The following is a 228,293-nucleotide window of genomic DNA, read 5'->3' on the forward strand; positions in this document are numbered from 1 at the left end:
ACCCGCAGATCCTGCTGGAGCCCGTCGTGGTGGTTCCGTTCGTCGTCACTCATGCGCCCTGCCCCCTTGGAGTGACCGTGACGCTAGGGCAAAGGTCTTAAGCGAGTCCTAAGGCGCCGGGCGGTGACGCGTTTTTGCAATCCAGGCGCGGGCTCCTGGCGTATCTGTCCGGCCACCAGGCAAGGGAGCAGACACGCATGACGAAGCGCGCGAGTGGTCCTTTCGACGTGAAGCTCACCCCCATGGCCCCGGAGGCGGGCGCGGTGGAGGCGGCCCCGGGCCGGATGATGCTCGACAAGCGCTTTCACGGCGGACTGGACGCCACGAGCCAGGGACAGATGCTCGCGGTGCGGACGCCGGTGGAAGGGTCCGCGGGGTACGTGGCCATGGAGCGCGTCAGCGGCACGCTGGACGGCCGCGCTGGCACCTTCGCGCTCCAGCACTCCGGGACCCTGACGCGCGGTGCGCCCACGCTGGTCATCACCGTGGTGCCGGACTCCGGCACCGGCGAGCTCACGGGGCTCGCCGGTTCGATGACCATCGACATCGCGCCGGGCGGGAAGCACTCCTACGACTTCCAGTACACCCTGCCCGACGCGCCGTGACTCACGGTGCGCAGTAGCGGACCGCCTGGAGGGTGTGGGCCAGGGGGCTCTTCGTGGACGTCATCAAGAGCGCGCCCATCCAGCACTCCGGAAGCTCTTCCAGCATGACCCACTGCGAGAACTGGCCGAGGGGCAGGTATTCAGGCCCGGAGGTCAGGTCCGCGGGGACGCCCGCCTTCCCCAGGGCCCAGAACCGGCCCCGCTGCCTGAAGAGGGTATCGGGCTCCTCCAGGTCCAGGGAGACGGAGAGCCACGCGGCCTGAAGCCCACGAGACGTCACCGCGGTCCCGACCCAGGGCGTTTCACGGGGGGTCGTCACGGCCAGGGTCCGCGTGGTCACCTCGCCGAAGAGATTCCCCAGGACCATCAGCGCGCGCTCCCCGCCCGGGATGCCGCGCAACACGATGGCCGGAGACTGCAGCGCACCGCCCGCCGCCGCGCCCAGGTCCACGAGCCGGGCATCGGGATTCGCCTCCGCGAGGAAGGTCCGCTCCTCTCCCACGGGCCGCAGGCCGCTGTCGAAGCGCTGGAGCCGCAGCAGTCCCTCGGTGGCGCCGATCCCAATCTCCTGGACCAGGGCCAGGAAGCCCCCATCGCGCAGCCCCATCACGTCCACGCCGAGGAGGACCGTGCCGTCGGCGATCGCCTCCATCAGGATCCGGGGAGCAACCACGGACTTGCCGTCCAGCTCCGTGAGCGTGCCATTCAGCTCACGGCCGCCGGAGACGTATCGGGTGGTATTCCTCCATGCGGCGAAGACCCGGCTCCCATCCGCGGAGACGGCCGCCGCCGTGGCCCGGTCCCCGATAAAGGACTGCTCGAAGAGGAGCGCGCCCACCTCCGGCTCGCCTTCGCGGGGCACGCGGTGGCCCTGCTCATCCAGCAGGATGAGGTGGCCCTGCGTATGGTCGAGGTCCGGCCCCCCCGACGAGTAATACAGCGCGGGCCCCTGTGACGTGCGCAGCAACCGGGTGCTCACCGAATCGAGCGCGAGGTTGTCGTCCAACACCTCCACTCGCACGTCCGTGACACCCAGCGGCGTCATCGCGGTGTCCATCCGGATGACCCGAGCCACCGCCGTGCGGTCGAAGGCCACCGCCAGGACACCGTCGGTCACCCGGAGGCTGCTGATCCGCTTCGCATGCGGAGGCAATCCCAGCGACGCGACCTGGGACCAGGACGGCGGGTCCGTCACGCCATCGCAATCATTGTCCAGACCATCGCAGCGCGTCTCCGTGGCCTCGTAGTCAGCGCCATACGAGCGAGCGGTGCAGACCGCCTCGTAGGCTCCGTCCACCACGGCGCGTTTGGCTCCAGCGCAAACGCCTTGCGTCTTCTCACAGGGCAGCGGCTCCTCCAGGGAGCCCGCGTCGGTGCCGGCATCCACCTGCGTGCCACCGTCATCCACGGTCCCCGAATCAACGGTCCCCGCATCCGGCAGCGGATTCACTGGCGGCTCTGAATCCTCGCATCCGCCCAGCACCCCAACCGCGCACACCACCGCCCAAAGCCTTGCCCAACGCATTCGCACTTCCATCATCCCCTCTTCGGCGGGCCGGCACTCGGCCCACCCCGGGGCGAAGCCTAATCCATTTCAATGGCGCACACGTCACCCGACTCCCTTCACCCGAAACCATGAAAGGGCTTGAAGGGCCGCGAACCACGCGCTTCCTGTCAGCGCATGACGGAGATGATTCATCCGGCTCCACCGCATGGCGATCTCCACGGCCGCCGGCGTGTCCTGCGATTGCATCAGCCGGACCATCGTGGGGATGAAGTACGAGAAGGTCAGCAACCGGTCCAAGAGCGCCACCAGCGCCGCCGCGAGCCACCAGAAACGCAGCGGCCCCGTCGCTCGCGTGGCGAAGTAGAGACTGGCCAGCGTGAGCAGCGTCAGCGGCGCCGTGGTGACGACGCCCCAGAAGCGCCGGCCCACGTCATCCTGGCGCGCCGCCTCCGCGGACCAGTGCGCACCCGTGACATCGAGCCACCGGGGGAGCGAGATGCGATGCTCATAGAGCCCCGCGCCGAACGCGACGCCCAGGTTGAGCACGAAGAGCCACAACAGGATTTCCGCCCCGGAAGGCTTCAGGTTCATCATGGGGTCAGCATGCGTCCCGTGCCCCCGAACGTCTTTCGTGCCCTTGTGCTGTTTTTCTCAATCCTGCGGTGTTCTCCATGAGCCCCCGGCACGCACTTCTCGCCCAGATTGGCGCGGACATCGTCCGCTTCCAGGATGCCTCCGCGGAGTTCGACGCCACCGTGGGTCAGGTGCTCGCGCTCGGCCGCGCGGAGCTGACGTGTCTGGCGCAACTGCACTTCGGAGGCCCCGCGCCCCTGAGCGCCGTCACACGAGGCGCCGACGTGGCGCGCCTGGAGCTCGCCGGCTACGTCCAGCGGGAGGGCTCGGGAAGCAGCCGGAGGCTCGCGCTCACCGCGCATGCGCGCGAATGGATTGAAACCCTCTGGGGCCCTCTCCAGGCGGATGGCTTGCAATTGATGGCGCCGCTGCCGGACGCGGAGTTGAAGGTCATCGCCCGGTTCCTGGGCGAGGCGCGGAGGTCGCAGGACCGCCATTCCGCTCGAGTGGCGAAGCTGCTCCAGGAGCCCGGAGGGACGCGAGCGGCGCGGCGGCGCGGTGGCCTCTCCGCCGCCGCGCTCCACCGCGTGCGGCTCTTCATCGAAGCGCACCTCGCGCGGAGGATCCGGGTGGGAGAGCTGGCCCAGCGCTCGGGGCTGAGCGTCTTCTATTTCACCCGCGCCTTCCGCCAGTCCATGGGCATGACGCCGCACGCCTACGTGCAGCAGCGGCGGGTGGAGCGGGCGCGAGACCTGTTGAGCCAGACGAACCGCTCCCTCGGGGACATCGCGCTCGCGGTCGGCTTCAGCTCCCAGAGTCACTTCACCACGGTGTTCCGCCGGGTGACGGGGCTCACCCCGGCCGTCCTGCGGCGCGCGGGGCGCTGACGGATTCGCGGGCCCGGCGGGAAGATTGGCCCCGGGGGGCGTAGATGCGGATGAGCCCCCTTCCCAGGCACCCCACCATGGCCCGCCCCAAGAGTCCCCTCTTCTGGATCCTCCTCACCGTCGGAGGCGCCTGCGCGTTCTGCTGCACCGGCACCCTGGGGCTCATGGCCCTGGGGTTGTTCGCGGGGGACGACAGCGCCACGCCCGGAGCCTCCGGCACGGTGAGCAGGGCCCGTGGCGGCGGCAGCCCCGGCGAGCCCGGAGGCTTCGCGTTCGACGCGCCCAAGGGCTGGAAGACCCAGCCCGACGGGCGCTTCATCCTCGAGTGGGACGAACGGGGCGACACCCTGGGGGTGGAGGCGCTCCGGCTGCAAGCCCTGCCCGGGCTCGACGACGCCGAGGGCCGGCTCGTGAAGCTCTGGCAGGAGCGCATTGCCGCGGACTGGAACGGCGTGCCGCCAAACCCGCTGGTGATGCGGCGCTTCATGTCCAACGGGGCCCGCGCCTTCTTCACCGCGGCGGTGGTGCGCGCGAAGAACAACGACCGCAGCTTCCGCGTGAGCCTCTACCTGGTGGAGGCGGGCGACCGCCTGGAGCCGCTGTTCTTCATCCAGAGCTTCATGACGCCTGGAGGTCTGGGTGAGGCCATGTCGGCCTCGTTCTCCTGGAACACGTCCTATCTCCGGGTGGAGGAGGCGCTGAAGGGCGTGCGCGGGAGCCCCGTGGGCCTGCCGCTGGTGGACGACGCGGAGGTGGTGGGCCACTTCGTTTACGGCACCAGCTCCGCGGCCCAGTGGGTCAACGCCTATACCGGCGGCACCACCATGACGGCGGTCTCCTACAGCATCGACTACACCTTCGGCGCCAATCACGCATTCCAATACAAATACGGCGGCGCGTCCGGACAGGTGGGCGCGATGAGGTTCGGCTCCGAGGACGACCAGGGCACCTGGAGCGTGAAGCACGACGTGCTGACGCTCACCGGAGCGAAGCGGACCCGCCGGTACCTGCTCATCGGGGCGGCGCGCTCGCCGGAGGGAAAGCGCACGCTGTACCTCCTGAGGGAGAGCCAGGGCTGGTCGCTCTCCCCCGGCGCCATCGGCCAGGACGGAGAGCTGTACGTGTCAGTGGACTGAAGTTCCGCCCTGCCCGGTGACACCGCCGGAAAGCACCGGTGTTCCATCCGCCGGCCGGAAAAACCGCCGGCCCTTCCCTCACAGGAGATGGAACATGGCTGTCCTGCATCGCGGACTGCGGCTGGGTATGGCATTGCTCGCGAGCTTCACTGCCCCCGCCTGCGGGCCGGAGGCACCCCTGGCTGATGCCGCGCTGGAGGTGGGCGAGCAGGAGCTGGAGGCGGCGCGCTCGCCCCTGCCGCCCCTGAACCGTGAGGCGCTGCGACAGGCCATCGCGGGACTGCCGAACGCGGAGGTGTCCGGCGCGCTGGTCCGGGTGAGCGGCGCGGATGGGCGCTGGCTGGGAACGTCTGGCGTAGCCGACATCCGCACGGGCGCTCCGGTGCCGGCGGACGCGCACTTCCGCATTGGCAGCATGACGAAGACGTTCACGGCCACCGTCGTGTTGCAGCTCGCCGCCGAGGGGCGCGTGGACCTGGACCGGCCCGTCCAGGACTACCTGCCGCGCCTGCTGCCCGCGGGCGTCTACGCGCCCATCACCGTGCGCCAGCTGCTCAACTTCACCCACGGCCTGCCCGGCGTGCCGGTGCCGCAGAAGGACCCCGACTGGTTCTTCGAGAACCGCTTCCGGCGCTTCAGCCCCCGGGAGCTGGTCTCCCTGGCGCTCCCCCAGGGTCCCCGCTTCGCTCCGGGCACGCAGCAGGAGTACGGCAACATCGGCTACCTCGTCGCGGGGCTGCTCATCGAACAGGTGACGGGCCGGCCCTATGGGGACGCGGTGCGCGAGCGCATCCTGAGGCCGCTGCACCTGCGGGACACCTTCGTCCCCGGCAACGACGTGACCCTCCCCGGCCGCCACGCGCGCGGCTACGAGGAGGTCGCGCCGGAAGAGACGGGCTGCCCGGCGGGCGCCATCGCGTACGGAACGCGCTGCCTGATGGACGTCACCGAGGCCAGCCAGTCCGTGCCCTGGGCCGCCGGAGAGATGATCTCCACCGCCGAGGACATGGACCGCTTCCTCGTCGCGCTCTTCCAGGGCCGGCTGCTGCCGCGCAAGCAGCAGGAGGAGCTGTTCACCGTCCCGGACCTGCCCGCCGCGGGAGGCGGCCGCGCGACCTACAGCGCGGGCCTCTCCCGCTACGACCTCAACGGCGTCATCTTCTGGGGAAAGACGGGCGACCGGCACGGCTACAACAACGGGATGGGCGCCACGCGGGACTTGCGCCGGCGCCTCATCTATTCGGTCAACACGCTCCACATGGGAGGGGGCCAGCCGGACATCGCCGCGCGGATCATCGCGGCGGCGCTGCAGGGAGGTTAACCTGCCGCGCCACATTCACGGGAGGCCCCATGTCCGCGCTCGACAAGCCTGTCATCATCGGCCGTTCAAGCTCGCACTTCACACGCATTGCCCGGCTCTTCGCCACGGAGCTGGGCGTTGACCATTCCTTCCAGGTGGTGAGGGACCTCCTGTCCACGAACCCGGAGGACTACGGCGGCAATCCCGCGCTCCGGATCCCGGTCCTGAAGACAGCTCAAGGCGCCTGGTTTGGCGCGCTCAATGTCTCGCGTGAGCTGTGGCGGCGGTCGAACTCCAGGCCTCGGGTGGTGTGGCCGGAGGACCTGGACACGCCGCTGCTGGCGAACCTGCAGGAGCTCACCCTGCAGGCCATGGCGACGGAGGTGACGCTGGTCATGGAGAAGATGGCCGGCGCCGGTGAGGGCACGACCCACGCACGCAAGCTGCGCGAGTCCCTGCTCAACATGATGGCGTGGTTGGAGAAGAACGCGAGCGCCGCGCTGGCCGCGCTCCCACCCGAACGGGACCTGAGCTACCTGGAGGTCACGCTCTTCTGCCTCGTGACCCATCTGGAGTTCCGGGACGTCCTACCCACGGCCTCCTATGAAACGCTGAACCGCTTCTGTCAGCAGTTCGCGCAGCGCCCCTCCGCCAGCGCAACCCAGTTCCGCTTTGATGTCTGAGCCCCCTCGAGGGCTGTCATCCCCGCGGCGTCCTCTTCCTTCGCGCGCCCATCGCGCCTGACGCCGCGCCTCGCAGGAGGCGGCGGAAGGTGGGGCACTCCATGTGGCTTGGCGCGGGGCAGGACGCGGCGTGCCGCAGGCCGTCTCGCATCGCGCTCAGCTCGCGGATGGTCTTGTCCAGCTTCTCCGCCTGGGCGGAGAGCATCTTCCGGTCGATTCGCGGCCGGCCGTCTGGCGCGAACATGAGCGCGATCTCATCGAGCGAAAAGCCCGCGGCCCGGCCCATCGCGATCAGCGCCAGCCGCTCCAGCACCTCGGGCCCGAACAGACGGCGCAGCCCCCGCCTGCCGATGGAGGCGACCAGTCCCCGCTCCTCATAGAAGCGCAGCGTCGAGGCGGGAACGCCGGAGCGCTTCGCCACCTCCGTGATGTCCAGTGCCGTCATCCTCTTGACCTCAAGTCGACTTGAAGTGGCACCCTGCGGCTTATGGTTCTTGAAGGCAAGCAGGAGGAGCTCCCCATGGATGACACGGACGAACAGTCGAAGCTTTGGAACGGCACCGCGGGACACGCCTGGGCTGAAAACCAGGCGGTGCTCGATGGGATGTTCAAGCCCATCGAAGACCTGCTCGTCGAAGCCGTCGTCGCGGCCTCCGCGCGCCAGGTGCTCGACGTCGGTTGCGGCACGGGCAGCACAACGCTCGCCGTCGCGCGGCGGCTCGGCGCCATGGGCCACGGCACCGGCATCGATATCTCCGAGCCGATGCTCGCCACCGCCCGGATCCGGGCCGAACAAGAGGGCACTCCGGCCCGCTTCATCCGCGCCAACGCGCAACTGCATGCCTTCGAGCCCGCGAGCTTCGACATGATCATCTCGCGCTTTGGCGTCATGTTCTTCGAGGACCCCGTCCAGGCCTTCGCGAACCTGCGGCATGCCGCGAAGAACGACGCCCAACTCCTGGCCATCGCGTGGCGGAGCCCCTCGGAGAACCCGTTCATGACGACGGCCGAGCGCGCCGCGGCGCCGCTCGTGCCGAACCTTCCCGTCCGCCAGCCGGACGCGCCAGGGCAGTTCGCCTTCGCGGACTCGAACCGGGTCCACCGCATCCTGAAAGAGAGCGGCTGGTCTGGAATCGACATCCAGCCCATCGACGTGACCTGCACCCTGCCCGAGAAGGAGCTGGTCCATTACCTGACCCGGTTCGGGCTCCTCGGAAGGGTCCTCCCAGGGATGGACGAGACGACTCGCGCCCGGGTCATCGAAACGGTCCGCGCCGCGTTCGAGCCCTTCGTGCACGGAGCGGAGGTCCGCTACACCGCTGCCTGCTGGAAGGTGGGTGCCAGGGCCTGAGCGTTCAGCACGTCCCCGGATGAGCCTCCTGACGGCACCCATTCGTCAGGAGGCTCCAATCTGGAGCCGCGACGGGCGAAGGCCTCACGCGGGCCAGTTGCCTTCCATGGGATGCGGGCCATCCGTGAAGGCGCGCACCAGGTGGATGCCACCGACGAAGGCGCCGGCCCATGAGCCGCCCCTGCCGCCGAAGGACTCCTCACGGTCGCCACGCGAGCGCAGCGCATTGATGCCCACCTTGAAGGCATGGAGCCGCTCCGCGATGCGCCGGGCGAGCTCCGGGTCGTCCGTCGCCACCGAGGCCACGAGCGCGCCATTGGAGACATTGGCCTCCCGTAGCAGCTCCTCCTCGGAGTCCACCGACACCAGGACGTCGACAGGGCCAAAGGGCTCACGCAGGTAGAGCTCACTGTCACGCGGGACGCCGAAGAGCAGCACGGGCGGCAGGTACGCGCCCCGCTCCTGCCTCGCGGTGAAGGCATCCTCCGCGAGCATCCCCTGATGCAGCACCTGCGTGCCCTGCTCCCGCGCCTCGGCGATGAGGGAGCGGAGCTCCTCGGCCTTGCTCGGGGAGATGAGCGGCCCGAAGTCCACGTGCGCCCCCAGGACCGGGTTGCCGACACGCAACGTGGAGACCGCATCGACGTACGTCCGGACGAACTTCGGGACGAGCGACTTCTCGACGACCCAGCGCGTGTAGGCGGTGCAGCGTTGCTTACCGAAGTCGAAGCCCGCGCGAATCTGTTCGCCGAGCCCGTCCCAATCCGAGAAGTGCGTGACGGCGTAGGCGTTCACGCCCTCCATCTCCAACGCGTAGCGCTTGTCCGTGTCACGCAGGCGGCGGTGGACCTCGCCACCGTTGGCGCGGCCCCCGATGAAGGCGACGCCCGCGATGTGGGAGTGGCCGACGAGCGCCTCGGAGAGGTCCCTCCCGCGTCCACCGACGAGCGAGACGGGGAGGCCCGCGCGGCGCAGCAACGCGAAGGCGAGCGTGAGGGAGACGCCGCCGCCCTGGGTCGGAATCTTCGCGATGACCGAGTTGCCCGCGAGCGACTGCACGAGCACGTTGAGCAGCAGGACGGAGAACGGATAGTTCCAGGAGGCGATGTTCGAGACCAGGCCGAGCGGCTTGCGGCCGTCGAGCATCCGGTCCATCCGCTCCAGGTACCACGCGATGCCCGAGAGACACCGGTTCACGTCGTTGGCGGCCGTGGGCAGCGTCTTGCCGATGTCCCACGCGAGAATCCGGACGAGCAGGTCCCGGTGCGAATGGAGCAGCACCACTGCCTCCGCGACAGCTCGTGCGCGCTCATCGAGCGGACGGGCCGCCCAGGGCGCGAACTCCGCCGATGCCTGCTCGACGCCCGCGGCGACCTGCGCGGCGCCCAGCAGCGGCAGCTCCGCGAGGACGCTGCCATCAATGGGCGAGACAGCGTTGAACCAGGCAGGCGGCTGGACCCACCTTCCCGCGACGGGAGAGAGCAACCGGCCCTGGGATTCGAAGGCCTCCGGCACGGCCCTCCGGGCTTCGGCCAGCAGGAGGCGACTTTCAAGATGACGAAGGGGCTCGCCAACACGTTCGGTATCCAGCATGGGTGCTCCTCCTCGCGCGTCTGGTCCGCGCTGAATCAAGTGAAACCACGGCTCATGACAAGCTGCGGCATGAGCGCAATATCGTCATGCACGCCCCGTCCGTCTGGGGAGGCAGGCAGGGGCCCGCCGGACGGGATGTGCGACCCCTGAAGGCTCGGCGCGTCACACACGCGTCCTGGACAATTGCAGCCACTATTCAAGTGATTGCCATGCGTGCGGCAGGCAGCCACGCTCGTGTCACATGGGACACAAGCGGCTGATGAGGATTGGCGTTGTCGGCGGCGGGGCCATGGGGTGCGGCATCGCGCTCGAGCTCGCCATCGCTGGCAGACAGGTGGTGCTCTTCAACCGGCATGCGGGCAGCAGCGAGGCCGCGCGCGTGAAGCTGGAGCGCGACGCGGCGCTGCTGGTGGAGACGGGGCTGCTCGGCGCGGAGCAGCGCACCCTCGCGCTCGCGCGCATCCATCGCACCACGGAGCTCGCCGAGGCCGCCGTGGTCCAGGACCTGGTCATCGAATCCATCCCCGAGGACCTGGCGCTCAAGCAGCAACTCTTCAAGGAGCTGGACCGGCTCGCGGCACCGGACACCCTGCTCGCCACCAACACCACCGCGCTGAGCGTGACAGCCATTGCCCGCGACTGCGCACACCCTGAGCGGGTCCTCTCCGCGCACTACTACCTGCCCGCGCACCTGGTGCCGCTGGTGGACGTCATCCCCGGCGAGAAGACGTCCCCCGACGCGGTGGAGACGGTGCGGCGCTTTCTCGAAGAGCTGGGCAAGTCGCCCGTGGTGTTCGCCAGGGACGTCCCGGGCTCGGTGGGTCCGCGCCTGCAGCAGGCGCTCATCGGTGAAGCGCTCCGGATCGTGACGGAGGGCGTGGCCACGCCGGAGATGGTGGACCGCGTGCTCACCCAGGGCATCGGGAGGCGCCTGGGGGCCTCTGGCATCTTCGACCGGTTGGACCTCGTGGGCCTGGACTTCATCACGAACGTCCTGCGCGGCGCGGGGCGCCCGGTGCCGCCGGTGCTCGAGCAGAAGGTGGGCCAGGGCGAGCTGGGCCTGAAGACGGGCCAGGGCTTCTATCCGTGGACGCCGGACAGCGCCGCCGCCTTCGAGGAGCGCATGGCCCGCCACCTCATCACGCAGCTGCGCGAGGACCGGGCCGCGGGCCGTCTTCCCACGCCGGAGTCCGAGGAATGAGCGCCGACGTCGTGCTCGTGGATCCCGCGGCGCTGTCCGACTTCATGGCGGACGCCGTCCGGGAGTACTCGGCGTGCACGCCGGAGCTGCCGCCGCGCAGCTGGGCCGTGCTGCTGGGGCGCTTCACGGACGACGCGATGCATGTGGAGCGCGTGGGCTTCGCCACCAACATCCGCGAGACGGACGACACCGTGCTCCAGGAGTTCGAAGCGGCCATCATCCCCCGCTTCGGCGCCTGTTACGCCAACGGGAGGCGCGGCTACTGGTGTGAGCCCCGCGAGCTGCTGCGCATCACCGCCGAGGCCGAGGCCGAGGGGCTGGAGGTGCTCGGCTCCATCCACCTGCACCCGGACTGGCACCGCATCGGCCCGCCTCACGAGCGGGGCCTGCGCGTCAGCCAGGAGCCCACGCCCATGGACAGACACCTGTTCCAGGGCAGCGGCTGGCCGCTCAACATGATCCTCTACCTGGAGCGGAGAGAGGGCAGGCTCTACCACTCGCTCGGAGCGTGGGCCCCACCCGCCGACACAGCGCCTGAAGCAGGTTGCCGTGCGCTCGCCATCCGCGTGCGCACTCCGGACAAGGGCGGAAGGTAGCGGCAATGACCGTGATGGACCGTCTGACGAGGTGCGTGTTCATCGCGTTCGGCGCGAAGCTCGCGCTGTCCCGCCGCTAAAAAGAAGAGCCGCCTGGGGCAGGTGCCTCCAGGCGGCTCCTTCAACCGCGCTGCTCCACCCGCCGCCTACGTCGCGGCGTCAGGCGCCGGCTGAAGCTCCGGGGCTTCGCTGGCGGCCGCGGTGCGCGTCTTGGCGATGAGCAGGTAGATGGCCGGCACGAAGTAGAGGGTGAAGAGCGTGCCCAGCGCCATGCCCGTCACCAGCACGAGCCCGATGCTGTTGCGCGCCGCCGCGCCCGGGCCCGATACCAAAACGAGCGGGAAGTGGCCCGCCACCGTGGCCACCGTCGTCATCAGGATGGGACGGAGCCGCTCGGAGGCCGCTTCCTTCACCGCCTCGAGCTTCGACCTGCCCTCCTCCTGGAGACGGTTGGCGAAGTCCACGATGAGGATGCCGTTCTTCGCGATGAGGCCCACCAGCGTCACCAGCCCCACCTGTGAGTAGATGTTGAGCGTCGTGGTGAAGCTGTCCGTGAAGTACGGCATCATCGGGTTCGGCATCCGCAGGAACGTGGTCACCAGCGCGCCGAAGAGCGCCAGCGGCACCGAGCCTGCGAGGATGATGAGCGGATCCCGGAAGCTGTTGAACTGGGCCGCGAGCACCAGGAAGATCAGCACCACCGCCAGCCCGAACGCCGGGGCGAACGAGTCACCCTCCGTGCGCAGCTGCCGGGACTCGCCCGTGTAGTCGATGCGGTAGCCCGCGGGCAGGATGCGCGCGGCCTCCGTCTCCAGGTAGGTGAGCGCCTCGTCCAGCGGGCGGATGGCCACGCCGCTGAGCTTCACGGCATTGAGCTGCTGGAAGCGGTTGAGCGACCGGGGCGCCACCTTGTCCTTGAGGGACGCGATGGACGACAGGGCCACGAGCTTGCCGTCCGGGCCGGTGACGTGGATGTCCTTGAGCTGCTCCGGGGTGAGACGCGAGGAGCGCAGGACCTGCGGGATGACCTTGTAGCTGCGGCCGGCGATGTTGAACCGGTTGACGAAGTTGCCGCCCACGGCGGAACCCAGGTCCTGCCCCACGGTGCCCAGGTTCAGCCCCAGCTGCGCGACCTTCTCGCGGTCCACCTCGAGCTCCGACTGGGGCTGGTCCAGCTTCACGTCGATGATGGGCGGGAAGGCGAACAACCCGCTCTGCGTCGCCTTCTCCTGGAGCTGCTGCGCGAAGCCCAGCAGCTCATCCGCCTCCGCCGTGGAGGCGATGACGAACTCCACCGGGAAGTTGCCGCCGCCCGGCAGCGCGGGGGGCTGGAGGGCGAAGGTCTGGACCGCCGGAATGGTGTTCACCCGCTCCTGCGCCTCCGCCAGCACCTGCGCCGTGGTCCGCTTGCGCTCCTTGTATGGCTTCAGCACCAGCCCCCAGAAGCCGTTGCTCGGCTGGACGATCTGGAAGTTGAAGCTGGACTCCGGCATCTCCATCAGCAACTCGCTCGTCTTGGTCACGGACGGCTTGAGCTGATCCAGCGTGGAGTTGGACGGCGTACTCATGATGCCGATGACGAAGTCCTGGTCCTCCACGGGCGCCAGCTCCCGGGCCGACTGGTTGAACATCACCAACGCGAGCAGGCTCAGGAAGATCCACGCCGCGTAGATGGGCCCACGGACGAGCAGCGAGCTGTCCAGGGTGCGGGCGTACGCGGCCCGCAGGCGCTCGAAGCCGCGGTTGATGACGCCCGCGAGCCCCTTGTCCTCGTGGCCCGCCTTCAAGAGCACGGAGGACATCATCGGAGAGAGCGTCAGCGCCACCACGCCCGACAGGGTCACCGCTCCGGCCAGTGTGAGCGCGAACTCGCGGAAGAGCGAGCCCGTGAGCCCACCCTGGAAGGCGATGGGCGCGTACACCGCGGCGAGCGTGAGGGTCATGGCGATGATGGGCCCCACCAGCTCCCGCGCGCTCTTGATGGCGGCGTCCACCGGGCGCAGTCCGTCACGCAGGTGGCGCTCCACGTTCTCCACCACGACGATGGCGTCGTCCACGACCAGGCCCACGGACAGCACCACCGCGAGCAGAGTGAGCAGGTTCACCGTGAAGCCGAACACCTGCATCAGGAACACCGTGCCGATGAGCGACACCGGGATGGCCACCACCGGAACCAGGATGGAGCGCACGGAGCCCAGGAACAGGAAGATGACGATGACGACGATGATGAGCGTCTCGATGAGCGTGCTCACCACCTCGTCGATGGCGTTCTGGATGTAGTCCGTTCCGTCGAAGGCGACGCCGCCGTGGATCTGCTCGGGGAGGTCCTTCTTGAGCGAGTCCATCTCCGTGCGGATGCGCTGCATGACGTCCAGCGAGTTGGCGTTGGGCAGCGACCAGATGCCGACGAACACGGCCGTCTTCCCGTTGAGCGTCACGTCGGTGTCGTAGTCCTCGGCGCCGAGCACCACGTCCGCGACGTCCGACAGCCGCACCACCGCGCCGCCATCCTTGCGGACGATGAGCTGCTTGAACTCCTCCACCGAACGCAGGCCCGTGTTCGCGGTGAGGTTCACCTGCACGAGCGAGCCCTTCGTCTGGCCCACCGCGGCGAGCGCGTTGTTGGTGGCGAGCGCCTGACGGACCTGGATGGGGCTGACGTTGAGCGCGGCCATCCGGTCCGGCTTCATCCACACCCGCATGGCGAACGTGCGCGCCCCGAGGATGTCCGCGCGCTGCACGCCCTCCACCGAGGACAGCCGGGGCTGCACCACGCGCACCAGGTAGTCGGACAGCTCGTTCTGCTCGAGGAAGTCGGAGGTGAAGTTGAGGTACGCGACGGCGAACTGGCTGTCCGCGGACTCGATGCCCATCACGGGCACCTGGGATTCGGGCGGAAGGTCGCCGCGCACCTGGTCGACCTTGGCGCTGATCTCGCTCAGGGCGCGGTTGGCGTCGTAGTTGAGCTTGAGCCGGGCGCGGATGATGGAGACGTTCTGCGAGCTCGTGGACTCGACGTAGTCGATGCCGTCCGCCGCGGCGATGACGCGCTCCAGCGGCGTGGTGATGAAGCCACGGACGAGCTCCGCGTTGGCGCCGACGTAGACCGTGGTGACGGTGATGTCGGCGTTCTCACTGCGCGGGTACTGCCGCACATTGAGCGAGCGCAGGGCCTGGAGGCCCGCGATGATGATGATGAGGTTGACGACCAGCGCCACGACCGGACGCCGGATGAACAGGTCGGTGAATTTCATGGGTTCGCCTTCCTGCGTCCCTTAGGGGTTCACCGGCTGGGGAGCGACCTCGATGGGCGGCGCCAGCGCGTTGTTCACGACGACAGCCATGCCGTTCTTCAGCTTGAAGACGCCGCTGCTGACCACGGTCTGCCCGGGCTTCAGGCCGGACGTCACCGCGACGTAGTCACCCCGGCGCTCCCCCAGCCGCACGAACTGCTGCCGCGCCAGCAGGGCCGTCTTGCCCGCGGCGTCCTTGCCCTCGGAGAGGGTGAACACCGAGTCGCCGTAGGGGGCGAAGAGCACGGCGGTGGCGGGAATGGCCACCACCTGCTCGCTGGCGTCGGAGAGCACCTCCACGCTGGCGAACATGCCCGGCAGGAGCCGGCCGTCCGCGTTGGGCACGGTGGCGCGCATGCGCACGTTGCGGGAGGACAGCTCCACCTCCGGGTTGATGGTGGTGAGCTCCCCTTCAAAGGACTCGCCCGGGAAGACGTCCACGCGCAGGCGCACCTTCTGGCCCTGCTTCACCTGGGCCAGCGCCTGCTGGGGCAGCTGGAACTCCACGAGCGCCGGGGTGGAGGACTGCAGGGACGCGATGGGGTTGCCCGGAGAGACGAGCTGCCCCAGCTCCACCTGGCGGATGCCGATGCGGCCATCGAAGGGCGCGCGGATGGTCTTCTTGGCGATGAGGGACTTCAGGTGGGCCACCGTGGCGGAGGACTGGAGCGCCCGCGCGCGGACGGCGTCCAGGTCCGACTGGGTGTTGGCGCCCTGGGCGTTGAGCTTCTCGGCGCGCTCGCGGGTCAGCCGCGCGAGCTCCGCGTCGGCCTCGGCGCCGGCCAGTTGGGCCTGCTCGCTGGAGGTGTCGAGCTGGACGAGCACCTGGCCCTTCTTCACCGAAGCGCCGTTCTCGAAGCGGATGTCGGTGACGACGCCCGGTATCTCCGCGCTCAGGGTCACGCCCCGGAGCGCCAGCACCGTGCCCACCGCGCTCCGGGTCCCCTGCCAGCCGAAGGACTCCGCCTGGGCGGACGTGACGGACTCGGGCGGCTGCACGAAGGTCTCACCGGCGCTGATCATGGAGACGATCTGGCCCGCCTTGACGGCGGCGAGCCCCGCGAAGATCGCGAGCAGGAGCAGCACGCCGATGATCCATCGCTTGAGGCGGCTGGCGCGCGGCGGTGAGGAGAGAGGCACTTCAGGAGCGGAGGCATGCATCGTGGCACCCACGGGCTGACGGGAGCAGCCGTGTCAGGGAATGCGCCGCGCTCTAGCCGAACCGAAGTGCGTTTGCGCCCTTGAAAATCTGTTCAGGTTGTGACCACTCCCTGGGTTGGTTTCGTGCGCTCTTTTCCGAGCGGCCACGTGACGAGCCCGTTACGGGCGCGCGAGGGCGCACCGCATCGTACGTGTGTCCAGGCGCTGCGCCTGATGACCACACAGAGCAACAGCGAAGAGGCACAGTCCGTATCACCGGGCGCGTCATTCCCTTGTCGTCGCCGCGAAACAGGTTCGCTACTCCGCCTGCTCCACGGCCAGCGCACGCCGTCCTCGAAGCAGTCCCCGGCTGATTGCATAGCTTCATGTGCAGTCGTTCAACGACACACATGAACCCATCACACCGGGGGAGGTTGCGACATGGGCAGCATCATCGAGGAAGAGGGCCTGAGGAATCCCAGCTTCTACAGTGAGAGCCAGTCAGCAAGCGGCAGTGAACGGGTGGGACTGAAGCAGGAGGGCAAGGAGCAGGTGAAGCGCATCGGCGGCATCACCCGCCAGCGCGCCTTCTCCCAGGTGGACTCCCGCAAGGGCGTCCTGGTGGAGAGCCTCAACGGCTTCGCGAAGCAGCTCGAGTCCATCTCCAGTCAGGGGGACACGCAGTTGCCGCAGCAGCTCATCGGCAGCGCCGTGGGCTTCGTGCGCAAGGCGTCCGACACCCTGGAACAGAACTCGACGGAAGAGCTGCTGCGCCAGGCGCAGACGCGGATGCGTGAGCGCCCGGGCGTGGCGTTGGCGGGGTGCGCGCTGCTCGGCTTCGTCGCCGCGCGATTCCTCAAGGCGTGAGGGGGATGGACATGGATCCCTCATCCTCACGCGCTCGCGGTCAATACATGGGGCTGGACGCGGACGACGTACGGCCCCGCCCCCAGCCGGAAGGCTTCCGTGACACGGACTCGCTGGGCGAGCAGTCGCTCGGGACGATCGTGTCCGAGTTCCTCGAGCAGGGCCGGCACCTGCTGCGGGCGGAGTTCACGCTCGCGCGCACGGAGATGCGCTCCGAGGCGAAGAAGGCCGCGGCGGGCGGCGGCATGCTCGCGGCGGGCGGCGTGGTGCTCTTCCTGGGCGCCATGGCGCTGGTGGCCTTCCTGGTCATCGCGCTCGCGCAGGTGATGCCGCTGTGGGCCAGCGCGCTGCTGGTGACCGTGCTGCTCATCGCCGCGGGGGCGGGCATCGCTGCCGTGGGAGCGAAACGACTCAAGGCGGTCCACGCACCGCGCAAGACCATCCAGACCCTCAAGGAGGACAGCCAATGGGCGAGCACGACGATGCGCTCCGCGAAATCGCGGATGCACGGGCACGCATGAGCGTGCTGGCGGATGAGCTCGGCCGCCGCGCGAACCCCGAGCTCTTGAAGGCCCGCGCGAAGGAGTTCGCGCTCGAGAAGAAGGAAGAGGTGACGGAGCACGCGAAGCAGCTCGCCGCGGAGAAGCGCGAGGAGCTGAAACAGCAGGCCCGCGAGAAGGTGCTCGACTGGAAATCACACGCCAAGGAGACGGCGATGCGCAAGACGTATGAATGGACGGATGAGGCCACCCACACGCCACGAGGACTGGGGCTGCTGGGGGCGCTGCTGGGAGCAGGGGTCGGCTCCATGTTGATGAAGCGGGCCTTCCGCTCGCGCATCGAGGAGCGCGAGTACCGCGTCCGCGAGTACGAGCGCATCCCCCTGTATGAGGCCGAGCGCGAGTACTACGGCGCCCCTGGTTCAGGCAGGGTCATCCCCGTCGAGGGCTACAACACGCGCGAGGAGTCCACCAGGGACGAGGGCATGCACCTCAAGGACCGGGTGAGCAGCGCCGCGGACACCGTGCGCGGCCGGGTCCACGACGCGGCGGACACCGTGCGGAGCCAGGCCTCGCACCTGCGCGAGCGCGTGCCGTCACCCCAGGCCATCCGGGGACGCACCTCGCAGTGGTACGACCGGGCCCTCGAGGAGCAGCCCCTGGCACTCGCGCTCGGCGCGGTGGCCCTGGGCATGCTGACCGCGAGCCTGCTGCCGGTGACGGACAAGGAGCGCCAGCTCCTGGAGCCCGCCAAGCGCCGCGCCCAGGAGGGACTGGCCCAGTTGGGAGACCAGGTGAGCCAGAAGCTGGAGGGCAGCGAAGAGGACACGTCCAGCCCTGAGACCGTCTCCATGGGCGCGAGCGGCGGAATCCCGCCCCTGCCGCCACTGGAGCAGATTGCCCCGAAGGTGCACTGAAGCAGCGGCCCTTCCCGGGCCTGAAGCGCATGGGCCCGGGAACGAACGCTCCGTGAAATCACAAGCACCGAGAATGAAACATGGTGTGTATCATCTGACCTTTCCGTACTCACCAGTTAGGTCTAGCTGACAAATATTTCCCGTTTTCTTGAATTATACGGCTCGAACCCTCTAGAACAGTGACAGTCCACCCGGCGGTCCCGCGCTGGGGCCGGGAGTTGGGCTGATCCACGCCAAGAGGGGCGACGAACATGTTCAAGAAGGCTGCTGTCGTCGTGGTGAGCTGTGGTGCGTTGCTGACGGCCTGCGGTGGTGAGGCGCAGAGCGAGAACGACGAGATTGTCTCCAACCTCGTCGAAGCGGGCTTCCCGGCCAACGACATCATGGTCGTGGACAACGCGGTGTACGTGGGGCGTGACGCTCACGTGAGCCTGGAGGCGTCCCGCGAGATGCTCCAGACCGACAGCGCGACCCCGGAGCAGTACCGGACGAGCAACCTCGTCGGCACCAGCGTGACGAAGATCTGCGTCATCCCCACCTCCCAGTTCAACAGCTACAGCCGGCTCAGCCAGGGGCTCGACCTGGCCATCGAGAACTACAACAGCCAGGGGCTGCGCATCACCTTCGCGCGCGGCTCGGCGTCCGACTGCACCGCGACCATCTCCGCGAAGACCACGAGCGGCACCGGCGGCTCGGCGGGCTTCCCCAAGGGCGGCAAGCCCTACGGCACCATCAACATCGGCACCGGGCTGCAGAGCTACAGCGTGGACGTGAACGAGCACGTCATCACCCACGAGCTGGGCCACACCATCGGCTTCCGCCACTCGGACTACTACGACCGGTCCATCAGCTGCGGCTCCGGTGGTGACGAGGGCGCGTCCAACGTGGGCGCCATCCACATCCCCGGCACGCCGACCACGGCCACGCGGGGCGGCTCGGTGATGAACTCCTGCTTCAGCTCGAGTGAAAGCGGTGAGTGGACCAGCTCCGACCGCACAGCGCTGAACTACCTCTACTGAGCGTAGACTCGCCGCGGGAACTTCACCCCGCGCGCGAGTGCATTGCAGCCCCAATCCAGGGATGCTTCCCCGCGTCCGCCCCGCCCTGGGGCGGACGCCTGGGATGGGTGCCGCGTTGAGTGAAGAGATCGTCTACCGCCATGCCATCGAGGGGCTCTTCCTGCGCTCCGTGGGCGCGAGCCTCACGCCGGAGCTGAAGGCGCGGCTGCGGGCCATCGGCCTGGACCTGGACGAGAAGATCCCGCACCACACGCCCCGCCACGTCTTCGCGGAGGCGCTGGGCATCACCGCGCGCCACCTGTACCCGGACGTGGACGCGAATGAAGGCTACCGGCGGCTCGGCATGGCCGTCATCAAGGGCCTGGAGCACACGCTGCTCGGCAAGGCGCTCGTGTCCCTGTGGCCCATCTTCGGGCCCGACCGGGTGCTCTCCCGCATGCAGGAGAGCTTCGCCACGGTGAACAACTACCTGAAGACCGAGCTCATCACCCACGGCCGCGCGAACCACACCATCAAGGTGAGCGAGTGCAACGGCAACCCGGGCTACCACATGGGCATCATCGAAGCCGGGCTGACCCGGGCCGGCGCGAAGAACATCCGCGTGGAGCCCTTCGACTACAACGGCCACGCCTGTTCCTACCGCGTGCGCTGGGATTCGTGAGCTCCGGCCCCCATGGCAGACTGCGGCCATGACCCGCTCTTCATCTTTCGCAGTCGTCGCGGCGCTGAGTCTGGTGCTGGTGTCCACGGCGTGCACGGCTCCTGACCACGCCCAGGACGAGCAGGACCTTCGTCAGTTGGTGAAGGCACAGACCGAAGCCTGGAACGCCCACGACGCGACGGCATGGTCGCGGGACTTCGCGGACGACGCGGACTTCATCAACATCGTCGGCACGGTGTTCCAGGGCCGCGCGGAAATCGAAGCGCGCCACGCCGCCATCTTCGCGAGCATCTTCAAGACCAGCCACGCCGAGGTCACCGTGCGCAAGGTCCGCTTCCCCAGCGCGGACATCGCCGTCGTGGACACGACGCACGAGGTCACCGGCCACACGGGGCTTCCCCCCGGCGTGCAGAACACCGAGGACAGACTGCTGCGCACGCAGATGCGGTATGTGCTCAAGCGCACCCAGAAGCAGTGGCGCATCGTCTCCGGCCAGAACACCGACGTGAAGCCGGCTCCCAAGCCTGTGCCGTAGACCTCCCCGTCATCCACCGCTCACAGGGGTTTGCGAGCTAGGGAGCCCCCGCGGCCTACGTCCCGGAGCGCTCCACGCGGCTCCGCCAGGCGATGAAGGGGGCGGAGCGCGCCAGCGTGCGCGCGAAGGGCAGGCCATGCGCATGCAGCCACTGACGTGTCTCGTCGCGGAGCCCGGCCTGGTCGAGGAGCTCCCCCACGGTGTGCCGTGACAGGTCCTCCAGGACGGCGTGGAGCTCGGCCTTCAATCCCTCGCGAACCTCGGGGCGCGCGAGGTTGTGCGCGATCACCTGGGGCGCCAGGGGGTCGAGGTGCTCATGAGGCACCCGGCCCAGCGCCTCCGCGGCCTCGGCCTCCGTCTTCTCCAGGGTGGCCAGGAAGACCTTCAGGCGCCGTGCGCCCAGGGCACGGGCGGTCTCCTCGCTGGCGAGCCGCTCCGCGATGCGCCGCTGCACCATGGCCATGGAGCCGTCGATGACCTCGCGCACGCGGTCCTGCAAGCTGCCGCCGAGTCCGCCCAGGATGCCCTTGCCCGCCGAGGCCGCCGCGCGCGCGCCCCAGCTCAGCGCATCCCGCAGGCCCCCGGCGACACCCGCCCCGGGAGCCCCCGCGATGACCTTGCTCACCAGGGACGACAGGGTCTCCTGGAGCGTGGTGCGCACGGTCTCCCGCACCTGCTCGGACGCCACCAGCTCGTCGATGGCCTTGCGCGGCAGGTGCACCGGCTTGCCCAGGAGCGTCGTCAGGGATGCGGTGGCCTCGGCGGGGAGCCACGCCCCCAGCTTGATGTGACTCTTCGCCGCGCGCGCGAGCAGGCGCGTGCGCAAGGGGGCCACCAGCCGGGCGTGCCAGCCCGTCACCCGCTCGGGTGTCAGGGCGAGGTCGACCGCGGCGAGGACGCGGTCTGGGTCCACCCAATCCGAGACGCGAGACGCACACAGCGCGTCGAAGATCAGGTCCAGCAGTTCCAGGAGCGAGGAGTCGTCAAGTTCGGACATCGGGACGGTCCTACTACGGCCCCGGGCCGAAAGGGTGGGATGACGGCCTCCCATGGCGACCCGTGTACAGATGGGGAGCGTTGCTGTCCGGAACGCGAAGGCTCGCGGGATGGATGTGATGACCAGCCGGATAGGAAATCCCTTTCATCAGGGCGCCGTGATGGGTTTGGCCGTCTCATCTTCGACGCGAACCGCTGACGCCGGATGTCAGACCGCGTTTGTAGAAGGTCATCCCGACGATGACCGACAAACATTCTTTTCCTGAACAAGAAGCATTTCAGGATCCAATCAATACATCTGGGCGTCTTCGTCAGTTCGCAGGGCCAGCGCAAGGAACCGCCCTGCTCTCCGCGGAGCGGCTCTCCTTCGCCTTTCCCCAGAGGACGCCCGTGCTCCGCGATGTCTCCCTTCACTTGAGGGGCGGCGCGTCCGTGGGCCTGCTCGGCGCCAATGGCGCGGGCAAGACGACGCTGCTGGGGGCGCTCACCGGCACCGTGCGGGGAGCGACGGGCGGCTCGGTGCGGCTCGACGTGGGCGGGCTGCATGCCCGCCGCGCCATCGGGTTCGCGACGCAGGCCATCGCGCTCTATCCCGTGCTCACGGTGGAGGAGAACGTCGGGCACCTGGCCCGGCTGCTGTTGGGACGCGCGGAAGCCAAGGCCGCCATCAAGCGGACCCTGGAGGAGTTCGCGCTGGGTCCCATTGCCCGCACGCGCGTGCATCACCTGTCGGGTGGGCAGCGGCGGCTCGTGCACCTGGCGGCGAGCTTCGTCCATGCGCCTCCCATCCGCTTGCTGGATGAGCCCACGGTCGCGCTCGACTTCGAGGCCCGCCAGTTGGTCGTGCGCCGGGTGCGCGCGTGGCGCGAGGAAGGCGCCGCGGTGCTCGTCACCGCGCACTACCCCGAGGACATCGAGGAACTCTCCACGGAGCTGGTGCTGCTGCGGGACGGCAAGACTCGCGACCTGGGAGAGCTGGGCACCGTGCTGTCGAACCAGGCTCGCACGCTGTCGCTGCGTGGCGCGCGCCCCGATGCTTCGTGGGAGCTCACGCTCGCCACCAGCAGCCTGGAGGAGGTCCGCTCGAAGCTGAGCGAGGTCCCCTCCGATGTCCACCTGTCCGAGCTGCGCCTGTCCGGCAACAGCCTCCGCGACATCCTGCTGAGGGACCCGTCCCTGAGCGCCTTCGCTCGGGAGTCAGAGGGACCATGAATCACGACATCGCTTCCAGTGCCCCCTCCGCTCCCAGCGGCGTGACGGGTTTTGTCAACGTGGTGCGTTGCTACGCGCTGACGGAGTGGCGGGTGCTCGCTCGCGAGCGCACGGCCATGGTGTTCATCTTCATCCTGCCCGCGGTGCTCTCCGCCATCCTGGGCCCAGGTGTGTCGGGGCTCGACTCGGCACCGGGCGCCATGGGCCGGGCCACCATCGGCTTCGCGGTGATGTTCAGCTACATGGTGGTGACCTACTCCGGTCACGCGTTCTACCGGGACTTCTGGTACCACACCCACGGCAGGCAGGCGCTGATCCGCCCCTCCCGGCTCGCGTTCGCCATGGGCAAGGTGTTGCCCGCTTGCGCGATGTCGTTCGTGCAGTTGCTGCTCTTCACGGGCTTCGCGGCGGCGTTCCTCGGCCTGCCGCTCAACGGCAACGTCCTCCAGGTGGCCCTCACCGGCGCGGCGCTGGTGACGAGCGGCTCGGCCCTGGGCTTCCTCCTCTTCGCCATCACGCGCAGCACCGCCACGCTCTCCAACCTCTCCTACCTGGTGCTGGTGACGTTCAGCGCGGTGGGTGGCGCCATCGTCGCCACCGAAGCGCTGCCGGGTTGGTCTCGCACGCTCGGCTACGCCACGCCGCACTACTGGGCCCTGCGTGCGCTCAACGAAGCCACCTTCGGCGCAGGCCGCTGGAGCGTCGTGCTCCAGAGCACCGCCGTCATCCTCACCTTCACCGCTGTCTGCGCGACCGCCGCGAGCCTGGCGTTCGACTTCCGGGACCAAAAACATGACACGACCTGAACACGACTCGGCGGGCGGCCCTCGGGCGCCCGTCATCCAACGGCTGCTCGCGGACCCGCGCGTGGCGCAGGCCCGTCTGGGCAAGCGCATTGGCCGCCTCCCCTACTTCACGCGGGTGGAGTCGGCCACCGGCCCCATCACCCGCATGGAGGGCCGGGACATCCTCAACTTCGGCTCCAACAACTACCTGGGGCTCGCGAACGACCCTCGCGTCATCGCCGCCGCGCAGGAGGCCTCCGCCCGCTGGGGCGCGGGCGTGACGGGCTCACGCCTGCTCAATGGCAACCTGGCGCTCCACGAGGAGCTGGAGGACGCCCTGCGGCGCTTCTATGGCCGCACCGGCGCCATGGTGTTCTCCACCGGCTACGGCGCCAACCTGGGCCTGATGAGCTCGCTCCTGGGCCGCAATGACCGCGCCTGGGTGGACGAGGAGATGCACGCCTCCGTCCTGGACGGCGTGTGGCTGGCGCGCGCGAACATGCGGCGCTTCAACCACAACGACCCGGAGCACCTGCTGGCCCAGGCGAAGGAGGACACCGCCTCCGGCCTCTGCGTCGTGGAGGGCGTCTACTCCATGCGCGGAGACCGGGCCCCGCTGCGCCGGTTCCTGGAGGTGTGCCGCGAGACGCGCCTGGCGCTCGTCGTGGACGAGGCGCACGGCCTGGGCACCGTGGGCACGCGGGGGCTGGGCACCGTGGAGGAGGACGGCATCGTCCAGGACGCGGACTTCATCACCATCACCTTCTCCAAGAGCCTGGGCTCCTGCGGCGGCGCCATCATCGGGGACAAGGCCCAGATTGAGGCGCTGCGCGTCCTCACGCGGCCCTTCCTCTTCACCGCCGCCAACACGCCGGCCTCCGTGGCCGCGGCCCTGGCCGCCCTGCGCATCCTCCATGAGGACCCGGGGCTGGTGGCCCAACTGAAGGAACGGGTGCGCTCGCTGCGCGAGGCGCTGGTGGAGCGCGGGCTGCGGCCCATTCCGTCCGACGGTCCCATCGTCAGCGTGGAGGTGGGCGCGGACTTCGACACGCTCCAGGCGTGGAGGCTGCTGTGGAACCGGGGCATCTACGCCAACCCGGTCATCCACCCGGCCGTCCCGGCGGGCCACGGCCTGCTGCGCCTGAGCGTGATGCGGACGCATGAGGAGCAGATGGTGCGCACCGTCGCGGACGCGTGCGCGGACGTTTTCTCGGACTTGCAGCTGTCCCATGAGGGACGGGGGAAGGTGGCATCATGAAGCGCACGCATCAGCTTTCCAGTGGTCAACCGCTCACCACGCAGACGCTTCGCGCGCACGGCGTGGACGTCGAACGCATCCTGTCAGAGCTGGTCAGCGACCCCGCCTCGTGCGGCGTGCTGCTGACGGGTTCGCTCGCGGCCGGCAATGGCACGCCCAGCTCGGACGTGGATTTGATGGTGCTGGTGCCGCACCGCACGTCGCTCATCTCCACGAAGGAGGGCGTGCGCTTCAAGAACAGCCGCTTCAGTGAGGCGCTCCAATACTGCGACGGCATCGAGGTCAACATCGAGCTGGCGGAGCGCAGCCGCGTCGCGGAGATCATGACGTGGATGACGGCCATCGCGCCGGCGCTCTACAAGCCGTCCGAGCTGAAGTTCATCCCCATCATCGACGGCCCGGAGCTTCGCTTCCTGCACCGGCTGCGCGTGGGCCTGCCGCTGATGAACCCGAGCCTGGTGGCGAGCTGGCGGGACGAGTTCCTGGTGGAGCTGCTGCCCACCTACCTCACCGTGCGGCACTTCATGGAGGTCCACGAGTACCTGGAGGACGCCATCAGCCACCGCGCCGTCAGCGAGGAGTCCAGCCGGCACGTGGCGCGCATCGCGGTGGAGGAGGCGCTGGTCTCCATCCTCGCGGCCCTGGGGGTGACGAGCGCGGCGCGCAAGTGGCTGCTCATCGAGTCGCGCAAGGCGATGGCCACCGCGAGCGAGGTGGACCGGGGGCTGCTCGAGGAAGGGCTCCTGCTGCACGCGGACTGCGCGACGGGCCCGCTGGGCGGCTGCCTCACGCGCATCGAAGCGCTCCACCAGCGCATGGCCCAGCGCATGTCGGCGGAGCCGGAGCTGGCGCGCGCGGTGGAGTTCCTCCAGGGCAGCATCGACTACGTCCTCGAGCACCAGGGATGAGCGCTTCCGGAAACACGGCCCGCGCCCCCGCGAAGGCGCGGCTGGGGGACGCGCTGGGACAGCTCTACGGGGCGGAGCGCGCGGAGGCGCTCGTCCGGGAGCTGCTCCCAGCGGCGGAGGGCGTCCGCGTGCGCCCGAGCCTCGGGCACGCGCGGCCCGCGGTCATCGCCGTGTATCCGGACCATGTGCTCGACGGGGGCATGGCTCCGCTCGCGGCGCTGCGGCGCTTCCTCGAAGAGGAGGTGGGCGGCGTGGGGCCGGCCCTGCTGCATGTGCTCCCGCCCTATGTGTCGGATGGGGATGACGGCTTCGCGGTGGTGGACCACCGCGCCGTGCATCCCCGCCTGGGGACGTGGGAGGACCTGGAGCGGCTGTCGGACGTCAGCGGCGGGCTGATGCTCGACCTGGTGATGAACCACGTGTCCACGTCGCATCCGGCGTTCCGGGACGTGCTGCGTGGAGAGGGACGGCCCGGGGACTTCCACCTCTTCTCCGAGCCACGGGCCATCGAATGGGGCACGCGGGTGCGGACCTCCTCCATCCTCCAGCGCTTTGGCGAGCACTGGGCATGGTGCACCTACGGGCGCGCGCAGGTGGACCTGAACCACGGGTCGCCGGACGTCTTCCTGTCCATGGCGGGCACCCTGCTGCGGCTGGTGGAGGCGGGCGCGCGGGTCGTGCGCCTGGATGCCATTCCCCACGTGTGGAAGCGCATTCCCGGAGGGCCGCATCAACCGGAGGCGAAGCTGCTGGTGCGCGCCCTGCGCGCCGTGGCCGATCTAGTGGACCCGTCGGTGCGCCTGCTCGCGGAGACGGACCACCGCACGGGAGAGCGGTGCTACCTGGGCGAGGAGCTGGCGCAGCACGACAACCACCTCGCGGTGCCGCTGCTCGTCTTCGCGGCGGCGCTCGCGGGCGAGGGCGGCCCGCTGGTGGACTGGGTGAACGCGTCCGCGGCGGATGAACGCAGCCGTGACGGCTACGCCTTCCTCCAGACGCATGACGGCGTGCACCTGCGTCCCATGGATCCGCCGTTGGATGCCCCCACCCTGCGGCGGGTGATGGAGCGGATGGAGCGTGCCGGGGTCCGGGTGTCGTACGCGGACGTGGGGGGCGAACCCCAGCCATACGAGCTCAACAGCTCCCTGCATCGCATCTTCTCCACGGAGGCGGGACTCGACGTCGAGCGCTACCTGGCCGCGCACGCGCTGCTCTTCGCGCTCCCCGCCACGCCCTGCCTCTACTTCCCCACCCTGTTTGGACTGCCGGACGCGGTGGGTGTCGAACCTTCCAATCCCCGCGCCGCGAACCGGCACCGGTACTCGGATGGTGCCCTGCGTGCACAGGTTCGACAGCCGGTGCACGCGCGCATCCTGAAGTCCCTGCTGGGCCTCATCCGGCTGCGAGACCGGACGCCCGCGCTGCGGGAGGCCAGTGGCTGCGAAGCGCGGATGCCCGCGCCCTGGGTCCTGCACCTGGCGCGAAGCCACGCCCGGCAGCCGCTGCACGTGTTGGTGAACTTCGGCGTGGAACCCGTGTCCGTCCCCGCGCCGTCGCGGAAGTGGACGGACCTGCTCGGCGGGCGCCAGGGCCAGGGGGACGTCCTGCTCGCGCCATCCGAAGCGCTGTGGCTCGTGGAAGCCGGGAGTGGAGACCTCACATGAGAAACGCTGCCAATGTATCCGGCCTCGTGGAGGCCTTCGGCTCGCGTCCGGGGAGCGAGGAGTTCGTCTTCACGTTCTTCGACCCGTACGCCATCGGGCTCGGGCTCGCGGAAGAGGCGCTCGCGTTCCTGGAGCGCGAGGGCTTCCGCGCCGTGGACCGGCGCTTCGTCCAGTACACGCAAAGCAGCATCGAAGCGGTGTACAGCCCCAACCGCCCCATCGCGCTCGACAAGACATGGGCCGTGCCCAGCGAGGTGTACCTGCTGGAGTCCTCCTGCGCGCTCATCCTCCGCACTCCGAGCCGGTCGGCCTGCGAGGCGTTCAAGTCGCTCAAGGGGTCGGCGAATCCCCACAAGCGCTCACCGCACCACCTGCGCAGCCAGCTCCAGGCCCCGACGCGCGCGCTGAGCCTCATGCATTCCTCGGACGACACGCGCGCCATGATTGAAGAGGCCGCCACGGCCTTCGACCCCCGTGAGCTGCGCATGCTCCTGGAGTCGGAGGGGCGCCCCACCCGCCGCGCGGGCTCCGCCATCCAGCAACTGCCAGGGGCCGTCGTGGGGCGGGCGTGGCGGCCTTCCCCCATGGAGTTCCTGGTCCACCTCCGCCTGCGCCTCGCGGAGGAGGTGGAGCTGGTCGCCCCCCTGCCGGAGGAGCTGGTCTCTCCGTGGCGCGAGGCCGCGAAAGAGCTGGAGGGGCTGCGCTCCGAGCCCTCGGCGTCCCGTGAGGTGTACCTGCGCGTGGTGGCCCGCGAGGCGGCGCTGATGATCGACGCGGTCCAGGCGGGGCTCTCGCATCCACGCCGGCCCGGGATGTTCGACTACCGCGTGGAGCCGGCGCTCATCGCCACGGTGCTGGAACTGCTCCACCACCCGGCGCTGTACCGCGAGACGGACCTCACGCGGCTCATCGGTCCGCTGGGGGCGCTGGTGCGCAATGCCTACGAGCGCGTGCTCCTGCGCAGCGCGCTCCAGGAGTTCGAATGAACCCGTCACCCCGTGAGTGGCACGCGTTCGAGCACCCGGCTCTTGAGGATGAGGTCGTCGTGCGTGCGCAGGATGGAGAGCTCGGTCACATCGAGCTCCACGATGGTCGTCTCGCGGAAGCGCCTCAGCACGTCGAAGAGCTCGTCCGCCTCGTGCACGTCCAGCTCGGAGTTGAAGCGCAGGTGGTCCATCAACTGGAGACAGCCGATGTAGAAGCCCGGGTGGAGCGAGTGGCCCAGGCGCGTCTGGACCTCGGTGAGGTGGTCCACGGGGTTCGGGCCGTCCGTCAGCTCCGGGTAGACGGGGAAGTAGATGCGGCCGTTCTTCTTGCCCCAGAACCAGCCGCCCTTCACCTGGATGCGGAAGCGGGGGAAGCCCTCCAGCCGCTGCTTCACGAAGGGCACGATGTCAGCGATGGGCATCCGCTCATGCAGGCCGTTGCAGATGGTGAAGTGGTGTCTGTATTTGCGCCGCTCGACGGTCTCCCAGGAGATCTTCCGCGCCGCGGCGGTCATGGCCACGGCGTTCATGAAGCGGTTGAACTGGGGGCTCTGCGCGAAGGCGCCGAAGTCCACGAAGCCCACCAGCGAGACGCGGGGCGCGCGGTAGGTGCCCAGCCAGTCGTAGCCGGCCTTGAGGTCGAACGGCACGACCTCCGGGTGGTCCGGCCGCACCAGCGGCAGCTGCATCAAGCGGTACTCGTAGGAGAGGACATGGTCCTCGGACGGGCGGGGCTGAAGCTCATTGCCCGCGCGGCGGTACGCCAGCCGCTCATCCGTGGCGAAGGTTCTCATGCATCGAATCCACCACACGTGGGCAGAGGCCACAATGCGATGCCGCGCACGCGCCACGCCCCACGTCCGCTCGTGCGAGGTCGCCCGTGACAGCCCTGGAACGCGAAGCCGCGACGCTTCGCCCCACCCCTCCGGTTGGAAGTCCTCCTGACTGCCGCATCCGTGGCGTCGGTCCCGTGCACGCGTCCATGCGGGCCTGGGCCGAGCGCGTCCTGGGCACGCTCGCCCAGACGTACGACGGCGTGCCGCTGACGCTCGTGTTCAAGGGAACGGTGCTCCCGCGTCCGCGCACGATCCGCCTACGGCTCCAGGCGGCCTCCGCCGTCATCGCGACCTGGCGGGGCGAGTGCCGCTTCATCGTCGGGAGGACCCAGGCGGTGCGCGCGGCGCTGGAGGGATGGGACCTGGACGAGGTGGCGGACCGGCTCTCCCAGGCCGGAGACGTGGCGCGCTTCGAACTGGAGGACGACGAGGTATCCACCGAGCCCCAGGCCCCCGTGGGACGGCTCGTCCTGGGGGACAAGGCGCGCACGCTCGACATCCTGTCGGAGCTGCACGGGCCGTGGTGCATCTCCCCACCGCTCATCGTGCACAGCGGAGACTGGGCCCGGGACCGGGACGCGGTGCTCCGGCGGGTGCGGGAGCGCTTCGGGAACGACCGCGTCGTGGTGCGCTCCTCCTGCTCCGCGGAGGATGCATGGAACACGTCGAACGCGGGACGCTTTCTCTCCGTGCTCGACGTGAACGCGGGCAATGCCATGGCCGTGGGCGGCGCCATTTCGGACGTGTTCGATTCATACGGGCCCGTGGCCCGGGAGGAGAAGGTCTTCCTCCAGTCCTACGTCCACCCGGTGAGCGAGAGCGGCGTGCTGATGGCGCGGCACCCGGAGACGCTAGCCTCGTACTGGGTGGTGGCGTCGGACGTCTCCAGCGGGCGCACGGACCAGATCACGTCCGGCGCCCTGGAGAAGCCCTCCTCCGCGTACGTGGAGCACGGCGTGCCCCGGGGCCTGTTGCCGGACTCGCTCCGTCGCGTCATCAGCGTGGGACGCGAGCTGGTGAAGCTCATTGGCGTGGAGGCGCTGGACATCGAGTTCGCGCTGGCGGGCGGTGACTTCCACCTCTTCCAGGTGCGTCCCATCGCCAGGGGTTCATCGCTGCCGGAAGGAGGCGAGGTCCGCCGGGCGATGCTGCTGGCGGATGCCTGCACGGCGCACCAGGCGCTGCTGCGGCCCAAGGCCCCTGTCGTGGGCGACGGGCCCGTCTACAGCACGATGACGGACTGGAACCCGGCGGAGATGATTGGCCGGCGTCCACTCCCGCTCGCACGGACGCTCTACGGCAGGCTCATCACGGACCGGACCTGGGCGGAGCAGCGCGCGGCCTACGGATACCGGGACCTGCGTGGCACGCCCCTGCTGCGCGACTTCGCGGGGCACGCCTACGTGGACGTGCGCGCCTCGCTCAACTCCTTCATCCCGGCCGGCACCCCGGCGCGCGTGGCGGAGGTCCTGGTCTCCCAGCAGCTCGCCCGGCTGGCCAGCGCTCCCGAGCTGCATGACAAGGTGGAGTTCGAGATCGCGGACACGTGCGCGAGCCTCGGTCTGCGCGAGCGGCTTCGGAGGCTCTACGCGTCCTCGTTGGATGCAGGGGAGCTGGACGCCCTGGCCACCGCGCTGCGTGACATCACGCTGCACGGGCTTCGAGACCTGCCCGCGCAGGTGGAGCAGGTGCAGCGGCTGCGGGCGGAGCCCTTCGCGCCGGGCTTCGAGGGCGGGCTCGGCCCCATCCTCGCGCGCCTGCGCAAGCTGGGCACCCTGCCCTTCGCGCACCTGGCACGGACGGCGTTCGTGGTGACCGCGCTGCTCAAGAGCTTCGTTCGCGAAGGCGTCATGGACTCGAGCGAGCAGCGCGAGGTGCTCCAGCGCATCCGGACGGTGGCGGGGCAACTGCAAGCGGACGCGCTCCGCGTGCGGCGGGGCGAGCTGGGTCTGGAGGCGCTCGTCGCGGAGTTCGGGCACCTGCGCCCGGGGACCTATGACATCCGGGTGCCACGCTATGGCGCGGATCCGGAGCGCTACTTCGGCCCGCTCATCTCCGGAGCGGAGGAACCGTTCAGGCACGAGGCGCCCCTGCCCCGAAGCCTCCATGACCGGCTGGGCGCGGGTCTCCGGAGCGCCGGCCTGTCCATGACCAGCGAGGTGTTTCTCGCGCACCTGGGCGCGGGCATCGCGGGGCGCGAGTACGGCAAGCACGTCTTCACCAAGACGCTCAGTGGCGTGCTCGAACACCTCGCGCAGTGGGGCGAGCCGCTGGGGCTGAGCCGGGATGACCTGGCGCATCTGTCATGGGAGCAGGTGGAGACCGCCTTGACGCTGCCGCCGCTCGAAGCCCGGTCGTGGTGCCGCGACGCCGTGGAGGAGGCCCGCGAGCATGCCGCCGCCGTCAACCTCATCGAGCTGCCGGACATCCTGGTGCGCACGTCGCACCTGCTCTTCCACGTGAGCAGTGGAGAGCAGCCGCTGTTCGTCACCAAGGCGTGCGTGCGCGCGCCGGTGCTGGTCGCGGACGGGCTGCCGGACGCGGAGCGCGTGCGCGGCAACATCGTGCTGCTGGAGCGCGCCGACCCCGGCTACGACGGGCTGCTCGCGCTGGGCGTCGCCGGCATCGTCACGGCGTACGGAGGCGCGAACTCGCACATGGCGGTGCGCTGCACCGAGCTGCAACTGCCCGCCGCCATCGGCGTGGGCCGGGAGCAGTTCCGGCGGCTGTCGGGTGGGCGGGTGATGACGCTCGACTGCGGGGGCCGCAGGCTCGTCCATGAGTGAGCGCCGCGTGGCCCTCATCACCCAGCGCAGCGACCGCGTCCCGGGGCGTCCGGAGGTGCGGGACGCGCTCGAGGACTCCTGGGCCTCGGGCCTGTGGGAGGCCGGCTGGGTGCCCTTCCCCGGGGTGAACGTGGCCGCCGCGGCCGTGGCCCAGTTTGAAACCCTCCGTCCGGGGCTCCTCATCCTGAGTGGAGGCAACGACGCGCCGGGAACGGGACAGGACTCCGTCCCCGCGCGCGACGAGACGGAGTCCGTCCTCCTGTCACTCGCCGCCCGGACGCGGACGCCGGTGCTGGGCGTATGCCGGGGCGCGCAGATGCTCGCGCGCTTCGCGGGGATGCGGCTCGTGCCCGTCGAAGGCCACGTGCGCGTGCGCCATGCGTTGACGGGCCCGCTCGTCCGGGCGTGGCGGGGCCCGGCGGAGGTGGCGAGCTTCCACCACTGGGGCGTGGCGGAGGACTCCATGCCGGATGGATGGGACGTCCTCGCGCGCTCGGAAGACGGCGCGGTGGAGGCCTTCGGGAACCGGGAGCGGCGCGCGCTGGGCGTTCTCTGGCACCCCGAGCGGGCGCCCCATCACCTTTCCGCAGTCCTCGAATCCCTGGAGGCGTACGAACCGTGAAAGCCATCATCCTTGCAGCGGGCCTGGGCACCCGCATGGGGCCGCTCGCGGCGAACCGGCCGAAGTGTCTCGTGGAGCTGGCGGGAGCACCGCTGCTCGACCATCAGCTGGCTGTCTATGCGCACTTCGGCGTGGACGTCACGGTGATGGCTGGCGCGTATCCCGAGCTGACCAGGGCGGGGCGCAACGTGCGCGTCGTGGTGAACCCGGCCTACACCACCGGCAACATGGTCTCCACGCTGCGCTTCAGCCTGCCGGTGGTGTCCCGCACGGAGCCGGTCCTTGTCTCATACGGAGACATTGTCTTCTCACACGAGGTGTTGGCGCGGATGCTCGCGGCGACCCGGGACGTCGAAGTCGCCATCGATACGCAGTGGCGCCGGCTCTGGGAGCTGAGGATGGAGGACCCCACGACGGACTGTGAGTCATTGCGCCTGCAAGACGAGCGCATCGTGGACATCGGCTCGCGGGTGCGCTCGGTGGAGGAGGTGCAGGGGCAATACATCGGGCTGCTGCGGTTCGGGCCCGGCGTCCTGCACGCGCTCCTGGAGCGCTTCGACCAGCGCGTGGCGGAGGACCCGCGCTACTGGAACATCTCCATGACAGCCTTCCTCCAGGACCTCATCTCCGAAGGCGTGGCGGTCCACGCCGTGCGCATCGCGTCCGGCTGGCTGGAGGCGGACAACGCGGAGGACCTGCGCCGCTACACCGAGGCCCACGCCTCGGGAGCGCTGGCGGGCTTCTGGTCCCCCACGGCGGTCAGATGAGGCGCACCCGAGGGTCCCCGGCGTCCTGGAGCAGGGAGAAGCCAGCGCGGTAGCGCTCCTGGATGTCGGGGACGGAGGTCAGCGCGCGGACCGCTTCGTCCCAGTCCGGCCAGGTGAGGCGCTCGGAGCGGACCGCGTCACTGAAGGGCGTGTCATCCGTGAGGTGGAAGTGCACCTGGCCCACGTCCTGCCGGGGGCCCGCGTTGACGAGCACCGACGCGGGAGCCCGCTGCCGTGCTCCGGCGATGAGCGCGAAGAGGTCCGCGCGAAGCCCTGCGTGGCGCGGGTGCGCCAGGGCGAAGACGTCCGGCACACCGCGCAGGGGGACGGCGATGTGGTGGAAGGTGCCGTAGACGGGCCGTGGGTGGCGGTAGAGGGCGGCCTGCTCCGAGCGGTCCACGGAGGTGAGGGGCAGCAGCCGGTCCGCGTGCGCGAAGCCGAAGCGCACCAGGGAGCCGGAGGCAGGAGTCCGCGCCATCCGGAACGCCAGCTGTTTCAGGGTTGCCATGTACATCCTTCGATCAGGTGTCCGTCGAAGGAAGCATGCCCTCGCGGTCTGACAGTGTCAGCGTCGTGGAAACCCCTGGGGCAGGAATGCGCCCCCTTGGGGCTGCTCGGCCCCTCCACCGCACAACGCAGTGCAAGGATTTGATGCAGAGAGACAATTCCTCTCGAAAAGTCTTTTCAGGCCATTGCTTGACACTTCAACACTGTCGGTGAGAAGGTTTTAGGCGCGGGTTCCCCGCAAATCGAATCTGGGAGGCTATTCATGAAGATGAAGAAGCTGACTGTTCAGGCCGAGATGGCGAAGACGGCGTTCCCTTTCTACGATTGGCTCTGCGATTCTGACGGACCGATCTGGGCGTAATTCCCAGACGGCGGAATCCGACGCCGTGCGCTCTCCTTGAGCGCACGGCGTTGCATTGTTTTGAGCCCTTCATCGCGGGCACGTGAATTCGGTCCATCTCGTCTCCTGTGGAGTGACAATGCCCTGGCACGACTCGCTTCCCTCGCTCGAGTCCTTGCGGACTCCGTCGCTCGTCGTTGTCGAGGCAGCCCCTGGAGACGGGCGTCAGGATGTCCTGGCACGCTGGCTTCGAGAGGGAGGTTCACAGGCCGCGCGCACGTGGCACGTCACCGCGGACTTCAACGAGCAGGGGCCGTGGGCCGGCCTTCGAGGCGTGCTGTCGGACCTGCTGGGCGACATCGAGCAGAACGCCCCGGAGCTCCTGGAGCGGCACAGCTATGAGTTCTGCACGATCCTCCCCATGCTGCGGCACAAGCTGGATGCTCGCGGCTTCTCCCTCACGGACCAGGCCCGGGGAGATGAGAAGGTCCGGCACTATCCACCCGATCGCGCCTTTCGCGTCGTGCAGGGTGTCATCAATCTGCTCACGACGTGGCGAGCGCTCGCGCCCGCGGGCCGGTGGGTCATCGTCTTCGATGCCTTCGAGCATGCGAGCACTCTGGGGAAGCTGTTTGTCTCAGAGCTCCTGCGTCGACGGGGGCAGTCGCTCCAGGTGACCGTGGTCCTGGCCGTGGCGCCTGGCACGGGCGAGGAATTGATTCAGCCGCTCCAGATGCACGCCGCCGAGGTTTCGCGCGTGCGGCTCGACCTGGCGCCCTCTTCCGGGGCGCCCATGAGCCCTGACACCGCCGCGCGGCTGGCGGAAGAGCTCGAGCAGCGGATGGCGAAGGATCCCGCCGAGCATGAAGCGCATCTCTCGGCGGTGCTCAAATACTGGAAGCAGTCCCAGCGGGACGACATGTGGCGCAAGAGCCTGGCGCTCGCGCTGAACCTCGCGGTCCACCGGGGAACCTACGCAGACGCCATGCGGTACGGCGCCGGGGTCCTCGGGGAGCTGGACCTGCTCGCGAAGGAGTCCCCCAAGCTCTACCGCTCGGCCCTCTTCAGCCTGATGTATGGGTATATCGCCTTGGGCGAGCCAGCCCGGGCCCTGCAGATCGTGATGCGGCTGGACCCGGGAGTGGAGTCTCCGGAGACCTGCATCCGGCTGGACTACAACCTGGCGATGTTGCATTCGCGCTTTCTTCCCCAGCCCGACTACGACCGGGCGGAGCGCTACCTCCAGGACGCGCTGAAGGAGATCGAGCGCTCGTCGTTGCCCGAAGGCGAGAAGCACTTCGCCCATGTGTTCAATCGCAATGGGCTGGCCTACGTGCGAATGAGGCAGCGCAGGCCCCAGGAAGCCATTGAGTTGTGCAAGCAGGGGTTTGAACGGCTCAGCGAGCACCTCCACCCGGAGCGGCACAAGCTGCACCGCTCCGTGCTGCTCTACAACATCGCGCAGGTCTACGCCGGGCTGGACATGGTCGAGCAGGCGATCTCCCAGATCACGCTCGCCATGGAGATGGATCCCAACTACTCGGAGTACTACAACGAGCGGGGCTCCCTGTTCCTCAAGTCTGGCCGGCCAGACAAGGCGCTCGCGGATTTCCGAAAGGCCATTGACTGCAGTCCTCCCTACGCGGAGGTCTGGATCAACCTGGCGCAGTGCTACCGCGCGATGAACCGCCCGCAGCAGGCGGTGCAGGCCTTCTCCGAGGCGTTGGACCTGGCCCCCAACAACCTGCTCGCCTTGCGGGGTCGCGCCGATTGCCATGACGACCTGGGCCTCTCCGAGCAGGCCATCGCGGACTACAGCGCGGCGCTCGCAATCGCTCCCGCCCAGCCCGGGCTCCTGGCGAACCGCGCCATCTTGCGTTACGCGGCCGGCCAGATCGCGGAGGCAGCCGCCGACCTCGACGCGGCCATCCGCCATGCGCCGCAGATGGCGGACCTCTACCGCAACCGGGCCATCGCCCTGTTCGACCTGGGGAGGGAAGAGGACGCGGTCCGCGACTGCCAGACGTATCTGCGGATGGCGCCGGAAGCGGAGGACCGTCAGGAGATCGAAGCACGGCTCCACGCCACGCAGCGCGCACGCGCCACGGGCTGACGTCACACGTCACAGGCTCCGGTGACTGAGCCGGTTGAGTCGTATCCCAGAGCCTCCTGGGTCGTTGTTTCGCCCTCCCTCGTGGGTCTCGAATGGCATGGCGGAGCTGTGTCAGTCCGCGTGCCTGACAGGATTCGAAGAAGGGGGAACGTATGCCCGCGACCCATCACCTCGAGGTGGTCGCTGTCGACGAAAAGGGTGCCGCGCTCAAGGTAGACACCGTGACCCTGACCTCGGGCTTGGCCGTAAGCCGGGCCGTGGCGGTCTCCGGCGCTGCTCGCATCGCGTTGAGCGGCGTGAATCCCGGCAGGGGCGAGGTGTGTCTCTCATTCCCGGACCGGCCGGACTTCGTCCTCCCCCTCACCTTCGTGAAGGACGCGGACGGGCCGGTGCCCATCTTCCCCCAGCCTGCACCCCTTTGCTGCCCGGCCATCCAGCGGTCCAGCGAGAGCTCCATGGGCGCGGTGAAGACCGTCTTCACCCTGCCCCTCACACTGGCCTCGGCCCATTCCGAAGTCATCCTCGTCGCGGGCTGGGACTACAGCGGAGGCGCGAACAACGCCGCCTACTGCGACACCTATCGAGATGACCTCTATTCGGGGAGTACGCACAGGACCGGGGTGAAGACGTCCATCCCCAAACGCATCGATGCTTCCACGGTCGTCACCATCTTCGACTTCAAGTCCGGTGAACGGAGCCGGACCGTGAGGAGCGCGTCCGGGTGGTTTGAACTGGATCGCGTCCTCCAGGGGAAGGTGAAGCCGCATCTGGAGAAATACTCAGACCCTGCGAACCTGAAGAGGCGACACGACGACGATTCCATCTCCATCCGGCACGTCTACGACTCCATCATCGAGCTCGGAGCCAAAGCCCCAGGGGCCCTGAGGGAGTTCCATCTCTTCTCGCACGCCTGGGCGGGCGGGCCCATCCTCGTCGAAACCTACGAGGACGCCACGTACCGTCCAGGCGGAGCATCCGAGGCGCAGCGAGATCCAGGGGACAAGGACCCCCGCCTCAAGGACTTCGACCCGGCCAACATGCCGCGGCTGAACGACTTCAAGGCCGCATTCGCCGCCGATTCCACCGTCAAGGTGTGGGGCTGCATGGCGACCACGGCCTATCGCAACTTGATTCGAGCCACGGCCTCGGCCAGGAGCGACACCGACTCCATCTCCTACAACTGGTCGGAGACGGAACGACGAACCACGACGGCCGCGAAAGCGAAGACGTACCTTCGGGACGTCATCCTGAAGCACAACTACATGGCAAAGCTGTCCGCGGCCATTGGCGGCAGCGCGAAGGTGTATGGGGCGCCTCCAGGCATGGGCGCCAACCTCCGCGCCGTCCCCGTGGGGAAGAAGACTTTCAATTACATGTACGTGGATGGCACCATCTACCGGCGCGAATACGACTTCCTCAAAAGCGCCATGGGACTGGTGCCCGATGACACCGGCTATCTCCTCTTCTGATTCCGACATGCGGCCTGGCGTCATCCGGGCGTGGCTCCGCGCGGGGCTTGCCGCGACGCTGCTCATGGCTCCGGCCTGTCAGGAGCAATCCCGGGGCACCGCGGATTCGGAACATGGGGGCGGTGAGAAGGGCCAGGTGAAGGCCCCAGCGCTATCCGCCAGTACAAAGCCTTCGCCGGGCGCTAGCGCGGCGGAGCGGCTCAAGGCGGATACGGCTCTTGTCGAATCGGCCCGTCTTGTCTCATGTCAGGGGGACAAGGTGTTGGCGCGGATGCCCGAGCCGCTGTTGGCGCAGTTTCGGACTGCGTTGCCACGGGCCGCGGTTTCGCGGGACCCGGCCCTGACGACGCCGCCTTGGGAGTCCGTTCTCCTGGAGCTGAAGCTCCGGGACGGACGGGCGGTGTTCGGGCAGCTGGTGCGCGAGGACGTCCTCCGCCTGCGCGAGGAGCGGTGGTGCGGAGCAGGAGCACAAGGCGTTGAACTGCTTCTGGCGGACGGGCCCTCGCTGCTCCCGTGGTTCCAGCAGCACCTGGGACCGGTGCAGTCGAAGGAGCAGCAGCTTCCGCCAGGGCTTCCCCCTCCTCCCTGACGCGAAGTCCGAGTGACGTGCTCGTGAGGAATATGGGCGGGCCGCTCCACGTTGCCCACGGTTTCTCCGAGCATGACCCCAGCCCCTTCCGAGGTCTCGTCCCCCAGTGCCGAGGCCCGTCCCGTGGATTCCAGCGAGCGGCTGGTGCTTCTCGACACACTGCGTGGTTTCGCGCTGTGCGGCGTGTTCATCTCCAACGTGATGGTGTGGTTCAGCGGCAGGATATTCCTGCCGCGCGAGCAGACCCTCGCGGCGATGAACAACGCGTCGCTCGCCGACACCATCACCTGGCAGGCGTTCTCCTTCCTGGTGGCCGGGAAGTTCATCACCCTCTTCTCGTTCCTCTTCGGCCTCGGCTTCGCGGTGCAGATGGGCCGCGCCGAGGCGCGAGGGACCTCCATCACGCCGCTCTATGTCCGGCGGCTGGGGGTGATGCTGGTGATGGGGCTCTCCCACCTGTTCCTCATCTGGTACGGCGACATCCTCAGCACGTACGCGGTGCTGGGATTCGGCCTGCTCCTGTTCCGGGGGCGCTCGGAGCGGACGCTGCTCCTCTGGGCCCTGGTGTTCGCCCTGGGGTGGTCCGTTGTGGGCGTGGCCATCCTCAAGCTCCCGCAGCTGATGGCGGACTCACCGGAGGCCGGCGCGGCCATCGTCAAGGCGGCCACCGAGAAGTCCGAGGCCATCCGGGCACAGACGCTGGCGGCCTACGCGAGTGGAAGCTGGCTGGACGTGACGAAGGCGACCTTCCACTTCTTCTTCCGCGACTACTTCCCGCTGCTGCTGGCCATCACGCTCTCCACCTTTGGCCGGTTCCTGCTGGGCCTGCTGGCGGGGAAGCGCCGCATCTTCCACGACGTGCCCCAGCACCTGGGGCTGTTCCGCCGGATTTTCGGGTGGGGGCTCGTGGCCGGGGTGATTGGCAGCAGCAGCGGACTGGTGCTGCAGCAGCTCATGCTGAGGCAGGTCTTCACCCCGGAGACGCTGCCGATGTGGGTGTCCTTCGCCATCGCGCCACTGCGGCACCTGGGCGAGCTGGGCTTCGCGGCCGTCTACGTGTCCGGCATCACCCTGCTCTTCCAGCGGGCCACCTGGCAGCGAGCACTGGGCCTGCTCGCGCCGGTGGGCCGCATGGCGCTGACGAACTACCTGTCACAGTCGATCATCAGCGGGCTGTTCTTCTACGGATACGGCCTGGGCTTCATCACGAAGCTGGGACCCGCGGCGTGCGTGGCGTACTGCCTGGCCATCTTCTGCGTCCAGGTCGTGTGGAGCCACCTGTGGCTGTCTCGGTTCCGCTTCGGTCCCGCGGAGTGGGTGTGGCGGTCGCTGACGTATGGCAAGGCCCAGCCGATGCGCCGTGACGACGCCTCGGGCCAACGCACGACGGCGCCGGCATAGCTCAGCCGCCGCCGTTCCCGCCGAACTCCAGATACGAGCCATTCCAATACGAGAGGGAGTAATACGCGGCGTTGGTTTCGGTCCGCCAGGCGTTGGTGACGTAGGTGCAGCTAGGGCCCGCGGTGTGGATGCACATCCCCTGCATGTACGCGGTGCCCGCGGTGCCGGAGAACTGTCCCGTGCCCATGTCGGTGAGCGGCGGGACCCGGCTCTGCGCCGAGTAGACCTCACCGTAGAAATGCGCCATGTCGCCCGAAGTGAACTGGCCATTCCAGAGCGAACCGGGGAAGTAGCCGACCCAGGCATCGTTGAACCAGATCCACCAGTTGCCGTTGTCATAGCGGATGTACTGCTGGACCGCGTATCCGTAATAGCTGGAGAGCGGCATCCCGGGTCCATAGACGCCGTGGACCTGGACGAAGCCGGCGGCGTCGTTGAACTGGCCGTAGCTCCAATGGGAGATCATCAGTCGCGGGAAGGCGTCCCAGAACTTCCGCAGGCCCATCTCCACCAAGTGGTAGTTGGCGCCCCGGACGATGGACATCTGGGACGTCACCATGTCGCTCTGGTCGTACACCGCCGGGTTGGAGAACAGGATCGACGCGCCAACGCCGCTCTGGCTCAACGCGTCCGTGGGCTTCATCACTCCGGCGTACCAGTAGGACCCCGCCAGCGACCGCGCGTCGGCTGAGTCAGCCGTCCCATTCAGCCCGGGGGACAACGGCGGCCCGGCCTTGTGCGTCCGGAGCTCCTCCTGCGGATAGACGGGCACCTGACCCGGCGGGCAGATGGCGCGAGCACGAGGGGCGAATGCGGCCTTCTCGATGCGGGGAGGCGGCGGAGGCACGGCGGCGCGTGCGGCCTCCGTCATCACCTCGCAGCGGAACTCCCCAGGCGCGAGCGCGAGCTCCACCTCCGGGCGGACATCGCTCGTCGGTTCGCCCCACCCGCTGAGAAACATTGACAGCAACAAGCCCGCTTTCGACATGGACGGCTCCTTTCGGACATCGGCACCGGCCATCTTCTCTGCTGACTCTGACACGCCAGCCGTCAACGGCATCCCACCGCTTTGCCGATCAGCTCGGTGACGGCTTCAGGGTGGCTGATCATCGCGACGTGTGAGCTGCGAATCTCGACAGTATGGGCACGAGCGCGCCGGGCCATGAAGCGTTCGGCCTCGGGCGGGATGGTGTTGTCGTCGCGGGCGACCATGTACCAGGACGGAATGGTCTTCCACGCAGGCGGTCCGGATGGCTCATTGAAGACGGAGGCCGCGGCCGGGCGCTGACTGGCGGCACCCACCGCCGCGTCCTTCTCACGGAGGTCGGCCGCGAAGAGCTCCTGGAAGAAGGCGGGGTCGATGTATGCGTCTGCGTCCGAGCTTCCGCCCCCTGGGAACGGGCGCAAGATGAGGTGCTCGCCAAGCTCGGAGTGGCCGCCGCCGAGCGTGTTGGCCTCCGAGATGCTCTCCCCCTCATCCAGTGCATACGCGGCGATGTACACGAGCGCTTTCACGTTCGGGTTCCCGGTGGCCGCGTTCGTGATGACGGCTCCACCGTAGGAGTGGCCGACCAGGACGATGGGACCGGTGAGGGTCCCCAGGAAGTACCGAAGGTACTCCGCATCACCCGAGATGCTTCGCAAGGGATTGGCGAAGGCGTGGGCCGTATAGCCTTGTCTCTGCAACCGTTTGATCACATCGGCCCAGCCGGATGCGTCCGCGAACGCTCCGTGCACGAGGACGATGGTGGGCTTGCGACGGCAGCCGGTGTTCCCCACGTCTTCGGATGCAACGGCCTGGGAGGGAATGGCGCTGACAGCCAGCAGCATCCAGAGGGCATGGATCAGGCCCAACTGGCGCACGTTCCGTGGGGTGAAGCGCTGAGTGTTCATCGGCCTCTCCGGATGGGCCCGCGCGTGGCGCGGGACGGCGCGGAAGGTGGGTGGCCGATATCACCGCGACAACCCGGACCGGGGTCCAGGCCTGATGAACGCGTCCGGCAGGGCGCCCGGCCCCTCAGTCCACTGCGACGCGTCCCACGGCGCTCCTCGCCATGCGCAGCCACACGAGCGAGACCATCAGCCACGCCGCCGTGAGCGCGCTCCAGGACCTGGGGAGCGCTGGCCTGGACCAGCCACAGCGTCACGGCCACGCCCATCGCGAGCACCCGGGCGAGCTCCAGGGGCTCGCTCCACGCCTTCGACTCCAGCATCCCACTCCAGGCGGTCGCCATCGCCCAGAGCAGCAGGCTCAACACGACCTTCTGCCAGCCCGAGAGCGGCGAGGCATGGTGGCTCACCAGGAGCATGAACGGCATCGACGCGAACAACTGGAAGACAAGGTACCCCCGGATGCCCGGCAGCTCCCGCGAGTGGTACTTCACCTCCGCGCCCTCCTGCTTCCAGTAGCCCAACGCGCGAGGAGGCAGGTCCGCGGGTCGCCAGCCCGTGGGCATCACCCAGAGGCGCAGCCGGTCCCAGTGGCTCTTCGTGGCGACGGCGTCCGAGAAGAGCCGGGCCCATGCCTGGAAGTTGATGACCGTCGGGTCCCAGGTGTTCGCCGGGGTCGTCAGGCCGTAGGAGCACGGCTCGGTCTCCTCCTCGTAGGTGCCGAACATCCGGTCCCAGATGATGAGGAAGCCCGCGTAGTTCTTGTCGATGTACAGGTCGTTGCGCGCGTGGTGCACGCGGTGGTGTGACGGCGTGTTCAGCCACGACTCCACCCACCGGGGGAGCTTGGGGATGACCCGCGTGTGGGGGATGAACTGGAGCACCAGGTGGAAGGCCACCATCGCCAGCACCGCCTCCGGCGGAAAGCCCACCAGCACCAGCGGCCAGTAGAAGAGGAACGAGAAGAGGCGCTGGGTCACGCTCGCGCGCAGGGCCACCGCGTAGTTGAGCTCCTCGGTGGAATGGTGCGGCGAGTGGGCCGCCCAGCCGATGTTGGTGCGGTGGCCGAAGCGGTGGAACCAGTAGAAGAGGAAGTCGACTCCCAGGAAGAGCGCCACCAGCGACAGCGGCGACGTCGCGTCCAGCCGCCACGGCGCGAACTGGCCCAGTTGGGTGAAGAGGGGCAGCACCAGCAGCGCCACCGCGACGTTGACGCACTGGTTCATCACGGCTGTGCCCATGCTCGCGATGGAGTCCTGGAAGCTGTAGTAGCCGTTGCGCCGCACCACGCACCAGGCGAACTCGGTCAGGGCCAGGGCAATGACGAAGGGCGTCGCCACGGCATAGACGTTGATGGACATGCCGCCGGTATATGGTTCCCACAGCGGCCTGCGCCTTAACCCAGGTCAAGCCAGGGTCCTTCGAGCCGTGAGATTCCCCAAGCTCTTCGAGCGCCTCGCCACGCTGGCCCCGCTTCCTCCCGAGGAATGGGCGAAGGCCGAGGCCGTGGCGAAGGAACAGTCGCTCGCGAAGCGGGAGCTCTTCCTGCGGCCCGGGGACGCGGCGGACCGGTTCGCCGTGGTGCTCCAGGGCGTCTTCCGGGGCGTGCGCGTGTCGCCACGCGGAGGCGAGTCCATCAAGGCCTTCCGCGCGGAGGGAGAGCTGATTGGCGCCTACGCGGAGATGTTGCAGCGGCGGCCGTCGATGACCGCGATTGAAGCCCTGGAGCCAAGCCGCGTGCTGGTGTTCCAGGTACGCGACTTCCAGGCGCTGGAGCAGGGGCACGTGTGCTGGGAGCGGCTGGCGCGCCGGGTGGCGGAGCAGCACTTCCTCCTCAAGGAGCGCCGTGAGCAGGAGTTCCTGGAGCTGTCCGCGGAGGAGCGGCTCGTGAACTTCTGGGAGGAACATCCCCACTTGAAGGGACGGGTTCCCCAGCGCGACGTGGCGGCCTACCTCGGCATCACCGAGGTGGGGCTGAGCCGCATCATGTCGCGGCGCCGCAAGCGCGACGGTTGACTAGGCCTTGGGAAACTTGACGACAGCGGTGGTGACCTTGACGAGGTCGTAGGACTCCTGCCGGTTGAGCAGGTTCGTCCGCTGCGCGACCAGTTGCGCGCGGAACTCCACCTGCCGCGACTGGTGATCAAAGAGCGCGTAGACGACGTAGTACCGCGCCTGGCGAACCATCGTCTCCGGGTCGACCGAGAGCTGGATGTCGTCCGGGTTCAGGCTGCTGTCGACGACGCATTTGAAGCCAGCCAGCTTGTGCAGGTTCTGCGAGGCGCTGTCAGTGCGCGCCTCGTGCCGGATGAAGATGCGGCCCTCCTGGAACTTGTACCAGAGGCTGCAACCGCTCAGGTTCGCGGTGAAGAAGTACGTGAGCGTGTCGGTCGCGAGATCGATCTCACACTCCGTGACGTCACCGGACTTCCAGGGCAGGTAGAAGGCATCAGGAGACTTGCTCTCCTTGAGCGTGGCCAGCTCGCGGTCTTCCAATTCATCGAACGCCACCGCGTAGGCGCCCATGCCAGAGCCAGGAGCGGGACCGAGGATGAGCGGCTTCTGCTTCTGCCTGCCGGATGCGTTTCCCATGATGGGCATTCATAGCAGCAGGTCCGGCCGCCCCATCCACTCAATGTGGAGGCTCTTCATGAATGCGGCGCACATTCACGTGGGCATCGGTCATGCCCATTCCGCCTATGCTCGGGGCCGTGAACACATCAAGACTGAGGCCGTGCACACTCCTGGCTGTTTCACTCTGGCTCGCATGTACGGGCCAGCTCGGCCAGGACGTTCCCGCCGAAGGCCCTCCAGACTCGGGCGTGCGTCCTCAGGACGACGCTGGGACGCAGCTGGATGACGCTGGCGTCCCGGATGCAGGAAGTCCCGATGCTGGCAGCCCGGATGCGGGGACGACGCCCACCATTACGAGCGCCCGGGTCTTCTTCTCCGGACACAGCCTGCTCGACAACCCGATGCCCGATCACTTCGACGACATCGCCACGAGTCGGGGCAAGGACTTCAACTGGAACCAGCAGAACGTGATTGGCTCCCCCCTGCGGGTGCGGACCTGGGGCAATGGCGGATGGGAGGGTTATCGCTCGGGCAAGAACCGCTCGGGTGACAGCATGAACGTGGTCCAGGAGTTGTTGTCTCCCCAGACGCTGGGCCCAGGAGAGAAATACGACACCCTGCTCATCACCGAGCGGCATGACCTGCTAGGCACCGTCGAGTGGGAGAACACCATCGGCTACCTGCGGCACTTCCATGACCGCTTGATCGCCGGGAACCCGCAGGCCGTCACATATTTTTATCATACGTGGTTGGACCTGGATAAGTCTGACCCGTCTCAGTGGATTGCCTATGAGAAGAACGCCCGGGTCGCCTGGGAGTGTGTGTCTTCCAAGGTGAACCTCACGTTGCCGAAGGACGGACGGTCGGACCGCGTGGTGGCGCTCCCGGGGAGCACGGCGCTGGTCCACCTGGTGGAGCGCGTCATCACGAACGAGGTGCCCGGCATCAGCGGGTCGACCCAGCAGAAGCTCAATGTGCTCTTCAGCGACAACGTCCACCTGACGTCCCTGGGTGCCTACTACATGGCCGCGGTCCACCATGCCGCCGTGTTCCGGGAGTCGCCCGAAGGGGTCCGGGTGCCCACAGGCGAGAACGCAGCGACCGTCCAGGCCCTCCAGCGCATCGCGTGGGAGTTCGTGAGCGCCTATTACGCGCAGCCTGGCGCGGGCGAGCGGACGATGGAGGACTGCCGCACGCGAATCCCCCGGGACGTCTGCCCTGGCTTCTGGGAGATCCTCGGGAGTCCCCAGAACGTCGAAGGCTGTCAGCGCTTCTTCGGCAACGCGACCGCGAGCCAGGGTGGAAACCCCTTCGTCTGGCCTGATCCGAATTGGCAGCCGCTACCCGCTCCGTAGTCATCCCGGTTCCGGGCTGGAGGGGCGAATGGACGGCTCTCATTTCCCCTCCCCTACTCCGCGTGTTAGGAGTTGCCCGATTCCGGGAGGAGTTCATGCGTTCATCTCAGGCATTGGGGCCGCCCCTGTGCTGGGTCTTTCTCGTCATCCTGCCGTCAGTCGGGCTGGCGGCTCCAAGCAGCGAGGTGAAAGGCCATCTGGAGGCCATCGCCAGCCTCTACGAGGAGCTTGAGTTTGAAAGGGCCCTCGGCCAACTCGCCACGGCGCGACGGCAGGCGAACGGACCGGAAGACGACGTCGAGCTTTCGCTCTGGGAAGGCCTGCTCATGGCGGAGCTGAGCCGGACGGAGGAGTCCAACGCTGCCTTCATGGCCGCACTGTTCCTGCGGCCGGACGCACAGCTCCCCGTGAAGGTGTCGCCCAAGGTGTCGAACCAGTTCGAGTCGCTGCGGAAGGTGGTGAAGCGCACGCAACAGACGCGCCGTGACGCCCCCAAGCCCGCGTCGCGCCAGGCGACGGATGTACCGCGTGAAGTACCTCCGCCATCCGCACCGCCTCGAATCACGTCTCCGACCAGTGTCGAGGTGGCATCGGCCCCCATCGAGCCCCCAATCCAGGTGACCCAGGAGACGCGGAAGAGTTCCTTGCGGTCCAAGGCCTATATCCCCGCGGTCGCCGGCGGCGCGCTCACCGTCGCGGGTGGGATCTCCTGGGCTCTGTCTCGTGGAGAGCTGTCGAAGTTTCGCAACGCGGATCCATCCCTCGCGAACTTCGAGGCCATTGACCGGGCCGCCTCGCGGGGGCGGACACTGCAAGCCGCGGGCGTAGGCATGCTGGGGGTCGGTGTGCTGGGACTGGGGTTGGCGACGGGCATGTATCTGATCGGCGCTCCCGAGAAGAACCTCGCCATGCGGATGGGGACGGATGGACGATCGGCGCTTGTGTATGGGAGGTGGCCATGAAGCTGCTTTCACTGCGGGCCGTGCTGACCATGTTCGTGCTCGCGAGCGCGGCCTGTACCGACTTCGATCTGGAAAAGCAGAAGCTGTGCAAGCAATTTCCCGAACGGTGTGGCAACGCCGACGGGAGCATTGGCGATTGGACGGGCGGAGCACTGAACGTCACCTTCGAATACAGTGGCTTCGAGCGCGGGTGCGTCACGGTGACCGCCACGGACGCGGCCAACCCGGGGAACACGAGCAGCCTCGACGTAGCACTCCCCAGCAAGACGCCCGGTTCCGTGTCGGTGATGGTGTTCCGGACGAAGGGCTGGGGCCGCGCGTTGAACGTGACGACGCAGTTGCATGAGATCGACTGTTCAGACCCCTTGGTTGGGGCCGCGCAGGAGAAGAAGGCGGACGTCCCCGAGGGGGGCACGCTGGACGTGGCCTTCACGGTGAGGGCCATTGATGGAGATGGAGACGGCTACTTCAGTAGCGATGGTCCCGGGGGAACCATCAAGGGCTCCGACTGCCGTGACGAGGAGCCCGACGTGAACCCCAGCGCCAAGGAGGTGTGCAACGGCAGGGATGACAACTGCACCCTCGGGGAGTCGGACGCGGACAACAAGCTGACCTGGTACACGGACGAGGATGGGGACGGCTACGGAGGAAACATCCAGGTTTTGGCCTGCACCCAGCCTGCTGGGGCCACTGCTGTGGGCGGGGACTGCAACGACACCGATACGCAGGTCCGGCCGGATCGAGCGGAGTTCCGTTGTGACGGCAAGGACGACAATTGCAATGACATACAGGACGAGATTTTCGACGTAGGCAACGATTGCCAGGACGAGTTCGGATGCGCGGGCAAGATCGCGTGTTCCTCCACTCCGGGCCAGACTGCTTGTGTGCGAGTCGAAGAACCGGTGACCTGGTACGTGGACGGCGACGGCGATGGCTTCGCGGGCCAGTCGGTGGCGCAGCCGGCCTGTGAGGCGCCCGTGGTGGGCGGTGTCTCCCCCTCCCAGGACTGCGATGAGAGTTCTCGCTACGTCAGGAATGGGCTGCCAGAGGTCTGCGACCGGCTGGACAACAACTGTTCCGGCACGGTGGACGAGGGGTGCGGCACTCTCACCTGGGCGACCAAGACGGCAGCAGGTGGCAGCGACAACCTGAGGGCCATCGCCCTTTACGACCATGGGCAGAAGGGATGGATGGTCGGCACAAACAATCTCTTCCATTACGATTTCACGACCGGCACGGCGACGCAGTATGTGGATCCTTCCTGTTTGGATAACTGGACGGCTGCATGGGCGTCCGCGAACGGACGGCTCTTCGCCGTCTCGGACTCAGGAAAGCTAATCATCCGGCTCTTCAACACCGATCCCGCTTGTTTCGAGGTCACCGCGCCCGGATCAGCGCCGCTATATGGCATCACCGGTATCGAGCAGTCCGGATCCGAGGCCACTGTTTATGCGGCCTCAGCCAACGGCAAGATTTTTAAATGGACGCCTCCCTACAGCCAGGCCGGTGCTCTTTCTAATTTTGGCAGTATTGGCGACAACCTTCGTGCGATCGCGAGCGCCGGGTCCGAAGGCACGTTGTTCGCTGTAGGCGGGAATAGCGCTAACAAGGCGGTTGCCTACCGCTATGACACGTCAAGCTCCCAGTGGGTTTCAGACCCCTTGGGTGAAACCTTCGACGGATTCCTTAAAGGCATCCATGTGACGGACAGCCGCTTCGCCTACGCGGCAGGCGACAATGGATTGGTCTTCAAGAGGAGTGGAGGCGCCTGGACCTCCCTGCCTACCGTCTTCGAGTCCAACGGAGCAACGAAGGCCGCCATCCGGGATGTACTTGCCTTCAGTGAGAAGGGCATCTACGTCGCCACCACTGAGGGGAAGATTCATTTCTACAACGGATCCGTGTGGACCCCCGTGTACACAGGGGCATCCCCGCTGTACTCGCTCGATGGTCCTTCACCCGCTCGCATCGTGGCAGCGGGCGAAGGCGGCAACGTCGTGAGCTTCACGGCGCCCTGAGTCGCCCGAAACCAGAGGGAATCGCGCGTCGGCTCCATCGACGCGCTTTTCCCCGGGCCTTGGTCGTGGACCACTCCACCGAGCAGGCCTGGTACTGCGCCCGCCGCCCAGCAAGAGGGCCCACATTCCCGCTGTACTTATCCGGTGAGCAGCGGTAGATCGGCTCCCGCACGAGGCGAGCGGCTCGGCTTCAGAGCCGGTTCCGCCCTGGGGCTTTTGTGGGGAGTTAGTTCAGTTGGTTAGAACGCCGGCCTGTCACGCCGGAGGCCACGGGTTCAAGTCCCGTACTCCTCGCCAATAAGAAGGGCCCGGAATCGCAAGGTTCCGGGCCCTTCGCTTTTCCGCAATGGGTGGCCTGGTGGGGTGCGGTCCACCCCATCTGGCTTTGCCTTCCTGTACCTTCAGGCCCATTGCGAAGCCGCCGCCGTCAGGCTCTAGACTTCCGCCCGTCGCTGCCGGAGCCTCAAAACCAGACACAACCAGGGGGCGTGGTCCGAAGGGCCACGGAACAGACAAGCATGAAAACCGCCATTCGATGGATTGGGATGCTGGCCGCGTGCGCGTGGCTGGCCGCGTGTCAGGGGATGCCCCCGGAGGGCTCCGAAATCATCCGCATGGAGATCGCCCTGACGGGGGATGTCTGCGGCGTCACTTCCGCCAACGCGACGGTCTCCGCGCAGGACATGACGACCCTGGGCCCCGTGGCGCTCCAGGTGACGGAGACGGCCATCGAGGGCCGCATCACCCAGGTCCCGGCGGGCACGGGCCGGACGGTCCGGGTGAACGCGCTCAATGCTTCCGGCCGGGTGGTGTACTCGGGAAGCACCCAGGTGGATGTGGTCGCGGGCAGCGTCACCTCGGCCAACCTCGTCCTGCGCCGCGACCTCACGAACTGCCCCAGCACGCCGGGTACCGGTGGCATCGACATCATCGGGTCGCTGGAGACGGGCGAGCCGTCCAGCGACGGGGGCACGTCCGACGGCGGGTCGCCCTCGGATGGCGGCATCGTCCTCGACGGCGCGCAGCTGGCCTTCAACGTGGACGACGCCACGCTGACCAGCGGGGGCATCATCCACTTCTTCGACCGCACTGCCGACCGCGTCCACCGGCTCGACGTGAAGAACCGCCGCGTCCTGAGCGCCTACGCGGGCACGGCGGACGCCGTGTCCATGGCGGTGACCCCGGACGGGGCCACCACGTACCTGGCCTACACCGGCGGGCGCATGGACGCCTTCTCGAGCGACGGCACCGCCCGCTTCTTCGCCGCGGCGCCGGAGACGGTCTCCAGCATGGTCGTGGCCGGCAACCACCTGTTCACCATCGATGGCTCCGGCGCGTGGGACTCGCACTCGCTCTACCAGCGCGCCACCGGTGCGCGCGTCGCCACGGCCGAGTGGCGCTACTCCGCTCGCAGCCTCGTGTTCTCCCCGGTGAACAAGCGCGTCTATCTGCTCAACGCGGGTGTCTCCCCGACGGACGTGACGATGGTGGACGTGGACCCGGTGGCGGGCACGCTGGGCGCCGAGAAGGACTCGCCGTACCACGGTGACTACAACCTGCCCAACCCCATCCGGCTCCTGCCGGACGAGTCAGGCGTCCTGGTGGGCAGCGGCCTGTTCTTCAACGCCGCCGACCTCACCTACCGCACCAGCATGGGCCTGTCGTTCGTGGACGCCGCCTTCCACAACGGCCGCTACTACCTCATCGACACGGTGGGCAACACGACGCAGCTGCGCGTGCTGAGCAGCACCTTCGACATCCTCTCCGCGGGCTACCACCCCGGCATCGCGAAGCGGGTGTTCGTGCACGACGGTGAGCTGGTGCTCGTCACGGAGGTGCGCACGGGGCAGCTCCAGGTGCGCATCCTCGCACTGTAGACCCAAGCCCAGCGAGTGCAGCCAGAAGCCCAGCAACCCCACCGGGTTGCTGGGCTTTTTCGCGCGGCGTAGCGGTGGGCCCGTTTCCGCTACAGCGTGACGTCGACGGTGTAGACGCCATCGCCGGACGTGGCGGTGCCCGTCACATGGGTGCTGCCCGGCGTGCGGCGGACCTTGCCGGTGCCGTCGTCCTCGATTTCACCCGAGAGGGTGAGGTCCAGGGTGACGCTGCTCTCCAGGTCCCCGGTCATCTGGAAGGGCCCCTTGAGCGTCCCGGTGAATGTGCCGTCCGGGATGTCGCGCAGCTGGAGGGTGAGCTCCGGCTGCGCCGCCGTGTCCGTGCTCGAAGCGTAGGTGATGTTCACCGGGTCCTCGTCCCCGCCCGGGAGGATCTCCCCATCTGAGTACCCGGTCATGCCAATGCGCAGGCGCATGCCCTTGTTGGCCGAGCTGCCCTGGTCCACCTGCCCGGTGACGAGCAGCGTCCCGGAGAGGTCGCCCGTCGCGGACTGGGGCGCGATGTTCGCGCTGGACGCGGTGTTGAAGCCGACGAAGCCCAGCTGCAGGGCCTTGCTGACGGACGGGTCGAGCCCGAGGTACGCGCGGCGGGCCTGCTCGTCGGAGCTGATGTCGTCATCACCGCAAGCCGTGAGGCCCAGGGACAGCAAGAGGGAACACGCGACAGCGGTCACGGCACGTGGAAGGGGTGTGAGCATGAGGGTGTCTCCTGTCATCCGATGGGGCTGGCGCACGTGCAGGGCGTCGTGCCGGTGCAGGCGTCCCCGGTGATTGTCTGGCAGTCGAGCTGTGGGCAGCACGGGCTGGTGGGCGTGCACGCCTGACCGGCAGCGGAGCAGGTCGAGCCCGTCTCGCAGGTGCCGACGATGCTCCCACCCGGGATGTTGCAGCCGAGTCCGACGCAGCAGTCCGCGGGCGAGGTGCAGGCCTGGCCCTGGGGCTGACAGGCGCTGGGGGCCGAGCAGGTGCCGTTGGAGCAGATGCCCGAGCAGCAGGCGGCGCTCGAGGCACAGGCCTTCCCGTTCGAGCTGCACGTGCCCGCGTCCGTCCCGCCCGTGCCCGCGTCCTGGGTGCCCGTGCCACCGTCCGTGCCGCCACCGCCCGGCACGTTCCCGGTACGGCAGACATAGCCAAATTCGGAGGCGATGAAGCAGGTGGTGCCCGCACAGCACTTGGAGTTCTGCGGGTCACAGGGCGTGCCCACGGGATCGCAGGTCACCTTCTGGCAGGTCAGGCCGCCATCCGCGCCGGGCAGGCAGCGCGCGCCGCCGCAGCACTGGTCGGAGAACTGGCACTGCTGGTCCTGCGGGATGCAGCACGGCTCCTCGCCGGTGTAGCCCGTGGGACAGCCCGCCGGGCAGTTGTTGTTGGGGCAGCCGCCGAAGCAGCGCGGCACGCCGGCGGAGTCCACCTTGCACACGGCCTTCTGGCCGTCGCAGCAGGCCTCGCGGGCGTTCACGTCGATGATGCCGCCATCCGGCAGCTGGCCGCTGCCGCAGATGTTGCCCACCGGGTTGCAGCCATTCGGCTTGTCACAGCGGCTCTCGCGGCAGTCCACCGCGTTGGACAGCTTCTCACCGCCACAGCACACGCCGTCGTCGGTGCAGTAGTCGCCCGTGGGACGGCAGCCGCCCACCGGCTGGCACACGGTGGTCCCGTAGCCCAGGTCCACGCACGTGCGCGAACAGCAGTTGCTGGAGCCCGAGCACGGGTTGCCGTCCTGGAGGCAACCGCCCGCGCCGCCACCGCTGACCGACACGCAGCGGCCCGGGGTGCCCGTGTTCTCCTGCGAGCACACACCGCCGCAGCAGTCCGCACCCTTCATACATAGATCGTTATTGGCCTGGCACGAGTACGCCGGCTTGCAGACTCCGCCCTGGCAGTTGCTGGAGCAGCAGTCCCCAGCGCCGCTGCAAGCCTGGCCCGGCACCTTGCAGCTGCTGGTGCTGTTGGAAGGCAGCGCCGCGCACTTGCCGTCCGCGCCGCAGAGCTTCGTGCAGCACGCCTCCGCGCTGGCGCACGTGCTGCCCACGTCCAGGCACTGCAGCGTGGAGCACTTGCCGTCCAGGCAGCTGTTCGTGCAGCAGTCGATGCCGCTGGTGCAGGCCTCGCCCGCGGCGGTGCACTGGGCACTGGGGGCCGGACAGACGCCCGTGTCCGAGCAGAGGCCCGTACAGCACTGGGCGCCCGAGTCCCGGCTGCACGCCGTGCCCTCGCCGAGGCACTGGGAGCCAGGCCCCGCGTCGGGCAGGGGCTGCGGCCCCGCGTCCGTTCCGGCATCCACCGTGACCGGCGGAGGGTCCGGCGGCTTGCCGATGTCTCCACTGCTACAAGCCACGACACCGAGGGCCACACCCAGGGCCCCCAGCAACAGCCAGCGGTTTGCCTTCATCCCCTGAAGACCCCAGCCGGTGATTACCGGCCACGCTACAGCCCTGCCCACGCCCTGATGCCAGGCGGGCCCCCTCGGCGGCCCCGAGGTCGGGCCGGCAATCGAACGGAGCGGCTGGCGTACACCTCGCGGACTCCTTCCTTCGGTGAACCCATGCGTCCTTCCCTGTCCCGCCTCATGCTCGCGGCCATCCTGTTCAGCCCGGGAGGCGCGGCCCTCGCGGCGGAGGGGACGAAGATGCCCGCCACGCAATGGTTGGCCAGTCCTGCCCAGGCGGCCCGCGCGGCGCGAGTGGAGGCGGGCCTGGTCCCGGTCGTCATCGAAGGCGAGAAACCCCAGAGCCTGACGCTCCCGCAGTGGATGGCGCTGTACCGGATCCCCGGGCTGAGCATCGCCGTCGTCGACAAGCACGCCATCGTCTGGGCCAGGACCTATGGCGTGAAGGAGGCGGGTGGCACGGAGCCCGTCACCCTGGAGACGCTGTTCCAGGCGGGCTCCATCAGCAAGCCCGTGACGGCCCTGGCGGCGCTGCACTTCGTCGAGGCCGGCAGATGGTCGCTCGACGAGAACATCAACGACAGGCTTCGCTCGTGGAAGGTCCCCGAGAACGACTTCACGAAGGAGCAGAAGGTCACCCTGCGCCGGCTGCTCAGTCACAGCGCGGGGACGACCGTGCATGGCTTCCCCGGGTACGCCGTCGACGCACCCATGCCCACGCTGGTGCAGGTGCTGGAGGGCGCGGCGCCCGCGAACACCGCCCCGGTGCGCGTCGACCTCGTCCCTGGTTCGAAGACGCGCTACAGCGGCGGGGGGACATCCATCGTGCAGCTGATGATGGTGGATCAGCTCCAGAAGCCGTTCCCCCAGGTCATGCGGGAGACGGTGCTGAAGCCGCTCGGCATGAGCAGCAGTTCCTACGAGCAGCCCCTGCCCCCGGCCCTCGCCGCCAGGACGGCGACCGGGACGTATGCCAGCGGGAAGAGCGTCGCGGGCCGCTGGCACGTGTACCCGGAGATGGCCGCGGCCGGACTGTGGACCACGCCGTCCGACCTCGCACGGGTCGCCCTGGAGGTGTCCAGCGCGAAAGCGGGGAAGTCCAAGCGCGTGCTGTCGCAAGTGATGACGAAGCAGATGCTGACGCGGCAGTCGGAGTCGTTCGGGCTGGGCTTCCAGGTGGAGCCCGGCACCGACCGCTTCGTCCACGGCGGCGCGGACGAAGGCTTCCAGGCCGTGTTCTTGGCCTTCAGTGACACGGGCAGCGGAGTGGTCGTCATGGCCAACTCCGACAACGGCTTCCTGCTCTTCGACCGCCTCATCGCCAGCGTCGCGGCCGAGTATGCCTGGACCGCGTTCAAGCCCGAGCCCGAGTCGCCGTCCGCCCACGTGGATGTGCTCATGCGTCTCAAGGGCGTCGACACCGCGCTTGCCTGGTACACCGCGAAGCATCGCGAGGGCATGAAGGGCCTGGAGCCGGGGCACCTGAACCAGCTCGGCTACCGGCTGCTGGGAGACGGCAAGGGCGCGGAAGCGGTGCGCGTGTTCGAAGCGAACGTGAAGCTCTTCCCGACGGATGCGAATGCCTACGACAGCCTGGGCGAGGCACAGCTCCAACTGGGACAGAAGGAAGAGGCCATCGCGAGCTACAGGAAGTCACTCGCGCTGGACGCGAAGAATGCCAATGCGGTGAAGGTCCTCGGGAAGCTGGGTGTGCCCACCGGGAAGTGAGCCGTGCGCCGCGCATGGAGGCGCTACAGCCCTACCTGGAGCAGGAGGATGAGCCGCGAGAAGGAGTCCGTGCCCTCCCATAGCGCCGGATAGTGGTCCCAGCTGAGCGCGGCCCCCAGCGGACCGAAGTGCAGGTCCGCGAGGAGCCGCAGACCCGGCCTGGCTTCGGGGAGCACCTGCACCGGCACACCCAGACCGAGCCCGAAGCTCGGGATGATGACGACCTGGGGCGTCGCATACTGCGTGAGCGGCGTGAGGACGAGCTGCTCTCGGAAGTCCGTCTCCACCGAGAGCGAGTGCAGGAAGGACTCAGGCGCGGCGAGCTGGTAGCCGAGCCGCGCCATGAAGCGGGAACCGTCCCCGAGCCGCGCGCCCAGGCCCAGCTGCACACCGCCCGGAATCCACCGCGGCCGGGGCTTCGTCAGCGTGACGTTGAGCCACTCGGGCGCGCTCTCCGCCGTGAGGCTCCGCTCCGCCACCCACTGCTCGCCCTCGTGCCGAAGCCGCCAGTCCGTGGCCACCGGCAGCGTGCGCACGGAGGCGTCCGGGCTGCTGCCCACCTCCCACTCGGAAGGGACACGCACCGTGATGTGGAGCGTGGGGTTGCCCGCCCAGGTCCGGATGGGTCCCAGCAGATAGTCGATGTCCCAGTGCGCGACCCGCGCCGGGCCAGACGACAGCAGTGCGTGGCGCGACTGGACCGCGGGCCACACGTACCCAGAGGGCAGGAAGCGCCGCTCGAGCTGCATCAGGCCGCGCACCACCAGCTCCCCTTCCCGCCCGGACGGAAGCGTGAGGGTGAAGCCGAAGCGCTCCACCGAGGAGTACTCACGCCTTCCGAACGCATCCTCCGGCGTGGGGCCCATCGAGGCCGCCTGCCCCTCCGTCACGGGCAGAGGCTGCTCGTCGAATCGCACGCGGACCTCGCTCGTCCGGACTCCCAGGAAGGCGGCATCGATGACCTCCGCCTCGGAGGTCCCATTGCGCAGCCGGTAGCGCGCCTCGAAGCGGCAGACCGCCTCCTGCTCCGCCTCCGCGCAATCGAAGTCCAGCTTCTCGCTGAGCACCTCCGAGCGCGTGCGCGCGGTCCCCGATGACAGGGTGAAGGCCGCCGGTATCCGCGTGGAGGCGGCCACGTTGGCGGCGGCGGGCAAGGCAGCGAGGAGACACACGATGGACGCAAGGCGGACCGCCATGTCCGCCATTGTCGTCCAAATCGTGGGTCCGTTCAGCGGTTGTAGACGGCCACGCGCAGCTGGGAGCGGATCTCCATGAGGACGTCCCGGGGGGCCTTCCCGGCCTTGAGCATCTCCTCCGCGATCCGCCTCCACGCCTCCATCTCACGGGGCTTGGGCGGGCGGTAGGCGCCTTCGAGCACGTCCTTGAACGCCATGTTGACGATGCCGTCCGGGCTGGGCGTCTTGCCGAAGTCCTTCTCCGAGCGGAGCTTCTCGGAGATGGCGTACATGATGGCCTGGGAGGCGGAGCCCCCCTTCGCCATCTCCTGCGCCAGCTTCGTGTACTCCGCGTACTCGGCCTGGGTGGGCTTGCGGTTCTCCTTCTCGAAGACCCGCGCGAAGGCCTTGTCGATGGCGGCCTTGATGGCCTTGGGGTCCTCCGGCTTGCCGCCGTAGTCCTTGATCTGCCGGACCTTCTCGGCGACGGCGTACATGATGTCCTTGGGGGCGGCGCCCTTCTCCGCGAGCTCCTTGGCCATGGCCCGGTACTCGGCCTTCTCCGCCTCGGTCGTGGGACGCGACTCGTTGTTGTAGACGTACTTGTAGGCCTGGTCGATGACGTCGTCGATGACCTTCGGCGAGCTGACCGGCGCGCCACCCGTGCTCTGGCGGGCCCGCATCTTCTCCGCGACGGCGAACATGATATCCTTGGAGCTGGAGCCGGACTTCGCCATGTCCTCGGCCAGCTTCGTGAACTCCGCGTACTCCGCGGCGTTGGGCTTGCGCGAGCCTTCGAAGACCCGATCAAAGCCTTTCTCGATGGCGGACCGGATGACCGCGGGTTCGCCCGGCTTGCCGCCCCAGTCCTTGACCTGCCGGATCTTCTCCGACAGGCCATAGAGGAGGTCCTTGCCGCCGGCGCCCTTGTCCGAGAGCTCCCGGGCCAGCTCCCGGAACGCGGCCTTCTCCGACTCGGAGGTGGGGCGCGCGTCGTCAAAATAGACGTACTTGTAGGCCTGATCGATGACGGCATCGAGCTCCGCCGCGGTCTTGGGCTTGCTCGGTCCGGTCACCTTCTCGCGCAGCTTCGCGACCAGCGCGTTTTCGATCTCCTTCACGTCACAGCAGCCTTCGTTCCGCATCTTCTGGGCGAGCGCGTACAGCTCATTGCGCTCGGTCGGGCTCGGCAACGGAATGTTCTCCCCCGCCGCGCGCCGGACGGCGTCATTGACGGCCGTGTCCAACCGCTCGTTGCGGGGCGGGTTCATGGAGGGAGGAAGCAGGTCGTAGGCCGGCGGCGTCTGCTGGGGCGTGGCCGCGGTGAACGCCGCCGGCGCGGTGCTGTTCGTGGAAGCCGCCGGCGTGGTCACGGATGCCTTCAGGGCCGCCAGCAGAAGCAGCTCCGAAGAAGATGCCGGCCGTGTCGTCGTCTGCGCCGTCTGGGCTTTCACAGGAGAGGTGGTGGGAGCGCTCTGGCCGACCTTCATGGGCATACCTCGGGAAAGAAATCCGGTACTCGGGCTTTACTGATTATGGATCTGAGGCCCGCAAAGTTGCCTCAACCCGGATGTCGTGGATACCCCATAGTACCTGAGGATGTGTGTCGTTGTCGGAAACCCTGTCTGAATGGTTGGGAATATGTCTGTCAGGCCGCACTGCGTGCAGGCGGCCTTGCAATCAACAAGCGCGCGGAGTTGAGCGTGTCCCCTGCGCCCGGTTGGTATACAGTGTATACCTGCTGGTCCTGACAGGAGGAGCACCGCATGGGTGACCGATGGTTGCTGCGAGGGGCGGAGGTCATCACCTGCGACCCTGAACAGGCGGACCTGCCGCGAGGTGACGTCCTGGTGGAGGACGGGCGCATCGTCGCCATGGGTCCCCGGTTGCACGCCGGGGACTGTCGCGTCGTCGACCTGCGCGGGAAGCTGCTCCTGCCCGGCCTCATCGATGCGCACCGCCACACGTGGCAGACGCCGCTGCGCGCCCTGGGGGCGGACTGGACGGTGATGGACTACCTGGCGGCGGTGCGCGTGAAGCTGTCGCCCGCGTTCCAGCCGGAAGACCTGCATGCCGCCAACCTGGCCGGGGCGCTGGAGGCGCTGGACGCGGGCATCACCACGCTCGTGGACTATTCGCACTGCGTGGAGTCCCCCGCGCACGCGGACGCCGCGCTCACGGCGCTGGAGGACTCCGGCATCCGGGCTCTCTTCGCCTACGGCTACGCGGCGGGTCCCCAGGAGAGCACCGCGCTGCCGACCCCCGCGAGCCGAATGCAGGACGCCCGACGCCTGCGCTCCACCCGGCTGGCCTCCGACAGCGGGCTTGTCCGCATGGGCGTCGCGCTGACGGAGATGCAGGTTCCCTGGGAGCAGAGCCGGGCGGAGGTTCTCTCCGCGCGCGAGCTGGGCGTCCCCATCACCGCCCACTGCTCCGCGTGGCCCGTGTCGGGCCCGAGCGAAGTGCGGCGGATGGCGGACGAAGGCCTGCTCGGTCCGGACGTGCTCTTCGTCCACTGCACGTGGAGCTCCGACGAGGACCTGCGGCGCATCGCCGACAGCGGCGGTGCCATCGCGGTGACGCCGGAGACGGAGCTTCAGATGGGCATGGGCTTTCCTGTCACCGGACGCGCGCTGCGCGCGGGGGTCCGGACGACGCTCGGCTGCGACGTCGTCTCCAGCAACGGTGGGGACCTGTTCACCGCGATGCGGCTGGCCCTCCAGGTGGAGCGGGCCCGGGCCCATGAGAGGGACGGGCTGTCCCAGGTCCTCGCGCTCAAGGCCGCGCGCATGCTGCCGATGGTGACGCTCGACGCCGCGGAGGCCCTGGGGCTGGGACGCGTGACGGGCTCGCTGCGGCCGGGCAAGGACGCGGACCTCATCGTCCTTTCCGCTGATGCGCTGAACCTGACGCCGCTCAACCGTCCCCGCGACGCGGTGGTGCTCCAGGCGCATGCGGGCAATGTGGAATCGGTGATGGTGCGCGGACGATGGGCGAAGTTCCAGGGCGCCCTGGTGGACGTGGACCTGGCCACGGTCCGTCGCCGGGTCATCGAGGCCCGCGACGCGGTGCTCGCCCGGGTGGGAGGACCGGACTCACTCCTGGGAGGAAGGGCGGACCTCTCCGCGCATTGGGACATGGGAGGTGCTGACGGGTGACGCGACGCCCACTCAGCGCTGGCGACGGCTGGGGCGCTTCCGTGCGTCGATGCGTCGCTGGATGCCCTCCAGCATGAAGCCAAGGCTCTGCTCGAACTCCCGCTCCACGTCGGTGGCCCGCATGTGCGGCACGCTGTGGGCAAGCCCCGGGTAGTCCCTGGCGGGGAGCGCTTCGGCCGCCGCGAAGAACCGTTCGAACGGCGGCGGCGTCCCTGGTGGCCCCACGTCCCACGGCTCCTGCCGGCGGATGGCTCCGGCCAGCCAGGAGAAGAACGTGTTGTGCAGCGCCCCTGCCTCCTTCCACGGGATGCCGGCGGCATGAAGTCCGCTCACGGTCCGGTCGAGGATGACGAGCGCGGTGTGGACGACAGGGCCCTGCTCCAGCAGGAACTCCATCAGCCCCGGGTGCGCCAGTCCCACGGCACGCAGACGGCCCGCGAGCAGCCGGAGCCAGGCCACCGGGTCCTCTTGCTCCGCGGGCAACACCAGGGTCTGGAGGATGGCCTCTGCGCACAGGAGCACGAGCTCATCCCGGTTCGCGACGTGCTTGTAGAGCGCCATGGGCGTGACCCGGAGCCGTTCGGCCAGCGTCCGCATGGAGAGCTGTCGCACCCCCTGTTCCCGGACGAGCACGACGGCGGTCTGCACCACGGTGTCTCGCGACAGGCGCGGTTGACGCCCAGGTACTCCTCGAGGACTGCCCGCGCCGGAGGTCATGCGGTGGAGCATATCCCGTCCATCAGAAGCGACGGCGATCCACAAACAAATACAACGCACGCCTCCATCAAGTGCGTCAGGCTTTGTTCCAGAACATGGATTGTCGCGCCCGGGGCAGTCCATACCTCCGCACGCCCCCCGTGGCGGATGGTGAAGAACATGCTCGCATCGCACGCGTGGAGCAGACACGGATGCTGAACGACCTGATGACGGGGCATGCGGCGGTGGCCTGAGGAGCGCGCCGTCATTCACCTCCCGAGTTCGGTCGCAAGCAGGTCGAACACCCGTCGGATTCGCTTGCTGGTGTTCAGCTCGCGGTGGGTCGTCAGCCAGATGGGAAGGACCCACGGGGCGAGGCTGGGGAGGGCCCGCCGGACCAGCGGCTCGGCGTCTCCCACGCGCTCGGGGGCGACGCCCACGCCGATGCCCTGCTTGACCATCTCCCAGTGCACGAGATGGTTCCCCGCCAGCACCGGAAAGTTCCGCTGCGTCAGGCTCAAGCCCAGCTTGTTCAGCCCGTCGAGCATGGCGTCGGTCCCGCCAAATCCGATGAAGTCGGCGCGGCTCAGTGCCTTCGGCGTACGTGGGTTGCCGATGCGCGCAAGGTAGCGGGTCGCCGCATACAGCCGCATGCGGTCGTCCCTGAGCCTGGTGGCGATGAGGTCGGGCTGGGTGGGACGGAAGTTCCGGATCGCGATATCCGCCTCCCGCCGGCGCAGATCGACCGCGGTGTTGGTTGCGATGAGTTCGATGTCGATGCCCGGCTCCTCGCGCCGAAGCTTCTCCAGGAGGGGCGGCAGCAGGAAGGCCGAGGAGATCTCGTTGGCCGTGATGCGGACCAGCCCGGTGACGCTCTGTGACTGTCCGCCAGCCGCCAGCGAGACACGCCCCGCGGCGTCGCCCATGGCTCGAACGTGGTCGAGCAGCTCGTGCCCGCTCGGCGTCAGCATGAGGCTCCGGCCCACGCGCTCGAACAGCACCACGCCCAGCTCGTCCTCGAGCGCGCTCACCTGACGCCCGAGTGTCGGCTGCGCCATGCCGAGCGCACGCGCCGCCGCCGAGAGCGAGCCCTCTTCCGCGGTGACCAGGAATGCCCGCGCCCGATTCCAATCGAAGTTGACCGCCCGCCAGTCCATGCATTTTCGCATATCAGGTGAAGGAACTCAGTCAATTCCGTCGGGGGTCGCGGAGGGCTATGGGTTCGCACGAGACGACGCATCGCCGTCTTCACTCACCTTGCCCATCGTCCCGGCACCGACAGGAGAAGAGCCCCCCATGCCCTCCACCATCAAGGCCGAGCGGCTCGTGCCCGCTGCGCTGGTCGCGCTCTCGCTCGTGCCCATCCTGGCCGGTGCCGCCCGTCTGGCCGAACTGGCGGGCGGCGCCGAGCTCACGCCGCGCAACGCGAGGTTCTTCGCATCGCCCCTGCCGGTGGTGCTGCACGTCCTCAGCGCCAGCGTGTATTGCGTCCTGGGTGCCTTCCAATTCGCCCCGGACTTTCGCCGCCGACGGCCCGGCTGGCATCGCGTCGCCGGGCGGCTCCTGGTCGCGTGCGGCCTCGTGGCCGGGCTCTCGGGCCTGTGGATGACGCTGTTCTATCCCCGCGCCGAAGGCGATGGTGCGCTCCTCGACGGCCTGCGGCTCCTGTTCGGCTCTGCGATGGTCCTGTCCCTCGTCCTGGGGCTGGCCGCGATCCTGAGGCGGGACGTCGGCGGCCACCGGGCCTGGATGATTCGAGGCTACGCCATCGGTCTGGGCGCGGGCACACAGGTGCTGGTCTCCATGCCCTGGTTCGTCATCATCGGCACACCGGGCGAGCTCGCCAGGGCGCTGCTGTTGGGCGCCGGCTGGGTCATCAATCTCGCCGTGGCCGAGCGGATCATCCGTCGGCCAACCGCCACTCCCGTTCGCGCTACCGAGATGCGCAAGGGGCTGCTCGAGGTACGTGCCAGCGGCAGTGGGTGCGCGACGCGGTGAGGCACACTTGGGGAGCCTGTAACCGGACTCCGCCCTGCCGCGTATCCCTCCTTGCGACACCTGGAAGGGGCTGGAGGCGCTCTCAACGACCGAGAGTCGCCCGCCCCTCTCAACATTCCGGCCATGAGGTTTGTCCGTTCAGGACAACGCCCGGGCGGAGTCAGGCACGCCACCATCCCCTCTGGATTTTGACGCGACGTTCCACCTCCCGGGCGCCGAGATGAAACGTTCCCGTCAAAATGTACCCATTCATCCCACTCCACCGGAATCCGACCAGGAATTTCTTACAAAGTAATGGGGGTGCGGAAACTTCCGGACGGGGTTGGGGAGAATGGGAAAAAACGGTCGCCATTCCGGGCGCCGTTCCCATCGATCTCCGGAGTCCGACCATGTCCCTGCCCATCGGCTACCGCCCGCTTCCGCCGCCCCCGCCGCCCCCGAAGCCCGTCGCGCCGCCCCCGACGAAGCCGGCGACGACTCAGCAGCAGCAGCCCGGGACGCAGCCGAACGTCTCCACCCAGACGCAGGGCAATGTTCAGACGCCGTCGCGCAACGTGCTGAGCGGCGAGTCCAGCTTCGAGGCGGGCGGCTCGCGCGCCGAGGTCAACGGCACCGGCCCCGGCGGCATCAACACCAACGCCTACGTCCAGGGCCCGACGTTCAGCGCGGACGCGTCCGTGGACGCGGACATCGGCCTGTCCGGCATCGACGTGAACGTGCAGGTGGACGTGTCCGCCAACCTGGTGGAAGCGGGCGCCAGCGCCACCAAGACGGTGGAGTTCGAGATCGCCGGCGAGGAGTACTCCGTCGAGCTGGACCTGGAGGCGCTGGGCAAGATTGGCGCCGAGGGCTCCATCGACCTGGACCTGCACGTCGGCACCGACGGCAACGTGTCCCTCAACGCCGCCGCCTCCGGCTTCGCGGGCGCGCAGGCCAGCCTCACGGGTGGCATCGAGCTGAAGCACGAGGGTGACTCCCTGGCCTCCGCCAGCATCACCGCCAGCGCCAGCGCCGGCGTGAGCGGCGACGCCCACGCGGACATCGGCCTGGACGGCGGCAACCTGGAGTTCGACGTCGGCGTGGAGGCCACGGCCGGCCTGGACCTGGGCGTCGAGGTGGAGGGCTCCGTCAATCCCGGCAACATCCTCAAGGCGGTCGGCGAGACGGCCGCCGCGGCCGGTGGCGAGGTGCTGGAGAACATCGCCGAGGGCGCCATCAACGCGGGCGGCGCGGTGGCGGACGCGGCCGGCGACGTGTTCAACGGCGCGGTGGATGTCCTGGGCGACGTGGCCGGCGGCGTGAAGGACGGGCTCAGCACGGTCGGGGGCTGGGTGGGCCTCGGGTAGGCACCCGCGAGACTGCCCGGCCCTCCCAGGGCTGGGCTATCCTCACGCCCCATGGCCGTCTCCAAACAGGCATCCTCCGCGGCGCGTTTGATGAAGCAGGGCCTCCTCAAGGACGCCGCCATCGAATTCGAGCGCGCCCTCAAGCAGGACCCGAAGGACGCGGCCGCCCTGCTCGGGCTCGCGCGATTGCGCCTCGCGCAGCATGACGAACCCGCCGCGCGCGAGGTGCTCCAGCGGCTCGTGGCCCAGCACCCCACCCACCCCGAGGCGCTGAGCCACCTGGCGCGGCTCGACGCGGAAGCGGGTGACGCGAGGCAGCTCGCGGTGTTGGAGGCGCTCGCGGCCCAGCCCAAGGCGGGCTTCTTCGAGGTCGTCAACCACGGCCGCGCGCTGCTGGCGCATCATCAGTATCCCGCCGCCATCGCAGCGCTGGAGAAGGCGCTCGCCCTGCAGCCGGGCAACGCCCAGACGCTGACGTACCTGGGCATGGCGCTCCAGGGAGACAAGCAACTCGACCGCGCCTTGAAGCGCTATCTGGATGCGGCGGAGGCCAGCCGCACCGAACACCTGCCGCTGCTATTGGCCGCGCGGGTGCAGGTGCTCAAGGACCAGGTGGGAGCGGCGCTCCAGACGCTCCAGAAGGCCATCCTGCGCAGCCCTCGCGAAACGGCCCTCATCCGGGAGTTCGCCACGCTGTGCTTCGTGGCGGGTGCGCCCGAGCCGGCCATCAAGGCCGCCATCGACATCCGTCTCCAGCAGCCGGACAACGCGGACGCCATCTATCTGCACGGGCTGGCGTCCTTCGTGGCCGGCAAGGACGCGGACGCGGACCGCATCCTGCGCGAGGCCCTGGCCAAGGTGCCGGACAACACCATGGTGCGCATCGCGCTGGCCAAGGTGCGCCGGCGGATGGGCGACGACGCGGAGGCCCAGAAGCTGCTGGAGGCCGCCCACGCCAGCGACCCGTCCGACGTGGGCGCGGCGAATGACCTGGCCGTGCTGCTGATGTCGAAGCCCGGGGGCGCGGCCAACGCCCGCACGGTGCTGGCTCCAGCGCTCAAGGCGCACCCGGACGACGCGGGGCTGCACCTCAACCAGGCCCTGGCGCTGGCGGACACAGACAAGGCCCAGGCCCGCACGCACGCGCAGAAGGCCCAGGCCAGCAATGACAAGCACATCCGCGAGCAGGCGGACCGGCTCCTGGCAGCGCTGAAGGGCAAGTAGTCCCTCACGCGTGGGGCCGCTGTCCTCTTCGCGGCCCCGCGCCTGGTGGCACTGCGGTGACCATGGGACGTCACGGATTGTTGGCGAACTCGACCGCTTCGACCGCATGTCGGGAATAGATTCACACAGGGTGAATTCACCTTGGAGCGGGTTTGGCGCAGGCGTGGTTGCCCCCTCCAAGTACGGTTCCCCATATGCTCTCTCCCACCCGGATGCCGCTGTCGCTACGCGTGCTGCCCTGGTTGTTGCTTGCAATGCCGGCGGCCGCCGCTGCCCAGCACAAGCCAGGTGACGTCGTCATCGAGCGCGTCGCCATCAAGACGGAGTCGGGCTCCAGCGGGGTCTACGAGGTCGGCACGCTGTTCGTGCCCGAGAACCGGACAAAACCCGGGAGCCGCCTCATCAGCGTTGGTTTCGCCCGCATCAAGGCGCCCCATCCCACTGGCGCGCCTCCGGTGTTCTGGCTGCCGGGAGGTCCCGGACTGAGCGTGCTTGGCGCATTCAGTGACGACGACGCGGCCACCCGGACACAAGGCCGCCTGCAGCACTGGTTGAGCTTCGGCGCGGTGGGCGACCTGGTCGTGATCGAACAGCGCGGCTATACGCGCCGCGGAGAAATGCTCGAAGTGATGAGCGAAGCCCTGCCCTTGGAACAACCCGGTTCGGTGCGCACGGAGGCATTGGCCATGCGCGCATTGGCCAGGAAAGCCATTGCGGAGAACTCCGAAAAAGACCTGTCCGGTTATGACATCACCGAGTTCGCCGCCGACGTGGATGACCTGCGCCGCGCGCTCGGCTACAAGAAAATCAGCTTGTTCGGCGGCAGCTTTGGCTCGCAGTGGAGCCTGGCGGTGATGCGGCTCCACCCCCAGAGCGTCGCGCGTGCCGTGCTTGCGTGTGTGGAGCCATTGAACAACGGCTATGACATGCCATCACATGTGTTCGCGGCATTGCAGCGAATCGCCTACGACGCCGACCGCGATTCGGGGCTCGCGCCCTATCTGCCATCGGGCGGAATGATGGAGGCGGTCCGAGCCCTCCGTCAGCGCTTCGCGGAAGCACCGGTCCGGGTCCAGGTCCGCGACGACGCCGGACAGATGCGGGCCGTCGTGTTGGGAGTGGAAGACCTTCAACTGGCATTGACTTCACATACGGCGGAGGGCGAGCAATGGCCGGCCTTCATCCTGTCGCTCTATCATGGGCATTACGAGGCCTGGGCGCGCGAGGTCATCGAGCAGCGTCAGGCGGGCAAGACGAAGCTGATTGGCCCCCTGGCCGACAGCAGCCTGGGCACCACCGCCGCGCGTGAGCATCAGCTGCGGACCGACCCGGCCGTCGAGTTTCTGGGGACCTGGAACTTCGAGTCGAACATCGCCTCCGCGTCCGATTGGCCCACCCGCGACATGGGCGACGCATTGAGGGCGCCGGTCGAGAGTGCGATTCCGGTCGTGTTCGTGAACGGCGACTGGGATACCTCGACGCCTGTCGAGAACACCCTCGGCCTGCTGCCGTATTTTCCGAACGGCCACGCCATCCTCGTCCACCGAGCCGGCCACGATGGCGCGTTCTATCAACTCCGCGAGGAACCGGCCGTGAGGAAGGCGCTCTACGAGTTCCTCAAGACGGGCAAGCAGGTCGGCCTCCCGGTCGAGGTGACGCTGCCCGTTCCCAGGTTCGCCTTGCCGTCGTTCGCGCCACCCGCGCGCGGCGAGCCATCCGGACGCTAGGGTTGCCGGTGACAAGGACGCGCGCCGCCGACCCGTGAAGGAGGTGGAAAGGCGTCCACCTTCGCGCGAGCTGGCGACCACGCCCGGACATGACCAGGGTCATCCTGCCATGGCAGGGCTTCGCTCAAAGGGGGACAATCCATGACGCGCTCCTTCGCATCCACCTTCTCATCCATCGTATTGCTGCTCACCAGCGCGGCCTGCGGTCCCGGCCCGTCCGACGACGCGGCGCCGACGGTGCCCTCCTCCGCCATCGAGGTGGGCACCGCGCGCCAGGCACTCGCCAGTTGGAGCTCCGCCGCGCCGATGTCCACGGCCCGCTTCGACCACGGCGCCACCGTCCTGCCGTCGGGCAAGGTGCTGGCGGTGGGCGGCACCAACAGCTCGGGCCTGGGGCTCGCCTCCACGGAGCTCTACACCCCGTGACCTGAGGCGAGACGGGCGGGTATCCAGTCCATCCAGGGAGCAATCAATGGCAACGCGAATCCTGGCTTCTCTCGCTGTCGCGTCCGTCTTCCTGAGCGCCAGTCCTGCCAACGCCGGCTTGCACCGAGAATGGCTGGGAGCCGCGCTGAGAATGTAATCAACGCAGGGGGCCACACGGCTCTCTGCGCACCCTCTACTTCTGCCGTGAAATCGGCTCGGGTGGGAGACGCGCGGAAACCCCTCCGACGATTACAAGCGAGGCGACGAGGCTCATTCCCTGGGCCTGTGGCGCGCCGACCTGAACCTCCTCATCCGGGAGGGGAATCCCAATGGCGCCGTCGGAGCGCAGCACGGCGAGGAGGGGTGCATCGGCGCGGGGTGGATCAAGATCTTCACCCTCAAGAGCCACGACTACAGCGCTGACACAGGCCTCATCCAGACGTTCCTGCCCGCGCTGGAGGTCAAGAACGGCCGTGTCGTCGCTCCGAAGGGCCAGGCCACGCCGGGGATGTACGTGGTGTTCCCGTACAACTACGACGACAACTCCGAGAACAGCCGGGCCATGGGCACCGACCTTCGCACCGATCCGGCGATGGTGGTTCGAGGAGCCCAGCGGCTCACGGCAACGCTCGTCCGCTGGGCCACGGCCTCTCGCAGCGGAATCGTCGCCGTTCCCAAGGACGGCGTCGACGTGGACGACGTCCACGCGTACGGCGATGACCGCGAGAAGAGCTGGGACTTCCGCCCCTATGTCCGCGGGGGCGACAACCGGCTCGCGTGGAAGCGACAGGTCTGGGGCGTGAATCCGGGCAAGCGGCGGACCCATACGTTCCTGAAGGGGCACGAGCAGGCACCGCGCCGCGGCCACAAGCTCTACTCCATCAAGACCGGCGTGCAGTACGTGGGGCTCAAGGACCAGACCTCCACCAGCAAGGATCTGCTCGAGGAGAACAGCGCCCACGCGATGCTCCGGTCGGATCTCATCTCGGAGATGACCTCGAAGTACAAACACTACTCACTGGAGACGCGGTATCAGCTCGAGGTCCTCTGCGTTCAGATGTACCTGGGCAAGCAGGACCTGTCCGGCAATGGCGTGGACGCCGACCGCTGGGACGGGTTCCAGGTCCGTGAGCTTGGAAGCATGGATGGGGAGATCTGGTTCCCGGCGCTCTCCATCCCCACCTCGGGAAAGACGTTCGCGAAGCGGTGGGCCCACAAGACGGACTTCTCCTGGAAGGACTTCTGGGGAAAGAACTTCGCGGAGAAGCTGGGGCGCGCGAAGGCGGAGATGCTCGTGCTCTTCGGCCTGCAACACATGACCGCGAACTCGCAGAACATGCTCATCGCCTTCCCTCGGGACAAGGGCGGCTACAACGCCAGCACGGATGCGAAGGCCATCATCCTCCGCGACATCGGCGACACGCTGCTCAACGACCACTTCTATAAAGTCCTCCAGAAGGTCCAGGAGCCCTACAAGCATCTGTGGTCCCACGAGGTCGCGAGCCCCTTCGGCGTCACGCTCTCAAGCAGCATCGGCCAGTACTTCCAGCCGCTCATCACCCGGTTGGGGACGACCATCGTCTTCTTCTTCGAGCCCTTCATGCAGGGCGACCTGGCCAAGAACAACAACGACGCCCAGACGTGTCTGGTGACCTGGGGCCTCATGCACAACACCGGCTTCGTCCAGTACCTGTGCGACAAGCTTGGCTATGACGAGGACTGGCAGGAGGAGCCGACAGGGCCGGTGCCCAGCGAGCAAGAGCTCCAGGCGATCATGCAGGACTTGATCAACTACAGCGGCTACGACAAGCGGAACACGGTCAAGTACACGAGCCTGGTGAAGACGGTCCTCGGTCTCCACTCGAAGGTCCGCTGGATGTTGATCGAGTCCATCGAAGACGTGCATATCGATGGCAACGGCCAGCGGAACTATGTCGTGAACGACTACGGCAAGAAGGTCGTGGACGCTCACGACCTGCTCATCGGCGCGGAGATCCAGCAATACATCAAGAGCGCGACGGGGCAGAAGGCGCTGCTCGACTTCCACAAGAAGGCGCACTTGGGAATGGTGCGCTGACACCCGCGAGCTCGACGAAGGCGGGCGGGTGCGCTTCGGCGGCACTTCGCTCAAGAGCTTCGCCGTGAACCCCTCGGTCGGCACCCGGGTCGAGGTGCACGGCATCGCGCCGGGCTACAAGGGCGTGCCCAAGGCGGTGATGGTGACGCCGCTCGTCGTCGCGCCCGCGGCCACCGATGTGCCCAAGGCCGAGCAGAGCCGCGCGCAGAAGAAGACCCCATGGCCGACCTTCGTGCGCGAGCACCCGCGCTGGAGCGACGCCGCCGAGACCTGCGTGCCCTGCGCGCGCAAGGCGCCTCGCCCCGAGCTCCCCGGGCACCCGCTGTTCGCGCCCTGGCCCCGGCGATTGCTTCGCGCACGGCTCCGTCGCCTGGCTCGACGAGCCGCGCTGGCCGAGCTGCGGCGTCCGCGCTCGACCGTCACTGGGTTTCCTTGGATCTCCATTCCTCCAGGGTGGCGGTGAAGCTTTCGAGCCCCGGGGCCGAGAGGGCATGTCAGACCGGTGAGGTGCAATCTCCCCGGCGGTGGCGAGCGGCTCTGGGGAAGGCGGACCCCTCTGAGCCGCGGCGCCACGACATGAAACCGTGGAGGCTTGGGACTTGGAAACCCCTGGACGCAGATTCGGAAGCGCCGTGGTCATTGGCGGCAGCATGGCGGGGCTCCTGAGCGCGCGGGTGCTCGCGGACCACTTCGACAAGGTGACGCTGGTGGAGCGGGATGTCCGGGTGGAGGGGCCCGCCGCGCGCAAAGGCGTTCCGCAAGGGCCGCACATCCACGTGCTGTTGGACACGGGCCGGCGCATCCTCGACAAGTACTTCCCGGACCTGTTCGAGCAGCTCCAGGTCCAGGGCGCCGAGTTCATCGACTCGAGTGGAGACCTCGCCTGGCACCACTTCGGGGTGTGGAAGCTGCGCCACACCAGCGGCATCCCCGGGCTGCTGTGCACCCGGCCCCTGCTCGAGTGGAACGTCCTGCGCCGGGTGAAGGCGCGGCCCAACGTCGCGGTGCGCGAGGGCTGCTCCATTGAAGGGCTCATCCGCGACGAGAAGGGCACGGGGCGCATCACGGGCGTCCGGGTCAAGACACCCCAGGGCGAGGAGTCGTGGGAGGCGGACCTCGTCGTGGATGCCAGTGGCCGGGGCTCGCGGATGCCTCAGTGGTTGGAAGCCATCGGCTACGCGCGCCCGGAGGAAGAGCAGGTCATCGTGGACCTTTCCTACACGACGTGCCTGCACGAGCCGCCGCCCCACTTCCAGAAGGAATGGAAGGCGCTCTTCCTCTATCCAAGTCCTCCCAAGGCCTGGCGCGCGGGTTTCATCTCACACGTTGAGGGAGGCCGGTGGCTCGTCACCCTCAATGGCTACTTCGGGGAGCACGCGCCCACTGAGTACGCGGGGTTCCTCGAGTACGCGCGCTCACTGACGCGTCCGGACCTGTACAACTATCTGAAAGAGGCCACGCAGATAGGGCCCATCTCCCAGCACAAGGTGAAGGACTGCCGGTGGCGGCACTACGAGAAGCTGCCCCGCTTTCCAGAGGGGCTGGTCATCCTGGGAGACGCCGCGTGTGCCTTCAACCCCCTCTACGGGCAAGGCATGTCGGTGGCGGGGCTTGGCGCCGAGCTGCTGGACACCTGCCTTCGCGAGCAGGCTGAACGAGGCGAGCTCTCGGGCCTGGCGCAGCGCTTCCGCGAGCGGCTGCCTGAAGTCATCCGGCTCCCGTGGCTGTTGGGCACGGGCATGGACCTGCTGTATCCGCAGGCCGTCGGGAAGCGGCCCTTCGGACTGGGCTTGCTGCACTGGTACATCCTGCGGCTGATGGAGCGCACGTCGACCGACGCGCACGTCCATCGCCAGTTCTACCGGATCCTGCACCTGCACGCGGGGCTGGAGGCGGTTCTCCAGCCCTCCGTGGCCTTGCCCGTGTTGGGCCATGGCGTCATGTCGCTCCTCCGCCCTCTCGAGCGGCTGGCGAACACCGAGACACGGCCTCCCCCTCTCACGCCCCCGCGTCCAAGCCCTGTCCCGGTCCAGAAGTCCACGGGGTAGCCGCCGCGGCCCGGGCCCTCGATGCGTCAGGAGGTCGCGGGGGCCCTGATGGCGTACGACTTCTTCGGCTTCTCCTGGGCGAACGAACTCGCGCACCACACGAACCTCCACGCGTCCCCGGGCCGGCCCTTCTCCGCCGAAGCCGCGGCGCAGGCCAACCCGGACACGCCGGCACGCACAACAAGCAGGGCAATCCGCTGGGCTCCTCGACTTCACGAAGAGCCCGCCGCAGGGCACGCACGGCTTCACGCTGTACACCGACCCGACGCCCAGCACGGCGGACGCCTTCGCATGCGTCCGGGGCGTCTCCGCCCAGCGCCACCAGCAGACACAACCCCGCGGCCACTGCCCCCATCGTGATGCCCCCTCTGGTCGCGGGCCGCGCCTGGTGACTGGAGACATCAGGCAGTGACGGCGGTCACCAGGCCACGCCACGCGACTCCACGCTGGCGCGCCTTCAAGCTCAAGGAAGATCAAGGGATTGCGCGTGCCCCCGGGCCTCCGGGGCCTTGGCACGCCCGCTGCTATGGGTGGACTCAACGCTGAACGCGGTTCCAACCCTCTTCTTCCTGAAACGAGTTCCCCCATGAAGATCTCCGGTCGCGGCTCCTCCAACGCCATCCGCCGTCCCCCCGCGCAGGACCTCCCGTCCGCCAAGCCGAGCGCACCCAAGCCGAGCACGCCCAACGCGCCCCAGAAGCCGGACACCAAGCCGAACTCGCCCAACTCCACGCTGAAGCCGGACACCAAGCCGAACTCGCCCAACGCGCCCCAGAAGCCGGACGGCAAGCCGAACTCGCCCAACGCGCCCCAGAAGCCGGACTCCCGGTTCTCGAAGACCGACCTCTTCAACTCCGCCATGCAGGTGCCGGATGCCCTGCTCTCCACGAGCTCGCTGATCAACGGCCTCCAGGGTCCGGGCGGAATGCCCCCCTCGATGCTCGGCGGTGCCCAGCTGCCGGGTGGCATGCCCCCCTCGCCCGCGATGCTCGACGGCCTCCAGGGGCCGGGCGCCATGCCCCCGCCCGCGATGCTCGACGGCCTCCAGGGGCCGGGCGTCATGCCCCCGCCCTCGATGCTCGGCGGCGCCCAGCTGCCGGGCGCCATGTCTTCCTCGCCGGTGATGCAGTCGCTCCAGACGGACGGCTTCTCGCCGGCCGGCTCCAGCAAGACCGAGAGCATCGGCAAGCTGCTGGAGGGCATCACCTCGGTGATCAGCAGCATCACGGAGCTGGTGCAAGCCGCGACCCAGGGCGTGCAGGCGGTCTCCCAGGGCGTGCAGGGCGTGGCCCAGGGGGTGACGGGCGTGGTCGGCGCCGTTGGCAACGCGGGCGGCTCGCTGCTCGGTGGCGCGCTCGGTCAGGCCCACGCGGACCCGACTGCCGGCATGAGTCAGGCGCCCACCATCGAGTAGGCCGACGGCACCGCGCCTCGGAGGGAAACAAGAAGCCCCTTTCCTGCACGGGCCGGAAAGGGGCTCTTCGTCATCACGAGGTCCCGACGCGGGTCACTTCGCGTCGACGCTGGACTCAAAAGAGTGGGTAATCCCGTGTAACCGTCACGGCGGGGCCGCCGTACCTCATGGTCAAAGGAACACGGACCATGATCGACGGGCTTTTCAGGCGATTGCTTCCCCCTCCTCCGCCCCCTCCTCCCCCGAAGAAGGAGACCCCGGCGCCGCAGTCCGCCCAGAAGCCTGCCGGGTTCACCGGGCAGAGCACGTTCGAGGCGCCGGTCCGGGCTCCCGTGGTGCTCACCCCTCCCGCCACTCCCAGGCCGGTGGCCACCACCGTCGCGGCCCGGCCGGAGGGGACGGCGACGCCAGCCCCGACCCCTACCGCCACTGGCGGCGCGCCCACCGTGCGTGAGGCATCGCGTGCCATCGAGGCGGCCTACACGTCCGGAGGGGCCAAGGCCGCCGCCGCCGAGCTCCGCGCGCAGACCGAGGCCCTGACCCACCCTGCCCAGGTCGACAAGCTGATTGCCGCGTCGCAGCCCACCATCGACCGCATCTCCACGGACCTCGCCAACGGCGTGAAGAACGACAGTGTCGACCACGACACGAACCGGGACGTGCTCCGCGACCTCGACGCGACGGTCAGCCGCGCCGGCCAGGCCGGGCGGGACGCGGTGGCCACCTCGGTCGCGAAGAAACTCTCCGAGGCGGTGCCCCAGGGCTCGGCTCAGCTGGGGCGGTTCGATGACGCGCTGGTCGAGCTGGCCAAGGACGGTGTGGGAGGAAAGCTCTCCTCCGCGGTGGGGGAGAAGCTGATCAACGACTTCGGCCGCGTCGAGGCGGGCAATGCGGTGCGCGACACGTCGGTGGATGCCATCAACGAGGTCCGCGCCGACTACGAAGCCAAGGCGGAAGAGCTGACCCAGGTGGAGACGCGGCTCAACACGGAGCTCGCCCAGCTGGGGCCCGCGCTGACGCCGGAGGAAATCGAGGCGTACAAGGAAGCCTTCTGGGAGCGGAAGGACAACGCGGACATCCGCGACGCCGCGCGCGCCGCGGGAGACACGCTCTCGGAGACGCTCACCGCCAGCACCGCCGAACTCGAGGCGCTCGCGGCGCAGGGAGACCCGGGCGCGAAGAAGGCGCTCTTCGATGGCTACAAGTCCCTGGCGGAAACGCCGGACCACGCGGATGAGGCCCTCCAGTTCGCCGGGCGCATCAACCAGGACGCCGGGCTCGCCAAGGCGCTGCGCAAGGAGTACGGCAGCGACTTCGAGCAGAAGCTGTCCGATGAAATCCTCGCGCCGGCGGTGCCGAACGCTCAGGCGGAGGCCATCGCCGAGGCAGGCGAGGGCGGCTTCGACGTGGCGATGAAGGAGTTCAGCTCCCTCGTCAAGGGGCTGAAGACGGGCCACTCGCTCGTGAACATCCCCGGCGACGTCCAGCAGATGCTGACGGACATCCGGGACATCCGCGCCGGCACCTTCACGCAGGACCAGGTGCAGGAGATGGTGGACGCCTGGGGCAACGAGTCGCCGCTGGGCAGGTCGCTGGCGGTCGCCACCCTCGGCCTCGGCCTCTATGACCTGCCCTCCCAGCTCGCGGACGGCGAGTACCTGGAGGCCCTCAAGAACACCCTCACCTCGTCCGCCGACGGAATCGAGCTGACCTCCGGCATCCTCAACACCCTGGGCAAGACGGGTGCGGCCACCGACGCGGCGAAGTTCGGCGCGAAGTTCGTCCCGCTGCTCGGGCTGGGCGCTGACGCCATCCAGGCGTACCAGGACGTCCAGGCGCTGCGAGACGGCGTCTCCGCGGGCGACGTGTTCAACCTCGCCGGCTCGGTGGTGTCGCTGGCGGGAGACATCGCCGGCTTCGTCCCGGTGGCGGGGACCGCGGTCGACGTGGTGGCCACGGTCGCGGGAGAGGCGCTCCGCACGGTGGGCGGCCTCCTGAACGGCGACCTGGGCCCCGACCTCGAGGACTTCTCCTTGGACGAGGTGACCGACATCCTCCAGGACACGCTCGGCCTGTCGGAAGCGGAGGTGCAGTTGCTGGTGGGGAACACGAGCAGCGGCTACGGGGAGCGGATGCAGGCGCTGGGCCTGTCGCCATTGCAGGTCCGGGAGCTGCTCACCCAGACGGAGCCGCCGCTGTTCGCCTTCTCCGACGACCTCGGGAGCTACGAGCCGATGGGCGACGCCCGATTCCTCTTCGAGACGGTCGCCGCGTTTGGCCTGAGCGGGGACGCGGCGTTCGAGTTCATCCAGGAGAACGGCGACGCGCTGTCAGCGTTCGAGCAGGTCGACCAGTACGCCCTCCCGGAGTCATCGCTGGGGGCCGCGATCTCCTCCGGCGACTTTTCCGCCTTCCGCGAGGAGGCGCTGCGGCTGCTACCGGATGACATCGCCGAGGACCTGGAGCCCTACCTGGACGCGACGCCGAACACCGCATTCTTCGAGGCCTGAGGCTCGAAGGCGGCTCCGGGGAGCGTGGCCCCGGAGCCACCTGCGTCTACTCACTTGGACCGCCTGCATGGCGGCGTGAAGCGCGGCGCCTGTCAGGGCTGCTCGCACGACCAGACCGAGGACGCCAGCCACAGGGCGGCCCGGGACACGTGGGTGTACACCTCCGCCACGGGCGTGCCGCCCTGCGCCGTGCACTTGGCGATGGCATCCGCGCGGGCATTCGCCAGCGCGGTGCCGGAGTCATAGCTCTGCCCGCTGCCCGTGACGTACACCACCGCGGCCAGGGCCGCTCCGGAGCTGGTCAGCAGAAGCGTCAACACAAGGGCGATGGAGTGCTTTTTCATGTTCCCGAAATATCGTGTTTTACGGCGAAGGTAGAGAAATAAGAGCTATGTCGAGGGGACAGGGGGTGCCAGGGTGGGCCGCGTCGCCTGGTCGCGGGCCCTGAAAAGACGAAAGGCGCGGACCCGAGGATTTCTCCAAGGTTCCGCGCCTCTTGAATGATGGTCGGGGAGACAGGATTTGAACCCGTGGACGAAGGATGCCCTAGACCCGCGACGGCGCACGCCTTTCGCTGAATCGTGAGTGGATCCGGTCACTTCGAGTCCACGGGTGAGTCCTCGGCAGTCCCACCTGTCACCCGGAGTCCCCTCCAGTCCTGGAGACATTTTGGAGACGGAGCCAGGGGCTCACTGAGCCCCTCCATGGGCGAGGCGTGAGGGGCTGGAAGCTGCCGCCACCTGGTCCCGAACCAAGGCCGGGGAAGCGGTCCAGGGTTCGCCCCTCCTGACGCGCTGTCCTGGTCGCGCCTCGAACCACCCGAGCAGCCAGGGGCTCCACGGAAGCCCGTGGGAGCCCCTCCGTAGCGTGAGCCCTGACGAGGTGTGGCTGGGGAGGGGCAGGTGGAGGAGCGCGGGGTGTTCGCCCTACAACGTCGGCGAGCGCGGAGGCAGGGCATCCGTCATGGGCAGGTCGGGGCCGTCTCTTTCATCCAGTTCTTCGGCTCGGCGCTTGCAGGTGACGCCGCACTTCCACTTGCTGGTGCCGGACGGCGTCTTCGTGCCGGGGGAGGACGGCGTGCGCTTCGAGGCGTTGCCGCCACCCACGCAAGCAGAGGTGGAGCGGTTGCTGAGGGTGGTGCGTCACAGGGTGCTGCGCCTGCTGGAGAAAAGAGGGGCCCTGCCCGCGCAAGGGCCTGAGGACGCGCGGCACAGCCTCTGCTCCGGCCCGGCGCCCAGCCCGCGTCTCACCCTCCAGCGGCCCTTCTTGGCCCCTCTTCACCAGCCCGCCGACCTCAACAGGGCTCCTAGCCGTCCTATACTTGAGGCCTCTTCGCCTTCTCACCGTTCCTCGTGCTGGGCGTGGTGGGCTTCGTCCAGCGGTGGCTCCGCCGCAGCCTGGAGCCCTACGAGGTCGTCTTCGCCCTCATCTTCGTCCTTCACTGGGCGGTCATCTCCTCCTTCTTCATCTGGTGGGCCGGCCACTCCAACGGGCCGCGCTTCTTCACTGACGTCCTGCCCTACCTCGTCTACTTCATCGCGTTCCCCGTGCAGTCGGTGCTGGAGGCCCCCTCACGGCACCGCGTCCTCGCGGGCGCGCTCGTCGTGACGGCCGTGTTCAGCGTGTTCGTCCACTGGCGGGCCTCCCATTCCTACGACGTGCACAACTGGAACTCCTTCCCGGTGAACGTGGACAGGAATCTCTCGCGCGTCTGGGATTGGAAGGACGCGCAGTTCCTGCGCGCCTTTCCCTAACGTCGGTGCTGTAGGCCCGGGCCTCTACCGGCGCTTCGCCCTCTACCAGGTCTTCGCCGCGGCGAGCACCTCGTTGAAGTCCATGCCGTTGACCCGCATCACCGCGAGCCAGTTGATGGGCCCCACGACGTCGAAGACGAGGCCCTTGCCGCCAGAGGCTTCGACGATGCTGGCCCCCGATGTGTTACCCGTGCCGACGCCGTAGACGATGCCCGAGCCCGCGAGCTCCACGCTCGCGAGACCCGCTCCGAAGTTGTTGTCTCCCACGGACGCCGCCACGTGGTACCGGCCATCGGGAACCTGGAGCCGGAACCTTGCTCCGGTCTGCATCGTCAGCACGAAGCTGGCCAAGCGCGCATCCTGGGTGCCCTTGCGGTCGCCTCGAGTCTGGAGACCGACCGCGTCCTGCCAGCCCCAACCGCGGGTCGCGTTGAAGGCGGAGTCGTCGGCCACCGCCCAGCCCGTCACCATCGGCGGTCCAGGAGGCTGGAAGTTCAGCGCGATCAGCTCCTGGGTCGCTCGCGGGATGACCTCGAGGGTCGCCTGGGCATCCACCGCCCCGACCTTCGCGTGGAGCGTCGTCGTTCCCTCCGACACGCCCCTGACCGTGCCGTCGGCCACCGTGGCGATCGACGCGCCGTCGGAGCTCCAGGTGGCCTCGCAGGTGACGTCGCGGGTGAAGAGGTCGGCGCCGCGGTGGTAGGAGCCGACGGCCGTGAGGCCCGCCGTCCCGCCGCGAGCCACCGTGAGCGCCGACGATGGCTGAATCGTCAACGCATCGAGCACGACGTCGCCCGTCATCGGCACCACTTCGATGACCCGGGCGCCCACCAGCCCGCGCCGGGTGAGGGGGTCGGTGTAGCTGGCCTGCAGCCGGGCCCGGCCCGGGTTGATTGCCCGGAAGGTGCCGTCCTCATCCAGGGTCGCCACCTCCGGGTCGAGCGAGCTGAACGTGATTCCCGAGGTGGGGACGACCGAGGTTCCGTCCTGGAACACCGCCGTCACTCCCAGCTTGCCGGTCGAGTTCGCCTCGACCTTCGCGTCAGGCGCCGTCACGTCGATGCGCCGCAACAGGCGAGCAGGTCTCGGATCGAGCCGGTAGACGAAGACATGGGTGTCGACGGTATTGACCACCACGAAGACATTCAGGCTCGGCACGTAGCGGAACCGCCCGAACGTCCCGTTCATGTTGGCCGGTCCGGGCACCACCGTGCCCAGCGCCGCACGCTTCGTCCAGACGCGGGTGTCGAGGTTCAGCGTGTAGATGTCCCCGCCCCCGTTCCATGCCACGAGCTGATCGGTCACCGGGTCGTAGTCGACGCCGGGATTTCCCACCGCTTCAATCTCCCGCGCGCCCGTGGTCGCCAGCCGCGTGCGCTTCGGAACGAACTTCCCCAGCGCGTCGATGGTCCAGGTGTCGGTGGAGCCCTGACCGACCTCGACGTACAGCTTGCGCCGGGGATCGACGACCGCGTTCTTGTAATAGCCGAGTTGGTCCGCCTCACCGCGGATGGTCCACCTGCCGGTGGCGGGATCCCAGACCGACACCGCCTCCGCGCCGGAGTGGTACCAGAGGACGCGGGTGTTGGGATCGTAGGCGGAGTTGGCGCCGGTGCGCGTCCCGAGCTGTGGCAGCTCGGGATGATTCTCCCAGCGCCGGGTGTCGAGGTTGAGCGCTGTCTGAGGCCAGCCATCCCAACCGATCGCGAGGAACCGGTCGAAGGGCGGAGGCAGGTATTCGAGCCCATCGTAGGTGTGGATGGCGCAATTGACGCCCAGCGCCCGGTCGGGACACTCCGCTCCGGGGCTCACCGGATCCGGGTCGGTCAGGCGGGTCCACGCGCCCGTCCGCAGATCGAAGCCGTAGATTTCGTTGCCGTAGTAACCGTTGTGCCCGCCGCCGGTGATGTAGAGCCGGTCGCGTTGGGTGTCGAGGGCACCACTCGACCAGTCGTTCATGATTCCGCTGATGCCCTCGCCCCAGCCGAGCCACGGATGCATCGCGGGGGAGAGGGCCGCGGCCCGCAGGTTCGAATTCGGGAACTCGTACCAGTGCCCCGGCGCCAACTCGGAGAGCGCATCGGGGGGTGGGTCCGGAATCGTCACCGTCACCGGATTGGACGGAAGACTCTCTCCCCCTTCGTCGGTGAGCGCCGTGACGGTGTACGTGTACGTCTCGCCCGGGACGACCGGGCGGTGGGCGAAGGCTGGCCGCTCGACCTGTCCGACCTGCCCCGCCCCCAGCAACACGCGGTAGCGCTTGACCGAGGCGGTCGTCGACGGCGCCCACGTCAGGGAGACTTCGAAGGCGGAGACGCTCGCCGCGACGAGTTGCGTGGGCGCGGCGGGCAGCGCGCGCCTCGGAGCGCAGGCGCCGGCACCTGCGTCGGCACCTGCGTCGACACCTGCGTCGGTTCCCGCATCCGCTTCCGCGACAACTCCGCCGTCATTCGACGAAGTGGAACCGCCGGAACAGCCGGCTGAGCCCAGAATCAACACACCGAGGACAAGGCTTCGAACGAGCGAGGGAGGGGGCATCTGTGTCCAGTCCTGTTGGGGGGCACCGCGGTACTGACTCAGCTCCTCACGACGCCGTCGAAGACGCCGTAGCCGCCCGGGATGAAGAAGTCCTTTCCGGGCACGAGCCCATAGGCGCGGAGCACCGTCGCCGCGACGTCCTGCGAGGTCGGCGTCCGCGTCGCGATGTCCCCGGACTCCTCGACGAGCCTCACCGGAATGCCCATGGGCGAGCCGTCCATCCTCTCGTCGTAGCCGCCGATCATCTGGTTCCCCTGGATGCCGCCTCCCACCAGGAGGGCACACGTCGCGGGGTGGTGGTCGCTGCCCACCTTGGGGAACGTCCGCCCGAAGTCGCTGTAGACGTACACGAGCGTCTCATCCAGCAGCGAACGCGACGGGTCCGAGCGGCTCGGCGTCAGGCTCATCTCCAGGCACATGCGCCCCACCATCTCCAGGGCGATGCGCAGGTACTGGGCATGCACGATCTGGCCGTTGACGAAGTGGGAGTCGAAGGTGAAGCCCTCGATGCTCGTTGCCCGCAGGTTGACGGTCGACACCAGGTCGGACTTCAGCAACTGGAGCGCGAACGCATAGTCCCCCATCGACGGCATCGTGCCGCAGGCATCCGCATAGCCGGTGCAGGCCATCCAGTCCTCGGGATACGCGGGGTCGGCCTTGAGCTTCTCCCAGGCGGGCGTCTTCTCCAGCACCGACAGCATGTCCCGGCGAATCGTGCGACTGGCGCCCTTGTACGTGTCGTAGAGCTGCTCCAGGTACCCGTCCGTTCCGGCGCTGGAGGTGCCTCGCTCGCGGCGCACCGCCTTGAGCAGGGCCGAGTCCACCGCCGTCGCGGGAACCGAGCCGGACATGGGCGTGCCATCGAAGGCGAGGTCCGGCTCGTCCTTGCGCGCGCGCAGGCCGTGCCACGTGCCGTCTCGCCGGTCGGAGAGCGTGGGCTCCACGCTCGCGCTGGAGGAGAGCAGCGTCGGGTTCGCCAGCGCGGGCAGCCCGAGCGCCATCGGCAGCGGCCCCCCCAGGGCGACATTGGGCAGGGGCCGGTCCGGGAAGCGTGACGCCATCGCGTTGGCCACGACGGCCTGCACCGACGGAGCCCGGAAGGTGGAGCCGGCGACACCGGACATGCTCGCGATGAGGCCGCTCGCGTGCGCCGCCGTCCCCTGGTCCGCGCCCACCAGCAGCACCGCCTTCTCGTAGAGCTTGTAGGCCGGGTTGGCCCACACGTACCCCTCCGGGCGGTAGACCTGGGCGTTGCCGACGACGGGGTTGTTCCCGTTCCTGTCCGCGGGATTGGAGCAGTTCCAGTAGACGGGCACGCGCAGCTTGCGCGCGGGCCCGGGGGACATCAGGTCCACCGGAGAGCGGTCCAGGTGCTCCACCTGCTCGGGGTTGTACCCGTAGGCGTAGTTGCCTCCCTGCGCGGGAGGGATGAACTTCTGGATGCCCGCGCGGGTCATCGGCGCGAAGAAGGACTCCCAATGGAGTCCGCCCACCAGCCAGATGGCCAGCATCTTCGTGGGCCGGCCCGACGCCGACTGCGCCATCGCCGACGGCAGGCCATACCGCGCCAGCAGCCCGACGTGCGCGGCCCCGAAGGCCGCTTGGAAGAGATTGCGACGAGAGAGCTTCATGGCGGGCCTCAGTAGAAGATCCAGTGCGGGTGGCGGATGAAGTACGAGCAGACCCCCACGTAGGCGGGCTCGGTGTCAGTCGGCGTCGCGAGCGGCACGAAGACGTCCGTGTACAGCTCGTCCACCTGCGCGTCGGTGAAGCGCTCTCCCAGGAAGTGGAGCGACCAGCGCTTCAGCGTGGCCTTGACGTCGGCCGGGTCCGCCGTGCGCGCCGCGCCATTCGGGAACAGCGCCGTGTTGTCCTGCCGGGCCAGGGCCCTGCGGCACCAGCGCTGGGAGACCTGCGTCAGCGTCAGGGCCAGCGTGGGCGAAGGGGTCCGGTCCGCGGAGACCTGGTTCATCACCGAGCCTCCACCCAGCCCATGGTAGCGCTCGCCGCTGATGTACTGCCGGGGAGCGGGGATGGCGTCCGGCGACTGGAGCGGGAGGTACTCCTCGCCCCGGGACTCCGCCATGTCGAAGCCGAACTCCTTCGCGTTGACGAAGAAGTCGTCGTACCCCAGCCCGAGCTGCTGGTAGAGCGCGCGCTGCATCTGGTCCGCGCTCATGCGGGTGATGCGCGGGGCGTCGCGGTCCGGCCGGGCATCACGCTGCTGCGTGCCGAGCCCTTGAATCCAGGTTCGCACCGCCTCCACGGAGAGCTTCGCGGTGCCCTCCGAGACGAGCTGCGCGTAGGTCTTCTGGCCGATGGGCATCTGCTTGAAGGCGCCGGTTCCCCGGCCCTCCAGCAGCCGCAGCAGCTCGCTTCCGTCGGGGTCGCCGGCCTTCACCAGCCGCGCATCCGCGACGAGCAGGCCCTGGAAGGCCTCCACGGAGGCGAAGTAGCCGCGCGCGCCCTGCGCATGGCAGCCCTCGCAGTGCGGTTTGAGGCCCTCCATGACGCGCAGGGTCTCCGAGGTCGCCGGCGTGCCGCACGCCGACTGTGTCTGGGAGCGGGGGGTGGACAGCGTCACCTCCGAGCTACAGGCGGCCATCCAGGGGAGTACGAGGAGCCATGCGTAGCGGTTCATGTCAGCGCCCCCTCTGGAAGAGGTCCGACTGCGTGAGTGCCTTGATGTACGGGCGGGCCTTGCGGCCCCCGGAGATGAAGCGCGCCACCTGGTCCTCCAGGTAGCCCGCCTCCTTCGCCGGGTCGATGTCCCGCCCCATCACCTGCGCGTGCAGGTGACGCACGACACACCGGTCGAACGAGCCCGAGGCGACGATGAGCTTGGCGAAACCCAGCGGCCCCACCGTCCCGTCACTCGTCTGGCCCAGCAGGGTCTGCTCCGCCGGGAGGAAGTCGATGAAGACGGCCTCCGGATTCGCGTCGGCCTGGGCCTGCGTGACGGGTGTCAGCAGCGTGTCCGGCATGTACCAGCGGTTCCAGTGGCTGAACGGGTCCGAGTGATAGGGGTACTCGCCGGTGCGCCACCGCGCGGGCCAGTGCCACACCTTGCCCACACCCGGCATCGGGTAGGTCGCGCCATGGCCCTCGAAGCCGTGCCCCACCTTCGCGAAGCGCTTGAAGTGGATGGCCGCGGGGTCCAACCGGCGGTGGCAGTGCTGGCAGGTCCCCTCCGTGCCCGGGTCCCTCTTGTACTCGTTGAACTCCTGCCCCTGCGGCGGGGAGAGCTCCTCGCAGGCCAGCATCTCCAGCGCCCGCGCGCCGCGCACGCGCTCGCGGGGATAGGCGCTGAGGAAGCCGAGGCTGGTGAGCATGCCCGCGGCGGGGATACCCTTCATGGCCGTGGACTGCGTGCGCGGATCGTACCGGTAGTCCCGCTCCTCCAGGAAGAAGGGGTTGCGGGCCGGCACGGAGTACTCGCGCCAGGCCGTCGGGTCGCCCTGGCGGTGGTCGGGGTCGACCGGTGCGCTGGCGAAGCGCGACGGTCTCCACCAGGAGTCGTCCTCGAGCAGGTACGTCAGCTCGCCGGCGAGGCCCTGCATGACGTAGGCGGCCTGCAGGCGCGTGGGGCCCACGGAGTAGTTGCCGAGGATGAGGTCCGTCATCGGCCGGTCGTGCCAACCGAGGTGCGCGAACAGTCGGGCGGGTTCCTCGGCGACGAGTCGCCGCTGCCCTTGTGGACTGTGAAGCCCGTAGTCCTCCCAGCCCGGATAGCTCCCCGTGTCGGCGTGGCAGCGCGCGGCGGCGGGCCCGCAGCCACAGTTCGCGACGGGGCCCGCGGTGGCGCAGTTCACCGTCACCGGGAAGCCGCTCGCGTCGTAGGTCTGCCCCGTGGGCGACACGCTCGCCGCGAAGCCCACCAGCACCGTCGTAGCGCCCGGGGCCCACCACGGCTCGAGGGTGCGCTCCTCCGCGGGCGTGCCATCCGGCTTCAGGCCGTGACAGGCATCCTTGTCGTCGCGGAAGTACTTCCACGCTCCAGCCTTCGGCGTGCCCTCGGGGCACCGGACAATGGAGCGCTGCTGCTGCAGGCCATACTCCGGCGGATCCGCCGTCGGCCCCACGGGCGGGATGTTGAACCAGTCGCGCGCCGTCTCGAACAGGGTCCGGTAGAAGGTGGGCTCCTGGAGCGTCCGGTCCACGAAGGCGGAGACGTAGGCGCGCTGCGCTGCCTCGGTCCCGGCGGCCTCCAGCGCGGCGTACTCTTCATCCGTCGGAGGCTCGCCTCTCAGCGCCAGCGCGCTGCGCCGCAGCAGGCGGCTGGGGACGAGCACGTCGGCCGGCACGCCCGCGTCGGAGCCATCCTCGGGTGGGGGCTCGACGCAGCCGGCATCCCCGCCATTCGGAGTGGGTCCCGCGGGCCCGATATTGCCGGAGCAGCCCAGCCAGAAAAGGAACGGGAGGAGCCACAGCAGCGCGCACGCGTCTCGCGCGGTGGCCAGCCCTGGAGGAGGGAGCTTTCGATGGGGCATCCGCAGCCCGTTGGCAAGGCATATGCCATGGGCCATTCACGCTAACGCTCGGAGTGTGCAGGGGGCGGTTTCCAGGCTCCTGCGCCGTGGCGGAACGGGGAGTGTCCACCACAGCTTGAGGTCCGCGCGCTACACCTGATGTGCACAACTGGAACTCCTTCCCGGTGAACGTGGACAGGAATCCCTCGCGCGTCTGGGATTGGAAGGACGCGCAGTTCCTGCGCGCCTTTCCCCAACCTGTCGGGCGCTGACAGGGTGGTGCTCAGCGCTTCAGCCGGAAGGTCGGCGTCCCCACCGCCAACGCCGTCCGGATGGCCTGCACGCCGCCCGCTGTCTTGTCCACGCCGTAGGTCGTCGTGCCCTGCGTGATTTCGAGCCGGCCCGCCGACGTGAGGAAGCCCACCCACTCCACGTTCCCTCAAGCGGGGGCGGAGCCGGGGCTGGAGGAGGAGAGCCCGGCCCTGGCTGCGACAGTGGAGTCGGCGAAGGAGCGCTCGCCGCGTTTGGATTGGGCGGGGACGCGGCGTTCGAGTTCATCCAGGAGAACGGCAACGCGCTGTCGGCGTTCGAGCAGGTCGACCAGTACGCCCTCCTGGAGTCGTCGCTGGGGGCCGCGATCTCCAGCGGCGACTTCGCCGCCTTCCGCGAGGAGGCGCTGCGGCTGCTCCCGAATGACATCGCCGAGGACCTGGAGCCCTACCGGGACGCTGCGCCGAACACCGAGTTCTTCGAGGTTTGAGGCTCGAAGGCGGCTCCGAGGAGCGTGGCCCAAAAATGAAAACGGGCTGAAGATCCGAAGATCTCCAGCCTGCTTCATCGTTTGGTCGAGGAGACAGGATTTGAACCCGTGGACACACGGGGTGCCCCAAACCCGCGACGGCGGACGCCTTTCGCTAAATCGCGAGTAAATCCGGGCACTTCGAATCCACAAACAAGTCCTCGGCAGTCCTATCTGTCACCCGAAGTCCCCTCTAGTCTTGGAGACATTCTGGAAACGACATCAGGGACTCATGGTGATTCAGGGAAGCTTGTATGAACTCCCTAGAACGTGTGACTTGGATGGATGTGATTGGGAAGACAGGAGCAGACGGAATGAATGCCCCCTGTTTTCTATCTCTCGAGAGAGAAAACTCAGCAGATGTTGTGTCCATAAGGGAGTTGCACACAGAGAGTGGTCCAACGCAGCGTCTGGTCCCTTGATTTCTGCCAAGACCAGATGTCCTGGCAGTTCTCTCGCCCGAAGAGCAGACTGCTAAGCGCTGGTCCTCCCCAATGGAATTTGAGGGGCCTTATTGCCCCCTATCTTGGCCAGTAGAGTTCCCTCATTGGGCGAGCCAAAGACGTTGCACAGTCATCGCATCAGCGCGACGCAGGGATCCAAGAAGCACAGATCCTCCATGCATCTATGAACCTCAACCGCCTTGAAAGCACTCTCATGCCTTCGAGGCTGTGCCAAGTGACGCAGAAAGGCGTTCCAGAAATGCTTCCTGCTCTTGCCCTACAACCTTCAGGCGTTTCCTCAGCATGCTAAACACCTGTGGGAGATTGTTGGTTCGGCCGCACACCTCAAGAGCAGTCTTCAAGTCATTCGCAACAAGAGCGCTATGGAGTAGCAACATCACAGCCCAAGAAGGCAACGCAGGCCTATCAAAAAGCCTATCAACAATCCCCAAAACAGAAAGGCTTCCCGTTTTCAAGTGAATCTGGACAACCTCAAAAGACAGTTTCTTGCCATTATCTACCTTACTCAGAACAGCAGCCGCCACATCTTCGCGTTGCCTCCCAATAGCCCTATGGAGCAGCTTCTTTGCGGTCGACAGCGGCAATGTGGGCACCCCTCTGAGTTGTTCAAGGAAGCTTAAGATTCCTTGTTCATCACAAGCGTCCAACGCCGATGTCAAAATCAGCAGCAGCACATCATCTTGCGAAGTTTCGCCACCTGCGGCACTGCTATACAGGCGAAACTTCTCAGCATTGCCAGCAGCTGCCGCATCTTTCGCGGAATTGCGCAACAGGAAAGTAATCCTTGCGCTCTTTTGTGCCAATTCACTCAAGCGAGCAAAGTCGTTTATCTGAGCGGCACGCTCGATAATCGCACTAAGAACATCATCGGCAAGACCATCGAGACCTACGGCACCAACAACAAAATCCAGCACTTCGCTGCCTTCTTGGTCCAGGCTCTGCCGAGCAACATCTGAGACAGCCTCTCTACCTCGGATTGTTGTTGCCCAGATCTCTTTTACACCCGCAGCATCACGAATGGCCACGGCACGCTCTACGTGACACCTAGTCAAATAATACGGAACCTCTCCGTTCCTAGGAGTGTGTTTTTCAGCCCAGCTTAGAAACTCCGCAGGTCGGTGTTGGGCTAGATAGTGGGCAAGCACCCGCTCACAGCTCTCAATTGCCCATTTAGGGCCACTGATGAAGTCAAGCCCTTCCTTCAAACTATCGATAGCAGCCGCAATATTGCCAATGGCCTCAAACTGCCGTGCCACGTACAGGAAGTACAGCTTTGGATCTTGCATACCTCGGTGCAGGTTTGGCCTTGCCATCGCAAGATAAGCCAAGGCAGTTTCCGCATCGGTTCGGGCTCTATGTGTGGCGATGTCTACCGCCAGGGCAACAGGAAGAGTGATCTCATCATCAGTAGTTCCTTGGCGTCTTAGCACTTCCGAAATGATTCGCTCGGAGGCCTCAATGTTATTCCGTTCATACTCAATAAGGGCCCAATCGAATCGCAGATGGTTCCATTGTGGCTTGAGAGCCAGCGCCTCACTGATCAAGGCGATTGCCTCTTCGTCGCCCAGAAACTGACGTATAATCGGAACACAGGAACGAAACTGGTTCTGATTTGGGTGTGCCATCTCGAACACTTGGTAAAACTGCTCGTATCTTCGGGTCCTTCTCGAAGTTGGAGCTTGGCGAACGAGTCTATGTTTGCGCCTTCTTGTTTCTGCTCCGTATCGATAGTCGCCAACGCCAGCAGAGAGTAGGAATTCGACGAGCTTTTTGGCGTCCTCTGGATTCGAGATCAGATTTCGCTTCAAAATCTTAGGGCCAAGGCGCGCAGCGAAATTCTGGACGCGCTTCACTGGCCTTCTAACATTAGCCATCTTACCAAGTGCACTCAGGCATGCATCGAAGTGGGCGCCAGGTGTGCGGCACAGATGTTGGACCAGTTCGTTTGCTATGATTCGATGTCTCGGCAGAAGATCAAAGCCCAATGGCGTATCTTCATACGACACCACCAACTCGAGCGATGGAAAGACATCGCTTTCGAACGAAAAGCGGCTGTCGGCTTCCGAAATGAGCAGTGCGACCTTATCAGGCGTTCGGAATCCCAGGCCGGAAAATATGCAGACAGCCATATACAACGCACTAGCTCGCGTGCCAACAATACCATGAAATTCGTCTATAACGATATCACGGAAGCGCTTCCCTTGAGTCGCTTCTAGCAAGCCAACCAGAAGTTGATTGTTCGCTTTGACAGTGAGGGCATCCAATTGCTGGTCCTCAGAGAGGTCTTGCAGGCTCCCTAGGGCATCGTGCTTTTTGAGTCTACCGATTAGTTGCCTTGCCTCGTAGGCATCAAGACGAGGAAGGAATGCAGACTCATATGACTTTGCGCCTCGCAGGTGGGCAATGGCGCTGTTCCACTCATTGCGCCGCGCAGCACCAATGATGAACGTGGTATTTCCTGAATACGAAAGCTCTCGCGACAGCGCAAATATCCTTGCCGCTTGATATTGCGCGTCGTCAAAAAAAACAAAGACTGGCTTCGGCAAGTCGGCCGTCAATCGCACAACCTCGTCGATGTCGAAATTTGCATCGGTCACATGCCGAAGTGCGGCGTGTCCGTGCCCTGCAATGTCGTACATCAGTCGTCGCAGAAAGGTCGTTTTGCCGGAGCCACCCTCGCCAAACAATATTAGCGGACCAGGAGCAATGGCCTCACTGATGACATTGGCGAGAAATTCATCATACTGGATGAAGTTATTTCCGTAATCAATTCTACGCCGGACATCAACATCCAGCCTTAAATCCGACCATGAAGGCGGATGTCCCATGAAAAACCGCTTAGGAAGTGCACTCCCTGCATCTTGACTTGGGGTAACACGCTTGAATCCGCGTGGGCCTGGATGCTCTCCAACCAGATCGGTTGAAAGTTGAAACGACCAAAGGTCTGCTACTTTCTGTATGTCAGCATGACGAGCTGGCGATTTCTTGAGCAGGGTCTCGAATAGTCCTTGGTTTATCAATCCTCGGCGATCAAGCATGAGAACAGCCTGATGCGCAAATTCCGTCGCAGGGCTCCCCGACCCCGGCAGTTCATTGACGATGCTGCCGCCGTAGTAGTCGTATAGCGTACGGCGAAGTTCTTGGTCGCTCGTAAGCCCCAACAGCAAGTCACGAAGATTTGCTATTCGATTCATTTCCCATGCCTTGTCGGACTGACCGCTGCCTTCCGCGGCCTGGATTTCCGCCTATCCTGGTGTTTCGCTCGATTCATTATTCATAAGGCAAGGGAGATCGACTCAATCAAAGCACGAACATAGGCAGCCGCAGCAGCGGCTGCGTAGCCCTGCCAAACATCACCCTTCTTTTCATCGCAGTAGTCACAGATCCCTCGTACAACCAAGTAGCCAGCTCGCCCCGAAATCCAGCTCGCGTCCGCTATCCCTGAGGACTCCATTTCAACAGCACGAACTCCGAAATTTTTCTTGATGCTGTCTCTAGCAGTTGGGTCCTTCAATAGCTGATTGGCTGATGCGATCGGCCCATGGAAAACCATCGGCTTCCCCTCCCTTCTCCTTGAGTTGGGCGGATGCTGAATCGGGTTTCCACGAGCATCGACATTGTCGGCTGGTCTCGCTGCACCTTCAAGCAGTTCGGTCCGGCCAACAAAAGCTTCCCATGGCCTATAGCCTTTCAATTCTTCTACTTTCAGCAGACTCACTGCCTCAAGGAGTTCGGCATCCGGGGGTCTTGGCGGGTGGCGATATTCAAAACGTCTGGGACCTTTCTTCTTTATAAAGTCGTACTGCACCACGCCGTTTCGATCAGAGATAACTATGTCACCGAAGTGAACGTGCTCCTCTGGCGCTTCAATATTCGGTATTCCACCAGCTATCCCACACATGACAATATGGCGAACCTCTGGAAAGTGCTCAAGAAGTTGAGCTGCTCTAACAGAAGCATTGTTGTTACCCATGTCAGCCAAGAGACCAAGCGCGACTATATGTGTTCCTCCGCCTGAAGCAGGAATCTCTCCTAGCGAATAAGTCCGCCCCGCCCCTCTTCCATCTGCGGTCCATCGCGAGTGGCTCTCAAACATGCACTCGACTGCTGCGAACTCTTTCGGCAGGGCCGCAATGATTCCGATTTTCACCGATGCACGTTTGCTCCCGAACCCAGTGTCTTTCTTTGTCGGAGCGCTCAGCATCGACTCTCCTGTGTTATATATTTCTGCAGCACGGGCCGGCCTAGCGTCTGCGAGCGACTGGAAAAGAGCAGGTGTAATAAGTCCGTGGCGGGCTAGGAGTTCGGTTGCTTGAGCGGTCAACTCAGCATCGCTGGAAACTAGTCCAGGCAACTCCCTGACGATTGGCTCAGTAGCCGTGGTATCCTTGAGAAATCGTCGAAACTCGTTGCCATTAAATAGTAGGAGTAAAAGTTCTTCGAGTTTCTTGGTCGGGCTTGGCACTTAGAGCAGTCCTCATTTGAGAGCGGGGCGGCTATCGGCAAGCAGTACTCTAGCGTGTTCACACTAGGAGCGTGTCCGCAAACTAGAGCCAGAGGCGGATGGAGGCGATGAGGACCATCGCCAGGTAGTTGGCAGCGCGCTTCTTGTAGCGTGTCGCCACGCGCCGGTTCTGGTTCAAACGATTGAAGAGACACTCCACGCGGCAGCGCTTGCGGTAGCCGCGTGACGGAAGGCGTGAAGCCGAGGTTGGTTGGAGCGAGTGGGGCTGACCACCTGCAGGCGGTGCGCATGGCACCATGCGCGCAGGCTATTGTAGCTGTAGCCTTTATTCCTACGAGGGCGTCTGGTAGTCGGCGCGGTGCCCCCGGCGTATGCACACGCGGGACGCCTCCGCCTGCCATCAAAGCCGGGAAGGCTTGCGTCTCGTGACGCTGGCCGCCGTCAGTGCAAAGACGAGAGGGCGGCCTTTGCCCTCGGCCCGGACGTGAAGCTTGGTCGAGAAGCCTCCCTGGCTGCGCCCAGGCGCTTCGGCTTCCCCCCTTTTGCCGGCGTCCCCCGGGCGCCCGCCGCATGCTGGTGGGCTCGCATCACGCTGGCGTCGACGTAGTGCAGCGTCCAGTCCAGCCGCCTGTCCTCATGCGCTTCAGCCTGCAACTGGCGCAGGATTCGCGCCCAGATGCCCGCCTCCTGCCAGCGGTAGAAGCGGCTGCTGAGCGTCTTCCAGCTTCCGAAGCGATCCCAGGGCAGTTCTCGCCACGGCACGCCCGTGCGCAGCACTCAGCAGATGCCGTCCAGCACGAGGCGATGGTCCTTATTGGGACGTCCCCTGGCCGGCCACTGTGGTGGCAGCAGGCCGGCCAGTCTTTCCCATTGCGCGTCGGTCAATTCTCCCGGCTCATACCTCCTCAACGCCGGGCGCCCTCGACCTATTTGGCGGACATGCTCTAGGAGCAGACCGGCACCACAACCTCCCCAGCCCGTGCGCCATGACGCCAAGCCCGGCGGAGATCCGGACGCTGGAGCCCAAAAATGAAAACGGGCTGGAGATCCGAAGATCTCCAGCCCGCTTCATCGTTTGGTCGGGGAGACAGGATTTGAACCTGCGACCCCTTGGTCCCGAACCAAGTGCTCTACCAGGCTGAGCCACTCCCCGATATCCGGTGCTGCGCCAGGAACTGCCCTCGGGCCCGGCGAAGCGTGGGCGGATCTATCCGAGCCGCTTCCTTCAGTCAACGGACTCTTTCGCCTCCCCCATCCCTCCCCCTCCACAACCCCCGCGCCCCCTCGACTGTTGTCCTACCTACCCTTCAGGACGGGACAATGTTCACCCTCTTCACAAGATCCGGGCCTTCCTGTACTTCCAAGCTGTTGCACGTTGATCCGCCCCTGTTCCCCCACAGAGGACCATGACTGCTCCCACTGTCCTCATCTCGGATGATGAGCCCCTTGTCGTGTCCGCACTCGCCCGGGAGGCCAAGCGCTCCGGCCTCGTCTGCGTGTCCGACACCACCTCCGAACATGTGATGGAGCTGGCCCGCAAACACCGGCCCGCGGTCATCATCCTGGACATCAATCAGCACCAGGACGGGCGGGACCTGCTCGCGCAGCTGAAGAAGGACCCCGTCACCCGCGACTGCAAGGTCATCATGCTCAGCGGCGTGGAGGATCAGTTCACCCGCCACGTGTGCTTCGAGCTGGGCGCCGACGACTACGAAGTGAAGCCGTGCGACCCCACCTTCATGACCCGCATCGCCCGCATGGCCGCCGCCGCCGTGCGCCCTCCCGCTTCGCCCGAAGCCGCCTGACTCACGCCGGCCGGAGCGAACGGATGGCCTGCGCGTAGTCCTTCGCGCCAAACACGTAGCTGCCCGCCACCAGCACCGTCGCTCCCGCGTCCACCACGCGCTTCGCCGTCTGCGCGTTGATGCCGCCGTCCACCTCGATGTCCACGTCCTTCAGCCCCCGCGCGTCCAACATCGCGCGCAGCCGGCGGACCTTGTCCACCGTGGACTCAATGAACGACTGCCCGCCAAACCCCGGGTTCACGCTCATCAAGAGCACCATGTCCACGTCCCCGAGCACCTCTTCAATCGCTGACAGCGGCGTGCCCGGGTTCAACACCACCGAGGGCTTCGCCCCCGCCTGACGGATGGACTGCAGCGTGCGGTGCAGATGGGGGCTCGCCTCCTGGTGCACCGTCAGCACGTCCGCGCCCGCCTTCGCGAACGCCTCCACGTACTTCTCCGGCTCGACAATCATCAGGTGCACGTCCAGCGGCTTCGTCGCCACCCGCTTGATGGCCTCCACGATGACCGGACCCAACGTGAGGTTGGGCACGAACCTGCCATCCATGACATCCACGTGAATCCAATCCGCGCCGGCGGCCTCGATGGCGCGGACCTCCTCACCCAGACGGCTGAAATCACAGGAGAGCAGCGACGGAGAGATGCGGACAGGGCGGGTCATGGCGGCGCTTCATAACCGCTTCCGGAGGCCCCTGGTACCTCCGCCCGGCAGGACAGAGGGCTGGCGGACAGAGGTGGACCCAGCAGGTGGGGGGGCCGGGCGGCCGATACAGCCCGCGTGCTACAACTTGGCGCGCCCGCGGCCATCCGCCGCATCCCACGGAGCCCGCCCCGGTGCTTCCCCAGTCCGTGCCCGCCTCCCCCAACCTGTCCCGCCGGCTCGCGAAGCTGACGTCCATCCTGGATGTCGCCAAGGCGATGAGCGCCGAGCGCGACCTGGACCTGCTGCTGCCCCTCATCCTCTATGAGGCCACCAAGGTCGTGGAGTCGGACCGCTGCTCGCTCTTCATCCTGGACCGCGAGCGCGATGAGCTCTGGAGCAAGGTGGCCCAGGGCTCCAAGAATGAAATCCGCCTCCCCTCGGGCAGCGGCATCGCCGGGCAGGTCGCCCAGACGGGCGCCGTCATCAACATCCCCGACGCCTACGCCGACCCCCGCTTCAACAGCTCCTTCGACGTCTCCAGCGGCTACCGCACCCACACCATCCTCTGCGTCCCCATGCGCGACGCCAACGGGGACGTGACGGGCGTCATCCAGGCCCTCAACAAGCGCGGCGGGCAGGTGTTCGACGCGGAGGACGAGGAGCTGCTGCTCGCCCTGGGCGCCCAGGCCGCCGGCGCGATTGAAAACGCCCTCCTCCACGAAGAAATCAACCGCCTCTTCGAGGGCTTCGTCTCCGCGTCCGTCGTCGCCATCGAAGCGCGCGACCCGACCACCGCCGGCCACTCCGGCCGCGTCGCGGACCTCACCGTGTCCCTGGCCCAGGCGCTGGAGCACCACACCACCGGCCCCTATGCCCAGACGCGCTTCACCGCCGTGGAGCTGCAGGAGCTGCGGTACGCGTCGCTCCTGCACGACTTCGGCAAGGTGGGCGTGCGCGAGAACGTGCTCGTCAAGGCGGAGAAGCTGTATCCGCATGAGCTGGAGGCGCTGCGCGCCCGCTTCCAGCTGGCTCGCAAGGACCTGCAGTTGCAGAGCTCCCGGCGCCGGCTGGCCGCCGTGGAGGTCCGCGGCCTGGCGGAGCTGCCCTCCATCCATCAGGAGGAGGACGCGCGGCTGGGCCAGGAGCTGGCCCAACTGGATGAGGTGATGGGCTTCCTGCTCACCTGCAACAAGCCCACGGTGCTCGCGCAGGGCAACTTCGAGCGGCTGCTGGAGCTGGGCAAGCTCACGTTCACGGATGCGCACGACCATGGGCAGACGCTGCTCCTGCCCCATGAAATCCAATCCCTCTCCATCACCCGCGGCACGCTCTCCCCGGAGGAGCGCCGCGAGATCGAAAGCCACGTCGAGCACACGTACCGCTTCCTGTCCCAGATTCCGTGGACCCGCGCGCTGCGCCGCGTGCCGGAGATTGCCTACGCGCACCACGAGAAGCTGGATGGCACGGGCTACCCTCGCGCCGTGCCGGAGATTCCGGTGCAGTCCCGGATGATGTCCATCTGCGACATCTACGACGCGCTCACCGCGAGCGACCGGCCCTACAAGAAGGCCGTGCCGCACGCGCTCGCGTTGGACATCCTCAAGAAGGAGGCGGGGTCCGGACAGCTCGACAAGGACCTCTTCACCATCTTCGTCGAGGCGGAGATTCCCCGCCGGGCTCTCAAGAAGAGCCCGGCGTAGGGCGCTGCATCAGGCGCTGATGGTGTGCAGCCGGAGGCTGTTGATCTTGCCCGGCTGGCCCACCGGCGCGCCGAACACCACCACGATGCGGTCGCCCTTGCGCGCGAGGCCGCGCGACACCAGCTCCTCCTCCACGCGGCGGAGCATGGTCTCCGTCTCCTGGATGGGCTCCAGCACGCGCGGCACCACGCCCCAGAGCAGCGCCAGGCGGCGGCGCACTTCCTGGTTCGGGCTGAACGCGACAATCGGAACCGTGGGCCGGTAGTGCGCGAGCAGGCGCGCCGTCACGCCGGACAGCGTGAAGGCCGCGATGAGCGTGGCGCCGCTGGCCTTGGCCGCCTCGCACGCCACGCGCGCGATGACGTCCGGGAAGTGCAGCGGCAGGCCCAGCGGGGCTTCAATCACGCGCGGCTGGAGCTGCGCGCGGGCGGAGGACTCGGCCGCCAGGATGATGCGCTCCATCATCTGCACGGAGTCCAGGGGGAACTTGCCGCTCGCCGTCTCACCCGAGAGCATCAGCGCGTCCGCGCCGTCGTAGACGGCGTTGGCCACGTCGCTGGCCTCCGCGCGCGTGGGACGCGGGTTGTCGATCATCGAGTTGAGCATCTGCGTGGCCACGATGACGGGCAGGCCGCGCAGGTTGGAGCGCCGGATGATGTCCTTCTGGACGGCCGGCACTTCTTCCGGGGGAATCTCCACGCCCAGGTCGCCGCGGGCCACCATCACGCCGTCCGTCTTGTCGAGGATGGCGTCCAGGCGCGCGATGGCCTCCGGCTTCTCCAGCTTGGAGATGATGGGCACCGTGCGGCCCACCTCCGCCATGGCCTGGCGCGCGGAGTCCAGGTCGGACGGCTGACGCACGAAGGACAGCGCGATGTAGTCCACGCCGGCCTTGAGGCCGAAGATGAGGTCCTCGCGGTCCTTGGGCGTGAGCGCGTCCGCGCGCACCGCCACGCCGGGCAGGTTGATGCCCTTGTTGTTCTTCAGGATGCCGCCGTGCACCACTTCCGTCTTGATGAGCTGCTTCTTGTCCGTCTCCACGACGCGCAGCTCCAGGAGGCCGTCATCCAGGAGGATGCGGTCGCCCGGGTTCACGTCCGCCGCCAGGTGCGGGTACGTGGTGGACACGATTTCGTCCGTGCCCTTCACCGTCTCGTCGGTGGTGATGTGGAAGGTGGCGCCGTGCTTCAGCTCCGTGCTGCCGGTGACGAAGCGGCCGGTGCGGATCTTCGGACCCTGCAGGTCGCCCAGGATGCCCACCGCCTTGCGCACCTTCAGCGAGGCCGCGCGCAGCATGTCGATGTTCGCCTGATGCTGCTCGTGGCTGCCGTGGGAGAAGTTGAGCCGGGCCACGTCCATGCCGGCCTCCAGCAGCGCTTCCAACATCTCCGGGGTCTGACTGGCGGGGCCGAGGGTGCAGACAATCTTTGCTCGTCGCATATGAGGCCGAACATCCGGCCCCGGCGCGTTTCGGTCAAGGAGTCACGGAGCGCGACCGAGCAGGTAAACCAGTAAATGTCCAGGCTGCTCGGCGTGCGCTCAACCGCGCAGCAGCGCGCCCAGGTTCTCGCGCTCCCAACGCAGCGCGGCGGCGTAGTGCGGGTACGTGCGCTCGCGCTCGCGGAAGGCGCGCGGGTGGTGCACGCGGCGCCCGGTGCGATTGCTGCTGGGGAACAGCTGGTGGAGCATCTCGTGGAAGACGATGAACTCCACGAAGAAGGCCGGCACGTCCGGCTTGTCCAGCGCGGGGTGGATGCGAATCTCGCGCGTCTGGTGGTCGTAGACGCCCAGGCGGATGGACTTGCGGCGGCGGCGCGGGGGCATGCGGCCCCAGCCGATGCGGGCCTGGATGGCGTTGCCGAAGTAGGCCTCGTTGACGCCGTTGTAGAGCGCGCGCAGGTCGAAGCAGCGGCCCAGCGGATTCAATTCCGCGTCGGAGTCCCGGCGCAGCTGGCGGATGAGCGGCTGCTGGCCCCGGATGTATTCGTCCAGGAGGGCGCCCGCGGCGCGGTGTCCCCGGCCCGCGTAGTCCGCCACCGCGCGCACGATGACTTCCGGCGCGTCCAGGAACATGTGGTGCAGCCGCAGCTGGAGCACCTGCGAGCCGCGGCGGAAGGACACCATGGTGGAGCGGTTGTCCGTCACGGCCAGGCGCACCGGCATGCCCAGGTTCGCGCTCAACCGCCACGCGAGCGACTCCGCGCGGGACCAGAGCTCCTCACGCGACGCGGTGAGGACGCGCGGTGCTTCCTCCGCGACGCGGTTGCGCGGCGGCAGGGGCGCGGGTCCTTCCGGCGCGCGCTGCGCGGGAGTGGCGGCGCGTTCCGCGGACGAGCCACGCGGGAACAGGGACATCTGGCGGAAGGCTTCGGGCGTCACGCGGGGGGCATCGTACCCGGCACTTCCCGAACCTCAAGGCCAGGGGCTGGATGCCCGTCCGCCTGTCGACCTGGCCCACACGCCGAGCGTGAGACCCCGGGTTGAATTCGTCCCACAAGCCCTGTCCTTCAGGACAGGGGGCCCGGGTCGCCATGGCGCGACTTGAGCAGCCGCTCCAGGCGCTCCGGCTCCATGCGCACCACGAAGGTCTTCTCCCGGGCATAGGTCACCTGCCCTGGAGCCGCGCCCTTCTGCTTGCGGACGAACTTCACCGGCATGTAGCTCACCTCGCCGCGGGGTTCGCCCTTGGCCCCCGAGTGGTGCAGCGCGAGGTGCGCCGCGTCCAGGAGCACCTCCTGCGCCACCTCCGCGTTCTTCTCCAGCGGCACCACCACGTGGCTGCCCGGCAGGCCTCGCGCGTGCAGCCACAGGTGCCAGGGACGGGCCACCTTGAAGGTGAGCTGGTCGTTGTCCTCCGAGCCGCGCCCCACCCAGATGCGCGCGCCGCCGTGGCCCACGTACTCCTTGAAGGGGAGGCCCCCCTTCGGGCCCTCTTCCCCTTGGGTCACCTGGAGCACTTCCGCCTGCGCGAGCAGCGCGGCGTCATCCATGGCCTCAATCTGCGTGAGCGCCGTCTGCGCGTGGGCGACCTCGCGCGCCAGTTCCGCCTCGCGGTGGCGGGCCTGCTCCACGCCGCGCAGGAGGCGCCGGTACTGGTGGAAGTGCCAGTCCACCTGCTCCTGCGGCGTGCGCGTCGGGTCCAGCTTCACCTCCACCTCCTCCACGCCGGCCTCCGTGTAGACGGGCAGGACGATGAAGGGCTGGGACACGCCGCGCTTGAGCCGGTACAGGTTCTGCGTGAGGACCTCGCCCACCTGGCGGTGCTTCTCCGCCTCCGGGCCCCGGGCCGCGTCCGCGCGCACCTTCTCCAGCGTTCGCGAGGAGCGCTTCAGCCGCGCCCGGTACGGCTGCGCGAGCCGGCGGCGGATGGTGTCCGCACGGCTGGTGCGGTCCTTCTGTCCGAGCACCCGCTCGGCGGCCTGCAGCCTGGGCAGCGTGTCTTCTTCCTTCGGCTCCAGACGCGAGGGCTGCGCGCGGCCCTTCGCGAGCGCCTCCGCGGACACGGGCTCCGGGGGCGACCACTGCGCTCCGGGATAGAGGTTGCGCCGCTGGCCGAAGCCCTCACCGGAGAGCATCAGCACCCGGTGGTTGTCGCTGAGGAGCAGCAGGCCTCCGGGCGCGCCAATCTCCATCACCAGGCGGCGGCGCACCTCTTCGCGCTCGAACTCCAGGACGATGGCGCGGCTCTCCTCCAGGTAGCGCGCGGCCTGGAGCTTGAAGCCGGTGAGCTCCTGGCGCAGCCAGCGCTGGAAGGGGGCGGGCTCTCCTGGCGTGGGGAAGCGATCTTCCGCGACGGACAGGCGCGACAGCTCGCCTTCGGCGCAGAGGCACAGCACCACCGATCTGCCGGGGACGCGCAGCTCCAGGTAGGCCAGGCGGGGCAGCGGGCACCACGCCTTCTGGGCCACCGCGCCCACCAGCCGGGCCGCGGCCTCCGCCACGACCTCCTCGAACTCCACCGGACGCAGCGACATGGGCCCCTCCCGGGCGGACACACGAGGAGACGTAAACCCCTGGCCCGCAAAAGAAAAACGGCCCGGCGGGTTTCGCCGAGCCGTTCACCGGACGTCAACGGACGCCCGAAATGACACCGCTACTTCAGGCTTCCGGGGTGACCGGGGCCGCGGGGGCCGCAGCCTTGCGGCGGGAAGCGGTCTTCTTCTTCGCGGCCTTCTTGGCGGCCGGCTTCTTCGCGGCGGCCTTCTTGGCCGTACCGCGCTTGGCGGCAGGGGCCTTGCGGGCGGTCTTCTTCGTCGCGGTCTTCTTCGTCGCGGCCTTCTTCGCGGTCTTCTTCTTCGCGGCCATCGGAATCCTCCGTTCAGTGTTGAGGCCCGCGAGGACGCGAGCCCTGCACCCACTTCGAACTGAACGTGAGTGCTTGAAATGAATGGTACGGGCGACATGCCAGTGTGTCAACGCATGGTGATGTATTGCAGTGCGCGGCGAGGCCGATTTTTGGCCTCCGGGCGCTTCGAACCGTTCGTGGCGGTCATTTCGGGGGTCTGGCGCGTCGCGTGCGAGGCCGAATTTCCGGCTCCGGACGCACTTCGAGGGTCCGCGCTACAGGTCTGGATGTCCGCTGCCGTGCATCCGGCGCGCGCGCATCGCGTCGCTTCACGTCGTGGAGGCGGCGGCCTACGGTGCCCGCCCGCATGAGCTCCCCCGCGCTGACCTTCCCTGAGTCCTTCACCTTCGGCGTCGCCACGTCCGCGTACCAGGTGGAGGGCGGCATCGAGAACGACTGGGCCCAGTGGGAGCGGCAGGGGAAGTTGAAGGAGCCCCACGTGCGATGCGGCCGCGCGGTGGACCACTGGAACCGCTACGCGGAGGACTTCGCCCTGGCGAAGGCGGTGGGGGCCACGGCGTTCCGGCTGTCGCTGGAGTGGGCGCGCATCGAGCCTACGCGCGGCCGGTTCGATGGCGCGGTGCTGGAGGGCTACCGCGAGCGGCTCTTGAAGCTGCGCGCGATGGGCCTGCGGCCCGTGGTGACGCTCCATCACTTCACCCACCCCACGTGGTTCCACGCGTCCACGCCCTGGCACCTTCCGGAGAGCCTGGAGGCCTTCCGCCAGTACGTCCGCCGGTGCGCGCCCCTGCTGGAGGGGCTGGACGCGCTCGTCATCTCCTTCAACGAACCGATGGTCCTCTTGTTGGGTGGCTACCTCCAGGGCCTGATGCCGCCGGGCATCGCGGACGGGGCGAAGACGATGGCCGCGCTCGGGAACATGGTGCGCGCGCACGTCATCGCGCGGGAGGAGCTGGGCCAGCACCTGGGCCGGGTGGAGCTGGGCATCTCCCAGAACATGCTCGCGTTCGCGCCGGACCGCTGGTGGCATCCCCTGGACCGCTCGCTGGTGCGGCTGGCGGCCCCCGCCTACAACCACGCGTTCCACGAGGCGCTGTCCTCCGGCCACCTGCGCGTGTTCATGCCGGGCGTGGCGTCCACGGACGTGCGCATCGAGGGGGCGCGCGACTCCGTGGAGTTCGTGGGCGTCAACTACTACACGCGCGCGCACCTGCGCTTCATGCCGCGCCCGCCCTTCATCGACTTCAAGTACCGCGACCCGGACGGGCGCGGGCTCACCGACATCGGGTGGGAGCAGCGGCCCGAGGGCTTCCTCCAGCTCCTTCAGGAGGTGAAGCGCTACGGCAAGCCGGTGTGGGTCACGGAGAACGGCATCGACGACCGCAAGGGCACGGTGCGGCCGGAGTACCTGCACGCGCACCTGCGCCAGGTGCTGGCCGCGCGCGAGGCGGGCGTGGACGTGCAGGGCTACCTTTATTGGAGCCTGCTGGACAACTTCGAGTGGCTGGAGGGTTGGGGCCCGCGCTTCGGCCTCTACCACGTCGACTTCGACACGCTGGAGCGCCGCCCCACCCCGGCCTGCGACTACTTCCGCACCGTCGCCACCGGGCGCGTGCTGGTGCCGCCGGGCCCTGGCGCCGCTCAGCCCAGCGCCGCGCGGTAGTCCACTTCCGGCTCCTCTAGAGGAGCGGTGGGGTCCGTGTCCGCGCCCGCGAAGAAGCGGCGCACGCTGTCCTCCACCGCCTCCGGCGAGTCCAGCCCGTTCACCTCCGAGCGGAAGTGCGCCGCGCCCTGGAGGCCATGGGCGTACCAGGCCAGGTGGCGGCGGAAGGAGCGCACCGCGCCCAGCGCGTCCCCGACGAACTCCGCGTGGGCCCGGGCATGCTCCAGCACCAGCTCGCAGCGCTCCTCCGGCGTGGCGGGCGGGCCGCCCGAAAGCTCGCGGAAGAGCCACGGGTTGCCCAGGGCGCCCCGGCCAATCATCACGAAGTCGCAGCCGGTGCTGTCCAGCATGCGGTGGGCGTCCGCCACCGTCTTCACGTCCCCGTTGCCCATGATGGGCAGCTCCGGGAAGTGGCGCTTGAGGTCCGCGATGTGGGCCCAGTTCGCCTGTCCGGAGTAGCCCTGCTCGCGCGTGCGCGGGTGCAGGGCGAGCCCCGCGCACCCGGCCTCCTGGAGCGCCTCCGCCACCTTCAGGTAGTTGAGCGTGCGCGCGTCCCAGCCCGAGCGGATTTTACAGGTGACGGGCAGGCCGGTGGCCTCCCGGATGGCGCGGACGATGTCGGCGGCGCGGGGCACGTCGCACAGGAGGCCGCTGCCGGCGCCGTTGCGCACCACCTTCTTCACCGGGCAGCCCATGTTGATGTCGATGACCTGCGCGCCCGCGGCCTTGCCCACCAGCGCGGCCTGGGCCATGGCCTCCGGCTCGCCTCCGAAAATCTGGAGCGAGTAGGGCTTCTCCACGGCAGGGTCGTAGCGCAGGTACTTGAGGGTGCGCTGGTTCTGGCGCATCAGCCCCTGGGCGCTGACCAGCTCCGTGGGGCAGAGGGCCGCGCCCAGCCGGAAGGCGATGACGCGGAAGGGGCGCTCGCTCACGCCGGCCATGGGCGCGAGGATGTAGGGGTTGGGGAGCGTGTAGGGACCCAGCTTCAGCATGCGGAAAGACACCCTATACCCGCGGGGGGAACAGAAGTGCGCGGACCCTGAGAACGGCCCTGCGCGAGTGGGGGCCAACGATTAAGGTCCCCCTCCATGTTCCGTTTTCGGCTCGGGAGCGTCCCCGTCCACGTCCACACGAGTCACCTGCTCTTCTCCGCGGTGTTCGCCTACCAGTCCCTGCCCCTGCCGGGCCGGCACTCGGGTTCCGGGTGGCTGGGGGACCAGCTGGCCGACGCCTCGTCGCCCGGGCACATGGGCGCGGTGGTGAGCTACGTGCTGGCCTGGATGTTCATCGTCTTCGTGTCCGTGCTCGTCCACGAGCTGGGGCACGCGGTGGCCTTCCGCTTCTTTGGCTACCAGCCGAGCGTGGACCTGGTCTTCATGGGCGGCGTCACCCGGCCCAACACGGACTCCCCCCTGCCCTGGCACAAGGACGTGGTGAGCAGCTTCGCGGGTCCGCTGGCGGGGCTGACGCTGGGCGTCCTGTGCTGGGTGGTGCTGATGCAGGTGCGGGGCCGCTCGGAGGTGGCGGACTTCTTCCTGAGCAACTTCTTCTTCGCCAACATGGTGTGGGCGGTGCTGAACCTCCTGCCGGTGCCTCCATTGGATGGCGGGCACATCAGCACGGCGCTGGCGACGCGGATGTTCGGGCGGCGGGGCTTCATCGTGTCGCACGTGCTGGCCCTGGGCCTGTGCGTGGGCCTGGTGCTGCTCAGCATCAAGACCGGCGCCCTGTTCATGGGCGTCCTCTTCGCCATGTTCGGCTTCCAGTCGTTCCGCGTGCTGTCGGACGTGATGCGCGCGCGCAACGAGGCGAAGGAGGAGGAGGACCCCAGCGCCCAGGACCTGCGCGAGGCGCAGCAGGCGCTGCGCGAGGACCGGCTGGACGACGCGTGGCGGCAGGGCAACCGGGTGCTGGAGACGGAAGGCCTGTCCCCGAACCTCACCAGCCGGACCCATTACCTGCTGGGCTGGGTGGCGCTGAAGCAGGGCCACGGGCGGCCCGCGCTGGACCACTTCTCCCAGGTGCAGGGCCAGCCGGTGGAGATGCACGCGGTGGCGGCGGCGTTCTCGCTGGTGGGGGATGACGCCCGGGCGGTGGGCTACTGGAAGCAGGCGTGGGGCGAGTCGCAGGACCGCACCGTGATGCACGAGTACGCGGGCGCGCTCATCCGGCTGGGCCAGGTGAACGAGGCGCTGCGGCTGCCCGGCGTGGACCCGGCGTCCGCGTTCCGGTGCGCGGAGCGGGCGCTGTTCATCCGGGGCGCCTACTCGGAGGCCGCGGCGGTGAGCGAGGCGGCGCTTCGCCACGTGCCGGACCCGGGCATCGCGTACGACGCGGCCTGCGCCTTCTCACGCGCGGGCAACGTGGCGGACGCGGTGCGGCTGCTCCAGCGGGCCGAGGAGCTGGGCTTCAAGGACGCGGCCTATGCCGCCTCCGACGAGGACCTGGCGCACCTGCACGGGCACCCCGCCTTCGAGGAGTGGCTGGCGAGGCTGCGGCCGGCCGCGTCGTCCTGACGGGGCGACTTTCTCCCGCGTGGCCCCTTTGGGGCCCTAGAATCCGCGCCTGCCCGTGAGCCCTTCGTCCCCTCCCGTGAAACCTGGTGCCGCGCCCGTGCGTACCGGGGAGATGCCGGTATCCCCAGGAGCTCCCGGGGGGGCCTCCGGCGACCCGGACGAGGTGTTGATGGAGCGGTTCTGCCAGGGAGACGCGCAGGCGTTCGACGCGCTCTTCCAGCGCTACGCGCGCCCCGTCCAGGGCTACCTGGCGCGCCTCACCGGCAGCCCCGCCACCGCCGAGGACCTGGCGCAGCTCACCTTCCTGTCCCTGGTGCGCGCGCGAGGCCGCTATCAGCCCGGGGCCCGCGTCCGGCCGTGGCTGTACGCCATCGCCACCAACGCCGCGCGCGACCATGCGCGCCGCCACCGCCGCCCGGAGGACCTCACGCCGGAGGGGGAGTTGCCCCTCACCGCCGTGGCGGACACGCCGGAGCCTCGCGACCTGGGGCTGGAGCGCGCGGTGCAACACGCCCTGGCGCAGCTTCCCGAAGGCCAGCGGCTGCCCATCCTCATGCACCGCTTCGAGGGCATGGGCTTCGCTGAAATCGCCGAGGCCCTGGGCCTCACCGAGAGCGCGGTGAAGGTCCGCGCCCACCGGGGCTACGCGCGGTTGCGCGAGCTGCTCGCGCCCCTCCAGCAGGAGACCTCCCGATGACGCCCGAGTGCGAACGCGTCCTGGACCAGATGGACGGCCCGTTGCCTCCGGACCTGGCGTCACACGCGGCCGGGTGCGCGGACTGCCGGGCCCTGCTGGAGGGCTTCCAGGTGCTGGCGCCCCCCGCCTCCGCTCCGCCCGCCGTCCCCATCAATGAAGCGAAGCTCGAGCAGTCGCGGCGCCAGTCGCTGACGGAGCTGGCGGCGCACCCTTTGCCCACGCCGTGGTGGAAGGAGGTGGCGGTGCTGCTCGCCACCTATCTGGGCGTGGGCGTGCTGGGGTTGCTCTGGGTGGGCCGGCACGGGCTGATGCTCAACTCCGCGTCACCGATGGCGGTGGCGCTGGTGGCGCTGCTCATCGTCGTGGGCGTGGGCGGCGGAGCGATGGTGGCCCTGGCTCCAAGGCAGCGCGCCTGGCCCTTCACGCTCGTGGCCGTGGGCGCGCTCGTCGTGGCGCTGGCGCAGCTGACCGGGCGCTCGGGCGTCCAGGTGCGGCCGTTCCTCGCGGGCACCCTGGGGTGCATGGGCGCGGAGGTGGCGCTGTCGGTGGTGCCGCTGGCCCTGGCGCTCGTCCTCCTGTGCCGCTCCGCCTTCCAGCCCGTGCGGGCGCTGGCGGCGGGGCTGTCCTCCGCGGGTGTGAGCCTGCTGGTCCTTCACGTGCACTGCCCGGACGGCAGCGCGGGCCACCTGATGCTGGGCCACGTGCTGCCGTGGTTCGTGCTGGCGGGCGTGGCGGTGCTCATCCGCTCGCGCCTGCCGTCACGCTCGTTCGCGCCCTGAGCGCGGGCGCCCCTACTGGAGCCGCGACAGTGCTTCCTGGGGGAAGGCCCGCGCGTCCACCTTGGCGTGCCACTCCTTGATGCGGCCGTCCGGCCCGATGACGACGCCTACGCGGCGCGCGTTGGGGGCCGAGGCGTCATCCGCGGCCCCGTAGGCCAGCCCCACCTTGCGATCCACGTCGCACAGGAGCGGGAAGTTGAAGCCGAACTTCTGGGAGAACGCCTGGTTCTCCTCCGGCGTGTCGAAGCTGATGCCCAGGATGGCGGTGCCCTTGGACTCGTACTGGGTCTTGTGGTCGCGGAAGGAGCAGCCCTCCGCGGTGCATCCCGGGGTGTCCGCCTTCGGGTAGAACCAGAGCACCACGTTCTTGCCCCGGTAGTCCGACAGCCGGTGCGTCTTGCCCGTCGAGTCCTGCACGGTGAACTCCGGCGCCACGTCTCCCTGCTTGAGCATGTGCGATGCCTCCTTCATGGGGTGGAAATCCGGGGCGTCGTAGCACGCTCCGGGGGCAGGGGGCCGGGCACCGCTCGGGCGATGTGTGGAGTGGAGTGCAGGCGGACGGCGCCGAGGTGACACCTTCATCAAGAGGCTTGAAACCCACCGGCCTCCTCCATTTAGTAGGTGCACCAAATGAACACCTCCGACGAACCTCCGCCTGCTCAGGTGCAGCGGATGGCCGCGCTCACGCTCTGGGCGCGACAGAACCTCTCACGCCTCGTCTATTTCCTGCTGGGCGCGTCCAACCGCATCCGCCTGCCGACCCCTTCCGTGTTGCCCATCGCGGGCGCGGTGGTCGGGCTCTACAGCGGTCTGGCCGCGGGCATCTTCTCCAACCTCATTGGCGTGATGAGCGGCATCACGTTCAGCGCCGCGGAGCTGACGGCGACGCTGAAGCCGCAGCGGCTGCGCACGTTGATGGAGTCACTCTCCTCCGCGCGCTGGCATCTGGAGTACGCGCTGGTGGGCGTGCCGCTCGCCCTGGGCGCGCTCCTGCTGGCGCGGGTGATCGAGCCCGGCGGTCCGCGCGATGAAGTGAAGCGCCGGCTGCGCCTGCTGGCGCTGCTGACGCTGGGCGCGCTGTCGCTCTACTACCCGCTCGTGGGCCTGGCGGCCGTGAACGCCGTGTTCGGCCACGCGCACAACCTGGCCTCGGCGATACCGCACCTGCCCTGGTGGCTGATGCTGCTCGCGCCCACGGTGGGCGGCCTGGCGGTGGGGCGGCTGTTGCGCGACCGGCCGGAGACGCACGGCCACGGCCTTCCGGAGGTGGTGCGCGCGGTGAAGAGCGGCGCCAACGTGGTGCCGGCGGACCGCGGGTTGCTCAAGCTCATCGCGTCCGCCATCACCATTGGCAGCGGCGGCTCCGCGGGCCGCGAGGGCCCCATCGTCTATGGCGGCGCGGCGTTCGCGTCCAGCGTGGGGCGCGTGCTGGGCTTCAGCCGCAAGGAGCTGTCCATCCTGCTGGCGTGCGGCGCGGGCGCGGGCATCTCCGCGTCCTTCAACGCCCCCATCGCGGGCGCGGTGTTCGCGATGGAGATCATCCTGCGCGAGTTCGAGCTGCGCGTGTTTTCCCCCATCATCCTGGCGAGCGTGGCGGGCACGCTGGTGAGCCGCGGCGTGCTGGACGAAGCGCCCCTGCTCAACCGGGTGAACTACGAGCTGGTCAGCGGCTCGGAGGTCTTCGCCTACGCGGCGCTGGGCATCGGGTGCGGGCTGCTCGCGTTCGCGTTCGTGAAGCTGCTGCACGGCGTGGAGCACTTCTTCCACGGCGCCATGGGCGGAAAGCTGTCCCCGTGGCTGGGCAGGAAGCCGCTGCCGGTGCGCGCGGCGCTGGGCGGCCTGTGCACGGGCGTGCTCGTGTTCCTGAGCCCCACGGTGTGGGGCAGCGGGAACGACTACATCAACCTGGCGGCGGCCGGGCAGCTGCCCTTCTTCTTCCTGGTGACGGCGTGCGTGCTGAAGCTCGTGGCCACGGCGCTCACCATCGGTTCAGGCGGCTCGGGCGGCACGTTCTTCCCGGCGGCGCTCATCGGCGCCATGGCGGGCGGCGCGTTCGGCACGCTGGTGCACTACTTCTTCCCGCACGCCACGGTCCCCAGCGGCGCGTACGCCATCGTGGGCATGGGCGGCGCGGTGGCGGCGCTCACGCGCGGTCCGCTCACCGGCATGATGATGCTGTACGAGCTGAGCGGCAGCCACGAGATCATCCTGCCGCTGATGGTGACGTGCACCATCGCGTCCGCGGTGTGCCACTTCCTCACGGAGCGCACGGCGCCCAAGGTCCAGAGCGACGAGGACCTGCTGGCGGCCACGCACGTGCGCACCCTGATGACGGAGGTGCCGGCGGTGCCCGCGGGCACGCCGCTGCGCGCGCTGACGGACCAGTTGCTCACGTCCGAGGCCGGCACGCTGCCGGTGCTGGACACCGGGGGCAACCTCTACGGCACGGTGCAGGTGGAGCAGTTGCGCGAGGTGTGGCGCGACGAGTCCATGTACCCGCTGCTCGTGGCCAGCGACATGGCGCGCAAGCTGCCCGCGCTGGCGCCGGACTCGGACCTGGCGCATGCGCTCCAGGTGATGGACCAGGAGGACGTGGACGCGTTGCCGGTGGCGCCCGTGCTGGGGCTCTCCCCGGGCGGGCTCATCACCCGGGCCGCCGTCCGGCGCTTCCTCTTCGCGCAGCACGCGCGCGCGCACTCGACGGGCAACTACCCCGTCACCCCCTCGGAGGCGACGCACTGAGCATCGACCGAGCCTCTGGGGGCAGGGCGCGGTCGGGGTGGGTCTGTCAGGAAACCCGGGGAGCGGGCATCCTTGGGCGCCATGTCCGACCCCGCCCTGTCCGCCCTGCGCTCCGAGCTGAACGCCACCTTCCACGACGCCCGGGTGCGTCAGATGGTGGAGCTGGGACGCAAGGCCCGGACGGACCCGGCGGCGCAGGCGCTGCTGGACGCGCTGTCTCGGGGTGACGCCTTCGAGCGGCGGCTGGCCCTGGCCGCCCAGTTCACGCGCCGGGATGGCGCGGCGGTGCTGAAGGCCACGGCGGACGAGTCCTTCCGGGTTCGCGCGCTGGCCTTCGAGCTGGTGTCGCTGGCCTGTGACGATGCCCAGGCGCTGGAGGCGCTGCGCATGGCGCACGGGATGCGCCGCGAGCAGGCCCTCATCCACCAGCTGCGCAAGCGCAAGCGGCACGCCGTCATCGACGCGTTCCTGGACGGGCTGGCGGAGCAGGGCGAGCACGCCACCTTCGCGGACACGGCGCCGCTGGCCTCCGAGGCGAGCCTGCGCAAGCACCTGGCGCGGGCGCTGGAGCGGCCCAGCTACCGGTTCTGGGCGCGGCTGGCGCGGCATGCGCCGTCCGTGCTGGGACAGGTGCTGCTGGAGCAGCTGCGGGCCGTGTCGGGCGAGCCGGACCCCGTCACCCGGCAGAACCTGGCGTGGGGCCTGGGGTGGCTGGCGGAGCGGACGCCCGACGTGGCGGAGACGCTGCTGGCGCTGCTCTTGGAGCGCGGCATTCCGCCGGACGAGCACGCCGTGCGGACGCTGGTGAAGCATCGCCCCTTGCGCATGGTGGCGCTGCTGCGACAACGCTCCCCCGCGTTCCTCCCGCACCTGCTGTTCGCGAAGTCCCTGGCGTCGCTGGATGCTGAGTCCCTGAAGTGGATCGTCCAGCGCGACCCGACGCTGCTGGGCCGCGCGGAGGACGTGCTGAAGGAGCTGCCGGAGCCGCTGCACGCGACGCTCACCGAGGCCTGGGCCGCGTCCGTGGAGCGGGCGCCCGCGTGGGGCACGCCGCTCATCGCTCGCATCGCGGACCCGGCCCTGCGCGAGAGCGTCTACGCGCGCTGGACCGTGGGGGCGCGCACCCGGGATGGCGTCATCGCGCCGGAGTACGTGCGGCACCTGCCGGTGGAGCTGCGCGAGCGGGAGGCGCGCCGGCACCTGGACGAGGTGGTGGCGCTGGGCACGCGCGCGGAGGCGCGGTTCGCCTATGCGCGCTTCCTGCCCTGGGATGAAGCGCTGGGCGCGCTCCGGGGCACGCTGGGGCACCCGGACGCGGCGATGCGCGGCGTGGCGTTGAGCGCGCTCCTGGCGCTGCCCGGCCTGCGCCCGGACGAGCCCGCGTGGGTGGCTCCCGCGCTGGCGATGGTGCTGGCCCGGAAGAACGAACAGGACCCCGTGCGCGGGGTGATGCTCCAGGCGCTGACCGAGTGGCCCCGGCGGATGTGGCGCGCCGAGCACACCGAGGCCCTGGGGCGGATGCTGCGCGACGCGCTGGACGCGGCGGACCTGTCCATGGGGACGGCGCAGTCGGCGGAGCGGCTGCTGGTGCGGGCCTTCGGCGCGGACCCGGCGTGGGGCGCGCAGTGGCTGGGCACCTTCCTCAAGGAGCGCGGCCGCATCCTGGACGGAGGGCTGGGCCACCGGTTGACGGACGACGAGGTGCGCCGGGCCGCGCCGTACCTGCTGGCGCTGGCGAAGGTCTGGGCGGAGCGCGAGCGCGGCGGTCCCCTGCTCCAGCTCGCGGCGAGCCTGGGCAAGCGCGCGGCGCTGGTGCCCGGCCTTTCGGACTGGCTGGTCTCCGTGCGCGACACGGCGCCGGACAACCGGCTGGCGCTGGCGTTGAGCGCGTGGCTGTCGCGGGAGGACCGGCCGCGCTTCGAGTCGACCCTCGCGGCCACCCTGCGCCGCTGGCGGGACCGGGGCTGGGACGAGGAGGTGGTGGCGCTGGCGGCGGCCGAGAAGGACGGGCTTCCGCTGCACCGGGAGCTGGTGGAGGAGCTGGAGCGCGTGGCGCTGCGGCTGGGCAAGCCGTCCGGCAACGCGCTGTGGGTGCTGCGCTCCCGGGCGGTGGAGGACTTCAACCGGATGCTGCCCACGCTGCTCAAGCGGGACGAGAGCGCCATCGCCATCCCCGTGGTGCGCGAGTTCCTGCACCGGCGGCGGCAGGACCTCCTGGGGCCGTACCTGAGCGCGCCGGTCATCACCGGCCAGTTCGCCACGGGCGTGACGCACTGGCTGCTGCCGTTCGACTCCGGGTTCTTCCGGTGGACGGTGGAGCAGAACCGGGCGTATTCGCGCGCGCTCTCGAAGCTGTGCGCGGACATGGAGCGGGACACGCCGTCCGTGCTGGTGGCGGTGACGCGGATGGCGGCGCTGGACTGGGCGCCCATGGACTCGCTCCTGGCGCTGGCGAACGACAATCGGCCCGCGGTGCAGGAGCGGGCCTTGCGGGTGATGGCCCGGTGCGATCAGGGCCAGGGCGTGCCCACGCTGTTGGCGGCGCTGGAGGATTCGCGCGCGCGCATCGCCATCTACGGCCTGCGCCGCGCGTTCAACGGCATGCCCGTCACGCGGGTGCTGACGCTGCTGGCGGAGGTGCCGCTGACCAAGGTCACGGTGGCCAAGGAGGTGGTGCGCCTGCTGGGCGAGCTGCGCTCGGACGCGGGCTATGAGCGGCTGCTGGAGCTGGACGCGAAGCCGCTGCACCGCGACGTGCGCATCGCGCTCCTGCGTGCGCTGTGGGACCACCTGGACCGCGAGCCCACGTGGGCGGTGTTCGAGCGCGCCGTCACCGGCGAGGACGCCATCATGGCGTCGCGCGTGGGGGACATCCCGGCGGACCGGCTGACGGAGGCGCTGGATGCGCGGCTGTCCGCGCTGCTCGCGAAGGTGCTGGCGCGGCCGGAGCCGGATGCGCGCATCGACCTGCTGCGGCGCGCGGCCTGGCTGTCCGTGAAGGACCGGGAGCGCGTGTTCCTCTCCGCCTGTGGCGCGCGGCTGGCCTCGCCGTATGACGACGAGGTGCGCGCGGCGATGGGCGCGCTGGTGTACCGGGCCGACGAGCGCGACGTGGAGCTGTTCGAGCGGATGCTGGAGGCGGTGGCCCGGGATCGGCGCGCGCTGAGCGTGGCGCTGGACACGCTGCTCCAGCCCCGGGACCGGATGCGGCCCGTGCCCCTCAGCGCGGTGCAGGGACTGGTGACGGGGCTGCTCACGAAGGACCCGCGTCTGGCGACGCTGCGCGTGCGCTGCGCGGCGGTGGCCCTGGCGCCGCCGGCCTTCGCGAGCCACCTGGACACGATGGGCCAGGAGGGCTGGCTCCACGCGGACGCGCTGATGGCGGCCCAGGTGGCGGTGTCGAACCTGCCGGTGGACATGATGGAGACGGTGGGCGGCCGTCTGGCGCACAGCCCCAGTCCGGAGGCGCGGCGCCTGGCCCTGCACTGCCTGGTGCGAGACGCGGGAGACGGGCGCGGCTGGACGGAGGAGCGGCTGGAGGCGCTCGCCATGTTCCAGCGCGATGACTCCCCGCTCGTGGCCGGCACCGCGCAGTTCGTGTTCCCGCCCCGGGAGATGGTGGAGGCTCCGGAAGAGGCGGAGTAGCTCCCCCCGGAGCGGTGCTCCAAAACCTGTCCGACTGTCGGACAGGTTTCCGTGGCCTGGCGGCTGGGGGCCTCGGGTCGCGCTGCGCCAGAGCTTGCCCGACTGTCGGACAGGTTTTCTCCGCTTGGCCGGTGCGGGAGCCCCTCGTCGCTGTGTTCCAGAACTTGTTCGACTGTCGGACAGGTTTCCGTGGCCCGGCTGGAGCGGAAGCCCTTCGGGTCGCGGTGATTCAGAACTTGTCCGACTGTCGGACTGGTTTTCGCGGTGCGCCGCCGGCAGGGCGGCACGTCCGTCTTCCCCGGCTCCGGACGCTCAGTTCAGGGAGCGGACCGGGGCCCTCCAGGCGGCTCCGCGCTCCGCCTCGCTCGCGTATTGCTCCAGTTGGAGCGCCCGGTGGGCCACGGTGTGTTCGGCCAGGACCCTCGCTCGGGCTCGCATGCCCAGTTGGCGCCGGTCCGCTTCTGGCATCGCGAGCAGGTAGCGCAGCACGTCCTGCTCCGTGCGGGCGACCATCACCTCTTCGCCCAGCGCGAAAAGGTCCTCCAGCCCCGGCCAGGCGTCGCAGATCAACGCCGCTCCGCAGGCGGCGGCTTCGAACAGGTTCGCTCCCGACGTGTGCTCGGCCTGGGAGAGGGCCAGCGTGAAGCGCTGCGCACCGAGGAAGCCCGCGTGCTCCTGGAGGGACGGGGCCGCGAGCCTCGCCACATTGGCGGGCCAGGCGGCATCCACCGCCGACAGCGTGCCCGCGAGCACGAAGCGCCCCTCGGACCAGCCTCGCGCGGCGCCCAGCAGCCACTGCTTCATGAGCCCCCGCCGCTCCGGCGACGCCGGCCCCGCGTACCCCAGGTCCCAGCGCGTCCGGCCGCTTCCGGGCGCGAAGTGCTCCGCGTCCACTCCCGGCGGGAACACGCGCGCGCGGGCCACGCCCCACTTGCGCTCCAACTGACGGGGCACCGGGCCCCCACTGGAGCAGAGATAGAGCCGGTAGCCCGTGAAGAGGTCCGGCGTCATGCAGGCGGGGTCCTCGCGCAGGGCGTGCCGCGCCAGCGTCCGGGGCGTGTCCCGGTCCCAGAAGACGGTGAGGCCCCTCGCCGTGTTCGTGGCCCAGCGGCTCACGTCCGCGACCTGCGGCACGTCCGCGTCCACCAGCACCAGGTCCGCGCGGCGCACCCTCGAATGGAAGCGCGCGTGGAGGTCCGCCAGATCCAGATACGATTCCTCCCCGCGTGCCGTGCGCTCCAGGAAGAGGACCGCGTGTCCGCGCCGCCGGAGCGCCTGCGCGAGCTGTCTCGGGGCCGTGGCCGCCTGTGCTTCGGCGGGGGCCCGGCACACGGGGCCCAGGAAGACGATGTCCATCCACTCGGGCCTCCTCACGCCCCCAGCCCGGCGGACGGAGGGCGCCCCGCGCGCGGCATGCCCCAGGGCTATCGCTCCCTGCCCGGGGCGGACAAGCGAGCAGGCCTCGTGCCGCGTGAACTCCTCAACGGCACGGCCGGCGTCCAGCCCGCGCGTGCCATGAGGACGTCCGCGAGTGGACCGTGCCCCTGCCCCGGAAGCCAGAGCGACCCTGGCTACTTCGTCGCGGGCGCGGCCTGCGTCGGAGGCGTGTTGCCCGCCGGGGTCGCCGCGGGCTTCGCGGCGCCACCCTTGCGCAGGGGACACGCGGCGATGGCGCCCGAGACGTCGATGGCGTCCTTGCCCTCGCTCACGTTGAGGACCTTGCGATCATCGCCCACGACGAACGTGTAGCGCTTGGACACCGTCAGCACCGGCATCTTCACGTCGTACGCGCCCACCACCTTGCCGTCCGGATCCGGGATGAACACGAAGGGCGCCTTCAGCTCCGTCTTGAAGCGCGCCAGCGTCTCCGCGTCGTCCGTGGAGAAGGCCAGCACCTGGCCCTGCGCCTGCTCGATGTCCTTGTAGCGGTCGCGGTACGCGGTCAGCTCCTTCGTGCAGCCGCTGGTGAACGCCTTGGGGAAGAAGGCCACGATGACGGGCCCCTTCTTCACCATCTCCGACAGCGTGTAGGTCGTCCCCGCGGTGTCCTTCACCGTGAAGTCCGGGGCGGTGTCACCCACCTGGGGAATCGCTGCGCTGAGCCATCCGACGACGAGCAGGGAGTTGAGCATGCCCGGGACTTAACGGGCCCCGGACACCGCGACAAGCTCCCAGACTCCCCAGGCTCCTACGACGAGGCCATGCGGGCCCACACGGCGGCGGCGGCCTCGCGCGACTGCTCGGCCACCACCGTGGGGTTCACCGACAGCGGCCTGCGCGCCCACACGCGCCACACGCCGTCCACCATCACCGCCTCCACGTGGCGGCTGCCCAGCCCGTGCACCACGTGCCACGCCAGCGTCTCCGCGGTCAGCGGCGTGGGCGACAGGTAGTCCAACACCAGCAGGTCCGCGAGCGCGCCCTCGCGCATGGGGCCGATGGCCGCCTCGAACACCTGCGACGCCAGCCGGTGGCCGTTGGCCAGGTAGCGCAGCACGTCGATGGGCTGCCCCGCCTCGCGCGAGCGCAGGTACGCCGCCTGCGCCTCCGCGAACAGGTCCGGCGACGTGCCGTCCGTCCCCAGCGACGCGCGCGCCCCGAACTTCAGCGCGGGCGCGTAGCCCACCTCCTGGCCCTGGTTGGAGCGCGGCGTGTGCAGGAACCACGTCCCCGTGGCCAGCACCTGCGCCAGGTCCGCCCACGCCAGGTGGCCCACGTGCGCCGCCATGGCGCGGGGCGACAGCAGGTTGCTGGTGAGCAGCCGCGTCACCGGCGAGTTGCCGTGGCGCTCGGTGGACAGCCGCTCGTCCAGCGGGTCCTCCGCGAGCGGGAAGTGCAGGCCGGTACCGGTGGTGTTGAGCGCCTCGCCCAGGCCCTGGAGCGCGTCGTCGCCCAGGGTGAAACAGGGGCCCGCGCCCACCTGTCCCCGGAAGCGGCCCCGGGCCTTGCGCGCGAAGCTGACCGTCTCCTCCAGCCCCTCCTCGCGGCCCACCGCGCCCATGCGGTCCGTCACCGCGTAGGACAGCACGCCGCGAACGCCCACCTCATGGAGGCCGCGCGCCGCGCGCAGGAGCGAGCCCGTCACCGCCTTGGGCGAGGCGTGCAAATCGAACAGGGTGGTGGTGCCGCACTGGATGGACTCCAGGCCGCCCGCGGTGGCGGCCACCTGCACCGCGTCCAGGTCCAGCGCGTTCTCGAAGGGCCAGCGCACCTGCTCCAGCATCCCCTGGTAGGACGTGGGCGTCGGATGGACCAGGCCGCGCGACAGCACGGTCGCCAGCCGGTGGTGGGCGTTGACGAGCCCCGGGAAGACGAGCTTGCCGGACAGCGCGACCACCTCGTCGTCGGGGCCGGGCGACAGGTCCTCGCCCCGCGCCACGATGCGCTCACCTTCGATGCGCAGGTCCACCCGCTCCACGGACGCAGGTTCCAGCTCGACGACGAAACCACCCTTGAGGACGGTGCCCAACATCCCTCCCTGCATCCGCGACGGTACGCGAGGTTCGTGAAGGCGGCCCCCTCCCCTTAGGGGTCACGCGTGAGGCCGGGGACGTTAGCACTCCCGGCCCGTCCTCCGTCATCGGCTCCACACATCCGTTCACCCACACCCGTCGTCCCGGCCGGTCCAATACGGTGGGCATGCGCCGGGCGACTGACGCCAGGCAGGCAGGCGGCGCGTCATGACGTTGGGCGCCGGGGGCGCGGGCCCGTACACTGCGGCCACCTTGGTGTCGGAACCCGGCGTTTCCTGGGCAGGCCGCTACCGCTTGAGCGCGCGCATCGCGACGGGCGGCATGGCGGAGGTGTATCTGGCGCGCGCCATCGGCCTGGACGGGCAGCGCGGTCCGGCCGTGGCGGTGAAGCGGCTGATGCCGCACCTGGTCGCGGACCGGCGCATCGTGCAGATGTTCCTCAACGAGGCGCGCATCACCGCGCAGGTGCGCCACCCCAACGTGGTGTCCATCCTGGAGCTGGGCATGGAGGGCGGGGAGCCCTTCATCGCCATGGAGCTGTTGGAAGGACGCTCGTTCGCGGAGGTGCGGCAGGAGGCCGCCGAGCGCGGCCAGCGCGTGCCCCTGGGCATCACCCTGCGCGTGCTGGTGGATGCGTGCCGGGGGCTGGATGCCGCGCACCGCGCCGTGGACGAGGCGGGCCGGCCGCTGAAGATCGTCCACCGCGACTTCACGCCGGACAACATCCACGTCGGGGCGAACGGCGCGGTGAAGGTCATCGACTTCGGCATCGCGAAGGCGGACGCGATGGGGGCGGGGACGGAGCCGGGGACGCTGAAGGGGAAGTTCTTCTACATGTCGCCGGAGATGATCGCCGGCCGCAGCGTGGACCACCGCGCGGACCTGTTCGCCGCGGGGGTGATGCTCTACGAGCAGCTGTGCGGCCGGCGGCCCTTCACCGGCATGTCCACCGAGGAGGTGCTCACGCGCATCTCCGAAGGAAAGCCGAAGCCGCCCACCGCGTTCGACCCGTCCGTGCCGCAGGCGCTGGAGACGGTGTGTCTCAAGGCGCTCGCGAAGGACCCGGAGGCGCGCTTCGACAGCCTGCAGACGTTCATCGCCGCCATCGAGATGCTGGGCGGGCCCGCGGAGGTCGCCGCGCCGGCGCAGGTGGCCGCGTACCTGGACACGTTGTTTCCGCCGGACCGCGACCCCAAGCGGCTGGCGCTGCGCAACGCGAGGCTCGCGGATCCGTCCAATTCGGGCGCGGATGGAGCCCCCGGCATGGACGTGCTCCCGCCGTTCGGCGTGCAGGGCATCCCGTCCTGGCCCGTGCCTCCGCCGGACATCGCTCCGCCGGCCTCACGTCCCCTTCCGCCCGTGGGCACCCACACCGTGTCGATTCGCGGCGCGACCCGGCCCGTGACGGCGGAGATTCCGGCATCGACTCCGGGCAACCCGGCGAAGGGCTCCGCTGGCATCCAGGCCCCGGTGTCCCAGAGCCCGGTGTCCGCTCGCGAGCCTGCGTCGCGTGGCGCTCCCCGGTCGCGCAGGGCGCTGGCCATTGTCGCGGGTGTGCTCGCGCTGGGCGGACTGGGCGCGGGGGCCACATGGTACCTGCGGCGTCCGGACATGCCGCCACCCGCGAGGATCGCCGCCGCCGAGGCCGCGACGACGGCGGAGGCGAAGGTGTCCGCGCTGGACGGGCTGGGCCAGGACGTGCGCGCCACGGCCGGGGAGCTGGCTCGCGCGGGCACGCTGCTGCTCGACGCGGGCGCCCACCCGCAGGCCCTGGCGCTGGCGGAGGCCTATACCTCGCGCTTCCCGAAGGAGGCGGAGGCGCACCTGCTCGCCGCGCGCGCCGCCACCGAGCTGCGCATGGGCAAGCGCGCGGAACGCGCCATCGAAGAGGCCACCGCCCTGGCCCCCAAGGATGTCCGCGCGCCGCTGGCCCTGGCCGACCTGCGGGCCCGCCAGGGGGATGTGCCGGGTGCGCTGACCGCGCTCGCGAAGGCGTACGCGCAGGCGCCGGGCTCCGCCAAGGTCGCCCCCCGCTACGGCCAGCTCCTGTCCCAGGGAGGCCGGCTGGACGAGGCCGCCACCGTGCTGTCCGCCTGGACGCGCCAGCACGACGACGCCGAGTCCCTGGCGGAGCTGGGCTTCGTGCGCTTCCGGCAGGAGAAGCTGGACGACGCCACCGCCCTGCTCAAGCGCGCGCAGCGCAAGGCCCCCTCGCTCGCGGTGGCCCACTCCTACCTGGGGGCCGTCCTCTTCCGGCAGGGCGACCTGCGCGGCGCCGAGCGCGAGTACCGGGAGGCCGAGCGTCTGGCCCCGGACGATCCCCGCGCCCTCACCGCGCGTTGCCAACTGCACGTCCACGAAGGCGATACCGCCGGGGTGGCGGAGGTGAAACGTACGCTGGCGGAAAGGTTCCCGGACCGGGCGGTGGCGCTCGCGGCGGAGTGCGGCACCGGGACCTAGCTTCCCGCATGCGCCTTCGCTTCCTCGCCTTCGCGGCGTCCTGCCTGCTGACCGCCACCGCGTGCGGCGCCAGCGCCTCGCCGGATGACGGCACCGGCGACCCGCCCGGCACCGGGACGGAGCGTCCGTCCATTCCGTCCGGGGACGTGGCCCCCGCGGACCGCACGGCCTGCTCGGGCTTGACCGTGATGCCCGGCACCTACGACTGGACGGTCGAGCACGGCGGCAAGACCCGCGCCTTCCGCGTCCACGTCCCTGCCGGCTACGACGCCACGAAGCCCACGCCCGTCGTCCTCAGCTTCCACGGCTTCGGCTCCACGGAGCAGGAGCAGGAGGCGCTGACCGGCTTCTCCACCCTGGCCGACGCGGAGGGCTTCATCGCGGTGTACCCGCGCGGCCTCAACTTCCCGGAGATCTACGGCCGGGGCGAGGCGGACACGCGGGGCTGGAATGGCGAGGCGTGCTGTGGCCCGGCGCAGATCGCCAACGTGGACGACGTGGGCTTCGTGGACGCGCTGCTCGCGGACCTGGACACCCGCGTGTGCACCGACCCGCGCCGCGTCTTCGCCAATGGCTTCTCCAACGGGGGGTTCTTCTCCTACCGGCTGGCCTGTGAGCGCGCCCAGCGCATCGCCGCCATCGCGCCCGTGTCCGGCATGGAGGGCGTGACGGACTGCCGCCCGTCGCGTCCCGTCCCCGTGCTCCATTTCCACGGCAGCGCTGACGAGACCATCTTCTACGACGGAGGCAGCAACGTGCTCGGCGGCAGGCCCTACCCTTCCGCTTCGGAGTCCGTGCGCCGCTTCGCGGAGTTCAACGGCTGCACCGGGCCCCAGCAGCAGACGTATCAGCAGGGCAACAGCACCTGTGTGGCGTATACGGGCTGCCAGCCGGAGAGCGCCACCGCGAGCCTGTGCACCGTCACCGGCGGCAAGCATGCGTGGCCCGGCCAGCCCTTCTACAATGGCGGCACGACGGACCTGGACGCGACCCTTCAGATGTGGCGCTTCTTCCAGGCGCGTCCCCGCCCTTGAAGGAGGCAGGCCACGCAGCCCCGCGTACTCATCATCAACGCCGATGACCTGGGCTACGACCCGGGCATCACCCGGGGCATCCTCCAGGCACTGCGCGAGGGTGTCGTCTCCTCCGCCACCCTGCTGGTGAACGCACCGGACTCCGAGTCCGCCGCGAGACAGGCCCGGGGGCTCGCCATCGGGTTGCACCTGAACCTGGACCGGGGCGCCCCCGTGGCCACTGGTTTTCCGCGCGAGTGGCGCACCGTGGAGGGAGGCCTCGACGGAAGCCGCGTGGACGGGCTGCCCGCGGACGTGGTGGAGGCGGAGGCGCTCGCGCAGTTGGAGCGGCTGGAACGGCTGCTGGGCCAGGCCGCCACGCACCTGGACGTGCACAAGCACCTGCACCGGCATCCCCAGGTCCTGGAGGGACTGTCACGCGTCGCGAGGCGCGCGGGCCTGCCGGTGCGCTCCATCGACGCGGACATGCGCGACGCGCTGCGGGCCCGGGGCGTGGCCACGAACGACCACTTCGTGGGCGAGTCTGGCGAAACGGCGTACTGGACGCCGGAGCGCTTCGCCCAGGCGCTGAAGGCACTGCCCACCGAAGGCGTCACCGAATGGATGTGCCACCCGGGCCACCTGCCCGAGCTCGTCACCACGCGCTATGCCGCGCAGCGTGAGGTGGAGCGGGCCACCTTCGTGGACGCCCGCGCGCGTGAGGCCCTGGAACAAGCGGGAGTGAGCCCCACGGACTACCGCGTCCTCCGCGCGGGCAGCTTCACACGGGCGTGACGAGCGGCAGCTCCGACTCCACGGGTGTCAGCGTCCGGCGCTTCTCTCGCGTCAGCACGGTGCGCACGCCCGCGAGCAGCTCCTCCGGGCGGTACCGCCGGGGACACAGCGCGGCGTTCTCCTGCGCCCACCACGGCCGCTCATCCCCCGCCAGCAGGATGGGCACCGGCCTGGCGCGCGGAAGCGTGGCGAAGGTCTCCAGGAAGCTGCCCACCGCGGACTGCGTGGCGCTCGTGGACAGGACGATGAGGTCCACCGGCAGGTGCGTCGCCTTGCGCAGGGCCTCCGCGCCGCTCTGCACCGTGAAGACCTCGAAGCCCTCGGCTCGCAGGGTGCGCTCCGCCGTGGCCTCCTGATTCGAGTCCTCGTCCAACACCAGCACGCGCCGGGGCAGCCTGCGCACCTCGTGCGCGGGCATGCGCGGCAGATCCAGCAGGAACGTGGAGCCTTCGCCCTCGCGGCTGCGGAGCGCCAGCGCGCCGCCGTGCATCTTCACGATGGAGTGGCTGATGAACAGGCCCAGCCCCAGCCCGCCGAAGTTGCGGTGCGACACGTTGCGCGCCCGGTAGAAGCGCTGGAACACCAGCGCCTGATCCGCCCCCGGAATCCCGATGCCGTGGTCCTGCACCTGGATGCGCGCGGACTCCGCCGTGCGCCCCACCCTCACCGCGATGGGCGCCCCCGCCGGGCTGTACTTGTGCGCGTTCTCCAGCAGGTTCACCAGCACCTGCTCCAGCCTGTCCCTGTCGCCCAGGACCCAGACGCCGTCGTGCGGCACGTCCACCGTGAAGGGGCGCTCGAAGGCGTGGCGGAAGTGGTCCACCACCTCCGCCACCAGCTGCCCCACCTCCAGCGGCGACGAGTCCAGCGCCAGCCGGCCCAGCTCCAGACGGCTTGCGTCCAGCAGGTCCTCGACCAGCCCGGCGAGCCGGTCCACCTGCCGCTTGGACTTGAGCACGCTCGCGAGCGACACCGGCTGCCCCGCGGCGATGCGGCGCTCCATGGAGTACAGGCCCAGCTTCAGCGGCGTGAGCGGCGTCTTCAGCTCGTGCGACGCGATGGACATGAACTCCTCGCGCACGCGCAGGGCGGACTGGGCCTCGCGCAAGAGCCGCGCGTTCTCCACAGCCACCGCGAGCTGGCTGGCCGCCGCGCTCCACATCTCCAGTTCGCGCACGGAGAAGGACGCGCCCTGTTCCTTGTAGATGAGCAGCAGCCCCACCGTGCGGCGCGGCGCGCACAACGGCACCGCCGCGAACACGGAGCCCACCGCGTCGCCGTAGCCGCGCTGGATGCCCAACTGCGGCTGGCGCAGGGCCAGGGCCTGACGGTAGGGGTCCTCGGACGGGTCGAACGCGTCCTGCGGCGCGTCCAGGCCCTCCAGGTCCGACACCGCCATGCGCTTGAGCGTCGCGTCGTCCTCCTCGTAGAGGAACACCTCCGCGCGCCGCACCTGCGCGCACCGCACCAGCGACACCACGGCGGCCGAGCAGACGCGGTCGACCTCCAGCGACTCACCCACCGCGCGGGCAATCTCCCGCACGGCCTGTGAAAACGCGCCCTCGTCGTCCACGCCGGACGGCTCCACCACCAGCCACGCCCCGGCCGTGCCGTTCGTGTGGGTGGGCTTCACCTGCACACGCACCTGCCGCAGCGTGCGGGTGATGACGTGGCCGGAGTGCGCCCGGTGCTCGCGGATGGCGCGCTCCAGGGCGTCCAGGCTGCGGCCCGGCTCCAGGGCCTCCAGCAGGGTGCTGCCCGGAGAGAGCGTCACGCCCGTCTTGGCCGCGAAGCCCTCCTCGCACCATTGGACGCGCAGGTCGGGCCCCACGCGCATGAGCGCTTGGGGCAGGCACGAGAGGACATCCTCGACGTCATTGGGTGGCAGCATGAGGGGCGGGACGCGCTCGCAACAGGGGTCGCCGGAGGGAGATAGGAATCCCCGAGCATGATCGCCAACCACCCCCGGACGTTCTCCTGTCCCAGGGGGTCGCGGCACGTTGGAACCCGAACAGAGCCGGCGCCGGGCAGCCAGGGAGGCGACATCGTGCAGGGCGGTGACACGCGCCGAACGTGTGCTACACGACAGCGCATGCCCTCTCAGCCGTCCAAGGAAATCCAGACCTTCCCCAACCCCGCCGCCGATCGCGACTACGAGATCGCCTTCGACGTGCCGGAGTTCACCTGCCTGTGCCCGCTCACCGGCCAGCCGGACTTCGCGCGCTTCACCATCAAGTACGTGCCGGATCAGCTCTGCGTGGAGCTCAAGAGCCTGAAGATGTACATGTGGTCCTACCGCAATGAAGGCGCCTTCCACGAGAAGGTGACCAACACCATCGCGGACGACATCATCAAGGCCATCCAGCCGCGCAAGCTCACGGTGGTGGGCGACTTCTTCGTGCGCGGCGGCATCGGGACCATCGTCACCGTCACGCACGACAAGAAGAAGCAGGCCTGAGCCGCCGTGCCTCTCAGCGGGTGAGCTGCTCCAGGAGCGGCGCCCACTGGGAGTGGGACAGGTAGAGGCCGGTGCCCGCCGCCGCGACGCCGGCGGTGAGCGCGGCCAGCACCCACTTGAGCTTGCCCGGCGCGCGCGTGGGCTTCTTCGTGGCGAAGACGTCCAGCACGCCCAGCTCCTGCTGGGTGAGGTGGGCCAGGGCCTCCGTCTCCGTGAGCTTCTCGCGGTAGCGCAGGAAGGCCACGAGCAGCGCGGGGTGGGACACGCGCACCTCGTGGGCGAGGAACAGGTCCAGCTCGCGGCGCATGGCCGCGGCGTCCGGGAAGCGGGCCTCCGGCTTCACCGACAGCGCGCGCTTCACGATGCGCGCGAGCGGCGGCGGCACGTTCGGCGCCACCTTCTGGAGCGGCGTGAACTTGCCGTCGCGGATGCGGGCGAAGACCTCGCCGGCCGTCTTGCCCACGAAGGGGCGGGTGCCGGAGAGGGCCTCGTAGAGCAGCACGCCCAGGGAGAAGATGTCGGTCCGCGCGTCGATGGGCGCGCCAGTCACCTGCTCCGGGGACATGTACGACGGCGTGCCCACGGCCATGCCCTGCTGCGTGAGGGCTTCGAGGCTCACGTCCTTGGCGATGCCGAAGTCCATGAGCTTCACCTCACCGGACTTGGTGAGCATGACGTTCGCGGGCTTCAGGTCGCGGTGGATGATGCGGCGGAAGTGCGCGTGGTCGAGGGCGCTGGCGATGCGCGCGCCGATGACGGCGGCGACGTCCGGGGGCAGCGGGCCGTCCTTGATGAGGCCGTGGAGCGTGGGGCCGTCCACGTACTCCATGACCATGAAGAGGCTGTCGTTCTTCTCCACAAGGTCATAGAGCGTGACGATGTTCTGGTGGCGGAAGGCGGCGAGTGCCAGGGCCTCCCGGCGGAAGCGCGACAGGGCCTCCTGGTCGCGCTGGCCCTCGGGGAGCAGCTCCTTGATGGCGACCTCGCGCTGAAGCAGCTCATGCAGGCCGCGATACACCAACGCCATGCCGCCCCGGCCCAGCTCGCCGAGCACGCGGCAGGCGCCAATCTTGCGGTGACGGATCCTCTCACTCTTCTCTGCGGCGGCGACGGTCACGGGTCGCAGGGTATCGATTCACGTCTCATGCGTCGATGGGCCCTCCCTGGCCGGGTGGGTTCGCACAGGTGTGATGGAAAGGCGCGGTGTCGCTGTCTCGCGCCAGGGGGCCTACCTGGGGTGGCGCGACTGACGGGAGGGAGACACGGGGCTGCGACGCGGGCCGCATGGATGGCCTGCCTCACGGAGCGCTCCGTCTCCCGTTCCCCTCCGCCCTGCACCGCCCCACGGGCGTTCCCATGCTTCTTCCATTCAACGTGCCTGGGAGGACGCCATGACGGAACGGGACGCATACATCCAGAAGATGGAGGCCGAGCAGCGCGAGGCGACCGCTCGCTTCCGTGAAATCGAAGCCCAGGCGGACCTGGCCGACAGCGAGGACACGCTGGATGTCCTCACCGGCGCCCGTGCCTTCAACGACGACGTCAACCGCGAGCTCCAGGCGCTCCGCCGCGCCGACGAGCGCGACTGGGAACGCCTCAAGTCCGGCGCGGAGAAGGCCCGTGGCCGCTTCCGCGAGCACCTGGACCACGCCGGCACCCGGTGGGAGGCGCTCCGTGAAGGCTACCAGCGCCAGCGCGAGGCCGAGCTGAAGGAGCTGGGCGCGCAGATGGACGGCTGGATCGCCGCCCACAAGCGCACCCGGGCCGAGGACTCGCTGCTCACCCGCGAGGAGCTGGACTTCATCACGCGCGGCCTGAAGACCTCCGGCGAGATGCTCAAGAACCTGCGCCACGCGCGCGGGCATGTCTGGAAGACGGCCCGCGATCAGTACGAGGCCAACTGGCGCGAGCTGCAGGAACGCTCCCGCCGCATCCGCGCGGACGGCGCCCAGGAGGAGGCCGGCGCCTCCCCCTCCTGAGACCCCATCTTCACCAACGCCACACGGCTGTCACACGACTACGCTAGGAACCGCCCCCACCTGGAGGGACACGGCCCGGAAGGACCGTGCCCCTCCAGGCGTTTTCGTCCGCGAGCCCATGGCCCTTCCCGCCCGTCCCTCCCCGACTCCCGTCCTCGCCGCCATCGATGTGGGCACCAACGCCGTGCGCCTGGAGCTGGCCCGCCCGGACGCCGAGGGCTCGCTCGAGACCCTCCACCAGGAGCGAGACCCCATCCGCCCCGGCGAGGGCGTCTTCAACACCGGCGTGATGTCCCCGGAGACAGCCGACCGCCTCCTGTCCACCCTGCGCCGCTACGCCGCGCTCTGCCGCCGTCACAAGGCCCAGGTGCGCGCCGTCGCCACCAGCGCGCTGCGCGAGGCCCGCAACCAGCAGGACATCGTGCGCCGCGTGCACGAGGAGGCCGGCCTGGAGCTGGAGGTCGTCAGCGGCAAGGAGGAGGCCCGCCTCATCTGCCTGGGCGTGCTGCACCGCAAGCCCGCCAACTCCCGCTCGCTCCTCGTGGACATCGGCGGTGGCAGCACGGAGGTGGCCATCGCCACCGGCGAGAAGCCCGACGAGCTCTGGAGCCTCTCCCTGGGCTCCGTGCGCCTCACGGAGGTGTTCGACACCGCGCGCGCCGTGACGCCCAAGCAACTGCGGCTGATGCGCAGCTTCGTGGAGGAGACCCTCCACAAGACACTCCCGGAGAAGCTCCCCGCCCTGCCCCGCGTGGCGCTGGGCTCGTCCGGCACCATTGGCGCCGTGGTCGGCTTCGCCGCCGCGGACAACGGAGGCAATGCCACCGTGCGACAGCTCACCCAGACCGTGGAGGCCCTGGCGAAGATGCCGCCGGAGCGCCGCCGCAAGCGCTTCGACCCGCGCCGCGCGGACATCATCGTCTCCGGCGCCGTCATCCTGGAGGGCGTCGCGAAGCACCTGGGCGTGGAGTCCGTCAGCGTCGTCAACCGCGGCCTGCGCGACGGCCTGCTGGTGGACCTGCTCTACCGCCAGGACGAGTCGCGCGAGGACCACAGCCTCGCGGACGCGGCCATCGTCATGGGTCAGCGCTTCCGCTTCGACGAGAAGCACGCCCGCCAGGTGGCGCGCCTGTCCCTGGCCCTCTTCGACGGCCTGGCCTCGCTGCACCAGCTGCCCCTGTCCGTGCGCCCACACCTGGAGGTCGCCGCGCTCCTGCACGACATCGGCACGGCGGTCAGCTACGAGCGCCACCACCGCCACACCTACTACCTCCTCCACAACGCGGACCTCCCGGGCCTGGCGGACCGCGAGCGTGAAATCATCGCGCGCGTCGCCCGCTACCACCGGCGCTCGCCGCCGGAGCTGTCCCACTCCGGCATGGCCGGGCTCACCCCGTCCGAGGCGCGGCGCGTGCGCAAGCTGGCCACGCTGCTTCGGGTGGCGAACTCGCTGGACCACAGCCATCACCAGCCCATCCGCGACTTCAAGGTGACGGATGGCCGCGAGGCGGTGACGCTGCACCTGCACGCCCGCCACCCCCTCGACCTGGAGCTCTGGAACGCCGAGCGCGAGGTCGCCTCCTTCCGCAAGGTGTTCGGCAAGCGGCTCGCCTTCCAGGTCCACTCGGCCGGGCGCTAGAGCCGTCTCCCCGCCCGCTCTCCAGCGGAGGGAGCGCGGCGCACGTCCTGCCCCGCTCCTCTTCCGTGGCCAGAGTCCAGACGAACGGGTCCCGTGTGCCTTCACAAAGGCGCCGTGGGCCTTCACGTCTTTCGAGGCCCTGGCGGGGCAAGGAGCGGAACATGAAGGCAGTCGTTTTCCATGGCATCGGGGACATCCGGCTGGACGACGTCGCGGAGCCGAAGCTGAAGGAGCCCACGGACGCCATCATCCGGCTGACCGCCAGCGCCATCTGCGGCACGGACCTGCACATGATCCGCGGCACCATGCCCGGCATGAAGCCCGGCACCATCCTCGGCCACGAAGGCGTGGGCATCATCGAGGAGCTGGGCAAGGACGTGCGCAACTTCAACGTGGGCGACCGCGTGGTCATCTGCTCCACCATCGGTTGCGGCAACTGCTCGTACTGCCGCGCGGGCTACTATGCCCAGTGCAACGACGCGAACCCCAATGGCCCCGACGCGGGCACGGCCTTCTTCGGCGGGCCGGCGATGACGGGCCCCTTCGACGGCATGCAGGCGGAGAAGGCGCGCATCCCGCACGCGGCCATCACCATGGTGAAGGTGCCCGACGGCGTCACCGACGACCAGGCCATCCTGGTCTCCGACATCTTCCCCACGGGCTACTTCGGCGCGGAGATGGCGGAGATCAAACCGGGTGACACCGTGGCGGTGTTCGGCTGCGGCCCGGTGGGCCTGTTCGCCATCGTGAGCGCGAGGCTCCTGGGCGCGGGGCGCATCTTCGCCATCGACTGCCACGAGGACCGGCTGGCGCTCGCGAAGGCCCAGGGCGCGGAGGTCATCCACTTCGAGGAAGAGGACCCGGTGGAGACGCTCAAGCGCTTCACCGGCGGCATCGGCGTGGACCGCGCCATCGACGCGGTGGGCGTGGACGCGCAGCACGCGCACCACGGTCCGGCCGCCAAGAAGGCCAAGGCGGAGAAGCCCGAGTTCAAGCGCGAGGTGGAGCAGGTCGCGCCCAAGCAGAAGCCGGACGGAGACAACTGGGTGCCCGGCGACGCGCCGTCGCAGGCCGCGCAGTGGGCGGTGCAGTCGCTGGCCAAGGCGGGCACGCTGTCCATCATCGGCGTGTACCCGCAGACGATGAACGCGTTCCCCATTGGCGAGGCGATGAACAAGAACCTCACCCTGCGCATGGGCAACTGCAACCACCGCAAGTACATCCCCAAGCTGCTGGAGCTGGTGCGCTCCGGCACCGTGGACCCCACGGCCATCCTGAGCCACGTGAAGTCCATGGCCTCCGCCATCGACGCGTACCGCAACTTCGACCTGCGCAAGCCGGGCTGGGTGAAGGTGGAACTGGAGCCGGGCGCCACGCTCCAGTGACGCGCGTCACGAATCCAGGATGAGGCACGTGTCGCCGAACTCGTGCCCCAGGTAGCCCGCGCCTTCCGCGTGCGCCGAAGCCCGGAGCAGCAGCGGAAGCGGCGCGAAGGCCTGGAGCAGCGCATGGTGGCTGCTCCCCGAGTCGTGCACGCCGGTGAGCAGCCCGTGCACCACCCGGGGCACGTAGCCGGGCCCGAGCAGCAGGTCCGTCACGTCCTCGCCCGGCACCAGCCTCCCGTGCTGAGTCGCGCGCCCTTCCAGCGCGCGCACCACGGTGGTGCCCACCGCCACCACACGCCCACCGTTCGCTCGAGTCTCCTCCACCAGAGACACGGTGCGCTCGGGGATGTCCGAGCGTTCGGGCCGGGGCAGCGCCGCGTCCAGCGCCGCGTCGCCCGTGGAGGAGAGCCCCGCCGCGTGCGTGAGGGACGCCCAGCGCACGCCGCGCGCCTTCAGCCGCAGCAGCACGGACGCGGTGAGGGGCAGCCCCGCGGAAGGCATCTCCGCGGCCCAGGGCCGTGAGGCGTAGAGCGTCTGCACGTGCCACAGCGCGAGCGGCCCCGCGGTGTACGCGTACTGCACCGGACGGCCCGCCGAGTAGAGGGCCTGCCAGAGCGCCGCGCCGGTCCGGTCGAAGGCCACGCGCAGGAGCCGCGGAGATGGGGGCAGCACCTCCACCACGCGCGCGGTGAGTCCGCCGACGTCCAGGCGCGCGCCCACGGGGAGCTCCGGCGGTGGGGGCCGGTCCTCGGTGCGACGGCGCCAGTCCCCCGCGCCGAAGAGGACGGCGGTCCAGGTGTCGTCAGGTTCGTGGGAGAGGAGCCGCAGCTCGATGGCGGCGCCCGTGCTGGTGCGGCCCGTGAGGGAGCCGGGCAGCGTGGCCGCGTCGTTCATCACCAGCAGGTCGCCTTCGCGGAGCAGTTGGGGCAGTTCCGAGGCGACGGTGTCGGTGAAGCGTTCGCGGTGGGGCTCCACGTGCAGGAGCCTCGCGGTGTCGGGGTGTTCCCGGGGCCAGCGTGCGGCGTTCATGCGGCCTCCCATCTGGCGGCCTCGAAGCGCTGGCCGGACGCGGTGTCGCGGGCCTCCACGAGCGCGAGGATGCGCGCGGCCACGTCCTCCGGCTTCGCCAGCGTCGCAGGGTCGGCGTCCGGGAGCGCGTCTCGGTGCATGGCCGTGTCCATGTCACCAGGGTCCACGGTGAGCAGGCGCACGCCGCTGCCCTCGAACTCCGAGGCCCAGATGCGCGTCAGGTGCTCCAGCGCGGCCTTCGACACGCTGTAGGCGCCCCAGCGGGGATAGGCGGACACGGCGGCGTCGGAGGTGATGTTGAGGATGAGCCCCCGGCCCCGGACGACCATGCTCCCCGCGACGGCCTTCGTCAGGCGGAAGGGCCCCAGCAGGTTGACCTCCAGCACCTGCGACACGTCCTCGCACGCCGTGTCGAGCAGGAGCGGCAGGGGCGTGGGCCCCAGGGTGCTCGCGTTGTTGATCAGGACATCCAGCGGGCCCACGAGCGCGGTGGCCGCGCCGACCAGCGGGTAGATGGCCTGCTTGTCCCCCACGTCGAAGGCGAGCCCGTGCACCGCCAGGCCTCGTGCCTTCAGGGGCGCCACCGCCGACTCCAGCGCCTTCGCGTCGCGGGCCACGCCCACCACCCGCGCGCCCCGAAGGGCGAAGGCCTCCATCAGGGCCCGGCCCAGTCCCCGGCTCGCGCCCGTCACCAGCACTGCTTGATTCCGCATGTCCATGGCATGTCTCTCCTTGAGGCATGGATAGCGGATGGGTGCCGATGCGATGGCATGGGCGCCAATGCGTTGGCAGAATGCCAGCGTATGAGCGAAGAGGACCTTCCAGGCAGACTGGCACGCAACCTGCGGACGCTGCGCGAGACGCGAGGGGCCACGCAGGTGCAGCTCGCGAAGCTGGCGGGCGTGCCCCGGGCCACCTGGGCGCATCTGGAGTCTGGAGCGGCGAACCCCACGCTGTCGGTGCTGCACCGGGTGGCGGGGGCGCTCCAGGTGTCATTGGAGGAGTTGCTGGCCCGGCCCAAGGCGAGCGCCCGGTACTACCGGCGAGACAGCCTTCCCGTGAAACAGCGAGGCGCGGCCTTCCTGCGCAAGCTCCTGCCGGATCCGCTGCCAGGCATGGAGTTCGACCGGATGGAGCTGCCGCCCAGGGCGCGCATCACCGGCGTGCCCCACACCCCGGGCACGCGCGAATACCTGGCCTGTGAGTCCGGCACGATCGCGCTGGTGGCCAGCGGCGAGCGCTTCGTGCTGGAGGCCGGAGACGTCGTCGTGTTCCGGGGAGACCAGAAGCACTCCTACGAGAACCCCGGCGCGCGCACGGCGGTGGGCTACTCCGTCGTGCTGCTCGCGCCGTCGCTGTGAGCATGTCGGACCGGGGTGGAAGCATTCGAGGTGCTCCCCGGAGATAGACCATGCGCGTAGGTATCGTGGCGCTGTTCGCGGCCTTGCTGATGGTGGGCTGCGCGGGCGTGGAGACCTCCTCCACGAGAGGGCGCTCACGGACCTTCCGTCAGGGCACCTCGCAACCCGTCCGAATGCCGACGGGGACGGTGATCCTCGCACCTGCCGGGAAGGTTTCGCGCGAGGCCCTGGAAGTGGGCCTGCTGGACGTGGACGCCTTCGAGAAGTTGCTGGTCCGCGCCGGGCTGGCGGACGTGGACGAGCTGCCCCTGCGCCGCAATCCCTTCACGCCAGATGACGCTGTGGAGGTGCTGGGCCGGCTGATGGAGAGACCGGTGACGCTCGGCACCTTTCCGCCGCGCATGGTGGCGGGGTTCCTGCTGCGCGAGGTATTGGAGCGCGGGGAGGTCTCCCGCGAGGAATTGGCACGGCGGGTGACGCGCTTCGCCCGCGAGCAGGTGGCGGTGCTACGTCCGGACGGCTACCTCGCGTGGGCGCTCAACGGGCGCACGCAGTAGAAGGTCAAGTCCATCGAATGGAGAAACGGCGCCTTCCGCGCGGGCACCTTCGAACTGGGGCGCTTCTACAGCGGCAAGGGCGGGGTCTTCCGCCCGCTCGATGCGCAACTCCGAGTGTCGGACTCAAGGCCTCTGGCCGAGGTGTACGACGACGCGGATGTCGTCAGCCGCTCGCTGGATGGCGCGGAGGACGCCTTCGTGGAGCTGTACCACGCACTGGGCCAGGTCCTCTCCCGCCCCGCGGACAGCATCGCGGGACTGCGCCACCTTCCCGCGGGCATCGTGGCGCTCATCGCGTCGTCGCCCGAGTACTGGGAGCGCTTCCAGTACATGACGGCCGGCGAGCAGATCCGCGAGACGGCCCGGCTCTCGACGAGCGTCGTTGCCATCTGGGGCGCGACGTCGGCGACGACGCGGACACTGAAAGGACTGGCCTCGGGAATCGACACCACGGTGCCCGTGCTGTCGCTGTCAGCGGAGGGAGCGCTGGTACTGGAGCGCGTCTCGGTCCCCGTGGGGCGCACAGCGGCTGTGTTGAGCAGCGGTCCCGGTGCAGCCATTATCGTTCAGCGAGTCGATGATTCAGACGCAGGAGGCTCATCTCCAAGCGGGCCCAGGGGCTATTCGTCCTTCAAGTCGTTCAAGCGGGCCATGGGACCCGCCGGGAACGGGAAGGAGTGGCACCACGTCGTGGAACAAACCGACGGGAACGTCGCGCGCTTCGGGCCCCAGGCGCTCCACAACACGGAGAACGTCATCCCGCTCGACAAGGCACTTCATCATTCGGTGAGTGCATTTTATTCTTCGTACAAGTATCGGATTACAGGTTCGACGTCGCTGACGGTGCGCCAGTGGCTGAGCACCCAATCATTCGAAGCTCAAGCTGCTTTCGGGCTCCGCGCAATCGATAACATTCGGAACAGACTATGGTGATGGACGACCTTCAGAAGATCGTCGAGAAATTCGCGAGGCATACGGCGGCCCAAACCGAGGCCATCATGCGAGGAGATGCGAGAGCGGGGAACAAACACGCGAAGGAATCACTCGCAGCATTCAATCGACTGAGGGCCCATGGAGATGCAGGGCGGGACGCGCTCGCAACCCTCTTCACCCATCCGAGCATGGATGTTCGAACGGCAGCGGCTGCTCTGCTCCTGCGGTATCGCACCGCCGAAGCGAAAGCCGTATTGGAGGAGGCGGCGAAGGGTAAGGGGCTGATCCCCTTCGAAGCGCAGGAAGCCCTGAAGCGCTGGGAGGAAGGAACCTGGTCCCTGGACCCCGCCTGAGCCAAGGCCGCCCGCTACGCCCCGCCGCCCTGCCACGTCAGCATCCCCATCACGCCCACGTCGCGGGCTCCTCCCGCGTGGAGCCTCCAGGGCACCGCCACTCCGAACTCCAGGGACTTCAGTGGGCGCGCGAGCAGCCCCGGTGACAGGAGCAGGGTGGAGGTGCCGTCCTCGTCCCTCCAGCCGGCCTCCACCATGGGCCGCAGCGGCCCCAGGGCCAGCACCGCTCCTGCCGCGAAGTCCGGATGCAGCTCGCTTCCCAGGCCGCGCACCCCGGGTAGCTCCTCCGCCTTCAACTGGAGGTTGAAGCCCACCGGCCCCACGTCCTGATACGCCAGCAGGTATGGTTCGAAGCCCGGACGGAAGCGGTCGTCCCGGAAGTCTCGCGTGGCCTCCAGGTCCATGCCCAGGCTCAGCGTGAAGCCCCGCCGGCTGTCGTTGATCAGCGCCAGGCCGATGCCCGCCTCCGCCGTGTCCAGCCCTCGCGGATCCTCCGGCGTCGTCAGCGCCACCTTCGCTTCCAACTGCACGCGGTCGCTCAGGCCATACTCGCCGCGCACCGGCAGCTCGAAGCGCGTCTCATCATCCTGACGCGTCCACTCCAGCCCCGTGCCCAGCTCCACCTGCCCGCGCTGCTGCGGCGGAGCCCCGTCCCCGAGAAAGAACTCCTGCACCCGCCCCTGCACCCCTTCCGCCGCCACCGCCGGCACCGAGAAGAGGCCCAGGAGTCCCACCGTGACGAGCCGCCGTCCGTTCGCCATGCCCGCACGGTGGACACGGCCCTCGTGCTCCGGGGCCTCTCCGCCGTGCGCCCCACCGCCCGGCCGCCCGCTCGCTTCGGGAACAACCCGATGCGTTGGCGCTCCGCGTGGGGGCTTGCGTCACCGTGCGTGAGGGTGGCAAGCCTGCGCTCCCACTTCTTCGAGAAACGACCATGCCCCTCCCCTCCGCTCGACACACCGTGGCCCTGCTGGCGCTGGGCCTCACCGCCTGTGGCGGCAAGGACGTCCGCCCCGGCGATGAGAATCCCAACCCCGTCACCGACCCCTGCGTGGAGAGCACCACCGCCGACCCGGCGAGCGGGACATGCGCGCCCCTGCGGTTGCAGTGCGCGAAGGACCTGAGCGGCTTCAAGACGGACCGCTACGTCTGGCGCGACCGCGACTGCCGCGTGCGCTCCGTGTCGCTCGTGCGCAACGACGCGGCGGACCCCGCGGGCTGGAACGGCGGCTACATCCGCCGCTACACCTACGAGGTCGCGGGCGCCGAGCGCGTCTGCGACGGCCAGAACCCGCAGGTGCCCGGCTGGGGCATGGTGACCAGCCACCTGAAGGAAGGCCAGACGTGGGGCGCCTGGACGCAGGACGTGCGCGGCACCGGCCGCTTCGTCTTCAAGGGCGCGCACCATGCCCTGCACGAGCTGAAGTGGCCGCTGTCGCTGGATGGCCGCGTGGTGCAGGTCACCGTGCAGTACCTCTTCGCCACCGGCCGCGACCACCCGCTGTATGCCATCACCCACGACGCGTCCGGCTTCCCCGCGAACCAGATTGAAGCCGACGTGCGCTCGCCCTACGGCGACCTGGGCTTCGACGGCAACGCCAACACGGACATCGCCGGCCTGGGCTGGGGCGACCGCTACCGCTTCGTCACGCTGTCCTCCCCCGTGACGATGAACACCGGCTGGGACTACCGCGAACCCAACGTCGTCCCCTACACGCGCATGTGGACCGCCGCGCCGGACGCGGAGATGGGCGCGGTGCAGACCCAGACGTGGGAGCAGAAGCCCGCGGGCGGCTACTGGCTGTATCCGGAGTGGGGCACGCGCCACGCCAACGGCCCCATGCCCGTGGACTACAACTGGCCCTACCAGCTCAACCAGTACGAACTGCCCTCCGTCACCAACTCGCACCGGCTCGCGTGGGGCAGCAACTTCGGCGCGGTGGGCCTCTCCCAGTACCCGCGCCTGGGTGACGACGGCGTGATGCTCTCCGGCCACCCCTACCAGAGCTACTCCGTCTTCATGGTGCTGGGCACGCACTCGGCCAGTCCCGTGCTGTCGCTCGTGTCGGAGGTGGAGGCCTGGCAGGGCGTGAAGCTCACCGCCACCCAGGGCACCGTGCGCACGCGCGGCCCGGGCGGCGTGGGCCGGACCGACTCCGTCCCCTACGACGTCGCCGGCTACAACCCCGTCTACGCCACGTGGGAGGCGGACGCCGCCTCCAACCGCGTGACGCTGGCGTTCGACACCGCGGGGCGCACGCTCGCGCGCCCCATGCTGGTGGTGCACGGCTACACCGCCACCACCGCGCCGGCGACAGTCACCCTGGAGGGCCAGCCGCTCACCGCGGACACGGACTACTTCGCTTCCGTGGACGTGGAGGGCAAGGCGCTCTGGCTCACGCTCCAGCGCGACCTGAAGGGCACCGCCACCCTGAAGGTGGAGTAGCCCACGCATGGGACGGGCCCCTGGCACCCTCGCGAGTGCCCGGGGCCTTCCCTGTCAGCGCTTCACGCTGGACCGTCAGTCCGCGTCGCCGCTGCCGCCGTAGCCCTGCGGGGCATTCGAGCGCAGCCGCTGCCACTCGGCGCGGGCGTCCTGCTCCACGCGCTTCTGCTCGTCCACGCGGCGCCGGGCGTCCTCCACCTCGCCCTTGGCCCGAGCGACGACGGACATGAAGTTCGCCTCGGACATCTCCTTGGCGCGCACGTCCCCGCTCTTCTCCAGCGCCTTGAACTGGGCCAGGTTGAGCTCGGATTCCGCCACCCTCAGCTCGGCGTCGCGCAGGTCCTTCTCCGCCTTGGCGGTGTCCGTCTTGCGCTCGTGCCAGGCCACCTCGGCGTCCGCGGCGGCGCGTCCCGCCTCGGCGCCCTGGAGCTTGGACTGCGCCTGAGAAATGGCGCCCTGCTGACCGGTGGCCTCCGCGGCCTTCACCGCGGCCTTCTCCGCCTCCATGCGGCTCTTGGCGGCGTCGCCGTTGCGGCGGGCCACTTCCGCGGCGCGCTCGGCGTCACGCACCGCCACCTCGGCGCGCGTCACGTTGTCCGCGGCCTTGGTGCGGGCCAGCTGCGCGTCACGCACCTCGCCCAGCTGGTCCTCGGGGATGCGCGCCATCATCGCGTCGTCCACGCGCGCGGCCTTGGAGCTGCTGCACCCGGCGCTGAACGCCAGGGTCGCCCCCAACGCCAGTCCCATCACCCAATGACGCTTCGTCCTGTTCTGGAACATGCTCTCAATCCCCCGTCCAAGAAGATGACTGGGAAAGAACGTAGACACGCCCCCGTCACGCGACAGGGGCCACGGACGCCGCCGTTCCCTCTGGAATCCACCCGCGTCCGGGCAGGCCGTGGAGCAGGCAGGCTCGGTCCCTTCTCCTCTCCGCGCCGTTGCCGCCCGGCACTTTCGTCACGGCGGATGTCCCAACCCGGACGCGGTGCGTGTCTCAAGGGCGCGCGAACGACGCGCCACCAGGGAGAGGGACGACATGAAGCGAACCGGATGGGGATTCGTGCTGGGAACGGGCTGCGCGCTGATGGTCGCGGCCTGCGGCGCCGGGCCCGAGGATTTCGATGACCTCGAGGGCACGGAGTCCGTGAAGATGAGCATCTCGCTGGCGGGGGACGCGTGCGGCGTCACTTCCGCCGCGGCGACCGTGAGCGCGCCGGACCTCCCGCCCTCGTACCCCCAATCCCTCTCCGTGGGGAACGGCTACATCGAGGGCTACCTGAGCAACATCCCCGTCGGGCCCCGGCGCATCGTGGACGTGCGGGCCTACAACAGCGCGGGCAAGGAGGTGTACGCCGGCAGCGCGGCCGTGGACGTGTACCAGGGCTCCGTGGCGTACGCGCAGCTCCAGTTGAAGCGCAACCCGCAGAACTGCCCGGGCACCGGAACGGGCGACATCTACATCATCGGCACGCTGGAGGGCACCGGCCCGGGCTGGGACGCGGGCTACGACGCGGGCCCCGGTCCGTCCTACGATGCGGGGCCCATCTACGACGCGGGCAGCGCGTTCGACGCGGGTTAGAGCAGGAGCCATCCATGGGGAGCTCGGCCCGGTCCATCACCACGGCCCTCGTGCTGGGCTCCCTCATGGGGTGCGCCACGGCGCCCTCGATGAACACGGATCTGGAGAAGGGCCCGCTGGGCTCCAGGACCCAGATGAAGACGCCCCTCGACGCCGACAGCGGCCCCCGCGTCGAGGAACTCGAAAATCCGAGCACCCGGCCGTTCGACCCGACGAGGTACCTGCGGATCCATGGACGGGGCAAGACCCGGCGGCTCGTCACGGACGAGACAGGCCGCCGGCCCCTGTGCCGGCGGATCAGCGACAATGCGCCCGAGGGCTGTCCGGAGCTCGATGGCCTGGCCTGGCTGGACCTCCTCTCCGCCCGGCTGAGCGCCCAGAACATCCGCCCCGGGGCGTGGCCCGCCCCCGCCGTCAAAGCGCGGAAGGACGGCCGCGAGCCGTGGACCTTCTGCGTGTCCCTCCTGGACTGGCAGTACGTGGACGCGACCATCGCCGCCATCGACGCGCTGCTCATCGAACAGGACATCACCACCGACGTCTGCATCGTGCTTCACGGCGTCGAGGACTGGGAACATTGGTAGTCCTCAGGAGCCCCGGCCGTAGAACCACGCGGTGAGGGCCAGGCGGGTGGCGTGGGCGGGCATCACCTCGTGCTCCAGCCGCTCGCTCAGGAACACCACCAGGCGGTCCAGCACGGGCGCCACCTCCACGGGGGCACCGGCGTCCTCCGGGAACAGGCGCAGCACGCCGCCATGCTCCGGCTTCCAATCGGCGTTCGCGTACCAGATGGCGGTGAGCCGGCGGTTGGACCGGCCCGGGAACGCGTCGCGGTGGCGGGCGTAGCGCGCACCGCCGCCGGGATAGCAGGCGAGCTGTACGTCGAATCTCCCCAGCCCCAGGTACGCGCCCGCGGACACGGCCTCCCCCAGTAAATGGAAGCGGTGCCACAGGGCTTCGAGTTCGGGGGCGGCGCCGGGCAGCACCCACTCGATGTGGTCACCACGCACGGACGTATCGACCGCATGGTCCGCGCCGCGCCGGATGCCCGCGGGCTTCAGCATCCTGGCTTCGACTCGCGCGAGCGCCGCGGCCCTTGCCGCCAGCGCTCGCGCCTCACCAAGGAAGGCGTCCCGCACGAAGAATCCCTGGGAACCCAGAGCCTCCGCCTCCACGTCCGTCAGCTCCATCCTGCGTGACTCCTTCGCGAGTCCCTGTCCGGAAGCCCGCGTCCGACACGCTGCACCAGGACGCCCCCGTTCCGGAAGCGGGTAGACTTTCCCCCATGGCGAAGAACGTCACGCGAGCCCTCTCCCTCCTCGCCGCGGTCGCGCTCGGCGCGCTGGGGGCCTGGGTGCTGCTACGCCCCACGTCTCCCCGGCTGCCGGACACGGCGGCGGTCGTGGAGCAGATGCGGGAGGTGGCCCGGCTGGAGACGCTGGACGTGTCCCTCTACAAGAAGGTCACGTTCACGCCGGAGCCGCAGGCCACGGACGCGCTGTGGAAGGACGTGCTGCTCTGGGCCAGCTACACGCTCCAGAACCCGCACGGCCGCGCCATCGTGTTCGCGGACGCGCACCTGGGGTTCGACTTCCAGCGCTTCGACTCGAGCCACCTGCGCGCCGTGGGCACGCGCGTGGACGTGCTCCTGCCGCCGCTCCAGGTCACGGTGGCCCTGCGGCCCGGGGAGACGGAAGTCATCGACTCCAACCTGGACAGCGCGCAGACGGCGCAGCTGTTGGAGAAGGCGCGGCTGGCCTTTGAAAGAGAGGTGCGGCAGGACCGGCGCCTCCAGGAGAAGGCGCGACAGTCCGCGGAGCGCTCGCTGCGGGGGCTCCTGCTCACGCTGGGCTTCCGCGAGGTGCGGTTCGTGGAGACCTTGCCGGTGGGGAGCGCGGGATGACGGAACGTCTGGAGTTGATTCAAGGAGACATCACGCGCATCGCGGCGGACGCGATCGTGAACGCGGCGAACTCCGGCCTGTCGGGTGGCGGAGGCGTGGACGGTGCCATCCACCGCGCGGCGGGGCCAGAGCTGCTCGCGGAGTGCCGCACGGTGGGCCGCTGTCCCACGGGCGAGGCGCGCATCACGAAGGGTTACCGGCTGCCCGCGGCCCACGTCATCCACGCGGTGGGCCCCTCGTGGTGGGGCGGCGACCGGGGCGAGGACGAACTGCTGGCCTCGTGCTACCGGAGCACGTTCGCGCTGATGGAGCAGCACGGACTGCGCACGGTGGCGTTCCCCGCCATCTCCACGGGCGCCTACGGCTTCCCCATCGAACGGGCCGCGCCCATCGCGCTGCGGGAGATCCGCGCGGCCCTGGCGCGGCGGCCGGAGCTGGAGCGCGTCACCGTGGTCCTCTTCAGCGAGCAGGACCTGAAGGTGTATCAGCGGGCGCTGAACGCGTAGGTCACGCGCTCCGCAGTGAGTCTCCGTCCAGCACGAACGAGCCGGGCACGCCGTCCGGGACATGCCCCAGCGCGGCGAGCCTCCGCACCGATTCACCGTCCGGGTCGCGGCACAGGAGTGCCACCTCGCGCCGGCCCAGGCTCACGCGCAGCGGGCCTCCGCCCGTGGCGGCATCCAGCCTGCGGCGCTGGGCCTTCGTGAGCAGCCGTGCGCCGTCATGCCCGTCGCCGCCCGCCACCGCCCAGACGCCGGAGAACGCCTCCGCCAGGCGCACCTCGCCCTGGTCGATGACGACGGGCCGCACGTCCGCGGGCCGCAGCTCCAGGTTGTGCCACGCCGCCGCGTCCACCGCTTCGAGCGTGAGCCCCGCGTCCTTCAGCGCGGAGGCCGGCAGGTAGCGCACGAACTCCGCGTCCTCCAGCACGTAGAAGACCTCCAGCCCCGCGGCCCCGGACGGAACAGCGCGCCCTGGGTTCCCGCCACGAAGCCCTGGGGCCGCAGCACCGGGCGCAGCGCATCCAATGACACCCCCGTGGGCCCCACTCCCGAGGACAACCCGCCCAGCCTCGACGCCAGCGCCTCCACGTGCGCGGTGAGCCCCTGCGTGCCCGGTGCCTCCTGATACGAGGCATACAGCGAACCCACGTCCACGCGGCCCACGCCCCCCGAGGCCAGCTTCACCAGCAGGTCGCGCCCCTGACGCCGGAAGGCCACGCCCGCGCGGCCCAACGCGGCGGTGAGCGCGGCGGTGAACTCCGGGCGCAGCACCTGCTCCTCCGGCGCGGGCGGCGGAGGCAGGTCCGCGGCCTCCAGCTCCGCGCGCAGCAGCTTCGCCTCCGCGTCGAAGGGATCCCGCTCCACGGCCTCCGCCACGTACGCGCGGGCGCGTGCCCCCTCGCCCTGCCGCAGCGCGAGCACGGCCAGCACCTTGAGGGCCTCCGGATCGCCAGGGCTCAGGACCAGCGCTTCGCGCAGCTCGGCCTCCGCCTCCCGGTGCCGCTCCAGTCCCAGCAGCGCTCGCGCGAGCCCCAGGCGCACCTGGAGGTCCTTGGGGAAGTCACGCCGCAGGGCCTGCATCAACGGCAGGGCTTCGCGCTCCGCGTCCGCGTTGACCAGCGCATGCGCCACGGTGAGTCGCAGCGTAGGCCCGGGCGTGCGCGCGGCCTCGTCACGCAGCGCCTCCAGCTCCGCGCCGCTGAGCACTTCACCCGCCTCCACCTTGCGGCGCAGGCGCTCCAGTTCCACCGGGGAAATCACGCGCGGACTCTACTCCCTCTGGAGTTCAGGCCCGTCAATGGGTTGCGTCGTGCTCGACCGTCTCCTCCTCGCCCCGGGTCTGGGAGAGGAAGTCGTCCAGGGCGCCCACGTCGATGGGCTTGCGGAACACGGCATCCACCTGCGCCAGGCTCGCGCGGTTCTGGCCCCGCACGTCCATGCCGGTGACGATGGCCAGCAGCGCATGCGGCGAGCGCTGCCGCAGCTCGCGCGCCAGCTCCCAGCCCGTCATCTCCGGCATCACCGCGTCCAGGAGCGCGGCGTCGTAGGGCTGCTTCTCCCAGATGCGCAGGGCGATGTCCGGGCTGTGCGCCACCTGCACCTCGTAGCCCTCCTCTCCCAGCACCTCCGCCATCATCCGCGCGTTGTCCAGGTCGTCGTCCACCACCAGCACGCGGCGCGCACGCCCGGGCATGCGCGGCACGCCTCCCGGGGCCATCTGGGGCACCGTCGGCGACGGCGGGGGCACGCCGGCCGAAGCGTCGCGGAAGCGCGGCAGCCGCACGATGAAGCTCGCGCCCGAGCCGTCGCGCCGGTTCTCCACCGTCAGCTCTCCGCCCCAGCGCTGCACCTGCGTGCGCGCCACCGCCAGGAACAGCGAGAACTGCGGCGCTCCCGGGTCCCGGCGCAGCGGGTCGAACAGGCCCGCCAGCTCATCCTGCGCGTAGGGCCGTCCCCCGTCCTCGATGCGCAGGTCCAGCCAGTCCTCACCGAAGGGACGCGAGCGGACCACCAGCATGCCGCCCTCCTCCATGCGGTCGCGCGCGGACAGGAGCAGGTTGACGATGAGCTCCCGGAAGAAGCCCGCGTCCACCTTCACGCCCCACGGGAAGCCCAGGTCCAGCTCCGTGTGCACCGGGTGCTGACGCTGCTCCAGCTCTCCTCGCGCCAGCTCCAGCGCCTCGCGCACCGTCTGGTCCACCGGCACGTTGGCCAGGCGCTCCTCGGTGCGCTGCACGCTGAACTCCTGCAGCCGCGCCACCAGCTCGCCGATGTTGCGCACCGTCTTGTCCAGCGCGTCGACGTGCTCGGGTTTGTATTCGCGTTGCAAGAGCGTGATGCGCAGCCGCAGCACGTTGAGGAAGTTGTTGAGCGCGTGCGCGGCACCGCTCGCCAGTTGCCCCAGCGCCTGCTGCCGGGTGCGCCGCAGGAGCTGTCCCTGGAGCCTGCGCACCTCGCCGTGCGCGTTCTCCAGGGCCTTGGTCTTCACCGCGGCTTCCGTGCGGTCGCTGAAGGTCTGGATGACGCCCGCGAGGACCTGGTCCTCCTCCCACACCGGCGTGGCGCTCATCTCCAGTGTGGCGTCCCCGCCGCCGGGGCGCTCCACCTGCATCATCACGCCGCGCACCGGCCCCTTCTCGCGCAGCGCGCGCAGGAAGGGCATGTCCTGCACCTTGAAGGGCTCGCCCGTGGGGTGCCGCGCGTTGACCTGGGTGAGCACGGGGCCCAGCGAACCCGCGGCGCGCGCGCCCACCACCGCGCGCATGGGCACGCCCATCAGGCGGCTCACCGGCGGCGAGGCGAAGGACACCATGCCGTCCGTCTCCGCCAGGAGGATGCCCACCTCCACGTGGTTGAGCACCGACTCCATCACCGCCGCCTCGCGGAAGCGCACCTCCTCCGTCTTGAGCACGCGCGCGTAGGAGGCCTGCGCGGACGCGTCCGCCTCCCACACCAGCTCCGACACCAGCTCCGCCACGTCCGCGTGGATGACGCCTCCGTTGCGGCGTGAATAGACGTAGAGCAGCACCTCCTGGAGCGACTTGAACTCGCGGGTCAGGTCCTCGGGTTCGAAGTTCTGGTCGTACCGGAAGGCCCCGTGCGAACGCACCACCTCCGGCCACAGCCGCACGGCGTCCTCGCCCCGGTTCTCGAGCAGCCGGGCAAGCTCATCCAGCAGATGGCGCAGCGGCGCGCGCAGGTCCCGGCCGGGGACCTCCACCTCGTACGTCTCCGCGCGCAGGCGCTTGGACCACAAGCGCGTGATGCGCTCGCCCTCGTCCGAGAGCAGACCCGACAGCGCGGCGATGGCGTCTTGGGAAGAAGGCACGCTCAAGGGCGCACGATGCGCACGCCCCCCGCGCCCAGCCACCCGTCCCCCGTCCTCTCGCGGTGCGGCAATGTCAGGCGCTCCACACGAACGCTCCATCACGGGCCCCGAGCGCCCGCCTGCCCGGCCGCCCTGGCAGCGGCGAGCGGTCGTCCCCACCTTTCCAGGCACGGATGAGCGCGAAGGAGCACAGGAAGAACGATCTGGAGCAGCCGGAGGTCTCCCAGCAGGCCATGGCGCAGCTCTTCCGTGGCGAACTGAGCCGCTCGGACACGTGGCGTACGCGACTGGACACCACGACGAACTGGGCGCTGACCACGACGGCGGCGGTCATCTCCTTCGGCTTCGCTTCGCCGGAGAGCTCGCACGTCACGTTCCTGGTGGGCATCTGGATGGTGGTGTCCTTCCTGCTCATCGAGGCCCGGCGCTACCGCTACTACGACCTGTGGAACCGCCGCGTGCGCCTGCTGGAGGACGGCTGGTGGGCGCCGATGCTGCGGCGCGAGCCGGTGGACCCGGATGCGCTGCGGGAGCTGGCGGTGGAGATGTCCCGGCCACAAATCCAGCTGTCGCTGGTGTCCGCCATCGCGACGCGGCTCAACCGCGCGTACGGGCCCATCCTCATCGTCCTGTTGCTGACCTGGTTCTTCAAGGTCTACAGCCACCCGCGCCCACCGCGCGACTTCGGGGACTTCGTGGAACGGGCGCACGTGGCCTGGATTCCGGGGCCGGTGGTGATGGGCGCGCTGCTGTTCCTCACCGTGACGGCGGCGTACCTCTTCACCGCGTCCTTCTTCATCCGGGCGCCGCTGGGCGAGCTGCGCACCCGGCCGCGTGGACGCAGGGCCGCGCTGTGGGAGTCCTTCTACCGGCCCTACGCCATCCAGCGCCGCAAGCGCCCGCGCACCACGACGGGCGGACGCCCCAACGCGCCGCGCCCGCCAGCACCGTTCGAGCACTGAGCGGGTCACCCCCGTCCCCCTGCCAGGCGGCCGGACGGACCACCCGGGCTGATGGGGGCCATGCCCAGGGGTGAATCCCGGCTGCTTTCGCCCTTCCGGCCCTCCCGGATTTGTGGTGTGAACCGCCCCCATGGCGAACACGCGCACTGTGACGGTCATCAACGGCGACGGCATCGGTCCCGAGGTTTCGGCGGCCACCATTCGCGTCCTGGAAGCCCTCAAGGTCCCCCTGGATTTCGAGTTCAAGGACGCGGGCACGGAGGTAGTGGCCAAGTTCGGCACCAACCTGCCCCACGAGACGGTGGAGGCGGTGCTGCGCAGCGGCGTGGCGCTCAAGGGCCCCACCGGCACCGTCGTGGGCGGCGGCCTGCCTTCCGCGAACGTGGGCCTGCGCAAGCGGCTGGACCTGTACTCGTCCCTGCGCCCGGTGAAGAGCGTCCCCAACGTCAAGACGCGCTACGAGAACGTCGACCTGGTGGTCGTGCGTGAGAACACCGAGGACCTCTACGCGGACCTGGAGCACATCGTGGTGCCGGGCGTCGTGGAGGCCATCAAGGTCATCACGGAGAAGGCGTCCACGCGCATCGCGCGCTTCGCCTTCGAGTACGCCAAGAAGAACGGCCGCAAGAAGGTGTCCGCCATCCACAAGGCGAACATCATGAAGCTGTCGGACGGCCTCTTCCTGGACTGCTGCCGCAAGGTCAGCCGCGAGTTCCCGGAGGTCGCCTACGACGAGGTCATCGTCGACAACCTCTGCATGCAGTTGGTGAAGGACCCGACCCGCTTCGACGTGATGGTGCTGGAGAACCTCTACGGCGACATCGTCAGCGACCTGTGCGCGGGCCTGGTGGGCGGCCTGGGCATGGTGCCGGGCGCCAACATCGGCGAGCGCACCGCCGTCTTCGAGGCCGTGCACGGCACCGCCCCGGACATCGCGGGCAAGGGCATCGCGAACCCCACCGCGCTGATGATGTCCGCGGTGATGATGCTGGAGTGGCTGGACCTGCGTGAGGCGTCCCAGCGCATGGCCAACGCCATCCAGAAGGTCTACGGCGGCGAGGCGAAGGTGCGCACCGGCGACCTGGGCGGCAGCGCCACCACGCGCGAGTTCACCGACGCCATCATCGCCGCGCTGTAGTCCAGCGCACGCGGTGCTTCGAAGGGGGCGGGAGGTTCTCCTCCGGCCCCCTTCCTGTTTTCAGCCGACGGTGACCTTGCGGACGCCCCGCGCTTCCAGGAGCGCGGGGAGCCGTTCGCGCTGGTCGCCCTGCAACACCAGCGCGTCCTCCTCCACCACGCCCCCGCAGCCCAGGCCGTTCTTGAGCGCCTTGAGCCAGGTGTCCAGCTGGGCGGCGGGCAGCCCCAGCTGCTCCACCACCGTCACCTCCTTGCCGCCCCGGCCCTTGCGCTCCATGCGCACCACGGCGCGCGCGGGGCCCTTGGGCTCGGGCTTCTCCCGGGGCGCGGGCGGAGGCGGCCCCACGGGCAGCGCCTCCCGCTGCGCGGACAGGGCGGCGAAGGGGTTGTTGAAGGGCCCCGGCGGCGGGGCCTCGTCCTTCTTGTCGCGCTTGCCCATGGCTTCTTCGTGCTCCGTGGTCCCTTACGGGTGGGCGTGGCCCTCGTGGCCGGGGGAGCCGGTGCCACGCGAGCGCGGCGGCGGCAGGGCGCTGAAGCCGGGGGCGTCCGGGTTTCCGCTCGCCAGCACCAGCGCGTAGATGAGCGGCGCGGACGGGGGCACCTCACGGCCGTTCACCAGCACCAGCGGCGTGCCCTGGATGTTGTAGCGCATGGCGTACTCCACATCCTGGCGCAGCTTCCCGATGGTCTCCGGCGCCGTCATGCACCCCTCCAGCTGCGGGCGCGCCACGGAGCCGGAGCTGGCGATCTCCATCACCTTGTCCGTGTCCAGGAAGGCCTGCGCGGCGAAGAGCTTCTCGCGCAGCTCCCAGAAGTCCTTCGCGCCCTCCAGGCACACCGTGGCCCGGGCCGCGGCGCAGCGCACGCTGAGCGCGTCCGGACCGCGGTTGGGGATGGCCGGGTTGCACTGACCATCCAGCGGGAACTGCCGTGCCTCCACGGACAGCATGCCCTGGGGCGCGTGCTTCTTGATGAGGGCCAGCTCCTCCACCAGCGACTTGCAGTGGGGGCACTTGCTGTCCGTCCACTCCAGCACCTTCACCGGCGCGTTGGGCGCGCCGTAGAGGGCGCGCGGCGGATAGGCCGCGAGCTTCGGCGTGGCCGAGCGGTATACAGCGAGCGCGTCCGACAGGAACTGGCGCTGCTGCGGCTCCAGGCTGGCGATGAACTCCGGCAGCGTGGAAGGCGGCGCGGGCGGCGCGGGGGTGCTGCTGGAGCTGTCCGGCGTCTGCGTCTGGGAGGAGGCCACCGGCTTCAGGAAGTCGCCGGCCTTCTGCGCGTGCGGCGTGGCCCGGCCGGGCATCAGCATGGCCACGAAGGCGACGGCGCCAATGCCGATGGTCCACTTGAGCGTGTCGCCCCACTCGCCCGCCTGGGGCAGCAGGGGTCCGGGCAGGCCGCGCCAGGCCACGCCCGCGAACGCGAGCACCAGCACGTAGGTGCCCAGACACGTGGGGCACACCACGCCCACGCTCGCGCTGACGCTGGCGAAGACGGCGACGGAGACGATGCCCGCGAGCGCCAGCAGGCGCAGGCCGCTGGACGCCGGACGCACCGAGCGGCCCGCCTTCGCCCACGCGAGATACAGCGCGGCGAGCCCCACGGCGGACAGGCCCCACACGAGCCCCAGGCCCGCGATGGGGATGCCCAGGGTGTCGTGCACGGAGCTGGCGAAGTCCGAGTTCCAGACGGTCTCGCAGTTGACGTGCTCGTTGATGCCGCAGCTGGTGGCGCCACCGGCGCGCAGCGTGAGCAGCTCCATCCATTGATAGACGGCGAGCGCACTGGTGAGGAGTCCCAGCACCAACAGCGCGAGTGCGCCGCGGGTGGGAACGGGGGCGGCCGGGGTCGGGGCCTTCTTGCTCATGCGTGCTCCGGAGGGGGGGTCATCAAGACGAGGAGGCGGGCGTTGTCCGGGCCGTCATTGACGACGCCGTGTTCGGTGCCCGCGGGGGCGAAGAGGGTGGAACCGGGGCCATGCGCCGCTTCCTCGTCGCCAATGCGGAAGCGGCAGCTCCCCTCCAGCACGAGGTACACCTTGTCGGACGTGGCGTGCCGGTGGGGCTTCTGCGCCTGGCCCGGGGCCAGACAGTAGACGTCGAGGAAGAAGCGACCCGACTGGAAGACGGTGTGCTTCTGGAGCTTCTCTAAAGAGAAGCCCTGGAAGGCCGAAAGCTGCTTCACATCCATCGTGGCATCCGCTCCTGCGCCTCTATATAGCGACGGGCATGGAACCGCTGACGCTGCATTTTGTTCACGAGCGGGTGGGTGCCCGCTTCATTCCGGTAGGTGGCCGTGAAGTCGTGGCCGGGTATGGAGACGTGGGCGCGGAGTATGGCGCGGCGCGCGACGCCGTGGCACTGCACGATGCGTCCTACCGCGAAATCCTCCGGATAACGGGGGAGGATCGCGCCTCCTTCCTCCACGGCATGGTGACCCAGGAGGTGAAGAACCTCCCGGTGGGCTCGGCCGCCTATGCCGCCTTCCTCACGGTGAAGGGCGCCATGGTGGGAGACGCACGCATCCTCAAGCGGGAGGACGACCTCCTCCTGGACCTGGAACCCGGACTGGGAGTCAAGGTGCGGGAGTTCCTGGACAAATACCTCATCTCCGAGGACGCGGAGCTGCACGACGGCACCCCGGACCTGGGCTGGCTCAAGCTGCTCGGCCCCCGGACGGCCCAGGTGCTGGCCGCCGTCCCGGGCGGTCCCCTGGAGCCTCCGGCGCCCCTGTCCAGCCACAAGGCCACGCTCGCCGGCCAGGAGGTGTGGCTCTTGGGGACGGCGCTGCCGGGCGGGCTGTCCGGCGTGGACGTGCTGGTGCCGCGCGCGGGGCTTACGGCGGTGTGGGAGGCGCTGGTCCAGGCGGGCGGAGCGCACGGGCTGAAGCCGCTGGGGTTCGACGCGCTGGAGCTCGTCCGGGTGGAGGCGGGGGTGCCGCGCTACGGGCAGGACATGGTGGATACGACCATTCCCCTGGAGGCGAACCTCACCAACGCCATCTCCTACAACAAGGGTTGCTACATCGGGCAGGAGGTCATCGCCCGGGCCACCTTCCGCGGGCACATGAACCGCAAGCTGGCGGGGCTGCTGCTGGGTGAGAAGGACGTGGCGCCCGGCACGGAGCTGCGCCGGGGTGAGAAGAAGGTGGGCTGGGTCACGAGCGTGGTGACGTCCCCGGTGAAGGGTCAGCGGGTGGCGCTGGGCTACGTGCACCGGGACTCGCTGGAGCCGGGCACGGAGCTGACGCTGGGCGAAGGCGCGGGCACCGTGACGGTGGCCGCCCTGCCCTTCACTGCCGCGTAGCCTGGGACAGCGCCTGTCGCACCGCCGCGCGCACGGGCGCGGGCACCTCGTCCCCCGGGATGCGCCGGCACAGGGACACCGTGCGCTTGAGCGAGTCGCACGCGGCGGCGCAGCGCGGGCAGCGCGACAGGTGGTCCTCCAGACGCACGCAGGTGGCCTGGTCCACCTCCCGCGCGGCGAACTCGGTGAGTTCCTGAGCCAGCTCGGGGCACGCCGGGGCCTGCTCCCGGGCGCCCTCCCCCATCAGCGTGGAGAGGTGTTCGCGCAGTTGGAGCCGCGCGCGGTGCAGCCGGCTCTTGAGCGCCCGCACCTCGATGCCCACCACCTTCGCCGCCTCCTCCGCGGAGAGCCCCTCCACGTCCCGGAGGATGAGCACCTCCCGATGGGCCTCTGGCAGCGCGAGGATGGCCGCCTGCAACACCTCTCCCATCTGCCGCGCATGGGAGACCATGTCCGGGGTGGCCTCCTCCGCGGCGACGTGGGTGGCCGCGGGAGAGTCGAGCGGCTGGAACTCCTCGGGCGCTCCGACGCGCTTGCGGCGCAGGCGGAGGCAGTGCGTGCGGGCCACCTGATACAGCCACGTGGACAGCTCCGCGTCGCCCCGGAACACGTGGATGCCCCGGAAGGCCGCGAGCAGCGTCTCCTGGAGCACCTCCTTCGCGTCCTCCTCCGAGCCGCACATGCGCAGGCCAAAGCGATACACCTGCTTCTCGTGGCGGGCGAGGACCTCATCCAGCGCCTTGTCGTCGCCAGCGCGCGCGGCCTCCATCAACTGCTCATCGGTTCGCGTCGGCATTCGTCCAGCCCTTCCTCCACGCTCGTGGTCCTTGAGCCAGGGACATGCCGGCGAACATGGCGGGCACGAAGACGAGCAACTGCGTCGCACCGGTGGCCAGCGACGTGAGCGCGGGACCGGGGCAGTAGCCGCCGAGGCCCCACCCCACGCCGAAGAGGCCCGCGCCCACGAGGAGCTTGCGGTCCACCCCGCTGGCGGAGAGGGCGGGGAACTTCGCGGCGAACAGGGGCCGCTCGCGCCGGTGGATGAGGGGCCGCAGCGCCGCGTGCACGGCGATGGCGCCGCCCATCACGAAGGCGAGCCGGTAATCCCAGTCCCCCGCGATGTCGAGGAAGCCGAGGACATTGGCCGGGTTCGTCATGCCGCTGATGCCCAGGCCGAGGGCGAAGAGCAGACCGCCGAGGAATGCGCTGAGGTTTGAACGCATGGAGGCGCTCCCTAGAAGACGTGGCGGTGCAGGAAGACGGTGAGGACGCCGGTGGCCATGAAGGTGAGCGTGGCCGCGATGGAACGGACCGAGCCGCGGCTGATGCCGCAGACGCCATGTCCGCTGGTGCAGCCGTTGCCCAGCCGCGAGCCGAAGCCCACCAGCAGTCCTGCGATTGCCAGCAGGGCCACTCCGCCCGCGCCCGGGGACGCCGGGGCCGCGAAGGACATGGGACGCAGCCACGCCAGCAGCAGGCCGCCCGTGAGCAGCCCCCCGAAGAAGAGCACGCGCCAGGAGATATCGCCGCGTACGGGCGCCAGCAGCGAGCCGACGATGCCGCTGATGCCGGCCACCCGGCCATTGGCCAGCAGGAGCAGGGAGGCGCTCAGCCCGATGAGCGCTCCGCCCAGGAGGGGAGGGAGGAAGGAGGAGATCATGTCCCGTGAGAGCCAGATTCGGAGGTGGAGGATTCAGCCAGGGGAAGGCCCTGAATCCTTTTCTTCATCCCCTGGCTCTCACGGGCAGGAGGTTTCGACATGATTTTCCGCCAGCTTTTCGACTCGGAGTCCTCGACCTACACCTATCTGCTGGGCGACGAGGCCTCGCGACAAGCCGTCCTCATCGACCCCGTGCTGGAGCAGGTCGACCGGGACCTGCGACTGGTGGGCGAGCTGGGCCTCACCCTCACCCACGTCTTCGACACCCATGTGCACGCGGACCACGTCACCGCGTCCGGCGTGCTGCGCGAGCGCACTCGGGCCACGGTGGTGGGAGGCGAGGGAGGTGCCGCTTGCGCCGACGTCCAGGTGCGCCACGGCGACGAGGTGCGCGTCGGGGGGCTCGCCTTCCAGGTGCTCGCCACCCCGGGCCACACGGACGACAGCGTCAGCTACCTGCTGGGCGGCCGCGTCTTCACCGGCGACGCGCTGCTCGTGCGCGGCAACGGCCGCACCGACTTCCAGAACGGGAACGCGAGCCAGCTCTACGACAGCCTCACGCGTGTCCTCTTCCGCCTGCCGGATGAAACGCGCGTCTACCCCGCGCACGACTACCACGGTCACATGGTGACGAGCATTGGCGAGGAGAAGCGACACAACCCGCGCGTCGCGGGCAAGAGCCGGGAGGAGTTCATCGCCATCATGGAGAGCCTCCACCTGCCCAGGCCCAGGAAGATCGACCTGGCCGTCCCAGCCAACCGCGCCTGTGGGTACACGGCGCATTCACCGCAGGGGGCCTGAAGTCCCCTGCCCCTCCCAACAGGAGTGAGCCATGACACCCCGCCCCTATCAGGACCTCACGCCCTCGCAGCTCGACACGCTCGGCCCCGAGGTGCGACGCATCGACGTGCGCGAGCCGGACGAGTTCACGGGCCCCCTGGGCCACCTTCCCGGAGCGGAGCTCGTCCCGCTGGGCACGCTGGAGGCGGCTGCCGCGTCGTGGCCGCGGGAACAACCGCTGCTGCTCATCTGCCGCTCGGGTGGGCGCTCCGCGAAGGCCGCGCAGGCGCTCGCCCAGCGTGGCTTCCAACACCTCTACAACCTGGTGGGCGGGATGCTCGCCGTGCGCGAGCCACGCGCGCCCCAGGGCTGAAGACCAACACCATGCCCATCCTCGGCTTCTCCCTCGCGGCGCTGATTGGCCTGTCGCTCGGCCTGCTCGGCGGCGGAGGCTCCATCATCACCGTGCCCATCCTCGTGTACGTCCTGGGCTTCGGGGCCAAGGAGTCCATCGCCATGGGGCTGGCCGTGGTGGGCGTCACCAGCCTCTTTGGCGCGGCGGGCCACTGGCGCAAGGGCAACGTCCAGCTCCGGGCGGCCCTCGTGTTCGGGGCGGTGGCCATGGCGGGCACCTACGCAGGGGCGCGTCTGTCCGCCTTCGTCTCGGGGAGTGTGCAGTTGCTGCTCTTCGCCACGGTGATGCTCGTGGCCGCCCTCTTCATGTTCCGCAACGGCCGCAAGGAGGCCGCGCGCGCGCCCGAGCCCCACAAGGCGTCCTTCCCCGTCATGGCCCTGGCCGCCCTGGGCGTGGGCGGGCTCACGGGGCTCGTCGGGGTGGGCGGCGGCTTCCTCATCGTCCCGGCGCTGGTGCTCCTGGTGGGCCTCCCGATGAAGCAGGCGGTGGGCACGAGCCTGCTCGTCATCGCGCTCAACTCCTTCGTGGGCTTCGCCGGCTACCTCGGCCACGTCGAGGTGCCCTGGCTCTACCTGGGCATCTTCACGGCCATCGCCGTGGCGGGCATCCTCATTGGAACCTGGGCCACCCACTACGTCTCGCAGGCGGCGCTCAAGCGGGCCTTCTCCATCTTCCTCGTCGTGATGGGCGCCTTCATCCTGTTCAAGAACCGGGAGGCGTTGGCGCGGGGTGGCGCCGAGCCCACGCCGAGTTCCTATTCGCCGTGACAGACTGTCCGTCCTGACCGGGAGGACGGGCTGATGAGGCATCTGGCGTTGTGTCTGGCCATGGGTTGGGGGTCCGCCGCGTGCGTGGACCCCAACGTGTGCAACCACCCGTTGGACTCCGTCTCCTACGCCGTCTCCGACAACACCTGCGGCCCGGTGGCCACCGGCACGCTGCGGGTGTTCTCCGTGGAGGACGTCTGCGAGGTCCAGGTGGAGGTGGACCCGGGCCTGGGCCTCCCCGCCACGGCCTTTCCCCGGATGCCGAGCGGCCGCAGCTCCGGCGACTACCTGGGCGGCGAGCTGTGGAGCCTCCAGCACGACCGGTTCGACCCGGGGGACGCGGGGCCCCTGCCCTATCTGATCCGCACCTGCACCATCATCCGGCAGGCAGAGCCCGGTCCCCGGACGCTCCTGTGCCGCGACTCGATGGAAGACGGCTCGCAGCCGGAGTGCACCGCCGTGCTCACCCGGCAGTGATTGCCGGGCGTTCAATTCCTTTCAGAGCCAGGCCTGCCCGTCTGCCCTTGGGGGCATGGACAGCGCGAGGATGGGCTTGCCGTACTTCACGGCAATCACCCCAAGGACCCATCCATGCGTCTGTCATTCATCGCGGCAGTGCTGTCGGCAGGCTTCTTCGCGGGCTGTGGCGGAGTGGAGCAGGGGGCGCAGGAGACAGAGGTGACGGCCCTGGCCCCGCCGCCGTGTGAGCGCGCCTGCATCACGATGTACAACTACTGCATGCGGAATGCGACGACGCCCGAGCAGCAGGCGTGGTGCGTGGAGGACCAGGACCTCTGCTTCCAGGGCTGCGACCTGGGCGCGGCGCCAGCGCAGGTCCAGGCGCTGTCTGGGTGCCAGGACGCCTGCGACAGGGCGTACCTGTACTGCGCGAGGACCGCGACGACGCCAGAGGACAGGGCCTTCTGTATCGAGGATCGCGACGACTGCTATGGGACCTGCGGCTGAACTTCAGGTCGACGCGACCTCTCCGAGCAGCCACACCTCCGTTCCCGCGGGAAGGTCCTGCTTGGAGAGCGTGCGGAAGCAGAGCACGTGCCGAGGCCGTCGTGACCGGAACGAGCCGAGCGGGATCTGCGCCAGCGCGACAGCCCGCAGGACGTCGCCTTCCGGCCGCCGCAACGCCACACGGATCTCCATCTGGCCCCGCTCTCCCAGGTCCACATCGGGAGCGACAAGGATTCCGCGCCCCTGGATGTCGAAGGTGTCCTCGACCACCAGCAGTCGTCGTGCACCGGGGACAGGAGCGACCGGCGCGTTCAAGGGCGCTCCCGGGGAAACATTCCCCGCAGGTCTCGCAGCACCGCTCGCGGCCCTTGCTTGAACAACGTGATCAACATCGCCAGGGCGAACAGCAGCAGCATCAAGACGATGGGGCCCAGCACGATGCCCCCGACGAGGCCCACCGCCGCCCAGCCGATTCCCGAGCCGAAGCCCCAGACCGCCCCTGTCACGCCTCCGATGGCGGCCCCCACGAGCATGATGGGTTCGATGAGCGTCATGGGGGATTCACGTCGCGGTCATTGTCCAGACGAAGAAACCCCACCGCCCGCGTCCCTGAATGGGAGTGAGGGGTGGGGCTTCCTACAGCGAACGCGCGAAACTACACGCGGCCTTCGGCCTTCTGCGCGCGCTCGATGCTCTCGAACAGGGCGCGGAAGTTGCCGCCGCCGAAGCCCTGGTCGCCCTTGCGCTGGATGATCTCGTAGAAGAACGGACCCGCGTCCGCCTGCTTGTAGAGGCTCGCCGCGTCCTTCATGAAGATCTGGAGCATGTAGCTGCGCTCCTTGTCACCGTCGATGAGCACCTCCAGGTCGCGCAGGACGTTGATGTCCTCGTCGATCTTCTTGATGCCCATGCGCTGGATGCGCTCCGGCAGCGCGTCGTAGTACGAGCCCGGCGTGGGCATGAACTGGATGCCCGCGTTCTGCCGCATGTCCTTCACGGAGGTCAGGATGTCCTTCACCGTGATGGCCAGGTGCTGCACGCCGTCACCGCGGTGGTCCTCGTTGAAGATATTGATCTGGCTGGCCTTGAAGAACGGGAACTTGGGCTCGTTGTTCGCGAACTTCACGCCGCTCTTCGGATCCCACATCACCTCGGACTTCAGGCCGCTGCCGTGGTCGCGCTTCTGCTGCGACGCCACGTCCTCCGTGTGGAACTCGATGTGCCAGAACTTCTCGAAGCCCATCACGTGCTCCATCCACAGGAGCATGGGCTTCATCGTCTGGAAGTTCGACGTGACGTGGTCCAGCTTGTCGAAGCCGTACTTGTTCTGGCCGCCCTTGGGCTGCGCGTGAACCTTGAAGCCCGGGTAGATGGACTTGTAGTTGTCCCGCTGCAGGAAGCGGAACGTGGTGTCGCCGAACGGCGTCGTGATGGAGAAGAACGACAGCTTGCCGCCCGCGTCGTCCGTGAAGCGCTGGATGTCCGTGATGAACGTGGCGCCGCGCTGATCCAGCAGCTTGAACGCCTTCTCCACGTCCTCCACCTCGAAGTTCAGCGTGCCCACGCCGTCCGGGTGCTTGCGCAGATAGCGCCACGCGCGGCCGCCCTCGCCGACAGGCTGGCTCACCACCAGGGCAATCTCACCCGCCTGGAACAGCGCGGACTTCTGCTTGCCGTGCGCCTCCAGCTCCGGCCCGGACACCGCCACCTCCGCGAAGTCCAACCCCTTCGTGTAGAACTGGCGGCTGCGCTCCAGGTCATGCACGTACCAGTGGATGCTCTCCAGGGCCTTGATGCCCAGCGATTCCTGCTTGGCCATGTCGCTGACTCCTCGTGGTGATGAAGAAGATGTTTCGTGACTACGCCGGCTGCGCGTCGGGCTGCCGGTCCGGCTGCGCCGCCTGGAAGGCGGGGAGTTCGTTGCACGCCGCTTCAATCCGCAAGAGCGTGGGATAGGGCTTCAGGTCTACACCGAACCGGCGGGCCCCGTAGAGCTGGGGAACGAGCAGGACGTCCGCGAACGACACTGCGTCTCCCACACAATAACGCCCGGCCGTCGCCTGCACCGCCGCCTCCAGCGCCGTCAGCCCGTGCACGTTCCAGTGCGCCGCCCAGGCCTTCTCGTCCGCCTTCAGCTCGTTCTTGATGCGCAGCGTTACCGACGTGTTCTGCAGGGGCTGCATGCCCGCGTTCACCATCTCCGCCAGCATGCGAGCCTTCGCGCGGAGGTACGCATCCGTGGGCAGGAGGGCGGGCGAGGGCACGCGCTCCTCCAGGTACTCCAGGATGGCCATGGACTCGGACAGCTTGCGCGCCTGCCCGTCCGCTTCCGTCCACTCCAGGGTGGGCACGCGGGCCATGGGATTCACGGCACGGTAGCCCGAGGAGAACTGCTGGCCGCCATCCTTGAGCAGGTGCACCGCCAGGTACTCGAAGGGCAGCCCCTTCCAGTTCAGCGCGATGCGCGCGCGCCACGACGCGGAGGAGCGCCAGTAGCCGTGCAGCTTGAGGTTCTTCATGGCGCCTTCACCACCGTCTGGGAGATGCGGCCAAAGAGGCTGTGCCCCTCGCCATCCAGCATCTCGATTTCGATGGTGTCCCCGGCCTTCATGAAGGCCGTGCTGGGCTTGCCCGCGTCGATGGTCTCGATCATCCGGCGCTCGGCGAGGCAGGAGATGCCGCGCTCGCGGTCCTCGTTGGACACCGTGCCGCTGCCCAGGATGGTGCCCGCGGTGAAGGCGCGCGTGCGCGTCAGGTGCTGGATGAGGTCGCGGAAGGAGAAGTGCATCTCCGGGCCCGCGTCCGTGTCGCCCACGAGCTGGCCGTTGAGCGTGCTGCGCATGCGCAGGTGCACGCGGCCCTCCTTCCACGCGGGGCCCAATTCATCCGGCGTCAGCGCGAAGGGGCCGAACGCGGTGGCGGGCTTGCTCTGGAAGAAGCCGAAGCCCTTGGCCAGCTCCTCCGGGATGAGGTTCCGCAGGGACACGTCGTTGGCGATCATCACCAGCTTGATGTGCTTGTCCGCGTCCTCGGCCTTCGTGCCCATGGGCGTGTCACCCAGGACGACGCAGACCTCGCTCTCGAAGTCCAGGCCCCAGGCCTCGTCGCGCAGCGGGATGTCCTGCGTGGGCGCGAGGAAGTCGCCGGAGCCGCCCTGGTACACCAGCGGATCCGTGCGCAGCGTGGCCGGCGGCTCCGCGTTGCGCGCCTTGCGCACCAGCAGCACGTGGTTGATGTACGCGCTGCCGTCCACCCACTCGTAGGCGCGCGGCAGGGGCGCGTGCAGCGCCTTCACGTCCAGCGGGCGGCTCTGCACCGCGCCGGCTTCCAGTTGCTGCGCCAGCGCGCGCAGCTGCGGCTCCTTCGCGTCCCAGTCATCCAGGGCCGCTTGCAGCGTGAGGGCCACGTTGGTGGCCAGCGCGTAGGCGGAGTTGTCCCGCTTGACGACGATGAGCCGACCGTCGCGGGTTCCGTCCTTGAGCGTCGCGAGCTTCAATTCCGCGCTCCCTCGGCGGCCTGTGGGGGAGGAAGGGGGAGGCCGCCTGACCCGACGGGCTTTTCCGCCGGGCCACCAGGCGAGTCAAGCACGCCCGTTGAACGCGGCGCGGCATCCTTCCTCCCTCCAGCAACGTTGCTGGCCGCTCGCATTCGCGTGGCTGTCGGATGAAGAACGAAGCGCTGCCCTTTCGCACGCCGGGACGTCGTGGAAACCCACGAGTTCGCCTGTTGGGCCGCCTGCTCCACGAACGGACAGGGGGCACCGGGGGACGGGGGCGGGAAGTGGACGCGTGCCGACTGTTCAAATCCCGAGCAGCGCGCGCACGGCGCGGGTTGCTCCCCCCTGGCAGGGACCCGGGCGGAAACCCAGCTTGTGGAAGAGGGACATCCGGCCGACCACGCCGCCGGGCGACGCGGTTGGGGGCTCGCGAGGGCACTGAATGGCGCAAGGCTTCCAACAGGCCGGCGACACCCCAAGGGAGCCACACCCGGGCCAGCGGCTGGGCAACCGCTACGAGCTGCGCCAGCGGGTGAAGGCCGGCCGGGGCATCTCCACCTGGCATGGGTTGGACCTGCTCACGCACGAGCGCGTGCTCGTGAAGGTCACCGCCCTGTCCGCCTTCGTCCCCACGGCCCGCCACCGGCTGGAGCACGAGGCGGAGGTGCTGTCGCGGCTGCACAGCTCCGCGCTGGTGCCCGTGCGCCACCTGGGCACGTTCGACGAGCTGCTCTACCTGGTCACCCCGTGGGTGGATGGCGAGACGCTGGAGGAGCGCCTGCGGCGCGGCCCCCTGTCGCTGCCGGAGGCCATCGTCCTGGGCCAGCGCCTGCTGAAGGCGCTCGCGGAGGCGCACCGCGAGGGCGTCCTCCACCGCGACGTGAAGCCCTCCAACATCCTGGTGCGCGACCACCCGATGGCTTCCGCGTGGCTCACCGACTTCGGCCTGTCGCGCAGCGAGCGGTTGGACCCGTCCCTGCGTGACCTTCCCGTGGGCACCGCCCGCTACATGTCCCCGGAGCAGGCGGGGGTCATCAACCGGCCGGTGGAGGCGCCGTCGGACCTGTACGCGGTGGGCCTGGTGCTCTTCGAGGCGCTGTCCGGCCGCCCCGCCCTGGAGGGCGCGACGGTGGGTGAGGTGCTGCGCCTGCACCTCACCGCGCACCCGCGCCTGCGGCTCGTGGGCGTGGAGGTGCCGCTGGCGATGGAGGAGCTCATCGCTCGCTTGAGCCAGACGGATCCGCTCGACCGCTACCAGTCCGCGGACGCCGCGCTCGCGGACCTGAACGCGCTGGAGGCCGCGCTGTCCCGGGGGGAGGCGGAGCCCGCGCTCGTCACCGGCGCGCACGACCACCGCCAGAGCCTCACCGAGCCGTCCTTCGTGGGCCGCCGCGAGGAGTTGATGACGCTGGAGCGCGAGCTCGAGCGCACGCACGAGGGCGGCTCGCGCGCCGTGGTGGTGGAGGGCGAGTCCGGCGGCGGCAAGAGCCGGCTCTTGGAGGAGTTCTCCGCCCGCGCCGCGGGCCAGCGCGCGTGGGTGCTGCATGGCCAGGCGCAGGACCAGGCAGCGCAGCGCCCCTTCCAGCTCTTCGCGGGCGTGGCGGAGGGCATCGCCGCCGCCGCGCGCGAGGAGCCCGCGCTGGGCGCGCTCCTGCGGGAGCGGCTCGCGGGCCAGGAGGCCGGCCTGTGCACGGTGCTGCCCCCGCTCACGGAGGTGCTCCTCCCGGACGCGCGGACGCCGCGGGCCCAGGGGCTGGGGCCGGAGTCCCTGAGCGAGAGCCGCAGCGTCTGGAGCCTCACCGCGCTCTTGAGCGCGCTGGGCACGCCGGACGCGCCCGCGGTGGTGGTGCTGGAGGATTGCCAGTGGGCGGACACGCTCACGCTGCGCGCGCTGGAGGCCTGGTCGCAGGGCCGCCGCGCCGGGGACGGGCGGCTGTTGCTCATCGTGTCCTTCCGCAGCGAGGACATCCACGCGGACCACGTGCTGAGGCGCCTGGCGCCGGGCGCGCACCTGAAGCTGTCCGCCTTTGGCGCGGCGGAGGTGGCGCTCCTGGCGGAGTCCATGGCCGGCGTGCTGCCGCAGGAGGCCCTGGAGCTGGTGACGCGGCTGGCGGAGGGCAATCCGTTCATGGCCTCCGCGGTGCTGCACGGGCTGGTGGAGGACGGCGTCCTCATGCCCGGTCCGGACGGCTGGCGGGTGCAGCCGGAGGCGATGGCGCACGCGCGCTCGTCGCGCCAGGCGGCCACCTTCCTGGTGCGGCGCCTGCGCCTGTTGCCGCCGGAGTCCCTGCACGTGCTCAGCGTGGGCGCCGTGCTGGGCAAGTCCTTCGACGCGAGGGCGGTGGCGGCCCTCTCCGGCACGCCGCTGGAGGCCGTCACGACCGCGCTGGAGCCGCCGCGCCGCCGCCACATGCTGTGGGCGGAGGGCACGCGCTCCACCTTCGTGCACGACAAGCTGCGCGAGGTGCTGCTGGACCTGCTCTCCCCGGAGGAGCGCCGGGAGCTGCACCGGCTGGCCGCGCGCGCCGCCCAGCAGTCCGTGCCCACCGACCCGTTCGAGCTGGCCTACCACTTCGACGCGGCGGGTGAGAGCGCGCAGGCCCTGCCCTACGCGCTGGTGGCCGCGGAGCAGGCGCGCCAGCGCTTCTCCCTGGACAGCGCGGAGGTGAACTACCGCATCGCGGAGCGCGGCGCTTCCGGCGCGGACGCGCACACCCGCTACCGCATCGCGTCCGGGCTGGGCACCGCGCTGATGATGCGCGGCCGTTACGACGAGGCGCAGCGGCAGCTGGAGGCCGCGCAGGCCCTGGCGCACGACCGGCTGGAGCAGGGCCGCACGCTGGGCCACCTGGGCGAGCTCGCCTTCAAGCGCGGCCAGACGGTGCAGGCCAACGCCTACCTGGAGCAGGGCCTGAAGCTCCTGGGCCGCTGGGTGCCGCCCGGCACGCTGACCACCGGCGCCAGCGCGGCGTGGGAGATCCTCATGCAGGCCGCGCACACCGTGGCGCCGCGCCTGTGGCTCGCGCGCAAGTCCCTGGCGCGGGGCGAGGAGGACCTGCTCGCGGTCAACCTCTACAGCCGGCTCGCGTACGGCTACTGGTACCAGCGGGGCCGCGCCGCGGTGCTGTGGGCGCACCTGCGCGACATGAACCTGGCGGAGCGCTACCCGCCCACGCCGGAATTGGCGCAGGCCTACTCCGCGCACTCGCCCGCGCTCACCACCCTGCCCTGGTTCCAGCGCGCGTATGCCTACGCGGAGAAGTCGCTGGCCCTGCGTCAGCAACTGGGCGACGTGTGGGGCCAGGGCCAGTCGCTGCACTTCTACGGCCTGGCCCTCTACGCCTCGTCGCGCTTCAAGGACTGCATCGAGCGGTGCCGCGAGGCGGTGCGTCTCCTGGAGCGCACCGGCGACCCGTGGGAGGTGAACAACGCCACCTTCCAGATCGCCATGTCGCTCTACCGACTGGGCCGCCTGAAGGAGGCCGCGGCGGTGAGCCAGAAGCTGCACGCGGCGGCGCTCGCATTGGGAGACCGGTACTCGCTGCGCCTGGGCCTGGAGGCGTGGGCCAAGTCCACCGGGGGCCGCATCCCCGCGGCGCTGCTGGAGACGGAGCTGGCGGCGCCCACCGCCACCGACCCGCAGTCCTTCGCGGGCGTGCTCCAGGCGGAGGCCCTGCGCCTGCTGCGTGAGAACGAGCCCGCGCGCGCCGCGGAGGTGCTGGAGCGCGCCGAGCGCGTGGTGGAGGACGCGCACCTGCGTCAGGAGTACGTGGCCCCCATCACCCCGTGGCTCGCCACCGCGCGCAGGCGGCTGGCGCAGCAGGCCAGCCCCCTCAATCCCAAGCAGCGCGACCTGCTCATGAAGGAGGCCGACAGCGTGGCGAAGCGCGCCCACGAGGTCGCGCGCACCTACCGCAACAACCTGCCCCACGCGCTGCGCGAGCGCGGCCTGATGTGCGCGCTGCGCGGCCGGCCCGCGCGGGCCCGCAAGTACCTGGACGAAGCCCTGCGCGTGGCCGAACAACTGGAGATGCGCCAGGAGCGCGCGCTCACGCTCCAGGCCCGTGGCGAGGTGGGCCGGGTGCAGGGCTGGCCCGGCGCCGCGCGCGACCTGGAGACGGCAGCGCGCGAGCTGGAGGCCATGGAGGACGGCCTGCACCGGGAGGCGGAGCACGCCACCGCCGGCGTGGAGACGCTGTCGCTGGTGGACCGCTTCCCGCGCGTGCTGGAGGTGGGGCGCAGGCTCGCGACCGCCCTGTCGCGCGAGGCCGTCTTCGAGACGGCGCGCCAGTCCATGCAGGAGCTGTTGCGCGCGGAGCGCTGCGCCGTGGTGGACCCGCGCGCGGTGGTGTCCGAGGAGGACGCGAAGAGCCAGGGCCTCAGCCGCACCGCGCTCGCGCGCGCGCTGGAGACGGGCCGCATCACCGTGCTGGGCCAGGGGCTGCCCGGCGGCATCAGCGAGAGCATGGAGCTGCTCGGAGTGCGCTCGCTCCTGTGCGCGCCGCTCCAGGTGCGCGGCAAGACGGTGGCGTGCGTGGTGGCCAGCCACCGCAAGGTGGGCGCGCTCTTCGGCGAGGACGAGGAGCGCCTGGCGTCCTTTGTGGCCATCCTCGCGGGCGCGGCGCTGGAGAACGCGGAGAACTTCGAGCGCGTCGCCGCCCTCTCCGAGGAGCAGGGCCGCCTGTACCGGGAGGAGCAGGAGGCCGTGCGCCGGCGCGACGACTTCCTGTCCATCGCCGCGCACGAGTTGAAGACGCCGCTCACGTCGCTGCAACTGCACATCCAGGGGCTCCAGGCGAAGGCCAAGGGCGCGCCCATGCCTCCGGAGAAGCTGACCGCGAAGCTGGAGTCCGCCTATTCGCAGACGCAGCGGCTGGGGAAGCTGGTCAACGACCTGCTGGACATCTCCCGCATCGCGCAGGGCCAGCTGCACATCAAGCGCGAGGACGTGGACCTGGTGGCGCTGGTGCGCGGCCAGTTGGAGCGAAGCCGCGAGGCCCTGACCCGCGCCGAGTGCGAGGTGCGCTTCCACGCCAGCGAGCCGCGCCTCATCGGCCACTGGGACGCGCTCCGGCTGGAGCAGGTGGTGGGCAACCTGTTGACCAACGCCATGAAGTACGGCGCGGGCAAGCCCGTGGAGGTGACGCTGGACGGGGACGCCACGCGCGTGCGGTTGGAGGTGCGCGACCACGGCATCGGCATCGCGGAGGAGGACCGGGCGCGCATCTTCGAGCGCTTCGAGCGCGCGGTGTCCGTGCGCCACTACGGCGGCTTCGGGCTGGGCCTTTGGATTGTCCGCGAGATCGTCCAGGCGCTGGGCGGCAACATCGACGTCGCCAGCGCCCCGGAGCAGGGCTCCACCTTCACCGTCACCCTGCCCCGCTCCGGCTCACCTGTGCACTAGCGGCGCGTCACTTCCAGGTAGATGACGTTGTCCTGCGAGTCGCGGAACAGCCGCACGTTGTCCACCAGCTCCAGCGGCGTCTCCGACAAGAGGTCGCGCATGCCGTCCTCGTCCCGGTAGGTGAGCCACCAGTCCATGAAGGCCTCCATGTAGCCCGTCTCCGGCGGGTGCACCGCGAAGTTGGCCACCAGCAGGCGTCCGCCCGGGCGCAGCATCTGGAAGAGCAGCGCGGTGAGGCGGGCGGCCACGGAGTCCGACAGGTAGTCGTACAGCCCGGCGGAGTACGCGAAGTCCAGGTCCTTGAACACCGCCTTGCCCGCGAGCAGCGAGCGGACCGAGCCACACACCGGCCGCACGATGCCCCCCGGGTGCAGGCGCGAGATCTCCGCCAGGCTCACCGGGTCCTGGTCGAACGCGATGAGCTCCTGGAGCTTCCGCTCCACCACCGCGCGCGACGACTCCGCCTCCCGCAGGTGCCCGCACGCCACCGACAGCACGCGCCCGTCGGGCCGCCGCCCGGCCGTCTCGTCCATCATCCGCGCGAGCAGCTCCCGTCGCTCGCGCACGCTGCGCGCGGACGGCTGCCCGTGCATGTAGCGGTAGATTTCGCGGCCCGCGTGCAGCTCGTCCGCCGCGTGGTCCATGTAGAGGTAGTCGATGAGCGCCGCGTCCCCCGCGTAGCCGCGCGGCCGCTCGAAGGCGTGCCGGGTGAAGGGGCACTGGTGCAGGAAGGGGCGCATGGGGTGCTTGCGCGCCAGCTCCTGGCAGAAGCGCTTCCACACCTCCGGGCTCCACTGCCGCCGCCGCTTGATGAGCCCCCCGTGCAGGGCCGTCATGCCGGCATGCAGCGTCTCATCCGGCCCCTGCACCATTCGCGAGTGCAGGCTGTCCAGCCACTCCCGCGCCTCCATGAACGCTTCCTCCGCTGGAGGCTCGTCTTCGCGGGGGGCATTCACCAGGACGAGGTGGTTGGCTTCAGGCGCGACCGGCAGAGCCGCGCCGTGGACCGACAGGATGGGCTGGCGCATAGGCATCATCCTGACAACCTGGGAGCAGGGGTCATCCACTTCCCGAGCCTCCGCCTTTCGCCAGGTCCCGCTCCGGCCAGCCGGCCGGTCCCCCTGCACCGCCCGGCCCATACCGGCCGCACGTGGCGTGACGCCCCGGGTCCGCGGGGCCCTCCGGGCACGGTTCTACCCGCAAGGTCCGACAATCCCCGCCCCGGGCGGGGGTTTGCGGGGGGCGCGGTATCCGGCGACAGGCACTGCGGTTAGGATGGCGCGCCCCGCCTGGAAGAGAGCCGCAAGCCGCGCATGAAGATTGAAATCGCCCACCTGCCCCACGACATCATCGAGATCATCTATCCGTCGGAAGTGACGCCGAAGGACGTGACCGAGTACGTCGAGCAACTGAAGAAGGACATCACCGCCCGCGGGGGCGCGGAGTGGTCCGCGCTGGTGGACCAGTCCCGGCTGCGCGTGATGCCCGCCACGGTGGTGGGGGAGATGGCCCGGCTGAACGCGTACGCCCAGCAGCGCGGCATGAAGCGCTCCGCGCGCGTGGTGAGCGACCCCGGCAGCGGCCTGCAGGCGTGGCGCATGACCAAGAACGCCGGCCTCACCATCCCCGCGAAGACCTTCGAGACCCGCTCCGAGGCCCTGTCCTGGCTCGAAGCCCCCGACGCGGACTGAGCAGCAGAACCCCTGACATCCCCTCCCCCCGGTCCTTCCATGCGACCGCACGGGTCCGTCTACGTCTTCCAGTGACACCCCCTTTCTTCGCTGTATCTGTCGCCGTACCCGTCAGGAGTCACCCCGCATGTCCGTGTCCGCCCCCGCCCGCCGCGCGAAGCTGCTCGGCACCCTGTTCTGCACCCTCACCGCCCTGGCCTGCGGGCCGGCCCCCGAGTCCGGTTCTCCGGAGCAGCAGCCCGCGCTGAACGAGTCCAGCGCGCCGGTCGTCTACGGCACCGACGACCGCTTCGACGTCTACGCGCACCCCAGCGCGGCCCTGCGGGAGCGGGCCCAGCAGTCCACCGTGGCGCTGCTGTTCCCGGAGGACATCGACGACTCCAACCCGAACAACGTCGTGCTGAGCGACGTGACGCTGGACGACTGGGAGAACCTCTGCACGGACCAGCGCTTCCGGAACGACCCGGCGCCGGCCTTCTGCTCGGGCACGCTCATCGACGATGACCTGGTGCTGACCGCGGGCCACTGCGTGGAGACGGCGGCGGACTGCCGTGACACGCGCTTCGTCTTCAAGTTCTACAAGACGGCGGAGAACACGCTGGAGACCCTCACCAGCCAGGACATCTTCTCCTGCAAGAGCATCGTGACGCGCAAGCTGGTGGAGAACGGCGACCGCTACGTGGACTTCGCCATCCTGCGGCTGGACCGCTCGGCGGCGCCGCGCTTCACGCCCGCCCCCATCCGCCCGGGCAACGACGCGCTGGCGGTGGGCCAGAACGTGGCCGTCATCGGCAGCGGCAGCGGCATCCCGTTCAAGATCGACTCGGGCGGCTCCGTGCGTGAGAACAACGCGTCGTTCAAGGACTACTTCATCGCCACCACGGACACCTTCTCGGGTAACTCCGGCTCCGGCGTGTACGAGACGGTCAACAACACCGTGGCGGGCATCCTGGTGTTCGGCGACGAGGACTACGTCCCCCGCTCCGGCGCGGGCTGCAACGAGGTCAACGTCTGCCAGGAGACTGCCTGCGGCGGCGAGGGCATCATCTACGTGAACCAGGCCATCTCCGCGTTCTGCGCGGCCAACACCAGCGTGCGGCTGTGCAACACCACGCCGCCCCCGGCGACGAAGTACGACTTCACCGCGGCCAACACCGCCAGCGCCACGCGCAACACCCTCAACGGCACGGTGACGCTCAAGGCCGGCGACAAGCTCACCGTGGGCACCTGCGGCGTCACCGGCGCGGCCCTCACCAGCGGTGACTCCTTCCTGCGCCTGCGCGGCCCGTCCGGCACGGAGGTCGCCTCCAACGACGACGGCTGCGGCAGCGGCTACGGCTCCAGGATTTCCTACACGGCCAGCGTCGCGGGCACCTACGAGGTCCGCGCCGGCTGCTACCAGGCCGGCTCCTGCGCCGGCACGGTGGCCTGGGAGATCGTCTCGGGCGGCACGACCACGCCCACGGGCGGCACCCAGGCCTTCAACGTCAGCGACACCAACAACGCCACGCGCAACACCCAGAACGTGAGCGTGGACGTGGCCCCCGGCCAGACGCTGACCTTCGGCAGCTGCGGCGTGGGGAGCGCGACGGGCACGGGTGACACGGTGGTGCGCCTGTTCAACGCCGCCGGCCAGCAGGTGACGTTCAACGACGACGCCGCCGGCTGCGGCTCGCTGTCCCGCGCGACCTACACCGCGCCGGCGAGCGCGGGCGGCAGCTACCAGATTCGCGTGGGCTGCTTCGGAAGCGATGCGTGCAGCGGCACGCTGGCCTGGACCCTCCAGTAGCCTCCCGCTTCTTCTGTCTTCCTTCCGGGCCCGTCCCTCCCCACCGTGGGGGGTGGCGGGCCCGGTGTCTTTCCGGCTCCCCGCCGCCCCACCAGGAAGGCAGGCAGGAAAGACAGGTGGAGGAGGTACGGGCCTCGCGCAGGCGGGGAACAACCGCCGCCTTAACTTGAACGCGTGGAACCACCGGACGCCCGACAACTGGAGCTCTGGCGCCGGGCATGCCGGCTGTCATCCGCCCTGGCGGGGCTGACGCTCGTACTGAGCGCGGCGGTGCTCCTGGGGTGGGCGGTGGGGAGCCTGACGCTGACGCAGCTCGTCCCCGGCCTGCCGGAGATGGTCCCCCTGACGGCGTCCGCCCTGATGCTCACCGCGGGCGCGGAGCTGGCGCTGGGAGGACGGCGGGCCGCGGCGCGGCGGATGGGCGTGCTCATGGCCCTGACGGTCGCGCTGTGGAGCGTGCTGCTGCTGAGCACCTACGTGGGGGACTCCGCTCGCTGGGACGCCCTCTTCCAGGCGCTGGGCGGGCGCACGTCACCGCAATCCGCGTCGCTGCTGCTGCTGCTCGGCCTGGCCCTGGCGCTCCGGGATGCCCGGAGCCGGTGGGGGGCGCGGGCCTCCCAGGGGATGGCGCTGGGGGCCCTGTTCCTGTCCTTCAGCGTGCTGGTGGCCTACTCGTTCCAGGAGCCTCGGTTCTACTGGTTCTCCGGCCGGGGGGGCATCGGCATCGCGCTGCACACCGACGTGGCCCTGCTGCTGCTGTCCCTGGGAGCGCTGCTCCTGCGTCCACGGCGGGGCGTGGTGGGGGCGTTCCTGCACACGGGCGCGGGCGGCATCATGGCCCGGCGGCTGCTGCCCGCGCTGCTCGTGCCCCTGGTGGGCGGCGTGGTCGCGAACCAGATGCTGCGCCACACCCGGGTGGATCCCCGCCTCGCCTGGTCGCTGCTGGAGATGACCCAGGCGGCGGTGCTGACCTGGGTGGTCTGGCGCGCGGCCACGCGCCTCAACGCCCTGCACGCCGAGCAGCTGCGGGCCGAGGAGCGCACCCGCGAGGACGCGCGGACCCAGCGGCGGTTGGCGGAGGAGAACGCGCGGCTCTACTCGGAGGCGGTGGCGGCCTCCCGCGCGCGAGAGGACGTGCTGGCCGTCGTGTCCCACGACCTCAAGAACCCGCTCTCCACGGTGCGGATGGGGACGGGCCTGCTCACGCGGCGGCTGGACACCCTGGAGGGAGGGGCGGCGCTCCAGCGGCAGGTGGCCGCCATCGACCGGGCGGCGGCGCACATGCAGGACCTCATCACCCGGCTGCTGGACGCCGCGCGGCTGGACGCGGGGCAACTGCTCATGATGGACCGCCACCCCGAGGCCGTGGAGCCGCTCGCCCGCGAGGCGCTGGCGATGGTGGAGCCCCAGGCCCAGGACAAGGGCGTCCGCCTGGAGCACCGGCTCGCCCGGGGGCTGAGCGCCTTCTGCGACCGCCCGCGCATCCTCCAGGTGCTGGCCAACCTGCTGGGCAACGCCGTCAAGTTCACCCCTCCCGGAGGCACCGTGACGGTGAGCACCACGCAGGACGCGGGAACCGTGCGCGTGAGCGTGCGCGACACCGGCCCCGGCATCCCCAAGGCCCACCAGGCCCGGCTCTTCCAACGCCACTGGCAGGCGCGCGACACCGCCCACCAGGGCAGCGGCCTGGGGCTCTACATCGCCTGCGGCATCGTCACTGCCCACGGGGGCCATCTTTGGGTGGACAGCGACGAAGGAGCAGGGACGACGTTCACCTTTACCTTGCCGGAGTCCTCCCCCGCCCACCCGGCCCTTGACACCTTGGAGGGCGAGGTCTAACGCAAGGCGGCATGAGCACACCCCGCTTCCCGCCGTCGCCCCGCCGCCCCGTGAACAACGAGGGTCCGCTGCGAGTCCTGCTGCTGGAAAACATCCACGCCTCGGCCCAGGAGATGCTGAAGGCGGAGGGCTTCGAGGTGGAGCGGCTGTCCGCGGCGCTCAAGCCCGAGGACCTGGCGGAGCGGCTCAAGGGCGTGCACCTCCTGGGCATCCGCAGCAAGACGACGGTGCCGGAGGAGTCGCTGAAGTACGCGGACGACCTGCTGGCGATTGGCGCCTTCTGCATCGGCACCAACCAGATTGATCTGCTCGCCTCCAGCGTGCACGGCGTGCCGGTGTTCAACGCGCCGTTCAGCAACACGCGCAGCGTGGCGGAGATGGTGCTGGCGGAGGTGGTGGTGCTCACGCGCCAGCTCTTCGACCGCAGCCGCGAGGTGCACGCGGGGCAGTGGCGCAAGGTGGCCACGGGCAGCCACGAGGTGCGCGGCAAGACGCTGGGCATCATCGGCTACGGGCACATTGGCTCGCAGCTGGGCGTGCTGGCGGAGGCGCTGGGCATGCGCGTCCTCTACTACGACGTGATGACGAAGCTGCCCCTGGGCAACTCGCGGTCGGTGCCCACGCTGAACGCGCTCCTGGCGGAGTCCGACTTCGTGACGCTGCACGTGCCGGCGCTGGCCTCCACGCACCTGATGATGGGACAGGAGCAGCTGGCCGCCATGAAGCCGGGCGCGTGCCTCATCAACGCCAGCCGCGGCACGGTGGTGGACATCCCGGCGCTCGCGCAGGCGCTGCGCTCCAAGCACCTGGGCGGCGCGGCGGTGGACGTGTACCCGGAGGAGCCGGAGGGCAACTCGGACGGCTTCGTGACGGAGCTTCAGGGGCTGCCCAACGTGGTGCTCACGCCGCACATCGGCGGGTCCACGGAGGAGGCGCAGGCGTCCATTGGCAAGGAGGTGGCCACGTCGCTGCTCAAGTTCGTGAAGGGCGGCGCGACGACGGGCGCGGTGAACTTCCCCAACGTGGAGGCGCCCATCAACCCGGGCACCCACCGCATCATCAACGTGCACCGCAACACGCCGGGCGTGCTCCGCGACATCAACCGCATCGTGTCCGACCTGAACGCCAACATCCACGCGCAGGTGCTGAGCACGGACGCGAACGTGGGCTACCTGGTGATGGACCTGGACCAGGACGTGTCCCGCCAGGTGTGCGAGGCCATCGCCGGGCTGGAGACGGACATCAAGACGCGCATCGTGTCCTAGACGTCCAAAATCTTCCCCGGGTTGAGGATGCCCGCGGGGTCCAGCGCGCGCTTGAGGGTGCGCAAGAGCTCCATCTCCCCGGGCGCGCGCGTGTAGTCCAGGTAGTCCTTCTTGAGCAGGCCGATGCCGTGCTCGGCGGAGATGCTGCCGCCGTGCTTGCGCACGAGGTCGAACATGGCGTGGTCGGACTGCTTCGCGTGGGCGAAGAAGTCCGCCTTCTCCACCGCGTCCGGCTTCATCACGTTGACGTGCAGGTTGCCGTCACCGATGTGGCCGAAGAGGCAGATCTCCCAGCCCGGGTAGCGGCTGGCGAACACGGCATCCAGCTCCGCGCAGAACGCCTCCAGGTTCGCCACCGGCAAGGAGATGTCGTTCTTGTGCAGCACGCCCGTGGCGGAGAGGCTCTCGCTGATGGACTCGCGCAGCGACCACAGCTCCTGCGCCTGCGCCGCTCCTTGCGCCTGGGTGCCGTCGGTGACGAGCCCGCGCTCGAAGAGCGAGCCGAGCCACGCCTCCACCGCCGCCGGGTCGCCGCCCTCGGACTCCAGGAGGACGTAGCAGCCGCTGGGGGCCTCGAAGGGTGAGCGCAGCTTGCGGTGGCGCTGCACGCGGGCCAGGCACTTGTCGGTGAAGAACTCGTAGGCGGAGAGCACCAGGGGCGCCTGGCGCGCGTCGCGGAACAGCCGCAGCACGGCGGCCACGTCCGGCACCGCGAAGAGGAAGACGTCCTGCTTGCCGGGCAGCCGCGTCAGCTTGAGCGTGGCCTCCGTGATGATGCCCAGCGTGCCCTCGCTGCCGATGAAGAGCTGGCGCAGGTCCGCGCCGGTGTTGTTCTTCTCCAGCGCGCCGTTGAGCTCCAGCACCTGCCCCTGCGCCGTCACCACCTGGAGGCCCAGCACCCACTGCCGGGTGAGGCCGTAGCGGATGACCTTCACGCCGCCCGCGTTGGTGGCGATGTTGCCGCCCACCGTGCTGCTGCCCTTGGACGCGAAGTCCACCGGCCAGGTGAGCCCGTGCGGCGCGCAGTGCTGGTGCACGGCCTCCGTCACCGCGCCGGCCTGCACGCGCACGGTGTTGCCCAACAGGTCCACGGGCTCCATGCGCGTCATCCGCTGGAGCGACAGCACCACCTCGCCGTGCATGGCCACCGCCCCGCCCGCCAGGCCCGTGCGCCCGCCGGAGGGCACGATGGCAATGCGGTGCTGGTGGCACAGCGCCACGAAGCGAGCCACCTCGTCCGTGGTGCGAGGAAAGGCCACCGCACCCGGAGCGGGGGCGTATACGCGCGTCCAGTCGCGGCCGTACTCCTGGAGCTCCGCGGGCTCCCGGGTGAGGAAGTCGGCGGGGAAGGACTCGGCGATGGCGCGGAGGAAGTCGGCGGGCAGCGCGGCGGTGGACATGGGTCCAAGGCGTATTGCAGCCCCTGGGGCCTGACAAGCCCGGTGCACGGCTCCCGACGCATGCCGGACTGGAAAAGAGCCAAGGGTTCCAGGCCTCTCCGTATAGGGCTCGGACGCCGCGCCCCCGTCGCGGCCCTTTCTCCCGAGGAACCCCATGTCGTCGCTCCGCGCACTCGCCCTGCTGGCTGCCATGACCCTTGCCCCGGCTTCGGCCTTCGCGGAGCCGGAGGACGCCACCTACGGCGTGGCCTACGTCTTCACGAGCGTGGATGCCTATACGACCGGCACCAACCACTTCGTCGTCACCGGCGTCCTCCAGGGAGAGAGCGCGCCCCGCACCATCCGTTTCGCCCCTTATTCAAGCGGCTTCCCGGACGCGGAGCGGTGTGACCGGCTGGCCCTGCTGACCATGACCCGGCCCGGGCGCTTCCACTTCAGCTACTTCCAGGAGTACTTCAACTACCACCCGGTCTGTACGTTGACCCGTCTGTAGCCCGGATCCGTCCATGAAGACGCGGGTGCGCATGATGCGGGCATGGGTGTGGCTCGCCCTGGGACTCCAGCTGGGCTGCGGTGGCGGCAGCGTGGGTCCCCGGGACCTGGACGGGGACGGCCATCCGGCGGAGCTGGACTGCGATGACTCCAACCCCACCGTGTGGCGGTCCGTCACGGGCTGGGCGGACACGGACGGCGACGGCTTCGGCGACACGGCCGCGCCCGTCACCTGCGTGGGCGACACGACGAAGGGATGGACACAGCAGGCGGGCGACTGCGCGCCTGGGGATGCCACCCGCTGGCGCCTGGTGCCAGGCCTGTACCCGGACCTGGACAACGATGGGGCCACGGGCCCTGGGCCGTTGACGGTCTGCGTGGGGGCCACGGTCGCCGGCTACCGGGAGCAGCCGGGCGCGCCGGACTGCGATGACGGGGATGCGGAGGTCTCCGCCCTGTCCGCAGTGTGGGCGGACGCGGACGGAGACGGCGTGGGCGCGGGGATGGCCATCGACTGGTGCCCGAGCCGGGGGCGTCCGCCGCCCTCGGGGTACGCGCTCATCGAGGGCGACTGCGCGCCCGGGGACACGAGCCGCTGGAGGATGCTCCCCTTCACGTCCCGGGACGCGGACGCGGACGGCTTCGCCGTGGCGATGGCGGGCACGGTGTGCTCGGGCGAGCAGTTGCCGCCGGGCTACGACACGGTGTCCGACCCGGAGGACTGCGACGACCGCGACGCCCGCCGCACGGTCCGGGTCGAGCGCTGGTTGGATCCAGACGGGGACGGCTACGGCGACGGGGCGCCGGTGCTCCGCTGCGTGGGTCCTTGGGAGTCCGCTCCGGGAGAGACCTTCCAGGGCGGGGACTGCGCGCCGGGTGACGGCACCCGCTGGCGGGACCTGTATTACGCCTCGCGGGATGAGGACGGCGACGGGCGCTTCTCCCGCTCGGCGGGCGCGGTGTGCAGCGGCTTCTGGTTGCCCCAGGGCTACTCCTCCGCGGAGCGCGACGACGACTGCGACGACAAGGACGCGGCGCGGTTCTTCGCCTGGAGCGTCTACGCGGACGAGGATGGGGACCGCGTGGGTTCCGGCGCGGCCGCCACCGTCTGCGCCGGGATGACCCTGCCCGCCGGATACGCCACGCAGGCCACGGACTGCGCGCCCCAGGACGCCTCCGCATGGCGGATGCTGGGCTTCACCCACCGCGACGCCGACGGCGACACGTACACCGTGGCCCAGAGCGGTGAGCTGTGCTCGGGCACGGCCCTGCCCGCCGGCTACGGCACGAAGCCGCTGTCCGGCGAGGACTGCGACGACACGAACGCCGCCGCGTACCGGAACGTGACGGCCTTCGCGGACACGGACGGGGACGGCGTGGGCGCGGGAGCATCAACGGTCCTCTGCACCAACGGGAAGGTGCCCGCCCCCTGGTCCGACCGTGGCACGGACTGCGCCACGGAGGACGCCACGCGCTGGCAGGAGTTGGTGGCCCTCCACGCGGACCACGACAAGGACGGCGTCACCGCGCCCATCTCCGCGCAGCGCATCTGCTCGGGGAAGGCGTTGCCCGCGCCCTACTTCCTCAAGGCCGTGGGCAATGACTGCGACGACGCGGACATCGCCCGCTACCGGTGGAGCTACCTCTACCGCGACCAGGACGGTGACGGCGTCGGGGCCACGCCCCGGGAGATGATGTGCCTCGGCGCGTCGGCGGTCGCCGGCTGGTCGAAGTACGGGGATGACTCGGATGACAACGACGCCACCGTCCAGACGGACGAGGCCGCGGAGGAGGAGCTGAGCCTCATCCTGGACCTGTAGTCCCTACGCCGGGCGATGACGGCCAGGACCTTCGTGGCCGTCCTCACCGTTGCGGTGCCAGTAGGACGCGGCCTTGACCCACTCCGCGGGGTGGCCGCGCTCCTCGATGACGTAGGTCCGCAGCTCGCGCACCCACTCCGCCTCGCCCGCCAGCCACACGAAGCCATCTCCTGGCGGAGGCGTGAACTTCGCCAGCTCGTGCCGCAGCAGCGCGCCGTCCCCCAGCCCCGGCTCTCCGCGCACCACCCAGGTCGGGTGCCAGGAGGCCTTCGTGACGAAGGTCTGCTGCTCGGACGCGTTCGCGACCACGGCCACGGTCGTCACGGGCACACCCGGACGCAGCAGCTCCACCCGGCGGCCGAGCGCCGGCAGCGCGCTCTCATCACCCACCAGCAGGTACCAGTCGAAGTCATCCGGCACGAGCTGCGAGCCCTTCGGTCCGCCGATCTCCAGCGTGGAGCCGACCTTCGCCCCGGCCGCCCACTCCGTCGCGGGGCCGGAGCCGTGCAGCGCGAAGTCGATGGTCAGCGTCTGGCCCCGGTTGTCGTAGGCGCGAGGCGTGAAGTCGCGCATCACCTGCTCCCCCGCCTGAGGGAAGAACAGCTTGATGTGGTCATCCGGCGACGGGCTGTGGAAGTCCGCCAGGTCCGGCGACGCGAAGTGGATGCGCCGCATGCGAGGCGTCACGGACTCCACGCCGCTGACCACCAGCCTGCGCCGCCGCAGCTCGTGGCGCACGCGAACGATTTGATGCAGCTCCTGGGTGCTCATGAGCGGAGCCTCTCGATCTTCTGCGCGGCCTCGTCGATCAACGCCGCCACGTCGAGCACGACCTTCTTGTCGACGCCGGGCGACAGCGTGTCGAACAGCACGCTCTTCAGGTTCTGCATCGCGCGACGAACGGGAGCCGCGTCCGTGCGCTCGCGAAGCTCTCCGGCCTCGCCCAGCCGCCGCAGCAGGCCCTCCACCGTCTTCGCGTTCTCCGCGAGCAGCGCCTTGCCCTGCGCCGTGATGGCGAAGAGCTTGCGCTGCGTGTCCGTCGTGTCCGGCTCGCCCACCAGCTCCATGTCCTTGAGCAGGGTAAGCGTGGGGTAGATGACCCCGGGACTCGGCGCGTACACGCCCCGGCTCAAGCCCTCGATGGCACGGATCAGGTCGTACCCGTGCCGGGGCTCCTCGTTGATGAGGTGGAGCAGGACGAGCCGCAGCTCGCCGCCCTCGAACATCCGGTGCCGCCCGCCGCCAGGGCCGCCATGCCGTCCCCGGTGGCCCTCCCCACGCTCATGGTGATGCCAGTGCTCCGGGTCACCCCGGTCTCTTCCGTGTCTGCCGCGCATGTCGCGTCCTTTCAGGGGGTTCAAGATATCTTCCAGATGGGTCTGAGATATATCTCAGCATTATCTGGCGCAACCCGATTTGAGCCGCCAGGCCCGCCCGCCTGCTCCAACCCCCCGAAAAGACAAGCGGCCCGGGCAACAGGTGCCCGGGCCGCCGAGTGTCTTCCGCTTCTGACCGCTGGAGCCGCCGTTACGGGTGGCTGGCGGGGTCCGCGGGGTTGGTGCCCGCGGTCCGCTCATCCCCGTCCAGGAAGCCGTCCAGGTCCCGGTCGATGCCCACGCGCTGGCCGGAGCCCGGCGGCGCGCAGGTGTACGTCAGCACGCCCTGGTTCGCGGCCACGCCCGAGCGCAGCGACACGGACGGCACCAGCGGCAGCGCCGCGCGGTCCGCCTTGAACTGCCCGCTGCCCAGGTAGCGGAAGCCCATCTCGTACGTGCCCGCGCGGCCCTTGGCCACCAGGTCGCACTCGCCCGCGTCCGCGCGCGCCATCAAGAGGTCGATGCGCGTTCCCACCACCGCCGCGTTGGTCGCGGTGAGCGTCACCTGCTGGCCCACGATGGGCGCCAGGTTGGTCTCGAAGGCGAACATGTATTCCTCCATGTCCTTCTTCGCCTGGAAGCCCGCGGGCGTGTCCGGGATGCCCACCTGGTTGAAGATGGGGTGGAAGTCGAAGCCGCTGTTGAAGAGGAACAGCGTGGGGATGGCGCCGTCGCTGTTGAAGCCCGTGCCGCGCACCTGGTCACCCAGGAACGGATCCGCCGGCGTGTTGCCGAAGGGGAACGCGGCGCCGAACATGCCGACCTTCTGGTACATGTTCCGCAGGTGCGGGACCTTGGGGAACAGCGGCTCCGCGTCGAAGGAGCTGCGGCCATCCGTGCCGAAGAAGCCCTTGAAGGGGCCCTCGCCCGGGTTCGCGTTCACGTCCACGCGGTGGCAGGACTCGCACGAGCCCGGGAAGAAGCTGGTCGTGTTCGTGAAGAAGTCCTTGCCCGCCGCCTGCGAAGCCGTGAGCGAGTTGTCCAGCTTGCGGATGGGGTTGGGCGGGTAGACGACCTGGAGGATGAAGTCGGAGAACTTCTGCATCTCCACTTCCGTCAACTGCGAGCTGCGGCCCAGCAGGTCCTTGAACGCGGGGTTGAACTGCTTGAAGGCCGCGACCTCGTCGAAGGTGCCGCTGTTGGGCTGCACGCTGGGCGCGCTGTCGCCGCCGGTGCGGTCTCCACGCCAGTGCATGGGGCCCTGGTTGGCCATGCCGCGCAGGCTCTGCGTGGACAGGGGGCCCTTCATCGGGTGGAAGGACGTGTCCTGACCGAAGGTGGGGTCGGTGCCGAACTCCGGCAGCACCGGCACGATGGGGTTGTAGCTCGCCTTCACGTCACCGTCCGGGTTGCCCAGGTCCCAGGTGGTGCTGTCGAAGTCACCGAAGATGTGGCAACTGCCGCAGGACGAGTCGCCGTGGCTGGAGCTGTTGCGCGCGTCGTAGAGGAACGGGCGGCCCTGCACCACGCTGACCGGCTCCGGGTTGAACATGGGCAGGTGCGCGACCTCCGTCTTCGTCGCGGTGTTGACGACGGAGATGGCGTTGTCGAAGCGGGTAAGCACGTAGAGGCGTCCCCGGGCCTCATCCAGCACCAGGCCGGTGGGGCCGCCGCCCGTCAGCGCGACCTGGTTCGCGGTGGAGGGCGTGAAGGTGCCGGACTCCAACTGGGACGTGGCGTACACGCCCAGCTTCGACGAACCGAACGCGGCGACCCAGAGCGTGGCGCCGTCGGACGTCACGGCCATGCCCGTGGGCTGCGCGAGGCTCTTCTCACTCTCCGCGTTGGGCGTGGCCGCGCAGCAGGCCGCGTAGTTGATGTGCGTGTTGAGGTGGCGGGGCGTGACGGAGGGGGCGCTGGGGCCGCCGAGCACGGTGATGCGGCTCTCGTGCAGGTGACCGCGCAGGGTGTTGCCCGTCAGGGTGCCGGGGCCCTCGAAGCGCAGGTCGTTTCGCGCCTCGGTGTTGCTCACGTAGACCTTCCCGCTCACCGGGTTGACGGCCATGTTGAACAGGATGGTGCCCACGCCGGCGTAGGTGCCCGCGGCGCCGGACACCTGCACGGGCGGGTTGGCGTTGGCGGAGATGGCGAAGACGTCCTTGTCCGGCAGGGAGAAGCGGACGTAATCGGTCCACGGGCGGTTGAGCACGTCCACCCAGTCCTCGCCGTTGTACTTCACGATGACGGAGACCTCCGGGGCGGGGATGCCCTGGTGGTTGACGTTGGGGCCGGGGACGCCGCCCACGGACTCGCCGCCGTTGGGCACCAGGCTCTCATGCACCACGGTGGTGCGGTTGCCGGAGTGGAACGCGGCCGCGTACACCCGGCTGCCGTCCGGCGTGGCCGCGAGCGCGCGAGGCGTGTCACCGAACAGCGTGAGCCGGGTGAGCGGCGTGCCACCCAGCGTCGTGCCCAGGTTCTCCGAGTCGAACACCCAGACGTCCGCGCGGCCCACGCCCGGCGTGGTGAGTTGCGGGTCGAACCCGGCGTTCTGGCCACGGTGCGCGGCGGTGATGAACGCGCGCTTCTTGCCGGTGCCGGCGAAGACGATGTCACGGGGCTCGTCGCCCACGAGCAGCGTGCGCGTCACGCTGCCGCCCTGCCCGTTCGTGTCCACCTTCACGACGCTGACGCTGTCGGACAGGTGGTTGACCACCCAGACCTCGTTGTTGGTGCGAGCGGCGACGGCCACGGGCTCCAGGCCCACGGGCACGGAGCCCTTGTGGGTGAGGCCGCTGGTTCCCACCTGGAAGATCTCCAACCGGTTGTCCGGCGTGTTGACGGCATAGAGCCACTGGCCGTTGGGAGACAGGGCCAGGGGACGCACCTGGCCACTTTCAAAGACGGTGAAGTGCTGCGCCTGCGACGGGCTGCCCATGGCGAGGCCCAACAGCAGCGTCGCCGCGGACGCGGTGCGCTGGAAGGCACGGCGCACCGCCGGGTGTCTGGCTTTCATGGATGTCTCTCGGGGAAAGGGGGCTGGGGACCCCTGCTTCACTGTAGCTGTGGCGTCTGACATTGAGGGACGGGTGGACCCGGACCCGGTGGAAGCGCCGCGCGGCGCGACGGCTCCATCCCTGTGTACGCAGTGAAGGGCGTTGCCTGGTCGGCGTTCCCTTTTACCGGGGCCAGTCGCGCAGGAGCCGGTCGGCGGCATCCTGCTGGTCCCACTCCACGCGGCCGGTCAGCGTCAGGCCCCCGCGCTCGATGCGGATTCGCCGCCACACCGGGGCGCCCGGCACGTAGCGCGCGTCCGTGCGGGACCAGGCCACACCGCCGGTGGCCTCCACCATGCGCAGCACACAGGCGTCGAACTCCGCCTCCGGAAGCCAGCGCAGGGCGTCCAGCACCAGGTCGGAGTCGAAGCCGCTCAGCGCGGAAGGATGACCGGTGACGGCGCGCAGGGACCGGGAGCCGCGCCCCTCCGGGATGAAGGACAGGCCCTGGGGCCCCAGCACGCAGAAGCCCTTCTGCTTGCCGAGCTTCGCGGGGAACACCGCCACGGTGTCCAGGCGCACGCCCGCCCGCGCCGCGCCGCGCAGGGGCGGCTGACGGTGGAGCTCGATGAGCAGCGCCAGTTCGGACGCCTCCCAGAGCGAGCGCGCGCGCCAGCGGCGGTCACCGGCCACGCACACGTCCCAGGCCCGCTCCACCCAGACGCCGCCCGCGCCGATGCTTCCCAGCCGCACCTCCTGGAGCGCCCCGAAGAGCGGCTTCCACAGCAGCCGCTCGCTGGTCAGCCGCGTACGCCCCGAGCGCAGCAGGTCCCAGGCCGCGGGTGCCATGGCAATCACCAGGAAGAGGAACCCCGCCAGATTCTTCATGTCGGGAGGCGCCAGGAGGACGACCGCGAACGCCAGGATCCAGCTGACCGCCAGGCGCCAGCCGTAGTGCGCGGGCAGCTCCGAGCGCAGCTGTCTCGCTTTGTCCCGCCGCTGGTACCCCTGCGCGAAGGCCTCGTGGACGACCACCTCGCCGGGCTTCAGCGCCCACTGCACCTCCTGGCGCACCAGCGCATCCAGGCGCGTCAACGCCACCTCCAGCGACACGCCTTCGGGCGCCACCGTCAGAACATCCAGCCTGCGCCGGGCCAGCCGCGTCAGCCGCTCCCGCCGGGCCGACAACTCCCGCGCCGCCTTCCACACGGGCGTGTCGTCCGGCCAGGCCTCCTGCGCCGCGCGGCGCTGAACCCGGTCCAGCGCCTCCTCCACCGCCTGTGATTCCGCCACGAGCGCGGGCACCAGCTCCGGACGCCGCGTCAGCGCCCGCCGCCACCGCCGGCCGGAAAGCGCCTTCTCCAGCTCCGCGTACGGGCGCCGCGCCGCCGCGAGGACCTCCGCGCGGCCCTCCAGCTGACGCTCGACATCGGCCGCCGTGAGGCCTGACGGGACAGCGCTGGAACGTGACCGCTCGGGCATCGCGCGGGACAGCATAGCCCCGCGCGAAACAGGCCGCCGGATGCACGCCCCCACCGTCACTCCACCGGCGGCTCCAGTTCCAATCGCTCACACTGACGCAGCATCTCCGCCGCGTCTGCGGGTTCGTCGGGCGAGGGCGGCAGCGCCTCCGACCAGGGCAGGGACGGCCTGGCCGGTGTTCCCATCGACTCCTTCAGGAGCGCGATGAGGTCCTTCGCGGGGTCCCTGGGAAATGACGTCACCTCCTGCAACGGCCGGGGCGCGACGGGCGGCAGCTCTTCGCACGGAAGCGCGGCGGCCTGGAGCAACCGCACGGGCGACGGAGGAGGGGCCACCACCGCCACGGGCTCCGGGGGCAGCAGGTCATCCGGGTCGAACCCGAAGGGCACCCGGGGCACTGCCTGGAGCGACACGGCCTCGCGCTCCACGTCCGGGACGTCCCCCTCCTTCGGGATGCACCTCAGCGTGTTCAAGCGGGGCGTGGGCGCTTCCGAGAACGGCGGCGGGGACACCGGCATGTCCACCCGGGGAGGCCACAGGGGCACCGGCAGCAGCACCACGGCTGGCTCGCGCAGGGGCAGCGAGCGCACCCGCGCGCCTCCCAGCTCCGCCGCCGCCTTCGCCACCGCCGCCGCGTGCTCCGCGAGCACCCGCTCCGCCCAGGTCTTCACCCACCGGGCCAGCGACAACACCCAGGCCAGGTGCCGCCGCTCGCGAGGCCGCGCCTCCACGGCCCCGGATGGCGGACCCGCGAGCATCGTCACTCCTCCTTCACCGGCATCCGGATGATCAACGGCGAGGTCCCCGTGGCCAGCACCTCCGACTCCACCGACAAGAGCTCGCCCTCCGCGCGCACCTCCAGCCGGCCCAGCGACTCCCCCGGCGGCACGTGGGGGAAGTGGAAGTGCCCCTGCGCGTCCGTGCGCGTGCTCAACTGCAACGACGGCAACGCCACCCACGCGTCGCGAATGGGCACGTCACCGGGCCCCACCACCCGACCCAGCAGGGGGGCCTGCGCGGACGGCCCATCCACCAAAGACAGACATCGCACCTCCGCCAGGGGCTGCTCCTTGCGCACCTGCACCCGCAGGCGGAAGGCCGGACGCGGCACCGAGCGCAAACCCGCCCACAGCGCCGCCGGCACCGGGCTCAGGTCCACCTCCAATTCCTTGTCGCTCATGGCCGCGAACACCAGGTCGCCCAACAACCGGTGCGCGCGCTCGGGTGTCTCCGCGCCCACCGTCACCAGGTAGCAGACGGTGAACTGCAACCCGCCCCGCTTCCCCGCCCGGGTCAGGGGCGCCGGCCCCAGCTCCAGGAGGTAAAGACAGACACCCCGGTCCAGGGCCTCACGGTCGGGCACGCCCAGGTGCACCGGCGAATCCGTGGCAATCCGTCCCACCCACGCTCTCATGCGCAGATCGACTTCGTCGATCATCCTTGGCCCCCCGGTTCCGGCCCTGAATGCCACGCCACCGTTTTCTTTCATCATACGCTCTCATCCGGTGGTTTGGCTGGACATCACCCACGGGATTGAACAGGACGTCGTTGATTTGACAGGCATTGCACGCATTCCCAGGTCTTGAGGGACCACGCAGCGTGTCGGGAACCGGGCAGTCCCTCCACCGCGGGTCGTGGCATCCCGGAAAGCCCGTACGGGTTTCGCGTGAAGCACTTCATTTCCCGCTCGCCTTCCGCGAAGAATGGCCGCTGGGCCGGCATTCACCGTGGAACTTTCGTCATGACGATGGACTCCCCTTCTTTGAGACGACGACACCCTTCCCTTCTCTCCTCCGGCATCGCCCTGGGGTGCCTGGCGGTGTTGGGCACCGCCACCCCGGCGCTCGCGCAGGACGACGACTCGCCCCACAAGGTGGGCCTGCTGCTGGACGCGGGCGCTCCGCACGGCATCGGCCTGTCCGCCGTGGTGCGCCCCACGAACTGGCTGCGGCTGCACGCGGGCCCCACCACGAACACGCTCAGCATCGGCGTGCGCGGCGGCCTGAGCATCCTGCCGATGGACACCTTCATCGCGCCGTCCTTCAACGCGGAGGCCGGGCACTACTTCGGCTCGGAGTACAGCGAGGTGCTGGACTGGCTGGGCCGTGAGCCGAGCGCCACGTCCGAGGCCATCCGCGACGTCACCTACAACTACGTGACGGGCAGCGTGGGCCTGGAGGTGGGCACGAAGAGCCGCTTCAACTTCTTCCTCAACGTGGGCCTGAGCTACGTGGCGATGACCGTGCCGGACCCCACGCCGCTCATCCAGGACGCCTCCGGCGACGACAGCGTCACGTCCGGCCCGCTGCACCTGCGCGCCACCATCCCGTCGGTGAAGCTGGGCTTCATCGTCTACTTCTTCTGAGCCAGGAGCCCTTCCACCATGCGAACGCAATCCTTCCGCACCCTCCTGCTCGCTGGCGCCGTGGCCCTGTTCGGCACGGGCTGTGAGTCGCTCTTCACCGTCGAGGTGGAGGCCGAGCGCATCTGCAAGAACGAGAACGACCTGTCCTTCCCCGCCTCCCCGCCCATCGCCGGCTCCGTGGAGCAGTCCTTCACGATCCCGCTGGGTGACTTCGCCAGCGCGCTGCCCGAGGACGCCGACGTGGAGACGGAGCTGCGGCTGAAGCTCTTCGACGCCACCGCCAGCACGGACATCAGCGGCATCGAGCGCGCCAGCCTCTCCGTGCGCAAGCCGGGCTCCGCGGAGTACGTGCTGCTGGGCGAGTTCCGTCGCACCGGCAACGGCGGCTCCACGAACAAGCTCACGCTCACCAGCAGCGGCGCGGTGGACGTGCTGGACCTGGCCAAGCAGGAGGAGCTGGAGTTCCTCTTCCAGGCCACCGGGTCGCCCCCCACGCAGTCGTGGACCGCGGACGTCGAGGTCTGCGTGGGCGCCAAGGCGAGCGCCAACTACTTCGGCCTGCTGTTCTGAAGCCTCCACTCCCGCCCCGGCGAAAAGCACGCCGCCGGGGCGGCGGGCCGGCCGGAAGTTGGACGGGGACTCGCGGCGCCCTTAAGTGGGGAGGGTGGGACGCAAGCGGGCCGTGGGCGGCATCGAGATTCCGGGATGGGCGTGGCTGGTGCCGTGCGCGCTGGTGCCCGTGGTGCTGCTCAACCTGGGCGTGGCGTGGCTGGGCGAGACGCAGGTGTCGCCCCTGTCCTTCTCCTTCCTCCAGACGAAGGCGCGCGCGCTGGGAGCCTACGTGGCGCACCGGCCCGAGTGCGTGCTGGACGGCCACCCCCCGCTGGAGCCGCTCATCGAGGACACGGAGCGCCGCCACGGGATTCCGCCGGGGCTCCTGAAGGCGCTCATCCAGGTGGAGTCGGAGACGCGGGTGCACCGCATCTCGCCCGCGGGGGCCATGGGGCCCGGGCAGCTCATGCCGGACACGGCGGCGCAGATGCGGGTGGAGGATCCCTTCGACCCAGCGCCGGCAGTCAACGCGAGCGGGCGCTACCTAGCCGAACAGCTTCGAAGGTTCCGCGACGTGCCCCTGGCGGTGGCCGCGTACAACGCGGGCCCGGGGTCGGTGAACGGACGCGTGCCGCGCAACGGGGAGACGGAGTTCTACGTGGCCAAGGTGCTCGCGGCCTATGAGCACACGCGGCCGAAGGCACCGGTCGTGGCGAAGCGCCCGGCGGTCTCCGCGACTCGGGTCAAGGCAGCCGCGGTGAAGGCTCCCGTCGCGCGGAAGGCCCGTCCCCAGGGGGATGGACTTCAGGGTCGGGCTCCGGGTGGGGCCTCCGCCTCACGGCGCAGCACGAAGAAGTAGGGCGGCATGTCCCGCGCGTCCATCAGCCCCAGCAGCGTGTCCCGGTCCACCTTCCGGAACACGTCGAGGATGGGCCGGTCGTCGTAGATCATCGTCGCGCTGAGCCGCCCCCGGAACTCCAGCATGCGCAGCCGCGCCTTGAACTGGTCCGTCCCGACCGAAGCCTGGTGCGGCGCCACGGGCCCCGCGGACTCCGGGGACGGCCACTTGCGCGGATCCACCGGGAACACCGCCTTGCGGTCCTCCGTGTGGAAGAGCAACGGGTGCACGCTCTCCGCGTCGACGAACTGCTTGCCGTACCAGCCGGTCGAAGCGAGCAGCCCGTCCAACGGGTGTCCCGTCTGGAACTCGCGCCCCTGCCACGTGCCACGCATGAACCCGACGTCCACCGCGGGCAGGCTGTCGAACAACGCGAGCGCCTCCTCCACGCGGACGCGCCCGGCCTTCACTGCTTCGTCGAACGTCATGTCGTTCCTCCTCCTGGCATGCACAGCACCGGTTTGACCGCCACGCGCGACTCCATGTCGTGGACCGCGTCGTTGATGGCTTCGAAGGGATACGCGCGGCTCAGCTTCTCCAGCGGGAAGCGCCCCTCCGCGTTCAGCGCGACCAGCCTGGGGATGAAGGCCTTGGGGTCCACGTTGCCCTCGAGGATGCCCACCAGCCTCCGCCCCAGGAGCAGCGCCGTCATGGACAGCGAGACCTCCGCGTCCCGGCCAGGAAGCCCGAGCAACCCGCACGTGCCCAGCGGACGGGTCACATCGAACGCCTGCCGCAACACCTGCGGCGATCCGACGCACTCCAGCGCGAAGTCCACGCCGCCCCGCGTGAGCGCCACCACCGTCTTCGTGAGCCCGGGCTCATTCGCCAGGAACGTGTCCGTGGCCCCCAGCTCACGCGCGAGCTCCAGCCGCTCCGCGCTGAGGTCCACCGCGAGGATGCGAGAAGCACCCGCGACCCGCGCCGCCATGATGGCCGCGAGCCCGACGGAGCCCGCCCCGAAGACGGCAAGCTGCTGCCCTGGCTGGAGTTTGAACGCCTCCAGCACCGCCCCCGCTCCCGTCTGGAACCCGCAGCCCAGCGGCGCGACCCGCTCCAGCGACACCGAGGCATCCACCTTCACCGCGTTGTGCTGATGCGCCAGCACGTGCGTGGCGAACGATGACTGGTGGAAGAAGCTCGAGCGGACGGGCTCACCGCGCCACCGCATGGGGAACGAGCCATCCGGCCGCGCGCCGGAGAAGTTCCCCGCGTAGGCCCGCTCGCAGTACGGAAAGTGTCCGCCCGCGCACGTGCGGCAGCCGCGGCACGAGAAGTAGCTGAGCACCACCGCGTCGCCGGGCTGGAAGTCCGTCACGCCCTCCCCCACCGCCTCCACCACGCCCGCGCCCTCGTGGCCCAGCACCGCGGGCAGCGGGAAGCGGCCCGCGCCGGCCCGGTACGTGAGGTCGGTGTGACAGATGCCACTCGCCGCCACCCGCACGCGCAGCTCGCCCTCTCGCGGCGCATCGAGCTCGACCTCGTCGATGACGAAGGGACCGCCTACTTCCCGCAGCAGCGCGGCTCGCACTGGAAGACCCATGGCCACATACTATTGGCAGTTCGCCAATAAAGTCACATCCCCCGGGCCTTTTGGGGGCTCCCGTGCCTTTTCAGGTCAGCGCCAGGCTGCTTCCAGCTTGCGCCCGTGCAGGCCGCTGGCCGCGCCCGTGTCCAGCCACAGCTCCACGTCGCGGTGCAGCTGGAGGAACGACGCGGGCCACCGGGGCGTGAGCGGGCCGTGCACCATCGCCGTCACCGCCGCGGCCTTGTTCACGCCGAACGCGAGCACCACCACCTTGCGCGCCTGGAGCACTGCCGCCATGCCCAGCGTCAGCGCCGCCATGGGCACCTTCGACGGATCATCCCCGAACGCCATCACGTGGGACAGCCGCGTCTCCCGCGACAGGCGCGCGCGGTGGCTCGTCGCCGTCAGCACCTCGCCGGGTTCGTTGAAGGCGATGTGCCCGTTGGGACCCACGCCCAACAGCAGCAGGTCCAGCCCTCCGGCTGCCGCGAGCGCCGCGTCATAGCGCGCGCATTCCGCCTCCGCGTCCGGCGCGCACCCGTCGAAGAAGTGGATCCGCTCCGTTGACAGATTCACATGCCGGAACAGGTGCCGGTCCATGTACGCGCGGAAGCTGCCCGCGTCCTCGGGCGGCAGGCCCAGGAACTCGTCCACGTTGAAGGTCGTGGCCCGCGACAGGTCCAGCGCCCCCCGGGCCGCCAGCTCCACGAGGTTCCGGTACACGTTGAGCGGCGAGCGCCCCGTGACGAGCCCCAGCACCAGCTCCGGCGTGTGACGCACCGCCTCGGCGATTCGCGCCGCGCAGGTGGTGGCCGCCTCCTGCTCCGTCTGGAACACCCGTAGGTTCATGGACGGGTCAGCATACCCGCCCCGGTCGCCGGTCCCCCAGCCGCCCGGTGCGTGGCGCCGCGCGGCAAGGCCCCACGCCTGGGGGAATTACACGTGAACACGTCCGGCGATTGACAACCCAGGTCCCCCGCACGCCCGGGGACCGGGGAAGGTTTCCCACGGGCGTTCCATGCAATCCGTCCTCACGCGTGGAGGCCGGGTCGGGCTAGAACCGGACCCATGAAAGTCGCCGTGCTCACCGGCGGGGGTGATTGCCCCGGCCTCAATGCGGTCATCCGAGCCATCGTCCGCCGTGCCAGCGAGCACGGCTTCGAGATGATGGGCCTGCGGGATGGATGGAAGGGCCTGCTGGACGACAACCACTTCCGCCTCACGCGGGAGACCACCTCCGGCATCCTCCACCGGGGTGGCACCATCCTGGGCACCTCGCGCGTCAACCCGTTCAAGGTGGAGAACGGCCTGGAGCGCGTGAAGCGCGCCATCGAGCGCAATGGCATCCACGCGGTCATCGCCATTGGCGGCGAGGGCACCCTGTCCGCCGCCACGCGCATGTCCCAGGAGGGCCTGCGCATCGTCGGCGTGCCGAAGACCATCGACAACGACCTCAACGGCACGGACTTCACCTTCGGCTTCGACACCGCGGTCCACATCGCGACGGAGGCCGTGGACCGGCTGCACTCCACCGCCGAGTCGCACAAGCGCGTCATCGTCTGCGAGGTGATGGGCCGGCACGTCGGGTGGATCGCCACCTACGCGGGCATCGCCGGCGGCGCGGATGTCATCCTCGTCCCGGAGATTCCCGCGGACCTGGAGGCCGTCGCGCAGCACCTGCAGCGCCGCAACGCGGGCGGGCGCACCTTCTCCATCGTCGTGGTGGCGGAAGGCACGCGCATCAAGCTGTCCGCGGACCAGAACGAGCAGCTCGTCACCACGGGCGCCCTGGACGAAGCGGGCCGTCCGCGCCTGGGCGGCGTGGGCAACATCGTCGCCGCGGAGATTGAACGGCGCACGGGCTTCGAGACGCGCGTCTCCGTGCTGGGCCACATCCAGCGCGGCGGCGCCCCCACGGCGCACGACCGCGTGCTCGCCACCCGGTTCGGCGTGCATGCGTGCGACATGGTCGCCCGCGGCGAGTTCGGCAAGATGGCCGCCCTGCGCGGGAACGAAATCGTCAGCGAGCACCTGGCGGAAGCCACCCGCGAGCTCAAGCGCGTCCCCGAGGAGTTCTTCAAGGTCGCCCAGGTTTTCTTCGGCTGACATTGACGTGATGCGCCATGCCTGCCCCCACTTGGAGTGGCAGGCGTGACGCCACGCATCCGGTAGCATCCGCCCGTCTCCCCCTCTCCCGAAGGGATGGTGCCGATGCTCACCGGTCGCATGATGGACTTCCCGCTCACCCTGACGCACTTCCTGGAGCGCGCGCGCTCCTACTACGCCGCGCAGGAGATCGTCAGCCGCAAGCCGGACAAGTCCCTGCACCGCTACACGTACGCGGACTTCCACAAGCGTGTCTGCCAATTGGCGAACGCGCTCACGCGGCTGGGAGTGAAGCCCGGGGACCGCGTGGCGTCGCTGAGCTGGAACCACCACCAGCATCTGGAGGTCTACTTCGGCGTGCCGGCGATGGGCGCGGTGATGCACACGCTCAACCTGCGGCTGCACCCCAACGACCTGGGCTACATCGCGCGCCACGCGGAGGACACGGTCATCGTGGTGGACCGCTCGCTGCTGCCGCTGGTGGAGAAGTTCGAGAAGGCCGCCGGCAGCATCAAGCACGTCATCGTCATCCCGGATGACGGGCCGGTGCCGGAGGGGCGGCTGGACTACGAGAAGCTGCTCGCGGCGGAGTCGCCCACCTTCGAGTTCCCGCGCCTGGATGAGAACAGCGCGGCGATGCTCTGCTACACGTCCGGCACGACGGGCAACCCGAAGGGCGTGCTCTTCAGCCACCGCTCCATCGTGTTGCACACGCTGGTGTGCTGCCTGCCGGAGGTGTTGGGGCTGAAGGAGTCCGACACGGTGCTGGCGGTGGTGCCCATGTTCCACGCGGCGGCGTGGGGCCTGCCGTTCGACGCGCTGCTCACGGGCGCGAAGCAGGTGCTGCCCGGGCCGCACCTGGATCCGCAGTCGCTCCTGGAGCTGATGCAGAACGAGAAGGTCACGGTGGCGGGCGGCGTGCCCACCATCTGGCTGGGCATCCTGGCGCAGTTGGACCGCGAGCCGGGCAAGTGGGACCTGAGCCGGATGCGGCACATGGTGATTGGTGGCTCGGCGGCGCCGCCGGCGCTGATTGACGGGTTCCGCAAGCGCCACGGGCAGAACGTGCTGCACGCGTGGGGCATGACGGAGATGAACCCGGTGGGCACGCTCGCGCGGCTCAAGGGCGATTTGCACACGGCGTCGCCGGAGACGCAGTTGGATGCGTACGCGTCGCAGGGCTACTCCGTGCCGTTCGTGGAGACGCGCCACGTGAGCGACACGGGGGAGATTCTTCCCTGGGACGGCAAGGCCATGGGCGAATTGGAGGTGCGCGGGCCCATGGTGGCGGCGTCGTACTACGGCGACGAGGGCAAGGACCGGTTCACGAAGGACGGGTGGTTCAAGACGGGCGACGTGGTGACCATCGACCCGGCGGGCTACCTGCACATCACCGACCGCAGCAAGGACGTCATCAAGTCCGGCGGCGAGTGGATCAGCTCCGTGGCGCTGGAGAACGCGCTGATGGCGCACCCGTCCGTGCTGGAGGCGGCGGTGTTCGCGGGCCGGCATCCCAAGTGGGACGAGCGGCCGCTGGCGGCTGTGGTCTTCAAGCCGGGGCAGCAGGCGACGAAGGAGGAGCTGACGGCGCACCTGGAGAAGCAGTTCGCGAAGTGGTGGCTGCCGGATGACATCCTCTTCGTGCAGCAGATTCCGCGCACGTCGACGGGGAAGTTCCTGAAGATGAAGTTGCGGGAGGATTACGGCGACCACCTGATGAAGGCGTCTGCCGCGTCCTGAAGTGGTTGGAAGGACCGACGGGCAGCTGACACTGGGAGTCCGTGGCTCGCGCACAGGCGGGGCTGGGGGTAACGTGGGGGCGTGATGCCTTCCGTCCAACAGCTCCGCCCGTTCGCCTACGCGCCCGTCCAGGCGTTCCTGCAAGCCTCCGGACCGGTGGTGCTGATCCAACAGCCGCCGGAGCCGGTGTTCCAGCAGGTGGCGTTGCGGCTGGCGGAGGCGCGCACGGTGGGCATGGCGCACCGGTCCCGGCTGGTGGACCGGCTGCTCGTGATGCTCCAGGCGTTCGACTCCCTGGAGGTCCACTTCCTGGGGCCGGAGCAGGACGGGCAGGAGTTGAAGGTGGGGCGGACGGAGGGATGCGCGCTGATGGTGCACGACCCGTCCGTGTCCAAGCAGCACGCGGTGCTGCGCTGGCACGCGGCGCAGGGCACGTGCTCGGTGAAGGACCTGAAGTCGATGAACGGCACCTGGCTGAACGCCGCGGAGCTGGGCGAAGGCGAGGAGCGGATGCTCGCGGACGGGGACGCGCTGGCCTTCGGGGATGCGCAGTTCCTGTACCTGCGAGCGGAGACGCTGCACTCGCACCTGCGGCTCGCGAGCCCGGGTGGAGGGATGTGACTACTCCGCAGGAAGCTCGCGGTACGTCACGTCCGCGGACCCAGTCGTTGCAGGGCTTCGACGAAGCGTTCGCTGACGACGCGAGGGTTGGCCCCGTCGATACCGAAGACGTCGAGGCCCTCCGGAATGGAGGAGCGCAGCAGCCAGCGCTTCGGAGGCAGGGAGAACGACTCGGGCTTGCCGCAGAGGTCACACGCGGGCGTCTTCCATTCGCCGATGCAGTCGGGATGCAGCCGGGCCATGGGCCGGGCTTCCAGCTCATAGAGCGCTGGCATCGTGCTCCGGCGGGACCGGAGCTCCATGCGGACCGCGATGATGCCCCGCAGGCCTTCGGCCTTGAGCAGTTCCACCGCGTCCTCGCGGAGGAGCACTCGCCATGCGGGCCAACAGGTGATGGGACCGAACCTGCCTCGCGCCGTTCCGACCATGGGCCCGAACGAGCCCCCCGCTCTCACAGGAAGCTCGGGAGGAACAAAGGGGCGAATGAGCGTCACCAGCCGGTTGTATTCCGCGACGGACATGGGCCCCTTGGAATCAGCCAGCACCGGCTCGTCGACAGCGGAGAGGTCCACGGATGGAAAGGCATCCATCCATGACCAGGGGCCGAACCTGGGACAGTTCACGCCGGACAGGTGCCATCGGTGCTCGGCCCGGTACTCACCGCTCCATTGCGGCTCCACACCGTCAGGCGGGCCACGAACTTCGAAATAGCGCATGGCTCAATCCTCGAAGGGTACGGGCAGCAGGTCGACCTGCTGCCAATACGTCATTGGAAGACCGAAGAGTTCGTATTTTCGAATCATCCATGCGGCGTGCTCGAAATGATCCGGAATGTCAGCCTCGGACCCTTGAAGTTCGATGAAGGTATTCCAATCTCGATTCCAGGGCCCGCCCAACGCGCCACGATGGATGCGTGCGTGAACTTCCGCATCGATCATCAAGACGTACTTGTGGATCTCAATACCCTTGTCCTCGAAGTGCTTCTTGAACGCCTGCGGGAAGATGTGGTGCCGCTCCTTCGGCCGCTTCGCCCACTCCTGTTGCGCCTTCTCGCGGCGAAGCTCACTGGGCAGCTTCTCCCGCCGGTGCCAGCGGAAGACCATGACGGGCACCGCGTCTCGCGGCAGGCCCTGCGCGCTTCCCCACGTCCGCTGTGGCCTACTGCCGGGCGCGACGAAGATGGGCGCCACCGGCGTGGCCCCTCGCGTCCGCACGATGCGCTTCGGTGCCAGGTCCTCGCAGCGGAACAGCGCGCAGACGTCGTCGTCGCAGACCTGCGTGAGGCACTGGTCCTCGGCGCTGGCTTCGCACTCCGTTCTCACGGGTGCGGAGGCGCACCCCAGCAGCAGCACCAGCCACAGGCACACGACGCGGAGACCGGCTCCAGAGTCTCGTCTCATTTTCCCGTTATTTCACGTTAAGTTCCGTGAAGCCCAGGAGGCGAGCAGCCCGGTCACGGGGCACGGCGCGCGGTCAGGGGGTCCGTTATCCTGGGGGCTCCTCACGACACCGAGAGCGCGCACACCATGGGAAGGCTGTTGGTCCTGCTGTTCGTCTACCTGGGCGCGTACCTTGTGCTGCGCAGGCTGTTGCCCGCCGTCACCCGGGGCTGGCGCCATGGCGTGCTGGTGGGCCTGTCTGTCTTCGCGTTCGCAGCCTGGACCGTGCCCGCGGTCACCGGCTACGGCCTGCACCACACGCCTCCGGCCCTGGTGCCGGTGAAGCTGTTCGCCGTGGTGTGGAGCATCGCCGCGCTGCTGGTGATGCTGATGGGCCCGCCGTTCCTCATCCTCAAGCTGCGCGCGGAACGGAAGCGGCAGGCCGCGCCTCCCGGCGTGGACCTGGAGCGCCGGAGCCTCCTGGTGAAGGCCGGTCAGGCCATGCCCGTCCTTGCCATCAGCGCCAGTGGCGTGGGCGTCGTGGGCGGCAGCCTGGGCTTCAGCGTTCGCGAGGTCGAGGTGAAGCTGCGTGGCCTCCCCGCCGCGCTCGATGGCTTCCGCATCGGGCAGATCACCGACGTGCACGTGGGCCCCTTCATCTCCCCCGAGTACCTGCGCGGCGCCGTGGAGGTGATGAACAAAGCGGGCGTGGACCTCCAGGTGATGACCGGTGACCTCATCGACGACGTGAATCAAGTCGACGAGACCATGGCCGCCCTCGCCTCCACGACGGCCCGCCACGGCATGCTCGCGGTGCTCGGCAACCACGAGCACTGGCGCGGGCTCGATGAAGTCCTGGGCGGCTATGAGCAACTGTCACAGCGGGGCGCGCCGGTCCGGCTGCTCGTGGATGAAGCCCATGTGCTGGAGCACGGCGGTCAGCGCGTGCGCGTCGTGGGCGTGGACTACCCCATGTCCGGTCCCAGCCGCGCCGGACGCGACCGCCGCTGGCAGCGCTCCGCGGAGACGGCCTTCAAGGACGGCAACCCGGACGACGTGGTGCTCTGCCTCTCCCACCACCCGGACTTCTTCCCCTACGCCGCCGAGCGCGGCGCACGCCTCACACTCGCGGGCCACACGCACGGCGGTCAGGTGGCCTTCCTGGGAGTGCCGCTGTTCGGCTTCGCCTTCAAACACATGCTGGGCCGCTACCGCTTCAAGGACAGCCACCTCTACGTCTCCGGCGGCACGGGACACTGGCTCCCCTTCCGCATCGGCGTCCCGCCCGAGGTGACGCTGCTCACGCTGCGCAGCGCCTGAGTCCTCCGTGGGTGAAACGGGGTCCACGTACGTCCAGGTGTAACCGGCCGCGCACGCATTTCGTACCGGTGAGCAAGGAGAGTTCCTCATGCTCACGAAGCTTCTGTCGCGCCCCCTGCCGCCGCCCCCCGCGCCCAAGCCCGTCCTCAACGCCCGTCCCGCGGCGCTTCCGACGCCGGCCCCCATCCAGAACACGGCGGTGCGTGCGTTCCAGGGCGCCAGCGGCTTCGAGCCGCCCCGGCCTCCGAAGCCCTTCCTGCCTCCGCTTCCGCCTCCGCCTCCGCCCCTGTCGCCCGGGGACCTCGGGAAGCTCATCAACCCTCGAGGCGCCGCCGTGGCGGAGGCCCTGGAGACGGGCAACCCGGTGCCCTTCACCAACACGGACGGGAAGACGGAGCAGGTCTCCGTCACGCAGCTCCCCCCTGGCTTCGCGGGCGGCGGTGACGACGTCTACGTGGTCACCGTGGGGAACGACCGGTTCACCGTGAGGGTCGAGGAGGGCGCCGACGTGGACACGGAGGACGTCCTCGCCCAGGTCATCGATTCGTACAGCGAGACGCCGGAGGACCTCCGGGGCTCGCTCGAGCGCGTCGTCATCAAGAAGGATCCGGATCCGGACAACGCCGCCGCTCGGGCGGGCGACGGCACCATCACCTTCTATGACGGCGGGGCCAACGTCACGGACGACATCTTCCATCACGAGATCGGCCACCTCATCGGCCGGCAGGTGGAGGACGCCAACGACAACTTCCTGTCCGGCATCCTCGAGAAGCTCGCGGGCGAGCCCCCGCCCATCCCCGACGGCTGGGCGGAGGCCGCCGCCGCGGACGGCAACCACCTCAACGACTACACCGAGGACAGCTTCAACGACTCCGGCGTCTACACGGAGGACTTCGCGGAGGCCTGGTCCGAGTACATGCGCGCGCTCGACGGCGGCCCCGAGGCCCTGGCCGCGTTCGAGCAGATGTACCCCGAGCGCTCCGAAATCCTCGAGGACATCTACCCGCCGCCGGCCTGAGCCCGCGCGTCCGCGTCGAGCCATCGCAGCGGCGTGTCCCGCCCCATCGCGATGAACGGCGCCCAGTAGTGCGGATGGGGCTGAGCGACTCGCAGCTCGCGCATCGCCTCACGCAGCGCAGTGGCCAGGCCCTCGCCGCCGAGCAGGTGGCGATAGTAGGTCTCCATCAGCGTGCGCGTCGTCGCGTCGTCCACCTTCCAGAGGCTCATCACCACCGTCTCCGCGCCCGCCACCAGGAAGGCCCGGCGCAGACCGTAGACGCCCTGGCCCCGGCGGACCGCGCCCCGGCCCGTGTCGCATGCGGACAGGACCACCAGTTGAGTGCCCCACAGGTCCAGCCCCGCCAGCTCCAGCGCCGTCACCAGCGCGCTGTCGGAGGCGTTCGTCTTCTCCGTCTCCCCCGCGAGCAGCAGGCCGGAGCGCAGCAGCGGATCCGGCGGGCGCGCGGCCTGAGGGTCCTCGCCCAGCGCTCCGAAGGTCGCGACGGCCCGCGTGTTCTCCGGCGCGGCGGCGTCCTCCAGGAAGAAGCCGTGGGTAGCCAGGTGGAGGATGCCCGGCGTGCGCAGGTGCAGCAGCCGCTCCTTCGTCGCCTTCGGTCCCAGGAACAGCTGCGCCTGCGGGAACAGGCGCTGGATGGCCTCCGCCTCCTCACGCGAGCCCGGCAACGGCACCGGCGCCCAGTCCCGCGCCACCAGGTCCTCGCGCCGCAGCGACGGCGAACGCTCCGCCACCACGGGCGCGCTTCCCACGGAGGCTTGCAGCCCCGTGTTGAAGGCCGGATCCGCCAGCACCACCACCGAGGACGCGGGCCGTGGCTGCTGCGGCCGGGGCAGCAGGTCCTTGCCGGACGTCACGTAGGTGAAGTCGTAGCTGTCCACCAGGTACTGCCGCCCGTCGTGCAGCGCCGCGAAGGGCACCAGCGCCAACTGACCATCCGGTGAGAGGAAGAGGCGGCGGGCCTTCCCCAAAAGCGGGAGCAGCGGCTGGAACGCGAGCCGGTAGAGCGCGTGGGCGGAGTCCTCGAAGGCCGCGTCCCGGCGGGCCAGCGCGTCGCGCAGGCTGGAGGCCGCGGCTTCGATGGGCGCCGCGGGCCCCAGGTCCAACGCGCGGATGTTACCGTCGGGCAGGAGCACCAATGCCAGACAGCGGAGGTGGGCCGTGCCCGTCCCCAGCACGAGGGGACGGTCCTCGTAGGTGATGAACTCCACGAGGGCGCCATCGTCCGGCAGGGCCCCAGCGACACGGTCGACGATGTCACCCGGCGCGGGCAGCGCGGCCAACGCGCGCAGCGGCGCGGAGCGGCTGGCGAGCGTCGATTCCAACGCATCGCCCTGCTCGGTCAGCGCCGTGAGCTGCCGCTGATACGAGGACGGCGTGAGCGTGCCGGGCCCGTGCAGCGAGAGGCTGGCCAGTTGGGTGCGCAGCTTGCGCAACCGCTCGAAGGTGCCGCGCTCCTCCGCGCCCAGGCTCCGGTAGACCGCTCGGGAGATGTCCGCGGTCTCTTCCACGGAGCGGCCCTTGAGCAGCAGCGCGGCGCTCAAAGCCAGACGCCGGATGTCCGCGGAGCCCGGGTGCGCGCGCACGAGCGCGTAGAGCTGCTCCTCGTCCGCGCGCAGGTGCTGGAGGAAGCTGGCCAGCCGCGCCTCGGAGAACTCGAGCGCCTCGCGGCGCAGGCGCTGCTCGGAGACTCCGAAGGCGCGCGTGAACAAGGGCACTGCATCGTTGAGGCGGTGCTGCGCCAGACGCAGGAGCGCCAGGTTGTTGAGTGACGCCGCGAGATCCGGATGGTTCCGGCCCAGCACGGCCTCACGGATGGCCAGCGCGCGCTCGTAGAGCGGCTCCGCCTGGCGGTACTTCCCCTGGTCCCGATAGAGCGTGGCCAGGTTGTTGAGCGAACCGGCGACATCCGGATGGTTCCGGCCGAGCACCTCCTCCCAGATGGCCAGCGCGCGCTCGTAGAGCGGCTCCGCCCGGTCGTACTTGCCCTGCTTCCGGTAGAGCGTCGCCAGGTTGTTGAGCGAAGCCGCCACGTGCGGATGGTGCTTGCCGAACGCCTTCTCCCAGATCCGGAACGCCCGCGCATAGAGCGGCTCCGCCCGGTCGTACTTCCCCTGCGCCTGATAGAGCGTCGCCAGGTTGTTGAGCGCGGCGGCCAGGTCGGACGGGCTGCCGTCCGTCGCCGCCTCCCGGATGGCCAGCGCCCTCGCGTAGAGCGGCTCCGCGCGGTCGTACAGCCCCTGGTCCTGATAGAGATTGGCCAGGTTGTTGAGCGAGTCCGCGACCAGCGGATGCTTCTTGCCCAGCGCCTCCTCCCGGATGGAGAGCGCGCGCAGGCCCAGCGGCTCCGCCCGGCCGTACTGGCCCTGGTCCTGGTAGAGCGTGGCCAGCGTGTCGAGCGAGTCCGCGACGAGCGGATCCTCCTTGCCCAGCGCCGACTCGCGCAGCGCGAGCGCCCGCACGTAGAGCGGCTCCGCCCGGCCATACAGCCCCTGCTCCCGGTAGAGCAGCGCCAGGTTGTTGAGCGAGTCCGCGACGGTGAGGTGGTGCTTGCCGAGCACCGTCTCCCGCAGGTCCAACGCGCGCGAGTAGAGCGGCTCCGCCCGGCTGTAGAGCCCCTGCTGCTGATAGAGGTTGGCCAGGTTGTTGAGGGACTCGGCGTAGGCGGACTGGTTCTCGCTGAGGGTCACCTCCTGGCTGGCGAACGCGCCCATGCGGCGGCGCTTGTCCATGCTGAACAGGTTGTTCGTCCGCCGGGACATGGCGTGCCCGTGGTCGTAGAAGCCCCCGGCCTGACGGTCCGTCTCCATGTTGGGGGAGGCCGCGAAGCTCAGCAGCGAAGCCACCGTGACGGCCTTCGCGGCGTCGTCGTTCACCACCGCTTCGCGGATGGCCAGCGCGCGCTCGTGGGCGACACCCGCCCGGGCGAAGTCCCCCTGGAGGCGATACACCTCTCCCAGCAGGTTCAGGCAGTAGGCCACGTCCGGATGCGAGCCCCCGAGCACGGCCTCCCGCAGCGCCAGGGCCTGCTCACCGGGCGCCACGGCCTCGGCATAGCGACCCGCCTCGTAGAGCGTCGCGGAGCGGTCATAGGCCTCGCTCGCTTCCGTCAGCCGGGGGTCCGAGGGCTCCCGCCCCACCGGCATGATCGAGGCACACCCCAGTGCCATCATCACCATGCACCCGAGAACCCACCGCATTCCGACTCCTCCTGGGGACTGGGATGACCCATCCGAGTCCCCCTTCCCGACTTAGAGACAGGGACCCCAAGAATCATGCAGGAACGTGTGCGCGGAGCACTTCCTACTGGCCATACCCCCGGAATTGCTGGAACACGCGCTCCATTTCGGCGTCGTCCAGCACCACGGGCTCGCCAATCTGGAGCGCGCGCCAATACATGGCCGCCAGCGTCTCCACCTCCACCGCCAGCTTCCAGGCCGCCGCCAGGTCCACGCCCAGGGCGACCATGCCGTGGTTGGCCAGCAGACACGCCTTGCGGCCCTCCAGGGCCACCATCATGTGCCGCGCCAGCTCCGGCGTACCAAAGGTGGCGTACTCCGCGCACCGGATGTCCGTGCCGCCCGCGGCGGACACCATGTAGTGGAAGGCGGGGATGCCCCGGCGCAGGCACGCCAGCGTGGTGCTGAACATGCTGTGCGCGTGCAGCACCGCGCCCACCTCCGGCCGCGCCTGGAGGATGTCCCGGTGCAGTTGCCACTCGGTGGACGGCTTGCGGTGGCCCTCGTGCGAGCCGTCGAAGCGCATGAGGACCAGGTCCTCCGGCGTCATCGTCTCGTAGTTCATCCCGGACGGCGTGAGGAGGAAGCCGCCCTCCACCCGCTGGCTCAGGTTGCCGGACGTGCCCTGGTTCAGCCCGGACGTGTTCATCCGCCGCGAGGTGGCCACCATCGCCTCGCGCAGTGCCTGGTGGCCCCCCGCCCCGCTCACTTCGCGGGGCTCCGCTGCGCGCGCCGCTCCGGGAAGAGGGACAGCATCCCCTCCTCCGTCGCCGGACACACGCCGCGCTCCGTGATGAGCGCCGTCACCAACCGCGCGGGCGTCACGTCGAACGCGTAGTTCGCGGCGGGGCTCCCCGGCGGAGTGATCCGCACCGTGGCGATGTCCCCCGAAGGCAGCCGGCCCGTGACGTCGCTGAGCTCCGTGCCGTCGCGCTGCTCGATGGGGATCTCCTTCACGCCGTCCTGGATGGTCCAGTCGATGGTGGGCGACGGCAGCGCCACGTAGAACGGCACGCCGTTGTCCTTCGCGGCCAGCGCCTTCAGGTACGTGCCGATCTTGTTCGCCACATCCCCGCGCGCCGTCGTGCGGTCCGTGCCGACGATGCACAGGTCCACTTCCCCGTGCTGCATCAGGTGGCCGCCGACGTTGTCCGCGATGACCGTGTGCGGGACGCCGTGCTGTCCCAGCTCCCACGCCGTCAGCACCGCGCCCTGGTTGCGAGGACGCGTCTCATCCACCCAGACGTGCAGGGGCAGGCCCGCGTCGTGCGCCAGGTACATGGGCGCCAGCGCCGTGCCCCAGTCCACCGTGGCCAGCCAGCCGGCGTTGCAGTGCGTGAGCACGTTGAGCCGCCCCTTGCGGCCCTTCTTGTCCCACGCCTCCTGGAACAGCTTCAGCGCGTGCTCGCCGATGGCGCGGTTGATGGCCACGTCCTCGTCGCACAGCGCCGCCGCCTGCCGGTACGCCGCCGCCACGCGCTCGGACGGCTTCAGCGGCGCGAGCACCTGGCGCATTCCATCCAGCGCCCAGTGCAGGTTCACCGCCGTGGGCCGCGTGGCGCGGAGCATGGTCAGCGCCTTCTCCAGCGCGCCGTCGGACGCGTCCTGCCGCATGGCCAGACACACGCCATAAGCGGCCGTGGCGCCGATGAGCGGCGCGCCGCGCACCAGCATGCTGCGGATGGCGTGGCCCGCTTCGTCCGCCGTGGACAGCTTCACCTTCACGAACGCGTGCGGCAGGCGCGTCTGGTCGATGACGCCGACGCTCCAGCCGTCGGACTCGACCCAGATGGAGCGCATCGGAACGCCTTGGACTTTCATCGCCGTGTCTTCCTTGTTCCGTGCGCTTCAGCGCTTGAGGACGCGGCCCGCCACCGCGGAGAGCTTCTCCACCATGGCCGGGTCGCGCGCGTCGGGCGACGTCATGATGGCGTGCTCCAGCGCCGTCTGGCAGCCGGAGTGGCACGGCGTGGAGTGCTGGCCCACGAGCGGCGCGATGTTCTTCACCAGCCCGCGCGCCTTGCCCGCGTTGCCCAGCAGCACCGCGACCACCTGGTCCACCGTCACCGCGTCGTGGTCCGGATGCCAGCAGTCGTAATCCGTGACCATCGACACGCTCGCGTAGCAGATCTCCGCCTCACGGGCGAGCTTGGCCTCCGGCATGTTGGTCATGCCAATCACGTCGCAGCCCCACTGCCGGTACAGCTTGCTCTCCGCCAGCGTGGAGAACTGCGGGCCCTCCATCACCAGGTACGTGCCGCCGCGCACGACCTTGATGTCCAGGCCCTCGCACGCGGACATCACCGCGTCGCCCAGGCGCGAGCACGTGGGCTTCGCCATGGACACGTGCGCCACCAGCCCCTGCGAGAAGAAGCTCTTCACGCGCGCGAAGGTGCGGTCCACGAACTGATCCACCACCACGAAGGTGCCCGGCGGCAGGTCCTCGCGCAGGCTGCCCACCGCGGAGACGGAGAGGATGTCCGTCACGCCGCTGCGCTTGAGCGCGTCGATGTTCGCGCGGAAGTTCAGCTCCGACGGCGGGATCTTGTGCCCACGACCGTGGCGCGGCAGGAACACCACCGGCTGGTCGCCGATGCGCCCGAAGCAGAACTCGTCCGACGTCTCACCGAACGGCGACGACACCCGGCGCCACGAGACATCCGTCAGGCCATCAATCTGATACAGGCCGCTGCCGCCGATGATGCCCAGCACGGGCTTGTTGGAACTCGACATGGATGGGGAGACTCCGCTCCGGGATGAAGAATCGATTCAGGACACGTGCGCGAACGGGTCGAGCGACGTGAAGTCTTGGAACACCGGGTGCCCGTGGCCGGGCGGCAGGGCCACCTCGCCCCGGTCCAGGGCCGCGGTGCGCAGGCCCGCCTGCTTCGCCGCGTCCAGCTCCGCCGTGTTGTCGGAGAGGAACAGGATGTCGCCGGGGGGCAGCTCCAGCGCCTGGGCAATCTTCGTGTACGACGCCGCCTCCACCTTGGGCCCGGTGGTGGTGTCGAAGTAGCCGGAGAACACCGGCGTCAGGTCCCCCTCCACGCTGTAGCCGAAGATCAGCTTCTGCGCGGCGATGCTGCCGGAGGAATAGACATACAGGCGCATCCCCTTCGCGTGCCATTCGCGCAGGGCCCGGGCCGCGTCCGCGTGGACGTGGCCCTTGAGCTCACCGCGCGCGTAGCCGTCCGCCCAGATGAGCCCCTGGAGCGTCTTGAGCGGCGTGGCCTTGCGGTCCTCGTCCAGCCAGCGCTGGAGCAGCGCGACGGTGCCCACGTCGCCCAGGGCCGGCTCACCCGCGAGCGTGCGGGCGTCCGACAGGCACTGGCGCACGGCGGCCTCCTGCCCGTGCGTGGCGACGTACTCCGCCAGGTGCTTCCGCGCGAAGGGGAAGAGCACGTCCTTCACGAAGGCGATGGAGCTGGTGGTGCCTTCGATGTCCGTGACGACGGCCTTGGGGGCACTCACGGCGCGTACTTCGGGAAGCGCTCGGCGATGGTCTCGCCGGTGAAGTGGCCCACCCAGCCGTCCGGGCGGATGAAGAAGCGGATGGCGGCGAACCGGGGCTTCTCGCCCATGTCGAACCAGTGCTTCATGCCTTCCGGCACGCTGATGAGGTCGCCGCGCGTGCACTCCACCTGGAAGACCTTGTCGCCCGCGTGCAGGTAGAAGCAGCCGCTGCCCTCCACCATGATGCGCGACTCGTCCTCCGTGTGGGCGTGCTCGGAGAGGAACTTCGCGCGGGCGGCCTCCACGTTGGGGGCGTCCGGCTTGATGCGCGCCACGTCCACGGTGTTGTAGCCGTGGGCCTTCATCTCCGCGTCCACGATGTGCTTGTAGGCCGCGAGGACCTCTTCCTGGCCCGCGCCGTCCGGCAGGTCCACGGAGGCGTTCACGCGCTCGAAGCGCACGCCCGCGGGCTTGAGCTCGCGACGGATGTCCTCGGCTTCGGTGAAGACGCCCAGCGGCGCCTCCGGCTGGTGGTCGTTGTAGACAATCAGCTTGCTCATCGCCGCACCTTCATCTTCTCGAGTTCGTACGTCAGCAGGTGTTCCAGCGCCACCACGTGGCGCCGGGCCTCGGCCATGCTCCGGCCCCAGGTGTAGAGCCCATGGCCGGCAATGAGATACGCGACCAGGTCCGTGCGTTTCGCGAGCATCGCGGTCACCTTGTCCGCGAGCCGGGGGATGTCCTGGTCGTTGGGGAAGATGGGGATGGACACCGCCGTCTCATGCGTGCGCGTGTCACCCAGGGCCTTGAGCAATTCGAAGTCCTGGAGCACCAGCTCGCCTTCCGGCAGCCGCAGGTTCGACAGGAGCGCGGCCACCACGGAGTGCGTGTGCAGCACGGCCTGCACCTCCGGCCGGTCGCGATACAGCTGAAGGTGAAGGGGCGTCTCCGCGGACGAGCCCTTGGGCGGCGGCGCGTGGATGTCCGCGACCAGGATGTCCGCCTCCACCAGCTCGCCCTTGTCCACGCCGGAGCGGGTGACGGCGCAGGTGCGGGCATCCAGCCTGCGGGAGAAGTTGCCGCTGGTGGCGGGCACGAAGTTGCGCACGCTCAAGAAGCGGCCCACTTCGACGATTTCACGGGCCGCTTCGGACAGGGTCGCGGCGGGGGCCGGTTCGATGCTCATCCATCCCTCGGGGGAGCTTGAGGACGCGATGAAACATCGCGTTGATGACACGGAGCATAATCCGGCGATCGCCGGTAGGCGCAAGGGAACGCAACGCAGGACGTCATGCGTCCTGTCACCCCTGCCGGGCCGCTCAGGTCCCGTCGAGCGCGAACGTGGCCAGCCGCGCGAGCTCCTGCTGGCCATTCCCCTCCAGCACGTCGTTGTGGTGGGCGCCCGGCACGGTCACCACGCGGGCCTTCGGGAAGCGCTGGCCCAGCGTGCGGCCCATGTCCACGGGGACCACTTCGTCCTCCTCGCCGTGGATGATGAGGACGGGGATGGGGATGTCCTTCGCCTTGTCGAGCGACTGGAAGCGGTCGCGCATCAGCAGCGCCGTGGGCAGGAAGGGCACGGTGCGCTGGCCCATGGCGACCATGGACGTGTACGGCGACACCAGCACCATGCGTGCGCCGTATCCGCGCCGGGCCATCTCCACGGCGACGCCGGTGCCCAGGCTGCGCCCGCTGAGCACGATGTCCTCCGGCTTCACGCCCTGCTCGCGCAGGAACTGGAGCGCGGCCTCCGCGGACGCGTACAGGCCCGCCTCCGACGGACTGCCCGGCGACGCGCCGTAGCCCGGGTACTCCACCGCGAGGAAGCCCAGCCCCACGTCCCCGAGCGCCTGCCCCAATCTCTGCTGCCACAGGAGCTGCTCGCCGTTGCCGTGGAAGTGCACCACGGTGGGGGCTCCCGGAGGCGCGGGCAGATAGAAGCGGTCCACGTTGAGACCGGTGGCCAGCGGCACCACGCCGAAGCCCGGCTGGTCGCGCAGCTTCGAGGGCTCCGTGCGGGGCGCGGGGTAGATGAGCGAGCGCTGCGCGGCGAAGAGGACCGCGCACAGCGCGAGGTACAGCATGCCGGTGATGAGGACGAAGGCCATGAGGAGTCGGCGAAGGCGTTGCACGCTGGCACTCCATCACACCGCGCCCCGCCGGGGCGACAGAAGGCTCAGTGCAGCATCGCTCCGAAGAGCGACAGGCCCAGGTTCACCGCCGACGCGATGACCAGGCCCGCGCCCACCAGGCCCGCCGCCGTGAGGGCCATGGGGTTGCGGTCCGCGATGCGCAGGCCCTTGTGCAGGGTCTTCTTCAGCATCGTGCGCTGGCAGTGGACGTGGATGCGGCCCTCCAGCGCGGCCTGTAGCTGCGCCACCATGTCATCCACGGACTCGAAGCGGTCCTTGGGGTCCTTGCTCATCCCCTTCTTCACGAACCACATCAGCTCCGCCGGCACCGGGCCCTGCGCGGTGTTCTTGTGCATGGACCCCATGCTCAGCTCGCGCGTCTGCACCGCCGACATGATGTCCGGCACCGACTGGATGCCCTCCAGGTAGTGCGACAGCGACAGGAGCTCGTGGAAGAGGACGGACAGGCTGTAGACGTCGCTGCGCGCGTCCATCGTGTCGTGCTCGCCGCGCGCCTGCTCCGGGGACATGTAGAGCGGCGTGCCCACCACGGAGCCCAGCTCCGTGTGCAGCGGCCGGGCCGAGTGCAGGTCCGTCGGCGCGCCCGCCGGGAGTGCCCGGACCGCGGACGAACCCACGCGGCGCGCGAGGCCCCAGTCCAGCACCGTCACCTCGCCGAAGGGGCCCACCATGATGTTCGCGGGCTTCAGGTCGCGGTGGATGAAGCCCTTGCCGTGCGCGTACGACACCGCGTGCAGCACGCCCAGGAAGATCTGCACCCGCACCTGGAACGGATAGCGCACCAGCGCGTCCAGTTCCGAATCGCGCAGCCGGGCGATGATGGACTCCAGCGTCTCGCCCTTCAGGTGCTTCATCAGGAAGTAGTACCGGCCCTGCTCATCCACGCCCACGTCGTGCACGGGCGCGATGTTCGGGTGGTCCAGCATGCCCACCGTGCGGATCTCCTCCACGAAGCGCAGCACGCGGTCCAGGTCCGCGCCCGGGGGCAGCCGCTTGAGCGCGACCTCCCGCTCGATGTCGTGGTCGCGGATGAGCACCACCTCGCCCATGCCGCCCTGCCCCAGCGGGCGCACCTCTTCAAAGCGCTCGCGCTGAAGAGGGATCACGCTGGGCTGCTGGCCCTTCCATTCCACGCGCGGCAGCACGGTGTTGCGCCGCTGGGTCGTGGATCCACCGGGCGCCAGCGTGGGCGCCAGCGCGGCGGCTCCAGAGTTCGGAGAGATGAGCGTGTTTTCCAGGCCGGCCGCGAGCGATTGACTCATGGGACGCCAGGAATAGCAGGCACTCCCCGCGCGCGCCCACTTACGCGCAGTCCGTGACGCAACCGCCCGAAACCACTAGGGCAGCGGGCGGCCAGGCGTCATTCCTTCGGGGTGAAGGGCACGTCCAGCACCGGCAATTTCGTAGCGCCGGGCAGGTCGTAATGCCACCACTCCATCCGGTTGCGCTTGAAGCCGGCGCCCTCCATGGCCTTGCGCAGCACCTCGCGGTGTTCGCGGGAAGCCGGGGTGCCGCCGGTGTAGCCGTGGTGGGCCGCGGGGGTGAAGTCGTCGAAGGGGGTGGGCATCTCCACCTCCGCCCCGTCCTTCGTCACCAGGGTCAGGTCCACCGCCCCGCCCCGGTTGTGGTTGGAGCCCTTGCGCGGGTCCGCCACGTAGCCGGGCTTGGGCAATATCTTCCACATCTCGTACTGCACCGCGCGCGGCCGGTAGCAGTCGTAGACCTTCAGCCGGTAGCCCTGGGCGCGCAGCACCTCCGCGGCCTGCGTCAGGCGCTTCACCGAGTCCGGCAACAACAGACACCGCGCGCCGTCCGGGTACACCTGCCGCTTGAGGAAGTTGTCCTTCGTCGCGTAGCGCAGGTCCAGCACCAGGTCCGGGATGACGGTGGCCGCGTCCACCAGCTCTGCTTTTGGAGCCTTGGGCGGCGCGCCTCCGAGCAGCGCCAGGGTCAGCGCGAGGCCTGTCGCCGGCAGCATCAGCGCACCCCGTCCGTGTACACGGTGGGGTCCGGCACGCCCGCCTCCTGGAAGCCCTTGGCGCGCAGGAGGCAGCTGTCGCAGCGGCCACACGCGCGGCCCTGGGCGTCCGGGTCGTAGCAGGAGTGCGTCATCCCGTAGTCCACGCCCAGCTTCACGCCGGCCTGGATGATCTGCGCCTTGGTGAGGCCGGACAGCGGCGCGTGCACCTTGAAGGTCGCGCCCTCCGTGCCCGCCTTGGTGGCCAGTTGGGCCATGGCTTCGAACGAGCGGATGAACTCCGGGCGGCAGTCCGGGTAGCCGCTGTAGTCCACCGCGTTGACGCCGATGTAGAGGTCGGTGGCGCCCACCACCTCCGCCAGGCCCAGCGCCATGGAGAGGAACAGCGCGTTGCGCGCGGGCACGTAGGTGACGGGGACGTCGTGGGACATGGCGTCCTCCGTGCGGTCCTTGGGCACGGGGATGTCGTCCGTGAGGGCGGAGCCGCCCACCTGCCGCAGGTCCACCGTCACTACGCGCACGTCGCGCACGCCCATGGTGGCCGCGACCTTCTTCGCCCGCTCCAGTTCGACCGAGTGGCGCTGTCCGTAGGCGATGGACAGGCACACCGGCTCGAAGCCGTCCGCCTTCGCCATCGCCAGGCACGTCGTTGAGTCCAGGCCTCCGGACAGGAGCACCACCGCACGCTTCGCCATTCCATCCTCCACTTCGGGGCGGCGCACGTTACACGACAGGGACAGGCCCCGGGTGTTTCAGTCGATGCGGTCGCCACTCACCGTGTACACGGTGGTGCAGGTGGCCGGGTTGCATTTGCAGCTCGCCCCCTTGCCCGGCAGGAAGATGTCCGTGAGCGTGCCGCACGCGAGCGACACGTCGTAGCCGTTCTCCGTGGGCGCGGGGATGTCACCCTCCGGCACGCCGCCGTCCAGGCGCTTGCAGTCGCGGGCCACGTTGCGCGCCTGGCTGTCGCTCAGGAGCATGACGTTCATGGCCTCTTCGATCTCGGAGTCCTCGCAGCCGGTGCCGCACGAGTCGCGGCGCGCGATGGCGCGGTGGGTGGAGGACACGCTCTGGCCGGTGTAGCCCGCGTCGCGTGAGAAGCCCTGCACGGTGAAGAAGCCCGTGCCCGCGTCGGTGTCGCGGGAGAAGGTGCCCTCGAAATAGAAGCTGCCCGCGTCGTCCAGCTGCGCGAAGTCGCGCGAGCCCGCGTCACACGTGGTGCGCGCGGCGTCCAGCTTCGCCTGGAAGCGGAACGTGCCCATCACCTGGTTGCCCGGGTAGACGGGGTCGGAGAAACAGCCCACCGCCACGGCCAGGGCCGCCGCGGGGAAGAGCGCCACTGCCAGTCGCTTCAGGTGCATGACGCGCTCCAGGTTAGGCGTCCAGCGACGCCAGGGCCAATTGCCGGAAGGCCTCGCTGCGGGACAGCACCGCACCCACATCCACGCCGGCCGGGTCACCGCCACGCACGTCCGAGTCCAGCCGCGCCAGCACGCGCCCCGCCGCCAGCGACGCGGGCATCGCGCGCCAGGCCGCCACCGCCGCGTCCTCCCACGCCAGCACCGCGCCGGGGCGGGTGAGCTCCACGCCCTCCGAGCCCAGCGCCAGCGCCAGCGCGCACAGCCAGCCCAGCTCCACCGCGCCGAAGCAGCCGAGCGCGCCCGCGCCCAGCACCAGCGCGTCCGGCGACGTGAGGTACGCCTCCACCCCGCCGCGCGGGTCCACGGACACGCGCACGCCTTGCGCGCCCAGCGACTCGAGCACCGGCCCCAGCGCGACGTGCAGCCGCGCGAGGCTGGCTTCCGTCACCGGCACCAGTCCCTCCGGCTCCGGGTGCTGGAAGTCCTGCGCGGGGCGCTCCAGCCGGGACACGGGCGCGCGAGGCGCGGGGGCATCGCTGCTCACGAGCGCGGCGCCGATGCCGTCCGTGCGCTCCGCCTCCGGACGTCCCAGGGCGCGCAGCGCTTCCGCGTACAGCGTCCAGCCGTCCACGTCCGGCCACTTCTCACGCAGGAGCGCGGGCCAGAAGCGCACCGCGAGCACCGCGCCGTCCGGGACCGGAGAGAAGCGCTCGGTCACCCAGCGTGTCAGCGCGGGCGAGAGCTGATTCGCGTCCGCGAGCCGCTCCGCCAGACGCACCGCCGGGCCCACGAGCTGCGCGTCCAGGTAGCCGCGGAGGATGACCTCCAGCTCCGCGGGGTCCTGCGTGAGGCGCTCGCGCAGCCGCAGCGCTTCGCCCACCATGCCGCGCGCCTCGGCGAACTTCACGCGGCGGGCCAGCCGCTCGTCCGTGTCCGGGAGCTGCTCCAGCTGCGTGGCCGCTTCGGCCCAGCGCTGCTGCGCTTCGTAGGCGTCCGCCAGGCGCTCGCGGTACGGCGCCCATGCGTCGGACCCCGCGAGCTTCGCGAGGGTGTCCGCCAGCGTGAGGAACACCGTGGACTCGCGCGCCTCGTCCACCAGCGCGAGCAGCGCCTGCACGGCGGCGAGGCTGTCCGCGTCGTCGGAGAGGGCGGCCTCGAAGGCCTCGCGCGCCTCGGCGGGCTGGGCCAGGGGGCCTTGCAAGAGCTCGCCGCGCTCCAGGTGCAGCAGCGCGCGCGACTTCGCGTCGTTCGTGTCCTGGGCGATGAGCGCCAGCGTGCGCTCCGCGGACTCCAGGCGGCCCAGCTCGCGCTCCAGGGCGTAGCGCTCGCGCAGCAGCTCCTCGCGGCGCGCGGGCCAGCCGTCCGCGGCGAAGGCCAGGGACTCCAGCCGCGCGGGCTCCGGCAGCGCGCGCACGCGGGTGAGCACCGCTTCGGCCAGGGCTTCCGGCTCCAGGCCCAGCTCCGGCAGCAGGAGCATCAGGCGCGCGCCGAGGCCGGGCTCTCCGCCCAGCTCTTCCAGGGCGCGCAGGCGCGCGAACACCGGGGCCGGACGGGCGCGCAGGACCTCGTCGCGCAGCGCCACGGAGAAGGCGGCGTCACGGTCGTAGGACAGGGCCGCCAGCTCCAGCAGGCCTTCCCACTCCGCGTCCTCGCGCAGACCGTCCGCGAGCGCGGTGGCGTGGGCGGGATCCGCGTCCGGCATCGCGACCAGGGCCCAGAGGGCCACGCGCGTGCGGGCCACATCGCCTGCCTGCGCGGCCATGGCCAGCGCGTCGGTGTACTCGCCCGCGGCCATGGCGGGCGCGAAGCCCACGTCCAGGGCGCGCGCGAAGGCACCCAGGCGGGCGAAGCGCTCGGCCAACTCCGACGCGGACAGCATGTCCGGCGCGTCGGTGGCGATGCGCTCGACGACCTCCAGCGCCTCGCCCATCTCGCCCGCCTTCTCCCAGAGGCCGGCGGCCTCCAGCAGCAGCGGGGGACGCTCCTCCGGCGCGGCGAGCCGGGCCGCCTGCAACAGCGCGCGGGCCGCGCGGGGCGCGTCTCCGGAGGCGCGGTGCAGGTGCGCGACGAGCAGCGCGGCGCGCAGGTCCGGCTCCGTGGCGACGGCGGCCTTCGCGGCCTTCAGCGCGTCTTCGAGCAGACCTGCCTTCTCGAAGGCACGCGCGGCGGCGACCAGCAGCGACACGCGCTGTTCGCCCGACGCGAGCTCCGCGCGGGCCACGCGGACTTCGGCGCGGCGCGCGTGCGCGTCACCGAGCAGCGGCTCCAGTGCCTCCAGCGCGTCGGCGTAGCCGGCACTGGAAGCGCCCCGGGCCACCACGGCCTCCAGCGCGTCGCGAGCGGCCTCTTCACGGCTCGCATCCTTCGCCAGCTCCGCGAACTCCAGCCGGAGCACCGCGGACTCGTCCGCGTCGTCCGTGAGCGGAATCAGCCGCTCCAGCGCGGCGAGCAGCTCCGTGGACTCCTTGCGCGCACGCAGGCCGTCCACCAGCGCGCGCAGGGCGGCCGGGTTCTCCGGATCCGCTTCCGCCGCGCGGCGCGTGAGGGCCCAGGCCGTGTCCGCGTCCGACAGCGACTCGTTCGCCACGGACGCGGCGGCGAGCAGCAGCTCCGCGGCGCGCGAGCCTCCCGCGGCCTCCGCGCCTGCTTCGTAGATGCCCAGCAGGTCGCCATGGCGGCCCAGGGCGCGCAGGCCCTCCACCGCGCGGTCGATGACGCCCGCGTCCGCGGGGCGCAGCCGCGCCAGGGGCACCAGCGCGTCGATGGCTTCACGCGGATCGTCGAAGAGGTCGGCCGCGCGGCGCAGCAGCACCTCCTCCGTCGCCGCGTCCTGGGCCCTGCGTGCCAGCTGCAACGAGGCCCGGTACAGGCCGGGGCCGTTGCCCGTGCGCGAGTGCACCTCCGCGAGCAGCGACAGCGCCTCACCGCCGCGCGCGCCCTCCGGCTCCAGCGACACCACCGCTTCGAAAGCATCCGCCGCGTCGTGGAACGCGCCCGACGCGAGCGACGCATGGCCCAGGCGCAGCCACGTGCGCACGCGCACCGGCACCGGCAGCGAGTCCCCGCCCAGCGCCAGCACCCGGCGGTCATACGGCTGCGCGGCGGCGGGGCCTCCGCCCTGGGCGGCCAGCTCGGCGCGCGCGCAGAGGGCGTCCACGTCACCGTTCGCGCGGCCCAGGTAGTCGTCGAAGGCCTCCGCGGCCTTGAGCGCTTCGCCCGCGTCCAGCAGGCGCTGGGCCCGCTCACGCAACAGGGGCAGCGCCTCCGTGGGGGCCACGGCCTCCGCGCGCTGGCCCAGCAGGTCCGCCAGCCGGCGCACGTCTCCGGCGGCGCGCTCGCGCACGTGCTGGAAGGCCTCGGCGTTGGCGGGGTCCAGCTCGAAGGCGCGGTCCTCGCAGAGGATGGCGCGCTCGCGGGCACCCTCTTCGCGGAAGGCGCTCGCGGCGGCGAGGTAGCTCGCGGCGGCCTCGGCGGGCGTCTGGCGCTCGGCGCGACGGAGCATCAGCTCGGCCAGGGCCTGGCGCTCACCGCTCTCCTCGAGGAAGGCGCGGTGGCGCGTGAAGACAGGCTCCCGGAACGGATCCGCCTCCAACAGGATGGCGTCGAACTCGGCGGCGTCCGCGGGGCGGCGCACCTGGTGCAGCAGCTCCGCGGCCTGCGCGGTCAGGTTCAGGTCGTCCGGCTTCGCGGCGCGCGCGGCGATGAGCGCGGCGGCGGCGGCCTCCGGCTTGTTCGCGCGGTCGCGGTAGAGGACCGCGGCCTGGAGCAGCAGCGCCGCGTGACGGTCGGCGTCGATCTCCGACTCCGCGCACTCCTCGTACCAGGCGGCCAGCTCCGCGAGCCGGCCCTCGCGCTCCAGCAACTCCGCGAGCAGGTTCTCGGCTTCCGTGAGCCAGCGGTCCTGGCGCAGGGCCTGGCGCAGGAAACCCTCCGCCTTAGCCGTGTCCGCGAGCTCGCCCAGGTTCAGGCGGGCCAGGCGCAGCAGCACCGCCGCGCCCTCGCGCGTGCCCGTCATCCGGGGCAGCCCGCGCTCCCACCAGCGCGCCTCGGCGGCAGCGTCGTCGCGGCGCTCGGCCAGGGCCGCGCCCATGCGCGCGGTGTCCAGCTCCGCGGCCAGGCCGAAGGCGCGCTCCAGCGAGGCCTCCGCCGCGTTCAGGTCCAGCTTCACGTCGCGCAGCAGCTCCGCGCGGCGGCGTTCACACGCGGCGGCTTCGGCGTTGCGTTCACCGGCGGCGAGCAGGTCACGGGCGTTGGCGAGCGAGCGCAGCGCTTCGTCCGTGCGGCCCATCGACTCCGCGAGCCGGGCCTCCTCGTCGTAGGCCGCGAGCGCTGCGTCCACGTCACCGGCCTGGAGGCTGAGCGCGGCCACCGGCTGGAGCTCCGTCAGCAGCTCCGACGTGCGGCCTGTCTCGCGATACAGGGCGACGAGCCGGCGGCGCAGCGGCAGGGGCTCCTTCGCCATCTTCGCCGCGTGGGACAGCAATGATGCGGCGATGCCCGCGTCCGCCAGCGCCTCGCGCGCACGCTCCGCCAATGACACCAGCCGCGCGACGGTGTCCTCGGACGGCGCCAGCACGCGCGCGTGGGCGACGCGTACCTCGAAGGCACCGCGCGGGTCGTCGCGCTCCAGCAGCGCGGAGAGACGCTCCACGGCGCGCTCGCACAGCGGACGCTGCGTGAGCAGGTACCGGTACGCGGCCACCGCGCGCTTCACATCGCCGGACTGCTCGGCCAGGTCGCCCAGGCGCAGGCTCATGGCCTCCGCCGCCTCCGGGGCCGAGCGGAAGTCCGCGGCCTGGACCAGGGCCTCCTGCAACGGCAGGGCTTCGCGCACGACACCGCGCAGGTAGAGCAGGTCCGCCAGCGTGGCCAGGTCCTCGCCCTTCGCGGGCACCCGCTCATGCGCGCGACGCGCCAGCGCCAGGGCCCGGTCCAGTTCCTGGGCCTGCCGCGCGTAGGTGACGCCCTCGCGCAGCAGCGCCGCGGCCTCGGCGGCGTCTGCGTCCTCCGCGGCGGCCTCCAGCAGGCCCGCGGCCTCCAGCAGCTCTCCGCGACCGGCCACCAGCGACACCAGCCGGCGGCGCACCGCCGCGTCCGCGGGGGCCAGCCGCAACGCCTGGCGCAGCGCGGCCTCGGCGGGCGCGCCCTGCCCCAACCGGTCGAGGTAGAGGCTCGCGAGCTCCGAGTACAGCGACGCGGCGGCGGCGGGCGGCGCGTGGGGCGCCTCGGCGGCGAGCAGCTCCGCGAGCCGGGCCCAGTCCTCCAGGTCGCGCAGCACGCGCTGCAACGCGAGCGTGGCTTTCTCGTGGCGCGGCGCCAGACCGAGCGCGGCTTCCAGGTCGCGCGCGGAGGCCTCGCGGTCCCCCTGGCCTTCGAGCAGCTCGGCGCGCAGCAGGAGCGCTTCCACGCGGCGGGCGGTGGGCCCCTGGCGCGCGGCCTCGGCCAGCGCGGCGGCTTCGTCCGCGGGCTTGCCTTCGCGGCGGGCCAGCTCGGCCAGTTGGAAGAAGGCATCGCACCGCGCGTCGGCGGGCGGCTCCAGCGTGATGGCGGCGCGCAGCGCGTCCCCGGCGGAGGCGCGCTCGTCCTTCTCCAGCAGCACGGTGGCCAGGGCCAGCAGCCGCTCCCGGGCGCGGGCGCCCAGGGTGGCGTCGGCGGCCACGGCGCGGCGCCATGCATCCAGCTCCGCGGGCGCGTCCGACGCCTCGCGCGCCAGCTCCGCCAGCATCAGCAGCAGCGGCGCGGGACGGCGCGACAGCTTCGCGGCCTGGGCGCAGTCGTCGCGCGCGGGACCCGTGCGGCCGGCGCTCCGGTGCAGCATGGCCCGGCGCGCGAGCAGTTCGGCGCGGGCTTCACCCGACGCGGCGGACACCAGCGTGCCCAGCAGCTCCAGCCGCTCGGACTCTTCTTCCGGCGTGCCCGTTCCGGGCGGAGGCAGCAGCTCCAGCAGCGACTGAGCCGCCCACGCGTCCTGCGGCTCCTCCGCGAGGAGGCTGCGCAGCGAATCCGCCGCGGCGCTCGCGCGGCCCAGGGAGAGGCACAGCTCGGCCAGCTCGCGGCGGGCCTGACGGCGGGCATCTCCGGCGAGACGCGGCCACAGCTCCACCAGCAGGTCCGCCAGGGCCTCGCGGGCGCCGGCCTTGCGGTGCAGCGCGGCCAGCTCCAGCCGCGCGTCCAGGTCCTCCGGCGTGCGCGCGCTGAACTCCGCGAGCAGGCGCCGCGCCGCGTCCGTGCGGTTCGCGCGCACGGCGGCGGTGGCGGCCTTGCGCGTGAGGGCCACACGCTCCGCCTCGCGCGGGGCATCCACGTCCGCGGGCGGCAGCGCCAGCACCGCCTCGAAGTCCTCCAGCGCGGCGCGGGCATCCGTGGCCAGCCGCAGCTCACCCCGGCGGATGCGCGCGGGCGCGAACGTCGCGTCGCGCTCCAGCGCCTCGGCGAGGAAGGCCTCCTCGCGGCTCGTGCCCGCGGCCAGCAGCGACGCGCGGAAGAGCAGCTTCGCGCCCGCCCGGGCATCCGGCACCAGCGTGGCGCGCCGCGCGTACAGCCGCGCCGCCTCCAGCTTCTCGCCGCGCTCCAGCTCCAGCTCGGCCAGGGCCTCCAGCACCTCCGCCGCGAGCGGGCCCTCGGGGCTCGCCTCCAGCGCGGAGGCCAGGCGCATCAGCGCGGCGGCCTTCTCTCCGCGTTCCAGCAGGGCGCGAGCGCTCTGGAGGAACAGCGGCGCCGCCTCCTCCGCCCGGTCCGCGCCCGCCAGCGCCTGCGCGCGCGTGGCCCACAGCTCGGCCAGCGCCTGCGTCTCGCCGGCCTCCGTGTAGAGGGCCTCCAGCCGCGTGGCGAGCACGTCATCCAGCCGCCGCAGCGGGAACGCCTGCGCGTACGCGGCGATGGCGCCCTCGCGGTCACCCAAGAGCTCGCACGCGCGGCCCAACCGGGCGCGCACGTCCGCCAGCTTCTCCGGCGCCGCGGTGCGCGGCAGCGTGGCCAGCAGCGACTCCAGCGCGCGCCGGGCATGCTCGGGCCGCTCGCAGCGCAGGCTCAGGTCCGCCAGGTCCAGCAGCACCGCCGCGTCCGGAGCGAGCCGCGCGGCCTTCTCCAGCGCCACCAGCGCGTCGCCCACGCGACCCAGCCGCGCCTCCAGCACGCCCGCCAGTTCGCGCAGCGCCGCCGCAGCCAGCCGCTTGTCGCCCTGCGCTTCCGCGACGCGCGCGCGGTCCTCCAACGCCGTCGCGAGCCCCGCCAGGTCGGAGCGCTTGCGCTGCAACGCGCACAGCTCGCCCAGCGCCGGCAGGTCGTCCGGCTCCGCGCGCAGCACCTCCTGCAACGCGTGCACGGCGAGGTCCAGGTCGAAGGCCAGGTCGCGCGCGGCCACCGCGAGGCGGCGGTACTTCTGCGCCCGCTCCTTCGGCTCCGTCGTCAGCCGCGCCAGCGCCGCGAGGCAGCGGGTGAGCTGCGCGCCGTCGCGGCGGGCCTCGGCCAGCGCCAGCAGCGACTCCAGCGCGGGCCGGTGGTCGCCGTCCGCCTCCAGCGCGAGCGTGAGCAGCTTGTCGGCCTTGTCCGCCTGCTGGAGCTTGCCCCGGTACAGCTCGCCCGCTTCGGCCCACAACGCGGCGCGGGCCTTCGGCTCCTCCTTGAGGGCGGCGGCCTTCTCCAGCGCCTCGGCCAGCTCCTGCGAGCGGCCGGTGACGCGGAAGTACGGAATCAGTTCATCCAGCGCGACGGCATCGCGCGGATCCAACGCGAGCGCCGCTTCCAGGTGCTCGCGCGCCCGCGCCGGGTCGCCCAGCTTCGTGCGCGACAGCCGCGCCAGCGCGTGGTGGCTCTCGTGCGCCGCGTGACGGACGCTCTCCGAACGCGGCGCGGGCCCCGCCAGCTCCAGCGCCTGCTGGTAGCCGCTCAGGGCCTCCTGCAACCGGCCCAGGCCTTCGGCCACGCGCGCGGAGGCGAACAGCGGCTCCGGCTCACCGGGCAGGAGCGACACGGCCTCGCGGTAGCGCAGCAGCGCGTTCTCCGGCTGCTTCAGGCCCTCTTCCCACACCCGGCCCGCGAGCAGGTCCGCCTGTCCCACGCGGTCCAGCTCATGGCGAGCCATCGAAACTTCACGCAGCCGGTCCAGCGCCTTCAACGCGCGCAGGTGCTCACCGCCGCGGTGGCACAGCTCGCCCAACAGCAGCAGCGCGTCCGGCTGGTCCGGCGACAGACGCAGCGCGGCCTCGCAGTGCAGCCGGGCCCCCGCGATGTCGTCCTCCGTCTGCGCGCACAGCCGCGCCAGATGCACGTGCGCGTCCGCGGCCTCCAACGGGTCGCGAGCCAGGGCCGCGAGCCGCCGGTACGCCCGCACCGCGCCAGCCCGGTCGCGCGCCTGATCCGACGCGCGCGCCAGCGCCTTCAACGACGGCAGGTGGTCCGGCTTGAGGCCCAGCAGCTCATGCAGCGCCTTCACCGCCACCTGGGGCGCGGTGTCGCGCGAGGAGCGCGCGGCGGCCTCGGCGGCGAAGAACGCGGCGGCCTCTTCCGACGTGCGACGGGCCAGCGCGCACAGCGCCAGGTAGCGCTCCGCCGCGCGGGCACCCTCGCCCCGGCGCTCGCGCACCACGGCCTCGCCCCACAGCGCCGCGGGGCTGCGGTCACGCCGGCGAGACAGCGTGGCCGCCACGTCCAGGGCCAGGTCGTGCGCCTGCGGATCCGCGACGAGCAGCGCCAGCAACCGCTCCGCCGCGAACGGGTGCGCGTCCTGCGCATCACCGGCCTGGAGGTACGCCTGCCGCGCCTCCGCGAGCCGTCCCTGCGCGACCAGGCCCTCCGCGTCCGCGAACGCCCGAGCGCCCTCCAGCGCCAGCATCAGCTCCTCGTCCGGCGCGGCGGGCGGGGGCAGCCCTCCGGCGGCGAAGCGCAGACGCAGGCCGGTGCTGGAGACCTCCGCCGCGGACAGGCGCGCGGTGTCCAGCGTGGGCACCTTGTAGCCCCGGCTCAGCGCGGCCAGCTCGCACAGCGCGGGCAGCACGCGGGTGGAGAAGCCGGTGGCGCCGCGCACCTCCACGTCCGGCAACAGGCCCAGCGCTCCCACGGCCTCGGACAACAGGCCCGGCAGCTGCACGGACGGCGTGGCGGAGAAGCCATACAGCCGCACGTCGTAGACGTAGACGGCCAGCCGGTCCCCGTCCGCGTCGAAGGCGATCTTGAACGTGAACGGCGTGCGCTCCGGCGCCGGCAGCCGGCCCTGGCCCTCCAGGTAGCCGGGGCGGAAGTGCAGCCGCAGCTCCTCGATGCCCGCGAGCCGCCCGGCCAGCTCCGCCACCTTGCGCGTGACGAGGTCCGCGTCGACCGTCAGCTCCAGGAAGCCGAAGAGCAGCTTCTTGCGCTGGTAGCGCGTGGCGCCCGCGCTGACGTTGAACGGGAAGCTGACGTCCGGAATCTGGAGCGCGAAGTCGGCGATGCGCAGCCCGGGCTGGACCTCCAAGGCCGGAAAGCCCACGAACGCACGCCGATCCAACAGGCGAAGCTCGGGGGCGGCGCCGGAAGCAGGCGCGACGGGCTTGGGGGACTCGCTATCGGTGGCCATCGGTGGAGGCTGGGGAGGCTACCATGACCCCTAAGCCCTGGAATTTTTAGGCAAACCCTTGGCTGGGAAGCAGGCGGCGGGGCACGGCGTACCCAGGCGTTGTCCAGGCGATTCCGTCCTGGAGGAACGTCATGCGCCCTGGGAGGAAGCCGTGCAATATGCCGCGCCGTGCTGGCCCCCGACGCACTGGTCCTCGATGGTCGTTTCCGGGTTCTCAAGCCCCTGGGCTCCGGGGGCATGGGCGAGGTGTACCTGGGCGAACAGGTCTCCCTGGGCCGCAAGGTCGCCATCAAGGTCCTCCACCACGACCTCCACGCCCAGGCCGGCATGGCCGAGCGCTTCAAGCGGGAAGCCCGTCTCCTCTCCGCCGTGGAGCACCCGGCGGTGGTGCGCATCGTGGACTTCGGCCAGTCCGGCGACGCCGCGTGCCTGGTCATGGAGTTCGTGGAGGGGCAGAGCCTCTACGACGCGCTCCAGGGCGGCCCGCTGCTGGCGCCCCGCGCGCTGGCGCTGCTCCAGCAGTTGGCGGAAGGGCTCGCGGCCATCCACGACAAGGGCATCATCCACCGCGACCTGAAGCCGGAGAACGTCCTCATCTCCCCGTCCGCGCGAGGGGAACAGGCGCGGCTGCTGGACTTCGGCATCGCGCGGCTGGTGGAGCCGGAGGCGGGCAGCGCGCTCAGCCAGGTGGGCGTGGTGCTGGGCACGCCGGAGTACCTGTCCCCGGAGCAGGCCGTGGGCGCGAAGGTGGACACGCGCAGCGACCTGTACTCGTTCGGGGTGCTGGCCTACCGCGTGCTGTCCGGGCGGCTGCCGTTCGACGGGCCCACGCCGCGCCACTTCCTGTCGCAGCACGCCTCGCACGCACCGCTGCCCCTGGATCGCGCGGCGCCGCAGCTGTCGCGCTACGTGGGGCTGCTGTCGCTGGTGATGCGGCTGTTGGACAAGGACCCGGCGAAGCGTCCGCAGACGGCGAACGAGCTGGCGGACGCGCTGGGCCTGGCGCACGCGGCGCTGATGGCGTTCACGCCCAGCCAGGGCACGCCCATCGTCCACGCGAACATGACGCCGTCCTCTGGCACGGCGGCCTTCGGGGTGGATCCGGCGGCGCCGGCCGTCCCGGGTTCAGGCACGGCGGCGTTCGGCGTGAATCCCGCGCCCGCGGGCCCGGGCTCTGGCACGTCGGCGTTCGGTGTGGCGCAGGCCGTGCCTTCGGTGACGGCGCCCCCGGTGCAGGCACCGCCGCGCACGGGCACGGCGGCGTTCGGCACCACGGGCCTGCTGTCGGGTGCGCTGGGCGCGGTGACGGGCGGCTCGCCGGTGACGAAGGCGCAGAACGTGACGGTGATGCTCACCGACATCCAGGGCTTCACCGACCGGATGAGCCGGCAGACGCACGAAGAGAACGCGCGGATGCTGGACACGCACGACCGGCTGCTGATGCCGCTGGTGCGCGAGCACGACGGGAAGCTGGTGCAGAAGCGCGGCGACGCGCTGCTCGCGGTCTTCCGCGCGCCCTCGGCCGCCGTTCGCTGCGGCATGGCGATGCAGCAGGCGCTGTGGCGTTACAACCAGACGGTGCCGGAAGAGCATCAACTCCACGTCCGAGTGTGCCTGCACGCGGGCGAGGTGCTGGTGACGAACGACGCGGTGCTCGGCGAGCCGATGGAGGTCGTGAAGGCGGTGGAGCACGTGGCCGCCGCGGACGAGGTGACCTTCACCGAGGCCGTGAACATGGTGCGAAACCGCGCCGAGGCCGCCGCCGAGCCCTGCGGCGCCATTCCCCTGCCCGGGCGCAATGAGAAGGTGCAGCTCTACCGCGTGACACGCGCGACGGAGGGCTCGCCGTTCGGCGCGGCGCTGGGCATCCCCGACTCCGGGACGAAGCCGTCACCGCTCGCGGGCCTGCTCACGAAGGCGCGCGAGGGACTGGCCTTCCTGCGTCAGCGTCCGCGCGTGATGGCTGGCGCCGTGGGAGCACTGGTGCTGCTGGGCGCGGGCGTCGCCTGGACGGTGCACGCGAATGATCCGCGGGTGCAGGCGCGCGGGCTGCTGAAGGACGGCAAACCCAAGGAAGCACTCGAACGATTGGGCCAGGCAGACGTGCCGAAAGGTCCGGAGACGACGCTGCTGCGCGCGGCGGTGAAGCACGCATTGAACAAGCACGAAGACGAGCACAACCTCATCCTGGGCCTGGACGAGGCAGGCCGGGCCGCGCCGGAAGTGCTCCTCCTGGACGGGCTGGCGGAGGACTATGGGGATAACGAGCGGGACACCTCCGCACGCCAGGCCCTCGACGCCCTGCCGGTCCCCACGGTGCGTTCCCACCTGGAGTCCCTGGTCCGGGGAGAACCCTCGGCGAAGCAGTGGGGCGCGCTGCGCTACCTGGACGCGAAGGACCAGGCGGGCCTGGACCTGGTGGGGCTCTACTCCGCGTCCCTGGCGTCCAGCGATTGCGTCGTTCGCACGAAGGCAGCCTTGCGACTGGGGAGCCTGGGCGACCCCGCCGCGCTGCCCGCCCTCACGCGCGCGGTGGAGCAGGCCTCGCGGGAGAAGGCGGCGGGCGGCAAGGCCTGCAACCCGCAGACGTTCAACCGGACCCTCGAAGAGCTGAAGAAGAAGTCCGCGCCATAGCGTGGCTCTCCGGACGCGCGTGTGTCACGCAGGCCGCGCGTTCCCTGTGGATCCGCTGTGCATCCCTCTTGCACTCGCGGCGGGCCTCTCTCGCGGTCCCCTCTCTGGAGCCCCATGAATCCCCTGCGCTGCGGTCCCCTCCTGCTCCTCCTCACGGCCTGTGCCTCCACGCCCTCCGTGTCTCCCTCCCCTTCCCAGGATGAGTTCGTGCTCGCGAAGGACGTGCGCGTGCGGCGCATGGCGCCTGGCGTGTGGATGCATGTCACGGAAGCGGGCGGGGACTGGGCGGGTATCACCGCGAACGGGCTCCTCGTGGAGGACGGTGACGCGTCCATCCTCGTCGACACCGGCTGGACGCCGGAGCACGCCCAGGCGCTGCTCACCTGGGCCCGTGACACGCTCCACCATCCGGTGCGCGCCGCGGTGGTGACGCACTTCCACCTCGACCGGACCGGCGGCATCCCCACGCTCGACGCGCAGGGCATCCCCGTCCACGCTCGCGAGGACACGGCGCTGCGCGCGGGCAAGCAGGGCAACCCCGTGCCCTCGAAGCGGCTGGCGGATGCGCAGGACTTCGGGCCGCTGTCGGTGTTCTTCCCTGGCGCGGGGCACTCGCCCGACAACCTCGTCGTCATGCACCCGGCGTCAGGCATCCTCTATGGCGGCTGCTTCATCAAGGACGCCCACGCGAAGACCCTGGGCAACCTGGAGGACGCGGATGTCGCCGCGTGGCCCGAGAGCATCCGGCGCGAGCGCGAGCACTTCCCCAACGCCCGCATCATCATCCCCGGCCACGAGCAGCCCGGCGGACCGGAGCTGCTCGACCACACCGAGGCCCTGCTGAAGCGCTGAAACGCGCGGTGCCTCAGTCGTCCCGGCGCGCGTGGCCCTTCTTCTTGCCACGCCCCGGGCCGTCCCAGTCGTCGTCATCCCAGCCGCGGCCGCCCTTGTCCTTCACCTTGTCGTTCACCTTGATGAGGTTGCGCGAATAGGCGTCGTAGTCCAGGTGCAGGTGGCCCTTCTCGCCCCGGCCATCCACGCGGAACTTCACCTTCCACACGTCGTTGCCGGTGAGGTGCGCCTCCTGCAAATCGCAGCGGTAGCCGCGCGCACGGCACTGGTCGAACCCGCGCCGCACCGCTTCGTCGTAACCCATCGCCACGGGACGCGAGGGCGGAGGCGGCCGGTGCGGACGCGAAGGGCGCGTCTCCGCCACGATGCAGCCGGACGACAACAACAGGCTTCCCAGGAGCAGGGGCAGTCTCATGCGCGGGATGACGCCACACCCGCGTCTGGATTCAAACGCGCTCGCGGTGCGAGCAGGCCCCTGCGACTGCCGTGAGACTACAAAGCTCCAGGCGAGGCGAACGCGACGAACAGCTCACCCGCGAGGTACGCGCGCATCCCCTTGCTCGCCGGTCGGATGAAATCGTTGAGCAGCGCACCGGAGTTCAGCTTGTGCACCGTGGGGCGCGCCAGGTTCATGCGGCTGCGCGCCACGCCCTTGCCGCCCCGGTGGATGAACGTCACGGTGCCGTCTGGCGCCACGGACTCCACGACCGCGATGTGCGTCATGCCGTCGTTGCGCTTGCCGTCGCGGTTGCGGTCGTACGTCTCCTTGAAGAACGCCAGGTCGCCCGGACGCGGGTTCAGCCGGTGCACCGCGCCCACGGCCTGCGCGCGACGGAAGATGCCTGTCACCGCGTTCTCGCCCGCGAGGAAGCCGTGCGCCACCAGGTCGATGCCGGCCTGCATGTACGCCAGCCGCACCAGCCCCGAGCAGTCATTGGGCACCGAGCGGTCCAACCGCCGCGCGCCCACCAACTGCGCCGCGCGCGCCACGATGCCGCGCGCCAGCTTCGACGGCGGAGGCAGCAACTCGTCCCAGAAGCCGCCCGGCCCCTGCGTGGGACCGGTGAAGAGCGCCGCGGCCTCCAGCGCCGCCGCGATGACGCCCGCCTCCTCCGGCACCGGGTGCGGCTCGGCATCCAGCAGGGCGGCCAGTCCCTCGCTGCCCTCCGGCATCACGAAGGCCAGCGGCGGAGGCGCTTCGGCCTTCACACCCAGTGCACCATCCGCGCCCACCGGCGCGACGCTTGGGGCTTCAACCGGGGGCCGCGCGGAGGGCGCGACCGGAAGTTCCACCGCCATGCGAGGCGCGGCGTCCGGGACGTGCGCACAACCCACCAGGCAGCCCAGCGACATCAGGGTGACGAGCGACGAACGGCGCAGCAGCAACAAGTCCTCCGGGGGTGAATGCGGGCGCATTCAACCCCGGATTCGTTTTACGTCAAACAGCGATCATCCCTCCCAGGTCGCGAGCAGGTCGCGCACCCGCCCGTACTTCTGGAGCAGGGTGGCGCGGTGGGCGCTGAGCACCACCATGAATCCCACCACGAGCAATCCCAGCATCGACAGGAACAGCGCGCCGATGCGGTGGTCGCGCATGCCGAAGCGCACCAGGTTGGCGGCCACCGCCGTCACCAGGAACGCCGAGCCCAGGTACACGTAGGAGCGGATCCGCAGCGCGATGCCCGCCCCCACGCCCACCAGGCAGAGGAACACGCACAGCAGCATCGCCCCGCCGTCGTTGAAGAGCAGCGGCTTCCACGCGCCCGCCACGTAGATGCCCGTCACCGCCAGGGCGCGCAGTTGCGCGTAGGCGTCCATCGACAGGCTCTTGCGGAAGACGCGCAGGAGCAGGAGCAGGGAGAGGCCCGCGGGGATGACGTAGTACTGCGGCTCGCCGGAGCCGGTGCCCAGCCACACGAGGTACAGCGCCGTGTTGAAGGCGGCGACGGACATCGTCGACGCGAGGCCCCGCTGCTTCGTGAACGCCCCGAGCGCCGCGAAGTGCGCCGCGTAGCCCACGAGCAGCGCCACCGCGATGAACGGCTGGTTCCACGGCACCGTCAACAGGCCCGCCAGCGGGAAGAGCCACGCACCCGCCACGGCGGGACGCTGGAAGGCCTTGAGGCCCGAGCCCTCGCGCCGCACGAAGAGGTACAGGCCGATGAAGACCGCGCCGCCCATGATGGACACCAGGCTGTCCGCGGCGTCGGGCCGCGCGTTCAGGCCGATGAAGCGCACGCAGAAGTAGCCCAGCGCCACCGCCGCCTGCGCGAGCCACGCCGCGCCTTCGTCCTCCTCGCGCGCCGCGTGGCGCACCAGGGCGAACAGCAGGAACACGAGTCCGCCGCACGCCACCCACGCCTCGCGCGCCGCGCCGCCCGGCAGACGCACCGACAGCACCGCGAACAGGACCTCCGTGAGCGCGATGATGGAGAACGCGCGCCCCATGCGCCCGCGCACCGCCTTGCCCGCCACGGACAGCACCAGCGTGGCGAGCAGCGCCGTCGCCGCGCCAAGGTACGGCAGGAGGAACTGCGCGCCCCGGCCGGTGGAGTGCGTCGCGCCGTAGTGCAGGAGGAAGGCGTGCTCGGCGAAGAGGGACGCCAGCCAGCCCACCCACTCGCGGTCGCGGCGGCGCAGCACCACCACCCACGCCGTGGCCAGCACGAAGAACACGCACAGCGGCATGCCCGGGTGCGTGAGCGAACGCAGGCCCGCGAGTGACAGCAGCGCCAGCACCGCGCCACCATTGTGCAGCGCCGCGCCCGCCTCCACGCCGCGCTTGTCCAGCGCGAAGCCGGCGACGGCCAGCAGCAGGCCCGTGCCCGCCACCACCGCGGGCGCCCACAGCGGCGGCACGGCGGCGACCAGCACCAGGCCCAGCAGCGCCGTGGCGGCGTTCATCATCAGGCGCTCGCGCGTCACCATCAGCGTCAGCGACGCGGCGCCAGCGACCAGCGCCACGGACAGGGGCAGTTCGCCCGGCCCCGCGTCCACCAGCCGCAGGCCCACGAGCAGCGCCACGGTGCCGGCGCCTCCGGCCCACAGCGGCTCGCTCCAGGTGCCCTCGATGCCGGGCGTCAGGCGCGCGGTGACATTCGTCAGCATGCGCTGCACGGCGCCGGACTGGCACAGCGCGGACAGCAGCGCGGAGGCCAGGCCCACGAGCGCGACGAGCACCGCACCCTCCGGGCGCCACTCGCCCACCGCGAGGGTTCCCGTCTGGCCCAGCGGCGCCAGCGCGAACGCCGCCACCGCCGCCGTGAGCAGCCAGCGCTGCGACAGCAGGAACGCGGACACCCCGACCACCATGCCCAGCACGGCCAGCGCGCCAGGGGTCGGCGACACCAGCGTGGACATCGCCGCGATCGCCAGGGCCGAGCCCGTGGCGGAGGCGCGCAGCGCCGTGTCACGCGGGCTCCGGAAGAAGGAGGCCAGCGCCCGCGGTGCGTGGTGATCCGCCAGCGCCAGGGCCAGCAACAGCCCCGTGGCCCAGGGACGCGCCTCCGGGATGAACATCAGCAGCAGGGACGCGCCGATGACGCGGACAGAGGGCAGCGGGCCCGTCATGGGCACCAGCGCGAGGGCGCAGAAGAGGGCCGTGCGCTGGCTCAGCTCCTGTTCCGGGACCAGCAGCGCCAGCCCGCCCAGGCACATGAGCGCCACCTGCATGCTCATCGACAGCTCGTGGCGAGGGCGCTCCTCCCGCGAGCGCAGGAGCAGCGAGGCCATGGCCGGCACGTGCTCCACGACGCGCACCACCAGCAGCGGGAACAGCGGCAGCAGCGCGGTCCACCCGAAGGGAGGGTGCCACGCCATCAGGGTCACGACGGCGTAGGGCACCATCAGCGCCGCGGCGAAGGGCCGGTGCAGTGAGCGCGTCCACAACAGCGGCAGCAACGCCGGACCGATGAGCGCGAGCTGCGTGGCGCCGCGAAGCTCCGACAGCGCGTGCCCGTCCCACGACAGCGAGGCGTCCGCCAGCACCACCATCGCGCCCAGCGTGGCGACGATGCGGAAGGACTCGCCACCCGCGGCGATGCGCCGCACCGCGGGCACGTCCTCCAGGAGGGCCAGGACGCTGAGGAACGTGGCGAGCCCCAACAGGGCCAGCGGGCCGGATGCGTGCAGCGCGAAGAGGGCCTCGATGGAGGCGATCATCAGCCCCAGCGTCACGGGCAGCGTGCGCGCGGTGAAGAGCGCCGCCAGCGCCGCGCCCAGCAGGAACAGGGTCTGGTCGCTGGAGCGGGCCAGGGCCACCGGCAACAACGGCAGGATGAGCGCGAGGATGCCCGCGGTGGTGGTGCTCGCGCTCTTGCCCTTGCGCGCGGCGACGATGGAGCCCACGAGCGAGCCGGTGACGAGCAGCACCAGCGACAGCCCCGGAGACAGCCCCCACACCGCGTAGACGTGCGGCACGTCCGGCAGGAGCGCGAAGCCCACGAGCACGACCGCGAACGGCCGCACACCGGGGAAGCCGCGCGAGGCCACCGCCACCGTCGCGGCGGCGGTGAGGAGCACGGGGCCCATGAAGACCTGGCCGGTCAGGCCCCACACCACCGCGAGCCCCGCGTACAGGAGGGCCGGCACGCCGAGCCGCTTGAGCAGGCCGCCGCGCTCGCCCAGGAGCGCCAGCACCAGCGCGCCGCCCACCATCGCCGCGACCAGCGCCTGCGTGGAGTGAGCCGCCGCCAGCTTCGGCAAGATGGCGCCCGCGAGGAAGGCGCCGTAGGCCAGGAAGTTCTCGTCGCGCAGCCGGTACGCGGCCAGCAGCACGCCCGCGGCCCCCAGCGTCATGCCCACGACGGGCGCGGCGACAGGGGTCGTGCCCAGCGCGATGGCGAACCCGGCCGTGGCGATGACGCCCACCACGGCGGAGATGAAGCGCCGCGTGCGCTCGTCCGTGAGGCGCCACACGAGGACCGCGAGGCCCAGGGCGAGGATGCCGGACACGACGGCCGCGGGGGCCGCGCCGTAGACGCGGAAGGCGCTGAAGGGCAGCAGGCCGAAGAGCACCGAGCCCACGGCGGACAGCGGGAAGCGCTTGAACAGCAGGCCCGCGCCCAGGGACAGCACGGCCAGGGCGAGCGTGGCGAAGAAGGAGGGCCGCGAGTCGGGCCCCACGTGGGAGTAGATGGCGAACACGGGCGCGGCCCAGGTGGTGGCGCGCAGCAGCACGTCCGCGATTCCCAGGGACCGCGCGTCACCGGTGCGCTCGCCGCGCTTCTGGGAGAGGTACGCGAGCACCAGGCCCGCGAGCACGAACGGGACGGCTGTCAGCGCGCCGTACTGGAAGGGCAGCGGCGCCGAGGGCGGGTAGCCCATGCGCGTCTTGATGGCATTGATGAGGAGCGTGAGGGCGTGCGGAATCAACTGCGCGCTGGACGCATAGCTGAAGTACGCGCCCGCGTACGCCGGGTAGAGCCACGGCAGGCGGTTCACGGGGCCGCGCGACAGCGACACGAGCGTGCTGGTGAAGATGGCGGCGGTGAAGAAGAAGGCAGGCTTGGTGCCGACGATGGCGCCCGCGAGACAGGCCACCTGGAGCGCGATGGTCATGACCGCGAGCGGATCCGCGGCGCGCTTCTCATCGAGCGTGCGGAAGCGCAGGCAGGTGGCGAGCAGGAACGCCGCGAAGGGCGCGTAGGTGCCAGGAGGAACGGAGGTCCCGGCGGCGCCCAGGGCCAGGTGCAACCGGATGGCGAACATCGCGGTGAGGAACAGGGGCGCGGCGATCGCGAAGGTGAGCGCACCGCCCTTTCGGGGGGTCTCGGTGGCCTTGCTCGACAGCAGGAAGAAGAGGATGCACGGCAGGGTGTTGAGCCACACCGCCGGGACACCCACGCGCGCGGCCACGGGGGCCAGGCCCATGATGAGCGTGACGCCGACGAGCCCCAGTTGGATGAACGGGCGCGAGGGCGCGTCGAAGGACTCCACGGGCTTGCGGGCGAACCACGCGGCGACGCCGGACCAGGCGAAGAGGAGCGGCACGAGCAGCAACGGGCGCACGCCGTCCAGATGGAGCGCTTCACCGAAGCCCAGGGGCCCCAGCGCGACGCCGCCGAGCGGGGCCACGGCGGAGCCGATGAGGCCGAGGATGTGGCCCGGCTTGCGCAGGGACTCGCGGCGGGCGAGGTAGCCGCCCCACACGGAGAACCCGACGGAGTAGCCCACGGTCATGAGGAAGACGGTGAGCGAGCGGGTGACGGACGTCATCCCGTCCCAGGACTCGAAGACGAAGTAGAGCGTGCCGGAGAGGATGAGGAACGCGCCGATGAACCACGCGATGCTCTCGTAGAGGAACGGCCGCCACACGCGGCTCCACGTCGAGGTCTCCTCGATGATGCGAGCGGTGCGGCTGTTCGGAGCGGGAGGCTCCACGAACGGTTCGCCCGGGTTCGGAGGCAGCCGGCGGGCCGCGGAAGCGTGCTGCGCGCGGGGTTCGGCGGAGACACGACCCGCGTTCAACCGGCGAGCCGCGGAGCCATCCGACAGCGAGGCGATGCCCAGGCACGCGATGAGGTCGAGCGAGTTGAAGTGGAAGGAGGCGCCCGTCGCGCCAGGAGTCGCGGAGGCAGCGTTCTCGGAGGCAACAGCGTCGGAGGCGTCCGCGGAGGCAGCGGCGTCGGAGACAGCGAAGTGAGCGTCAGGAGCAACAGCGTCCGAAGCGGCGGCGTGAGCGTCCAGTGCGACAGCGTTGGAAGCGGCGGCGTGAGCGTCCGGGGCGACAGCAGCGTGAGCGGAAGGGTCGCGCTCGACGGAGGCATCGAAGCCAGTGGGGTGAGCCACGGAAGCGGCGGTGTCCGCTGCGGCGATGACCTGGACATCAGCGCTCACGGCCTGCGCGACAGGGGCCTCCTCGACGGCCGCGTCCACGGTGGGAAGCGTCACGGGACCGAGGGCGACAGCGCCCTCCCCCATCGTTTGAGGTGCTACGGCCTCGTCGCGAAGCTCGACGGGCGCGGACGACGGCGCGTCGATGGGCGTCTCGGTGAGGACGGAGAGGAGGACGCGGGCCTGGCGCTCGTAGCGCTCGGTGAGGCGGCGGCCGACGATGGGCGGCACGTCGTGGACGTCCCAGCGGCGCACCTCGTCCAGGAGGAAGTGGACATGCGCGAGCTCGGCCTCGATGGCGGAGCGGGCGCGGGCGGCGAGACGATTGCCACAGACAACGCACTGGGACGCGCTTCCCAGGCGTTCTTGCCGGCAGGCAGGACAGTACATGGAACTTCCCCCTCTACAACGACCGTGCCACGGAGAATGCCCTGGAAAGGCGTGGGATTGAAATCCACCGGGGTGCATCAGGCGCGTGGCGGTTGTGCAGGGCGCTGCACAGGTGCACACCGGGCGCCGCTGGCCGGAGGGCGTGAGTCATGGGACCGTGGAGGTCATGAGCACGGAACTGACTTTGAGGCCCATCGAGGCCCGGGACGACGCGGCGATGGCGGCGGTCATCCGAGCGGTGATGCCGGAGTTCGGAGCGGACGGTCCGGGGTTCGCGATCCACGACCCGGAGGTGAACGCGATGAGCGCGGCCTACAGCCGTCCCCGGCACGTGTACTTCGTGGTGGAGCATGGGGGCCAGGTGGTGGGAGGCGCGGGCATCGCGCCGCTGGACGGAGGAGCGCCGGACGTCTGCGAGCTGCGGAAGATGTACTTCCTGCCCAAGGCCCGGGGCCACGGCATGGGTGAGCGCTTGTTGAGACACTGTCTGGAGTTCGCGCGAAGCGCCGGCTTCAAGCAGTGCTACCTGGAGACGCTCGCGGGCATGGATCAAGCCCAGAAGCTCTACCGCAAGGTCGGCTTCGAACCGCTCTGCGCCCCCATGGGCCGCACCGGTCACTTCGGCTGCGACCGCTGGTACGCGATGAACCTGACCCCGCCCGCCTGACCGCCCTCCGGCCCGGCAGGTACGCCCGGCCAGTCACATCCTCCGGACCCAACTTCCCAGGTCAGGAGGCCCGCATGGCGGCCAAGAAGCAGACGACGACAGGTCCACGTCGGGCGCCTCGCGCCCAGAGCACCCGCACCGCGCACGCCGTGCCGTCGGACACGGACAAGCTCCCGTTCGACATCGAAGAGGTCCTCCGCCGCGTGCGCCATGAGGTCCGCTCCTTCGCGGACGCCGCCATGTTCGAGCTCGCCGCGAAGGGCCACGGCTCCCTCTTCGAACAGCTCATCGCGTGCATCCTCTCCATCCGCACGCTCGATGAAGTCAGCCTCCCCGCGTCCCTCCGGCTCCTCGGCCGCGCGCACACGCCCGAAGCCCTCGCGCGCCTCACGCCCGCGGAGATCGACGCCCTCATCCGCCCCGTCACCTTCCACGAAGGCAAGGCCCACCAGGTCCACGCCATCGCCGTGCGCACGCGTGACGCGTTCAACGGCCAGCTCCCCGCGGATCCGGACGTGCTCCAGTCCTTCAAGGGCGTGGGCCCCAAGTGCGCGCACCTGGCGCTCGGCATCGCCTGCGGCCATGAGGTCATCAGCGTGGACATCCATGTCCACCGCGTCACCAACCGCTGGGGCTACGTGAAGGCCTCCACTCCGGAGCGCACCCTCGCCGCGCTCGAAGCCGTGCTCCCACGGCCCTACTGGGTGGAGCTCAACCGGCTCCTCGTCCCCTTTGGCAAACACGTGTGCACCGGCTCCCGCCCGAAGTGCTCCACCTGTCCCGTGCTCCCCTACTGCCGGCAGGAGGGCGTCACCTCCCACCGCTGAAGCCTACCGGTCGTGCCCCGCCCACTGCGTGGCCCGCCGCGCGAACCTCCGCCACGGGTTCGTCCGGCCGCCGTTCTCCAGGGATATCTCCTTCGAGTGCCGCACGTCCTTCTCCCAGCACGCCTCCAGCTTCGCGGCGATCTCCCGGTCCTCGAACACCAGCGACCCTTCGCTCAACTTGTTGAGCGACAGCGAGTCCAGGTTCGTGGAGCCCACGACGCACAGCCAGTCATCCACCAGCATCGTCTTCGAGTGCAGCATCGCCGGCTGGTATTCCCAGATGCGCACCCCCGCCGCCAGCAGCCGCTCGTACGTGGACCGCTGCGACGCGCGCACCACCGGCACGTCGTGGTTCGGGCCCGGGCCCATCACCCGCACGTCCACGCCCTGCCGGACCTTCACCTCCAGTTGCTCCAGGATGTCGTTGGGCGGCGTGAAGTACGCATTGGCGATCCACAGCCGCTTCGTCGCCGCGGCCACCACCAACCGCACCATCCGCTCCGCCTCGGTGATGCCCAGCCGCCCGGCGCTGTCGATGAACGCCGCGCACCCGCCTCCGTCCGCCTTCAGCTCCGGGAAGCACTCGCGCGGCAGGAACCCTCCGCCCGACTCCAGCCAGTGCTTGGAGAACGTCACCTGGATGCGCCGCACCTCCGGCCCCTCCACCCGGATGTGCGTGTCGCGCCAGTTGTCCGGCTTCAGCCCATCCCCCTCCCACACCTTCCAGATGCCGAAGCCGCCCGTGTACGCGATGCGCCCGTCCACCACGACGATCTTCTGGTGCGACCGGCTGAGCAGCCGCCCCAGCACCTTGCCCGCCAGCAGCCGGTAGTAGTGCACCTCCACGCCCGCGTCCGTCAGGCGCTTTTCAATCTGCTGATCGAAGTCCTTGTCCCCGGTGGTCTCCTCGCTGCCCACCGGATCCACCACCACGCGGCACTGCACGCCCGAGCGCGAGCGCTCCATCAGCGCCTCCACGAACCGGTCCGACAGCTCGCACGGCCGCCAGATGTAGACGAGCATGTGCACGCTGTGCTTCGCCGCGCGGATGTCCTCCAACATCCGGTCGAAGACCTGGCTGTTCTCCAGGAGGTGCATCTGGTGCCCCGGCGTCAGCCCCACGCCCGTGGCCTGGTAGAGCGCGAACGAGAAGCCCTCGGGCCCGGGGGGCAGCTCGAAGGGCCCCTGCATCTCGTGCTTGCGCGTCTCGTCGCCACCGTCGAACCCATGCGCCCCCGGCTGGGGCAGCAACTCGTCCGTAAGCTCGCTCATGGTCCTGGCAACGTAGGGACGCCTGCCCTCCCCCGGGAGTCGCCGCCCCCCTCCCACTCCGGCCGGTGAACAGGACCCCATTCCGTCGTTGCCGGAGCCTTCCACCGTGGCGACACTGCCCGGATTCCGTCACCTCGCCTGGAGAGTCCGCATGCTCGACGCCCCATCCCGCCCCTCCGCCCGCGAGCTGCTCTCGCTCTCCAGCCTCGCCCCGCTGGTCCCCATGCTGTACGTCGCCTGGACGGACGGCGAGCTGACGGGCGACGAGCTCCGCGCCCTGGGCGCCGCGGCCCGCGCCCAGCCCTGGCTGGACCTCAAGTCCAGCTCCGTCCTGGCCCTCTGGGTGGATCCGCTGCGTCCGCCCCCGCCCCGCGAGCTGGCCATCGTGCGTGAACACATCCGCGCCACCGCGGAGAAGCTGGCCACCAGTCAGCAGCAGAACCTGGCGGAGCTCGGCGTGCAGTTGGCCCAGGCGCTCGCGGGTGAAGCGCCCCTGAGCATCCCGCCCGCGGAGCTGGCCAGGGCCCTGGCCTCCATCGAGGCCACCCTGGGCGTGGACGGCAAGGAGGCGGTGCGCTCGCTGGTGCCCAAGGCGTCCCGCGTCCCGAAGGCGGAGCCCCGCTCGCACGCGGCGTCCTTCGACCCCGTGGCGATGACGGCCGTGCTGGAGCGCACCTACTCGGACGTGCGCCAGCGGGTGCGCGGTTGGTTGGAGGACGCGGACTTCCGTTACAAGGAAGGACTCAGCACCACCGCCTACCGCGACCAGGTCTTCGACTGGCTCAAGCACCTGGCCAATGACGGCCTGGGCCAGCTCGCCTTCCCCAAGGGCCGCGAGGGCGGCGGCGACCTGGGCGCGTTCATCGCCGCGTTCGAGACGATGGCCTTCTTCGACCTGAGCCTCGTCATCAAGGCGGGGGTGCACTTCGGCCTGTTCGGCTCCAGCATCCTGTTCCTGGGCACGAAGCGGCACCACCAGCAGTACCTGCCCAGGGTCGCCTCGCTGGACCTGCCCGGCTGCTTCGCGATGAGCGAGCTGGGCCACGGCTCCAACGTGCGCGACTGCGAGACGGTGGCCCGCTACGACGCGGCCACGGGCGAGTTCGTCATCCACACGCCGTCGGAGACCGCGCGCAAGGAGTGGATTGGCAACGCCGCCCGCCACGCGCGCATCGCCACCGTGTTCGCGCAGCTGGAGGTGGACGGAGAGCGCCTGGGCGTGCACGCGCTGCTCGTCCCGCTGCGCGATGAGAAGGGCAAGGTCCTGCCGGGCATCCGCATCGAGGACTGCGGCGAGAAGATGGGCCTCAACGGCGTGGACAACGGCCGGCTGTGGTTCGACCACGTGCGCGTGCCTCGCGACAACCTGCTCGACCGCTACGGCCAGGTGACGGAGGCCGGCGAGTACACCTCCTCCATCACCGGCGACTCCAAGCGCTTCTTCACCATGCTGGGCGCGCTGGTGGCGGGCCGCGTGAGCGTGGCGTGCGCGTCCCTGTCCGCGGCCAAGAGCGCGCTGACCATCGCCGTGCGCTACGGCGACCTGCGCCGCCAGTTCGGCCCCCAGGGCGCGCCCGAGGTCCGCCTGCTGGACCACCAGTCGCACCAGCTGCGGCTGCTGCCGCTCGTGGCCAAGGCGTACGCGGTGGACTTCGCGCTGGAGTACCTGGTGGACCGCTACGTCCACCGCACGGAGGACGACGCGCGCGAGGTGGAGGCGCTCGCCGCGGGGCTCAAGGCCTACGCGTCGTGGAACGCCACCGCCACCATCCAGGAGTGCCGCGAGGCATGCGGCGGCCAGGGCTACCTCACCGCGAACCGGTTCGCGTCGCTCAAGGCGGACACGGACGTGTTCACGACCTTCGAGGGCGACAACACCGTGCTCATGCAGCTGGTCGCCAAGGGCCTGCTCACGGGCTACCGCCAGCGCTTCGAGGACGACCGCGTCTTCGCCGTGCTGCGCCTCATCGTGGACCAGGCCGCCACGGTGTTCACGGACCGGAATCCCATCGCCGGCCGGCGCACGGACACGGACCACCTGCGCGACAGCGACTTCCAGTTGCGCGCCCTGCGCTTCCGCGAGGAGGCCCTGCTGGCTTCCGTGTCCAAGCGCATCCGCAAGCGGCTCACTGCGGGCGTGGAGGCCTTCGAGGCCTTCAACCAGGTGCAGGCGCACCTGCTGGCCCTGGCGCACGCGAGCGTGGAGCGCATCGTGCTGGAGCAGTTCCTGCGCGGCGTGGCGGACGTGAAGGATGAAGCGCTCAAGCCGGTGCTGGGGCGCATGGCGGACCTCTTCGGCCTGTCCTGCCTGGAGTCCGCCAGCGGCTGGTTCCTGGAGCACGGCTGGCTCACGGCGCCCAAGGCCCAGGCCATCCGCAAGGAGCGCGTGAAGCTGTGCGAGGAATTGCGGCCGGACGCCGTGGGGCTGGTGGACGCGTTCGGCATCCCCGACACCCTCCTGGCGGCGCCCATCGGGCTGGGGCGGCTGGCGCCCGGCGGTGAACGGTTCGACGACACGGCGGCTGACAGCGCCCGTGCGCGCCCGGCAGATTCCCGCGCGTCATGAGGACCTGTGTGTCGTGGGTGGTGTTGGGGCTCGTGGGGCTCACCGGTTGCGCGACGGTGTCCCCGGCGGAACGGGCCCGGCAGGTGGGCGAAGCCAACAAGGAGCGCGCCCGCCTGTTCACCGAGGAGATCTACAACCAGAAGCGCCTGGAGCGCATCCCGGAGTACGTCGCGGCCGACTACGTGGACCGCTCCGAGGGCGCCCCCCGGGACCTGCGCGGCCCGGAGGTGGTGCGAACGCAGGCGGAGCAGGGGTTCACCCTCTTCCCGGACCTGAAGTTCGAGCTGCTCCACGTGATGGCGGAGGACGACTGGGTGATGGTCCGCTGGCGCGCGACGGGCACGGACACCCAGGGCCCTCCCACCCAGGACGGCAAGTCCCGCCCGCTCACGTTCCAGGGGGACTCGCTGTACCGGCTGCGCGACGGACGGCTGGTGGAGTCGTGGGACATCACGGACCGGCTGGATCCGCTGCTCCAGCGCGGGTTCAAGATCGTCCCGCCTGAATCCTGAGAGGTCCTGACCCGTGGGCGCGCGGAACGGCCACGGGTCGGGCCCGACGCCGCCGGAGTCAGGAAAAACCGGGGCGTAGCGGGATGTCTCCCCATTGACACTGACGCACCGGACCCATCAGGGTCCGGGGATGAGGATGAACGCGGGACCCATGCGGGCCGCGGACAAGGCCCGACAGAAGGCCTTCCGCACGGCCTTTCCCTCCTACGGCCAGCGGCCGTCCTGGGGCGGCAGGTTGTTGCGCCTGTTCGGATGGGGCCTGCTCTTGCTGGGTGCGTTCCTGCTGGTCGTCGTCATCGACGGCTGGCGCGCGTTCGGCAAGGTGCCGGAAGGGGTCCGGCTGGAGCGGATGACGCGCTCGCCGCAGTGGCTGGACGGCGGCTTCGAGAACCCGCAGCCCATCCTGAACAACTGGGAGCGGACGCTGTCGGACCTGTTCAGCTCGAGCGCGGACAGCACGCCCCGGATGCCGGTGGTGGTGGACCGCATCGACCCGAAGCGCTTCGCCACGCCGCCCGAGGACGGCCTGCGCGTCACCTGGATGGGGCACTCGTCCACGCTGGTGGAGGTGGACGGACACCGCGTGCTCACCGACCCCGTGTGGGGCGAGCGCACGTCGCCCCTGGGGTGGATTGGCCCGAAGCGCTGGTTCCCCGCGCCCATCGCGCTGGACGCGCTGCCGCCCATCGACGCGGTGGTGATTTCACACGACCACTACGACCACCTGGACCACGCCACCATCGAGGCGATGAAGGACTGGGACACCACGTTCGTGGTGCCGCTGGGCGTGGGCGCGCACCTGGAATACTGGGGCGTGCCGGCCCACCGCATCGTGGAGCTGGACTGGTGGGAGCGCACGAAGGTGAAGGGGTTGGACATCGTGTGCACGCCCGCGCGGCATGCGTCGGGCCGGTTCCTCCAGCAGAACAAGACGCTGTGGGCGGGCTGGGCGCTGGTGGGCTCCAAGCACCGCGTCTACTACTCCGGCGACACGGGCCTGTTCCCCGCGATGGAGGAGATTGGCGCGAAGCTGGGGCCGTTCGATTTGACGATGATCGAGACAGGGCAGTACGGCGCGGGCTGGCCGGACTGGCACCTGGGGCCGGAGCAGGCGGTGCTGGCCCACCGGCTGGTGCAGGGCCGGTTGTTCCTGCCGGTGCACTGGGGGCTGGTGACGCTGGCGTACCACGGCTGGACGGAGCCGATTGAGCGCTCGCTGGTGGCCGCGAAGCACGACGGCGTGGGCATCGCCGCGCCCCGGCCCGGGCAGGACTTCCTCGCGCTGGCGCCGCCGCCCGTGGAGCGCTGGTGGCCGGACCGTCCGTGGAAGACGGCGGAGGAAGCGCCCATCGTGGCCAGCCAGATTCCGCCCAAGCTGCGGGAAGGGCACCCCGCGCTGCCGCTGCTTCCGGTGCCCGCGACCGTGAGTCCGCAAGGCGCGAAGCCGAACGCACCAGCCACCGTGAATGCACAGGCCCCGAATCCGCAGGCCGCGAAGCCCCAGACCGCACCGCCGAGCGCGAGTCCTCCGGTGATGAACGCACCACCCGCGGCTCCGCAGGGCGCGGGCCCGACCGCCACGACGCCGACGACGGCTCCGCAGGGCGCGGGCCCGACCGCAGCGACTCCGTCGGCCGCACCGCCGAGCACGACGCCTCCGTCGCCAGCTCCGCAGGGCGCGGGGACGACGCCCGCTGTCCCCGCGACCGTGGTGACTCCCGTGCCCAATCCGGCGGGTGTGGGAGCCGCGGTCGCGACGCCGCATGAGTGACGCACGGCGGGCCGCGCTGCACGGGGCCTTCAAGGCCACGGGCTATGTCGTGCGCCCGCACCCGCTCGTCGGTGACCGCAAGCACGTGCTGCGCGTGGATGCCTTGCATCCGGAGCTCGACGCAGCGCTCAGCGCTCGTGGCTTCACCAGTTGGGCCTTCCTCACCGCGTGGAATCCCCGCGCGCACGCGCGTCCGCTCCGCACCAACGCGCGCCTCCAGCAACGGCTGCTCGCGCTGCTCGAAGCCCGAGGCCACCCGAGTGTGTCCGCCGTGGGCGTGGCGGAGGACCGTCGCTGGTTCGAGGAGAGCCTCTTCGTCCCCGGCCTGTCCCGCGATGAGGCCGGACGCATGGGCCGGCTGTTCGACCAGGAGGCCGTGCTCTGGGGCTCCGTGGGCGGCGCCGCGGAGCTGGTGATGTGCCGGGAGTCCGCGCGCTCCTGAGCCCGTGCCCGGTGTCGGCCACGTCACATCCGACGGACCGACACGCATTCGGAACCCGGCCCTCACCTCCGCGCCACGAGACGATGCCAGGGTTCCCTGCCTCGCCGGGCCCACCCTGCCCCAGGAGTCGTCTCGATGCAGCCCTCCGTCCCCCGCGCGCGTGATGCCGCGCGTCCCAGCGTCTTCCTCCTCGCCGGCGCCTTCGTCACCGGCCTGCTGCTCGCCTTCCACGGCGGCTGCGGCAACAACGAGTGCACCAACGCCTTCGACTGCCAGGAGCAGAACCCCGCGCCGGAAGGCCAGGGCTGGACCTGCGTGGACCACGTCTGCAAGGCCGTCACCTTCCCGCCCCCGGCCAACAACACCGACGCGGGCACCGGCGACAACGACGGCGGCACCACCGTCGCCGTGAAGATCATCGCCTTCAACGACTTCCACGGGCAGTTGGAGCCCGCGGCCGGCACCGGCGGACAGATCCACCAGGCCCTGCTGCCGGACGGCGGCGTGGACACCACCAGCCGCGTGAACGCGGGCGGCGCGGTGTACCTGGGCCGCTACATCGCGGACCTGCGCGCGAAGAACCCGAACTCCGTCGTGGTGTCCGCGGGTGACCTCATCGGCGCCACGCCGCTGCTCTCCGCGCTCTTCCACGACGAGCCCACCATCGAGGCCATGAACGACATCGGCCTGGACATCAGCGCCGTGGGCAACCACGAGTTCGACGAGGGCGGCACGGAGCTCCTGCGCATGCAGTCCGGCGGCTGCCACCCCGTGGACGGCTGCCAGGACGGCACCGGCTTCTCCGGCGCGAAGTTCAAGATCCTCGCGGCCAACGTCGCCACCGGCCCCACCAGCACCCTCCTCCCGCGCTACGACGTGCGCACCTTCGAA

At 69.9% G+C, this 228,293-nt stretch carries 191 protein-coding genes, 2 tRNA genes and 1 pseudogene (2 of these 194 only partly in view); 103 read left to right on the forward strand and 91 right to left on the reverse strand.

All coding sequences use genetic code 11. The features are described from left to right. Positions 1-53, reverse strand: the 5' portion of a protein-coding gene (locus ACX114_RS34085; protein ID WP_459291510.1) for an intradiol ring-cleavage dioxygenase. 751 nt of this gene lie to the left of the window's left edge; only the first 53 of its 804 coding nucleotides appear in the window; it begins with the start codon at positions 51-53; its stop codon lies beyond the left edge, outside the window. A gap of 144 nt (positions 54-197) precedes the next feature. Here ACX114_RS34085 and ACX114_RS34090 point away from each other — a divergent pair, with 144 nt between their 5' ends. Continuing rightward, positions 198-605: a DUF3224 domain-containing protein gene (locus ACX114_RS34090; protein ID WP_459291511.1), complete on the forward strand. Its 408-nt coding sequence runs from the start codon at positions 198-200 to the stop codon at positions 603-605. Position 606: 1 nt separating this feature from the next. Here ACX114_RS34090 and ACX114_RS34095 read toward each other — a convergent pair whose 3' ends face one another. Then, on the reverse strand, positions 607-2,055 hold the full coding sequence (locus ACX114_RS34095; RefSeq protein WP_459291512.1) for a putative metal-binding motif-containing protein: 1,449 nt from the start codon (positions 2,053-2,055) through the stop codon (positions 607-609). A 159-nt stretch (positions 2,056-2,214) separates the two neighbouring features. Then, positions 2,215-2,706, reverse strand: coding sequence for a DUF1772 domain-containing protein (locus ACX114_RS34100; protein ID WP_459291513.1), 492 nt, complete (start codon positions 2,704-2,706; stop codon positions 2,215-2,217). Positions 2,707-2,783: 77 nt separating this feature from the next. On the opposite strand from ACX114_RS34100, the gene ACX114_RS34105 reads away from it, so the two are divergent. The 4 genes from ACX114_RS34105 (at position 2,784) to ACX114_RS34120 (ending at position 6,691) form a co-directional block, all read left to right on the forward strand. Beyond that, entirely contained in the window at positions 2,784-3,572 is a 789-nt protein-coding gene (locus tag ACX114_RS34105; RefSeq protein WP_459291514.1) for a helix-turn-helix domain-containing protein, read from the forward strand. A gap of 77 nt (positions 3,573-3,649) precedes the next feature. After that, complete coding sequence (locus ACX114_RS34110) at positions 3,650-4,708, forward strand: hypothetical protein (RefSeq protein ID WP_459291515.1); 1,059 nt, start codon at positions 3,650-3,652, stop codon at positions 4,706-4,708. 94 nt (positions 4,709-4,802) lie between these two features. Then, positions 4,803-6,029, forward strand: a complete 1,227-nt coding sequence (locus ACX114_RS34115; protein WP_459291516.1) for a serine hydrolase domain-containing protein — start codon at positions 4,803-4,805, stop codon at positions 6,027-6,029. Between the two features lie 29 nt (positions 6,030-6,058). Next, positions 6,059-6,691, forward strand: a complete 633-nt coding sequence (locus ACX114_RS34120) for a glutathione S-transferase N-terminal domain-containing protein (RefSeq protein WP_459291517.1) — start codon at positions 6,059-6,061, stop codon at positions 6,689-6,691. 16 nt (positions 6,692-6,707) lie between these two features. On the opposite strand, the gene ACX114_RS34125 is transcribed toward ACX114_RS34120, so the two are convergent. Beyond that, positions 6,708-7,136: a helix-turn-helix domain-containing protein gene (locus tag ACX114_RS34125; protein ID WP_459291518.1), complete on the reverse strand. Its 429-nt coding sequence runs from the start codon at positions 7,134-7,136 to the stop codon at positions 6,708-6,710. A gap of 75 nt (positions 7,137-7,211) precedes the next feature. On the opposite strand from ACX114_RS34125, the gene ACX114_RS34130 reads away from it, so the two are divergent. Continuing rightward, complete coding sequence (locus ACX114_RS34130; RefSeq protein WP_459291519.1) at positions 7,212-8,042, forward strand: class I SAM-dependent methyltransferase; 831 nt, start codon at positions 7,212-7,214, stop codon at positions 8,040-8,042. An 84-nt stretch (positions 8,043-8,126) separates the two neighbouring features. Here ACX114_RS34130 and ACX114_RS34135 read toward each other — a convergent pair whose 3' ends face one another. After that, complete coding sequence (locus ACX114_RS34135; protein WP_459291520.1) at positions 8,127-9,635, reverse strand: aldehyde dehydrogenase family protein; 1,509 nt, start codon at positions 9,633-9,635, stop codon at positions 8,127-8,129. A 259-nt stretch (positions 9,636-9,894) separates the two neighbouring features. Between ACX114_RS34135 and ACX114_RS34140 the strand changes: the two genes are divergently transcribed. Both ACX114_RS34140 and ACX114_RS34145 read left to right on the forward strand, forming a co-directional pair. Then, entirely contained in the window at positions 9,895-10,836 is a 942-nt protein-coding gene (locus ACX114_RS34140; RefSeq protein ID WP_459291521.1) for a 3-hydroxyacyl-CoA dehydrogenase family protein, read from the forward strand. Next, positions 10,833-11,432, forward strand: a complete 600-nt coding sequence (locus ACX114_RS34145) for an MPN domain-containing protein (RefSeq protein ID WP_459291522.1) — start codon at positions 10,833-10,835, stop codon at positions 11,430-11,432. The genes ACX114_RS34140 and ACX114_RS34145 overlap by 4 nt, the downstream gene beginning before the upstream one ends. A gap of 146 nt (positions 11,433-11,578) precedes the next feature. Here the strand turns inward: ACX114_RS34145 and ACX114_RS34150 are convergent, their stop codons facing one another. Beyond that, complete coding sequence (locus ACX114_RS34150) at positions 11,579-14,686, reverse strand: efflux RND transporter permease subunit (RefSeq protein ID WP_459291523.1); 3,108 nt, start codon at positions 14,684-14,686, stop codon at positions 11,579-11,581. Positions 14,687-14,707: 21 nt separating this feature from the next. Continuing rightward, the gene (locus ACX114_RS34155; RefSeq protein ID WP_459291524.1) at positions 14,708-15,886 is read right to left on the reverse strand and encodes an efflux RND transporter periplasmic adaptor subunit; all 1,179 of its coding nucleotides are present in this window, start codon (positions 15,884-15,886) and stop codon (positions 14,708-14,710) included. A 420-nt stretch (positions 15,887-16,306) separates the two neighbouring features. Between ACX114_RS34155 and ACX114_RS34160 the strand changes: the two genes are divergently transcribed. From ACX114_RS34160 to ACX114_RS34185, 6 genes are all read left to right on the forward strand, one after another. Beyond that, on the forward strand, positions 16,307-16,732 hold the full coding sequence (locus tag ACX114_RS34160; RefSeq protein ID WP_459291525.1) for a hypothetical protein: 426 nt from the start codon (positions 16,307-16,309) through the stop codon (positions 16,730-16,732). An 11-nt stretch (positions 16,733-16,743) separates the two neighbouring features. Then, on the forward strand, positions 16,744-17,253 hold the full coding sequence (locus ACX114_RS34165) for a phage holin family protein (RefSeq protein WP_459291526.1): 510 nt from the start codon (positions 16,744-16,746) through the stop codon (positions 17,251-17,253). After that, the gene (locus tag ACX114_RS34170; protein ID WP_459291527.1) at positions 17,199-18,149 is read left to right on the forward strand and encodes a hypothetical protein; all 951 of its coding nucleotides are present in this window, start codon (positions 17,199-17,201) and stop codon (positions 18,147-18,149) included. Before ACX114_RS34165 ends, ACX114_RS34170 begins: the two co-directional genes overlap by 55 nt. Before the next feature lie 251 nt (positions 18,150-18,400). Next, positions 18,401-19,168, forward strand: coding sequence for a zinc-dependent metalloprotease (locus ACX114_RS34175; protein ID WP_459291528.1), 768 nt, complete (start codon positions 18,401-18,403; stop codon positions 19,166-19,168). A 103-nt stretch (positions 19,169-19,271) separates the two neighbouring features. After that, positions 19,272-19,829 (forward strand): DUF2378 family protein, encoded by a 558-nt coding sequence (locus ACX114_RS34180; protein WP_459291529.1) that lies wholly within the window; start codon positions 19,272-19,274, stop codon positions 19,827-19,829. A gap of 28 nt (positions 19,830-19,857) precedes the next feature. Continuing rightward, on the forward strand, positions 19,858-20,364 hold the full coding sequence (locus tag ACX114_RS34185; protein ID WP_459291530.1) for an SgcJ/EcaC family oxidoreductase: 507 nt from the start codon (positions 19,858-19,860) through the stop codon (positions 20,362-20,364). Between the two features lie 55 nt (positions 20,365-20,419). On the opposite strand, the gene ACX114_RS34190 is transcribed toward ACX114_RS34185, so the two are convergent. After that, positions 20,420-21,361, reverse strand: a complete 942-nt coding sequence (locus ACX114_RS34190) for a hypothetical protein (RefSeq protein ID WP_459291531.1) — start codon at positions 21,359-21,361, stop codon at positions 20,420-20,422. 389 nt (positions 21,362-21,750) lie between these two features. Between ACX114_RS34190 and ACX114_RS34195 the strand changes: the two genes are divergently transcribed. The 6 genes from ACX114_RS34195 to ACX114_RS34220 are packed head-to-tail and all read left to right on the forward strand — an operon-like array spanning position 21,751 to position 28,173. Next, positions 21,751-22,572: an ABC transporter ATP-binding protein gene (locus tag ACX114_RS34195; RefSeq protein WP_459291532.1), complete on the forward strand. Its 822-nt coding sequence runs from the start codon at positions 21,751-21,753 to the stop codon at positions 22,570-22,572. After that, a complete protein-coding gene (locus tag ACX114_RS34200) occupies positions 22,569-23,378 on the forward strand; it encodes an ABC transporter permease (protein WP_459291533.1) in 810 nt (269 codons plus the stop codon). Before ACX114_RS34195 ends, ACX114_RS34200 begins: the two co-directional genes overlap by 4 nt. Further along, a complete protein-coding gene (locus tag ACX114_RS34205; protein WP_459291534.1) occupies positions 23,365-24,615 on the forward strand; it encodes an aminotransferase class I/II-fold pyridoxal phosphate-dependent enzyme in 1,251 nt (416 codons plus the stop codon). Before ACX114_RS34200 ends, ACX114_RS34205 begins: the two co-directional genes overlap by 14 nt. Then, positions 24,612-25,523 (forward strand): nucleotidyltransferase domain-containing protein, encoded by a 912-nt coding sequence (locus ACX114_RS34210; RefSeq protein WP_459291535.1) that lies wholly within the window; start codon positions 24,612-24,614, stop codon positions 25,521-25,523. The genes ACX114_RS34205 and ACX114_RS34210 overlap by 4 nt, the downstream gene beginning before the upstream one ends. Beyond that, a complete protein-coding gene (locus ACX114_RS34215; protein ID WP_459291536.1) occupies positions 25,520-27,187 on the forward strand; it encodes an alpha-amylase family glycosyl hydrolase in 1,668 nt (555 codons plus the stop codon). Before ACX114_RS34210 ends, ACX114_RS34215 begins: the two co-directional genes overlap by 4 nt. Further along, entirely contained in the window at positions 27,184-28,173 is a 990-nt protein-coding gene (locus ACX114_RS34220) for a nucleoside-diphosphate kinase (protein ID WP_459291537.1), read from the forward strand. The genes ACX114_RS34215 and ACX114_RS34220 overlap by 4 nt, the downstream gene beginning before the upstream one ends. 5 nt (positions 28,174-28,178) lie before the next feature. On the opposite strand, the gene ACX114_RS34225 is transcribed toward ACX114_RS34220, so the two are convergent. Continuing rightward, entirely contained in the window at positions 28,179-28,967 is a 789-nt protein-coding gene (locus ACX114_RS34225; RefSeq protein ID WP_459291538.1) for a hypothetical protein, read from the reverse strand. A gap of 176 nt (positions 28,968-29,143) precedes the next feature. Between ACX114_RS34225 and ACX114_RS34230 the strand changes: the two genes are divergently transcribed. Genes ACX114_RS34230 through ACX114_RS34240 form a run of 3 tightly spaced genes read left to right on the forward strand, consistent with a single transcriptional unit; the run spans position 29,144 to position 33,184 of the window. Further along, positions 29,144-31,795 (forward strand): PEP-utilizing enzyme, encoded by a 2,652-nt coding sequence (locus tag ACX114_RS34230; protein WP_459291539.1) that lies wholly within the window; start codon positions 29,144-29,146, stop codon positions 31,793-31,795. After that, a complete protein-coding gene (locus ACX114_RS34235; protein WP_459291540.1) occupies positions 31,788-32,417 on the forward strand; it encodes a gamma-glutamyl-gamma-aminobutyrate hydrolase family protein in 630 nt (209 codons plus the stop codon). The genes ACX114_RS34230 and ACX114_RS34235 overlap by 8 nt, the downstream gene beginning before the upstream one ends. Beyond that, positions 32,414-33,184 carry a phosphocholine cytidylyltransferase family protein gene (locus ACX114_RS34240; protein WP_459291541.1) on the forward strand — a complete coding sequence of 257 codons (771 nt, stop codon included), beginning with the start codon at positions 32,414-32,416 and terminating at the stop codon, positions 33,182-33,184. Before ACX114_RS34235 ends, ACX114_RS34240 begins: the two co-directional genes overlap by 4 nt. Here the strand turns inward: ACX114_RS34240 and ACX114_RS34245 are convergent. Then, positions 33,177-33,692: a hypothetical protein gene (locus ACX114_RS34245; protein WP_459291542.1), complete on the reverse strand. Its 516-nt coding sequence runs from the start codon at positions 33,690-33,692 to the stop codon at positions 33,177-33,179. The genes ACX114_RS34240 and ACX114_RS34245 overlap by 8 nt on opposite strands. A gap of 478 nt (positions 33,693-34,170) precedes the next feature. Between ACX114_RS34245 and ACX114_RS34250 the strand changes: the two genes are divergently transcribed. The 4 genes from ACX114_RS34250 to ACX114_RS34265 all read left to right on the forward strand — a co-directional run bounded on the left by ACX114_RS34250 (position 34,171) and on the right by ACX114_RS34265 (position 39,603). After that, positions 34,171-36,144, forward strand: coding sequence for a tetratricopeptide repeat protein (locus tag ACX114_RS34250; protein WP_459291543.1), 1,974 nt, complete (start codon positions 34,171-34,173; stop codon positions 36,142-36,144). 152 nt (positions 36,145-36,296) lie between these two features. Beyond that, positions 36,297-37,613, forward strand: a complete 1,317-nt coding sequence (locus ACX114_RS34255; RefSeq protein ID WP_459291544.1) for a hypothetical protein — start codon at positions 36,297-36,299, stop codon at positions 37,611-37,613. 400 nt (positions 37,614-38,013) lie between these two features. Then, a complete protein-coding gene (locus ACX114_RS34260) occupies positions 38,014-38,202 on the forward strand; it encodes a hypothetical protein (protein ID WP_459291545.1) in 189 nt (62 codons plus the stop codon). A 72-nt stretch (positions 38,203-38,274) separates the two neighbouring features. Beyond that, the gene (locus ACX114_RS34265; RefSeq protein WP_459291546.1) at positions 38,275-39,603 is read left to right on the forward strand and encodes a DUF418 domain-containing protein; all 1,329 of its coding nucleotides are present in this window, start codon (positions 38,275-38,277) and stop codon (positions 39,601-39,603) included. Position 39,604: 1 nt separating this feature from the next. On the opposite strand, the gene ACX114_RS34270 is transcribed toward ACX114_RS34265, so the two are convergent. The 3 genes from ACX114_RS34270 to ACX114_RS34280 form a co-directional block, all read right to left on the reverse strand. Further along, positions 39,605-40,591, reverse strand: coding sequence for a neprosin family prolyl endopeptidase (locus tag ACX114_RS34270; protein WP_459291547.1), 987 nt, complete (start codon positions 40,589-40,591; stop codon positions 39,605-39,607). 62 nt (positions 40,592-40,653) lie between these two features. Further along, positions 40,654-41,496, reverse strand: coding sequence for an alpha/beta fold hydrolase (locus ACX114_RS34275; protein ID WP_459291548.1), 843 nt, complete (start codon positions 41,494-41,496; stop codon positions 40,654-40,656). Then, positions 41,493-42,854, reverse strand: coding sequence for a sterol desaturase family protein (locus tag ACX114_RS34280; protein WP_459291549.1), 1,362 nt, complete (start codon positions 42,852-42,854; stop codon positions 41,493-41,495). The genes ACX114_RS34275 and ACX114_RS34280 overlap by 4 nt, the downstream gene beginning before the upstream one ends. Positions 42,855-42,921: 67 nt before the next feature. On the opposite strand from ACX114_RS34280, the gene ACX114_RS34285 reads away from it, so the two are divergent. Continuing rightward, positions 42,922-43,509 (forward strand): Crp/Fnr family transcriptional regulator, encoded by a 588-nt coding sequence (locus ACX114_RS34285; protein ID WP_459291550.1) that lies wholly within the window; start codon positions 42,922-42,924, stop codon positions 43,507-43,509. Here the strand turns inward: ACX114_RS34285 and ACX114_RS34290 are convergent, their stop codons facing one another. Continuing rightward, positions 43,510-44,085, reverse strand: coding sequence for a hypothetical protein (locus ACX114_RS34290; RefSeq protein WP_459291551.1), 576 nt, complete (start codon positions 44,083-44,085; stop codon positions 43,510-43,512). A 230-nt stretch (positions 44,086-44,315) separates the two neighbouring features. Between ACX114_RS34290 and ACX114_RS34295 the strand changes: the two genes are divergently transcribed. The 5 genes from ACX114_RS34295 (at position 44,316) to ACX114_RS34315 (ending at position 50,279) form a co-directional block, all read left to right on the forward strand. After that, entirely contained in the window at positions 44,316-45,422 is a 1,107-nt protein-coding gene (locus tag ACX114_RS34295; protein WP_459291552.1) for a hypothetical protein, read from the forward strand. Positions 45,423-45,517: 95 nt separating this feature from the next. Further along, entirely contained in the window at positions 45,518-46,384 is an 867-nt protein-coding gene (locus ACX114_RS34300; RefSeq protein WP_459291553.1) for a hypothetical protein, read from the forward strand. Beyond that, positions 46,381-48,402, forward strand: a complete 2,022-nt coding sequence (locus tag ACX114_RS34305; protein ID WP_459291554.1) for a putative metal-binding motif-containing protein — start codon at positions 46,381-46,383, stop codon at positions 48,400-48,402. The genes ACX114_RS34300 and ACX114_RS34305 overlap by 4 nt, the downstream gene beginning before the upstream one ends. Before the next feature lie 220 nt (positions 48,403-48,622). Then, positions 48,623-48,699: transfer RNA gene (locus tag ACX114_RS34310), tRNA-Asp, on the forward strand. A gap of 221 nt (positions 48,700-48,920) precedes the next feature. Beyond that, positions 48,921-50,279 (forward strand): hypothetical protein, encoded by a 1,359-nt coding sequence (locus ACX114_RS34315; protein ID WP_459291555.1) that lies wholly within the window; start codon positions 48,921-48,923, stop codon positions 50,277-50,279. 89 nt (positions 50,280-50,368) lie between these two features. Here ACX114_RS34315 and ACX114_RS34320 read toward each other — a convergent pair whose 3' ends face one another. Further along, positions 50,369-50,995 carry a hypothetical protein gene (locus ACX114_RS34320; RefSeq protein WP_459291556.1) on the reverse strand — a complete coding sequence of 209 codons (627 nt, stop codon included), beginning with the start codon at positions 50,993-50,995 and terminating at the stop codon, positions 50,369-50,371. A gap of 14 nt (positions 50,996-51,009) precedes the next feature. Next, positions 51,010-52,689: a hypothetical protein gene (locus ACX114_RS34325; RefSeq protein ID WP_459291557.1), complete on the reverse strand. Its 1,680-nt coding sequence runs from the start codon at positions 52,687-52,689 to the stop codon at positions 51,010-51,012. Between the two features lie 153 nt (positions 52,690-52,842). Here ACX114_RS34325 and ACX114_RS34330 point away from each other — a divergent pair, with 153 nt between their 5' ends. Continuing rightward, on the forward strand, positions 52,843-54,414 hold the full coding sequence (locus ACX114_RS34330) for a serine hydrolase (RefSeq protein ID WP_459291558.1): 1,572 nt from the start codon (positions 52,843-52,845) through the stop codon (positions 54,412-54,414). Between the two features lie 23 nt (positions 54,415-54,437). On the opposite strand, the gene ACX114_RS34335 is transcribed toward ACX114_RS34330, so the two are convergent. Then, the gene (locus tag ACX114_RS34335) at positions 54,438-55,610 is read right to left on the reverse strand and encodes a hypothetical protein (protein ID WP_459291559.1); all 1,173 of its coding nucleotides are present in this window, start codon (positions 55,608-55,610) and stop codon (positions 54,438-54,440) included. 32 nt (positions 55,611-55,642) lie between these two features. Beyond that, positions 55,643-56,962, reverse strand: a complete 1,320-nt coding sequence (locus ACX114_RS34340; RefSeq protein WP_459291560.1) for a hypothetical protein — start codon at positions 56,960-56,962, stop codon at positions 55,643-55,645. Between the two features lie 393 nt (positions 56,963-57,355). Here ACX114_RS34340 and ACX114_RS34345 point away from each other — a divergent pair, with 393 nt between their 5' ends. Further along, positions 57,356-58,747, forward strand: a complete 1,392-nt coding sequence (locus ACX114_RS34345) for an amidohydrolase family protein (RefSeq protein ID WP_459291561.1) — start codon at positions 57,356-57,358, stop codon at positions 58,745-58,747. A gap of 12 nt (positions 58,748-58,759) precedes the next feature. Here the strand turns inward: ACX114_RS34345 and ACX114_RS34350 are convergent, their stop codons facing one another. Next, on the reverse strand, positions 58,760-59,395 hold the full coding sequence (locus ACX114_RS34350; RefSeq protein ID WP_459291562.1) for a TetR/AcrR family transcriptional regulator: 636 nt from the start codon (positions 59,393-59,395) through the stop codon (positions 58,760-58,762). Positions 59,396-59,712: 317 nt separating this feature from the next. Then, on the reverse strand, positions 59,713-60,600 hold the full coding sequence (locus tag ACX114_RS34355; protein WP_459291563.1) for a LysR family transcriptional regulator: 888 nt from the start codon (positions 60,598-60,600) through the stop codon (positions 59,713-59,715). A 139-nt stretch (positions 60,601-60,739) separates the two neighbouring features. Between ACX114_RS34355 and ACX114_RS34360 the strand changes: the two genes are divergently transcribed. The 10 genes from ACX114_RS34360 (at position 60,740) to ACX114_RS34405 (ending at position 74,213) form a co-directional block, all read left to right on the forward strand. Further along, a complete protein-coding gene (locus tag ACX114_RS34360; protein ID WP_459291564.1) occupies positions 60,740-61,441 on the forward strand; it encodes a DUF2306 domain-containing protein in 702 nt (233 codons plus the stop codon). A 389-nt stretch (positions 61,442-61,830) separates the two neighbouring features. Next, entirely contained in the window at positions 61,831-62,787 is a 957-nt protein-coding gene (locus tag ACX114_RS34365) for a Circumsporozoite protein (protein WP_459291565.1), read from the forward strand. 90 nt (positions 62,788-62,877) lie between these two features. Next, complete coding sequence (locus ACX114_RS34370) at positions 62,878-64,011, forward strand: tetratricopeptide repeat protein (RefSeq protein ID WP_459291566.1); 1,134 nt, start codon at positions 62,878-62,880, stop codon at positions 64,009-64,011. A 194-nt stretch (positions 64,012-64,205) separates the two neighbouring features. After that, complete coding sequence (locus ACX114_RS34375; protein ID WP_459291567.1) at positions 64,206-65,738, forward strand: alpha/beta hydrolase; 1,533 nt, start codon at positions 64,206-64,208, stop codon at positions 65,736-65,738. Positions 65,739-65,879: 141 nt separating this feature from the next. Then, the gene (locus ACX114_RS34380) at positions 65,880-66,164 is read left to right on the forward strand and encodes a hypothetical protein (RefSeq protein ID WP_459291568.1); all 285 of its coding nucleotides are present in this window, start codon (positions 65,880-65,882) and stop codon (positions 66,162-66,164) included. Between the two features lie 508 nt (positions 66,165-66,672). Continuing rightward, on the forward strand, positions 66,673-68,241 hold the full coding sequence (locus ACX114_RS34385) for a hypothetical protein (protein ID WP_459291569.1): 1,569 nt from the start codon (positions 66,673-66,675) through the stop codon (positions 68,239-68,241). Positions 68,242-68,305: 64 nt separating this feature from the next. Further along, positions 68,306-68,704, forward strand: a complete 399-nt coding sequence (locus ACX114_RS34390) for a hypothetical protein (protein ID WP_459291570.1) — start codon at positions 68,306-68,308, stop codon at positions 68,702-68,704. A gap of 136 nt (positions 68,705-68,840) precedes the next feature. Then, complete coding sequence (locus tag ACX114_RS34395; protein ID WP_459291571.1) at positions 68,841-70,289, forward strand: FAD-dependent oxidoreductase; 1,449 nt, start codon at positions 68,841-68,843, stop codon at positions 70,287-70,289. Between the two features lie 586 nt (positions 70,290-70,875). Next, positions 70,876-71,703 (forward strand): hypothetical protein, encoded by an 828-nt coding sequence (locus ACX114_RS34400; RefSeq protein ID WP_459291572.1) that lies wholly within the window; start codon positions 70,876-70,878, stop codon positions 71,701-71,703. 188 nt (positions 71,704-71,891) lie between these two features. After that, positions 71,892-74,213 (forward strand): hypothetical protein, encoded by a 2,322-nt coding sequence (locus ACX114_RS34405; RefSeq protein ID WP_459291573.1) that lies wholly within the window; start codon positions 71,892-71,894, stop codon positions 74,211-74,213. 92 nt (positions 74,214-74,305) lie between these two features. Here ACX114_RS34405 and ACX114_RS34410 read toward each other — a convergent pair whose 3' ends face one another. Further along, positions 74,306-74,557, reverse strand: a complete 252-nt coding sequence (locus tag ACX114_RS34410; protein WP_459291574.1) for a hypothetical protein — start codon at positions 74,555-74,557, stop codon at positions 74,306-74,308. A gap of 1,017 nt (positions 74,558-75,574) precedes the next feature. On the opposite strand from ACX114_RS34410, the gene ACX114_RS34415 reads away from it, so the two are divergent. After that, positions 75,575-75,967: a hypothetical protein gene (locus ACX114_RS34415; protein WP_459291575.1), complete on the forward strand. Its 393-nt coding sequence runs from the start codon at positions 75,575-75,577 to the stop codon at positions 75,965-75,967. 42 nt (positions 75,968-76,009) lie between these two features. On the opposite strand, the gene ACX114_RS34420 is transcribed toward ACX114_RS34415, so the two are convergent. The 5 genes from ACX114_RS34420 to ACX114_RS34440 form a co-directional block, all read right to left on the reverse strand. Beyond that, complete coding sequence (locus tag ACX114_RS34420) at positions 76,010-78,505, reverse strand: Ig-like domain-containing protein (RefSeq protein ID WP_459291576.1); 2,496 nt, start codon at positions 78,503-78,505, stop codon at positions 76,010-76,012. A 38-nt stretch (positions 78,506-78,543) separates the two neighbouring features. Then, positions 78,544-80,136, reverse strand: a complete 1,593-nt coding sequence (locus ACX114_RS34425; protein WP_459291577.1) for a DUF1501 domain-containing protein — start codon at positions 80,134-80,136, stop codon at positions 78,544-78,546. 8 nt (positions 80,137-80,144) lie between these two features. Beyond that, positions 80,145-81,146: a hypothetical protein gene (locus tag ACX114_RS34430; protein ID WP_459291578.1), complete on the reverse strand. Its 1,002-nt coding sequence runs from the start codon at positions 81,144-81,146 to the stop codon at positions 80,145-80,147. Position 81,147: 1 nt separating this feature from the next. Further along, a complete protein-coding gene (locus tag ACX114_RS34435; protein ID WP_459291579.1) occupies positions 81,148-82,995 on the reverse strand; it encodes a hypothetical protein in 1,848 nt (615 codons plus the stop codon). A gap of 262 nt (positions 82,996-83,257) precedes the next feature. Further along, on the reverse strand, positions 83,258-83,407 hold the full coding sequence (locus tag ACX114_RS34440; RefSeq protein ID WP_459291580.1) for a hypothetical protein: 150 nt from the start codon (positions 83,405-83,407) through the stop codon (positions 83,258-83,260). A 96-nt stretch (positions 83,408-83,503) separates the two neighbouring features. On the opposite strand from ACX114_RS34440, the gene ACX114_RS34445 reads away from it, so the two are divergent. Continuing rightward, positions 83,504-83,734, forward strand: a complete 231-nt coding sequence (locus ACX114_RS34445; protein ID WP_459291581.1) for a hypothetical protein — start codon at positions 83,504-83,506, stop codon at positions 83,732-83,734. Between the two features lie 694 nt (positions 83,735-84,428). Here ACX114_RS34445 and ACX114_RS34450 read toward each other — a convergent pair. The 4 genes and pseudogenes from ACX114_RS34450 to ACX114_RS34465 all read right to left on the reverse strand — a co-directional run bounded on the left by ACX114_RS34450 (position 84,429) and on the right by ACX114_RS34465 (position 89,855). Further along, positions 84,429-87,275, reverse strand: a complete 2,847-nt coding sequence (locus ACX114_RS34450; RefSeq protein ID WP_459291582.1) for a P-loop NTPase — start codon at positions 87,273-87,275, stop codon at positions 84,429-84,431. 236 nt (positions 87,276-87,511) lie between these two features. Next, complete coding sequence (locus tag ACX114_RS34455) at positions 87,512-88,702, reverse strand: 5'-methylthioadenosine/S-adenosylhomocysteine nucleosidase (RefSeq protein ID WP_459291583.1); 1,191 nt, start codon at positions 88,700-88,702, stop codon at positions 87,512-87,514. A gap of 82 nt (positions 88,703-88,784) precedes the next feature. Then, positions 88,785-89,611 (reverse strand): annotated as a pseudogene (locus tag ACX114_RS34460) (IS5 family transposase). 167 nt (positions 89,612-89,778) lie between these two features. Continuing rightward, positions 89,779-89,855, reverse strand: a tRNA-Pro gene (locus ACX114_RS34465). A gap of 253 nt (positions 89,856-90,108) precedes the next feature. Between ACX114_RS34465 and ACX114_RS34470 the strand changes: the two genes are divergently transcribed. After that, on the forward strand, positions 90,109-90,507 hold the full coding sequence (locus ACX114_RS34470; protein ID WP_014399693.1) for a response regulator: 399 nt from the start codon (positions 90,109-90,111) through the stop codon (positions 90,505-90,507). A gap of 1 nt (position 90,508) precedes the next feature. Here the strand turns inward: ACX114_RS34470 and rpe are convergent, their stop codons facing one another. Next, on the reverse strand, positions 90,509-91,168 hold the full coding sequence (gene rpe, locus ACX114_RS34475; RefSeq protein ID WP_459291584.1) for a ribulose-phosphate 3-epimerase: 660 nt from the start codon (positions 91,166-91,168) through the stop codon (positions 90,509-90,511). 173 nt (positions 91,169-91,341) lie between these two features. Here rpe and ACX114_RS34480 point away from each other — a divergent pair, with 173 nt between their 5' ends. Next, positions 91,342-92,850 (forward strand): HD domain-containing phosphohydrolase, encoded by a 1,509-nt coding sequence (locus ACX114_RS34480; protein WP_459291585.1) that lies wholly within the window; start codon positions 91,342-91,344, stop codon positions 92,848-92,850. Positions 92,851-92,859: 9 nt separating this feature from the next. On the opposite strand, the gene pyk is transcribed toward ACX114_RS34480, so the two are convergent. The 4 genes from pyk to ACX114_RS34500 all read right to left on the reverse strand — a co-directional run bounded on the left by pyk (position 92,860) and on the right by ACX114_RS34500 (position 97,155). Then, entirely contained in the window at positions 92,860-94,290 is a 1,431-nt protein-coding gene (gene pyk, locus ACX114_RS34485) for a pyruvate kinase (RefSeq protein ID WP_459291586.1), read from the reverse strand. A gap of 99 nt (positions 94,291-94,389) precedes the next feature. Continuing rightward, positions 94,390-95,205 (reverse strand): hypothetical protein, encoded by an 816-nt coding sequence (locus ACX114_RS34490; RefSeq protein ID WP_459300345.1) that lies wholly within the window; start codon positions 95,203-95,205, stop codon positions 94,390-94,392. Between the two features lie 152 nt (positions 95,206-95,357). Further along, positions 95,358-96,824: an NFACT RNA binding domain-containing protein gene (locus ACX114_RS34495; RefSeq protein ID WP_459291587.1), complete on the reverse strand. Its 1,467-nt coding sequence runs from the start codon at positions 96,822-96,824 to the stop codon at positions 95,358-95,360. 124 nt (positions 96,825-96,948) lie between these two features. Then, entirely contained in the window at positions 96,949-97,155 is a 207-nt protein-coding gene (locus ACX114_RS34500) for a hypothetical protein (protein ID WP_459291588.1), read from the reverse strand. Positions 97,156-97,502: 347 nt separating this feature from the next. On the opposite strand from ACX114_RS34500, the gene ACX114_RS34505 reads away from it, so the two are divergent. After that, positions 97,503-98,819: a glycoside hydrolase family 1 protein gene (locus ACX114_RS34505; RefSeq protein ID WP_459291589.1), complete on the forward strand. Its 1,317-nt coding sequence runs from the start codon at positions 97,503-97,505 to the stop codon at positions 98,817-98,819. Here the strand turns inward: ACX114_RS34505 and dusB are convergent. Continuing rightward, positions 98,798-99,811, reverse strand: coding sequence for a tRNA dihydrouridine synthase DusB (gene dusB / locus ACX114_RS34510; RefSeq protein ID WP_459291590.1), 1,014 nt, complete (start codon positions 99,809-99,811; stop codon positions 98,798-98,800). The two genes, ACX114_RS34505 and dusB, sit on opposite strands and share 22 nt — an antisense overlap. A gap of 96 nt (positions 99,812-99,907) precedes the next feature. Between dusB and ACX114_RS34515 the strand changes: the two genes are divergently transcribed. From ACX114_RS34515 to ACX114_RS34525, 3 genes are all read left to right on the forward strand, one after another. Then, positions 99,908-101,335 (forward strand): site-2 protease family protein, encoded by a 1,428-nt coding sequence (locus ACX114_RS34515; protein ID WP_459291591.1) that lies wholly within the window; start codon positions 99,908-99,910, stop codon positions 101,333-101,335. A gap of 169 nt (positions 101,336-101,504) precedes the next feature. Then, the gene (locus ACX114_RS34520) at positions 101,505-102,032 is read left to right on the forward strand and encodes an RNA polymerase sigma factor (protein WP_206800209.1); all 528 of its coding nucleotides are present in this window, start codon (positions 101,505-101,507) and stop codon (positions 102,030-102,032) included. Then, on the forward strand, positions 102,029-102,811 hold the full coding sequence (locus ACX114_RS34525; protein WP_459291592.1) for a DUF1109 domain-containing protein: 783 nt from the start codon (positions 102,029-102,031) through the stop codon (positions 102,809-102,811). Before ACX114_RS34520 ends, ACX114_RS34525 begins: the two co-directional genes overlap by 4 nt. 12 nt (positions 102,812-102,823) lie before the next feature. On the opposite strand, the gene ACX114_RS34530 is transcribed toward ACX114_RS34525, so the two are convergent. Then, a complete protein-coding gene (locus tag ACX114_RS34530; protein ID WP_459291593.1) occupies positions 102,824-103,264 on the reverse strand; it encodes a peroxiredoxin in 441 nt (146 codons plus the stop codon). 177 nt (positions 103,265-103,441) lie between these two features. On the opposite strand from ACX114_RS34530, the gene ACX114_RS34535 reads away from it, so the two are divergent. Both ACX114_RS34535 and ACX114_RS34540 read left to right on the forward strand, forming a co-directional pair. Further along, positions 103,442-105,553, forward strand: coding sequence for a chloride channel protein (locus ACX114_RS34535; RefSeq protein WP_459291594.1), 2,112 nt, complete (start codon positions 103,442-103,444; stop codon positions 105,551-105,553). Between the two features lie 81 nt (positions 105,554-105,634). Further along, positions 105,635-109,198, forward strand: a complete 3,564-nt coding sequence (locus ACX114_RS34540; RefSeq protein ID WP_459291595.1) for a hypothetical protein — start codon at positions 105,635-105,637, stop codon at positions 109,196-109,198. A gap of 312 nt (positions 109,199-109,510) precedes the next feature. Here ACX114_RS34540 and ACX114_RS34545 read toward each other — a convergent pair whose 3' ends face one another. The 3 genes from ACX114_RS34545 to ACX114_RS34555 all read right to left on the reverse strand — a co-directional run bounded on the left by ACX114_RS34545 (position 109,511) and on the right by ACX114_RS34555 (position 112,667). Further along, positions 109,511-110,554: a CgeB family protein gene (locus tag ACX114_RS34545; protein WP_459291596.1), complete on the reverse strand. Its 1,044-nt coding sequence runs from the start codon at positions 110,552-110,554 to the stop codon at positions 109,511-109,513. Between the two features lie 215 nt (positions 110,555-110,769). After that, on the reverse strand, positions 110,770-111,330 hold the full coding sequence (locus tag ACX114_RS34550) for a peroxiredoxin family protein (RefSeq protein WP_459291597.1): 561 nt from the start codon (positions 111,328-111,330) through the stop codon (positions 110,770-110,772). 56 nt (positions 111,331-111,386) lie between these two features. Further along, positions 111,387-112,667: an amidohydrolase family protein gene (locus tag ACX114_RS34555; RefSeq protein ID WP_459300347.1), complete on the reverse strand. Its 1,281-nt coding sequence runs from the start codon at positions 112,665-112,667 to the stop codon at positions 111,387-111,389. Positions 112,668-112,992: 325 nt separating this feature from the next. Between ACX114_RS34555 and ACX114_RS34560 the strand changes: the two genes are divergently transcribed. From ACX114_RS34560 to ACX114_RS34570, 3 genes are read left to right on the forward strand one after another with little or no spacing between them, the layout of a single operon-like run. Then, complete coding sequence (locus ACX114_RS34560; protein WP_459300349.1) at positions 112,993-115,131, forward strand: protein kinase domain-containing protein; 2,139 nt, start codon at positions 112,993-112,995, stop codon at positions 115,129-115,131. 8 nt (positions 115,132-115,139) lie between these two features. Beyond that, positions 115,140-116,165: an extracellular catalytic domain type 1 short-chain-length polyhydroxyalkanoate depolymerase gene (locus ACX114_RS34565; RefSeq protein WP_459291598.1), complete on the forward strand. Its 1,026-nt coding sequence runs from the start codon at positions 115,140-115,142 to the stop codon at positions 116,163-116,165. 33 nt (positions 116,166-116,198) lie between these two features. Then, the gene (locus tag ACX114_RS34570) at positions 116,199-116,939 is read left to right on the forward strand and encodes a carbohydrate deacetylase (protein ID WP_459300351.1); all 741 of its coding nucleotides are present in this window, start codon (positions 116,199-116,201) and stop codon (positions 116,937-116,939) included. Here the strand turns inward: ACX114_RS34570 and ACX114_RS34575 are convergent. Further along, positions 116,926-118,830 (reverse strand): ATP-binding response regulator, encoded by a 1,905-nt coding sequence (locus tag ACX114_RS34575; RefSeq protein WP_459291599.1) that lies wholly within the window; start codon positions 118,828-118,830, stop codon positions 116,926-116,928. The two genes, ACX114_RS34570 and ACX114_RS34575, sit on opposite strands and share 14 nt — an antisense overlap. 201 nt (positions 118,831-119,031) lie before the next feature. Here ACX114_RS34575 and queF point away from each other — a divergent pair, with 201 nt between their 5' ends. Next, positions 119,032-119,397, forward strand: a complete 366-nt coding sequence (gene queF, locus ACX114_RS34580) for a preQ(1) synthase (protein WP_043322193.1) — start codon at positions 119,032-119,034, stop codon at positions 119,395-119,397. Between the two features lie 13 nt (positions 119,398-119,410). On the opposite strand, the gene ACX114_RS34585 is transcribed toward queF, so the two are convergent. Then, positions 119,411-120,424 carry a serine/threonine-protein kinase gene (locus tag ACX114_RS34585; protein WP_459300353.1) on the reverse strand — a complete coding sequence of 338 codons (1,014 nt, stop codon included), beginning with the start codon at positions 120,422-120,424 and terminating at the stop codon, positions 119,411-119,413. Between the two features lie 364 nt (positions 120,425-120,788). Here ACX114_RS34585 and ACX114_RS34590 point away from each other — a divergent pair, with 364 nt between their 5' ends. From ACX114_RS34590 to ACX114_RS34600, 3 genes are all read left to right on the forward strand, one after another. Further along, positions 120,789-121,376, forward strand: coding sequence for a sll1863 family stress response protein (locus ACX114_RS34590; protein WP_459291600.1), 588 nt, complete (start codon positions 120,789-120,791; stop codon positions 121,374-121,376). A 118-nt stretch (positions 121,377-121,494) separates the two neighbouring features. Next, positions 121,495-123,015 (forward strand): Ppx/GppA phosphatase family protein, encoded by a 1,521-nt coding sequence (locus ACX114_RS34595; RefSeq protein WP_459291601.1) that lies wholly within the window; start codon positions 121,495-121,497, stop codon positions 123,013-123,015. A gap of 161 nt (positions 123,016-123,176) precedes the next feature. Further along, positions 123,177-124,400, forward strand: coding sequence for a zinc-dependent alcohol dehydrogenase (locus ACX114_RS34600; protein WP_459291602.1), 1,224 nt, complete (start codon positions 123,177-123,179; stop codon positions 124,398-124,400). Between the two features lie 6 nt (positions 124,401-124,406). On the opposite strand, the gene ACX114_RS34605 is transcribed toward ACX114_RS34600, so the two are convergent. Both ACX114_RS34605 and ACX114_RS34610 read right to left on the reverse strand, forming a co-directional pair. Then, a complete protein-coding gene (locus tag ACX114_RS34605; RefSeq protein WP_459291603.1) occupies positions 124,407-125,429 on the reverse strand; it encodes an S-adenosylmethionine:tRNA ribosyltransferase-isomerase in 1,023 nt (340 codons plus the stop codon). Then, positions 125,426-126,142 (reverse strand): SDR family NAD(P)-dependent oxidoreductase, encoded by a 717-nt coding sequence (locus ACX114_RS34610; protein ID WP_459291604.1) that lies wholly within the window; start codon positions 126,140-126,142, stop codon positions 125,426-125,428. The genes ACX114_RS34605 and ACX114_RS34610 overlap by 4 nt, the downstream gene beginning before the upstream one ends. A gap of 90 nt (positions 126,143-126,232) precedes the next feature. On the opposite strand from ACX114_RS34610, the gene ACX114_RS34615 reads away from it, so the two are divergent. The 4 genes from ACX114_RS34615 to ACX114_RS34630 all read left to right on the forward strand — a co-directional run bounded on the left by ACX114_RS34615 (position 126,233) and on the right by ACX114_RS34630 (position 128,633). Next, a complete protein-coding gene (locus ACX114_RS34615; protein WP_459291605.1) occupies positions 126,233-126,790 on the forward strand; it encodes a helix-turn-helix domain-containing protein in 558 nt (185 codons plus the stop codon). A 50-nt stretch (positions 126,791-126,840) separates the two neighbouring features. Beyond that, entirely contained in the window at positions 126,841-127,347 is a 507-nt protein-coding gene (locus ACX114_RS34620; protein ID WP_459291606.1) for a hypothetical protein, read from the forward strand. Between the two features lie 141 nt (positions 127,348-127,488). After that, positions 127,489-128,280, forward strand: a complete 792-nt coding sequence (locus ACX114_RS34625; protein ID WP_459291607.1) for a hypothetical protein — start codon at positions 127,489-127,491, stop codon at positions 128,278-128,280. Continuing rightward, the gene (locus tag ACX114_RS34630; RefSeq protein ID WP_459291608.1) at positions 128,274-128,633 is read left to right on the forward strand and encodes a DUF2019 domain-containing protein; all 360 of its coding nucleotides are present in this window, start codon (positions 128,274-128,276) and stop codon (positions 128,631-128,633) included. Before ACX114_RS34625 ends, ACX114_RS34630 begins: the two co-directional genes overlap by 7 nt. A gap of 14 nt (positions 128,634-128,647) precedes the next feature. On the opposite strand, the gene ACX114_RS34635 is transcribed toward ACX114_RS34630, so the two are convergent. Further along, on the reverse strand, positions 128,648-129,394 hold the full coding sequence (locus tag ACX114_RS34635) for a hypothetical protein (protein WP_459291609.1): 747 nt from the start codon (positions 129,392-129,394) through the stop codon (positions 128,648-128,650). Positions 129,395-129,567: 173 nt separating this feature from the next. Between ACX114_RS34635 and ACX114_RS34640 the strand changes: the two genes are divergently transcribed. Next, positions 129,568-131,079 (forward strand): hypothetical protein, encoded by a 1,512-nt coding sequence (locus ACX114_RS34640; protein WP_459291610.1) that lies wholly within the window; start codon positions 129,568-129,570, stop codon positions 131,077-131,079. Positions 131,080-131,154: 75 nt separating this feature from the next. On the opposite strand, the gene ACX114_RS34645 is transcribed toward ACX114_RS34640, so the two are convergent. Beyond that, positions 131,155-131,859, reverse strand: coding sequence for a hypothetical protein (locus ACX114_RS34645; RefSeq protein ID WP_459291611.1), 705 nt, complete (start codon positions 131,857-131,859; stop codon positions 131,155-131,157). Positions 131,860-132,115: 256 nt separating this feature from the next. Here ACX114_RS34645 and ACX114_RS34650 point away from each other — a divergent pair, with 256 nt between their 5' ends. Both ACX114_RS34650 and ACX114_RS34655 read left to right on the forward strand, forming a co-directional pair. Further along, positions 132,116-132,658: a hypothetical protein gene (locus ACX114_RS34650; protein ID WP_459291612.1), complete on the forward strand. Its 543-nt coding sequence runs from the start codon at positions 132,116-132,118 to the stop codon at positions 132,656-132,658. A gap of 14 nt (positions 132,659-132,672) precedes the next feature. After that, on the forward strand, positions 132,673-133,242 hold the full coding sequence (locus ACX114_RS34655; RefSeq protein WP_459291613.1) for a hypothetical protein: 570 nt from the start codon (positions 132,673-132,675) through the stop codon (positions 133,240-133,242). A 3-nt stretch (positions 133,243-133,245) separates the two neighbouring features. On the opposite strand, the gene ACX114_RS34660 is transcribed toward ACX114_RS34655, so the two are convergent. Then, complete coding sequence (locus ACX114_RS34660) at positions 133,246-133,848, reverse strand: 2OG-Fe(II) oxygenase (protein WP_459291614.1); 603 nt, start codon at positions 133,846-133,848, stop codon at positions 133,246-133,248. A 95-nt stretch (positions 133,849-133,943) separates the two neighbouring features. Here ACX114_RS34660 and ACX114_RS34665 point away from each other — a divergent pair, with 95 nt between their 5' ends. Together ACX114_RS34665 and ACX114_RS34670 are read left to right on the forward strand one after the other, a co-directional pair. After that, positions 133,944-134,561, forward strand: a complete 618-nt coding sequence (locus tag ACX114_RS34665) for a DUF4230 domain-containing protein (RefSeq protein WP_459291615.1) — start codon at positions 133,944-133,946, stop codon at positions 134,559-134,561. Next, positions 134,558-135,067 carry an O-acetyl-ADP-ribose deacetylase gene (locus ACX114_RS34670; protein ID WP_459291616.1) on the forward strand — a complete coding sequence of 170 codons (510 nt, stop codon included), beginning with the start codon at positions 134,558-134,560 and terminating at the stop codon, positions 135,065-135,067. Before ACX114_RS34665 ends, ACX114_RS34670 begins: the two co-directional genes overlap by 4 nt. A 1-nt stretch (position 135,068) precedes the next feature. Here ACX114_RS34670 and ACX114_RS34675 read toward each other — a convergent pair whose 3' ends face one another. From ACX114_RS34675 to ACX114_RS34685, 3 genes are read right to left on the reverse strand one after another with little or no spacing between them, the layout of a single operon-like run. Further along, on the reverse strand, positions 135,069-135,491 hold the full coding sequence (locus ACX114_RS34675; RefSeq protein ID WP_459291617.1) for a DUF1444 domain-containing protein: 423 nt from the start codon (positions 135,489-135,491) through the stop codon (positions 135,069-135,071). Further along, the gene (locus ACX114_RS34680) at positions 135,443-136,324 is read right to left on the reverse strand and encodes a tetratricopeptide repeat protein (RefSeq protein WP_459291618.1); all 882 of its coding nucleotides are present in this window, start codon (positions 136,322-136,324) and stop codon (positions 135,443-135,445) included. The genes ACX114_RS34675 and ACX114_RS34680 overlap by 49 nt, the downstream gene beginning before the upstream one ends. A 34-nt stretch (positions 136,325-136,358) precedes the next feature. Further along, positions 136,359-138,392: a hybrid sensor histidine kinase/response regulator gene (locus tag ACX114_RS34685; protein ID WP_459291619.1), complete on the reverse strand. Its 2,034-nt coding sequence runs from the start codon at positions 138,390-138,392 to the stop codon at positions 136,359-136,361. Between the two features lie 173 nt (positions 138,393-138,565). Here ACX114_RS34685 and ACX114_RS34690 point away from each other — a divergent pair, with 173 nt between their 5' ends. After that, positions 138,566-139,354 carry a DUF2270 domain-containing protein gene (locus ACX114_RS34690; RefSeq protein ID WP_459291620.1) on the forward strand — a complete coding sequence of 263 codons (789 nt, stop codon included), beginning with the start codon at positions 138,566-138,568 and terminating at the stop codon, positions 139,352-139,354. Positions 139,355-139,484: 130 nt separating this feature from the next. Next, positions 139,485-140,492, forward strand: a complete 1,008-nt coding sequence (locus ACX114_RS34695) for an isocitrate/isopropylmalate dehydrogenase family protein (protein WP_459291621.1) — start codon at positions 139,485-139,487, stop codon at positions 140,490-140,492. A 60-nt stretch (positions 140,493-140,552) separates the two neighbouring features. On the opposite strand, the gene ACX114_RS34700 is transcribed toward ACX114_RS34695, so the two are convergent. From ACX114_RS34700 to ACX114_RS34710, 3 genes are read right to left on the reverse strand one after another with little or no spacing between them, the layout of a single operon-like run. Continuing rightward, positions 140,553-140,930, reverse strand: a complete 378-nt coding sequence (locus tag ACX114_RS34700; protein WP_206787938.1) for a translation initiation factor — start codon at positions 140,928-140,930, stop codon at positions 140,553-140,555. A 24-nt stretch (positions 140,931-140,954) separates the two neighbouring features. Next, the gene (locus ACX114_RS34705) at positions 140,955-142,358 is read right to left on the reverse strand and encodes a vitamin K epoxide reductase/DsbA family protein (protein ID WP_459291622.1); all 1,404 of its coding nucleotides are present in this window, start codon (positions 142,356-142,358) and stop codon (positions 140,955-140,957) included. Beyond that, complete coding sequence (locus ACX114_RS34710; RefSeq protein WP_014399741.1) at positions 142,355-142,681, reverse strand: cupin domain-containing protein; 327 nt, start codon at positions 142,679-142,681, stop codon at positions 142,355-142,357. Before ACX114_RS34710 ends, ACX114_RS34705 begins: the two co-directional genes overlap by 4 nt. A 38-nt stretch (positions 142,682-142,719) precedes the next feature. On the opposite strand from ACX114_RS34710, the gene ygfZ reads away from it, so the two are divergent. Next, positions 142,720-143,796 (forward strand): CAF17-like 4Fe-4S cluster assembly/insertion protein YgfZ, encoded by a 1,077-nt coding sequence (gene ygfZ, locus ACX114_RS34715; RefSeq protein ID WP_459291623.1) that lies wholly within the window; start codon positions 142,720-142,722, stop codon positions 143,794-143,796. Here the strand turns inward: ygfZ and ACX114_RS34720 are convergent. Genes ACX114_RS34720 through ACX114_RS34730 form a run of 3 tightly spaced genes read right to left on the reverse strand, consistent with a single transcriptional unit; the run spans position 143,783 to position 145,456 of the window. Then, positions 143,783-144,592: a sigma-70 family RNA polymerase sigma factor gene (locus ACX114_RS34720; RefSeq protein WP_459291624.1), complete on the reverse strand. Its 810-nt coding sequence runs from the start codon at positions 144,590-144,592 to the stop codon at positions 143,783-143,785. The genes ygfZ and ACX114_RS34720 overlap by 14 nt on opposite strands. Beyond that, a complete protein-coding gene (locus ACX114_RS34725; protein WP_459291625.1) occupies positions 144,573-145,019 on the reverse strand; it encodes a DUF6691 family protein in 447 nt (148 codons plus the stop codon). The genes ACX114_RS34720 and ACX114_RS34725 overlap by 20 nt, the downstream gene beginning before the upstream one ends. Before the next feature lie 11 nt (positions 145,020-145,030). Beyond that, entirely contained in the window at positions 145,031-145,456 is a 426-nt protein-coding gene (locus ACX114_RS34730) for a YeeE/YedE family protein (protein ID WP_459291626.1), read from the reverse strand. Between the two features lie 99 nt (positions 145,457-145,555). Between ACX114_RS34730 and ACX114_RS34735 the strand changes: the two genes are divergently transcribed. From ACX114_RS34735 to ACX114_RS34755, 5 genes are all read left to right on the forward strand, one after another. After that, a complete protein-coding gene (locus tag ACX114_RS34735; RefSeq protein ID WP_459291627.1) occupies positions 145,556-146,257 on the forward strand; it encodes an MBL fold metallo-hydrolase in 702 nt (233 codons plus the stop codon). A gap of 31 nt (positions 146,258-146,288) precedes the next feature. After that, a complete protein-coding gene (locus tag ACX114_RS34740; protein ID WP_459291628.1) occupies positions 146,289-146,609 on the forward strand; it encodes a rhodanese-like domain-containing protein in 321 nt (106 codons plus the stop codon). Between the two features lie 11 nt (positions 146,610-146,620). Then, on the forward strand, positions 146,621-147,418 hold the full coding sequence (locus ACX114_RS34745; protein ID WP_459291629.1) for a sulfite exporter TauE/SafE family protein: 798 nt from the start codon (positions 146,621-146,623) through the stop codon (positions 147,416-147,418). 33 nt (positions 147,419-147,451) lie between these two features. After that, positions 147,452-147,895: a hypothetical protein gene (locus ACX114_RS34750; protein ID WP_459291630.1), complete on the forward strand. Its 444-nt coding sequence runs from the start codon at positions 147,452-147,454 to the stop codon at positions 147,893-147,895. A 114-nt stretch (positions 147,896-148,009) separates the two neighbouring features. After that, a complete protein-coding gene (locus ACX114_RS34755) occupies positions 148,010-148,384 on the forward strand; it encodes a hypothetical protein (RefSeq protein WP_459291631.1) in 375 nt (124 codons plus the stop codon). 3 nt (positions 148,385-148,387) lie between these two features. Here ACX114_RS34755 and ACX114_RS34760 read toward each other — a convergent pair whose 3' ends face one another. The 5 genes from ACX114_RS34760 to ACX114_RS34780 all read right to left on the reverse strand — a co-directional run bounded on the left by ACX114_RS34760 (position 148,388) and on the right by ACX114_RS34780 (position 151,880). Then, complete coding sequence (locus ACX114_RS34760) at positions 148,388-148,699, reverse strand: hypothetical protein (RefSeq protein ID WP_459291632.1); 312 nt, start codon at positions 148,697-148,699, stop codon at positions 148,388-148,390. Further along, a complete protein-coding gene (locus ACX114_RS34765; RefSeq protein WP_459291633.1) occupies positions 148,696-148,938 on the reverse strand; it encodes a hypothetical protein in 243 nt (80 codons plus the stop codon). The genes ACX114_RS34760 and ACX114_RS34765 overlap by 4 nt, the downstream gene beginning before the upstream one ends. Before the next feature lie 101 nt (positions 148,939-149,039). Further along, a complete protein-coding gene (gene hppD, locus ACX114_RS34770) occupies positions 149,040-150,203 on the reverse strand; it encodes a 4-hydroxyphenylpyruvate dioxygenase (RefSeq protein WP_459291634.1) in 1,164 nt (387 codons plus the stop codon). A gap of 40 nt (positions 150,204-150,243) precedes the next feature. Beyond that, positions 150,244-150,903 carry a maleylacetoacetate isomerase gene (gene maiA, locus ACX114_RS34775; RefSeq protein ID WP_459291635.1) on the reverse strand — a complete coding sequence of 220 codons (660 nt, stop codon included), beginning with the start codon at positions 150,901-150,903 and terminating at the stop codon, positions 150,244-150,246. Further along, complete coding sequence (locus ACX114_RS34780; RefSeq protein WP_459291636.1) at positions 150,900-151,880, reverse strand: fumarylacetoacetate hydrolase family protein; 981 nt, start codon at positions 151,878-151,880, stop codon at positions 150,900-150,902. Before ACX114_RS34780 ends, maiA begins: the two co-directional genes overlap by 4 nt. A gap of 442 nt (positions 151,881-152,322) precedes the next feature. Between ACX114_RS34780 and ACX114_RS34785 the strand changes: the two genes are divergently transcribed. Continuing rightward, positions 152,323-157,284 (forward strand): GAF domain-containing sensor histidine kinase, encoded by a 4,962-nt coding sequence (locus ACX114_RS34785; protein ID WP_459291637.1) that lies wholly within the window; start codon positions 152,323-152,325, stop codon positions 157,282-157,284. Here ACX114_RS34785 and ACX114_RS34790 read toward each other — a convergent pair. Beyond that, positions 157,281-158,312 (reverse strand): class I SAM-dependent methyltransferase, encoded by a 1,032-nt coding sequence (locus ACX114_RS34790; RefSeq protein WP_459291638.1) that lies wholly within the window; start codon positions 158,310-158,312, stop codon positions 157,281-157,283. The genes ACX114_RS34785 and ACX114_RS34790 overlap by 4 nt on opposite strands. A 285-nt stretch (positions 158,313-158,597) precedes the next feature. Here ACX114_RS34790 and ACX114_RS34795 point away from each other — a divergent pair, with 285 nt between their 5' ends. From ACX114_RS34795 to serA, 4 genes are all read left to right on the forward strand, one after another. Next, the gene (locus ACX114_RS34795) at positions 158,598-158,975 is read left to right on the forward strand and encodes an STAS/SEC14 domain-containing protein (protein WP_459291639.1); all 378 of its coding nucleotides are present in this window, start codon (positions 158,598-158,600) and stop codon (positions 158,973-158,975) included. Between the two features lie 127 nt (positions 158,976-159,102). Continuing rightward, a complete protein-coding gene (locus ACX114_RS34800) occupies positions 159,103-160,764 on the forward strand; it encodes a trypsin-like peptidase domain-containing protein (RefSeq protein ID WP_459291640.1) in 1,662 nt (553 codons plus the stop codon). A 174-nt stretch (positions 160,765-160,938) separates the two neighbouring features. Beyond that, on the forward strand, positions 160,939-162,603 hold the full coding sequence (locus tag ACX114_RS34805) for a sensor histidine kinase (protein ID WP_459291641.1): 1,665 nt from the start codon (positions 160,939-160,941) through the stop codon (positions 162,601-162,603). Between the two features lie 11 nt (positions 162,604-162,614). Beyond that, on the forward strand, positions 162,615-163,868 hold the full coding sequence (gene serA / locus ACX114_RS34810; RefSeq protein WP_459291642.1) for a phosphoglycerate dehydrogenase: 1,254 nt from the start codon (positions 162,615-162,617) through the stop codon (positions 163,866-163,868). Here serA and ACX114_RS34815 read toward each other — a convergent pair. Then, positions 163,865-165,268, reverse strand: coding sequence for an FAD-binding oxidoreductase (locus ACX114_RS34815; protein ID WP_459291643.1), 1,404 nt, complete (start codon positions 165,266-165,268; stop codon positions 163,865-163,867). The two genes, serA and ACX114_RS34815, sit on opposite strands and share 4 nt — an antisense overlap. Positions 165,269-165,422: 154 nt before the next feature. Here ACX114_RS34815 and ACX114_RS34820 point away from each other — a divergent pair, with 154 nt between their 5' ends. Next, positions 165,423-165,761: a hypothetical protein gene (locus ACX114_RS34820; RefSeq protein ID WP_459291644.1), complete on the forward strand. Its 339-nt coding sequence runs from the start codon at positions 165,423-165,425 to the stop codon at positions 165,759-165,761. A gap of 13 nt (positions 165,762-165,774) precedes the next feature. After that, the gene (locus tag ACX114_RS34825; protein ID WP_459291645.1) at positions 165,775-167,580 is read left to right on the forward strand and encodes a hypothetical protein; all 1,806 of its coding nucleotides are present in this window, start codon (positions 165,775-165,777) and stop codon (positions 167,578-167,580) included. A 3-nt stretch (positions 167,581-167,583) separates the two neighbouring features. Here ACX114_RS34825 and ACX114_RS34830 read toward each other — a convergent pair whose 3' ends face one another. From ACX114_RS34830 to ACX114_RS34855, 6 genes are all read right to left on the reverse strand, one after another. Beyond that, positions 167,584-168,351, reverse strand: coding sequence for a siderophore-interacting protein (locus ACX114_RS34830; protein ID WP_459291646.1), 768 nt, complete (start codon positions 168,349-168,351; stop codon positions 167,584-167,586). Further along, positions 168,348-168,917 carry a PadR family transcriptional regulator gene (locus ACX114_RS34835; RefSeq protein ID WP_459291647.1) on the reverse strand — a complete coding sequence of 190 codons (570 nt, stop codon included), beginning with the start codon at positions 168,915-168,917 and terminating at the stop codon, positions 168,348-168,350. Before ACX114_RS34835 ends, ACX114_RS34830 begins: the two co-directional genes overlap by 4 nt. Before the next feature lie 190 nt (positions 168,918-169,107). Next, positions 169,108-171,912: a hypothetical protein gene (locus ACX114_RS34840; protein ID WP_459291648.1), complete on the reverse strand. Its 2,805-nt coding sequence runs from the start codon at positions 171,910-171,912 to the stop codon at positions 169,108-169,110. A gap of 163 nt (positions 171,913-172,075) precedes the next feature. Then, on the reverse strand, positions 172,076-173,374 hold the full coding sequence (locus ACX114_RS34845) for a hypothetical protein (RefSeq protein WP_459291649.1): 1,299 nt from the start codon (positions 173,372-173,374) through the stop codon (positions 172,076-172,078). Positions 173,375-173,430: 56 nt separating this feature from the next. After that, complete coding sequence (locus ACX114_RS34850) at positions 173,431-174,132, reverse strand: hypothetical protein (RefSeq protein ID WP_459291650.1); 702 nt, start codon at positions 174,130-174,132, stop codon at positions 173,431-173,433. A 2-nt stretch (positions 174,133-174,134) separates the two neighbouring features. Then, complete coding sequence (locus ACX114_RS34855) at positions 174,135-174,812, reverse strand: carboxypeptidase-like regulatory domain-containing protein (protein ID WP_459291651.1); 678 nt, start codon at positions 174,810-174,812, stop codon at positions 174,135-174,137. Between the two features lie 324 nt (positions 174,813-175,136). Between ACX114_RS34855 and ACX114_RS34860 the strand changes: the two genes are divergently transcribed. The 3 genes from ACX114_RS34860 (at position 175,137) to ACX114_RS34870 (ending at position 177,150) form a co-directional block, all read left to right on the forward strand. Further along, complete coding sequence (locus ACX114_RS34860; protein ID WP_459291652.1) at positions 175,137-175,739, forward strand: hypothetical protein; 603 nt, start codon at positions 175,137-175,139, stop codon at positions 175,737-175,739. 18 nt (positions 175,740-175,757) lie between these two features. Then, entirely contained in the window at positions 175,758-176,309 is a 552-nt protein-coding gene (locus tag ACX114_RS34865; protein WP_459291653.1) for a hypothetical protein, read from the forward strand. A gap of 94 nt (positions 176,310-176,403) precedes the next feature. Next, positions 176,404-177,150 carry a lytic transglycosylase domain-containing protein gene (locus ACX114_RS34870; protein WP_459291654.1) on the forward strand — a complete coding sequence of 249 codons (747 nt, stop codon included), beginning with the start codon at positions 176,404-176,406 and terminating at the stop codon, positions 177,148-177,150. Here ACX114_RS34870 and ACX114_RS34875 read toward each other — a convergent pair. From ACX114_RS34875 to ACX114_RS34885, 3 genes are all read right to left on the reverse strand, one after another. Beyond that, on the reverse strand, positions 177,096-177,617 hold the full coding sequence (locus ACX114_RS34875; RefSeq protein ID WP_459291655.1) for a DUF4334 domain-containing protein: 522 nt from the start codon (positions 177,615-177,617) through the stop codon (positions 177,096-177,098). The genes ACX114_RS34870 and ACX114_RS34875 overlap by 55 nt on opposite strands. Continuing rightward, complete coding sequence (locus tag ACX114_RS34880; protein WP_459291656.1) at positions 177,614-178,732, reverse strand: NAD(P)-dependent alcohol dehydrogenase; 1,119 nt, start codon at positions 178,730-178,732, stop codon at positions 177,614-177,616. Before ACX114_RS34880 ends, ACX114_RS34875 begins: the two co-directional genes overlap by 4 nt. Before the next feature lie 75 nt (positions 178,733-178,807). Further along, entirely contained in the window at positions 178,808-179,566 is a 759-nt protein-coding gene (locus ACX114_RS34885; protein ID WP_459291657.1) for a glucosamine-6-phosphate deaminase, read from the reverse strand. A 219-nt stretch (positions 179,567-179,785) separates the two neighbouring features. On the opposite strand from ACX114_RS34885, the gene ACX114_RS34890 reads away from it, so the two are divergent. From ACX114_RS34890 to ACX114_RS34900, 3 genes are all read left to right on the forward strand, one after another. Then, positions 179,786-180,823 (forward strand): 6-phosphofructokinase, encoded by a 1,038-nt coding sequence (locus tag ACX114_RS34890; RefSeq protein ID WP_459291658.1) that lies wholly within the window; start codon positions 179,786-179,788, stop codon positions 180,821-180,823. Between the two features lie 105 nt (positions 180,824-180,928). After that, complete coding sequence (locus ACX114_RS34895) at positions 180,929-182,563, forward strand: long-chain fatty acid--CoA ligase (RefSeq protein WP_459291659.1); 1,635 nt, start codon at positions 180,929-180,931, stop codon at positions 182,561-182,563. 84 nt (positions 182,564-182,647) lie between these two features. After that, positions 182,648-183,184, forward strand: a complete 537-nt coding sequence (locus ACX114_RS34900; protein ID WP_459291660.1) for an FHA domain-containing protein — start codon at positions 182,648-182,650, stop codon at positions 183,182-183,184. A 26-nt stretch (positions 183,185-183,210) separates the two neighbouring features. On the opposite strand, the gene sitI6 is transcribed toward ACX114_RS34900, so the two are convergent. Continuing rightward, positions 183,211-183,900: a SitI6 family double-CXXCG motif immunity protein gene (sitI6, locus tag ACX114_RS34905; RefSeq protein ID WP_459291661.1), complete on the reverse strand. Its 690-nt coding sequence runs from the start codon at positions 183,898-183,900 to the stop codon at positions 183,211-183,213. 3 nt (positions 183,901-183,903) lie between these two features. Beyond that, positions 183,904-184,584 (reverse strand): SitA6 family polymorphic toxin lipoprotein, encoded by a 681-nt coding sequence (gene sitA6, locus ACX114_RS34910; RefSeq protein WP_459291662.1) that lies wholly within the window; start codon positions 184,582-184,584, stop codon positions 183,904-183,906. Positions 184,585-184,710: 126 nt separating this feature from the next. Here sitA6 and ACX114_RS34915 point away from each other — a divergent pair, with 126 nt between their 5' ends. After that, a complete protein-coding gene (locus ACX114_RS34915) occupies positions 184,711-185,883 on the forward strand; it encodes a metallophosphoesterase (RefSeq protein WP_459291663.1) in 1,173 nt (390 codons plus the stop codon). An 88-nt stretch (positions 185,884-185,971) separates the two neighbouring features. After that, entirely contained in the window at positions 185,972-186,901 is a 930-nt protein-coding gene (locus ACX114_RS34920) for a hypothetical protein (RefSeq protein ID WP_459291664.1), read from the forward strand. Here ACX114_RS34920 and ACX114_RS34925 read toward each other — a convergent pair. The 13 genes from ACX114_RS34925 to ACX114_RS34985 form a co-directional block, all read right to left on the reverse strand. Beyond that, positions 186,883-190,098 (reverse strand): CHAT domain-containing tetratricopeptide repeat protein, encoded by a 3,216-nt coding sequence (locus ACX114_RS34925; protein WP_459291665.1) that lies wholly within the window; start codon positions 190,096-190,098, stop codon positions 186,883-186,885. The genes ACX114_RS34920 and ACX114_RS34925 overlap by 19 nt on opposite strands. 103 nt (positions 190,099-190,201) lie before the next feature. Then, a complete protein-coding gene (locus tag ACX114_RS34930; RefSeq protein WP_459291666.1) occupies positions 190,202-190,846 on the reverse strand; it encodes a class II aldolase/adducin family protein in 645 nt (214 codons plus the stop codon). After that, positions 190,843-191,958 carry an S-methyl-5-thioribose-1-phosphate isomerase gene (mtnA, locus tag ACX114_RS34935; protein ID WP_459291667.1) on the reverse strand — a complete coding sequence of 372 codons (1,116 nt, stop codon included), beginning with the start codon at positions 191,956-191,958 and terminating at the stop codon, positions 190,843-190,845. The genes ACX114_RS34930 and mtnA overlap by 4 nt, the downstream gene beginning before the upstream one ends. A gap of 27 nt (positions 191,959-191,985) precedes the next feature. Beyond that, positions 191,986-192,870, reverse strand: a complete 885-nt coding sequence (locus ACX114_RS34940) for an S-methyl-5'-thioadenosine phosphorylase (protein WP_459291668.1) — start codon at positions 192,868-192,870, stop codon at positions 191,986-191,988. A gap of 36 nt (positions 192,871-192,906) precedes the next feature. Continuing rightward, positions 192,907-193,608: an acireductone synthase gene (gene mtnC / locus ACX114_RS34945; RefSeq protein WP_459291669.1), complete on the reverse strand. Its 702-nt coding sequence runs from the start codon at positions 193,606-193,608 to the stop codon at positions 192,907-192,909. Then, positions 193,605-194,150 (reverse strand): 1,2-dihydroxy-3-keto-5-methylthiopentene dioxygenase, encoded by a 546-nt coding sequence (locus ACX114_RS34950; RefSeq protein ID WP_459291670.1) that lies wholly within the window; start codon positions 194,148-194,150, stop codon positions 193,605-193,607. The genes mtnC and ACX114_RS34950 overlap by 4 nt, the downstream gene beginning before the upstream one ends. Next, positions 194,147-194,776: a methylthioribulose 1-phosphate dehydratase gene (locus ACX114_RS34955; RefSeq protein WP_459291671.1), complete on the reverse strand. Its 630-nt coding sequence runs from the start codon at positions 194,774-194,776 to the stop codon at positions 194,147-194,149. The genes ACX114_RS34950 and ACX114_RS34955 overlap by 4 nt, the downstream gene beginning before the upstream one ends. Positions 194,777-194,909: 133 nt before the next feature. Then, positions 194,910-195,722 carry an alpha/beta hydrolase gene (locus tag ACX114_RS34960; RefSeq protein WP_459291672.1) on the reverse strand — a complete coding sequence of 271 codons (813 nt, stop codon included), beginning with the start codon at positions 195,720-195,722 and terminating at the stop codon, positions 194,910-194,912. 44 nt (positions 195,723-195,766) lie between these two features. Further along, a complete protein-coding gene (locus ACX114_RS34965) occupies positions 195,767-197,005 on the reverse strand; it encodes a serine/threonine protein kinase (RefSeq protein ID WP_459291673.1) in 1,239 nt (412 codons plus the stop codon). 98 nt (positions 197,006-197,103) lie between these two features. After that, on the reverse strand, positions 197,104-197,721 hold the full coding sequence (ddpX, locus tag ACX114_RS34970; protein WP_459291674.1) for a D-alanyl-D-alanine dipeptidase: 618 nt from the start codon (positions 197,719-197,721) through the stop codon (positions 197,104-197,106). Further along, positions 197,721-198,416 carry a 7-cyano-7-deazaguanine synthase QueC gene (queC, locus tag ACX114_RS34975; protein ID WP_459291675.1) on the reverse strand — a complete coding sequence of 232 codons (696 nt, stop codon included), beginning with the start codon at positions 198,414-198,416 and terminating at the stop codon, positions 197,721-197,723. The genes ddpX and queC overlap by 1 nt, the downstream gene beginning before the upstream one ends. A 57-nt stretch (positions 198,417-198,473) precedes the next feature. Continuing rightward, entirely contained in the window at positions 198,474-199,082 is a 609-nt protein-coding gene (locus ACX114_RS34980) for a hypothetical protein (protein WP_459291676.1), read from the reverse strand. Between the two features lie 13 nt (positions 199,083-199,095). After that, positions 199,096-208,635, reverse strand: coding sequence for a flagellar hook-length control protein FliK (locus tag ACX114_RS34985; protein ID WP_459291677.1), 9,540 nt, complete (start codon positions 208,633-208,635; stop codon positions 199,096-199,098). A gap of 168 nt (positions 208,636-208,803) precedes the next feature. On the opposite strand from ACX114_RS34985, the gene ACX114_RS34990 reads away from it, so the two are divergent. Then, a complete protein-coding gene (locus ACX114_RS34990; protein WP_459291678.1) occupies positions 208,804-211,269 on the forward strand; it encodes a protein kinase domain-containing protein in 2,466 nt (821 codons plus the stop codon). 114 nt (positions 211,270-211,383) lie between these two features. Further along, the gene (gene blaCOR, locus ACX114_RS34995) at positions 211,384-212,121 is read left to right on the forward strand and encodes a COR family subclass B1 metallo-beta-lactamase (RefSeq protein WP_459291679.1); all 738 of its coding nucleotides are present in this window, start codon (positions 211,384-211,386) and stop codon (positions 212,119-212,121) included. A gap of 13 nt (positions 212,122-212,134) precedes the next feature. Here blaCOR and ACX114_RS35000 read toward each other — a convergent pair whose 3' ends face one another. From ACX114_RS35000 to ACX114_RS35010, 3 genes are all read right to left on the reverse strand, one after another. Continuing rightward, on the reverse strand, positions 212,135-212,536 hold the full coding sequence (locus tag ACX114_RS35000) for a hypothetical protein (RefSeq protein ID WP_459291680.1): 402 nt from the start codon (positions 212,534-212,536) through the stop codon (positions 212,135-212,137). Positions 212,537-212,613: 77 nt separating this feature from the next. Continuing rightward, positions 212,614-213,537 carry a CHAP domain-containing protein gene (locus ACX114_RS35005; RefSeq protein ID WP_459291681.1) on the reverse strand — a complete coding sequence of 308 codons (924 nt, stop codon included), beginning with the start codon at positions 213,535-213,537 and terminating at the stop codon, positions 212,614-212,616. A 33-nt stretch (positions 213,538-213,570) separates the two neighbouring features. After that, entirely contained in the window at positions 213,571-219,345 is a 5,775-nt protein-coding gene (locus ACX114_RS35010) for a hypothetical protein (RefSeq protein ID WP_459291682.1), read from the reverse strand. A 166-nt stretch (positions 219,346-219,511) separates the two neighbouring features. Between ACX114_RS35010 and ACX114_RS35015 the strand changes: the two genes are divergently transcribed. Then, entirely contained in the window at positions 219,512-220,012 is a 501-nt protein-coding gene (locus ACX114_RS35015; RefSeq protein ID WP_459291683.1) for a GNAT family N-acetyltransferase, read from the forward strand. Positions 220,013-220,086: 74 nt separating this feature from the next. Further along, entirely contained in the window at positions 220,087-220,839 is a 753-nt protein-coding gene (locus tag ACX114_RS35020; protein ID WP_459291684.1) for an endonuclease III domain-containing protein, read from the forward strand. A 3-nt stretch (positions 220,840-220,842) separates the two neighbouring features. Here ACX114_RS35020 and ACX114_RS35025 read toward each other — a convergent pair whose 3' ends face one another. Further along, on the reverse strand, positions 220,843-222,111 hold the full coding sequence (locus ACX114_RS35025; RefSeq protein ID WP_459291685.1) for a phospholipase D-like domain-containing protein: 1,269 nt from the start codon (positions 222,109-222,111) through the stop codon (positions 220,843-220,845). Positions 222,112-222,262: 151 nt separating this feature from the next. Here ACX114_RS35025 and ACX114_RS35030 point away from each other — a divergent pair, with 151 nt between their 5' ends. The 5 genes from ACX114_RS35030 to ACX114_RS35050 form a co-directional block, all read left to right on the forward strand. Then, positions 222,263-224,677 carry an acyl-CoA dehydrogenase family protein gene (locus ACX114_RS35030; RefSeq protein ID WP_459291686.1) on the forward strand — a complete coding sequence of 805 codons (2,415 nt, stop codon included), beginning with the start codon at positions 222,263-222,265 and terminating at the stop codon, positions 224,675-224,677. Further along, entirely contained in the window at positions 224,674-225,189 is a 516-nt protein-coding gene (locus tag ACX114_RS35035; RefSeq protein WP_459291687.1) for an ester cyclase, read from the forward strand. Before ACX114_RS35030 ends, ACX114_RS35035 begins: the two co-directional genes overlap by 4 nt. 136 nt (positions 225,190-225,325) lie before the next feature. Next, positions 225,326-226,960 carry an MBL fold metallo-hydrolase gene (locus ACX114_RS35040; RefSeq protein ID WP_459291688.1) on the forward strand — a complete coding sequence of 545 codons (1,635 nt, stop codon included), beginning with the start codon at positions 225,326-225,328 and terminating at the stop codon, positions 226,958-226,960. Then, positions 226,953-227,402, forward strand: a complete 450-nt coding sequence (locus ACX114_RS35045; protein ID WP_459291689.1) for a DUF3293 domain-containing protein — start codon at positions 226,953-226,955, stop codon at positions 227,400-227,402. The genes ACX114_RS35040 and ACX114_RS35045 overlap by 8 nt, the downstream gene beginning before the upstream one ends. Before the next feature lie 135 nt (positions 227,403-227,537). After that, positions 227,538-228,293 carry the start of a bifunctional metallophosphatase/5'-nucleotidase gene (locus ACX114_RS35050; protein ID WP_459291690.1) on the forward strand. The gene runs 1,140 nt beyond the window's last position, so the window shows 756 of its 1,896 coding nt (coding positions 1-756); the start codon lies at positions 227,538-227,540; its stop codon lies beyond the right edge, outside the window.

This window comes from Corallococcus sp. M7 (assembly GCF_054512695.1).

What these genes read in the sequence shown, in the direction of transcription:
- ACX114_RS34320 (WP_459291556.1), bottom strand. Translation starts at nt 50,995, where the DNA reads ATGCTCACACCCCTTCCACGTGCCGTGACCGCTGTCGCGTGTTCCCTC.
- ACX114_RS35040 (WP_459291688.1), top strand. Translation starts at nt 225,326, where the DNA reads ATGAACGCGGGACCCATGCGGGCCGCGGACAAGGCCCGACAGAAGGCC.
- ACX114_RS34520 (WP_206800209.1), top strand. Translation starts at nt 101,505, where the DNA reads ATGGAGCGGTTCTGCCAGGGAGACGCGCAGGCGTTCGACGCGCTCTTC.
- ACX114_RS34500 (WP_459291588.1), bottom strand. Translation starts at nt 97,155, where the DNA reads ATGGCCGCGAAGAAGAAGACCGCGAAGAAGGCCGCGACGAAGAAGACC.
- ACX114_RS34880 (WP_459291656.1), bottom strand. Translation starts at nt 178,732, where the DNA reads ATGGGTCTTCCAGTGCGAGCCGCGCTGCTGCGGGAAGTAGGCGGTCCC.
- ACX114_RS34705 (WP_459291622.1), bottom strand. Translation starts at nt 142,358, where the DNA reads ATGAGCAAGAAGGCCCCGACCCCGGCCGCCCCCGTTCCCACCCGCGGC.
- ACX114_RS34615 (WP_459291605.1), top strand. Translation starts at nt 126,233, where the DNA reads ATGAGCGAAGAGGACCTTCCAGGCAGACTGGCACGCAACCTGCGGACG.
- ACX114_RS34430 (WP_459291578.1), bottom strand. Translation starts at nt 81,146, where the DNA reads ATGAACCGCTACGCATGGCTCCTCGTACTCCCCTGGATGGCCGCCTGT.
- ACX114_RS34370 (WP_459291566.1), top strand. Translation starts at nt 62,878, where the DNA reads ATGAAGCAGGGCCTCCTCAAGGACGCCGCCATCGAATTCGAGCGCGCC.
- ACX114_RS34670 (WP_459291616.1), top strand. Translation starts at nt 134,558, where the DNA reads ATGACGGAACGTCTGGAGTTGATTCAAGGAGACATCACGCGCATCGCG.
- ACX114_RS34585 (WP_459300353.1), bottom strand. Translation starts at nt 120,424, where the DNA reads ATGGCGTTGGTGTATCGCGGCCTGCATGAGCTGCTTCAGCGCGAGGTC.
- ACX114_RS34145 (WP_459291522.1), top strand. Translation starts at nt 10,833, where the DNA reads ATGAGCGCCGACGTCGTGCTCGTGGATCCCGCGGCGCTGTCCGACTTC.
- ACX114_RS34325 (WP_459291557.1), bottom strand. Translation starts at nt 52,689, where the DNA reads ATGAAGGCAAACCGCTGGCTGTTGCTGGGGGCCCTGGGTGTGGCCCTC.
- ACX114_RS34610 (WP_459291604.1), bottom strand. Translation starts at nt 126,142, where the DNA reads ATGCGGAATCAAGCAGTGCTGGTGACGGGCGCGAGCCGGGGACTGGGC.
- ACX114_RS35035 (WP_459291687.1), top strand. Translation starts at nt 224,674, where the DNA reads ATGAGGACCTGTGTGTCGTGGGTGGTGTTGGGGCTCGTGGGGCTCACC.
- ACX114_RS34330 (WP_459291558.1), top strand. Translation starts at nt 52,843, where the DNA reads ATGCGTCCTTCCCTGTCCCGCCTCATGCTCGCGGCCATCCTGTTCAGC.
- ACX114_RS34865 (WP_459291653.1), top strand. Translation starts at nt 175,758, where the DNA reads ATGCGAACGCAATCCTTCCGCACCCTCCTGCTCGCTGGCGCCGTGGCC.
- ACX114_RS34345 (WP_459291561.1), top strand. Translation starts at nt 57,356, where the DNA reads ATGGGTGACCGATGGTTGCTGCGAGGGGCGGAGGTCATCACCTGCGAC.
- ACX114_RS34875 (WP_459291655.1), bottom strand. Translation starts at nt 177,617, where the DNA reads ATGACGTTCGACGAAGCAGTGAAGGCCGGGCGCGTCCGCGTGGAGGAG.
- ACX114_RS34545 (WP_459291596.1), bottom strand. Translation starts at nt 110,554, where the DNA reads ATGGACATCGTCTTCCTGGGCCCCGTGTGCCGGGCCCCCGCCGAAGCA.
- ACX114_RS34190 (WP_459291531.1), bottom strand. Translation starts at nt 21,361, where the DNA reads ATGTCCGAACTTGACGACTCCTCGCTCCTGGAACTGCTGGACCTGATC.
- ACX114_RS34845 (WP_459291649.1), bottom strand. Translation starts at nt 173,374, where the DNA reads ATGCCCGAGCGGTCACGTTCCAGCGCTGTCCCGTCAGGCCTCACGGCG.
- ACX114_RS34725 (WP_459291625.1), bottom strand. Translation starts at nt 145,019, where the DNA reads ATGCGTTCAAACCTCAGCGCATTCCTCGGCGGTCTGCTCTTCGCCCTC.
- blaCOR (WP_459291679.1), top strand. Translation starts at nt 211,384, where the DNA reads ATGAATCCCCTGCGCTGCGGTCCCCTCCTGCTCCTCCTCACGGCCTGT.
- ACX114_RS34160 (WP_459291525.1), top strand. Translation starts at nt 16,307, where the DNA reads ATGGGCAGCATCATCGAGGAAGAGGGCCTGAGGAATCCCAGCTTCTAC.
- ACX114_RS34490 (WP_459300345.1), bottom strand. Translation starts at nt 95,205, where the DNA reads ATGTCCCTGTTCCCGCGTGGCTCGTCCGCGGAACGCGCCGCCACTCCC.
- ACX114_RS35015 (WP_459291683.1), top strand. Translation starts at nt 219,512, where the DNA reads ATGAGCACGGAACTGACTTTGAGGCCCATCGAGGCCCGGGACGACGCG.
- ACX114_RS34375 (WP_459291567.1), top strand. Translation starts at nt 64,206, where the DNA reads ATGCTCTCTCCCACCCGGATGCCGCTGTCGCTACGCGTGCTGCCCTGG.
- ACX114_RS34690 (WP_459291620.1), top strand. Translation starts at nt 138,566, where the DNA reads ATGAGCGCGAAGGAGCACAGGAAGAACGATCTGGAGCAGCCGGAGGTC.
- ACX114_RS34110 (WP_459291515.1), top strand. Translation starts at nt 3,650, where the DNA reads ATGGCCCGCCCCAAGAGTCCCCTCTTCTGGATCCTCCTCACCGTCGGA.
- ACX114_RS34915 (WP_459291663.1), top strand. Translation starts at nt 184,711, where the DNA reads ATGGGAAGGCTGTTGGTCCTGCTGTTCGTCTACCTGGGCGCGTACCTT.
- ACX114_RS34720 (WP_459291624.1), bottom strand. Translation starts at nt 144,592, where the DNA reads ATGCCGACGCGAACCGATGAGCAGTTGATGGAGGCCGCGCGCGCTGGC.
- ACX114_RS34335 (WP_459291559.1), bottom strand. Translation starts at nt 55,610, where the DNA reads ATGGCGGTCCGCCTTGCGTCCATCGTGTGTCTCCTCGCTGCCTTGCCC.
- ACX114_RS34700 (WP_206787938.1), bottom strand. Translation starts at nt 140,930, where the DNA reads ATGGGCAAGCGCGACAAGAAGGACGAGGCCCCGCCGCCGGGGCCCTTC.
- queC (WP_459291675.1), bottom strand. Translation starts at nt 198,416, where the DNA reads ATGGCGAAGCGTGCGGTGGTGCTCCTGTCCGGAGGCCTGGACTCAACG.
- ACX114_RS34265 (WP_459291546.1), top strand. Translation starts at nt 38,275, where the DNA reads ATGACCCCAGCCCCTTCCGAGGTCTCGTCCCCCAGTGCCGAGGCCCGT.
- ACX114_RS35045 (WP_459291689.1), top strand. Translation starts at nt 226,953, where the DNA reads ATGAGTGACGCACGGCGGGCCGCGCTGCACGGGGCCTTCAAGGCCACG.
- ACX114_RS34210 (WP_459291535.1), top strand. Translation starts at nt 24,612, where the DNA reads ATGAAGCGCACGCATCAGCTTTCCAGTGGTCAACCGCTCACCACGCAG.
- ACX114_RS34470 (WP_014399693.1), top strand. Translation starts at nt 90,109, where the DNA reads ATGACTGCTCCCACTGTCCTCATCTCGGATGATGAGCCCCTTGTCGTG.
- ACX114_RS34120 (WP_459291517.1), top strand. Translation starts at nt 6,059, where the DNA reads ATGTCCGCGCTCGACAAGCCTGTCATCATCGGCCGTTCAAGCTCGCAC.
- ACX114_RS34940 (WP_459291668.1), bottom strand. Translation starts at nt 192,870, where the DNA reads ATGTCGAGTTCCAACAAGCCCGTGCTGGGCATCATCGGCGGCAGCGGC.
- ACX114_RS35020 (WP_459291684.1), top strand. Translation starts at nt 220,087, where the DNA reads ATGGCGGCCAAGAAGCAGACGACGACAGGTCCACGTCGGGCGCCTCGC.
- ACX114_RS34255 (WP_459291544.1), top strand. Translation starts at nt 36,297, where the DNA reads ATGCCCGCGACCCATCACCTCGAGGTGGTCGCTGTCGACGAAAAGGGT.
- ACX114_RS34365 (WP_459291565.1), top strand. Translation starts at nt 61,831, where the DNA reads ATGTCCCTGCCCATCGGCTACCGCCCGCTTCCGCCGCCCCCGCCGCCC.
- ACX114_RS34535 (WP_459291594.1), top strand. Translation starts at nt 103,442, where the DNA reads ATGAACACCTCCGACGAACCTCCGCCTGCTCAGGTGCAGCGGATGGCC.
- ACX114_RS34850 (WP_459291650.1), bottom strand. Translation starts at nt 174,132, where the DNA reads ATGCTCGCGGGTCCGCCATCCGGGGCCGTGGAGGCGCGGCCTCGCGAG.
- ACX114_RS34840 (WP_459291648.1), bottom strand. Translation starts at nt 171,912, where the DNA reads ATGAAAGCCAGACACCCGGCGGTGCGCCGTGCCTTCCAGCGCACCGCG.
- ACX114_RS34220 (WP_459291537.1), top strand. Translation starts at nt 27,184, where the DNA reads ATGAGAAACGCTGCCAATGTATCCGGCCTCGTGGAGGCCTTCGGCTCG.
- ACX114_RS34795 (WP_459291639.1), top strand. Translation starts at nt 158,598, where the DNA reads ATGAAGATTGAAATCGCCCACCTGCCCCACGACATCATCGAGATCATC.
- ACX114_RS34530 (WP_459291593.1), bottom strand. Translation starts at nt 103,264, where the DNA reads ATGCTCAAGCAGGGAGACGTGGCGCCGGAGTTCACCGTGCAGGACTCG.
- ACX114_RS34300 (WP_459291553.1), top strand. Translation starts at nt 45,518, where the DNA reads ATGCGTTCATCTCAGGCATTGGGGCCGCCCCTGTGCTGGGTCTTTCTC.
- ACX114_RS34565 (WP_459291598.1), top strand. Translation starts at nt 115,140, where the DNA reads ATGCGCCTTCGCTTCCTCGCCTTCGCGGCGTCCTGCCTGCTGACCGCC.
- pyk (WP_459291586.1), bottom strand. Translation starts at nt 94,290, where the DNA reads ATGCGACGAGCAAAGATTGTCTGCACCCTCGGCCCCGCCAGTCAGACC.
- ACX114_RS34515 (WP_459291591.1), top strand. Translation starts at nt 99,908, where the DNA reads ATGTTCCGTTTTCGGCTCGGGAGCGTCCCCGTCCACGTCCACACGAGT.
- ACX114_RS34355 (WP_459291563.1), bottom strand. Translation starts at nt 60,600, where the DNA reads ATGGACTGGCGGGCGGTCAACTTCGATTGGAATCGGGCGCGGGCATTC.
- ACX114_RS34275 (WP_459291548.1), bottom strand. Translation starts at nt 41,496, where the DNA reads ATGAACACTCAGCGCTTCACCCCACGGAACGTGCGCCAGTTGGGCCTG.
- ACX114_RS34765 (WP_459291633.1), bottom strand. Translation starts at nt 148,938, where the DNA reads ATGACGCTCATCGAACCCATCATGCTCGTGGGGGCCGCCATCGGAGGC.
- ACX114_RS34885 (WP_459291657.1), bottom strand. Translation starts at nt 179,566, where the DNA reads ATGAACCTACGGGTGTTCCAGACGGAGCAGGAGGCGGCCACCACCTGC.
- ACX114_RS34655 (WP_459291613.1), top strand. Translation starts at nt 132,673, where the DNA reads ATGGGGAGCTCGGCCCGGTCCATCACCACGGCCCTCGTGCTGGGCTCC.
- ACX114_RS34815 (WP_459291643.1), bottom strand. Translation starts at nt 165,268, where the DNA reads ATGTCCACCGCCGCGCTGCCCGCCGACTTCCTCCGCGCCATCGCCGAG.
- ACX114_RS34740 (WP_459291628.1), top strand. Translation starts at nt 146,289, where the DNA reads ATGACACCCCGCCCCTATCAGGACCTCACGCCCTCGCAGCTCGACACG.
- ACX114_RS34820 (WP_459291644.1), top strand. Translation starts at nt 165,423, where the DNA reads ATGTCGTCGCTCCGCGCACTCGCCCTGCTGGCTGCCATGACCCTTGCC.
- ACX114_RS34290 (WP_459291551.1), bottom strand. Translation starts at nt 44,085, where the DNA reads ATGGGAAACGCATCCGGCAGGCAGAAGCAGAAGCCGCTCATCCTCGGT.
- rpe (WP_459291584.1), bottom strand. Translation starts at nt 91,168, where the DNA reads ATGACCCGCCCTGTCCGCATCTCTCCGTCGCTGCTCTCCTGTGATTTC.
- ACX114_RS34435 (WP_459291579.1), bottom strand. Translation starts at nt 82,995, where the DNA reads ATGCCCCATCGAAAGCTCCCTCCTCCAGGGCTGGCCACCGCGCGAGAC.
- ACX114_RS34450 (WP_459291582.1), bottom strand. Translation starts at nt 87,275, where the DNA reads ATGCTTGATCGCCGAGGATTGATAAACCAAGGACTATTCGAGACCCTG.
- ACX114_RS35030 (WP_459291686.1), top strand. Translation starts at nt 222,263, where the DNA reads ATGCTCGACGCCCCATCCCGCCCCTCCGCCCGCGAGCTGCTCTCGCTC.
- ACX114_RS34090 (WP_459291511.1), top strand. Translation starts at nt 198, where the DNA reads ATGACGAAGCGCGCGAGTGGTCCTTTCGACGTGAAGCTCACCCCCATG.
- ACX114_RS34130 (WP_459291519.1), top strand. Translation starts at nt 7,212, where the DNA reads ATGGATGACACGGACGAACAGTCGAAGCTTTGGAACGGCACCGCGGGA.
- ACX114_RS34920 (WP_459291664.1), top strand. Translation starts at nt 185,972, where the DNA reads ATGCTCACGAAGCTTCTGTCGCGCCCCCTGCCGCCGCCCCCCGCGCCC.
- ACX114_RS34830 (WP_459291646.1), bottom strand. Translation starts at nt 168,351, where the DNA reads ATGAGCACCCAGGAGCTGCATCAAATCGTTCGCGTGCGCCACGAGCTG.
- ACX114_RS34170 (WP_459291527.1), top strand. Translation starts at nt 17,199, where the DNA reads ATGGGCGAGCACGACGATGCGCTCCGCGAAATCGCGGATGCACGGGCA.
- ACX114_RS34750 (WP_459291630.1), top strand. Translation starts at nt 147,452, where the DNA reads ATGAGGCATCTGGCGTTGTGTCTGGCCATGGGTTGGGGGTCCGCCGCG.
- ACX114_RS34790 (WP_459291638.1), bottom strand. Translation starts at nt 158,312, where the DNA reads ATGCGCCAGCCCATCCTGTCGGTCCACGGCGCGGCTCTGCCGGTCGCG.
- ACX114_RS34425 (WP_459291577.1), bottom strand. Translation starts at nt 80,136, where the DNA reads ATGAAGCTCTCTCGTCGCAATCTCTTCCAAGCGGCCTTCGGGGCCGCG.
- ACX114_RS34420 (WP_459291576.1), bottom strand. Translation starts at nt 78,505, where the DNA reads ATGCCCCCTCCCTCGCTCGTTCGAAGCCTTGTCCTCGGTGTGTTGATT.
- ACX114_RS34630 (WP_459291608.1), top strand. Translation starts at nt 128,274, where the DNA reads ATGGTGATGGACGACCTTCAGAAGATCGTCGAGAAATTCGCGAGGCAT.
- ACX114_RS34835 (WP_459291647.1), bottom strand. Translation starts at nt 168,917, where the DNA reads ATGCGCGGCAGACACGGAAGAGACCGGGGTGACCCGGAGCACTGGCAT.
- ACX114_RS34890 (WP_459291658.1), top strand. Translation starts at nt 179,786, where the DNA reads ATGAAAGTCGCCGTGCTCACCGGCGGGGGTGATTGCCCCGGCCTCAAT.
- mtnA (WP_459291667.1), bottom strand. Translation starts at nt 191,958, where the DNA reads ATGAAAGTCCAAGGCGTTCCGATGCGCTCCATCTGGGTCGAGTCCGAC.
- ACX114_RS35010 (WP_459291682.1), bottom strand. Translation starts at nt 219,345, where the DNA reads ATGTACTGTCCTGCCTGCCGGCAAGAACGCCTGGGAAGCGCGTCCCAG.
- ACX114_RS34660 (WP_459291614.1), bottom strand. Translation starts at nt 133,848, where the DNA reads ATGGAGCTGACGGACGTGGAGGCGGAGGCTCTGGGTTCCCAGGGATTC.
- ACX114_RS34505 (WP_459291589.1), top strand. Translation starts at nt 97,503, where the DNA reads ATGAGCTCCCCCGCGCTGACCTTCCCTGAGTCCTTCACCTTCGGCGTC.
- ACX114_RS34950 (WP_459291670.1), bottom strand. Translation starts at nt 194,150, where the DNA reads ATGAGCAAGCTGATTGTCTACAACGACCACCAGCCGGAGGCGCCGCTG.
- ACX114_RS34245 (WP_459291542.1), bottom strand. Translation starts at nt 33,692, where the DNA reads ATGGCAACCCTGAAACAGCTGGCGTTCCGGATGGCGCGGACTCCTGCC.
- ACX114_RS34155 (WP_459291524.1), bottom strand. Translation starts at nt 15,886, where the DNA reads ATGCATGCCTCCGCTCCTGAAGTGCCTCTCTCCTCACCGCCGCGCGCC.
- ACX114_RS34855 (WP_459291651.1), bottom strand. Translation starts at nt 174,812, where the DNA reads ATGATCGACGAAGTCGATCTGCGCATGAGAGCGTGGGTGGGACGGATT.
- ACX114_RS34955 (WP_459291671.1), bottom strand. Translation starts at nt 194,776, where the DNA reads ATGAGCATCGAACCGGCCCCCGCCGCGACCCTGTCCGAAGCGGCCCGT.
- ACX114_RS34550 (WP_459291597.1), bottom strand. Translation starts at nt 111,330, where the DNA reads ATGCTCAACTCCCTGCTCGTCGTCGGATGGCTCAGCGCAGCGATTCCC.
- ACX114_RS35005 (WP_459291681.1), bottom strand. Translation starts at nt 213,537, where the DNA reads ATGCGCCCGCATTCACCCCCGGAGGACTTGTTGCTGCTGCGCCGTTCG.
- ACX114_RS34280 (WP_459291549.1), bottom strand. Translation starts at nt 42,854, where the DNA reads ATGTCCATCAACGTCTATGCCGTGGCGACGCCCTTCGTCATTGCCCTG.
- ACX114_RS34800 (WP_459291640.1), top strand. Translation starts at nt 159,103, where the DNA reads ATGTCCGTGTCCGCCCCCGCCCGCCGCGCGAAGCTGCTCGGCACCCTG.
- ACX114_RS34900 (WP_459291660.1), top strand. Translation starts at nt 182,648, where the DNA reads ATGCCTTCCGTCCAACAGCTCCGCCCGTTCGCCTACGCGCCCGTCCAG.
- ACX114_RS34730 (WP_459291626.1), bottom strand. Translation starts at nt 145,456, where the DNA reads ATGATCTCCTCCTTCCTCCCTCCCCTCCTGGGCGGAGCGCTCATCGGG.
- ACX114_RS34135 (WP_459291520.1), bottom strand. Translation starts at nt 9,635, where the DNA reads ATGCTGGATACCGAACGTGTTGGCGAGCCCCTTCGTCATCTTGAAAGT.
- ACX114_RS34100 (WP_459291513.1), bottom strand. Translation starts at nt 2,706, where the DNA reads ATGATGAACCTGAAGCCTTCCGGGGCGGAAATCCTGTTGTGGCTCTTC.
- ACX114_RS34400 (WP_459291572.1), top strand. Translation starts at nt 70,876, where the DNA reads ATGAAGATCTCCGGTCGCGGCTCCTCCAACGCCATCCGCCGTCCCCCC.
- ACX114_RS34985 (WP_459291677.1), bottom strand. Translation starts at nt 208,635, where the DNA reads ATGGCCACCGATAGCGAGTCCCCCAAGCCCGTCGCGCCTGCTTCCGGC.
- ddpX (WP_459291674.1), bottom strand. Translation starts at nt 197,721, where the DNA reads ATGCTGCCGGCGACAGGCCTCGCGCTGACCCTGGCGCTGCTCGGAGGC.
- ACX114_RS34140 (WP_459291521.1), top strand. Translation starts at nt 9,895, where the DNA reads ATGAGGATTGGCGTTGTCGGCGGCGGGGCCATGGGGTGCGGCATCGCG.
- ACX114_RS34665 (WP_459291615.1), top strand. Translation starts at nt 133,944, where the DNA reads ATGGCGAAGAACGTCACGCGAGCCCTCTCCCTCCTCGCCGCGGTCGCG.
- ACX114_RS34965 (WP_459291673.1), bottom strand. Translation starts at nt 197,005, where the DNA reads ATGAGTCAATCGCTCGCGGCCGGCCTGGAAAACACGCTCATCTCTCCG.
- ACX114_RS34215 (WP_459291536.1), top strand. Translation starts at nt 25,520, where the DNA reads ATGAGCGCTTCCGGAAACACGGCCCGCGCCCCCGCGAAGGCGCGGCTG.
- ACX114_RS34495 (WP_459291587.1), bottom strand. Translation starts at nt 96,824, where the DNA reads ATGTCGCTGCGTCCGGTGGAGTTCGAGGAGGTCGTGGCGGAGGCCGCG.
- ACX114_RS34360 (WP_459291564.1), top strand. Translation starts at nt 60,740, where the DNA reads ATGCCCTCCACCATCAAGGCCGAGCGGCTCGTGCCCGCTGCGCTGGTC.
- ACX114_RS35000 (WP_459291680.1), bottom strand. Translation starts at nt 212,536, where the DNA reads ATGAGACTGCCCCTGCTCCTGGGAAGCCTGTTGTTGTCGTCCGGCTGC.
- ACX114_RS34380 (WP_459291568.1), top strand. Translation starts at nt 65,880, where the DNA reads ATGACGCGCTCCTTCGCATCCACCTTCTCATCCATCGTATTGCTGCTC.
- ACX114_RS34895 (WP_459291659.1), top strand. Translation starts at nt 180,929, where the DNA reads ATGCTCACCGGTCGCATGATGGACTTCCCGCTCACCCTGACGCACTTC.
- ACX114_RS34710 (WP_014399741.1), bottom strand. Translation starts at nt 142,681, where the DNA reads ATGGATGTGAAGCAGCTTTCGGCCTTCCAGGGCTTCTCTTTAGAGAAG.
- sitI6 (WP_459291661.1), bottom strand. Translation starts at nt 183,900, where the DNA reads ATGCGCTATTTCGAAGTTCGTGGCCCGCCTGACGGTGTGGAGCCGCAA.
- ACX114_RS34645 (WP_459291611.1), bottom strand. Translation starts at nt 131,859, where the DNA reads ATGTTCCAGAACAGGACGAAGCGTCATTGGGTGATGGGACTGGCGTTG.
- ACX114_RS34745 (WP_459291629.1), top strand. Translation starts at nt 146,621, where the DNA reads ATGCCCATCCTCGGCTTCTCCCTCGCGGCGCTGATTGGCCTGTCGCTC.
- ACX114_RS34205 (WP_459291534.1), top strand. Translation starts at nt 23,365, where the DNA reads ATGACACGACCTGAACACGACTCGGCGGGCGGCCCTCGGGCGCCCGTC.
- ACX114_RS34755 (WP_459291631.1), top strand. Translation starts at nt 148,010, where the DNA reads ATGCGTCTGTCATTCATCGCGGCAGTGCTGTCGGCAGGCTTCTTCGCG.
- ACX114_RS34165 (WP_459291526.1), top strand. Translation starts at nt 16,744, where the DNA reads ATGGATCCCTCATCCTCACGCGCTCGCGGTCAATACATGGGGCTGGAC.
- ACX114_RS34785 (WP_459291637.1), top strand. Translation starts at nt 152,323, where the DNA reads ATGGCGCAAGGCTTCCAACAGGCCGGCGACACCCCAAGGGAGCCACAC.
- ACX114_RS34410 (WP_459291574.1), bottom strand. Translation starts at nt 74,557, where the DNA reads ATGAAAAAGCACTCCATCGCCCTTGTGTTGACGCTTCTGCTGACCAGC.
- ACX114_RS34600 (WP_459291602.1), top strand. Translation starts at nt 123,177, where the DNA reads ATGAAGGCAGTCGTTTTCCATGGCATCGGGGACATCCGGCTGGACGAC.
- ACX114_RS34595 (WP_459291601.1), top strand. Translation starts at nt 121,495, where the DNA reads ATGGCCCTTCCCGCCCGTCCCTCCCCGACTCCCGTCCTCGCCGCCATC.
- maiA (WP_459291635.1), bottom strand. Translation starts at nt 150,903, where the DNA reads ATGAAGAACCTCAAGCTGCACGGCTACTGGCGCTCCTCCGCGTCGTGG.
- ACX114_RS34105 (WP_459291514.1), top strand. Translation starts at nt 2,784, where the DNA reads ATGAGCCCCCGGCACGCACTTCTCGCCCAGATTGGCGCGGACATCGTC.
- ACX114_RS34650 (WP_459291612.1), top strand. Translation starts at nt 132,116, where the DNA reads ATGAAGCGAACCGGATGGGGATTCGTGCTGGGAACGGGCTGCGCGCTG.
- ACX114_RS34270 (WP_459291547.1), bottom strand. Translation starts at nt 40,591, where the DNA reads ATGTCGAAAGCGGGCTTGTTGCTGTCAATGTTTCTCAGCGGGTGGGGC.
- ACX114_RS34560 (WP_459300349.1), top strand. Translation starts at nt 112,993, where the DNA reads ATGGCGGAGGTGTATCTGGCGCGCGCCATCGGCCTGGACGGGCAGCGC.
- hppD (WP_459291634.1), bottom strand. Translation starts at nt 150,203, where the DNA reads ATGGCCAAGCAGGAATCGCTGGGCATCAAGGCCCTGGAGAGCATCCAC.
- ACX114_RS34590 (WP_459291600.1), top strand. Translation starts at nt 120,789, where the DNA reads ATGACGGAACGGGACGCATACATCCAGAAGATGGAGGCCGAGCAGCGC.
- ygfZ (WP_459291623.1), top strand. Translation starts at nt 142,720, where the DNA reads ATGGAACCGCTGACGCTGCATTTTGTTCACGAGCGGGTGGGTGCCCGC.
- ACX114_RS34825 (WP_459291645.1), top strand. Translation starts at nt 165,775, where the DNA reads ATGAAGACGCGGGTGCGCATGATGCGGGCATGGGTGTGGCTCGCCCTG.
- ACX114_RS34200 (WP_459291533.1), top strand. Translation starts at nt 22,569, where the DNA reads ATGAATCACGACATCGCTTCCAGTGCCCCCTCCGCTCCCAGCGGCGTG.
- ACX114_RS34115 (WP_459291516.1), top strand. Translation starts at nt 4,803, where the DNA reads ATGGCTGTCCTGCATCGCGGACTGCGGCTGGGTATGGCATTGCTCGCG.
- ACX114_RS34405 (WP_459291573.1), top strand. Translation starts at nt 71,892, where the DNA reads ATGATCGACGGGCTTTTCAGGCGATTGCTTCCCCCTCCTCCGCCCCCT.
- ACX114_RS34735 (WP_459291627.1), top strand. Translation starts at nt 145,556, where the DNA reads ATGATTTTCCGCCAGCTTTTCGACTCGGAGTCCTCGACCTACACCTAT.
- ACX114_RS34180 (WP_459291529.1), top strand. Translation starts at nt 19,272, where the DNA reads ATGGGTGCCGCGTTGAGTGAAGAGATCGTCTACCGCCATGCCATCGAG.
- ACX114_RS34150 (WP_459291523.1), bottom strand. Translation starts at nt 14,686, where the DNA reads ATGAAATTCACCGACCTGTTCATCCGGCGTCCGGTCGTGGCGCTGGTC.
- ACX114_RS34925 (WP_459291665.1), bottom strand. Translation starts at nt 190,098, where the DNA reads ATGCGGTGGGTTCTCGGGTGCATGGTGATGATGGCACTGGGGTGTGCC.
- serA (WP_459291642.1), top strand. Translation starts at nt 162,615, where the DNA reads ATGAGCACACCCCGCTTCCCGCCGTCGCCCCGCCGCCCCGTGAACAAC.
- ACX114_RS34635 (WP_459291609.1), bottom strand. Translation starts at nt 129,394, where the DNA reads ATGGCGAACGGACGGCGGCTCGTCACGGTGGGACTCCTGGGCCTCTTC.
- ACX114_RS34185 (WP_459291530.1), top strand. Translation starts at nt 19,858, where the DNA reads ATGACCCGCTCTTCATCTTTCGCAGTCGTCGCGGCGCTGAGTCTGGTG.
- ACX114_RS34605 (WP_459291603.1), bottom strand. Translation starts at nt 125,429, where the DNA reads ATGAACGCCGCACGCTGGCCCCGGGAACACCCCGACACCGCGAGGCTC.
- sitA6 (WP_459291662.1), bottom strand. Translation starts at nt 184,584, where the DNA reads ATGAGACGAGACTCTGGAGCCGGTCTCCGCGTCGTGTGCCTGTGGCTG.
- ACX114_RS34250 (WP_459291543.1), top strand. Translation starts at nt 34,171, where the DNA reads ATGCCCTGGCACGACTCGCTTCCCTCGCTCGAGTCCTTGCGGACTCCG.
- queF (WP_043322193.1), top strand. Translation starts at nt 119,032, where the DNA reads ATGCCCTCTCAGCCGTCCAAGGAAATCCAGACCTTCCCCAACCCCGCC.
- dusB (WP_459291590.1), bottom strand. Translation starts at nt 99,811, where the DNA reads ATGCTGAAGCTGGGTCCCTACACGCTCCCCAACCCCTACATCCTCGCG.
- ACX114_RS34620 (WP_459291606.1), top strand. Translation starts at nt 126,841, where the DNA reads ATGCGCGTAGGTATCGTGGCGCTGTTCGCGGCCTTGCTGATGGTGGGC.
- ACX114_RS34980 (WP_459291676.1), bottom strand. Translation starts at nt 199,082, where the DNA reads ATGCACCTGAAGCGACTGGCAGTGGCGCTCTTCCCCGCGGCGGCCCTG.
- ACX114_RS34385 (WP_459291569.1), top strand. Translation starts at nt 66,673, where the DNA reads ATGTACGTGGTGTTCCCGTACAACTACGACGACAACTCCGAGAACAGC.
- ACX114_RS34125 (WP_459291518.1), bottom strand. Translation starts at nt 7,136, where the DNA reads ATGACGGCACTGGACATCACGGAGGTGGCGAAGCGCTCCGGCGTTCCC.
- ACX114_RS34225 (WP_459291538.1), bottom strand. Translation starts at nt 28,967, where the DNA reads ATGAGAACCTTCGCCACGGATGAGCGGCTGGCGTACCGCCGCGCGGGC.
- ACX114_RS34315 (WP_459291555.1), top strand. Translation starts at nt 48,921, where the DNA reads ATGAAAACCGCCATTCGATGGATTGGGATGCTGGCCGCGTGCGCGTGG.
- ACX114_RS34175 (WP_459291528.1), top strand. Translation starts at nt 18,401, where the DNA reads ATGTTCAAGAAGGCTGCTGTCGTCGTGGTGAGCTGTGGTGCGTTGCTG.
- ACX114_RS34305 (WP_459291554.1), top strand. Translation starts at nt 46,381, where the DNA reads ATGAAGCTGCTTTCACTGCGGGCCGTGCTGACCATGTTCGTGCTCGCG.
- ACX114_RS34540 (WP_459291595.1), top strand. Translation starts at nt 105,635, where the DNA reads ATGTCCGACCCCGCCCTGTCCGCCCTGCGCTCCGAGCTGAACGCCACC.
- ACX114_RS34235 (WP_459291540.1), top strand. Translation starts at nt 31,788, where the DNA reads ATGAGTGAGCGCCGCGTGGCCCTCATCACCCAGCGCAGCGACCGCGTC.
- ACX114_RS34525 (WP_459291592.1), top strand. Translation starts at nt 102,029, where the DNA reads ATGACGCCCGAGTGCGAACGCGTCCTGGACCAGATGGACGGCCCGTTG.
- ACX114_RS35025 (WP_459291685.1), bottom strand. Translation starts at nt 222,111, where the DNA reads ATGAGCGAGCTTACGGACGAGTTGCTGCCCCAGCCGGGGGCGCATGGG.
- ACX114_RS34640 (WP_459291610.1), top strand. Translation starts at nt 129,568, where the DNA reads ATGCCCCTCCCCTCCGCTCGACACACCGTGGCCCTGCTGGCGCTGGGC.
- ACX114_RS34695 (WP_459291621.1), top strand. Translation starts at nt 139,485, where the DNA reads ATGGCGAACACGCGCACTGTGACGGTCATCAACGGCGACGGCATCGGT.
- ACX114_RS34575 (WP_459291599.1), bottom strand. Translation starts at nt 118,830, where the DNA reads ATGCTGCCACCCAATGACGTCGAGGATGTCCTCTCGTGCCTGCCCCAA.